The 182,615-nt window shown below is 41.4% G+C and carries 171 protein-coding genes, 3 tRNA genes and 1 pseudogene; 107 read left to right on the top strand and 68 right to left on the bottom strand.

The window, feature by feature from the left end; genetic code table 11:
• Positions 1–166: 166 nt before the first annotated feature.
• The 3 genes from GS399_RS16695 to GS399_RS16685 form a co-directional block, all read right to left on the bottom strand.
• Positions 167–853 (bottom strand): hypothetical protein, encoded by a 687-nt coding sequence (locus GS399_RS16695; RefSeq protein ID WP_160845787.1) that lies wholly within the window; start codon positions 851–853, stop codon positions 167–169.
• Positions 831–1,853: an MAC/perforin domain-containing protein gene (locus GS399_RS16690; RefSeq protein WP_160845786.1), complete on the bottom strand. Its 1,023-nt coding sequence runs from the start codon at positions 1,851–1,853 to the stop codon at positions 831–833. The genes GS399_RS16695 and GS399_RS16690 overlap by 23 nt, the downstream gene beginning before the upstream one ends.
• Before the next feature lie 349 nt (positions 1,854–2,202).
• Entirely contained in the window at positions 2,203–2,619 is a 417-nt protein-coding gene (locus GS399_RS16685; protein ID WP_160845785.1) for an HU family DNA-binding protein, read from the bottom strand.
• Positions 2,620–2,898: 279 nt separating this feature from the next.
• Here GS399_RS16685 and GS399_RS16680 point away from each other — a divergent pair, with 279 nt between their 5' ends.
• The 4 genes from GS399_RS16680 to GS399_RS16665 are packed head-to-tail and all read left to right on the top strand — an operon-like array spanning position 2,899 to position 6,693.
• Positions 2,899–3,861 carry a FimB/Mfa2 family fimbrial subunit gene (locus GS399_RS16680; RefSeq protein ID WP_160845784.1) on the top strand — a complete coding sequence of 321 codons (963 nt, stop codon included), beginning with the start codon at positions 2,899–2,901 and terminating at the stop codon, positions 3,859–3,861.
• Between the two features lie 11 nt (positions 3,862–3,872).
• Positions 3,873–4,835, top strand: coding sequence for a FimB/Mfa2 family fimbrial subunit (locus GS399_RS16675; protein ID WP_160845783.1), 963 nt, complete (start codon positions 3,873–3,875; stop codon positions 4,833–4,835).
• 10 nt (positions 4,836–4,845) lie between these two features.
• Positions 4,846–5,793: a FimB/Mfa2 family fimbrial subunit gene (locus GS399_RS16670; RefSeq protein WP_160845782.1), complete on the top strand. Its 948-nt coding sequence runs from the start codon at positions 4,846–4,848 to the stop codon at positions 5,791–5,793.
• Positions 5,794–5,814: 21 nt separating this feature from the next.
• Positions 5,815–6,693 carry a hypothetical protein gene (locus tag GS399_RS16665; protein ID WP_160845781.1) on the top strand — a complete coding sequence of 293 codons (879 nt, stop codon included), beginning with the start codon at positions 5,815–5,817 and terminating at the stop codon, positions 6,691–6,693.
• A gap of 54 nt (positions 6,694–6,747) precedes the next feature.
• Here GS399_RS16665 and GS399_RS16660 read toward each other — a convergent pair whose 3' ends face one another.
• A complete protein-coding gene (locus GS399_RS16660) occupies positions 6,748–8,259 on the bottom strand; it encodes a L,D-transpeptidase family protein (RefSeq protein ID WP_160845780.1) in 1,512 nt (503 codons plus the stop codon).
• A gap of 210 nt (positions 8,260–8,469) precedes the next feature.
• Between GS399_RS16660 and hisG the strand changes: the two genes are divergently transcribed.
• From hisG to GS399_RS16615, 9 genes are all read left to right on the top strand, one after another.
• Entirely contained in the window at positions 8,470–9,321 is an 852-nt protein-coding gene (hisG, locus tag GS399_RS16655; RefSeq protein WP_160845779.1) for an ATP phosphoribosyltransferase, read from the top strand.
• Between the two features lie 4 nt (positions 9,322–9,325).
• Entirely contained in the window at positions 9,326–10,633 is a 1,308-nt protein-coding gene (hisD, locus tag GS399_RS16650; protein ID WP_160845778.1) for a histidinol dehydrogenase, read from the top strand.
• A gap of 250 nt (positions 10,634–10,883) precedes the next feature.
• Positions 10,884–11,936 (top strand): histidinol-phosphate transaminase, encoded by a 1,053-nt coding sequence (gene hisC, locus GS399_RS16645; protein WP_160845777.1) that lies wholly within the window; start codon positions 10,884–10,886, stop codon positions 11,934–11,936.
• Positions 11,933–13,087: a bifunctional histidinol-phosphatase/imidazoleglycerol-phosphate dehydratase HisB gene (hisB, locus tag GS399_RS16640; protein ID WP_160845776.1), complete on the top strand. Its 1,155-nt coding sequence runs from the start codon at positions 11,933–11,935 to the stop codon at positions 13,085–13,087. Before hisC ends, hisB begins: the two co-directional genes overlap by 4 nt.
• Positions 13,088–13,160: 73 nt before the next feature.
• Positions 13,161–13,751: an imidazole glycerol phosphate synthase subunit HisH gene (gene hisH / locus GS399_RS16635; RefSeq protein WP_160845775.1), complete on the top strand. Its 591-nt coding sequence runs from the start codon at positions 13,161–13,163 to the stop codon at positions 13,749–13,751.
• Positions 13,752–13,757: 6 nt separating this feature from the next.
• Positions 13,758–14,507 (top strand): 1-(5-phosphoribosyl)-5-[(5-phosphoribosylamino)methylideneamino]imidazole-4-carboxamide isomerase, encoded by a 750-nt coding sequence (locus GS399_RS16630; RefSeq protein ID WP_160845774.1) that lies wholly within the window; start codon positions 13,758–13,760, stop codon positions 14,505–14,507.
• A 47-nt stretch (positions 14,508–14,554) separates the two neighbouring features.
• Positions 14,555–15,310, top strand: coding sequence for an imidazole glycerol phosphate synthase subunit HisF (gene hisF / locus GS399_RS16625; RefSeq protein WP_160845773.1), 756 nt, complete (start codon positions 14,555–14,557; stop codon positions 15,308–15,310).
• Between the two features lie 24 nt (positions 15,311–15,334).
• Positions 15,335–15,922: a bifunctional phosphoribosyl-AMP cyclohydrolase/phosphoribosyl-ATP diphosphatase HisIE gene (gene hisIE, locus GS399_RS16620; RefSeq protein WP_160845772.1), complete on the top strand. Its 588-nt coding sequence runs from the start codon at positions 15,335–15,337 to the stop codon at positions 15,920–15,922.
• 2 nt (positions 15,923–15,924) lie between these two features.
• Positions 15,925–16,839, top strand: a complete 915-nt coding sequence (locus GS399_RS16615; protein ID WP_160845771.1) for a WD40 repeat domain-containing protein — start codon at positions 15,925–15,927, stop codon at positions 16,837–16,839.
• On the opposite strand, the gene GS399_RS16610 is transcribed toward GS399_RS16615, so the two are convergent.
• Positions 16,836–17,612, bottom strand: coding sequence for a C40 family peptidase (locus tag GS399_RS16610; RefSeq protein ID WP_160845770.1), 777 nt, complete (start codon positions 17,610–17,612; stop codon positions 16,836–16,838). The genes GS399_RS16615 and GS399_RS16610 overlap by 4 nt on opposite strands.
• Before the next feature lie 75 nt (positions 17,613–17,687).
• On the opposite strand from GS399_RS16610, the gene GS399_RS16605 reads away from it, so the two are divergent.
• Positions 17,688–18,167: a universal stress protein gene (locus tag GS399_RS16605; protein WP_160845769.1), complete on the top strand. Its 480-nt coding sequence runs from the start codon at positions 17,688–17,690 to the stop codon at positions 18,165–18,167.
• On the opposite strand, the gene GS399_RS16600 is transcribed toward GS399_RS16605, so the two are convergent.
• From GS399_RS16600 to ubiE, 4 genes are all read right to left on the bottom strand, one after another.
• The gene (locus GS399_RS16600) at positions 18,164–18,583 is read right to left on the bottom strand and encodes a hypothetical protein (RefSeq protein ID WP_160845768.1); all 420 of its coding nucleotides are present in this window, start codon (positions 18,581–18,583) and stop codon (positions 18,164–18,166) included. The two genes, GS399_RS16605 and GS399_RS16600, sit on opposite strands and share 4 nt — an antisense overlap.
• A 252-nt stretch (positions 18,584–18,835) precedes the next feature.
• On the bottom strand, positions 18,836–19,597 hold the full coding sequence (locus GS399_RS16595) for an SDR family NAD(P)-dependent oxidoreductase (protein WP_160845767.1): 762 nt from the start codon (positions 19,595–19,597) through the stop codon (positions 18,836–18,838).
• Positions 19,598–19,648: 51 nt separating this feature from the next.
• A complete protein-coding gene (gene porT, locus GS399_RS16590; protein ID WP_160845766.1) occupies positions 19,649–20,425 on the bottom strand; it encodes a type IX secretion/gliding motility protein PorT/SprT in 777 nt (258 codons plus the stop codon).
• A complete protein-coding gene (gene ubiE, locus GS399_RS16585; protein WP_202409488.1) occupies positions 20,422–21,153 on the bottom strand; it encodes a bifunctional demethylmenaquinone methyltransferase/2-methoxy-6-polyprenyl-1,4-benzoquinol methylase UbiE in 732 nt (243 codons plus the stop codon). The genes porT and ubiE overlap by 4 nt, the downstream gene beginning before the upstream one ends.
• Positions 21,154–21,256: 103 nt before the next feature.
• Between ubiE and yihA the strand changes: the two genes are divergently transcribed.
• The 3 genes from yihA to GS399_RS21005 all read left to right on the top strand — a co-directional run bounded on the left by yihA (position 21,257) and on the right by GS399_RS21005 (position 23,195).
• Entirely contained in the window at positions 21,257–21,871 is a 615-nt protein-coding gene (gene yihA, locus GS399_RS16580; protein ID WP_160845765.1) for a ribosome biogenesis GTP-binding protein YihA/YsxC, read from the top strand.
• Between the two features lie 9 nt (positions 21,872–21,880).
• Complete coding sequence (locus GS399_RS16575) at positions 21,881–22,732, top strand: UbiA-like polyprenyltransferase (protein WP_160845764.1); 852 nt, start codon at positions 21,881–21,883, stop codon at positions 22,730–22,732.
• A gap of 337 nt (positions 22,733–23,069) precedes the next feature.
• A complete protein-coding gene (locus tag GS399_RS21005; protein ID WP_255491702.1) occupies positions 23,070–23,195 on the top strand; it encodes a hypothetical protein in 126 nt (41 codons plus the stop codon).
• A gap of 75 nt (positions 23,196–23,270) precedes the next feature.
• Here GS399_RS21005 and GS399_RS16570 read toward each other — a convergent pair whose 3' ends face one another.
• Both GS399_RS16570 and GS399_RS16565 read right to left on the bottom strand, forming a co-directional pair.
• Positions 23,271–24,074, bottom strand: a complete 804-nt coding sequence (locus tag GS399_RS16570; protein ID WP_160845763.1) for an abortive infection family protein — start codon at positions 24,072–24,074, stop codon at positions 23,271–23,273.
• 142 nt (positions 24,075–24,216) lie between these two features.
• Positions 24,217–25,158, bottom strand: coding sequence for a putative phage abortive infection protein (locus GS399_RS16565; RefSeq protein ID WP_160845762.1), 942 nt, complete (start codon positions 25,156–25,158; stop codon positions 24,217–24,219).
• A gap of 589 nt (positions 25,159–25,747) precedes the next feature.
• Between GS399_RS16565 and GS399_RS16560 the strand changes: the two genes are divergently transcribed.
• On the top strand, positions 25,748–26,134 hold the full coding sequence (locus GS399_RS16560) for a hypothetical protein (protein WP_160845761.1): 387 nt from the start codon (positions 25,748–25,750) through the stop codon (positions 26,132–26,134).
• A gap of 164 nt (positions 26,135–26,298) precedes the next feature.
• Here the strand turns inward: GS399_RS16560 and GS399_RS16555 are convergent, their stop codons facing one another.
• Positions 26,299–26,859, bottom strand: a complete 561-nt coding sequence (locus GS399_RS16555; protein WP_237487976.1) for an SHOCT domain-containing protein — start codon at positions 26,857–26,859, stop codon at positions 26,299–26,301.
• A gap of 471 nt (positions 26,860–27,330) precedes the next feature.
• Here GS399_RS16555 and GS399_RS16550 point away from each other — a divergent pair, with 471 nt between their 5' ends.
• The 6 genes from GS399_RS16550 (at position 27,331) to GS399_RS16525 (ending at position 33,734) form a co-directional block, all read left to right on the top strand.
• Entirely contained in the window at positions 27,331–29,040 is a 1,710-nt protein-coding gene (locus GS399_RS16550; RefSeq protein ID WP_160845760.1) for a M3 family oligoendopeptidase, read from the top strand.
• Positions 29,041–29,146: 106 nt separating this feature from the next.
• Positions 29,147–29,554: an Rrf2 family transcriptional regulator gene (locus GS399_RS16545; RefSeq protein WP_160845759.1), complete on the top strand. Its 408-nt coding sequence runs from the start codon at positions 29,147–29,149 to the stop codon at positions 29,552–29,554.
• Positions 29,555–29,591: 37 nt separating this feature from the next.
• Complete coding sequence (locus tag GS399_RS16540) at positions 29,592–30,245, top strand: NAD(P)-dependent oxidoreductase (protein WP_160845758.1); 654 nt, start codon at positions 29,592–29,594, stop codon at positions 30,243–30,245.
• A 25-nt stretch (positions 30,246–30,270) separates the two neighbouring features.
• Positions 30,271–31,098, top strand: coding sequence for a 4,5-DOPA-extradiol-dioxygenase (gene ygiD, locus GS399_RS16535; protein ID WP_160845757.1), 828 nt, complete (start codon positions 30,271–30,273; stop codon positions 31,096–31,098).
• A gap of 145 nt (positions 31,099–31,243) precedes the next feature.
• Positions 31,244–31,906 carry a hypothetical protein gene (locus GS399_RS16530; RefSeq protein WP_160845756.1) on the top strand — a complete coding sequence of 221 codons (663 nt, stop codon included), beginning with the start codon at positions 31,244–31,246 and terminating at the stop codon, positions 31,904–31,906.
• A gap of 97 nt (positions 31,907–32,003) precedes the next feature.
• On the top strand, positions 32,004–33,734 hold the full coding sequence (locus tag GS399_RS16525; protein ID WP_160845755.1) for an APC family permease: 1,731 nt from the start codon (positions 32,004–32,006) through the stop codon (positions 33,732–33,734).
• Positions 33,735–33,872: 138 nt separating this feature from the next.
• Here GS399_RS16525 and GS399_RS16520 read toward each other — a convergent pair whose 3' ends face one another.
• A complete protein-coding gene (locus tag GS399_RS16520) occupies positions 33,873–35,822 on the bottom strand; it encodes a KUP/HAK/KT family potassium transporter (protein WP_160845754.1) in 1,950 nt (649 codons plus the stop codon).
• Positions 35,823–36,020: 198 nt separating this feature from the next.
• Here GS399_RS16520 and GS399_RS16515 point away from each other — a divergent pair, with 198 nt between their 5' ends.
• From GS399_RS16515 to bcp, 4 genes are all read left to right on the top strand, one after another.
• The gene (locus tag GS399_RS16515; RefSeq protein ID WP_160845753.1) at positions 36,021–36,560 is read left to right on the top strand and encodes a T9SS type A sorting domain-containing protein; all 540 of its coding nucleotides are present in this window, start codon (positions 36,021–36,023) and stop codon (positions 36,558–36,560) included.
• Positions 36,561–36,629: 69 nt separating this feature from the next.
• Positions 36,630–37,241, top strand: coding sequence for a fumarylacetoacetate hydrolase family protein (locus GS399_RS16510; protein ID WP_160845752.1), 612 nt, complete (start codon positions 36,630–36,632; stop codon positions 37,239–37,241).
• A gap of 5 nt (positions 37,242–37,246) precedes the next feature.
• Positions 37,247–38,956, top strand: a complete 1,710-nt coding sequence (locus GS399_RS16505) for a M23 family metallopeptidase (protein ID WP_160845751.1) — start codon at positions 37,247–37,249, stop codon at positions 38,954–38,956.
• Positions 38,957–38,963: 7 nt separating this feature from the next.
• Complete coding sequence (bcp, locus tag GS399_RS16500; RefSeq protein WP_160845750.1) at positions 38,964–39,425, top strand: thioredoxin-dependent thiol peroxidase; 462 nt, start codon at positions 38,964–38,966, stop codon at positions 39,423–39,425.
• Between the two features lie 58 nt (positions 39,426–39,483).
• On the opposite strand, the gene GS399_RS16495 is transcribed toward bcp, so the two are convergent.
• A complete protein-coding gene (locus GS399_RS16495) occupies positions 39,484–40,167 on the bottom strand; it encodes a lipid-binding SYLF domain-containing protein (protein ID WP_237487975.1) in 684 nt (227 codons plus the stop codon).
• 131 nt (positions 40,168–40,298) lie between these two features.
• Between GS399_RS16495 and GS399_RS16490 the strand changes: the two genes are divergently transcribed.
• Entirely contained in the window at positions 40,299–40,751 is a 453-nt protein-coding gene (locus tag GS399_RS16490) for a PA2169 family four-helix-bundle protein (protein ID WP_160845749.1), read from the top strand.
• Positions 40,752–40,826: 75 nt separating this feature from the next.
• Here GS399_RS16490 and GS399_RS16485 read toward each other — a convergent pair whose 3' ends face one another.
• Entirely contained in the window at positions 40,827–41,180 is a 354-nt protein-coding gene (locus GS399_RS16485; RefSeq protein WP_160845748.1) for a response regulator, read from the bottom strand.
• A 208-nt stretch (positions 41,181–41,388) separates the two neighbouring features.
• On the opposite strand from GS399_RS16485, the gene GS399_RS16480 reads away from it, so the two are divergent.
• Positions 41,389–41,538, top strand: coding sequence for a hypothetical protein (locus GS399_RS16480; protein ID WP_160845747.1), 150 nt, complete (start codon positions 41,389–41,391; stop codon positions 41,536–41,538).
• Positions 41,539–41,613: 75 nt separating this feature from the next.
• On the opposite strand, the gene GS399_RS16475 is transcribed toward GS399_RS16480, so the two are convergent.
• Positions 41,614–41,964: a 4Fe-4S dicluster domain-containing protein gene (locus GS399_RS16475; RefSeq protein ID WP_160845746.1), complete on the bottom strand. Its 351-nt coding sequence runs from the start codon at positions 41,962–41,964 to the stop codon at positions 41,614–41,616.
• Between the two features lie 105 nt (positions 41,965–42,069).
• On the opposite strand from GS399_RS16475, the gene GS399_RS16470 reads away from it, so the two are divergent.
• The 10 genes from GS399_RS16470 (at position 42,070) to GS399_RS16425 (ending at position 48,525) form a co-directional block, all read left to right on the top strand.
• Positions 42,070–43,086, top strand: a complete 1,017-nt coding sequence (locus GS399_RS16470; protein WP_160845745.1) for an acyl-CoA reductase — start codon at positions 42,070–42,072, stop codon at positions 43,084–43,086.
• A 40-nt stretch (positions 43,087–43,126) separates the two neighbouring features.
• Complete coding sequence (locus GS399_RS16465) at positions 43,127–43,330, top strand: fructose-6-phosphate aldolase (protein ID WP_160845744.1); 204 nt, start codon at positions 43,127–43,129, stop codon at positions 43,328–43,330.
• 1 nt (position 43,331) lies between these two features.
• Positions 43,332–44,015 carry a cell division ATP-binding protein FtsE gene (locus tag GS399_RS16460; protein ID WP_160845743.1) on the top strand — a complete coding sequence of 228 codons (684 nt, stop codon included), beginning with the start codon at positions 43,332–43,334 and terminating at the stop codon, positions 44,013–44,015.
• A 99-nt stretch (positions 44,016–44,114) separates the two neighbouring features.
• Positions 44,115–44,726, top strand: a complete 612-nt coding sequence (locus GS399_RS16455) for a nucleotide exchange factor GrpE (RefSeq protein ID WP_237487974.1) — start codon at positions 44,115–44,117, stop codon at positions 44,724–44,726.
• Positions 44,727–44,731: 5 nt separating this feature from the next.
• Positions 44,732–45,889, top strand: coding sequence for a molecular chaperone DnaJ (dnaJ, locus tag GS399_RS16450; protein WP_160845741.1), 1,158 nt, complete (start codon positions 44,732–44,734; stop codon positions 45,887–45,889).
• A 407-nt stretch (positions 45,890–46,296) separates the two neighbouring features.
• A tRNA-Leu gene (locus GS399_RS16445) sits at positions 46,297–46,382 on the top strand.
• Between the two features lie 15 nt (positions 46,383–46,397).
• Positions 46,398–46,481 (top strand) — tRNA-Leu (locus GS399_RS16440).
• A gap of 230 nt (positions 46,482–46,711) precedes the next feature.
• Positions 46,712–47,143, top strand: coding sequence for a DUF2147 domain-containing protein (locus GS399_RS16435; protein ID WP_160845740.1), 432 nt, complete (start codon positions 46,712–46,714; stop codon positions 47,141–47,143).
• A 4-nt stretch (positions 47,144–47,147) separates the two neighbouring features.
• Complete coding sequence (locus tag GS399_RS16430; RefSeq protein ID WP_237487973.1) at positions 47,148–48,164, top strand: WD40/YVTN/BNR-like repeat-containing protein; 1,017 nt, start codon at positions 47,148–47,150, stop codon at positions 48,162–48,164.
• Positions 48,165–48,225: 61 nt separating this feature from the next.
• Positions 48,226–48,525, top strand: coding sequence for a hypothetical protein (locus GS399_RS16425; RefSeq protein WP_160845739.1), 300 nt, complete (start codon positions 48,226–48,228; stop codon positions 48,523–48,525).
• On the opposite strand, the gene GS399_RS16420 is transcribed toward GS399_RS16425, so the two are convergent.
• The 5 genes from GS399_RS16420 to GS399_RS16400 all read right to left on the bottom strand — a co-directional run bounded on the left by GS399_RS16420 (position 48,518) and on the right by GS399_RS16400 (position 53,564).
• Positions 48,518–49,111: a TMEM175 family protein gene (locus GS399_RS16420; RefSeq protein ID WP_160845738.1), complete on the bottom strand. Its 594-nt coding sequence runs from the start codon at positions 49,109–49,111 to the stop codon at positions 48,518–48,520. The two genes, GS399_RS16425 and GS399_RS16420, sit on opposite strands and share 8 nt — an antisense overlap.
• An 81-nt stretch (positions 49,112–49,192) precedes the next feature.
• Entirely contained in the window at positions 49,193–49,954 is a 762-nt protein-coding gene (locus GS399_RS16415) for an MBL fold metallo-hydrolase (RefSeq protein ID WP_160845737.1), read from the bottom strand.
• Positions 49,951–50,226, bottom strand: a complete 276-nt coding sequence (locus GS399_RS16410; RefSeq protein WP_160845736.1) for a hypothetical protein — start codon at positions 50,224–50,226, stop codon at positions 49,951–49,953. The genes GS399_RS16415 and GS399_RS16410 overlap by 4 nt, the downstream gene beginning before the upstream one ends.
• Positions 50,227–50,326: 100 nt before the next feature.
• Entirely contained in the window at positions 50,327–50,977 is a 651-nt protein-coding gene (gene lolA1, locus GS399_RS16405; protein ID WP_160845735.1) for an outer membrane lipoprotein periplasmic chaperone LolA1, read from the bottom strand.
• Between the two features lie 22 nt (positions 50,978–50,999).
• Complete coding sequence (locus GS399_RS16400) at positions 51,000–53,564, bottom strand: FtsK/SpoIIIE family DNA translocase (RefSeq protein WP_160845734.1); 2,565 nt, start codon at positions 53,562–53,564, stop codon at positions 51,000–51,002.
• A gap of 217 nt (positions 53,565–53,781) precedes the next feature.
• On the opposite strand from GS399_RS16400, the gene GS399_RS16395 reads away from it, so the two are divergent.
• Both GS399_RS16395 and GS399_RS16390 read left to right on the top strand, forming a co-directional pair.
• Positions 53,782–54,432, top strand: coding sequence for an ankyrin repeat domain-containing protein (locus GS399_RS16395; RefSeq protein WP_160845733.1), 651 nt, complete (start codon positions 53,782–53,784; stop codon positions 54,430–54,432).
• Positions 54,433–54,554: 122 nt separating this feature from the next.
• Positions 54,555–55,022: a hypothetical protein gene (locus GS399_RS16390; RefSeq protein ID WP_160845732.1), complete on the top strand. Its 468-nt coding sequence runs from the start codon at positions 54,555–54,557 to the stop codon at positions 55,020–55,022.
• A gap of 77 nt (positions 55,023–55,099) precedes the next feature.
• Here the strand turns inward: GS399_RS16390 and GS399_RS16385 are convergent, their stop codons facing one another.
• Positions 55,100–56,512: an L-lactate permease gene (locus GS399_RS16385; protein WP_160845731.1), complete on the bottom strand. Its 1,413-nt coding sequence runs from the start codon at positions 56,510–56,512 to the stop codon at positions 55,100–55,102.
• 175 nt (positions 56,513–56,687) lie between these two features.
• Between GS399_RS16385 and GS399_RS16380 the strand changes: the two genes are divergently transcribed.
• Positions 56,688–57,497, top strand: coding sequence for an alpha/beta fold hydrolase (locus GS399_RS16380; protein ID WP_160845730.1), 810 nt, complete (start codon positions 56,688–56,690; stop codon positions 57,495–57,497).
• Positions 57,498–57,523: 26 nt separating this feature from the next.
• On the opposite strand, the gene GS399_RS16375 is transcribed toward GS399_RS16380, so the two are convergent.
• The 5 genes from GS399_RS16375 to GS399_RS16355 form a co-directional block, all read right to left on the bottom strand.
• Positions 57,524–58,423, bottom strand: a complete 900-nt coding sequence (locus GS399_RS16375) for a PorP/SprF family type IX secretion system membrane protein (RefSeq protein WP_160845729.1) — start codon at positions 58,421–58,423, stop codon at positions 57,524–57,526.
• A gap of 11 nt (positions 58,424–58,434) precedes the next feature.
• On the bottom strand, positions 58,435–63,291 hold the full coding sequence (locus GS399_RS16370; protein WP_160845728.1) for a lamin tail domain-containing protein: 4,857 nt from the start codon (positions 63,289–63,291) through the stop codon (positions 58,435–58,437).
• Between the two features lie 204 nt (positions 63,292–63,495).
• Positions 63,496–64,125: a CatB-related O-acetyltransferase gene (locus GS399_RS16365; RefSeq protein ID WP_160845727.1), complete on the bottom strand. Its 630-nt coding sequence runs from the start codon at positions 64,123–64,125 to the stop codon at positions 63,496–63,498.
• A gap of 81 nt (positions 64,126–64,206) precedes the next feature.
• Positions 64,207–66,834 carry a carboxypeptidase-like regulatory domain-containing protein gene (locus tag GS399_RS16360; RefSeq protein ID WP_237487972.1) on the bottom strand — a complete coding sequence of 876 codons (2,628 nt, stop codon included), beginning with the start codon at positions 66,832–66,834 and terminating at the stop codon, positions 64,207–64,209.
• A gap of 201 nt (positions 66,835–67,035) precedes the next feature.
• Complete coding sequence (locus GS399_RS16355; protein WP_160845726.1) at positions 67,036–67,443, bottom strand: acyl-CoA thioesterase; 408 nt, start codon at positions 67,441–67,443, stop codon at positions 67,036–67,038.
• A 375-nt stretch (positions 67,444–67,818) separates the two neighbouring features.
• On the opposite strand from GS399_RS16355, the gene GS399_RS16350 reads away from it, so the two are divergent.
• From GS399_RS16350 to GS399_RS16320, 7 genes are all read left to right on the top strand, one after another.
• Positions 67,819–69,156, top strand: a complete 1,338-nt coding sequence (locus GS399_RS16350) for a TolC family protein (protein WP_160845725.1) — start codon at positions 67,819–67,821, stop codon at positions 69,154–69,156.
• 10 nt (positions 69,157–69,166) lie between these two features.
• Positions 69,167–70,297 (top strand): efflux RND transporter periplasmic adaptor subunit, encoded by a 1,131-nt coding sequence (locus GS399_RS16345; RefSeq protein WP_160845724.1) that lies wholly within the window; start codon positions 69,167–69,169, stop codon positions 70,295–70,297.
• Between the two features lie 21 nt (positions 70,298–70,318).
• Positions 70,319–73,510 (top strand): efflux RND transporter permease subunit, encoded by a 3,192-nt coding sequence (locus GS399_RS16340; RefSeq protein ID WP_160845723.1) that lies wholly within the window; start codon positions 70,319–70,321, stop codon positions 73,508–73,510.
• 96 nt (positions 73,511–73,606) lie between these two features.
• Positions 73,607–74,407 carry an MlaE family ABC transporter permease gene (locus GS399_RS16335; RefSeq protein WP_160845722.1) on the top strand — a complete coding sequence of 267 codons (801 nt, stop codon included), beginning with the start codon at positions 73,607–73,609 and terminating at the stop codon, positions 74,405–74,407.
• A complete protein-coding gene (locus GS399_RS16330) occupies positions 74,404–75,192 on the top strand; it encodes an ABC transporter ATP-binding protein (RefSeq protein ID WP_160845721.1) in 789 nt (262 codons plus the stop codon). The genes GS399_RS16335 and GS399_RS16330 overlap by 4 nt, the downstream gene beginning before the upstream one ends.
• Positions 75,179–76,171: an MlaD family protein gene (locus GS399_RS16325; RefSeq protein WP_160845720.1), complete on the top strand. Its 993-nt coding sequence runs from the start codon at positions 75,179–75,181 to the stop codon at positions 76,169–76,171. Before GS399_RS16330 ends, GS399_RS16325 begins: the two co-directional genes overlap by 14 nt.
• Before the next feature lie 37 nt (positions 76,172–76,208).
• A complete protein-coding gene (locus GS399_RS16320; protein ID WP_160845719.1) occupies positions 76,209–77,159 on the top strand; it encodes an aldo/keto reductase in 951 nt (316 codons plus the stop codon).
• Here the strand turns inward: GS399_RS16320 and GS399_RS16315 are convergent, their stop codons facing one another.
• From GS399_RS16315 to pyrF, 4 genes and pseudogenes are all read right to left on the bottom strand, one after another.
• Entirely contained in the window at positions 77,160–77,381 is a 222-nt protein-coding gene (locus GS399_RS16315; protein WP_160845718.1) for a PspC domain-containing protein, read from the bottom strand.
• Positions 77,378–78,663, bottom strand: a pseudogene (locus GS399_RS16310) (DUF2851 family protein). Before GS399_RS16310 ends, GS399_RS16315 begins: the two are co-directional and overlap by 4 nt.
• A gap of 37 nt (positions 78,664–78,700) precedes the next feature.
• Positions 78,701–79,642 carry a DMT family transporter gene (locus GS399_RS16305; RefSeq protein WP_160845717.1) on the bottom strand — a complete coding sequence of 314 codons (942 nt, stop codon included), beginning with the start codon at positions 79,640–79,642 and terminating at the stop codon, positions 78,701–78,703.
• A complete protein-coding gene (gene pyrF / locus GS399_RS16300; protein ID WP_160845716.1) occupies positions 79,642–80,472 on the bottom strand; it encodes an orotidine-5'-phosphate decarboxylase in 831 nt (276 codons plus the stop codon). Before pyrF ends, GS399_RS16305 begins: the two co-directional genes overlap by 1 nt.
• Before the next feature lie 239 nt (positions 80,473–80,711).
• Here pyrF and rho point away from each other — a divergent pair, with 239 nt between their 5' ends.
• Genes rho through purS form a run of 3 tightly spaced genes read left to right on the top strand, consistent with a single transcriptional unit; the run spans position 80,712 to position 83,357 of the window.
• Positions 80,712–82,358 (top strand): transcription termination factor Rho, encoded by a 1,647-nt coding sequence (rho, locus tag GS399_RS16295; RefSeq protein WP_160845715.1) that lies wholly within the window; start codon positions 80,712–80,714, stop codon positions 82,356–82,358.
• Between the two features lie 52 nt (positions 82,359–82,410).
• Positions 82,411–83,109 (top strand): CDP-diacylglycerol--serine O-phosphatidyltransferase, encoded by a 699-nt coding sequence (gene pssA, locus GS399_RS16290; RefSeq protein ID WP_160845714.1) that lies wholly within the window; start codon positions 82,411–82,413, stop codon positions 83,107–83,109.
• Positions 83,106–83,357, top strand: coding sequence for a phosphoribosylformylglycinamidine synthase subunit PurS (gene purS, locus GS399_RS16285; RefSeq protein ID WP_160845713.1), 252 nt, complete (start codon positions 83,106–83,108; stop codon positions 83,355–83,357). The genes pssA and purS overlap by 4 nt, the downstream gene beginning before the upstream one ends.
• On the opposite strand, the gene GS399_RS16280 is transcribed toward purS, so the two are convergent.
• Positions 83,354–83,734 (bottom strand): Hpt domain-containing protein, encoded by a 381-nt coding sequence (locus GS399_RS16280; RefSeq protein WP_160845712.1) that lies wholly within the window; start codon positions 83,732–83,734, stop codon positions 83,354–83,356. The genes purS and GS399_RS16280 overlap by 4 nt on opposite strands.
• A 3-nt stretch (positions 83,735–83,737) precedes the next feature.
• On the bottom strand, positions 83,738–84,217 hold the full coding sequence (folK, locus tag GS399_RS16275) for a 2-amino-4-hydroxy-6-hydroxymethyldihydropteridine diphosphokinase (protein WP_160845711.1): 480 nt from the start codon (positions 84,215–84,217) through the stop codon (positions 83,738–83,740).
• A 94-nt stretch (positions 84,218–84,311) separates the two neighbouring features.
• Between folK and sppA the strand changes: the two genes are divergently transcribed.
• The 5 genes from sppA (at position 84,312) to GS399_RS16250 (ending at position 90,021) form a co-directional block, all read left to right on the top strand.
• The gene (sppA, locus tag GS399_RS16270) at positions 84,312–86,084 is read left to right on the top strand and encodes a signal peptide peptidase SppA (RefSeq protein WP_160845710.1); all 1,773 of its coding nucleotides are present in this window, start codon (positions 84,312–84,314) and stop codon (positions 86,082–86,084) included.
• 61 nt (positions 86,085–86,145) lie between these two features.
• The gene (locus GS399_RS16265) at positions 86,146–87,819 is read left to right on the top strand and encodes a DNA polymerase/3'-5' exonuclease PolX (protein ID WP_160845709.1); all 1,674 of its coding nucleotides are present in this window, start codon (positions 86,146–86,148) and stop codon (positions 87,817–87,819) included.
• Positions 87,816–88,796, top strand: coding sequence for a glycosyltransferase family 9 protein (locus GS399_RS16260; protein WP_202409487.1), 981 nt, complete (start codon positions 87,816–87,818; stop codon positions 88,794–88,796). Before GS399_RS16265 ends, GS399_RS16260 begins: the two co-directional genes overlap by 4 nt.
• A 44-nt stretch (positions 88,797–88,840) precedes the next feature.
• Complete coding sequence (locus GS399_RS16255; protein WP_160845708.1) at positions 88,841–89,479, top strand: porin family protein; 639 nt, start codon at positions 88,841–88,843, stop codon at positions 89,477–89,479.
• Positions 89,480–89,523: 44 nt separating this feature from the next.
• Complete coding sequence (locus GS399_RS16250; RefSeq protein ID WP_202409486.1) at positions 89,524–90,021, top strand: SixA phosphatase family protein; 498 nt, start codon at positions 89,524–89,526, stop codon at positions 90,019–90,021.
• Here GS399_RS16250 and dprA read toward each other — a convergent pair.
• Genes dprA through GS399_RS16230 form a run of 4 tightly spaced genes read right to left on the bottom strand, consistent with a single transcriptional unit; the run spans position 90,018 to position 93,463 of the window.
• A complete protein-coding gene (gene dprA / locus GS399_RS16245; protein WP_160845707.1) occupies positions 90,018–91,112 on the bottom strand; it encodes a DNA-processing protein DprA in 1,095 nt (364 codons plus the stop codon). The genes GS399_RS16250 and dprA overlap by 4 nt on opposite strands.
• A gap of 5 nt (positions 91,113–91,117) precedes the next feature.
• A complete protein-coding gene (gene rsmG / locus GS399_RS16240; RefSeq protein ID WP_160845706.1) occupies positions 91,118–91,750 on the bottom strand; it encodes a 16S rRNA (guanine(527)-N(7))-methyltransferase RsmG in 633 nt (210 codons plus the stop codon).
• Entirely contained in the window at positions 91,740–92,354 is a 615-nt protein-coding gene (locus GS399_RS16235) for an RNA polymerase sigma factor (protein ID WP_160845705.1), read from the bottom strand. Before GS399_RS16235 ends, rsmG begins: the two co-directional genes overlap by 11 nt.
• Complete coding sequence (locus tag GS399_RS16230) at positions 92,345–93,463, bottom strand: glycosyltransferase (protein ID WP_160845704.1); 1,119 nt, start codon at positions 93,461–93,463, stop codon at positions 92,345–92,347. Before GS399_RS16230 ends, GS399_RS16235 begins: the two co-directional genes overlap by 10 nt.
• 142 nt (positions 93,464–93,605) lie before the next feature.
• Between GS399_RS16230 and tgt the strand changes: the two genes are divergently transcribed.
• The 6 genes from tgt (at position 93,606) to GS399_RS16200 (ending at position 101,046) form a co-directional block, all read left to right on the top strand.
• Positions 93,606–94,736 carry a tRNA guanosine(34) transglycosylase Tgt gene (gene tgt, locus GS399_RS16225; RefSeq protein ID WP_160845703.1) on the top strand — a complete coding sequence of 377 codons (1,131 nt, stop codon included), beginning with the start codon at positions 93,606–93,608 and terminating at the stop codon, positions 94,734–94,736.
• Positions 94,737–94,749: 13 nt separating this feature from the next.
• Complete coding sequence (locus tag GS399_RS16220; protein ID WP_202409485.1) at positions 94,750–95,835, top strand: LptF/LptG family permease; 1,086 nt, start codon at positions 94,750–94,752, stop codon at positions 95,833–95,835.
• A gap of 4 nt (positions 95,836–95,839) precedes the next feature.
• Complete coding sequence (locus GS399_RS16215; protein ID WP_160845702.1) at positions 95,840–96,757, top strand: DMT family transporter; 918 nt, start codon at positions 95,840–95,842, stop codon at positions 96,755–96,757.
• An 835-nt stretch (positions 96,758–97,592) separates the two neighbouring features.
• Positions 97,593–100,250 carry a hypothetical protein gene (locus GS399_RS16210; protein WP_160845701.1) on the top strand — a complete coding sequence of 886 codons (2,658 nt, stop codon included), beginning with the start codon at positions 97,593–97,595 and terminating at the stop codon, positions 100,248–100,250.
• A gap of 27 nt (positions 100,251–100,277) precedes the next feature.
• Positions 100,278–100,532, top strand: coding sequence for a hypothetical protein (locus tag GS399_RS16205; RefSeq protein WP_160845700.1), 255 nt, complete (start codon positions 100,278–100,280; stop codon positions 100,530–100,532).
• 1 nt (position 100,533) lies between these two features.
• Complete coding sequence (locus tag GS399_RS16200; protein WP_160845699.1) at positions 100,534–101,046, top strand: hypothetical protein; 513 nt, start codon at positions 100,534–100,536, stop codon at positions 101,044–101,046.
• Between the two features lie 17 nt (positions 101,047–101,063).
• Here the strand turns inward: GS399_RS16200 and ispE are convergent, their stop codons facing one another.
• Positions 101,064–101,867, bottom strand: coding sequence for a 4-(cytidine 5'-diphospho)-2-C-methyl-D-erythritol kinase (gene ispE, locus GS399_RS16195; protein ID WP_160845698.1), 804 nt, complete (start codon positions 101,865–101,867; stop codon positions 101,064–101,066).
• Positions 101,868–101,953: 86 nt separating this feature from the next.
• Here ispE and GS399_RS16190 point away from each other — a divergent pair, with 86 nt between their 5' ends.
• From GS399_RS16190 to GS399_RS16175, 4 genes are all read left to right on the top strand, one after another.
• Positions 101,954–102,775, top strand: a complete 822-nt coding sequence (locus GS399_RS16190; protein ID WP_160845697.1) for a thymidylate synthase — start codon at positions 101,954–101,956, stop codon at positions 102,773–102,775.
• 20 nt (positions 102,776–102,795) lie between these two features.
• Positions 102,796–103,275, top strand: coding sequence for a dihydrofolate reductase (locus GS399_RS16185; RefSeq protein ID WP_160845696.1), 480 nt, complete (start codon positions 102,796–102,798; stop codon positions 103,273–103,275).
• Positions 103,276–103,407: 132 nt separating this feature from the next.
• Positions 103,408–106,392 carry a protein translocase subunit SecDF gene (gene secDF, locus GS399_RS16180; RefSeq protein ID WP_160845695.1) on the top strand — a complete coding sequence of 995 codons (2,985 nt, stop codon included), beginning with the start codon at positions 103,408–103,410 and terminating at the stop codon, positions 106,390–106,392.
• A 117-nt stretch (positions 106,393–106,509) separates the two neighbouring features.
• Positions 106,510–107,814 carry an NAD(P)/FAD-dependent oxidoreductase gene (locus GS399_RS16175; RefSeq protein ID WP_160845694.1) on the top strand — a complete coding sequence of 435 codons (1,305 nt, stop codon included), beginning with the start codon at positions 106,510–106,512 and terminating at the stop codon, positions 107,812–107,814.
• Position 107,815: 1 nt separating this feature from the next.
• On the opposite strand, the gene GS399_RS16170 is transcribed toward GS399_RS16175, so the two are convergent.
• The 3 genes from GS399_RS16170 to fbaA form a co-directional block, all read right to left on the bottom strand.
• Positions 107,816–108,250 (bottom strand): GNAT family N-acetyltransferase, encoded by a 435-nt coding sequence (locus GS399_RS16170; RefSeq protein WP_160845693.1) that lies wholly within the window; start codon positions 108,248–108,250, stop codon positions 107,816–107,818.
• Positions 108,186–108,743 (bottom strand): low affinity iron permease family protein, encoded by a 558-nt coding sequence (locus GS399_RS16165; protein ID WP_369410129.1) that lies wholly within the window; start codon positions 108,741–108,743, stop codon positions 108,186–108,188. Before GS399_RS16165 ends, GS399_RS16170 begins: the two co-directional genes overlap by 65 nt.
• Before the next feature lie 78 nt (positions 108,744–108,821).
• On the bottom strand, positions 108,822–109,901 hold the full coding sequence (gene fbaA, locus GS399_RS16160; protein ID WP_160845692.1) for a class II fructose-bisphosphate aldolase: 1,080 nt from the start codon (positions 109,899–109,901) through the stop codon (positions 108,822–108,824).
• A gap of 225 nt (positions 109,902–110,126) precedes the next feature.
• On the opposite strand from fbaA, the gene accD reads away from it, so the two are divergent.
• On the top strand, positions 110,127–110,972 hold the full coding sequence (accD, locus tag GS399_RS16155) for an acetyl-CoA carboxylase, carboxyltransferase subunit beta (protein ID WP_160845691.1): 846 nt from the start codon (positions 110,127–110,129) through the stop codon (positions 110,970–110,972).
• A gap of 75 nt (positions 110,973–111,047) precedes the next feature.
• Here accD and GS399_RS16150 read toward each other — a convergent pair whose 3' ends face one another.
• From GS399_RS16150 to glmM, 4 genes are all read right to left on the bottom strand, one after another.
• Positions 111,048–111,932, bottom strand: coding sequence for an MBL fold metallo-hydrolase (locus GS399_RS16150; protein WP_160845690.1), 885 nt, complete (start codon positions 111,930–111,932; stop codon positions 111,048–111,050).
• A gap of 57 nt (positions 111,933–111,989) precedes the next feature.
• A complete protein-coding gene (locus tag GS399_RS16145) occupies positions 111,990–112,466 on the bottom strand; it encodes a hypothetical protein (protein ID WP_160845689.1) in 477 nt (158 codons plus the stop codon).
• Between the two features lie 67 nt (positions 112,467–112,533).
• Positions 112,534–113,673 (bottom strand): cysteine desulfurase family protein, encoded by a 1,140-nt coding sequence (locus GS399_RS16140; RefSeq protein ID WP_160845688.1) that lies wholly within the window; start codon positions 113,671–113,673, stop codon positions 112,534–112,536.
• A 24-nt stretch (positions 113,674–113,697) separates the two neighbouring features.
• Entirely contained in the window at positions 113,698–115,083 is a 1,386-nt protein-coding gene (gene glmM / locus GS399_RS16135; protein ID WP_160845687.1) for a phosphoglucosamine mutase, read from the bottom strand.
• Between the two features lie 108 nt (positions 115,084–115,191).
• On the opposite strand from glmM, the gene GS399_RS16130 reads away from it, so the two are divergent.
• From GS399_RS16130 to GS399_RS16120, 3 genes are read left to right on the top strand one after another with little or no spacing between them, the layout of a single operon-like run.
• On the top strand, positions 115,192–115,929 hold the full coding sequence (locus tag GS399_RS16130; protein WP_160845686.1) for a class I SAM-dependent methyltransferase: 738 nt from the start codon (positions 115,192–115,194) through the stop codon (positions 115,927–115,929).
• Positions 115,922–116,503, top strand: a complete 582-nt coding sequence (locus GS399_RS16125; RefSeq protein ID WP_160845685.1) for a phosphatase PAP2 family protein — start codon at positions 115,922–115,924, stop codon at positions 116,501–116,503. Before GS399_RS16130 ends, GS399_RS16125 begins: the two co-directional genes overlap by 8 nt.
• The gene (locus GS399_RS16120; protein ID WP_160845684.1) at positions 116,485–117,192 is read left to right on the top strand and encodes a ZIP family metal transporter; all 708 of its coding nucleotides are present in this window, start codon (positions 116,485–116,487) and stop codon (positions 117,190–117,192) included. The genes GS399_RS16125 and GS399_RS16120 overlap by 19 nt, the downstream gene beginning before the upstream one ends.
• On the opposite strand, the gene GS399_RS16115 is transcribed toward GS399_RS16120, so the two are convergent.
• The 9 genes from GS399_RS16115 to GS399_RS16075 all read right to left on the bottom strand — a co-directional run bounded on the left by GS399_RS16115 (position 117,193) and on the right by GS399_RS16075 (position 123,252).
• Entirely contained in the window at positions 117,193–117,639 is a 447-nt protein-coding gene (locus tag GS399_RS16115) for a MarR family winged helix-turn-helix transcriptional regulator (RefSeq protein ID WP_160845683.1), read from the bottom strand. It abuts the gene before it with no gap.
• A gap of 35 nt (positions 117,640–117,674) precedes the next feature.
• Complete coding sequence (locus GS399_RS16110) at positions 117,675–117,833, bottom strand: DUF5522 domain-containing protein (protein WP_160845682.1); 159 nt, start codon at positions 117,831–117,833, stop codon at positions 117,675–117,677.
• Positions 117,833–118,771: an MBL fold metallo-hydrolase gene (locus GS399_RS16105; RefSeq protein ID WP_160845681.1), complete on the bottom strand. Its 939-nt coding sequence runs from the start codon at positions 118,769–118,771 to the stop codon at positions 117,833–117,835. The genes GS399_RS16110 and GS399_RS16105 overlap by 1 nt, the downstream gene beginning before the upstream one ends.
• A gap of 1 nt (position 118,772) precedes the next feature.
• Positions 118,773–119,351 carry a dephospho-CoA kinase gene (coaE, locus tag GS399_RS16100; protein ID WP_160845680.1) on the bottom strand — a complete coding sequence of 193 codons (579 nt, stop codon included), beginning with the start codon at positions 119,349–119,351 and terminating at the stop codon, positions 118,773–118,775.
• 13 nt (positions 119,352–119,364) lie between these two features.
• Positions 119,365–120,309 (bottom strand): YbbR-like domain-containing protein, encoded by a 945-nt coding sequence (locus GS399_RS16095; RefSeq protein ID WP_160845679.1) that lies wholly within the window; start codon positions 120,307–120,309, stop codon positions 119,365–119,367.
• Between the two features lie 116 nt (positions 120,310–120,425).
• Positions 120,426–120,740 (bottom strand): preprotein translocase subunit YajC, encoded by a 315-nt coding sequence (gene yajC / locus GS399_RS16090; protein ID WP_160845678.1) that lies wholly within the window; start codon positions 120,738–120,740, stop codon positions 120,426–120,428.
• The gene (locus GS399_RS16085) at positions 120,740–121,180 is read right to left on the bottom strand and encodes a DUF1573 domain-containing protein (RefSeq protein ID WP_160845677.1); all 441 of its coding nucleotides are present in this window, start codon (positions 121,178–121,180) and stop codon (positions 120,740–120,742) included. The genes yajC and GS399_RS16085 overlap by 1 nt, the downstream gene beginning before the upstream one ends.
• Entirely contained in the window at positions 121,180–122,127 is a 948-nt protein-coding gene (gene nusB, locus GS399_RS16080) for a transcription antitermination factor NusB (protein WP_160845676.1), read from the bottom strand. The genes GS399_RS16085 and nusB overlap by 1 nt, the downstream gene beginning before the upstream one ends.
• A gap of 36 nt (positions 122,128–122,163) precedes the next feature.
• Positions 122,164–123,252, bottom strand: a complete 1,089-nt coding sequence (locus GS399_RS16075) for a Glu/Leu/Phe/Val dehydrogenase dimerization domain-containing protein (protein WP_160845675.1) — start codon at positions 123,250–123,252, stop codon at positions 122,164–122,166.
• Positions 123,253–123,362: 110 nt separating this feature from the next.
• Between GS399_RS16075 and GS399_RS16070 the strand changes: the two genes are divergently transcribed.
• A complete protein-coding gene (locus GS399_RS16070) occupies positions 123,363–125,150 on the top strand; it encodes an ABC transporter ATP-binding protein (RefSeq protein ID WP_160845674.1) in 1,788 nt (595 codons plus the stop codon).
• Between the two features lie 91 nt (positions 125,151–125,241).
• Entirely contained in the window at positions 125,242–125,577 is a 336-nt protein-coding gene (locus GS399_RS16065) for a DUF3276 family protein (protein ID WP_160845673.1), read from the top strand.
• Positions 125,578–125,625: 48 nt separating this feature from the next.
• Here the strand turns inward: GS399_RS16065 and GS399_RS16060 are convergent, their stop codons facing one another.
• Positions 125,626–126,105 (bottom strand): DUF5362 family protein, encoded by a 480-nt coding sequence (locus tag GS399_RS16060; protein ID WP_160845672.1) that lies wholly within the window; start codon positions 126,103–126,105, stop codon positions 125,626–125,628.
• Positions 126,106–126,250: 145 nt separating this feature from the next.
• On the opposite strand from GS399_RS16060, the gene ychF reads away from it, so the two are divergent.
• The 5 genes from ychF (at position 126,251) to GS399_RS16035 (ending at position 131,710) form a co-directional block, all read left to right on the top strand.
• Entirely contained in the window at positions 126,251–127,351 is a 1,101-nt protein-coding gene (gene ychF / locus GS399_RS16055; RefSeq protein WP_160845671.1) for a redox-regulated ATPase YchF, read from the top strand.
• A 198-nt stretch (positions 127,352–127,549) separates the two neighbouring features.
• Positions 127,550–128,248 (top strand): FadR/GntR family transcriptional regulator, encoded by a 699-nt coding sequence (locus GS399_RS16050; RefSeq protein ID WP_160845670.1) that lies wholly within the window; start codon positions 127,550–127,552, stop codon positions 128,246–128,248.
• A 131-nt stretch (positions 128,249–128,379) separates the two neighbouring features.
• A complete protein-coding gene (locus GS399_RS16045) occupies positions 128,380–129,327 on the top strand; it encodes a dihydrodipicolinate synthase family protein (protein ID WP_160845669.1) in 948 nt (315 codons plus the stop codon).
• 25 nt (positions 129,328–129,352) lie between these two features.
• Complete coding sequence (locus tag GS399_RS16040) at positions 129,353–130,447, top strand: galactose oxidase (RefSeq protein WP_202409484.1); 1,095 nt, start codon at positions 129,353–129,355, stop codon at positions 130,445–130,447.
• A 15-nt stretch (positions 130,448–130,462) separates the two neighbouring features.
• The gene (locus GS399_RS16035) at positions 130,463–131,710 is read left to right on the top strand and encodes an MFS transporter (RefSeq protein WP_160845668.1); all 1,248 of its coding nucleotides are present in this window, start codon (positions 130,463–130,465) and stop codon (positions 131,708–131,710) included.
• 8 nt (positions 131,711–131,718) lie between these two features.
• Here GS399_RS16035 and GS399_RS16030 read toward each other — a convergent pair whose 3' ends face one another.
• Positions 131,719–132,633, bottom strand: coding sequence for an alpha/beta hydrolase (locus GS399_RS16030; protein WP_160845667.1), 915 nt, complete (start codon positions 132,631–132,633; stop codon positions 131,719–131,721).
• Positions 132,634–132,862: 229 nt separating this feature from the next.
• On the opposite strand from GS399_RS16030, the gene GS399_RS16025 reads away from it, so the two are divergent.
• The 15 genes from GS399_RS16025 (at position 132,863) to GS399_RS15955 (ending at position 153,056) form a co-directional block, all read left to right on the top strand.
• The gene (locus GS399_RS16025; RefSeq protein ID WP_202409483.1) at positions 132,863–134,005 is read left to right on the top strand and encodes a sialidase family protein; all 1,143 of its coding nucleotides are present in this window, start codon (positions 132,863–132,865) and stop codon (positions 134,003–134,005) included.
• 96 nt (positions 134,006–134,101) lie between these two features.
• Positions 134,102–135,277 (top strand): sialidase family protein, encoded by a 1,176-nt coding sequence (locus tag GS399_RS16020; protein WP_160845665.1) that lies wholly within the window; start codon positions 134,102–134,104, stop codon positions 135,275–135,277.
• Positions 135,278–135,351: 74 nt separating this feature from the next.
• Positions 135,352–138,711, top strand: coding sequence for a SusC/RagA family TonB-linked outer membrane protein (locus GS399_RS16015; RefSeq protein WP_160845664.1), 3,360 nt, complete (start codon positions 135,352–135,354; stop codon positions 138,709–138,711).
• A gap of 13 nt (positions 138,712–138,724) precedes the next feature.
• Complete coding sequence (locus tag GS399_RS16010; protein ID WP_160845663.1) at positions 138,725–140,170, top strand: RagB/SusD family nutrient uptake outer membrane protein; 1,446 nt, start codon at positions 138,725–138,727, stop codon at positions 140,168–140,170.
• A 20-nt stretch (positions 140,171–140,190) separates the two neighbouring features.
• Positions 140,191–140,970, top strand: coding sequence for a phytanoyl-CoA dioxygenase family protein (locus tag GS399_RS16005; RefSeq protein WP_160845662.1), 780 nt, complete (start codon positions 140,191–140,193; stop codon positions 140,968–140,970).
• 69 nt (positions 140,971–141,039) lie between these two features.
• Positions 141,040–141,975, top strand: coding sequence for a dihydrodipicolinate synthase family protein (locus GS399_RS16000; RefSeq protein WP_160845661.1), 936 nt, complete (start codon positions 141,040–141,042; stop codon positions 141,973–141,975).
• Between the two features lie 33 nt (positions 141,976–142,008).
• On the top strand, positions 142,009–142,959 hold the full coding sequence (locus tag GS399_RS15995) for a 6-bladed beta-propeller (protein ID WP_160845660.1): 951 nt from the start codon (positions 142,009–142,011) through the stop codon (positions 142,957–142,959).
• A 257-nt stretch (positions 142,960–143,216) separates the two neighbouring features.
• Complete coding sequence (locus GS399_RS15990) at positions 143,217–143,804, top strand: RNA polymerase sigma-70 factor (protein ID WP_160845659.1); 588 nt, start codon at positions 143,217–143,219, stop codon at positions 143,802–143,804.
• An 83-nt stretch (positions 143,805–143,887) separates the two neighbouring features.
• A complete protein-coding gene (locus GS399_RS15985; protein ID WP_160845658.1) occupies positions 143,888–144,871 on the top strand; it encodes a FecR family protein in 984 nt (327 codons plus the stop codon).
• Positions 144,872–145,082: 211 nt separating this feature from the next.
• On the top strand, positions 145,083–148,511 hold the full coding sequence (locus GS399_RS15980; protein WP_160845657.1) for a SusC/RagA family TonB-linked outer membrane protein: 3,429 nt from the start codon (positions 145,083–145,085) through the stop codon (positions 148,509–148,511).
• 23 nt (positions 148,512–148,534) lie between these two features.
• Positions 148,535–150,061, top strand: a complete 1,527-nt coding sequence (locus GS399_RS15975; protein ID WP_160845656.1) for a RagB/SusD family nutrient uptake outer membrane protein — start codon at positions 148,535–148,537, stop codon at positions 150,059–150,061.
• Between the two features lie 104 nt (positions 150,062–150,165).
• Positions 150,166–150,237, top strand: a tRNA-Arg gene (locus GS399_RS15970).
• Between the two features lie 168 nt (positions 150,238–150,405).
• Positions 150,406–150,768 carry a hypothetical protein gene (locus tag GS399_RS15965; RefSeq protein ID WP_160845655.1) on the top strand — a complete coding sequence of 121 codons (363 nt, stop codon included), beginning with the start codon at positions 150,406–150,408 and terminating at the stop codon, positions 150,766–150,768.
• 94 nt (positions 150,769–150,862) lie between these two features.
• On the top strand, positions 150,863–152,068 hold the full coding sequence (locus tag GS399_RS15960) for a PAS domain-containing sensor histidine kinase (RefSeq protein WP_160845654.1): 1,206 nt from the start codon (positions 150,863–150,865) through the stop codon (positions 152,066–152,068).
• Positions 152,040–153,056: a response regulator gene (locus tag GS399_RS15955; protein ID WP_160845653.1), complete on the top strand. Its 1,017-nt coding sequence runs from the start codon at positions 152,040–152,042 to the stop codon at positions 153,054–153,056. The genes GS399_RS15960 and GS399_RS15955 overlap by 29 nt, the downstream gene beginning before the upstream one ends.
• 195 nt (positions 153,057–153,251) lie before the next feature.
• On the opposite strand, the gene GS399_RS15950 is transcribed toward GS399_RS15955, so the two are convergent.
• Entirely contained in the window at positions 153,252–154,706 is a 1,455-nt protein-coding gene (locus GS399_RS15950) for an alpha-L-fucosidase (protein ID WP_160845652.1), read from the bottom strand.
• 205 nt (positions 154,707–154,911) lie between these two features.
• Between GS399_RS15950 and GS399_RS15945 the strand changes: the two genes are divergently transcribed.
• Positions 154,912–156,549 (top strand): P-loop NTPase family protein, encoded by a 1,638-nt coding sequence (locus GS399_RS15945; protein ID WP_237487971.1) that lies wholly within the window; start codon positions 154,912–154,914, stop codon positions 156,547–156,549.
• 143 nt (positions 156,550–156,692) lie between these two features.
• Positions 156,693–157,172: an OmpA family protein gene (locus GS399_RS15940; protein WP_160845650.1), complete on the top strand. Its 480-nt coding sequence runs from the start codon at positions 156,693–156,695 to the stop codon at positions 157,170–157,172.
• An 861-nt stretch (positions 157,173–158,033) separates the two neighbouring features.
• On the opposite strand, the gene GS399_RS15935 is transcribed toward GS399_RS15940, so the two are convergent.
• The 3 genes from GS399_RS15935 to GS399_RS15925 form a co-directional block, all read right to left on the bottom strand.
• Positions 158,034–158,786 carry a CHAP domain-containing protein gene (locus GS399_RS15935; RefSeq protein ID WP_160845649.1) on the bottom strand — a complete coding sequence of 251 codons (753 nt, stop codon included), beginning with the start codon at positions 158,784–158,786 and terminating at the stop codon, positions 158,034–158,036.
• A 713-nt stretch (positions 158,787–159,499) separates the two neighbouring features.
• The gene (locus tag GS399_RS15930; protein ID WP_237487970.1) at positions 159,500–160,834 is read right to left on the bottom strand and encodes an alpha-L-fucosidase; all 1,335 of its coding nucleotides are present in this window, start codon (positions 160,832–160,834) and stop codon (positions 159,500–159,502) included.
• A gap of 124 nt (positions 160,835–160,958) precedes the next feature.
• Positions 160,959–161,990 carry an LLM class flavin-dependent oxidoreductase gene (locus GS399_RS15925; RefSeq protein WP_160845648.1) on the bottom strand — a complete coding sequence of 344 codons (1,032 nt, stop codon included), beginning with the start codon at positions 161,988–161,990 and terminating at the stop codon, positions 160,959–160,961.
• A 165-nt stretch (positions 161,991–162,155) separates the two neighbouring features.
• On the opposite strand from GS399_RS15925, the gene GS399_RS15920 reads away from it, so the two are divergent.
• On the top strand, positions 162,156–163,391 hold the full coding sequence (locus GS399_RS15920; protein ID WP_160845647.1) for a hypothetical protein: 1,236 nt from the start codon (positions 162,156–162,158) through the stop codon (positions 163,389–163,391).
• 5 nt (positions 163,392–163,396) lie between these two features.
• Positions 163,397–164,098 carry a hypothetical protein gene (locus tag GS399_RS15915; protein WP_160845646.1) on the top strand — a complete coding sequence of 234 codons (702 nt, stop codon included), beginning with the start codon at positions 163,397–163,399 and terminating at the stop codon, positions 164,096–164,098.
• Positions 164,099–164,322: 224 nt separating this feature from the next.
• Here GS399_RS15915 and GS399_RS15910 read toward each other — a convergent pair whose 3' ends face one another.
• Together GS399_RS15910 and GS399_RS15905 are read right to left on the bottom strand one after the other, a co-directional pair.
• Positions 164,323–164,820: a hypothetical protein gene (locus GS399_RS15910; protein ID WP_160845645.1), complete on the bottom strand. Its 498-nt coding sequence runs from the start codon at positions 164,818–164,820 to the stop codon at positions 164,323–164,325.
• Positions 164,804–165,733: a HEPN domain-containing protein gene (locus GS399_RS15905; protein WP_160845644.1), complete on the bottom strand. Its 930-nt coding sequence runs from the start codon at positions 165,731–165,733 to the stop codon at positions 164,804–164,806. The genes GS399_RS15910 and GS399_RS15905 overlap by 17 nt, the downstream gene beginning before the upstream one ends.
• A gap of 126 nt (positions 165,734–165,859) precedes the next feature.
• Here GS399_RS15905 and GS399_RS15900 point away from each other — a divergent pair, with 126 nt between their 5' ends.
• The 3 genes from GS399_RS15900 to GS399_RS15890 all read left to right on the top strand — a co-directional run bounded on the left by GS399_RS15900 (position 165,860) and on the right by GS399_RS15890 (position 168,688).
• Positions 165,860–166,237: a helix-turn-helix domain-containing protein gene (locus tag GS399_RS15900; RefSeq protein ID WP_160845643.1), complete on the top strand. Its 378-nt coding sequence runs from the start codon at positions 165,860–165,862 to the stop codon at positions 166,235–166,237.
• A 196-nt stretch (positions 166,238–166,433) separates the two neighbouring features.
• On the top strand, positions 166,434–167,027 hold the full coding sequence (locus GS399_RS15895) for a hypothetical protein (protein WP_160845642.1): 594 nt from the start codon (positions 166,434–166,436) through the stop codon (positions 167,025–167,027).
• A 218-nt stretch (positions 167,028–167,245) separates the two neighbouring features.
• Entirely contained in the window at positions 167,246–168,688 is a 1,443-nt protein-coding gene (locus GS399_RS15890; protein WP_160845641.1) for a hypothetical protein, read from the top strand.
• Positions 168,689–168,968: 280 nt separating this feature from the next.
• On the opposite strand, the gene GS399_RS15885 is transcribed toward GS399_RS15890, so the two are convergent.
• The gene (locus GS399_RS15885; RefSeq protein ID WP_160845640.1) at positions 168,969–169,478 is read right to left on the bottom strand and encodes a LabA-like NYN domain-containing protein; all 510 of its coding nucleotides are present in this window, start codon (positions 169,476–169,478) and stop codon (positions 168,969–168,971) included.
• 839 nt (positions 169,479–170,317) lie between these two features.
• Here GS399_RS15885 and GS399_RS15880 point away from each other — a divergent pair.
• Together GS399_RS15880 and GS399_RS15875 are read left to right on the top strand one after the other, a co-directional pair.
• Entirely contained in the window at positions 170,318–170,980 is a 663-nt protein-coding gene (locus GS399_RS15880; protein ID WP_160845639.1) for a hypothetical protein, read from the top strand.
• Between the two features lie 422 nt (positions 170,981–171,402).
• A complete protein-coding gene (locus GS399_RS15875; RefSeq protein ID WP_160845638.1) occupies positions 171,403–172,179 on the top strand; it encodes a Cthe_2314 family HEPN domain-containing protein in 777 nt (258 codons plus the stop codon).
• Positions 172,180–172,453: 274 nt separating this feature from the next.
• On the opposite strand, the gene GS399_RS15870 is transcribed toward GS399_RS15875, so the two are convergent.
• The 4 genes from GS399_RS15870 to GS399_RS15855 all read right to left on the bottom strand — a co-directional run bounded on the left by GS399_RS15870 (position 172,454) and on the right by GS399_RS15855 (position 176,926).
• Positions 172,454–173,791: a Fic family protein gene (locus tag GS399_RS15870; RefSeq protein ID WP_160845637.1), complete on the bottom strand. Its 1,338-nt coding sequence runs from the start codon at positions 173,789–173,791 to the stop codon at positions 172,454–172,456.
• A gap of 565 nt (positions 173,792–174,356) precedes the next feature.
• Positions 174,357–174,872, bottom strand: coding sequence for a tetratricopeptide repeat protein (locus GS399_RS15865; protein WP_160845636.1), 516 nt, complete (start codon positions 174,870–174,872; stop codon positions 174,357–174,359).
• 31 nt (positions 174,873–174,903) lie between these two features.
• A complete protein-coding gene (prfH, locus tag GS399_RS15860) occupies positions 174,904–175,518 on the bottom strand; it encodes a peptide chain release factor H (RefSeq protein WP_160845635.1) in 615 nt (204 codons plus the stop codon).
• A 4-nt stretch (positions 175,519–175,522) separates the two neighbouring features.
• Positions 175,523–176,926: an RtcB family protein gene (locus GS399_RS15855; RefSeq protein WP_160845634.1), complete on the bottom strand. Its 1,404-nt coding sequence runs from the start codon at positions 176,924–176,926 to the stop codon at positions 175,523–175,525.
• Positions 176,927–176,993: 67 nt separating this feature from the next.
• On the opposite strand from GS399_RS15855, the gene GS399_RS21000 reads away from it, so the two are divergent.
• Both GS399_RS21000 and GS399_RS15850 read left to right on the top strand, forming a co-directional pair.
• Entirely contained in the window at positions 176,994–177,116 is a 123-nt protein-coding gene (locus GS399_RS21000) for a hypothetical protein (RefSeq protein ID WP_255491695.1), read from the top strand.
• 543 nt (positions 177,117–177,659) lie between these two features.
• The gene (locus tag GS399_RS15850) at positions 177,660–178,466 is read left to right on the top strand and encodes an alpha/beta fold hydrolase (RefSeq protein ID WP_160845633.1); all 807 of its coding nucleotides are present in this window, start codon (positions 177,660–177,662) and stop codon (positions 178,464–178,466) included.
• Here the strand turns inward: GS399_RS15850 and GS399_RS21035 are convergent.
• Positions 178,463–179,260 (bottom strand): helix-turn-helix domain-containing protein, encoded by a 798-nt coding sequence (locus tag GS399_RS21035; RefSeq protein ID WP_160845632.1) that lies wholly within the window; start codon positions 179,258–179,260, stop codon positions 178,463–178,465. The two genes, GS399_RS15850 and GS399_RS21035, sit on opposite strands and share 4 nt — an antisense overlap.
• A gap of 168 nt (positions 179,261–179,428) precedes the next feature.
• Between GS399_RS21035 and GS399_RS15840 the strand changes: the two genes are divergently transcribed.
• Entirely contained in the window at positions 179,429–180,766 is a 1,338-nt protein-coding gene (locus tag GS399_RS15840) for a PQQ-binding-like beta-propeller repeat protein (RefSeq protein ID WP_160845631.1), read from the top strand.
• 59 nt (positions 180,767–180,825) lie between these two features.
• Positions 180,826–181,692 (top strand): hypothetical protein, encoded by an 867-nt coding sequence (locus GS399_RS15835; protein ID WP_160845630.1) that lies wholly within the window; start codon positions 180,826–180,828, stop codon positions 181,690–181,692.
• Positions 181,693–182,615 lie beyond the last annotated feature (923 nt).

Below are 182,615 nucleotides of genomic sequence, written 5' to 3'. Positions count from 1 at the left end.
GCAATAAACCTGGCAGTAGTGTAAAGCCCGCAACGAAGCTGGCGATCTGAGCGCCGGAGTGAGGACTTGCAACGAATGACAGGGCTGCAATTGCCAAACGAGTTGAGCGTTCGTTTACAATAATCTATATGTTACTTAATTTGTTATGCGGCCCAGAAAATTATGACTAATACCCAACATGATTACGGCTGAGAAAATCGCCATGCTTTAGCCCGCGGTATACGTCGTAAGTCTGCCTGAGCAATTGATAAAATAAAGGATGCGTGTTTGGAGTAGGACTATCAGCATTGGCAATTACTATCTCATCATTTCTGCTTATTACGGCTTTAATATGGGTACCATCGAGCACTGAGCTGTTCTTATTCCGATTGGTTTGTTCCAGGTCTTCCCTGGTTGCTGTTGAAAGCTGCTGCAGCAATAGTTTATAATCCGGATACTTATCAAGATCGATTTGAACGGAATCTTTGTCGGCATAAGATTTTTTGATAAGCTCAAGTCTGCGCATGGTTTCTGCCCCGATCTGTTTATTATAATTATCGGCTTTATGAACCTCTTTAAAAGCGCGGCTGAATTTTTGATAAGATGAATCCGCCCACATCTTCTTGTACTGCTCCTTCGAAAAAAAGTAATAAACGATATGAACATCGTTATCTTTCCTGTCAATATCTATCCAGGAATTTAAAAGCCATGTAGGTGTCACACCCGAAAGTTCAACATGCAAACTGTCGTTCTTTGCAACCGGGGCCGAACATGCGTTGAAACTATATAGTATTAAAATGGAAATTATAGTAACAAAAAAGCGGCCCTTACTACGGGCCTGGTATAAGCGATCAATCTTGCAGGTGAACCTCATTTTGTTTTAAGTAGTTTGTGATGTATCCTTTCAGAGCATCTCTTTTTGCGCCCTCCGGTAAGAGCTCATATAACGGAACAAGATCGACGATATCTATCAGCGCTGCATTTTTCTTGTTGCCCGATTGCAGCCATTCGTCAAGCTTTACAACCGAATCGGCCGTTGCAGCGTTATATACTTTTCTAATAAGCGACAAGTCGGCGCCGTAAGCTTTGTAACGTAATTTTTGATTGTAATTTCCATCGGCGCTTTGCAGTTCGGTGTAGTCAGTTTGCCAGATGGGGCTGTTAAAAAATCTCCTCACGCCGATTGACAGTCCTTTTTTGGAAGCCGAAACCCTGTCGGCTGTTTTAGTTTGCGCCTGGTAAACCGCACTGAACTTCATGCCTAAACTGATGTTATTCAATATATGTGTACCGTATTTTTTTACGAGTCCTTCCGGAGACAGGCTTACTGCATCGTTCAAAAATGAGGGTTTGAGGTATGACTGAATACCCTGGAGCATGGCGAACTTCACCTGTTTTAATTGTACCACGGCATCAAAAGCACCATAAATATATTTCGAAGAAAAAGCGTCAGCTTCTGGATAGAATGAGGAAAGCGAGCTTTTGAAAAACTTCTGCCCTTCGGTAAGTTTTATACGCGACGAATAATCTGAGGCATAGCTTTCTGCATTCGCGGCAGTAATGACCTTCGGGCCGCCAAATGATGCCAGACTTAGATCAACCGCGTTTGACCATTCACTTTTTAGTTTCCGAATATCGACAACCGACGCACGGATCGAGGCCGAGTCGGCATAAGGCATAGCCAGATCATAACCGTATCCTAACACATTATAATCCTCGTCGGCTCCTGCAAATGACTGGCTACTTTTCAAAGCTGACACGGTATAGAGGCTGCCATCTTCCAGGTTATCGGTATTAGGCTCAACAACCAGGTCAGATTTTTTGCAGGAATAAAGCGTTGCCGCCAGGGCGCAGATAAGTACAAAATTTCGCATAGGATTAACTAATAGATTAAAGTGCTCGATGATACTAAAAAGGAAGAGCGATCGCTAAAATTTGGGCGTAAAAAATTAGTTACTTTTTAACTAGGAGCCCTGTTCAGTAGATAAACAGTGGTTTGCTATGGTTATGTCGGGAAGATTTTAGGATTTGTCTGCAATAAAACAAAGACTACTATACAAAACTGCGAAGGTGAATCTTACCCGGAGAATGCATATTTACGAATATGCTTTGGTGATTCGGAAAAAAGTACTTCAACTTTTCTGAAAAGTACTTCAAGTTTTTTAAAAAGTACTTGAGGATTTTCTCAATCGCACAAGTACTTTTAAAAATCACCCTTAAGCTTTATTTAGAACTCTTTGCGACGCTTGCTTCAGTGGAGCGTACTTTTTTAAAAGTTAGTGTTTTAAGGGTGCCGTTTAGTTCATTGCCAGGCTTAAAGTTCAAGCGGGCTTCTTTAACAGAATTTGCTGTCACCTTACCTTCTTCCTGTTCACCCTCGCTGGATAAGGTAATGTTGAATGAGCCAAAATCTCCCAAGCGGATGATTTTTCCGTCGGTGATCTCTTCTTTCATCACCTGAAGTAAAAGATCGAGCGATGCGAATACATCGGCCCGGTTTACGGTGCTCATCGACGAAATACGCTCGCCAAGTTGTTTAAGATTAATTTCACCTGAGCTAACCGCTGTTGCATAAAATTTGCGTTCGCCTTCGAGATCGCGTGGATTAACCTTTTGAATAACATTAAATTCTACTGCCATAAGGATTAAGTTTAATTAATTATTTATTTATTGGATTAGCTTAAGTTAAAATAAAAGATACTTAGGGAGAAGAATATTTTATTAACAAATTCAAGATTTTCACACTTCTTGCACAATCGACTGAAACTAATGCCTGGAACGGGCGGCTTGGGTAACTTTATATACCAATTTGTAAATCAGTTTTCGAGTAACGCTACTTTACTTTCCCGAGCCTCATCAGCCTTAATCCGTCACAGTCCGGCTTCTTACTTACATCTGAACTAATAAAAACTAAATACCATGAAAGCAATCGCAGCCATTTTACTTATTGTTGCTCTGTTCGCATGCAAAAAGGATTCGTCTGTGGGTACCGGCGAACAACAACAAAGCACTCAAACATCCAAAAAACTTTATCCCGTAACGTTTAAGCTCGGGCAGTTTAGTACGGATGTCAAGCCGTTCGGGTTGAAGACTTCTGATTTGAAGGATCAGATCAAATTTTTGCATTACAGCTCTTTCATAAATTATATCCATGGCCCGGACGACGAACAGCTTGGAGAAAAGGTTACAACCATCAACCAGGTAGCCGACAGCACTGCCAACTTCGGAACGATAAGGGATTCGCTTCCCGAGGGAGACTATGTAATCATATTCGCGGGCGGCAATACCTCTCCTTTCAGGGGTTTTAACTTCCAGGGCCCGGGCGGATACTACGCCGCTGCAGTCGACCAGGCTTTTCCTTTCGGCGATTCTTTTGGCAATGGTATGCGCATTCATGTGGGCGACAGTGTGATTAATAAGGAAATCGTGCTTAAGCGCATGGTAAGCAAGATAACCATCAAGATAACTGATGCCCTGCCTGCCAACGCTGCAAAATTTGTATTAACGGTTGGAAATATGGCGCCTGTGGTATTTCCGATAAATCAGCACCCGCCGGGCGAACACGGTTATCCCTTCGATGACCAATTCATCACCTTTCCTTTAAAAACGGAGGATGCTGGTAAAAAGAACTACACTTTAACCACGTACGTTTACTATGGCAATGAATATTTCATATTGACCTGTTACAATCAAGACGGCGCTATTATTGCAAACAAAACAATGCCTGTGGTACCCGACCAGTTTATTGATGTCAATAAACAATACAACTTTTCAGGAAAGTTATTTGAAAACAGCTCGTCGTTTCAGATATCAATAGATGATCAATGGGGCGAAAGTGAAGATATTCCCTTTGGCTACCACTCCGATAAATCAATTAAATAATACGATTCATTATGAAAAACACTGCCAGCTTATTGTTTGCCTGTATGGTAATCGCCGCCGCTTCCTGCAAGAAGGACGCCGCCCAAACCGAAAAACCAACGACTCAGCAAAGCAAAAAGCTTTATCCGGTTACTTTTAAACTAAGCCAGTTCAGTACCGATGTTAAACCGCTTGGCATGAAAACGTCCGATCTTAAGGATCAAATTAAATACCTGCATTACAGCGCGTTTATGGATAATATCCATAACGAGGATTATGTCGATCCCGAATATGAATACCATCCCATCAACCAGGTTGCAGATAGCACCGCCAACTTCGGGACCATTAAAGATTCGCTTCCTGCCGGCGACTATATCGTCATATTTGCCGGGGGCAATACCTCTCCCTTTACTGCAATTTACTACGATGATTTGCGCGGATACCATGCAGGCGCTGTATCACAAAGTTTCCCTTTCGGCGATTGTTTCGGTGGAGGAATGAGTATTCATGTAGGCGACAGCGTTATTAATAAAGAAGTTGTTTTAAAGCGAATGGTTAGCAAAATTACCGTTAAAATAACCGATGCCTTGCCGGCAAATGCCGCGAAATTTGTTTTAACTGTAGATAATATGGCTCCTATTGTTTTCCCTGCAAACCAGCGTACGCCGGCAGACCATGGTTTTCCTTTCGGTGAGCGATATATTAATTACCCGGTAGATGCGGCCGATATCGGCAAAAAAGATTTCGCAGTATCGGCATACGTGTATGAAGGAAATTTGGGTTTTGTCATTACCTGCTACGACAAAAACGGCCAAATAATAGCAAATAAAATACTTCCGAACGTTCCTGAAATGTTTATTAACGTCAATAAGCAGTATAATTTCTCAGGAAAGTTATTCGAGAACAACTCGTCGTTTCAGATATCAATAGATGATCAATGGGGCGAAAGTGAAGATATTCCTTTTGGCTATCACTCCGATAAATCAATTAAATAATACGATCATTATGAAAAACACTGCCAGCTTATTGTTTGCCTGTATGGTAATCGCCGCCGCTTCCTGCAAGAAAGATGGCCAAACCGCAAAACAGGAACCTCAAAAAAGCACAAAGCTTTATCCGCTGACATTCAGGGTTGGGCAATTTAGCACCGATATAAAACCATTTGGCACAACTGTTTCCGATTTAAAGGACCAGATCAAATACCTCCATTACTTTGTTTACTTTCCAAACTATGAGCAAGACGGACCATTTATCCATACGATTGACCAGGTTGCAGACAGTACCGAAAACTTTGGAACCATTAAAGATTCATTAGCTGCCGGTGAATATTACATTGGCTTTGCCGGTGGCAATACATCGAAGTTCAAAAACTATTACATAGGAGAAGGTTCCGGCTCAGAAGCACGACCGGGTTTAACGCAAAATATTCCTTTTTGCGATTCATTTGGCTATTTATACCATGTAACAATCACCGGTGAACAGGTTACCAAAGACATTGTAATGCAGCGTATGGTAGCCAAAATCACCGTGAAGGTAACTGATGCGCTTCCTGCAAACGTCGCAAAATTTGTTCTCACCAAGCATAACTCATCGCCTCTTGTTGACATGACCGGATTGAACGGTATCTATCTGCATGTTGGGGAGTGGCCGGATCAAACAGTTAGCTACCAGGTTAAGCCTGCGGATATCGGGAAAAAGAATTTCAGTTTGCACAGTTATGTTTATAGCAACCCGCAATCTTTCACCCTCGATTGCTACGATACCAACGGCAAGTTGATCACCAGCAGAGAGCTTTTACCTCCTTACGCCATCGAAAGAAACAAGCAGTATAACTTCAGCGGTAAGCTGTTCGAAAGCAATTCATCGTTCCAGATCTCGGTTGATGATCAATGGACAGGAAGCGAAAGTATTCCTTTTGCATACGATGGCAAGAACTTAATCAGGAAGCAGTAACAATTTGAAAGTATGAAACCGATGAAACTATTAATAGCAGCACTGGGATTCGCCATGTTTTTATCCTGTAAAAAAGATAAAGCAACCGATGATATTCAGCCGGCTGGCAAAAAAACATACGCTTTAAATTTCAGAATAAGCGGCTTAGATCTTGACGTAACGCCTTTTGGCCTTGGCAAACAAGGTTCCAGGATATCCTCGTTAGAAGACAAGGTCAAATACATAACTTATTTCGCGATCAATGACAGCAATCGGGTTGTCAGGCAAATAAACCAAACCGCGGGAGTTGATGTCGCTTTCGGAACAATAAAGGACAAACTTCCCGAAGGGCATTATGTAATAGCTATCGCTGGTGGCAATAAGTCAAAATTCGACATTCTGAACTTAGGAGATTACAATGCGTTATTACAAGAAGATCCTTATGGCGACACATTCTTTAAGAAATTTGACGTTACCGTACATGACACGCTCAATAAACCGGTAACGTTAAAACGTATCGTTTGTAAAGTGACCATTACGTTTACCGACAAAATTCCTGCGGAGGCAACGTATATAGCTGTCAGTACCACTGATAATCTGCCTTATGATTATAATATAGATACTGACTCACCCAGCTCCTTAACGGGAAACCAGTTTTATTTTGCCGATCTTAAAGATGCAGATAAATCCAAGCCCGGCTTTGTAGTAACGTTTTATTTATACCCGAGTAACAATACCGGGTTTAATATTCGTTTAGGAAACCCCTCCAACCCTTACTTGTTAGAGAAAACTATTCCGCCAATTAATACCAAAGTAAACATGCAATATCTTCTTACCGGGCCATTGGTTACTCCCGATAGCTCAAGTTTTGGCGTAACAGTGGACAGTAAATGGGGAACGCCGGTTGCCATTCCGTTTTAGCTATTATAAAAAAAACCCGTCCGATTTCTCGAACGGGTTTTTTCATACGCTAATTTACAATAAAGCTTTTTTCATACGGTTATAAAGCAGATTATCCAGCTTATACACGTCGGGAACAATTTTAATATTTCCGTTTTCATCAACGACAGCGGTGCGGTAATCAATTACAACCGGCACTTTCGGGTTCACAGAAATATCTGCGGATGTTGGATTTTCTTCACCCAACTCTTTTTTGATACGATCAAACTTGGCGCCATCACCATAAATTTCATGAGCAAGCTCCAAAGGTTTTTCCAATCGCACACAACCATGGCTAACTGCACGTACAGGCAGATTAAACGGTTGTTGTGCCGGAGTATCGTGTAAATAAACACTGCTTGAATTTGGAAACTGAAATTTTATTTTCCCTAATGAGTTATCATCACCCGGCGCTTGTTTAAAGGTATAGGGCAAATTAGCTTTTGAAACAGCTGACCAGTCGATATCTTCCGAATCGAGTTTATTGCCAGCTTTGTCATACACATCGATGTTATTATTTACCAGGTAATAAGGATCATTTGAAGCATGATCATAAATTTCATTCTTGGCAATGCTTTGCGGAATATTCCAAATTGGGTTTACCTGCGCATTATAGATTTCGCTGGTAAGCTGAGGTGTGGTATGCAAACGCGGAACTTTCGCTGTACCCGTATAAGTTGCCTCCTCCAAAGTTTGTTCAGGTCCTTTTCCAACGCAAACTTTCATGGATAATACCGACTTGCCATGATCTATCACATTCAGCATATATTCGGGAATATTCACATAAATATATTTTTCAGCGTCAGGCATATTTTTCCAGCGGAGACGTTCCATGTTCATTTCAATGATTTTTTTCGTCTCGTCGGGATTTTGGCCTGCAACCTGGTAGTTAGTTTTCAAGGCATTTTGAAATTTGACGTAATCAGCATTTTTCGGTTGCACGTCAGACAGGAGGTATTTTATATCAGCGGTATTCAGAACCTTGTTATAAAAAGCGCTGTCGGGTTTGGCAGTTTTCATAAAATAGCGCGGAAATATATTTTTCGGATTCACAAACCCGTATTGTAACCCGGTTGAATATTTAAGCAATGAAATAGCCGTTCCAATTTCAGCATCAGCAACCAGTTTATATGCCTCATCTAAAGTTTTAGCGCCGTGTTTGTCATAAAGCTTATCGATTGTTTCCTGAAGCTGTTTATAATGAAAAAGCTCGGGATTCAGGCCGTGCTCCGCTGCTTTGCTGTAATAATCCAAGGGCAGTTTCAGTCCGCCGCCCTTTGTAAAGTTCAAAATGAACACAGGTTCATAATTTTTGCTTTCGTAAAAATTCTTGATCAGTGCTGTATACGAGCTTCCTTTTAATTGCTGATTGAGGGTTTCTTTAAACACGTTCTCGAAAGCGTCGGGATTCATTTGCTTGTAAACTTTGTTACGGCTTTCTTTAAAAAGAACTCCGCCAAAATCGGATTTAGGCTTTTTACAAGATGATAAGGTTGCGATAAATAGTACTACAAAAGTGGACAGTGTGATTAGTTTCCTGGTGGTCATTCGTATTTTAAGTTTCGTTAATATTTTGATTTTATATCTGAAAAGCTATATTTGCGCTTCCCGATCACATCAGGAACCAAATAACATGCCATTAGTATTCACACATCACGTACATTTCCATCATCGCCATTGCGGCGATAGATAAATTTGTATGTTTCTACGTGAAACTTTTGTTCTGTAATTCTTTGTTGGTCTGATAAAATAAATCCCTTGAAAACTTTAAAAATCGCTATCCAGAAATCGGGTAGATTAAACGAAAAATCCGTTGAACTGCTTAAAAACTGCGGTTTAAGCTTCGAAAACTATAAGAGCTCTTTAATATCTCCCGTTTCAAATTTTCCATTAGAAATCCTTTTTCTACGCGATGACGACATTCCTGAATACGTCCAGGACGGTATTGCCGATTTAGGAATCGTTGGCGAAAATGTAATTTATGAAACAGGCGTAGAAGTGAGTTTCCTTCAAAAGCTTGGCTTTGGAAAGTGTTCACTAAAAATTGCAATTCCTAATAATAGCTCAATACAATCGTTGGGTGATCTTGACGGAAAAGCAATTGCAACCTCCTACCCTGTCATTCTTGAAAAATTCCTTAAACAAAATAAGCTTAAAGCCGATATCAGGACTATTTCTGGGTCAGTGGAAATTTCCCCGGGACTTGGAATGAGCGATGCGATCTGCGACCTTGTATCAACAGGAGGAACGCTTAAAAGCAACGGTTTAAAACCGTTTACCGATGTATTGTCGTCGGAAGCTGTTTTGATTGGCCGTAAAGGCGAAGAAGATAATCCCTTGATCCAGGAATTAATACAACGTGTACAGTCTGTTCTGCGTGCAAAGGAAACCAAATATGTGGTTTTAAATGTGGAACGTAAAAACCTCGAAGCGATTGAAAAACTGCTGCCTGGAATAAAAAGCCCTACCGTAGTTTCATTGGCTGATGAAGCCTGGGTAGCCGTTCATACGGTTATTCCAGAGCGTGATTTCTGGGAACGCATCAGTGAATTAAAGTCTGCCGGCGCACAGGGAATCGTGGTTCTGCCGATCGAAAAAATCATTCTCTAACCTTATGCTGAAGCAATATAACTACAGCGAATTATCGCAGGAACAGATTGCTGGTTTGATCGAACGAAATAACGACAGCAACAATGATATCCGCGGCCGTGTCGAACAAATTATTGACAAGGTCAGGCAAGGTGGCGACCAAGCGTTAAAACAGTTTGCACGCGATTTTGATAAGGTTGAATTACAGCGGCTTTACATCGGATCGTCAGAATTAGCCGCGCTGGTAGAAACGCTTGACGATCAATATAAATCTGCTATCCGTATAGCTTTCGATAACATCCATAAATTCCACCAGCCGCAGTTAAAAACAAAGGAAAAAACCATTGAAACGATGCCAGGTGTTAATTGCTGGCGCGAATCACGGGCTATTGAACGCGTTGGGTTATATATTCCCGGAGGAAGCGCGGTTCTGCCAAGCACGCTTTTAATGCTGGGGATACCAGCAAAAATCGCCGGATGCAAAGAAATAATCGTCTGCTCCCCTCCTCAAAAAGATGGCAGCGTTAATGCAGCGATCGCCTTCGTTTGCACGCTTCTGGATATTGATAAGATTTACCTTGCAGGCGGAGCCCAGGCAGTCGCAGCCATGGCTTATGGTACCGAAAGTATTCCGAAAGTCGACAAGATTTTTGGGCCCGGAAATCAGTATGTGACTATGGCTAAAACTATTCTTCAGGGTTCGGCTCAAGTTGCTATAGATATGCCGGCCGGACCATCAGAAGTATTGATTATTGCGGATGAAGCAGCGAATCCGGCGTTTGTCGCTGCCGACATGCTGGCCCAGGCTGAGCATGGCGCCGACAGCCAGGCGGTACTTGTTTCACTCAACGAGAGCCTAGTGGCAAAGGTTCAAACAGAACTAAAGAATCAATTGGAACAGCTTCCAAGAAAAGAAGTGACCGCATTAGCAATCGATAAGTCCTTCGCGATTATAGCGAATGATTTAACGGAAGCAATGCAATTCAGCAACAGCTATGCTCCCGAACATTTGATCTTGCAAACCGATAGCTGGCAGGAACTTGTTCCGCGAATAATAAACGCAGGGTCAGTATTTTTAGGACACCTTACTCCGGAAAGCGCCGGCGATTATGCGTCAGGAACTAATCACACATTGCCGACCAGTGCCTATGCGCGCTCATATTCAGGCGTTTCGGTAGATTCGTTTGTAAAAAAGATCACGTTTCAAAATATTACGAAAGAAGGTGTTCAAAATATTGGAGAGACGGTTGAAAGGTTAGCGGAACTGGAAGGTTTGCAGGCCCATAAGAACGCGATGAGTTTGAGGATCTGGCAAACAAACATTAATAGTTGAAGAATAGAAAAAGATAGTTCAATTTTCAGGTAGATCATCTTTAAACCCCAATTATTTAGATAGAAATAATTTAGAAAAGCAAGTTCAGTTTCCATTTGTAACACCAGCCCCGTGTTTTGCTCATACTGCACAAGCCTTAACCACGAGGCCGGTATCCGCTTCACCCGGGTTTAAGGGCGCTCTTTTCAACTACTATTAACGCGTCAAACGCCTTACATTAACAATGAACGTCATAACAAAAAGATATAAAATGAACTTTGATATAAATAAAATACTCAGAGAAAACATAAAGAACCTCGTTCCCTATTCTTCTGCGAGGGACGAATTTAAAGGTGAAGCGTCCATCTACCTTGATGCGAACGAGAATGCCTTTGGTTCTCCACTTGATAAGAATTATAACCGCTATCCGGATCCGCTACAATACGCCGTAAAAAAGAAAATAAGCGAAATTAAGGGAGTTCCGCCTCGAAATATTTTTTTGGGAAACGGCAGCGACGAAGCTATCGATATTTTATTCCGCGCTTTTTGTACTCCGGGCGTCGATAACGTAATCACCGTTCCGCCGACATATGGCATGTATGAAGTTTCGGCGAACATCAATGACATAGCGATCAAAAAAGTCTCTCTTACGGAAGATTACCAGTTAAACCTGGAAGGAATCGCCGAAGCGATCGATAAAAACACCAAACTGATCTTTATCTGCTCTCCAAATAATCCAACCGGAAATTCTATCAATCGCGAGGACATCGAAACGCTGCTGGCGAATTTTGAGGGTTTGGTGATAATAGACGAAGCATACATAAACTTCTCCAGGCAAAAAACTTTTATCCAGGAACTAACTGAATACGCCAACTTGGTTGTTTTGCAAACACTTTCAAAAGCCTGGGGCCTTGCAGCACTTCGCGTCGGAATGGCGTTCGCCAGCGAGGAAATCATCGAGATATTTAATAAAGTAAAACCTCCTTACAATATTAATCAGGCTTCACAGGAACTCGCGCTCCGGGCGCTTGACAATGTGGAACAGGTAAACTCATGGATACGTGAAACAGTAGCAGAACGTGAACGCTTAATTAAGGAGCTCGCACAACTTACCATCGTATTGAAAATTTATCCTTCCGATGCTAATTTTATCCTTGTCAAAACAACAAACCCAAAATCGATCTACAATTTTCTGGTAGAACAAGGTACGATTGTACGCGACCGTTCATCCGTTGATCTATGTGAAGGAAGTTTGCGAATCACCATTGGAACACCAGAAGAAAATAATCAGTTAATAACACAACTTAAATCATTCAACAAATGAGTCCGGAAAATAAAAAGTTAAAAACCGTTTTGTTTATCGACCGGGATGGCACCCTTGATGTGGAGCCGCCTGATGAACAAGTGGATTCATTTGATAAACTGACATTTTATCCCGGCTCTCTGCAGTATCTTCCGAAAATCGCTTGCGAACTCGATTTTGAATTGGTGATGGTTACCAACCAGGACGGACTTGGTACGCCGTCAAATCCGGAAGAAAATTTCTGGCCGGTACATAATTTCCTTTTGAAAACTTTTGAGAACGAAGGAGTAGTTTTTTCTGAAGTTGTTATTGATCGCACGTTTGCAAAAGACAACGCACCAACCAGAAAGCCGCAAACTGGTTTACTGACAAAATATTTAAATGCAGATGTGTATGATTTAAAGAATTCATTCACTATCGGCGACCGGCTTAATGATGTTTTATTAGCTAAAAATTTAGGAACAAAAGCTATCTGGATTAATAATAACTCAAACCTGGGTGGCACGGAATTTCAAAAAGTTGAAGATCTGTCAGCAATAATTGCCCTTGAAACTACCGAATGGAAAGATATCTATGAATTTTTGAAAGACGGCCAGCGTAAAATTTCACATCAACGGGTAACAAAAGAAACTCAAATCGAAATTGAGCTAAACCTGGACGGTAAGGGTGATGCGAATATTTCAACCGGCATTCATTTTTTCGATCACATGCTCGATCAGATCGCCCGTCATGGAAATATTGATTTAAAAATTGTCACCAATGGAGACCTTCATATTGACGAACATCATACGATTGAAGACACCGGTATTGCCTTAGGTGAAGCATTCTTAAAGGCGCTTGGCGACAAACGCGGCATCGAGCGTTATGGTTTTTGTCTTCCGATGGACGATTGCCTGGCTCAGGTAGCTATCGACTTTGGCGGCCGCAACTGGATCGTTTGGGATGCCGAATTCAAAAGAGAAAAGATAGGCGAAATGCCGACAGAAATGTTTTATCACTTTTTTAAGTCGTTCTCCGACGCATCGAAGAGTAATTTAAATATCAAAGCGGAAGGTCAGAATGAGCATCATAAAATCGAAGCTATTTTTAAGGCCTTCGCAAAAGCAATAAAAATGTCCGTAAAACGGGATTTGAATAACATGCAACTTCCAAGTACTAAGGGAGTCTTGTAGAAATACCAGGAAATTATAATTAGGTTAAACTATTAAAGCGATTTCTCATTGCTGATACCTGATACCTCAAAATATGACAGGAATTATAAACTACGGAGCCGGAAACATATTTTCACTAACCGCCGCGTTGGATCGTTTGAAGATTCCGTACGGCATGATCAGCAAGCCGGAAGATTTTGATCAATACGATCGTTACATCATCCCTGGCGTTGGCCATGCCGGCGCCGCGATGAAAAAGCTCAATGAAACGGGCCTTGTTCCTATCATTAAAAACTTGTCGAAGCCTGTTTTAGGCATTTGTGTTGGTATGCAGCTTTTAACAGACTTTTCTGAAGAGGGAGATTCCGTACTAACTGGCATAACACCTGTGAAAACGCTTCTATTCCGTGAAGATCTAAAACTAAAAGTACCTCATATGGGTTGGAATAGGGTGAAACAGGAAACAAATAATCCGCTTTTTAAAGGCATGGCCCCTGCCTCTTACTTTTATTTCGTCCATTCCTATTTTATTGAATTTAATCCTACATTTACTATCGCTTCCGCAGATTACGGATTGAAATTTTCTGCTGCGATTCAAAAGCAAAACTTTTATGGCGTTCAATTTCATCCGGAAAAATCCGGTGAAGCCGGCGAAACACTTTTAAAAAATTTTTCAAAAATTTAATCAAACATGTACATTATACCAGCGATCGATATTCTTGACAAAAAAGTTGTACGATTACGCGAAGGCGATTATGAACAGGTAACATTTTACGATGTGACACTGGAAGACATGATCGAAAAATACCACGCCAACGGCACGGAATATGTGCATATCATTGATCTGAACGGTGCCAAAGGCGATTTCAGCAACCAGCAATATCTTTTCAACGTAATTAAAAACACGGAGATGAAAGTGCAATATGGTGGTGGCGTGCGCAGCATCGAAAAAGTTAAAGAGTTGCTTTCTGCTGGAATACACCGCGTGATTGTCGGTACCCAAGCTATTACAAATCCCGAATTTCTGGATGAGCTGAGCATGGCCGTTTGTAATGAAACGCAATGTTCTGACCAGGTTGTCGTAGCTATCGATGTGCTCGATGAAGTAATAAAATATTCAGGCTGGATGGAAAGCTCTCCGATCAAGCTGATGGATTATGTTGACCGCTGCCTGCGGCTCGGATTTTACCGATTTCTTTGTACAGATATCAACAAAGATGGTAAACTTGGCGGTGCAGGAATTGAGCTTTATGAAAAATTACTCGATCATTCTCCATTTATTAAACTTATCGCTTCCGGTGGTATCAGTTCAATGGCAGATATAGAAACACTTCAGCAGATTAAAGTTGAGTCGTGTGTGGTTGGCAAAGCGATATACGAAGGCTGCATCTCCATTGAAGAAATTAAAGACTGGAATCTGAAAGCGCTTATCTCGCTTTAAACTCACGCTGACATAAAATAGCGGTCTAAAATGGCCGTTTTTCTATTATGGTTTCTAAACGAATCATTCCATGCCTGGATGTTAAAGAAGGGCGCACTGTAAAGGGAGTAAATTTTGTTGATCTCCGTGATGCCGGCGATCCGGTAGAACTTGCCTGGCAATATTCGCAGCAAGGCGCCGACGAGCTGGTATTCCTGGATATTACTGCCACTCATGAGCGGCGTAAAACAATGGTTGAGCTGGTAAAAGCTGTCGCAAGAAATGTAAATATTCCCTTCACTATCGGTGGCGGAATAAACGAAATTGCCGATGCGGATATTTTGTTAAACTCTGGTGCGGATAAAATCTCTATCAATTCAGCTGCTGTGCGTAACCCGGGCTTAATTGACGAGCTTGCAGCTGCCTTTGGAAAGCAGTTTGTGGTAATCGCGGTAGATACCCGTTATCACGATGGGAAAAATTTGGTTCATCTCAATGGAGGCAGAATTGCCACTGAGATCGAAACCAAAAACTGGATCAAGGAAGCAGAAGAACGCGGTGCCGGTGAAATTCTGCTCACGTCTATGGATCACGACGGCACCAAAAATGGCTTTGACAATCCATTGTTAAAAAAGATAAACGATGCTGTCTCCATCCCGCTGATCGCTTCAGGGGGCGCCGGAAGCATGCAGCATTTTACCGATGTTTTTCAGCAAAGTAACGTTGATGCAGCGCTGGCCGCATCCGTTTTCCATTATGGCGAAATCAGAATCCCTGATCTCAAAAAAGAATTAAGAAACAACAACATCCTCGTAAGAGACTGATGTTACGTAAGTATAGCAAATACCATGGATATAGATTTCAGTAAAGGCGACGGCCTCGTTCCCGTTATTATTCAAAACGAACAAACACTGGAAGTTCTCATGTTGGGTTATATGAACAGCGAAGCCTTTCAAAAAACCCGGAATGAAGGAAAAGTCACTTTTTATTCCAGAAGCAAGAACCGTTTGTGGACCAAGGGCGAAACAAGCGGAAATTTTTTGTATGTAAAAAACATCAGCATTGACTGCGATCAGGATACGATATTGATACAGGTAAACCCCACCGGGCCGACATGCCATACCGGTGCAAGAAGCTGCTTCAATACCGAGTACAATCAAAACTTCATCCTGGAACTGGAAAATATTATTCATGATCGTTATCAAAACCCCGTTGAAGGCTCGTACGTAAATAAACTTCGATTGAAGGGCCTTAATAAGATTGCTCAAAAAGTAGGCGAAGAAGGCGTTGAAACCGTTATCGCTGCATTAAATGAGACAGAAGAAGATCTAATTAACGAAGCTTCTGATTTAGTATTTCACTTGCTCGTTTTGTTAAAAGAAAAAAATCTCGACCTTAAAACTATAGCCAAAAACCTGGAAAAGCGCCATAAATAACAATGGTTCACGTTGAACAAATAGCTACTCTGCCCGGACATCAGAATCCGGTTTATACGGTTGAGCCTTCGCAGAAACCGGGCATCATATTTACTGCCGGAAACGATAAAGGCGTTGTCGAATGGAGCCTTAGAAAAAGGGAATTTATTAAGGTAATGTTTCCGGTTGCATCGTCAGTTTATTCGCTTCACTGCCCGGTAAATGCACCAATTTTAATGGCCGGTGAACGCAACGGCCAGGTTGACGTATTCGATTTTATCCAGCAAAAAATTACAAGCCGTTTAATCCATCACAAGCTCCCGGTATTTGATATCAAGTCCGTTAAATCCAAATCTGAGATTCTTGTCGCCTCGGAAGATGGAACTGTTTCCGTATGGAACCTGTTGACGTATGAATTGCTGTATAGTTTTAAAGTAAGTAATGAAACCGTGCGGGTTATAGCGGTTAGTCCGGACGAAAAACTGGTAGCATTCGGCTCGAAGGATGCAGTGATAAGAATTTATAATCTAACGGATTTCAGCCTGATCGAAGAGTTAAAAGAACATCAGCTGCCTATAACATCGCTTTGTTTTTCACCTGATGGAAGATTCCTTCTTTCGGGCAGCCGCGATGCGCAACTGAAAGCCTGGGCTGTTCCTGAGTTTAATCTCCATCAATCAGTTCCCGCTCATCTGTTTGCAATTTATGATATTAAATTCCATCCGGTTCTGCCCTATTTTGCTACGGCTAGCCGTGACAAAACGATAAAAATCTGGGATGCTGACTTGAAATTGCTTAAAATCATCAGCATCGAAAAAGGATACCCTAACCACATCTTGTCGGTCAACAAAATTGCCTGGGATCCCGAAACCGGGAATTTAATCTCTGTAAGCGACGACAAGCTTATGATGATATGGAACGTGGAATTTGACAGCTAAACGTAGCGTTTAATAATCCGGAGCTTATGGGTATGCTTTCCTGTATCCTCGTTATAAATTCCCTGATTGTCAATTGAGTCAATTCGTACTTTACCTGAGGCGTGAATAATCTGTGAATTGCCAAGCATTATGCCGACATGAATAATGCGGCCTTCTTCGTTATCAAAGAATGCGAGGTCACCAGTCGAGGCATTCTGAAGAAAATCTACTACCATCCCTTGTGCTGCCTGCTGGCTTGCATCGCGCTTTAACCTGATACCAAAAAACTTGAAAACAACCTGGCAAAAACCTGAGCAGTCTATTCCAAAAGGTGTTTTTCCGCCCCATAAATAAGGACTGTTCAGATAAAATTTCGCGTAGCGTTCGAGCTCGGTTTTAAAATCGGGCTCACCCATTCTAACGGTTTGTCCTTTAACATGGAATGCAAGTTCAGCTGTTGTAAAAGATTTTTCATGCAACAAACTGCTTCCGGGAACAAGCCTGACGGAGGCTTCAAATTCGCCATTTAGTTGATTTTCACTAGCTAATCCGCTTAAAATTTGCGCCTGCTCAAATTTCTCGTAGCTTTCTTTGCTTACCAGAACGTACTGCTTACTATCTATCCAGCCTTCGTAGTCATCATATCCTGTGATAACCTTCGTCCACTTTACTGTTGCCTCAATAATTTGAAAGTGGTCTCCGAACAATAGCTGCGACACCATTTCACTTCTGTCTGAAGGTTCGGCCCGCAAGGGCACAGCAGTTAAATTGCAAATTCCAAAAAGGCTATCCATAGCTTACAAAAAACCGAAAAATTAACGGCATAAATATTTTTCAAACCTAAAATATATTTAAACGTTTTACGATTCATGGCACAAAACTTTATCATTTCAAAAATTCTGATCGCTATTGAAGACAGCACCTTTTCGGAAAAAGCAGCGGAATACGGTTTGGGGATTGCTACCGCGATGAACGCCAGTATAGCACTGGTTCACGTAAACAATATCCCCCCCGCTACAACTTATACAACCGATCCATTGACACTTGAGCCGCCTGTTTTAATGCCGGATCTGATGTTCGTTCAGGAAGAAAGCGGTCAAAAATTACTTGACAAGTACGCCGCAGATTTTGAATCAAAAAACCTTACTGTATTTACTTTCAACAGGATTGGAGATACAAGGAATGAAATATTGGCGACTGCCGAGGAATGGGGCGCGGATCTTATTGTTTTAGGAACTCATGGCCGAACCGGTTTTGATCATCTCATTTCGGGTAGCGTTGCCGAAAGCGTCACCAGGCATTCAAAATGCCCGGTTCTGGTAGTTCCAAACAAGCCGGATAAAGTTTAATGGCCTAGGGTTGATTTTATTTTGTAAAGGCCAAAACCGCCGGCGGCAACGAATAATAACCATACGTAGTCGTCAAGCGGCACATTACAGCTCTGTTCAGATGTTGAATAAACTACTTCTGAACCCCACCTATCTTGATTAGCGCCAAAGTTAACGATACACTGCCTGCCAGTAGTTTGAAGAGCTGTTGTAATAACGCCGCACTGATTATCTCCGTTCCAAAACCTGATGTGGATTGGATTAGCCGGAGTATAATAAGGAACATTGTTATCCCATTGAAAATAATTGCCGGAAGGATTTGGATAGATATCGTTTCCCAAATTACAACCTGTAGCGGCCATTGCAGCACAGCTCGTAATTAGTATAACAGTTAGTATTATAATAAACCTGAGAACAGGGAATTTTAACAAGTGCATGCCACGCATTCACCAATTAATATGCCCCCTATCTGCTCATCACAAATTTTAAATGGTGCAACACCAATTTTCCTTCTGGAAAAATTGGTGTTAGGTGTACGAAATATTCAGTGATTTTTTTCTGACAATGAGGATATTACGTAAAGATGCACTCCACAATTACAAAAATAACTGTGTATCAAATTCTACACTTTTAACTAAAAAGATATTAATTAAAAATTATAGAATATATTAGGTTATAGTGTGGATTTTTTACTCACCTTTTAAGAGTAAATTGGTATTCGCTTGAGCAGTAGGTGTGATGATTAAGTCCGTGATGTTGACGTGTTGTGGCCGCGAAACGGTAAACCAAATGACATCTGCGATATCCTTTGCAGTTAACGGATCAAATCCTTCGTATACTTTTTTCGCACGTTCAGTATCTCCTTTAAACCGGACCTCGGAAAATTCGGTTTCTACAGCGCCGGGATGAATTCCGGTAACTCTTATTTTATGCGGCAACAGATCAATCCTCATCGCTTTATTTAACGAATCGACAGCGTGTTTAGTAGCACAATATACATTGCCGTTTGCATAAGTCTCTTTTCCGGCTATAGAGCCGAGATTAACAATGTGGCCTTCTTTGCGTTTGATCATCCAGTTAGACACTACTTTGGTAACATATAACAGTCCTTTGATATTTGTATCGATCATCGTTTCCCAATCCGAAACATCTCCTTCGTTAATTGGATTTAAACCCTGGCTCAGCCCTGCATTATTTATCAGCACATCGACTTTCTTCCAGTCGTCGGGCAGATTTTCAAGATTGTCAATCACCGCATCCTTATTTCGCACATCAAATGCCGCCTCAGCTATTTCGACATTATACTTTTGATTTAACTGGTTAGCCAAGGCATGCAGTCTTTCCCGGCGGCGACCGGTTAATATCAAATTGTACCCATTTTCAGCAAAGATATGAGCGCATGCTTCGCCGATGCCGGCGGTTGCTCCTGTTATTAATGCGATTTTAGACATAAAATTTTTTTGTGATTTAACAAAACTACCTAGGTTAAGTTTCGATGAAGGTTATTCGAAAAACAGACTGAACTGAACGTTGCGGAGGAAAAGTTTATCCAAAGGTGCTGAAAACGGATGGTCTTCAGGTTTCAGAACATTGTTGTACGACTGGCTGAATTTCAGTTCCGGCGACAATTTGAAATATTCAAAATACAAATCGAACCCGACACCTGCCTCATAGCTTAAAATATTCCGCTGGTTTTTAACGTATTTTTCAAGAAGGGAATTTCCCGAGTCATCGATTTTCTTTTTAGAAATAATATCGCGGGAATACTTTGCACCCAACAGCAAATAAGCGCGAAAATTATTTCGTCTGTCTGACTTTAACTTTAACCCAACAGGAACATCAACCATTGTTGCCTGCACCTTTTTGCTGGTTGGCGGCTGTGTTAAGTATATCCCTGTAACAGGATCAACAATAACATCACTTTCCGGGGGGATAAACTGGTAATCCAAAACCCGATCGGTAAATCCCAGTCCCGGTGTTAAGCGTATATCGGCATGTTCGCTAAGTCTGAAATTCACCACGAATCCTAATCCGAAACCGGGCGTCGGCGGCGAACTGATGGCGTTTAATCCATTGGTAACATTTGACCCCGGAACATCAGGATTTGGATAAGGATTCCGCCAGTCGGCTTTCTTTTGGATTTTATATTCAGATGAGATATACTGAAACATGAAACCAAAGTGGATTGGGTCGTCGTCAACCCCGCCAGCCCAGTTTTGAGCAAACGCAGACACACCTGCGAAGCTTAGAAGAAGTACCAGGCTGATTTTTTTTATCATTTAATACCAGTGTAGATGGAACATATACCAAATGCCAACTGACGGTATTTTATGTCGTGATAACCACATTGATCCATAATCTTCAAAAAATCGGCCCCGTCAGGAAATGCTTTAACTGACTCGGGAAGATAAGTATAAGCGCTGTTATCTTTTGAAAATAATTTCCCGATAGCGGGTGTTATGGCGTGAAAATAAAAACTATAGAGCTGTTTAACCGGGAAATGTCGCGGCTTGGAAAATTCCAGTATAACGGCTTTACCGCCAGGTTTAAGAACACGAAGCATATCGCTTAAGCCCTTCGGCAAATTTTCAAAGTTTCTTACGCCATACGCTACGGTAACAGCATCGAACGTATTGTCATCAAACAACAGCTTCTCGGAATCACCTAGCTTCACTTCAAACTTATTTTCCAAACCTCGCTGCCTGATCTTCTTAGCGGCAATGTCAATCATTCCGATTGATATATCCACACCGGTAACTTTTGCTGGTTTTAGCATTTTAATTGCTTCAAAAGCGAAATCCCCTGTACCAGTTGCTACGTCAAGAATATGCTGAGGCTTGATATCTTTCAACTCGGATATCGCTTTTTTACGCCAGATAACATCTATGCCCAACGACATGAAATGGTTCAGAAAATCGTATGTCTTTGAGATATTGTTGAACATTGTTGCAACCTGTTCTTTCTTTGAAGATTGCTGATCCTGGTAAGGCGTTATTGGACTTGACATGCTGCAAATATAGATAATTACGTTCTGCTTATATCTTGACGCGATTTTACATAAACTATTATCTCATTTTAAGCATGTGATGTAAATTGATACCTTTGCTCAAGTGAATATTAAGTCAGCCGAATTCGTTTGCAGCAATACCCGGACAGATAAACTGCCCGCCCCAACATTACCCGAATACGCCTTCATCGGCCGTTCGAACGTTGGGAAATCCTCCCTGATCAACTCGCTGACCAACAAAAAAGGGCTGGCCAAAACATCACAAACTCCCGGAAAAACCCAGCTGATCAATCATTTCCTGATCAACAATACATGGTACCTGGTTGATTTACCTGGTTACGGTTATGCTAAGACATCGAGAACTAACCGTGCCGAATGGGAGAAGTTCATCCGGTACTACCTGCGTAACCGCGAAAGCCTGCAATGCGTTTTTGTATTAATCGACAGCCGGCTGGAACCTCAGAAAGTCGACCTGGAATTTTGTTCCTGGCTTGGCGAAAACGGTATTCCGTTTTTGATCGTTTATACGAAAGCTGATAAACAGTCGGGGGTTAAAACCGATCAGAACGCGGCAAAATTCCGGAAGTCGCTGCTTCAATCTTTCGAAGAGATGCCCCAGGAATTCATCACATCGTCAGAAAACGGACTCGGGCGCGACGAAATACTCGCGTTCATTGACGAAATTAACAAACAGTTTACCCTGCTTGATCCGCAGTAGTTATTACACATGAAGAAGTATCTTTCGCTCGTTTTATTTGCGCATACCATTTTTGCAATGCCTTTTGCATTTATAGGTTTTTTCCTTGCCGTTACTACAACTGATCATCCATTCAGCTGGATTAAACTTGTATTCATGATCATGTGTATGGTTTTCGCGCGAAATTCGGCGATGGCGTTTAACCGTTACCTGGATAGAAACTTTGACGCGAAAAACCCGCGTACTGCAGTTCGCGATATTCCGGCGGGAAGGATCCAAGCAAAACACGCCTTAATTTTTACCATCTCAAACTGTGTGCTGTTTATAATTACAACCTACTTCATCAATCCCTTGTGCTTTTACTTGTCGCCGGTAGCTTTGCTGGTTGTGCTCGGTTACAGCTTCACCAAACGATTCACTCCGCTTTGTCATTTGATATTAGGCGTCGGACTTGGCCTCGCTCCTCTTGGCGCTTATTTATCCGTTACCGGCGAGTTCGCGCCTTTGCCAATTTTCTTTTCACTGGCAGTGATATGCTGGGTGAGCGGATTTGATATAATCTACGCCCTGCAGGATGACGATTTCGATAAGGGAGCAAATCTATATTCTATCCCGGTATGGCTGGGCCGCAGAAAAGCACTGGCCCTTTCGTCTTTTTTACATGTATTGTGCGTGTGCTTCCTTGTTATCCCGTTCTTTCTGGCGAACCTTGGAGGATTTTATATCGCAGGTATTGTATTCTTTATAGGATTACTTATTTATCAGCACAGGCTTGTTAAACCGGATGACCTGAGCAAAGTAGGACTTGCCTTCGGCACGACTAACGGCATTGCATCCGTAATTTTTGCCTGCTTCTTTTTACTCGACAGATGGATGCATTAAGGGGATTTATACCGGATATGCTTATTTGAAAACTGGGTCGTGTGTTTTGGTTATGAATTTGGGTTTGTTTTTTAAGCACGTGTTAGATTGTTTTTTGAAAATGAGCGGTCTTTCCAGCTATCAGTAAGCAGTCCCGTTTTCCGCTTTTACTCCTCGCCCCTTCGCTCGAACCGACCGCTTCGCTGTGGGGTAACCGCTTCAACCGGGTTTAGGGTGAAGGGATTGTGCAGGAAAATTGACCGCAAGTTAGATCCGTGTTGCTGGATGGATATCACAAGCGGGACGCTTTCTACCTGCGGTTGGTGTTCTCACCATACCGCTACTTTACAAAATAAGTATGCAAAACTGGTACGGTGACAACACCGACAATAGGGAAAATGAGTTTGATTTGAGCTTTGATAAAGTAACGGTCGCCGGACATGAAGGAAAGATAACTGAAATTTATAAACGCTACAAGCGATGAGGGAGGGAATCCTCGCAACATGCGAGGACTAGACGGGGGAATGCAATGTTTGCGGAAGCGAGGAATTGCTCTTTATCAGAAAGGAAGATCGTCAACCGCGAGGTCATTTTGTTCAGCAACTTTCTTTGGATATTTAGTTCTATAATAAGAATTTATAAAAAGCCCAACGGTCGTAACTGTATTTATAATAAAATAAGTATAGATTGTGTCATTGAGTAAATAATCATCATCTGTCTTTCCGTGAAAGTTTGTCTTTTCACTTCTAAGTTTTTCAATTGATTGGTTTATTACTAAAAGTGAGTTCCCAATTGTTTTGATTTCCTTTGGATGTTGATCATCAGTTAAATTGAACTCTTTTAAAATGATTGATGACAGTTTGTAAAGAGTCTCACCGCCATTTATTTTACTAGCAATTCTATCGTCTTTTAAAATCTCCTTTATAATACTTTCAAGTGCAGAGTTTGCGAGTCCAACTGCAGTACTTGGATCTGTTTCTATTTGTTTGTATGCTTTATTAAAGGTGTCATAAGCAGTTTTGAAGTCGGATTTTAAAACGTTCTTAAAAGTCGGAATAGAAGGTATGAAATCCGGTGTATCAACTCCTAAATCAATTGCGATTTTCAACAAAGTGTCACCATCAAGAGAATGTAGTGTTGATTTCAAATCAATACCGCTATTGTTTTTTTGTTTTTTTATTTCAAATTGTGGCGACCAACCATAATGATAACCGGTGTCTGAATATCTATTCTCAAAAACTTGCCATTTTTCAATATATTTTTCTACGTTGTAATATTTAGAAGTGTCAAACATATTCCAAAGTGCGTTTTCTACTTCCTCTACAAGCCTCATTTGATATTTTGGGGAAATTAACTCATTCATTGCTTCCTGTCGTAATTTTAATTTTTAAAGACAATTTATCCTGTTGAGTAAGCAAGTTGTTGATGTTAACCACAAGCGGGACGTTTGTGTAGCCCCGAATAATAATCAACTCCTTGCTTTAACCATATTGCGCTCCAGATGGTTACTTTTCCCATTCATACTTAAAATCTCTATAATAATCCTTTGGATTGATGTCCTCTATAAAATTCTTCGGTAAATTTTTTATCATTTCGTAAGTCGTGATGTATTTATTTTTTTCCCATTCATCACCAATTGATAAAGAGTTTAGAAAGAAAATACCCAACTCATATTGTGTCAATTGAGCTCGTAAAGTTTTCACATATTCATATCTCTGAGGAGGCTCTAAGAAAGTAGCTTTATCAACAAACCTGACGGTCTGAAATAAATGTCGAAAATAGTGCCCTAGCCTGACCTGATGACCTCCGTAATAAACGGTTTTGCTGTTATATTTTGTTTTCTTTAGGTAAATCTTAGAGATAATTGGATCAGTCAAGGGTTTATCATAACCGTACTTTGAAAGAAAGTGTTCCAAATCTGGGCGAGTCGCCTTTGATACACCGAAGAATAAAATTAAGTAAGCAATATTGATCGATGCTTTTTCTTTATTATCGACAGAAATGGTAACAGCTTTGTCGATTGCTGCCTTTACAATTTTAAAAAGACTTGAGAATTGCGATCTCATTTCGATAAAAACTCTTGCTTTTTCATAATAGTTATTGTCATCCCATGGAACACGATGAACCATTTGGGAAACATTATCTCGATGAATATGGATAAGGTCAAAGACTTTTGTCTCGAATTGCTGTATCTCAAACAATCGTTGTTGCCTGTCAAAACTCAACCTTTGGGCCACGATTGTTTCATAAAGGAGTAAAAAGCCTGCTAATGAAAATATAGGACCGATCAAACCACCTATGAATCCACCATAATTGTCTGCATTTTCGGCATTCAACGTCCAACTGCCATCGTTAAATGCATCTGAGAAGCTAAAGATTACAATCAATACTAATCCAATTCCGGCTAGCGAAAAGCCAAAGATGACGGGCAAACTGAATTTTTTCATAATCAAATTATCACCTTTAAATATATAAATTGAGAAACCCTATTATCTAGTCAGCGATAATACAGGTTATTAAAGCTGTTCGAGATGTGTTAAGTTCGGACTGTTCAAGATGTTAAGCTTGCGCATCTCGAACTATTGATAATTGCAGATCTGAAATCTGCATATTTTTCAGTAATGCACGCACCCTCTTCAACACTTGAAACACCGATCTCATCACTTAAAACACTGTTTTGAACAGTGAGAACATTGTTTTGAACGATGAAAACTCTGTTTTGAACAATGAAAACTCTGTTTTGAATAGTGAGAACACTCTTTTCATCAGTGAAAACACAGTTTTGAACGATGAAAACTCCTATCTCATCAATGAAACCCTGTTTTCAGTCATCACGAAACTTTTTCAATCATCCTCGCTTATATCGGAATGCTCGTAAGATGTGTTGTTTTCAAATAACTATAATTGGTCAATCGCAAAAATCAATTGCGAATATACGAAAAGCGTTTTCCGACAAGTATTTAAATTATCGTATTGTATTTGTTTTTGTGAAAATTTCATATATTCAAGTTCACTAATTAACCTAAACTAAAAACGATGAGTAACAAAAACCCTCGCGTGGCCGTACCGGCCAACATTGAAGAATTGCTGAATTTAGCAAACCTCATTTATCAAAAGCACCAGGCCGATGGTGGTTCCAGTCCGTTAAACTCCCTCCAGGAGTATAGCTGGGATACGATCGGTCCGGGAATTCAGCAAGCGCTTGCTAAACACAACGAAGCCGAAGCCTTAAAACGGCAGTCGGAAAAAGCCTTCGCGGAACGTAACGCGCTAGTTGCAGACGTTGCGGATATTGTTAAATCGACCCGCAGCCTGCTTAAGGCCCTGAATACGAAAAATCCGAAAAAGATCGGCGACTGGGGCTTTGATGTGGTGGAATCGCCGAGACCCGGGAAAGAAAAAGTTGTAGAAACTGCGAAGTAAAAAGAAAGAGCCGCTTGAATGAGCGGCTTTTTTGTTTGATTAATTTTTGCAGAGTCGTAGCGGGACGATACGATTAATAATGGTGAGCATATGAGGTCGGAGACCTCTTATTAATTGAAACTTCGAAGTGACGCTAAGCTTAACACTTCGAAGAGCGTGGCAACTTATATTCCTAGCAATTGCTTTTTCTTTGCATTATACTCGTCTTGTGTAATTGCGCCAGAATCAAGCAATTCTTTATATTTTTTTATTTCGTCTGCAGGACTTGGACTACCATTTGTTGCCGTTTTGTTACCCGTTTTAAATTCGGCAGGCACAACTAATTCACCTGAGGATATTGCGTTTTCAACATCCACTTCACGTCTTATTCCTCCGCCTAAAACCAAATAATAAACAAACCCCCTTTTTTCGCTTCCTCTTTTTTCTAAACGGATCACTTTCATATGAGTGCTGGCGCTGGATCTTGGAAGGGCGTTTGCTTGATTTGCCAGACCTTGATATCCAGAAGTTGACGTATAGTTCATTAAAGAGGCAGAATTTGTTCTAATAAACTTAAAGTCGCCGTCAGGCATTGTTCCAACTCCAATTTTAACTTCTTGGTCTTTAACGATTTTATAGCCACTTGTTGTGAATAAAGTATCGTTTACAATTTTAGGTAGTTCGTCTTGGGCATATCCTAAGATTGAAAATGTAGTTCCGAGAACTGTGAGTAAAAATTTATTCATTTATATAATTATAACGTTGGCGCAAATTTATTAAATCTTAAGAAGTTTAACAGGCTAAAATATTTTATGATACACCCTTACTGAGTCAATAATGTAATCACATAATTCAAGGGAGAAAATTGAAAGGAATCACCTCATTCCCCTGTCGCCATGAAGCACAATCCGCTGTGCAATAAACCTGATGGACGCGGAAAGCTTTTTTGTAGCAGCTACTTTCAGGTATGTAACCACGTTCACAAAAAACTTGCAGCAACAGCAGGGCTACAGATGCCACGCAAGATGCCGTTCGTTTTCAAAATATAAACTGAAAACATTCTTTTTTTTCCAGTTACTTTGGGCAATCTCATCGGTGCCTGTTCAAGTCCGGCAAGACGCTTTCCAGGCAGGATTATTTCCCGAAACAATGTTCAAAAAAGCGTAAACTTTAAAGGCGAAACTTTTTTATACTATCTGATCAGCTAACTTAGCAACATGATAATTCAGAAAAAAGCACGCACATATATTCCGGAAAGTTTCGAAATGACATGGGATAATTTGGAACCCCTGTTCGCCGAACTGCAAAGCAGACCGATCGAATCGGCTGAAGAATTAGAAAAATGGCTTCGCGACCGAAGTGAGCTAGAAGCAGCGATCGAAGAAGATTTTGCCTGGCGCTACATCCGCATGACCTGCGATACGGCCAACGAGGAACTCGTTAAAAGCTTTCAATATTTCGCTACTGAGATTGAGCCAAAGATCGCCCCTGTTTCGAATGATTTAAACAAAAAGTTTATCGACAGCGAATACAGCGAACAGCTCGACGAATCAAAATATTTCATTTACAAACGCGGCGTTAAGAAAGCGCTGGAACTTTTCAGGGAGGAGAATATTCCTTTGCTAACGCAGATACAGGTTGAACAACAGCAGTACCAGGCAATTAGCGGCGCCATGAGCGTTACAATCGATGGCCAGGAATACACCCTTGAACAGGCAGCCGTTTTTCTTAAAGACGTTGACCGGAATAAAAGGCAAAAGGCATGGGAAGCCATTACCGCTCGTCGCATGCAGGAAAAAAACAAATTAAACGACCTGTTCAACAGCCTGTTAAAACTGCGGCACCAGGTTGCGTTAAACGCCGGTTTTGAAAACTTCCGTGATTATATGTTCCAGGCCCTGGGACGCTTCGACTATACTCCCCAGGATTGTTACCAATTCCATGAAGCGATTGAAAAAGAGATCGTACCAATTTTACAGGAACAAGCCGACAAACGCAAGGAGGCACTTGGACTGGAAACGTTAAAACCCTGGGACCTGGATGTGGACTCTTCGGGCAAGCCTGCCCTTAAGCCTTTTGCCAACGGCCAGGAGTTGGTCGACAAATCCATTCAATGTTTCAACGAACTGCATCCTTATATTGGCGAACGCCTGCAGATCATGAAGGAAAATAACCTGTTCGACGTGGAAAGCCGCAAAGGAAAAGCGCCGGGAGGTTATAATTATCCTTTGGCCGAAACCGGAGCGCCGTTCATTTTCATGAACTCGGCGAATACTTTCCGCGATCTGACAACGATGGTTCATGAAGGAGGCCACGCCGTTCATACATTTATTTCTTCCAACCTTGAATTGAACGACTTTAAACATCTGCCGAGCGAAGTTGCAGAACTGGCTTCAATGAGTATGGAGTTAATTTCCATGGATAAATGGAACGTTTATTTCGATAATGCCGAGGACCTGAAACGTGCAAAACGCGATCAACTGAAAGACGTATTGAAAACCCTGCCCTGGGTCGCCGTTGTCGATCAGTTTCAGCACTGGATCTATACTAATCCAGAACATACCAATGAACAGCGTGAAGCTGCCTGGAAACAAATATTCGAACGTTTCGGCCATAATTTCGCCGAATGGACCGGTCTGGAAGAAGCGGAATTAAATCTTTGGCAAAAGCAGCTGCATATTTTTGAAGTGCCTTTTTATTACATCGAATATGGCATTGCGCAGCTTGGTGCGATTGCCGTTTGGAAAAATTACAAAGAGAACCCGCAGCAGGGAATTGAAAATTATTTGAACGCTCTGAAACTGGGTTATACAAAAACCATCAAAGAGATATATGAAACCGCCGGCGTTGAATTCAATTTCAGCGTGGAGTATGTGGAAGAGCTGGCCCAGTTTATAAAAGATGAACTGGAAAAGCTGCAGGACTAATATCCAAATGTCACCAAGAAGTAAAGCCTGATTTTTTCAGGCTTTTTTTTATTTCCAACATGATCCAAAGTCTTACTTTTGAATTGTAATAAAATTTATTACAATTATGAACAACAACAGATTTTCAACGTCGTTACATATACTCACGCTGCTTTGCCTTGAGAATGATCGGCCGTTGTCGTCGGATTATATAGCAGGCAGCATCAACATCAATCCGGTGTTAGTTAGGAAGGAAATCGGCGCTTTAACCAAACTTGGCCTGATAAAAAGCAAGCAAGGCAAAAACGGCGGCTATTCGCTCGGAAAGGCACCTTCGGACATAACGCTATCGGACATTTTTCGCGGTGTTTCGCCCTCTAATATACTCGGAAGATTTAATAATACGAATCCAAAGTGCCCGGTTGGGAATCAGTTTAACCACCATATTAATAAAATCAGCCAGCGCGCTGAGGCGGCATTCCTCTCAGATTTGCAGGCACAATCGCTGGAAGATTTTTGTGGTAAATTTATTTAGAATACTGTCACAAAATAACTTACATAATAATAAAACGATGAAAATAGCATTGATCGGAGCCTCAGGTTTTGTTGGCTCAGCAATTTTAAATGAGGCATTAGAGCGTGGACATGAGGTTACGGCTATTGTTCGCAATCCTGAAAAAATAACTGTACAAAACACCAATTTGAAAGCAGAAAAAGGTGATGTTTTTAAGAAATCAGAAATCGCCGGTTTAGTTAAAGGTTCTGATATCGTAATAAGCGCTTACAACCCGGGATGGCATAGTGAGAATATCGCACAGGAAATCATCGAAGGCTCAAAAGCCATCCAGGCGGAAGTTAAGGAAGCCGGTGTGAAAAGATTTATTACCATTGGCGGAGCAGGCAGCCTGGAAATAGCGCCCGGTGTTCAATTGGTCGATACGCCCGAATTTCCGAAAGAATATAAAGTTGCTGCCAGCGCTGTCAGAGATTATCTGGCTGATATTAAAGAAGAACAAGATCTGGACTGGACGTTTTTTAGTCCGGCAATTGAAATGCACCAGGGCATTTCTATTGGTAAGACAGGAAAGTATCGCACCGGCTTGGATAATCCTGTTTTTAACGAAAATAACAGGAGTATTCTGTCGGTTGAAGATCTTGCCGTTGCAATTTTGGATGAGGCGGAAAACCCGAAACATATTAAACAGCGTTTTACCGCAGCCTACTAGAGTAAACTGATACGATCAAAATATTATGAATAACCTGGCCGACTTAAATAGGTTCGCTGCTTCTTTCAAGGACCAAAGCAAACTGATGCCGGTTCTGTTTATCGGCCATGGCTCACCCATGAACGGCATTGAAAATAATGAGTTTAGCAATCGCTGGAAAGAACTGGCTATAGAAATACCTCGGCCAAAAGCCGTTCTGGTGGTTTCGGCCCATTGGTTTACTAACGGCACCTTTATTACGGCGATGGACAATCCTCCGACTATTCATGATTTTTATGGTTTCCCCAAGGAACTGGAAAATACGGTTTATCCTGCACCCGGTGATCCGGTTTTAGCTGCCGAAACGGCTAAACTCTTATCGCCTGTGCAGGTGGGCCTTGATCACGATTGGGGCCTGGACCACGGTGCATGGACCGTTGTAAAACATATGTTTCCTGAGGCTGACATACCGGTTTTGCAGTTGAGCATTGATTATTCGAAAGGCCCCCGGTATCACTATGATCTTGCCGGGCAGCTTTCAGTCCTGCGAAAAAAAGGCGTCTTAATTTTAGGTAGCGGCAACATGGTTCACAATCTCCGCATGATATCCTGGCCAATGATAAACGGCGGCGGTTATGACTGGGCGCTCGATTTAAATGAACAATTCAAAAAGCTAATTTCCTCGAAAACTCATGCTCCTTTAATAGATTATGAAAAACTCGGGCATGCCGGCAATCTCGCTATACCTACACCGGAGCATTATCTTCCTCTGCTATATTCGCTCGGCTTACAAAAAGATTCGGACGAAATTTCATTTTTCAATGATAAAGCGGTAGGCGGTTCGCTGACTATGACATCAGTTAAGCTGGGTTAGAGCTGCCAGAAAATAATCTGCTTGATTTGTTGTACTTTCTTGACAACCTATGCAACGAACATTCAAATTGCTGCTGTTTTAACGCTGTGAAGGCAGGTGTTAAAACATTCATCGGATTTTCAGGTTTAAAGCCTAAACTATCAATATGAAGAAATTAATTTTCACCGTCTGCGCCTTCGTGGCAGCACATACCGCATTCGCACAAAAGTGGGAAGAAGTAAAATTAGATAGTGTAATGTCGGTTTCATTACCGGTTGTACGCAGTAAAAAAGACACTTTAGGCCAGGAAATATATACAGCCGTAACTACTTACGGAAATATTATGGTTATCAAAGTTCCGGATAATCCGACTAAAACTCCTGACATCGAAAAAGAACGTCACCTCAAAAAATATTACGACAATTATCTGAAACGAGTGAGCGGTTCGGCTCCCGGCGCAGTTATCCGCGACGAGAAGGATTCAATGATCGGCAACCTGAAAGTAAAGGATTTCACAATGGAAGTTGACAGCGGATCAGGAAAACAGCTTCGGGATTTCAGAATTATCCACGAAAACTGCGCGACGTACACGTTCGAGTATTTGTATGAAGATATTCATAAAGATCTGGCAGTTGCTGAACAGGCAGACTTTTTCAAATCGATCAAAGCAAGTTCTAATCCAACCGTTCAAAGTCAGTTTACAACAGAAAAAGCTACGGCCAAAGATACCAAACCAAAAACAATTTATATAGTAATTGGAGCAGTTGTAGTTATAATATTGATCATTGTTTCAATTTTGATAAGCCGAAGAAAGAAAAAGACAGCTTAACAATTGAAAATAGTGGCTTTAAACTTATAAGCAGCAAGAAATACAAAAATTCTGTATGTTTGAAGGATAGACATAATCCGGTTTATCACAATCAGGCATGGCGAAAAACTTTTTTCGGAAGAAATCAATAGCGACAATACTTTCTGATGCACAAAACGGTTTCAGCGACGGCGAAAACCCACATGCAGAAGAGCCTCATTTACGCAAGGTACTTCGGACAAGGGACCTGACCCTCATGGGTATCGCGGCAGTTGTAGGTGCAGGAATATTTTCAACCATCGGCGAAGCTTCTTTCAACGGCGGTCCCGGAGTTGCCATTCTTTTTGTACTTACCGCTATAACGTGTGGGTTTTCGGCCATGTGTTATGCTGAGTTTGCTTCAAGGGTTCCTGTTTCGGGAAGCGCTTACACGTATGCATATGCCTCATTCGGCGAACTTATAGCTTGGATCATCGGCTGGGATTTACTTATGGAATATGCTATCGGCAACATCGCGGTAGCAATTTCTTGGAGCGAGTATTTTACCAATCTGCTTGAAGGATTTAACATTCATGTCGCGCCGTACCTGACGATGGATTACCTTTCAGCTTACCGCGGCCACGAAAAATTACAGGAACTAACCACATCCGGCCAGCTTTCGGAAATCACAAACAAGCTTAAGCTGGAATCTGCCGCATGGAGCAGCGCGCCAAATATCGGTGGCTTTCGTTTTATTGCCGATATTCCTGCTTTATTGATCGTCGCCTTAATTACATGGTTGGTTTATATCGGGATCCGCGAAACCAAACGCGTAACCAATGCGATGGTTCTTTTGAAAATTGGCGTTGTGCTCGCTGTTATCGTTTTAGGCGCCTTTTACATTACTCCCGCTAACTGGAGTCCTTTTCTTCCGAATGGATTTAGTGGGGTTATGAAAGGAGTATCCGGAGTTTTCTTCGCATATATCGGTTTTGACGCGATTTCAACCACTGCCGAAGAATGTGAAAATCCGCAACGGGACCTGCCAAAGGGAATGATCTATTCGTTAATTATCTGTACGATTTTATATATCCTGATCGCGTTGGTATTGACCGGAATGGTGAACTATAAAGACCTGCAGGTTGGCGATCCATTAGCTTTCGTGTTTCAAAAAGTTGGGTTGAAAAATATCAGTTACGTAATTTCTGTAAGTGCAGTTATCGCAACGGCGAGCGTGCTGTTAATTTTTCAAATGGGGCAGCCGCGTATCTGGATGAGCATGAGCCGGGATGGTTTACTTCCAAAGGCTTTTTCTAAAATACATCCTAAGTTTAAAACACCGTCTTTTTCGACAATTGTAACCGGGATAGTAGTTGCTGTACCTGCTTTATTTATGAATCTTACAGAGGTTACAGACTTAACGAGTATCGGAACTTTGTTTGCCTTTGTATTAGTTTGCGGCGGCGTTTTGCTTCTTCCTAAAGACGAAACTGCGACAAAAGGTAAATTCCGTATTCCCTATATTAATTCGCAATATATCGTACCGGCGCTGTTTGTAATCGGAATAATCATCTTCAGAAATGGTTTTGCCCAACTTGCAGATTTCTCCGGTGGCTGGCATGGATACAAAGACAGGTTGCCTTATTTTCTGTTTATTATTCTTTCGGCAGCTATAGCAGTAGCGAGCTTCAAAAATAAGCTTTCGCTGATACCTGTACTGGGATTATTAAGCTGCTTTTACCTGATGACCGAACTAGGTTATACTAACTGGCTTCGTTTCCTGATATGGCTTGGGATCGGATTGGTGGTCTATTTCAGCTACAGCTACAAGAATAGTAAGCTGAACAAACAAGCTACTGAAATTGCTTAAATATAGATTTAAAAACAACGCGTTGTTTCCAGCAAAACGACACAACGTTTTACAAAAAACAACCCGACGTTTTCTAGAAACGCCGGGTTGTTTTTTTTAGCGATATTAGCAATAACAGCTACCTGCTTATTAGTTCTTTTAGTCCGTTATCTTAATTCGCTTCAATTCTACGTTTTCTGTGGTGGTCACAACCAGCGGAACCTGTTCAACCGTTACAAAGCTAAGATCAAGGCCAAAACCACGCTCTTCGGATAAAGAGAATCGTTTTAGAATGAAGTAATAATCCATCGTAAAGCGCTCAATGAAGCTTAGATTATTAGCCTTTGAAAGCACTTTTTCTAACAATACAAACTGGAAATCACCGACGATCTTGTGTTTTTTCAGGGATTCATAACGACTTGTTATATTAACCTCGCCATTTCTGACCAGCTCTTCCACAACAGCCCGGAATAAAATATTGATACGCTGCTCAACCCTGAATCCGAGCTTGAAATCAACACGGATCAGCTTATCAGGAACCAGCTCATCTACAATGTATTCTTTTGTATAAGGTTCGTCCATTACGTCTACGTGTACCAGCCAGTAAACATCCGCACGCTTTGGATTCTTTTGAAGGATTGAATACATAATCTTCGATTCAATCTCCGACTTAAAATTAGCGCTGGTTAAATAAACAAGCTGGGACGCATATTTTGGTATAGAATTGTCCTCGCTAAGCTCGCTGATGATCGAGTAATAATCTTCAATTTCAACAAACCGCACATACCGGTTCTTAATCTTCCTCGCTGATGACCATGCCCACATTACCGAAAACAAAATAGATCCCAGCATAATGGTAAACCAACCGCCATGAAGGATTTTAGTCATATTTCCCGCGAAGAACGTCAGCTCAAGAATACCGTAAACGATTACAAACAAGCCAACCAAATACGTCGGGAATTTTTTGCGTTTTAAATAGATCGACATCAGAATAGTCGTCATCAGCATCGCAACCGTAATTGATAATCCATAGGCGGCCTCCATGTTTGCAGATTCATGGAAAACCAACACAACTACGACACATCCGGCCCATAACAGCCAGTTCATAGATGGTACATAGAGTTGTCCCTTTTGATTACTTGGGTAATTAATTTTAACCTTTGGCCATAAATTTAGGCGGACGGCCTCCGATATCAACGTGAACGATCCCGTTATCAGCGCCTGGCTGGCGATAATTGCCGCACTTGTCGCTATACAAATTCCCGGGATAAGAAACCAATCCGGCATGATCTTGTAGAAAGGGTTTTCATTGTCGCCAAGAGTCGATCCCTGGTGTTGCCAAAGCCATACTCCCTGCCCGAAATAGTTGAGTATTAAGCTCGTTTTAACGAAAATCCAGCTAATCCGGATATTTGAACGACCGCAATGGCCAAGATCTGAATACAATGCTTCAGCTCCTGTTGTACATAAAAACACGCCTCCTATTATAAAAAAAGCGTTCGGACTAGTGCTTAAAATATGATAAGCGTAGTACGGATTAAGTGCTTTTAAAATAACAGGGAACTGAATTATGTAACCTATGCCCAGTACGGCCATCATAGAAAACCAAATGAGCATGATAGGGCCAAATGCTTTTCCAACCAGCGAGGTGCCAAATTGCTGCGCGATGAAAAGAATAGTTAAAATCAGGATAACTATTGGCACGGGGTGTATATTCGGGTAAACACTCGCTAAACCTTCAATGGCCGATGAAACAGAAATAGGCGGTGTGATAATCCCATCAGCCAGAAGCGCGCAGCCTCCAACCATCGCCGGAATGATTAACCATTTGGCTTTCCGCCTGACGAGAGAAAAAAGCGAGAAAATGCCTCCCTCCCCTTTATTATCAGCCCGTAAGGTGATTACCACATATTTTATGGTTGTCTGAAGCGTCAGCGTCCATACAATACAGGATAATCCGCCGAGAATCAAATCAGGGCTGATTATTTGGGGGCCAATAATACTTTTGAAAACATAGAGCGGAGAAGTACCAATATCTCCATAAATAATACCCAAACTAATGAGTAAGCCTGCGGCAGAAAGCTTGTGCAGATCCTTATGACTTGTCACGATATATAGGGTTCGTTAAATACGGGCACAAAAGTACATGTTTGCCATTCAATTAACTAATTTGTTTCAAGGGTGTTTTAATTGTGGCGAAAAAACTTCCGGCACGGTCATTGTTAAAATATGTTAAAAACCTTTAAAAGTTTATATCGTAAAAGAGCAACAGATAATTATTTTTAACTTTGCAGTGTTATAAGCTTGATGAAAAAATTTTACTTAAAAGTTTTCGTTTACTCATTGTTTGTGTGCCATCTGGCTGTCACACAAGCTTCGGCTATAACAAGTTTTCAGGCCAGGGACACATCCAAAGTGAAACAGGCGGGAAAATACAACGGAAAAATATACGACACCCGGCCAAATAAGCCATCTTATTTAAAAACAACCGTTGGGGTTGATTTTACGCCCTTCAATCCCTTTAATACTAAAACATCTACATTACCGGGTGCTACGCCAAAAAATCCTCAGCAGGATAATGACAAAATTTTAAGTAACGTAAAAGTTTTTCCGAATCCTGTTACAGATCAGATCAACCTGTCATACCACGTTACAAAAGAATCAAACGTGACTATTAAAATCATGGATGTGTTAGGCAATGAGGTCGCTACTTTATTATCAGAGAGGACGTCGTCTGGTGAGCAATTGAACACCTTCAATATATCGTCCAAGCTCAATAGCGGTTTCTATTTTATCCGTCTGATGGTTGGAAACGAAACAATTGTCAAGCGGATTTCTGTTCAATAAGGCGTAACAATTTCGGAAAGGTGCTGTTTATTCCGGCACATTAACACCTTTATTTTTATTTTCGCAACCATGAAGATTATCGCTATTGGCCGTAACTATGCCGAACACGCAAAAGAATTAAATAATCCCGTTCCGACTATCCCCGTTATTTTTTTAAAGCCTGATACTGCTGTTTTAAAGGACAATAAGCCCTTTTATCATCCGGGTTTCTCAAATGATATACACCACGAAATCGAGATAGTATTAAAAGTTTGTAAGGAAGGAAAGCATATAAGCGAAAAGTTCGCTGCTAACTACTTTGACCAGGTCGGCCTTGGAATAGACTTCACTGCGCGCGATATTCAGCAAAAACACAAGGAAAAGGGCTTGCCATGGGAACTTGCCAAAGGATTTGATAATTCGGCGCCTGTGAGCAACTTCTTGCCGAAAACAGAAATAGAAAACCTTTACGCTTTGGATTTTCATCTAGATATCAATAATAAAACTGTACAGCAAGGCAATACACGCGACCTCTTGTTCTCCTTCGAAAAAATTATCGCCTTCGTTTCTGAATATATCACCTTGAAAAAAGGGGATCTCATATTTACCGGCACCCCCCAAGGCGTTGGCAAAGTCAATATTGGAGATCACTTGGAAGGCTATTTAGGCACAACAAAATTGTTAGACTTTTATATTAAGTAGGGCCGATGCGTTTTCTTTTTATTGCTGTTCTTGCCCTGGTCAGTTTGAATCTCTCTGCACAGGATATCCCTGTAAGCAAATCCTATCCACAGGACTATTTTAGTAAACCGCTGGAACTTGCGCCGTCGCTAGCCGGATCATTCGGCGAAATCCGTGGAAATCATTTTCATTCCGGATTAGATTATCGTACAAATCAACGTGAAGGTTATCCGGTTTATGCGCCGGCTGACGGTTATGTGTCGAGGCTGCGCGTACAAATTGGCGGCGGAGGCAACATTGTTTATCTGACGCATCCAAATGGTTACTCGACTGTTTATATGCATCTCCAGCGCTTTAATGAACGTATTTTACAAGCTTTACGAAGTTACCAGTATCGTCAGCAACAATACGATGTCGACTTTCCGCTATTACCAATAGAAATCCCGGTAAAAAAGGGTGAGATAATAGCATGGTCTGGACGGACGGGGGCGGTCGCAGGTCCACATCTTCATTTTGAAATCAGAGACTCAAAAACTGAAGAAACCATCAACGCCCAATTGTTCGGCTTGAAGGTTCCCGACATAAGCAAACCGACTATTACATCGATGTACGTGTACCGTTTAAACGGACTGCCTTTTAGTCCTGAAACGCCCAAGCAATATTTCCAGGTCGTAGGCAGCGGCGGAAATTACCATCTTAATCAATCGCCGGTAATAAACATAAGCGGTGAAACCGGGTTTGGGATAAATACCTTTGACATGAGTGGCGGAAGCAAGAATGGAGTTTATTCTATTGAATTGTCGCTGGATGGAAAAGTGATCTATCTTTCAGCGCTCGAGGGATTTTACTTTAATAACAGCAGGGCCGTTAACGCTCATATAGATTATCCCACACTGTTGAACTCTGGTATCACTATACAAAAAAGTTTCGTAGAGCCGGGAAATCCATTAACGATCTACAAAAAACTGGTTAACAGAGGACTGATCGAATTGTCTGACGATAGCATCCATGATATGAAATATACCGTAAAGGACGTTGCCGGAAATACAAGCACCCTTTCATTCAGAATAAAAAACAACCCGGCTGCTAAAATTGCCTTTAAGGCTCCTGAAGGTGTCAAGCAGTTTTTTTATAATACAGACAATGAATTTTCGAATCCGGAAGTAAAGGTATTTATCCCAAAAGGCAATCTTTACAGCGATATAAACCTGACTTATTCTGAAAGCAGCCGGCCAGCCCGGGCTTTTTCTCCGGTTTGCCATATTCACAACCGCCTGACACCTATTCATACCGGGTTTACACTTTCGATTCGTGCCGATAGTTTGTTAACCGAAAAACTACACGATAAAGTCGTAATAATGGACACCCGTGGTTTGGCCTATTCGGGAGATTTTGAAAATGGTTTTGTCAAAGCTACCGTTAAAAACTTCGGTAATTACTACCTCACGATTGATACAATAGCACCTACCATACGGCCGATAAGTATTTCCGAAGGCTCTGTATTTTCTTCACAAGGGAAAATCACATTGCGAATCGGCGACAATCTTGCCGGAATCAAAACCTATAACGGATACATTGATGGCAAATGGGTGCTGATGGAGTTTGATCCCAAAACTTACATTGTAACTCATAATTTTGACTATCGGACTATCGCCGGAAAACATAGCTTTCAGTTGCTTGTTACCGATTTAAAAAACAACACCAAATCATACTCCGCAAACTTTACACTTAATTAATTTATACATGACAGAATTAAAAGAAGGTGAAAAAGCGCCTGATTTCACAGCGAAAGATCAGAACGGAAAAACAGTTTCCCTAAGTGATTTTTCCGGCAAACGTGTAATCCTTTATTTTTATCCAAAAGACGATACCCCTGGCTGTACCGCCGAAGCATGTGACTTCAGAGATAACTACCATTCGCTGCAGGGAAATGGCTTTGAAGTAATTGGAGTAAGCACTGACGATGAGAAATCACATACAAAGTTCGTCAATAAGTATAATTTACCATTTACGCTTATCGCGGATGATAGCAAAGAAATAGTTGAACGCTACGGTGTATGGGTTGAAAAGAATATGTACGGCAAGAAGTACATGGGAACCGCGCGAAAAACGTTTGTCCTGGATGAAAACGGTATCATTAAAAAGATTATCGATAAAGTTGACACAAAGAACTCCTCGCAACAGGTGCTCGACTTAGCCAAATAATTTATCTTTCACAAAAAAACCGCTGGTTGACAGCGGTTTTTTGTGTGCCTGCTACGCTTTAAAGCGCTGCGACTCCCTTTTTCAATTTATCCGCTGATGCGGCTTTACTTGTTCCCGAGAAAAGCGTTTTGGCCGTGATATCCTGGCTATAATAAGCTTTTATACCATCTTTGTCTACGGAAATATCAGTTCCGTCTAAGCTGATTCCGGCAAAAAGACCTTTACTTCTTGAATATGAGTAAACTTCAGCGTCGAACTTATAATTTGTATTGGCGCTTGAACTGCGTCCTACCGGGCCAGCAGCTGCGGAGATATCACCGCCTAGTGTAAAATCGCCGTTGCCGATATTTTCCAGCGTATTTCTGTGCTTGAAAACCAGTAACAGATCCACTGACTGAACTCCTGCTTGCAATCCAAAACTTCCACCTGTTAACGTAACAAATACAGGGTCACTCCAGCTTCCATTTGCCATTTTAGTCATCGCGATGCCGCGTCCGCGTTTACCTCCTACAACAAAACCAGCGTTAACGAGCTTCGGAACGATAATTATTCCCTGAGCCATGTTCATCAGCTCCTTCGGGATACTTTCGCTCATTTTGCTGAAATCGCCGACAACGGTAACAGCGTCGTCAATCTTTTGCTGTTGTTTTTCCTGTGCCGGTGCAACATAAGACAGTGTTATTAATGATAGCGACAGCGCCGCTGTTTTAAAAAAGCTTGTTTTCATAGTTTCAATTTCCATAGTTAAATCAAGATGTGTGCCAGTGGCTTCGCTCTGGCAACGACATAGTAACGAAAAATAAATGTTAAAATTCTACGAACAAAATATAAGGGCAAAAGTTATTCAAGCAACATCTATAAATTTAAAATACTATGTCAACATTAGAAAAATCAATTGAAACCCTAAACGATCTGGTACAGATCCATAACGACAGAATTGAGGGCTACGAGCGGGCCATACGTGAAACAGGTGATGATAATGCAGACCTGAAAACTATCTTCACAGAAATGATTCGGGAAAGCCATCAATACAAAAATGAACTGGGCACAGAAATCCAGGCATCTGGTGAGGATATGGATACCGACACGACAACAAGCGGTAAAATCTATCGTGCCTGGATGGACGTTAAAGCAGCATTTACCGGCCATGACCGTAAATCGATTTTAGCGAATTGCGAGTTTGGTGAAGACGCGGCTCAAAAAGCGTATAAGTCAGCGTTGGATGACGACGATTTAACCGCCAACTTTCGCGAGTTAGTGTCACGTCAACAACAACAGCTTAAACAATCACATGATAAAATTAAAGCCTTGAGAGATCAAGCTTAATTGCCAAATCAAAAAGACTAAACAGAAAAGGTATCCCCAGAGAGGGATACCTTTTCTGTTTTAAGAAAGCAGCTGTTACAAATATGTAGCTACAATGCTTATTACTTCTTTGATGTTAAAAGGTTTTTGAATATAGCTGTCTGCACCGCAATCAATCGCCTCTTCTGTTAAGCTCATGGATGTTGAAATCAAAATAAATGGAATATTTGCCAGGTCGCTTGCTTTAAGTTGCTTGCAAAGCTCCGTTCCCCTGGTTCCGGGAAGCCAGTTATCACACAAAATAAGATCAGGAGTTATCTCCCTGATTTTATCAATCTGCTGACCGGTGCTAAAAGCGAACACCTGGTAATCCTGTCCGCTTAAAATGTGTTCGAGTATCTCGAGTATATCCTTGTCATCTTCAATTATCATTATTTTTTTTGCAGTCATAGGTTAACTAGTTTATCAATATACTTCAATCGATAAACAATTGTTTTTACGTGTTTTTAACTTAGGTTGAGTGTTTATGTAGACATATCGACGACTCGCTGTTCTTAATTAAATACAAAAAAATGCGTACGAAGTGCGGCAGAGCCATTTAATTCACCAAACTCCTATTGGCACAAATTTGGAAGAGTAGTTAGAAAGGATTTACGTTATGAATAAGATTATCATTTTACAGGACAGCGCGAATAACGAAGTAAAAACGATCAACCAAACTTTAAAAGTTACGTTGAAAAACTGTAAAAATACTATTCATAAAATAATCCCGTTGAACCCCTATGCAGGCGGGCCAATGATCGCATAACGAAACATAGCTAAATTATATACAAACGAAAAAAGCGGCATATGCCGCTTTTTTTATGTTATCAATTGATTTAAATTATTCCATGTGTAGCCATGCCTTTTTGGCAAGCAATTCTTCTTTAGTCTCACGGATATCTTCATCATCCACACAACAATCAACCGGACATACAGCTGCACATTGTGGCTCATCATGAAATCCAACGCACTCGGTACATTTGTCTGAAACTATATAATAAATTTCATCGGATATTGCCGACTGAACTTCTTCTGCATCAAGCGTAGTACCGTCGCCGAAATCAATTACTCCACGTAAAGCTGTCCCATCCGAAAACCGCCAAGCCGCACCAGCGTCATAAATGGCATTATTCGGGCATTCGGGTTCGCAGGCGCCGCAGTTTATGCACTCATCTGTGATTTTAATTGCCATCTCTGTCTAAAAGTCTTTTTCGAAAGTTATTTTTGCAAACCGGAAATTCCGGTCTGTTGCGCAAATATAACACATTTTGGACAGTTAACTTTAACGAATCAGATTTTGACATTAACTCAACGTATAAAAGCATTCACTGAACTTGGCAGTTTGATAAGCAACCCTGATGAAAATCTAACAGCTACCATAAGTCAGGCTAAAAATGCGAATGCCTGGTTTACTTTTGAATCCACCTTGAATTCGGTGAAAAACATCGGACAAATGCTTAATAACGAGGATCTAACTAAGTGGTTAACCCCTTACGATAACTCCTCAATAACTCCAAAAACAGTTGGACTTGTATTGGCCGGCAATATTCCAATGGTCGGGTTCTATGATATTTTATGTGTATTAGCTGCCGGTCATAAAGCGCTTATCAAGCTTTCATCACATGACCAGCAATTGATTCCATTCGTTCTTAATGAATTGATTAAAATAGAGCCAGGTTTTAACGACCAAATTTCATACACCGAGCGGCTGCAGCAATTCGACGCGGTAATAGCAACCGGCAGTAATAACACTTCGAGGTACTTTGAGCATTATTTTGCTAAGTACCCGCATATCATTCGTAAAAACAGAAACAGTGTAGCTGTTTTAACCGGCAATGAAAGTGCTGAGGAACTTGGCCGGATCGGTCATGATATTTTCGATTATTTCGGGCTTGGCTGCCGAAATGTTTCGAAGCTGTTTGTGCCGGAAAACTACAAATTCGACTTCTTTTTCGAGTCGATCGAACATCTTCAACCCGTTATAAATCATCATAAATATTGCAACAACTATGACTATAACAAATCGATTTTTCTGGTTAATAGTGAGCTTCATTTAGATAATGGATTTTTACTTGTAAAAGAGGATGAAAGACTGTCATCTCCCTTGGCAGTTGTTTACTTTGAATATTACAGTTCGATTGCCGGAGCCCAGGACAGAATAAATTTCCTCGCCAATGATATACAGGTAGTTGTAAGCGCAGCGGGATTAAACATAACACCCCAACTGGTGAAACCCGGCGAAAGTCAGCATCCCAAACTTTGGGATTATGCGGACGGCATTAACACGCTTGAGTTTTTATCCTCGTTAAATTAACATTGCCGCGGTAAACATAAAATCATAAATTTGAAGGCTTATGTATGTAATTAAAGTAAAAGGAGTAGCGAAAATCCCAGATTATGTGCAGTTGCGTGACGAAAAATTTACTTTACTAGCGTACTTCCGCGTTGACAGACCCGACCGCTCGTTGGAAAAAGTCGGACTCGGCGACAAGACAGAATACATAATGCAAAAAATCAAAGACCTTCCATTCGGTCAGATATTAAAACTCGACATTTAGCATGATTGGCACTTCCGTAATAAAACTTCAAAATGTAGATATATATCAGCAAAAGCACCTTGTTTTACGCAATGTAAATCTCCAGATAGAAAAAGGTGAATTTGTTTTCTTAATCGGACAAACCGGTTCAGGGAAAAGCAGTTTGCTGAAAATCATTTATGGCGATCTTCATATTGCTGACGGTGAGGGCCACGCTGCAGGTTTTGACCTTAAAAAACTGATAGTTAAAGACGTTCCTTTTTTAAGAAGAAAACTTGGCATTGTCTTCCAGGATTTTCAATTACTAACCGACAGGACAGTCGAACAAAACCTCAACTTTGTTATGAAAGCCACCGGCTGGACTGACAAGGCGCTTATAGACGAACGAATTAAAGACGTTCTTGAAAAAGTAGGCCTGCGTTCAAAACTTAAAAAAATGCCGCATGAACTTTCGGGCGGCGAGCAACAGCGTATTGTTATTGCACGCGCACTGCTTAATGATCCCGAGATCATCCTTGCGGACGAGCCAACCGGAAATCTTGACCCGGAAACCTCTGAAGAAATCGTTATGCTGCTAAAACAGATCAGCCAAAGCGGAACCTCAGTATTAATGGCAACACATGATTACCACATCATACGAACCTTCCCGTCACGTATTGTAAAATGCGAAAACGGAATTGTGCATGAAGATGTGTCGCTGGTTTAACGACTGACAAATCTGTTTTTTTGACTTTTAATTTATTTCTAACCTGCCAGCTTGACGCCTTTTTGCACTTGGCAAAAAATTTGTCATTGGGTAGTGACTATGAATTTCTCAGATATGCTGAAAAAAAAGAAAGACTCATCGGAGGAGCAACCGGTGGATGCCGGGCAGAATAATGCTCATGACACGATAGCGGAAGAAATTGAACAAGTGAATCAATCACGTCAAAATCATAAGAATGACACGCAGGATTTTGAAGTTTCAGAAGAATTGGAAAAACTCAAAGCTGAAAATGTTGAGGCCAATAACAAGTACCTGAGACTTTACGCGGAATTTGACAATTATAAACGCCGTACCAGTAAAGAACGCGTTGATTTACTTCAAACAGCGGGAAAAGATGTGGTAGTTTCGTTGCTACCTGTTTTGGATGATTTTGAGCGCGCTTTAAAATCACTTGATAAAACTGACGACACGTCAAGCATTCGCGAAGGAATATACCTGATTTATCAGAAGCTTAAAAATACCTTACAGCAAAAAGGTTTAAAAGAAATGCAGGCAATCGGAGAAACTTTTGATGCTGATCTGCACGAGGCGATAACCAATATCCCCGCCCCTTCGGAAGATTTAAAAGGCAAGGTGATTGATGAGGCTGAAAAAGGATATTATTTAAATGACAAGGTTATCCGCTTCGCAAAAGTAATTGTTGGGGCATAATTAAGATGGCAAAGAGAGATTATTACGACGTATTAGGAGTTTCGAAAAGCGCCGGAGCCGATGAAATAAAGAAAGCTTATCGCAAGCTTGCTATTAAATATCACCCCGATAAAAATCCCGGAGATAAAGCAGCCGAAGAGCAGTTTAAAGAAGCAGCTGAGGCTTACGAAGTACTTAGTAACGCTGAGAAAAAACAACGCTACGATCAGTTCGGACATGCAGCAAACGCTGCAGGTGCCGGTGGTTATGGTGGCGGCGGCATGAATATGGACGACATATTCAGCCAGTTTGGTGATATTTTCGGAGGCGGCGGCAGCCCGTTCGATAGCTTCTTCGGTGGCGGACAGTCACGCGGAGGCGGGCGTCGCGTTGCGCGCGGAACCAATTTACGGATCAAGGTAAAACTCACTCTTGAGGAAATAGCCAAAGGTGCAGAGAAAAAGATCAAGGTTAACAAGCAGGTAGTTTGTCAAACCTGCGATGGCACCGGAGCAAAAGATAAATCATCATTCCATACCTGCCAAACCTGCGGTGGCAGTGGCAGCGTTCGCCGGGTAACCAATACCATCCTGGGACAGATGCAAACAACCAGCACCTGCCCTACCTGTAATGGCGAGGGTACAACGGTAACAAATAAATGTAATACTTGTCATGGCGATGGCATTGTTCGTGGTGAGGAAACGATCACGATAAATATTCCGGCCGGTGTAAGCGAAGGCATGCAGCTCTCAATGAGCGGTAAAGGCAACGCAGCTCCACGAGGCGGTGTTCCCGGAGATCTTATCATTCTAATTGAAGAGATTCCGCATGAAACTCTGAAACGTGAAGGCAGCAACGTGGTTTATGACTTGCATATAAACTTTGCCGATGCAGCCCTGGGCTCAAGCGTTGAAGTTCCTACTATCGACGGGAAAGCTAAGATCAAAATTGAACCGGGAACCCAGGGAGGAAAAATCCTCCGTTTAAAAGGTAAAGGTGTACCGGAAGTGAATTCCTATCACCGTGGCGACCAGCTTGTCTACGTAAATATCTGGACGCCGAAAGCCTTATCAAAAGATGAACGTGATCTTCTGGAAAAACTGCAGGAATCGCCAAACTTTAAGCCACAACCCGGTAAAAATGAAAAAAGCTTTTTCGAACGCATGAAGGAATACTTCGAGTAAGCAAAACATAATCTTATAAAAGGGCTCAGTGATGATAATTGCTGAGCCTTTTTTATTTTATCCACTGAGATCTTCGTAAGCTTATCAATTTCTTAGCGACACGCAGGATTCAGTGCGATGCCCTTTCATTTTAAACCGGATGGAAGCGGTACCCCGTAACGAAGCGATGCTTGTGTGTCGGAGTGAGGAGTTTAGCGAACAGCCGGACTAGCGGCAAATAATATCAGAACCGTTCATTTTCAAATTATTACACTTGGCTTAATAATACAACCGTCGAATCTAATCCAAATTGTATCCCAAGGCTGGTTTACAACGATTTTTACTAAATAAAAATTTGTGAGGAATCTTCAATTTCTTTAAATTCTATTTCCACTTATACTTCGAAAACCTATATTTGCAGTCCTTAAACCCAGGTGGCGAAATTGGTAGACGCACCATCTTGAGGGGGTGGCGCCTTACGGGCGTGGCAGTTCGAATCTGCTCCTGGGTACCAAACAATTAAACACCTGCCCGGGTGGCGAAATTGGTAAACGTTGCGGTCTCAGAAGCCGTTGAGAATTGTCTCTTGAGAGTTCGAGTCTCTCCTCGGGCACAAAGCCTGGCTCATCAGCCGGGCTTTTTTTGTTGATAGACTAAATTCAATATATGTCAACCAACCGTCAACTCCCCCATTTCTTGTAATTGCCTGTTAAACTATCCTTCTGTTTTTAAATCATATAAAGCAAAGGTGATTATCGCGATTCCACAATGGTTCAGTAAATAAACTTTTCCAGTGCATTTATCGTTTATAATATTACTTTTAGCATTAAACTAATCGATTATATGAAGAGAGTATTTGTAAGTATTATTTGTGTTCTATTAACTATTTCAGCGTTTTCACAGGGTAAAGACGCGATTGTTGGAAAATGGCTGAGCCAGCATGGCAACGGCCAGATTCAGATTTTCAAAAAGGGAGATAAATATTTTGGTAAGCTCATTTGGCTAAAGGAGCCGAATGATGATAAAGGAAATCCGAAACATGATGTGTATAATCCTGATACCAAATTGAGATCAAGGCCGGTATTAGGACTGGAGATCCTTAAAGATTTCGCTTTTGAGGACGGAACTTACGAAGACGGAACTGTATATGATCCGAAATCTGGCAAGACCTACAGCTGCAAAATGACGATTAAAGATAACAAGCTCAATATCAGGGGTTATATCGGAATTTCATTATTAGGCAGAACTGAAATTTGGTCACGGGTTCAATCTTAATTAAATGAAACGCTTTACACTATTGCTGGCATTTTTCCTGCCAGCAATTTTTTTATATGGCCAGCAGATTAACATTGTAGAATCAGGAAAATCAACCAGCCTGAGAGGATTATCCATACTTAATAACCAGGTTGCATGGGTTAGCGGCAGTAATGGCTGGGTAGCGTCTACAACGGACGGGGCAAAAACGTGGCACTGGCAGCAGTTAAAGGGTTATGAAAACATCGATTTCAGGGATATTGAGGTGCTTAGCGAAAAACAAGCGGTTATTGTAAGCGCAGGCTCACCGGCTGTTATTCTGAAAACTGGCGATGGCGGCCTGACCTGGCGTGAAACTTATAGAAATAATGATCCCGAAATATTTCTCGACGGAATGGACTTTTATAACGCCAGGCAGGGAATAATTTTCGGAGACCCAATTACTTCTAAGATGCAGCTACTAACAACGGATGACGCTGGTGATAGCTGGAAGAATTGCACCGACAATCTTAAGATTAAACTGGAAGATGGTGAGGCCGGTTTTGCAGCCAGCGGCACATCTATCAGAACGATGAAAAATGGAAAAACCTGGATTGCTACCGGAGGCAAGCAATCGCGAGTATTTATTTCCGATAATTTCGGAAAGAACTGGAAAGCATATAACTGCCCGATAATACATGGCGCGAACAGCACCGGGCCTTTTTCAATCGCATTTTATGATATCAAAACTGGATATGTTGTTGGCGGCGACTACCGTAAAGATACAGTGCGTACTAAAAACTCATTTATAACTTACGATGGCGGACTGTCATGGAATCAGCCGGCAGAAAATACTTTCGGATATCGCTCGGCCGTAGAGTACCTATCAAAAAGTGTATTAATTTGTACCGGTACTTCCGGAACCGATATTTCGTCCACAGGCGGTAAAACTTGGAAAAATATTTCAAAAACAGGCTTTAATTGCGTTCGTAAGGCGAAATCGGGCAACCTGGTTTTACTTGCCGGAGGTGTTGGAACTATCGCCAGATTACTTAATTTTTAATCTCTAAAATAATTATGAAAATGGCGCTAACTTTTTGGGAGTTCTTTTTGTTATAAGGACTATGAAACGCGACGTTTTTTTATTAGCCAAGGATCCGGATAATGATTGCCGCAATATTATTTATCATCGTGGCGGAACCCTGAAGGTTTATGTTTACTGCCTGGATATTGAACATTTCGAACCGAATCCTAATGAATTGCAGTTTTATACACAAAACCATAAAGAAACTCTTGCTTTCGAAACATGTGATTATGACATGGAAGACCCGGGTTTAGTTATTGAGGCCATCCGCTGGTACGCCCGATACATTGACAATCCCGAGATGGAAATCTACGCCGAAGATCCCAGAACTGCTAATTAGCCTGCTGGCTGTCTTTGTTTAAAGAATGTTCAATTCGCAAATCAGGAATTAACCAGATCAAAGCTACCACGATATATAACAATATCGAGATCCAGGGGTTAAAAAAGGCGACGGCAATGCCAATAAAATACAATATTGGCGATATTTTTTCCTTTACCGACTTCCCAATAGCCAACGCCAATAACGACGTGTTGCCTTCGACACAGATAAGCCGTTTCTGCAAAATTAACCAGGCCATTGCATTCATAAACAAAACGAAGCCGTACAATGCAACCGGTGCTGAAGCGAAATGATTTTCATCCATCCAGGCCGTAACGAAGGGGATCAGCGACAACCAAAAAAGCAAATGTAAATTGGCCCACAATACGGAACCGTTTACTTTTTTTGTGGTATACAACATGTGGTGGTGATTGTTCCAGTAAATCCCTACGTAAACAAAGCTTAATAAATAACTCAGTAAAACCGGCAGCACAGGTTTCAAATCGCTAATACTGGTCCCATGTGGTGTTTTAATTTCCAATACCATGATGGTAATGATAATTGCAAACACACCATCACTGAAAGCTTCTAATCGTCCTTTGTGCATATAGTTTATGATGATTTGAATATAGCTATTTCGAGAATCAAAACAATGATTCAAACAGAATCATCAACCCAAACGCATCTATTACAGTGAAAGTATTAAGCCATCATAGGCTAACTGAATACCATCAGGTAGTAATGGTTCGATCTCCGAATGCTTTCCCATCTTATGGCTGATGTGGGTGAAATACGTTTTCGGCACCTTCATTTCCTGAGCAAAATCAATCGCTTCCTGCAGCGTAAAATGCGAAATATGTGTATCTTTTTGTAGGGCGTTTATGACTAGAACTTGAGACCCTCTTATCTTTTCCTTTTCGGCCTCCGAGACAGTTTTAGCATCCGTGATATATGTAAAATTCCCAATTCGAAAACCTAGAACCGGCAGTTTATAATGCATTACCTCAATCGGGATGATTTCGACCCCCTGGATTTGGAAAGGTTCGTTATGAATTTCATGCAGGTTAATGAGCGGTACACCCGGATACTTTTTTTCAGAAAAAGCGTAATAAAACTCCCTGACCAGCGATTCCTGGACACGCTTGCTGGCGTAAATATCCATCGCACGTTGCTGCCTGTAGTTAAACGCCCTGACATCATCCAGTCCCGCTATATGATCTTTATGTTCGTGGGTAAATAAAATCGCGTCAAGATGCTTTACTCCGGCGCGCAGCATCTGGTATCTAAAATCAGGTCCCGAATCAATTACAAAGACTTTTCCTTGTACCTCAATCAAAACCGACACGCGTAAACGTTTATCCATTAGATCGGGTGAAGTACAAACCGGGCAATCGCAGGCTATTACAGGCACGCCCTGCGAAGTTCCTGTTCCTAAAAAAGTTATCTTCAAAGCTCCAGCGTTGTTTGTTTTAAATTATAGAGGAACAGTTTCTGCTTTTCATCCAGTAAACTTTCGTCGGCTTGTATCGTTTGTAGTAGCTCAGCAAGCGCATTTATGCGGCTCTCTGTATTTGAAAATTTGTTTATAACAATGATTTTACTGCTATCTAGTGTACACGAACCGGTTTTAAAATTCCCTTTCTCATAACGAACTTTATAACCCATCACTTTTAACAGGTTCTCGAGTTTATCCAATGTATGCTGTGTGTAAGATAAATTCATCTCAAGACAATTGAAGTTTAAACCAGCGTAAAAATATGAGTTGGCTTTTAGAAAAGGGCATTCATAAATGCATAATCTCCATTAAAGAAGCAAACCTTATCTATCGCAAATCCACAACTTCAACACCTGGATATTTCGATTTGTCAAATGTGAAAATTGACTCAGAAACTTTAATGCCAGGAACAAACGAAGTTATAGCATAGGTATATCGATTGCCATTACGATCGAAAATCAACGCATTAACCAGGCTTTTTGTCGCTTTATCAATACTTAACCGAATTTTAAAAACAGAACCCTTCGTGTCAAGTGGTGCCAGTTCGATTACATTGCATATTTTCCCATTCACCTTACTGTCGCCAGGATAAACATATTTATAACCTTTCTGATACATATTGAAAAGTTGAGCCGGGTTGAACTGACTGTTGTCTGCAGGCGAATTGTTTACCTGGACTTCTTTTTCTTCCTTCAGGTAAGTCCACTGTGTTTTGCCATCTGAGATCATTTCCTGATCCTTTAATACCAATTTAAATTTATTGGTGCGGGCTTTAACATATAATGTACCCGATTGTACTTGCTTCGCTTTTGTATCCGGATCCTCAATCGTGTAAGTAAAGCCAGATTTACTTATGTTGGTCGTGCTGTATTTTTTTGCTACCTGGTCTAAAATGGCTTTTGCTTTGGTATCGGTTTGAGCTTGTAATTGGGCAGCGAATACGGAAATAAGCAAAGCAACAGTCGAAAATCTCTTCATAGGTGTCTTATCTTCTAAATCGTTATTGATCTTTCTTATTTAAGTTGTCCAAAAACTGTTCCAACGAATATTCGTCCGGCAACAACACTTCCCTCGCTTTACTTCCTTCAAAAGGACCAACTACTCCGGCAGCTTCAAGCTGATCAATAATACGGCCCGCGCGGTTATACCCCAATTTTAATTTCCGCTGGATAAGCGATGTCGATCCCTGCTGATGTAAAACAATAAGCCGTGCGGCATCTTCAAATAACGCGTCCCGGTCTGAAGGGTCAAAATCCTTGATACTTCCACCCTCGCCGCTTTCATCAATGTATTCAGGAAGTTCAAACGCCGAAGGATAACCACGCTGATCGCCGATAAAATCGGAAATACGTTCTACCTCCGGAGTATCCACGAACGCGCACTGCAAACGGATAAGATCACTACCCGTAGAAAGCAGCATGTCTCCGCGGCCAATCAGTTGATCGGCACCGCCTGAATCAAGGATCGTCCGGCTGTCGATTTTTGATAACACACGGAAAGCAAGCCTCGCCGGGAAGTTCGCCTTGATTGTTCCCGTAATAATATTTACCGAAGGGCGCTGCGTTGCAATAACGAGGTGAATCCCGACGGCGCGTGCCAGCTGAGCTAAACGGGCGATTGGCGTTTCAACCTCCTTACCGGCGGTCATCATTAAATCAGCGAACTCATCAATAATCAGCACGATAAAAGGCATAAATTTATGACCATTTTCGGGATTCAATTTACGCTGCACAAACTTATGGTTGTACTCTTTCAGATTACGTACCTGGCCGTTTTTCAACAGATCATACCGCTGATCCATTTCAATACACAATGAATTCAGCGTATTAATAACCTTCTTGGTGTCTGTGATGATCGCGTCTGCCTCGCCCGGTAACTTTGCAAGAAAATGGCGTTCGATTTTTCTGAACAAGGTCAACTCAACCTTCTTCGGATCTACCAGTACAAACTTAAGTTCGGCCGGATGTTTTTTATAAAGCAGTGAAACAAGTATCGAGTTAATGCCGACTGATTTTCCCTGCCCGGTAGCACCTGCTACAAGTAAATGGGGCATCTTGGCCAGATCACCGATATATACTTCGTTAGAGATGGTTTTCCCTAAAGCGATAGGAAGGTCCATCGTGGTATTCTGGAATTTATCTGTAGCCAATACAGAGCGCATTGCTACCATTTCTGGATGCTGATTAGGAACTTCGATACCAATGGTACCTTTTCCGGGCATTGGCGCAATGATACGAATTCCTAAGGCCGCCAGACTGAGAGCGATATCATCTTCGAGGTTTTTGATCTTGGATATTCGCACACCGGGCGCAGGAATGATTTCGTAAAGCGTCACTGTCGGGCCGATCGTTGCCTTAATCTTATCAATTTCGATATTATAATGATTCAGCGTTTCAACGATCTTATTTTTATTCGCCTCAAGTTCTTCCGGGTTTACCGCGATCTTGTTTGATCCGTAATTTTCCAGCAAATCCAGCGGCGGATTACGATAACCACCCAGATCTAATTTCGGGTCATACTCGCCGAATTGTTCAACCAGCGAATTGGCTTTCTTTTCTTCCTCTGTCTTCTCAATTGTGAGCTCCGGTTCTGGCTTCGGCAAGTTTGTTACTACGGTTTCAAAGGCGATGCTCCTGTTTGGAACCACTAGTTCTAACGGGCCATCCTCTACTAAAACCGGCGGAACCAAACGTTCCTGCTGCAGTTGATTTACCGGACGTTCGGCACTTGGTGTAGGAGCTGAAACTACTTCCGTTTCAAGAGGCACATTGCCATAACGTCTGCCGGGCAATGGAAACTCAACCGGTTTTGATTTAAAATCATCTTCGATCTCGATGTCTTCCTCTTCGGTTTCAAAAGATGGCTCGACCATTTTCTTACGTTCAGGGATTTTAAAATCGATATTGTATGCGACGATAAGGGCGCTTAAGCCTGCAAACACAAGTAAACCTGCAATTCCGGCGTCTCCTATCTGCGCCTGCAACAATCTGTTGCTCCAAAATCCAATCTCACCTTCCAGGAAATGAGGCGTGTCGGCAAAAAAACTATGTAAAAATCCGAGGCCTAAAGAAATAAACAGCAGCAGGAAAAATGAATAGCCCAACGTTTTTACCGCGGAGTATAAGCGGACTTTAAACAGCATCCTATAGCCAATGATAAAAAACACTCCGATGAAGATAAACGAAGCAACACCGAACCACTCATAAATAAACTGATGAGAAAGCAGAGCTCCGAATTTGCCAAGCCAGTTTTGAACAACCGGATTTGCCATACCATCGTCTTCTAATTCCTGGCGTGTTTTAAACAGATTTGCCCATCCGCCATTGCTGTCAAGCACATAGCTCTGATCCTCTTTCCATGTGAAAAGATAGGATGTAAAAGCCACCAGAAAATATATCGATACAATAAGAAAAAACAATCCGACGATCTTAATGGCGCGGTCGTTATTAAAATTCAGTTTCGGAAATATCTCTGTCTTTTCTTTAACTGTACGCTCACGGCTGGCCTTTTTTGCAGGCTCGTCACGGAATGTATTCGATTTAAACTGGTTTCCTTTTATAGGCATTAGAATGTGGAAGCTTTAATCCCACAAATATAATGGATAATACTTACAGCGGCTGTGCATCAAACTCAAAAATTATCGGCGTGCAGTTAAACCTATAACAAGGATTTACATCCAATATTCAGGTTATAATAGTTTAGTTTATTTTGATTGCTCCCAAATCGCTAAGGTTTGGGAGTTTTTTATTATAATTGAGCTATAATTAGCACACATTTATCCTATGAGCCTGGATTTGCTTGAAGATTACATTGAGTCGGGAAACGTAGAAGGATTAAAAACCTTATTGGATGAACAACCGGCCCTCGCAAGCAGTCAAACCAGCCACAACGTATCTCCTTTATTGCTTTCGTGTTATTATAAAAAGCCTGAAATTTCCCAGCTTATTCTTAACTACGTCCAAGAGCCAGATTTTTATGAAGCGGCGGCTGTAGGTAAGTTTGACAGTGTCGCAAATTATGTTTTTAACACGCCTGAATTAATCAACACTTACTCGGAAGACGGCTTCACGCCGCTTGGTTTCGCTGCTTATTTTGGACATGAAGACATAGCGCGTTATCTGCTGCTAAAGGGCGCGGATGTAAACATGCCGTCTCAAAATGGCTTCCAGGTCTTCCCTATTCATTCTGCCGTGGCCGCCAATAATATCGATATAACAAAAATCCTTCTGGAAGCCGGCGCCGATGTAAATGTTGCGCAACGTTCGGGAGCAACACCGCTTCACGCTGCTGCCCAGCATGGCAACATTGAGATTCTCATTCTACTGCTCGAAGCCGGAGCAAATATATCCGTACATATGGAAGACGGACGAACACCAGCCGATATGGCTTTCGAAAAAGGCTTTAAGGATATTGCCAAAATCTTGACGGAATAATACCTTTTTACTCCACTTTCAACGCTTCGTGACAAACTTGTTACTCTGCATGCATAATAAATTGCATAGTGGGAACGTCTTTTGTTTAATTGAAAAAGATTGTTACTACCTAATTATCATTTATGAAAAAGCCATTTATTATATCCGCAACAGCAATTATAGTCGCAATTTGTAGTTTCAACTCAGCGAAAGCACAAGTTAGCGTGGATTTGAATATTCACGCAGGTGCTCCGACATATGCAGCTCCAGCTCCGGTTGATTACTATTATTTACCAGAAGTACAAGCTTATTATTACGTACCAGCCCGACGCTATTATTATTACAATAGAGGGGCATGGGTACATGCCGCTTATCTTCCAGGCGCATATCGACGATATAATTATTACAATACCCGCCGTGTTGCGGTACATAGTGCCCGCCCTTATATGAATCACTCATATTACCGGTCGAGATATACACCAGCTCGATCTAATTATTATCGCTCGGCAAATTATTATTATGCCCCGAAGCATTACAATAACGGACACGCTTACGGACATTATAAAAATCACGGGGGCGGCGGTCACGGGCATGGACACGGACGCCACTAGTTAACAATTCGTCATTTAGCGGAGTCGAAACATACATTTGCGCAGGAGCCCACTAGTCGCAAGTTATTTCGGCTTCGCTACATTGACAAGTCCCGGCAGAAAAATACCAGCAAGGCGATACAACACAAACTTGCAATCAGTACAACAGCATTAAATTTCAACACGATTCTTTCAGACGGCGGATTAACCAATACCGATTTAGCCATTACGATGTTTTGCAGAGAAATTACGTTCCCGACAGCTGAACCGGAAATAAGCATAGCGCTATATAAGGTCATGTAAGACCCAGCGGCAGCTAGAAGGCCATGCAACAGAAGGTTCGACATAGTTGCACTTCCCGTGATAAAGGCACCGGCGGTACCAGCCAGCAAATAGAAAAAAGGCTTTACCACTAAAGTCTGTTCCTTAAGAAAGTTTCCCAATATCTGAAGCAATTCCTCCCGGATTAACTGCGAAAATGCAACAATCATTAAAATAGTCAACGCCGTAGCAGGTACGCGCTTTGCTGATATTTTATAGGCATCAATTAATGTGTATTGCTTTCCTGCAACATGGAAATAAAGCGTAATAAAAAGTATTGCCATGAGAAAAAACAATCCCGGCTGATATATTGAAATAGTACGCAAGCTTGGTGAAAAGACGATTGCATATTGATTAAGCAATGGTTTTCCAAGCAGTAACAAGACCACCAGGCACAAATAAGGACCAAATGATTTGATCCAAAACATAAACCCGTACAATCTTGCATTTGCATTAAAAACGATCATAAAAACAATCATGCCAACTGACCCGGCAAATACGGATGGGTACTCTACAGTAAATCTGCTCGTAACAAAAAAGATCCCGAAATAGATCAATCCTGCACCAAACAGCTTAATCACTTCTTTTCGCCAGTTTACATCAACACTTTCTATCTTTCCATACAACCACGTAAGTAAAAAAGGAAGCAGTACAGTAACTGGACTGTAAAGCAAGAGAACTAGTGTGACTGTTGGCCCCGGCTGAGTAATATTCATTCCAAAAATCATCGGGGTACCCAATGCGCCAAAACAAACGGCCATAAAGCTTCCGCACAAGCCACACACTATGGCCGTCAGCGGTTTAAAGCCAGCGTTAACAAGTAATGGAATGAGCAGCATGGCCGGAATACCGAATCCTGCTATACCCTCAAAAAAACTGCCCAGAAAAAAGCAAAAGGAAATCAATAAGAATGGTCTGCTTGGACTTGTATTTACAAACCGGTACAAAAACTCAAGCCTGTTATTTAACTTTAAAAATTCATAAAAAGTTATTGCTCCAAAAAGCAACAGACTTAGTTCCACAGAGATGATCAGGCCATTTAGAAGCGCGTTTGTCTGGACCGCCGACCAACTGTTATTCAACAAGGCAAACAAAATCTGTATAACGATCCCTGCTGACGCGCCAATACGTATGCTTTTTAAAACAAACGTTCCAAAAAGCAAAAAAAGTAACCCCAATATTACCGCCATAATCTCAATAGATATTAGTTAAATTGGATGTAGGTTTACATGAGAGTTGGCGAATCAGATGTGCAAACAAGATACGAACTAGTGGCGAAGAAAACCCCAGCGATAGCAAAAAATCAGAGCAGTTTGCGATCTAAGAGAAAGAACGTAATTTAATCATTCTTTAAAAGCGATAGCTATGGCCGATATTTCAAATTCAGAAAGCGCTCAATTTAAAGGTCACGCGCTGGTAAATGGCGTAGATTTATATTACGAAATTTACGGCCGTGGTGAGCCATTAGTTTTGATCCCTGGCGGCGGTTCAACTATTGAATGCTCATTCGGACGAATACTTTCCAGGCTGGCAGAAAAGTGGCAGGTTATTACACTTGACCTGCAAAACCACGGACGGTCAGGTTTTAGAGACTTTCCTCAAACGTTTGAACAGGATGCCGATGATGTTGCTGGTCTATTAAAACATATTGGTGTCAGCAAGGCTAATTTCCTGGGCTTTAGCAATGGTGGAACAACCGCTATGCAGATTGCCTTACGATTTCCGGAGCTCGTTGAAAAACTGATCGCTATTGCCGCCACATGCAAACGCGATGGGCTTATTCAAAGTTTTTTTGAGGGAATGGCACATGTAACATTGGCTGATATGCCCCAACAGCTAAAAGATGCATTCCTGGCGGTAAATCCTGATGAGGATAAACTGCAAATTAGTTTTGAACGCGACCGTGACCGCATGCTGGCGTTTGAAGACTGGTCTGACGAACAAATTAAGGCAATTGTTTGCCCCACCTTAATTATTAACGGCGACCGGGACGTAACTACAATCGAGCATTCGCTTGAACTGCACAGACTAATTGCGGGTTCAAGGCTGGCAATCATCCCTGGTGTACACGGTGAATATATTGGCGAGATATTAAGTGCTGAAAATGATGATTTGATCAGCGCAACACTTAAAATCATCAATAACTTTTTAAACGAAAATAACGCAAAGCCGTAGTTAGCCGGCTTTGCGTTATCGCTTTTTTATTTTTTAAGATTTACCCGCAGGCTCACCTCGAAATTACCATTCGAATAACCGTTCAACTCGGATGTATTGGTGTCGTAAAAACCCATAACGGATAGCGTAGATTTAAAGTTCATACCAAATCCGAAGGTTGCGTTTTCTGTGTTATGGTACATTCCCATTAAAAATACTTTGTTATTTACCAGGCTCACATTTACGCCGGCATCCCAGAGATCGTCAAAGTTTTTTACACCGCGATAAGCGACTTTGGGTTCAACGCCGATTGCATTCATAGCTTCACCGAAAGTGAACTTATAGCCTACTGCTGAATAAAATGTTGGCCTGTCTGAATAATAACGCTCATCATCTTCCCTGTCAAAAAGCATGCGCATATTCGGCAAAGCAGCCTCCACCGAAAGATTTTTATCAGTATACGCCAGACCGAAATCTGCATCGACAACGGTGCCCCGATCATTGAAACGAGCGACTGACGGATCATTCGGGTCGTTAACATCATCCATATCCAGGTGGTCGCGAAGCGCCCCCACCGATAATCCGAAATTCAATTTCTGGTCATTGTCGCCTAAGGGTAAATGATAGGCATATGTTGCCACAGCCTTTGTGCGCTGCAATCCGCCCGATTTTTCATTAAAGAAATTAATTCCCCAACCGGTTTTCCCAGCCTGCGCATCAAAGGTCACGGCCTGAGTGATTGGTGATCCCGGAATATTGCTCCATTGTTTCCGGAAACTTCCGTTGATACTGTAACCGGCGTCTATACCTGCAAATGCAGGATTTGAAAGATATTTATTTTGATAATATTGCGCGTTAAGCGGCAAAAGCTGCGCCTGCACGCGACCGGCTATTGCTAACAAAACAATCAGCAAAAACAGGTTATATAGGTTGATAAGTCTTTTCATTTAAAGTGATGTTAATCGCGAATGATGTTAATATAGCCCCTGAATATGCCAACATTTGCGCCCATATCGATGATGTAGTAATATGTCCCTTCGGCCAGCGGGCTGCCATTGTAAGTACCATCCCAGGTGTTGTTGTATCCCTTTTGGGAATATAAAAGGCGACCAGCCCGATCAAAAATCTTTACGGTATTTTCCGGGTAATAGTCGATATTCTTGATGACGAAGAAATCGTTACGGCCATCCCCATTTGGAGTAAGAACATTTGTGATATCGAACTTATGGTCTTTCACCACAGTGATCGAAATCGAAGCCTCCACGGTACATCCTAAACTGTTGGTTGCTGTTATTTTATATGTACCTGTTTCTTTCGGGCGGATAACAAGCTGATTTGTGCCTTGCCCGCTTTGAATATCGGCTCCTGTCCACTGATACGTTTGGCCGGCTTGCTGCTGTACCGACAGTTTAACGATACCGCCTTTCGAGACCGTAGTTGCATCCGCTACTATGTTTACTTGAGCTAAAGGAACCTCAGTCAACTTCAAACTGATCGTCTTAGTATCGATTCCGCCAAAATCTGTACCGCCGTTATCTCTTACAGTTACCGTGATCAGCGAAGTGGCGGACGAATTATTTTTGAAATGATAAGTCAGAACCGACTTACCGGATGATACCGGCTGCACGGTCAATACGTCGAATGCGGCATTATTTGAAGCAGTCACTGATAGGCTCACTGCCTGATTTGCATCGTTACCAGCCGAAATACCGCTTAATTCGATGGTTTGCGGGTTGCTAGAGTAACATACTGATTGATCGGCTACCCTATTTATTGTCGGAGCGCTATTACTTAAAATATAGCGGGTTTTAATTGGGTAGTGATCCGTTGTTGTCGTACTGTAACTGGCTACAAGATTTTTAACATTATCAAGCACTTCGGCTGATCCGGGAATATAATTTACGTTCAGGCTCTTGCTGGCAATCGCGTTATCAATAACTGTTTTGAAGCCGGCTGTCGATTGTTTTCCGGCTAAACTTAATGGCAAAGTAAGCGGTACATATTTCGCTGTGTCGTTTGTAAAGTCTGAATAAGATGTTCCTGTTCCGGCCGGAAGCGGTGCAATAGTTTTATCCGGATCCAGTACATCGTTAAAATCTCCGATGATCAGCACTTTTTTACCCGCAAGGTTAGCATCAAGCCAGTCTTTTAGCTGCCTTGCCCCACCTTTACGGCGGTTATACGAATCGATTTGTTCTGCTGTCGTACCGGTATTTGCCTTAGCATGAATCTCGATAAAGTAAACCGTGTCCTGTTTACCATTTAAGGTTACCTGCGCCTTCATCACGAAAGGAAATCTGCCCGACGACCAGTTTTTGAACGGTGAACCATCGGTGCTGTTGCTGAGATTCGACGGATAATAAGTGTTACGCAATATACCAAATACCTCTAAAGGCTTAATAATTTCAGGCTTGTACATAAAAGCCAGTTTTTGCGACAAGGCATAGTCTGGATCATTTTTATCATCTGCATAAGATCCAAAATCACTAAAAACAACCTGGTAGCCGGCAGGCATTACTTTTGTTTTAAACAAAGTTGTATCCACAACCTCGGCAAAACCGTAAATATCCGCTTTGAGCGAATTTACAACAGTGCTAACATTTGTTGCCTGCAACTGATCATTGGATGGATCCTGAGCCGGACTTCCGAACCATTCGATATTCCAATTCACAACTTCCAGGCTATTGTCAACATTGAACGTATTTCCATAAAAGCTGATTGACTTATTTGCTGTTCCAGAAGTTGAAAATGTCAGGCTACCGGTATAATTCTTATCAGCTGCCACCGGATTAAACTTTGCGTAGAAACTCTGTGATGTGTTATTGATCTCTGCAGCAGGATAGCTAAGCGAATTGCCGTATACACCATCGATAGTTTTAGAAATACCGAAATATTGCGGTGCGCTTACCGTCACGTCAGCTGTTAAATTGCTCGCTGAAAAATTAATCGGGAGAGCTGCTGAAGATGTTTCCGGCGCCTGGTAAGCGAAATTAACGGAACCTGTCGAAGTTATTATCTCTACTGCTGCCGGAGTTGAAGAATTTCTAACTGAGAAATCGTCAACCGTCCACCTGGAAGCGGAAGTCGTGCTGGAATTATAAACGAACGCCACATACACTGGTGATGACTTAAATGCTGAAAGGTCAATATTATCCGTTTTAGTCCATATATCAGAAGCCGGTTCCGGAAATTTACCATTAACATCAGTCCAGGTGGCATTTTTAGGATCGCCGCTGCCCGAATAGTTCGTTGAAACCTTAAGCTGAAGCTTGTCGCCATTGAAGGCCGAACGCGTCCAGTAAGATAGTATTGGATAGGTAAAGGACGAAATGAGCAATGGCGGCGATATCAGCCAGTCTTCATTTTGAACGTTTCCGCCGGAATAACCATTAATCTGCAAGGCATTACCAGCACTGCCTGACCCTGAAGCATCGTTTGCATCATGCCCGAAAGTTGTGATACATCCCCACTTTTGAGCGCCGGTAACGCTGTACTGGTAAAATCCATCCGACAAAGCGCTGCTTCCGCTGGTGCTGCAGTTTTCAAAAGCAAATTTAGTTTGATTGGGATCAATTCCCGTTCCAACGAGGTTGAGAATTAATTGAGACGCATTTGCACTTGTATGGCTAATCGTTCCTGTATTGGTACCAGCAACGGTCGGACTAAAATGAATATATACTGTTTGTGTCGTGGCAAGTTCTGCTGCGGTAAATTCTGCTGTTGTTGAAAAGTTGGCATTATCCTTTGAAATACTGAACGGCGCCGTTGTACTTAAGGAAACCGGACCGGCCAGGTTAGCCGCAGACAAGGTATACTTCTGAGAAAGCGACGTAGTATTAACTGCCTGGACAAACGTCAGGTTTGTGGAAGAAGCTGTTAAAACGGGATTGTTAGATGGCGCAGGAGGTTCCGCCAGGGATGAATTTTGTGGATTTGGCTGACTGATCACAAAATCGGATGCATTGTCATCCGTATCATAACCATTTCCCAGTAACTCGTCCGCACCACCAAAGGCCATGCTGGCTGCGGTTGAGGCAGCGTTTGCTTTACGTTCGGCAGATGTTGTATTCGTTAAAACAGCCGTCGGCGCAGTTCCTTCAAACCCGGTAGCAGTCGGACCAAATCCTACTTTATCAACTATCGAATTTCCGGTTGGATTGGCACCACTTAATACAACTGTACTGTTAGACAAAATTACTTTCCCGGCAGTACCTGCCATGGCGATAGTTCCGGTAATATCCGGAGTTGGTAAATCGGTTGTTCCACCGGTACCTTTAGCCTCCTGGATCAGGAAGTATCCTTTAGACGCGATAGTTCCGCTTAATGGCGTTACAGTCCAGTTACCTGTTCCGGCTGCACTTGTATATTGAACAGACCAGCCCGTGAGGTCGACAGCTGAAGTTGTCGGGTTATATAGTTCGATGAAATCGTTTTTATAAACCGCTCCCGAGTTCCCCCCGCCACCGTATAGTTCACTGATAACAATTTTAGGTGCAGGCGCCGAACTCGTTCCAATTCCGGTTAATGGGATATCTATGTTAGCGACATTAACACTGGTGTTTGATACTACACCGGACGCATTTCCTGTAGACGCCGGCGAAAAACGAACATAAACCGTTTGCGGTGAACTGAATTCCGAAGCACCATACGTGATAGAATTAGTAAAAGAAGTATTATCACGCGAAACCGAAAAAGGCGCCGGGACGGTTACGTTTACATCACCGCTTAGATTTGTACCGCTTAATATATATGGTTTGGAAGCGGAATTTGTATTAATGTCCTGGCTCCCAAAATCAATGGAAGCTGTACTTGCCGTTAATTGTTCAGCAATTCCGGTTCCTGTTAAACTAACGGTTGGCCCGGATGCAACGCCGCCACCAGCGTGTGTAATTGTTCCGGTTGCTGCACCGGTTACTATTGGCTTAAATTGTACATAAATGGAAAGCGGGAAGTTTCCAAAGTCTGCGCTAGAGAACGTCAGCGATGAACCGAACGCTCCACCAGAAGTTTTGGAAATTGTATATGGACCGGAAACAGTAACTGTAACATCGCTGCCATCAAGATTTGCAGCAGACAAATTATATTGCTGGCTGGCTGAAGTCGTGTTTATCAACTGAGCTGTGAATGTTAAAGACGTCGGGTTTACAGAAATTGATGGGATTGGTGCTGTAACAGCTGATTCAGCTGGCGATGCTGTATTTTGCGGCCTTGGTGCACCGGTCACAAAATCCTGGGCGTTGTTATTGCTGTCATAACCATTACCCAAAAATTCGTCGATTCCGCCAGCGGTCATTGTAGTTGTGGTTGACGTAATTTTTGCTTTACGTTCAATTGATGTTGTCGAACTTGGACTTGGAGCCACAGCTCCTTCATAAAAAGTTGCACCTCCAAAGCCGACAAGATCAACAATTGTAGGACTTACAGGACTCGCTCCGCTTAAAGCCGTTAAGGTGCTTACCAGTGCAACTTTGCCGGTTGTGGCAGACATGTTTATTGTACCACTCGCGTCTGCTGCTGGCAAAGCTGCGCCATTAGCACCTCCCGATCCTTGGACCAGATAAAATCCATGTGCTGCAATACTGGTATTGAGTGGAATGGTAGCCCAGCTCGTTCCAGCAGCACTGGCATACTGAACCGACCAACCTGTCAAATTTATAGAAGCATTTGTGGGGTTGTATAATTCGATGAAATCGTTGGTAAATACCGCGCCAGCATTGCCGCCGGCACCGTATATTTCACTGATTACAACTGTTTGCGCCTGCACTGAACAAACAGAAATTACAAAAAACAGGAAAATGAGTAAAAGTTTTTTCATATACTGATTTAAAAGCCAATAAATTTAAAGTTTTACAGATTAATTTATTGTTAAATCAATTCCGTTTTTTCAACATTTGAAATAATGAAAAATAACAGCTAAGAAGTCAATAAATCTAAATGTTCAGACAGGGCTTTTAAAGCTGGAATAGCAAATTATGCCAGATGTTGGACTGTCAACCGAATAAATGAATTGCGATTGTAGTTAAACCGCATTTTTCAAAGCCTCAATATTATGATCCGTCAACAGATGGACGTTTCTTGTGATTTTATCGATATCCCAATTCCACCATTGTATATGCAAAAGATCGTCAATGGCTTGGTCTGAGAAACGTTTTTTTATCTCTTGGGCCGGATTGCCTCCAATCACACAATAAGGCTCAACATCTTTTGTAACCGTAGAATTTGACGCAATGATAGCGCCGTCACCGATATTTACCCCCGGCATTATAGTAACGTTATAGCCCAGCCATACATCGTTACCTATAATCGTATCACCTTTCACCGGATAACTTTTGCCGTCCATAGCTCCCTGCCAGCCGCTGCCGAAAATTGCAAATGGATAAGCGGAGACAACATTAGCAAGGTGATTTGCACCGTTCATAATAAATGTTACTCCGGAGGCAATCATACAGAACTTTCCAATAATGAGTTTATCGCCAATAAATTCGAAATGATATTTTACGTTCCGTTCAAAATTGTAGACATCTTCAAAGTCATCGTAGTACGTGTAATCTCCTACGATGATATTCGGATTAGTAATGATGTTTTTGAGAAAACAAAGCCTTGTATAATGTTCCAGCGGGAACCTCGAGTTTTTATCCGGTGCAATCATGGCCTTGAGGTTTTATGCAAGTTAGCATGAATGCCTCAGGAATGACGGATATTTTATTAAAATAAACGCGTTATTGAATTATTACTTGACGTTGAAACGGTAAACGCTGCGGCCAATGTTGCCATCCTTGTCAATGCCCTCAATAACAGCTTTATAAGTTCCTTTACCATCACTGCTATAAAACTCAACTGATGCTGCACCTGTTTGATCGGTAATTACCTGTGGATTCCAGTAAACGGTACTGCGATAATCGTTTGCCTGCAAGCTCGTTTTTGGCCCGCTATATTTCGGAACATAAAACTGCTTGGCCAATGTATAGCCCTGAGGCTGAAAAGTAACCGCATTTTGATCCGGAAATAGCTTCTTCCATTCGTCGGCCGACATCTTTTTGCCTTTTGGTTTAGCTTTCATGTTTACTACCAGAACACCGTTTGTATTGCTCATCCGGTTGATTCCGCTCAATCCATCGTTCAAAAATATTTCAACGGACTCAACTTCTGAAGGAACAACACTGGAAAGCGCGTTTATATCGACGGCCAAACCGCCCATGTAAATCTGTACCGGCGTTTTGTTACCGTTATTATAAGCGCGGGTTATGTAAAAGTTGTTATCATTATAGGTCAGCCCAAGCGCTGCGGTTTGTAAACACTGAATAAATACGTTGCACCCCGCAAACTGCTCTCCGTTTACGATATGATCCGCTTGCGGACTTAGGCCCGTTAATGCTCCATAATCCATGTGACTTGGTTTTTTTACAGCCTGTTTTGCCGTCACCTGGACCTCCTTAAGCATTCGCGTAAAGGCATATTGCTTGCTGCTGTTTTTAAGATAGGTATCTAGCGCCGTATCGATATTTAATACTTCGTCAGGATAATTCATGTTAGGAGCAATCTCCGGAAAGGATTGCCCGTTCATCGTTAACCGCATCGCCTTCGAATTAACGTTATTCCTGGCGCTTATTGTTACTTCTGATGAATCGGCAAATGACAGATTTTCGAACTTAAAATTCCCGTCCGCGTCGGTACGGGCTTCAGCTGAAAAGTGTTTGTCGGGAACGGTTAAGCGAATACCGGCTTTAAATACGGGCATTCCGTTAAACTGACGCAAAATTCCGGATAGCTCGATACCTTGTTCCGGTAGAAAATAAATTGGGGGTAATTTATCTGCAATCACGTCGCTGTAAGAAAAACGGCGATAACCTTGTGTGAGCATCAACACATCCAAATCAGCTATTTTTTTTGTATCAGGCTTGTGGAAATAATAATTTGGATCTTCGATATACCCTTTCAGGTCGGAGGTAAGCAGTAAATGGCTTAAAATGGTCGTCTCGGAATCCTCGTTATAAGGAACTTTGCTTTCGTCAATTACCGCTACGGAAAAATTCCCCTGAGCTGGAGCCGCTTGTTTTTGCGCAAGCACGGAAAGCTTAACTTTTTGCCTGGTAAGATATGTTGGTTTATCCGATTTTAAAGAGATGGCCAGTTGATCCGGTTGGCTAATGAAAACAATACGCTCGGTAAGCGGAACACCCGCAGCCGAGAACAGCGTGAATTGAGCAATGCCGCTTTTAAACTTAGCCTTCGGAACCGCAGCGGAGTAAACCTGCTGCTGAAGTTTCGTTTGCGCCGCGTAGGTTATAAATCCTTGCTGCTGTCCGATAATGTAGAAACTCTTATTTTGGTTAAGCTGGTAAAACGCGGTATTGGCAAATATTTTAAGCTGCAAACTCTCCCCTTCTTTGTTGTCAATTGATAATGAAATCCCCGAAACCTTTGCTTTTGGAAGATCATAACTGGCGCTGCTGCCATCGTTAAAAGTCACATTAGCCCTGTATGTTTTACCTGGCTGAGGATTTAAGATAAACTTCCCCATGCCTAAGTGCTGGCTGCTAAAATCAGCGACATTATTACCTGCATTGTCTACAACGTTTCCTTTAACGGTAACTCCTTTACCGTCACCGCCTATCGCTTTAAAAGCTACTTGTTTCGGCACTTCGCTGATGAGATCGCCGCCTTCCGGAAAAAATTGAACGTCATATTTTCCAAAAGCTCTTTTCAAAACAAACTTCGAATTCAGTGTCTTTTTATCTTTCGTTTCAATGGTGGTAGTTAGTGTTCCCTCGGGTATACCTTCCAGGCGTTTTCCCGTAAACGGTATATCGATAAAGCCCTTATCGTCTGTCTGCCCCTTCCCTTTAAAATTATTTTGATAATCGATATATACATTCCAGTCGACTTTACCATTTATGATCGGTTGTCCGGATGGATCGGTAAACTGGATTTTCGCTCCTGGTTTTGAGGCTTTATCATTAATATTTCCATGATAAGATATGGATGTGTTAATATCCTTTTCCATCGCGTTTCCGATTGTTACGGTCTTATTGAAGAAATAGTCAGCCTCATGGTTCATCATCCACTGAGTGTAAGCTCTTACATGGTAGTTTCCCTGTTTATATTGCAGCGGTGCCAGCACGACGCTGCCATAAGCAACACTATTATTTACCGGCAACTTCAAACTTGCCATCAACGAATCGTTGCTATTGATAAATTCCACATTAACAACCTTGCTCAAAGTGGAAGGTACATGCTGATCCATTGTTACATAAGCTTTAAACCATATGGTATCTCCGGTGGCATAGTAAGGCTTGTCGAAATGTACATAAACCTTTTCAAGCGGCCGCTCATTAACCAGCTTCGCGGTTTTCTCCATAATAGTTGTTAAACTGACGCTATCGGTTTGAGCAAAGGAAGAAGACGAACAAAGTACTAATAGGACAAGGACAACACTTATGTAAAAACTTTTCAGGAGACTCATGAATTTCAATTTCGGAAAGCGGTAAATATAGATTGATATTGTATTTACAGCAACATGGTTAGTCGCATTTAACACAATTTTACACTTCAAATAAAGCTATATACTTACGTTGGTGTGATTTTTAAATTGTTCGTCGGAACTAATTATGTGCGTTCGTCCATGAGGAACAGGCATTCCGCCTTCGTTCAACAGAACAAATACGATACGTTCGATGGTAAGAATGCTTTGGCGGGTAATCTTGTTTCGTACTTCGCAGCGAAGCGTAATAGACGTTCGCCCGAAACTTGTTGCAGTGATTCCCATTTCAATTACATCGCCTTGTTTTGCCGAACTTACAAAGTTAATTTCCGACATAAACTTAGTTACCACCCGGTTACTTCCTAGCTGGCACATGGTATATATTGCGGCTTCTTCGTCTATCCATTTCAGCAAACTGCCACCAAATAAGGTACCATTTGGATTAAGATCTTCGGGTTTTATCCACTTGCGGGTATGAAAATTCATAATTAAGCTTTTGAATTTGCGAACTTACAAACCATCAGCCGATTATAAAACGATCGAATTGAGTATTGAATTTAAATGACAGTGTATAACAAAATTCTTACATCAGTGAAATGTCATTTGCAGGCCGGCAACTCCGTTTTACGCAGGTTTTAAGTTTCTTTGCAATCAAAATTAGCGTAATCAGCGATTAATAACCTGATTTAAACAAAACAGTATGCCCGCAATGTGTGTAATTGACCAATAGCGGCGTTTGATCCCCGAGCATACTTAATATAATTATTCGAATTGAAACTCAATTTGGCAAATCCTCTGCTATTGAGACTAAATTTATCACATGGATAAAAGTTCTGTAACGATTAACACCGAATCACAACTATGAAATTTACAAGGAAAGCTTTAATTGTACTGATTGCTGTAACACCGGTACTTGCAAAGGCTCAAAATAATGCTGATTCTGTATTACGTTCGGCGTCACTCAGCCAGTGTATAAACTATGCATTGAAAAATCAGCCGGGCGTTAAACAATCATTAATTGATGAGGAGATTGGCGAACGAGATATCAAATCGGCCTTAGCCGGATGGTTTCCGCAGATTCGGGGAGAAGGGAATTTTACAAGTTATTTAAAACAGCCTACCAGTATCTTAAATATTGGCGGCACTCCCCAGCTATTCCGGCAGGGATTAAGAAATAATTCCAATTTTTTACTAGAAGCTGATCAAAGCATTTTTACAAACGAGCTTTTACTGGCATCCCGGGGCGCTAAATACACCCGCACCCAGAACCGCCAGAACACCGAATTAAACAAGATCAATACCGTAGTAGACGTAAGCAAAGCTTTTTATGCGATTCTTACCAGCCAGGAACAAATTGGAATTTTAAAGGAAGAAATCGCCAGGCTTGAAAAGCAACTTAAAGATTCCTATGCGCAATATCAGGCGGGACTTGTTGACAAAACCGATTATAAACGCGCGACAATTTCTTTAAGTAACGCACGATCCGACCTTAAACGAACCAATGAAACGATTAAAGGACAATATTCCTACCTGAAACAATTAATGGGCTATCCTACAGAAAATCCAATTGAATTATCTTTCAATAACACAAATATGGAATCGCAGGTATTGCTCGACACGATGCAGACAATTAATTACAAAAACCGTGTTGAATACAAGCAGCTGGAAACCCAAAAACAACTTCAATCTTTAAACATTAATTATTATAAATATGGTTTTCTGCCAAATGTGTCGGCATTCATAAATTACAACTGGATTTACTTTGACAATAAATTCTCCGACATCTACAATGAATCTTATCCCAGTTCACAAACAGGTTTAAAACTTACCATTCCGATCTTTACCGGAACCCGCAGATACCAGAACTACCGTCGCGAACAACTTGTTGATAAGCGTTTGGATCTGGACATCGTTGACACAAAAAACGCAATCAATACGGAATATCAAAACGCGCTTGCCGCTTATAAAAGCAATCTGAACGAGTGGAAAACGCAGAAAGAAAATGTTGAGCTTTCAAAAGATGTATATAACACGATTAAGCTCCAATACAACGAGGGGATAAAAACATACCTTGAGGTGACAACCGCCGAAACTGATTTGCGGTCGACAGAATTAAATTATTTAAACGCTTTATACAGTTTATTGTCAAGCAAGCTGGATGTTCAGCGTGCTTTAGGAAATATAACGGTCAACCCATAACAATATCACGATGAAGAATATTATTCCAGTTCTAAGTATTAGTGCTTCTGCCCTTCTTCTTTCGGCATGCGGCGGCAAGGATCAGGCTAAGCAAAACCCGGCTGCTGCAGCTGTTTCGGTGGTAACCTACCAGGTTAATAAACAACCTGTTACCGGGGTAGACAGCTATCCGGCAACCGTTGTTGCGTTAAATGAGGTAGAGCTTCGCGCAGAAGTTAGCGGAACGATTACTGCCATCTTTACCCAGGAAGGACAGCAGGTAAGACAGGGGCAGCAATTGTATGAGATTGACAGAAGCAAATACCAGGCGGCCTACAACCAGGCTAAAGCCAATGTGGCAATTGCGCAGGCCAATGTCGACAAAACACAAAAGGACGCGGAAAGATATAATCAGCTTGCCAGGCAGGACGCGATAGCAAAACAACGTGTGGACTATGCAATAACTGACCTGAACAATGCAAAATCGCAACTGGCGGCAGCACAGGCTTTAGCAGATAACGCCGCTACAGACTTGCGTCGCTCTATAATTAAAGCGCCGTTTGCCGGAACTATAGGTTTGTCGCAGGTGAAACTCGGAGCACTTGTAACACCGGGAACCACTTTATTAAATACAATTTCGTCCAATGACCCGGTCGCTGTTGATCTTTCTATCGGACAGAGTGAGATACCAAGATTTAGCAAACTGACTTCGGCAAAAAATGTAATTGCCGATTCCTTATTTACTCTTCAGTTAGCTGATAAAACCTTATATACGCTTCCGGGTAAAATTGAAACGATCGATCGGGCGGTTGATCCACAAACCGGAACAATTAAAGTAAGGCTCCGTTTTCCTAATCCTTCTCATATTTTACGCGCCGGAATGACTGCCAATGTAAATGTCAGAAATCAGGACCATGGCGAGTTGATCACTATTCCAAATAAAGCTTTAACCGAGCAAATGAGCGAGTTTTTCGTTTTTGTTGTTAACGGCGACAGTGTTGTTCAACGCAACGTAGCTATCGGAACCAGAGTTGGTGATAAAGTAGTTATTCGTGAAGGATTGAAAGAAGGAGAAACTATTGTGAGTGATGGTGTACAGAACTTGCGTCAGGGAACTAAGGTTACACAGGGAAACGCCGGGCAGCAACCTGCGGGCAAGTAACTAACCTAAACTATAGAGGACATGATTTCAGATGTATTTATAAAAAGGCCGGTAACTGCGATGGTAATTTCCATCGTAATCGTTCTTGTTGGGATTATAGCAATCCGGTCGCTTCCTGTCAGTCAGTATCCGGACATTACACCGCCGGTTGTACAGGTTTCAGGTTCATATACGGGCGCCGACGCACAGACGGTTGAACAAACGGTGGTGACACCCGTGGAGACACAAATTAACGGTTCTCCGGGCATGGCATACCTGCAGTCTAACGCAACGAGTGATGGCCGTATGTCGACCAACGTTACATTTGACATCGGCACCAACATCGATATCGCTACCCTCGACATTCAAAATCGTGTTAGTATTGCTCAGCCTACTCTTCCTGATGAAGTAAAAAGGTTGGGATTGACCGTTAAAAAACGTAACCCGACCATTATGATGGTGGTCGATGTTTACTCACCAAAAGGGTCTCATAACATTAAATTCCTAGATAACTATACAAACGTTTATATCCGTGATGCACTTTTACGTGTAAAAGGAGTTGGTGATGTAACAGCTATCGGACAGGATTTCAGTATGCGTGTATGGTTAAAACCTGACCGGATGGCTCAACTAGGTATCCGGCCGGACGATGTTTTAGCCGCTCTTCGCGAACAAAACGTACAAGTCGCCGCCGGATCTGTCGGTGCTACTCCACAATTTAATTCGCAGGCCTTCGAATATACCGTTTACGTTAATGGGCGGCTGAATCAGGAAGCTGATTTTAATAATATTATCATCCGTACCAAACCAGAAGATGGATCTATCGTGTATTTGAAGGATGTAGCGCGGGTCGATCTTGGCCAGTTTACCTATGGCCGTTCTTCTTTCCTGAACGGTAAACCGGCAACAATCCTGTTGATCAATCAATCTCCTGGAAGTAACGCGTTGGCAACAGCCGATGGCGTTTACAAGGCGCTTGACGAACTTAAAAAATCATTTCCTCGGGATGTAGATTACCGCGTAGCCTTTGAAAGTGTCACTGTCGTACAGGTTTCTATCGAAGAAGTTATTCACACGCTGGTTGAAGCGTTGATTCTCGTGACGCTGGTGGTATTTTTGTTCCTGCAAAGCTGGAGAGCGACACTCATTCCTATCCTTGCAATTCCGGTGTCGATTATTGGAACCTTCATACTCTTTATACCTCTTGGCTTCACGATCAATACATTAACGCTTTTCGGTTTTGTACTGGCAATTGGTATCGTGGTAGATGACGCCATTGTGGTTGTGGAAGCTGTTCAGCATTACATCGACCACGAAAAACTTTCGGCCAAAGACGCAACGTATCGGGCCATGAAAGATATCACGGCGCCGGTTATTGCTATTGCGCTGATACTTGCCGCCGTATTTATCCCGGTAGGTTTTATACCAGGGATTGTTGGACGATTGTATCAGCAGTTCGCGATTACGATCGCTATCTCGGTGATTATTTCAGCCTTCATCGCTCTTTCACTAACTCCGGCTCTTTGCTCACTATTGCTTAAGCCGATGAGCATTAACAAGGATACCAAGGGCTTTAACCGCTTGTTCTATAAATTCAATACATGGTTTCATGATACCACGAACAAATATTCAGTAGGTGTTCAGAAACTGCTGAAAAAAATCCCGCTGGTTTTTGTGCTTCTAGCTTGTATCTATGTCGGGACCTTCATGCTCTTCAGAACTAAGGCCACAGGTTTCATTCCGACAGAAGATGAAGGACGCCTTTATATTTCCGTAGAACTTCCGAAAGCCGCATCCAGCGCCCGTACTAGAGATATCATCCTCCAGATGTCGGATATCATCAATAAAAAGATTCCCGCTGTAAACAATTACACGTCTATCGTAGGATTAAATGCGCTTAACTTTTCATTTAAACCAAGTAGTGGAACGTTTTTTATTCAGCTTAAGCCATGGGATGAACGAAAAGACAAGACACTGCAGCTTGGAGCAGTGATCGGGCAAATGCAAAAAGAATTTTCGGTAATCAAAGGCGCCAACGTTGTGGTCGTGCCGCCACCGGCTATTCCCGGACTTGGAAATACCGGAGGTTTCAGTTTCATGCTTGAACAGCGACAAGCCGCCGGCGACATTAAAGAGTTTGAACAGGTGGTGAATAAATTCATGATGGCGGCGAACCAGCGGCCAGAAATTGGCAAAGCCTATACATTTTTTACAGCACAAACTCCTGGCTACCAAATAACTGTCGACCGGAATAAAGTAAAAAAATTAGGTGTGTCTTTGACCAGCGTTTTCAGTACGATCTCTACTTACATGGGAAGTACTTATATAAATGACTTTACCAGGTATGGACGTAACTTCAGGGTGGTAGCGCAGGCTGATACGATGTATCGTAAAGATATCAGCGACCTCGGCAATTATTACGTTCCGAATCAGCAAGGCGTACAAATTCCGCTAAGCAGCCTTATTACGTACAAGGTCGTTGAAAACGCACCGCTTATCTCCCACTATAACCTGTTCCGTTCAACAGAATTTAACGGTGACGCAGCACCGGGATACAGCAGTGGAGATGCGATAGAAGCACTGAAAGAAACTGCCGACAAAGTCCTGCCGGAAGGTTATGGATATGATTTCTCCGGCCTTACACGGGAAGAAATCAGCTCCGGAAACAGCACCATTATTATTTTCAGCTTATCGATTGTCTTCGTGTTCCTGCTTCTTGCGGCTTTGTATGAAAGCTGGTCAGTTCCGTTCTCTATCCTGATGGCTGTGCCACTCGGAGCATTCGGCGCGATCCTGGCACTTGTGCTTTTACCGAAACTGAACAATAACGTATACGCGCAAATCGGTTTGATAACGTTGATCGGGCTTTCTGCGAAAAATGCGATTTTGATTGTCGAGTTCGCTAAAGAACGTGTAGACTGGGGTATGAATCTGATTGACGCCACCATTGACGCAGTCAAGCTACGTTTGCGCCCAATTGTCATGACTTCTTTTGCTTTCATCCTTGGAGTTTTGCCGCTGGCCTTTTCATCCGGCGCAGGCGCCGTTGCACGGACAACTATAGGCTGGACAGTTATTGGCGGAATGCTCGCCGCAACTTTGCTGGCAATTTTTATTGTTCCGGTATTGTTTGTGTTTATTACACGATTGGCGTATGGGAAAAAGAAACTTGCTGAACTTGAAGCAGCTTATAATCCGGATGAACATAAGGATGCCATACATGCCGAAGAATAATTTCAAAACTGTAAAACTCTGTTTATGTTTACAGGTTGATAGTTTAATAGAACAGAACTGCTTGTTTGCTTGATATAGAGCACACCAAATTTTTAAATGGATCAAATTGAAAATCCGGCCAAAGCGCCAAAACCTGTTGTTACACGAAAACTTGATAAGTTTTTCTTAACGCTTTACGAAATTACCGGCTTTATTTCCCGCTTTTTTAAGGAAGCATTTTTACCGCCGTTCGAGTTTAAAGAAACAATTCGACAATGTTATCAGGTCGGTTATCGTTCATTAGCGCTGATAACCATGACCGGCTTTATAACGGGTTTAGTTTTCACAAAACAATCCCGCCCTTCGCTTGAAAACTTTGGAGCCGTGTCGTGGCTGCCAGGGTTGATCTCAATAGCTATTGTGCGGGCCTTAGCTCCGCTTGTCACGGCGTTGATCGCTGCCGGCAAAGTCGGTTCAAATATTGGTGCCGAGCTGGGATCAATGAAAGTTACCGAACAGATCGATGCTATGGAGGTGTCGGCAACCAATCCTTTCAAATTCCTGGTTGTAACGCGCGTTTTAGCAACAACCTTTATGATACCGATATTGGCGATGTACACTGGATTTGTTGGCTTGATAGGTTCATTTATCAACGTAAATCAAAATGAGCAAACCAGCCTGGCTACCTTTTTTGAAGGTGTGTTTTCCAGCATTAGTTTTCTGGATATATTTTCTTCACTCATCAAATCGATATTGTTTGGTTTTACGATCGGAATTGTTGGCTGTTACCAGGGATATCATTCAGAAAAAGGAACTGAAGGTGTTGGTAAGGCGGCCAATACCGCTGTGGTAGCCTCTATGTTTTTAATTTTCATCGAAGAAACCATTGTTGTACAAATTGTTGCGGCCATTCGATGAAAGAGCATGTAAGCCATAACATTGACCGCGGCGAAGTTGTAATACACGTCCGGAACCTTATTAAATCGTTTGGCGACATGCATGTATTGCGTGGTATCGATCTTGATTTGTTCAAACGCGAAAACCTGGTGGTTCTTGGTCGTTCCGGCACTGGTAAGTCAGTTTTGATAAAGATAATCTCAGGATTACTAAAACAGGACAGCGGTATCGTTGATGTTTTGGGCGAAGATGTAAATTCGCTTCGCGGCCGAGATTTAGACCAGTTGCGTTTAAAAATTGGGTTTTCTTTTCAAAACAGTGCATTGTATGATAGTATGACCATCCGGAAAAATCTCGAGTTTCCACTGGTTCGTAACATGCGCAATCTTACCAGGACGGAAATTAACCGATCGGTAGAAAGCGTTTTGGATGCTGTTGGCTTATTGCAAAGTATCAATCAAATGCCTTCAGAACTTTCCGGCGGCCAACGTAAACGTATAGGTATTGCACGTACCTTAATTTTACGGCCTGAAATCATGTTGTATGACGAGCCAACTGCCGGCCTTGACCCGATTACCTGCATCGAAATAAATAACCTGATTAACCAGGTCCAGGAACAATACCATACCTCATCAATTATAATCACGCACGATTTAACCTGCGCAAGGCAAACCGGCGACCGCATCGTGATGTTACTCGACGGGCAATTTAAACGTCAGGGAACTTTTGACGAAGTATTTGATACAGACGACGAACGTGTTAAAACGTTTTATAACTATAACTTTTTGAATAATGAGCAAATCTGATAATAAACAGGCGATAATCGTTGGAATCTTTATTTTTTTAGGGATTGTCATTTTTATCGCAGCCGTACTGACACTGGGTTCAAAACAAAAAACATTTGTTGCAAAAGTTCAGATCAAAGCCGTTTTTGATGATGTTTCGGGCCTTAAGCAGGGCAATAACATCTGGTTCTCGGGAGTAAAGGTTGGAACAATAAAAGCTATCAACCTGCTTGGCGAAAAAAAGGTTGAAGTTGTTATGGGCATCGAAGAACAGGTACATAAATTCATCCGTAAAGACGCCACCGCAAAACTTGGATCTGAAGGATTAATAGGTAACAAAATTGTCGTTATTTCAGGCGGCTCCGCCCAAAGCCCACAGGTTGTCGATGGCGATCAGCTGAAGGTTGAACGTGTAATCAGTACCGATGACATACTAAACACACTTCAGGAAAACAACAAAAATCTTGTAGCTATTACATCTGATTTTAAAAGCGTGAGCAGCAAAATAGCTAACGGCGAAGGAACACTTGGTGCCCTGCTTACCAACGATCAGATGGCCGGAAACATCAAAACCATGCTTAGTAATCTTCAAACAGCCTCCCAAAACACTAATAAAATTTCTGCTGCATTAAATCAATTCAGTGGAAAACTGAATAACAAAGATGGGCTGGCTAATCAGCTACTTACCGACACGGTAGTTTTCGCGAATTTAAAATCATCAGTCGCACAACTGCAAAAAACAACCGAAACAGCTAACCAGGTTGCAGCAAATCTTGATAAAGCGAGCGGTAAGTTTAACTCTACGGATAACGCAGTAGGTACACTTTTGAATGATCAGCAGGTTTCAAGTGATTTAAAGAATACCATAAAAAACCTTGAATCCAGCACAGAAAAGCTAAACGAGAACATGGAAGCCTTAAAGCACAATTTCCTTTTCAGGGGATATTTTAAGGACCAGGAAAAGAAAGCCGCAAAGGAAAAAAAACAATCGGGTAATTAAACCCTGAATCCTGGTCGTCGATAAATCTACAACTACTATGAAAAAACGTAAGCTAGGCAAATCGGAACTGGAAGTGTATCCTTGGGCATTCGGCGGTAATGTTTGTGGATGGACAATTGATGAAAAGGCATCGTTCAATGTTCTTGATTCTTTTATCGACCATGGATTTGACTTTATTGATACCGCAGATGTTTATTCTAAATGGGTGGCTGGAAACAAGGGCGGCGAATCGGAAGCAATTATTGGAAACTGGCTTCAAAAAAGAAAAGGCCGCGACAAAATAATTCTTGCGACAAAGGTGGGGAGTGAAATGGAACCAGGAAAAAAAGGCCTGTCAAAAGACTATATTCTCTCAGCTGTTGAAGCATCTTTACGAAGGTTAAAGACCGATTATATCGACCTTTATCAGTCTCATTACGAAGATCCGGAAACTCCGATTGAAGAAACGTTGTCAGCCTATCAACAGCTTTTGAAGGATGGAAAAGTACGGGTGATTGGTGCGTCAAATTATAAACCATCTTCATTGGAAGATGCCATTAATGTAAGCAAAGAACAAAATCTGCCCGCTTATCAAACGTTGCAACCGGAGTACAACCTGTTCGCCAGGCAGGAATTTGAAACAGAACTTCAACCAATCTGCGTACAAAACGGCCTTGGCGTAATTACTTATTTCTCCCTGGCTAGTGGATTTTTAACCGGAAAATATCGTACAGAGGCTGACTTTAACAAGAGCAAACGAGGCGCCGGAATGAAAAAATACCTGAACAAACGCGGTGAAAAGATATTGAAAGCACTCGATGAAGTATCAAACAGAACGCAATCAACGCCAGCGCAAGTTTCGTTAGCATGGCTACTTACACGTGAGGGAATAACTGCACCTATCGCGAGCGCAACCTCAAGTGAACAAATCAGTGACTTGTCGAAGGCATTTTCACTTAATTTAGACGAAGAATCATTACGGATATTGAACGAGGCGAGTGAATTCTAATTAGTAATCCCAAATCCGCGTACGGATACGTTTTACATAATTACGTACGTCGAGTACAAAAGCAGCAAGCACGTAGAAAATAAGTGGGAAGCCAACGGCTAAGAAAGAAGAATAGATGAAAAAGAGCCTTATTTTTGAAATTGAAATCCTGAAACGTTCTCCCAAATAGGTACAAACGCCAAATGATTGTTTTTCAAAGAATGTTAATACTTTTTGTATCATGGTTTTCTTTCGAGCAACTTAATTCCAATCCCACAATTTAAGCATTTTTTGTTATCGCAATAGTGCTTTTTTAATTGTAAAAGGGCTTGAGACTGATCTGCCTTACCGGCTTTCAATCCTATCTCACTAAAACGTCGCGTTACACTATTTGTTTCACCAGGTATTCCTTCGAGTAATGAAATGGCACGATTAATATAAGCTTGTTTCCCGGTGTATTTCCCATACGAAAACAAAAAAATTGACACGGTATTAAGCAACAAATTATTAATAGATTCATCTCCTAATTGAACGTTATTTTGGGGAGAAGATCTTTCAAAACGGTAATGCGTTTCCCAAAACTGGTTAACCGGCAAATTTGTAAATAAATGCTTAAGCTGATCGGGCTCACGTATTTCAATAATTTTTGAAAACAGGTGATTTGATTTAACGACAAGTGCTGCAAATTGAGCGAGTCTTAGCGTAGGAAAGTTTTTTGGCCTCAACCTCATAAATTTCCATAAATAACTGTCAATAGCTTTCAGGTTGTACTTGTTGGCGAGAAATTGATATTCATTCCTTAATTCGGTGTGATAGGAGTCGTCGTTTTGTTGTTGCAAAAATCCAGCCTGGCCAAGTACCAAAGCTTCAATTTGCCGCGAGTGGTTTTTATGCTTTGCTAAAATAGGCTGCGGTAACGAGCGCGCCAACATCTCAAATGGTAAAGCGTTGATCTTAAATCCAAAATTTCTTGCCAGAAGAATATAGAACGCATCATCCCAGCTGCCTTTGTTTTCAGTTAAAATCTGAAAAACAACTGCGGATTTTTCCTCAAGACGTTCAATCAGTATCCTCGACAGCCAACTTGAAATATGGAAATTATCAACGCGAGCTAAAAGGAATTCACACGGAATCCAGTTTATGTTGCCAAGAAGCTCTTGGTAAGAATTGAATAAATGCAAAGGAATGTGTTCCTTTAGTTCAAGCGTTTCAAGTGCTTCGTGGTTGAGCCTTACAACCTCCTGATCATCATTGAGCACCACATGCAGGATCACGTTGTTATAAGCGGATCATTTTGATGCTCGTGTTTCTGCCAGTCAGATGAATTTACATGGATTTCGATGTTTCCAGCCCAAAGCGTTTCTCCTATTTTGAGCTTCGCGTTTTCGAAATCAGGACCGGCATTTTTATTATGAATACCCTGATTAATTATTTCTACCGGCAAACCGGAAACGGTGGTCAGCTTGGTTTGCCCAATTAATTTGAACTTCCATAAATAGTGAAGAAAATCCTCAGGGATATGCATTCACTAAATATAGATTTATTACATCAAAATTAAAATATTAAACCTGCTCAACTGATGCTGGTATTTCTTCGGTGGTTTTACCCGGATTTTTTGCGCGTTTATAGTTAGCAATTATAACGCCGGTAATAATTACTATGGCAGCGATAATCATTTTGAGTGTCAGTTTTTCGTTTAAAATCAACCAACCTAATGAAAGAGCGACAACTACATTTATGTAGGTTATAATGGAAACTTTTGTAGAAGGAAGCTTTGAAAGCAGATACATATACGAAATGTAGCCGATTACCGAGCCAAAAATTGCCAGGTAGATAACCGCAATTATACTCCGGTTTGTCCAGCTTTGATATTCAAATGAACCCGCCCAGATCAATTGGCCAATTAGCAGGAAAACTCCTGCAAACAGCATTTGAACACACATATTAACAAGTATATTTCCTTTGTGGTGAGAGATTGACTTAGAATACACCGTACCAACCGACCACATAGTAACTGCACCTAAAATGATTTCAATGCCAAGTTTGTATTTAGGATTAAAGAGATCGTTAAGACTGTTGCTATAGATCAGGTACATTCCACAGATCCCCAGACCTAATCCAATTGTAATTTTTGCCGAAATTTTCTCGTGGCCCAAAACCAGATTTAAAACTAATACGATTAAGGGTGAAAGTGTCGAAATCAGTGACGCCAAACCACTTGGAATGTATTGCTCAGCGACGGTAGTAAGGCCGTTTCCCAAAACAATAAGAATAAACGAAGCGGTTAAATTACGCGCCCATCGGCCTTGATCCATTTTTTCAAACTGGCCCTTGCTTAACAAAAAGATAAGCAGAATAGTACCAGCGATTATATTTCTGAAACCTGTTACGAGCATTGGCGGAATTGATTCCACGCCAATCCGTATCATTAAAAATGTCGTTCCCCAGAAAAAGGCAACACAAAAAACTGCAAGGAATAACAACCAATCGAATTTAGCTTTCATTAAAATCCTGCCTTTTCAAGTTGCAACGCCATTTCTTTTTGAATTGCCAAAGCTTCTTCACGTGCCTTTTCAGCGAAATCTTTTCCTGACGAGGCGTATAGAATTGATCGTGAAGCATTTACCAACAGGCCGCAATCCCGATTCATTCCATATTTGCAAACATCCTCGAGGCTTCCTCCCTGGGCGCCTACTCCGGGAACAAGCAGGAAATGATCCGGGGCATGTTTACGGATATCAAGAAAGCTCTCGCCGCGTGTTGCACCTACTACATACATCAGATTTTCAATGGTTCCCCAGGTATTTGCCTTCTGAATTACCTTTTCAAACAAAAATTCATCGCCAAGATCTTTTGAAAACTGAAAATCCTGGCTTCCCTGATTGGATGTTAAAGCCAGCAATATCACCCATTTATCTGAAAATTCGAGAAATGGCTTAACAGAATCAGAGCCCATATAAGGTGCAATTGTTATTGCGTCGAAACTCATTCCCGAAAGGTTCCTGTCAAAAAAAGCGCTGGCGTACATCGCTGAAGTATTACCTATGTCTCCCCTCTTGGCATCTATGATACTGAGACAAGTATTGGGTATTTGCTGCGCTGTTTTAACTAAGCTTTCCCAACCTTTAACGCCTCTGGTTTCATAGAAGGCAGAATTTGGTTTATAAGCAACACATAAATCTTCGGTCGCTTCAATGATTTGTTTATTAAATTCGAAAATGGGATCCTCGAAGTCCAGTAAAAATTCGGGTATCTTATTTAAATCAGTATCCAGCCCAACACATAAAAAAGACCTTTTCTCCCTGATTTGTTCAATTAATTGCTGCCGTGTCATAATTTGGCACGAAATTAGTCAATTAGCTTACGTACAGCAGAAATTTTTTTTAATAAAGTTTTTGATTATTTGGATTTAATAACTTAACATTGCGAGGTTATCTCAAAATTTATCTCTGCACAGAGAAAAATCACTGAAACTTCTTTAAAATAAACAGTTGATTAACATCGTTAAATATTTAACTGCCGGATAAATTTCTGTTAAGACAAATCCTATTACATTATAATTCAAAATACCTGATGGTTGATACTAATGAATTGAACGACAAGCTTGTTTCAGAGCTGCGTGAGATTGCAAAGACATACGGTGTAGCCGACTCCGATGGCTTACGTAAACAAGAACTTATTACCAGGATTAAAGAGCAGCAAAACATGATTGAAGCTGCCAAAACTGTACCTGGTGAACCTGAACCCATTGCTGAAGCAATTGCCGCACTTGGCGAAGATTCAAAACCAAGAAAACGAATTCGTACCGTTAAAGCGCCTGAACCCGTTACACGTACAAAAAAGAAAGCCGAAGTGCTTGACGATGCTACGCTTTTTGATATTCAGGACGACGAACCGGAAATTTCATCGGAGACAGATGAGGAAAAACCGGAAATTACTGCACCGGTAGCTATCGAGGAGGTAATAGAAGAGCCTAAAACAGAAGAAAGACGCCGTTTTGAACCTAAAACTCAACCGCGTTTCGAGCGTAAAAACAATAACAATCAACAAGGTAACAATCGCTCAAGTGATAAAGCCAGCGAAAATCTTGCTGCTAATCTTGATTTCGACAATGTTATCGTTAATGAAGGTGTGCTTGAAATAATGCCTGATGGTTACGGCTTCCTTCGCTCATCTGATTATAATTACCTGACTTCTCCTGATGATATTTATGTATCTCAGTCGCAAATAAAACTTTTCGGTTTGAAAACCGGTGATACAATTCGCGGAAGCATTCGTCCCCCGAAAGAAGGTGAAAAGTATTTTCCTCTTGTCCGTGTTGAAGCAATTAACGGCCGTGTACCGGCAGAAGTTCGTGACAGGGTTCCTTTTGATTACCTGACGCCGCTTTTCCCTTCTGAACGGTTAAATCTGTTTACTGATCCAAGCAATCAGTCGACCCGCATTATGGATCTTTTCACACCAATAGGAAAAGGTCAGCGTGGTTTGATTGTTGCTCAGCCGAAAACAGGTAAAACGATCCTACTTAAAGACGTAGCAAACGCTATTGCGAAAAACCATCCGGAGGTCTATTTGATTATTTTATTGATCGATGAACGTCCGGAAGAGGTTACCGATATGGCTCGCAGCGTGCGTGCGGAAGTTGTTTCATCTACTTTCGATGAACCTGCTGATCGTCATGTAAAAATTGCCAATATCGTGCTTGAAAAAGCTAAACGTATGGTTGAATGCGGACATGACGTTGTTATCCTTCTTGATTCAATTACCCGCCTTGCACGTGCCTACAATACGGTTGCGCCGGCTTCCGGAAAAATCCTTTCCGGTGGTGTAGATGCAAATGCTCTTCATAAACCAAAGCGCTTTTTCGGAGCGGCACGTAACATCGAGGACGGCGGATCATTAACAATCCTTGCAACCGCATTGATAGACACCGGTTCGAAAATGGACGAAGTAATCTTCGAAGAATTTAAAGGAACAGGAAACATGGAACTTCAGTTGGATAGAAAACTTTCTAACAAGCGCATATTCCCTGCTATCGATATTACAGCGTCCAGCACACGTCGCGATGATCTTCTTCTCGACAGAGAGACACTTCAGCGTCTGTGGATTTTAAGAAATCACCTCGCCGATATGAACTCCCAGGAATCAATGGAATTTTTGCTGTCTCAGCTGCGTGGTACAAAAACCAACGAAGAGTTCCTTGTTTCGATGAACAGCTAAAAAAAATCATAAAGCACAAAGCTGAAAGCGTAAAGTTTTTAGCTTTGTGCCTGTGAAAAAACATATCCCTAATACCGTTACTTGCCTTAATCTTTTAGCCGGTTGTATCGGTATCGTTATGGCCTTTAACGGGAAACTCAACTGGGCCTCCTACCTTATCATCATTGCTGCTTTTTTTGATTTTCTTGACGGAATGATCGCCCGTTTATTAAAGGCATATTCCGAAATAGGCAAGCAATTAGATTCTTTAGCAGATATGATTAGCTTCGGTTTTTTACCGGCCGCTATTGTTTATCAATTATTTTTGGTGGCTCCGCAAGTAGGAGAAATCAGCCCCTATCTTAATTACTCGGCGTTTCTGATAGCAATTTTTTCAGCGCTCCGCTTAGCTAAGTTCAACATTGACGAACGGCAGACGGAAAATTTTATAGGCTTGCCAACTCCGGCAAATGCATTGCTAATCGCCTCACTCCCGCTCATCATTCAAACCGGAAGCTCTTTTTTTTCAGCATATATACTTAACGCGTTCTTTCTATTTATCTTCAGTTTGGGAATGAGTTTATTGCTGGTAATGGAAATACCTTTATTCTCGCTGAAATTTAAATCATTGGGATTCAGGGAAAATCTTTTCAGGTATATTTTACTGATTGCAGGCCTATTTCTCATCCTAATTCTTAATTTTGCAGCCATACCGTTAATTATATTCCTTTATATAATTTTATCAGTCATACAATTCAGATTAATACGATGAAGTTTATTGCAGATATCAATGTTATGCCTTTGAAAGAAATCCTTGATCCACAGGGAAAAGCGGTTTCAGGAAGCATGAAAAATCTTGGCCTTTCAGGAATTCATGATGTTCGTATTGGCAAACACATTGTACTTGAGATCGAAGCTGATAATGAGCAATCGGCACACGAGCAGGTTGATACAGCTTGTAAGAAACTTTTGGCCAACCTTATAATGGAAAGCTATGAGTTTACCCTGAAAAGCGCTTAGGAACTTCTGAGCTTTATTTCAAGCTCCTTTTTATATGCTTTTAGCTGTATAAACAGATCTGCACAAAGAGAATTAACTTTATCAACCTTCGATTTGATCTGATCCAGGTCCACCAGGTCTCGGGTATTTTGTTCTACCTCTTGTATTTCATCACGCGCTTCATTAAGGCCAATAAATGCAAGGGTTGGTTTTATTTTGTGTGCAACCTCCATCGTGGTTTTCCAGTCCTGCCCTGCTACCGCTTCATTCAGAATATTAAAATAACCAGGAGTTTGTTCTAAAAAAATATCGATCATCTCGATAACAAACTCAGTACTTCCATCGGCAATTTCATTCAGGTAGGAAAGGTTTAACTTTTCGTTGCGACTATCGGTCATTAGCTAAATACGGTTAACCACTAATTTATCGTCTAAATTTATCAATAATTCCTGAATAGTAAGATGAAGCTCAGGATGTTTTAAGGTTGGAGCAATTTCGTTCAAAGGCACCAAGGTAAATCTGCGCTGATGCAAAAACGGGTGCGGAACAATTAATTGATCCTCTTTTATAATCTCGTCATTGAAGAAAAGTATATCAATATCAATCAATCTTGAGCCCCATTTTTCATGACGCTCCCGACCTAATTCGCGTTCAATTGCTAAAATTTCCATCAAAACCTCATGAGCAGAAAGATTTGTCCCGACGAGTAAAACCTGGTTATAAAAATCCGGCTGGTCAGTTTTTCCCCAGGATGCCGTTTCATAAACTGACGACTGTCGCTTTACCGCCCCTATCCGTTCGCCTATCAGATTGCCTGCGGTTTCCAGCTGAAGCTTTCTGTCGCCTAAATTACTTCCGGTAAGTAGATAAACCTGGTTCATTGCTGCAAAATTAAAATTTAAACCATAGCTGTAACATAAAACAAACTCCGCTGTCTATTTTTTGTATTATTGCATCTAATGCTTCTTTTAGTAAATGAAACAATTCTTTAAATATGTTTTTGCCTCGATGGTAGGATTTATCCTGTCGGTGCTGGTTCTTTTTATCCTCGGTTTAGTTATTCTCGGAGTAATCATCAGCTCGGCTGAAGATAAGTCGGTTACCATTTCATCCAACTCAGTTATGCGGATCAGTTTAGACTATCCTGTTGTTGAGAGAACTGCAAAAAATCCTTTGGACGATCTTGACTTTATGGGTTTTAAGGGCGAGAAAAATATCGGACTAAATGATATCCTGACTAATCTTAAAAAAGCACAGACGGACGACCGTATTAAAGGTATCTATCTTGACTTATCATCGGTTCAGTCTGGCATGGCAACTATCGAAGAAATAAGAAACGCCCTGATAGACTTTAAAAAATCAGGTAAGTTCATCATGGCTTACAGTGAAGTTTATACACAAGGTGCTTACTACTTAGCGTCAGTCGCCGATAAAATCTATCTGAATCCCGAAGGAATCCTTGAGTTAAAAGGATTTAGTTCGGAGCTTATGTTTTTTAAAGGCACGCTTGACAAATTAGGCATCGAGCCACAGATTATTCGGGTAGGAACTTACAAAAGTGCCGTCGAACCTTTTATACTCGATAAAATGAGCGACGCTAATCGTGAGCAGGTAACCTCGTTTATGGGATCTATGTATGATCATTTCCTCGATAATATTTCAAAAAGCCGCCGCGTTAACCGCGACAGTTTATTCTCGATCGCTAATGACATGAAAGTTCGTACCCCGAAAGATGCCCTTTCTTATCATTTGGTGGATGGTTTGAAATACAAAGACGAGATTATAGCTGAACTAAAATCAAGAACTGATACAGAAAAAGACGAAGACGTCAAAGCGGTTAAAATAGAAGATTATAAAAGCAATGAAACAACGGATGCTGAAGACGGTGGTGGCAGCAGTCGGATTGCAGTCGTATATGCTTCAGGAGAAATTGTTGGTGGCGAAGGAAGTGAAGATAATATTGGCTCTGAGCGTATTTCACGGGCAATTCGCAAAGCGCGCACCGATGACAAAGTAAAGGCGCTTGTTTTCAGAGTTAACTCGCCGGGTGGCAGCGCGCTTGCTTCCGATGTAATCTGGAGGGAAGTTTTGTTAACGAAAAAACAAAAACCTGTGATCGTTTCAATGGGCGATTATGCGGCGTCAGGCGGATATTATATTGCATGCGCGGCCGACTCGATTTTCGTTCAGCCTAACACAATCACTGGTTCAATTGGCGTTTTCGGCATTATTCCGAACATGAAAACGTTCTTCAATGATAAGCTCGGCATCACATTCGATGGCGTTAAAACCGGAAAATATGCTGACTTAGGCGATATCTCAAGACCTCTTACTGATGCAGAAAAAATGATCATACAAAAAGAAGTAAATAATACGTATTACACATTTACGAAACATGTTTCTGAAGGTCGTAAGAAAGATCAAAGCTATATAAAAAGCATTGCAGAAGGACGTGTGTGGACAGGATCACAAGCTATTAAAAATGGCCTTGCCGATCGTGTTGGTAATATAAGCGACGCCGTTAAGTCGGCCGCTAAAATGGCGAAACTTGATAAATATAAAGTTGTTAGCTACCCATCGCTAAAAGACCCTTTTGAATCCATTTTTGGAACATCAAGTGATAAATTACAATCCTATATCACTAAAATTCAACTAGGCGATCAATATATTTACTACAAGCAAATCAAGGAGGCTTTACAACTAACTGGTGTCCAGGCTCGTCTGCCGTATAACATTAGCATTAAATAAACGGAATTTATTTTTGTCAACCCTCTTCTTATTAGGAAGAGGGTTTTTTATTTTTGGACTGATGGAAAATAAAGCTATTGCACGACAGTTCCGGCTGCTCAGCCAGCTGATGGAACTTTATGACGAGAATTCATTCAAGGTTCGTTCGATAGCAAACGCATCATTTAAAATTGACAAACTACTCTTTCGCTTAGCCGACAAACCCTTAGATGAAATCGAAAAGATAGACGGTATCGGCAAAAGCACGGCTGCTAAAGTCTGGGAATTGATTACAACCAACCATATTTCAGAACTCGACCAATTTTTAGAGCAAACACCCGACGGCATTCTGGAGATTATGTCAATCAAAGGTTTGGGGCCGAAAAAAGTTAAGGTGATTTGGCAGGACCTTGAAATCGAAAATATCGGTGAGCTTTATTATGCCTGCAATGAAAATCGGCTGATCGAAGCAAAAGGTTTTGGTTTAAAAACTCAGGAAGAAATCCGTAATGCCATTGAATTTAAAATGGCAAGCAACGGACGTTTTATTTATGCGAAGGTTGAAGCTACTGCGAATCGATGGCTAAATGTATTGAAAGATCAGTTCCCAGATTCATTAGTATCCTTCACCGGGCAAGTAAGGCGCCGCTGTGAAATTATCGATTCCCTTGATTTCTTAATTGGTACTCTTCAACAAACTGAGGCATTTACTGTTGGCGACGAGACATTTTCTATTTCCGGTACTGATAATACTAAATTTCAAACGGAAGTTGAAGGCCTGAAGATCAATATATCTTTCTGCGAGAAGGAACACTTTACCTATTATTTATTCGTTCAAACAGGCAGCGAGGCTCACACCCCACAGGTGTTAGAAAAATTAGGAGATAATAAAGCCTTTGATACCGAAGAAGCTTTGTATAAGGCCGCGGGCTTGCAATATATCGAACCCGAGTTGCGTGAAGGTCTGAATGAAATCGAACTTGCCGCGATGAATAAATTGCCTGAATTGATAACATTTGCGGATCTAAAAGGCTCATTACATAATCACAGCACATGGAGTGACGGTGTAAATACATTGGAGGAAATGGCTTTATTTTGCAGAGATGAGCTGAAACTTCAGTATTTCGGGATAGCCGATCATTCAAAAACAGCTGTTTATGCGAAGGGGCTAAGCGAAATCAGGGTTCTGGCACAGCACGATGAAATTGACCTGCTAAATAACAAGCTGGCTCCGTTTAAAATATTGAAGGGAATCGAGTCCGACATACTTTATGACGGCTCATTGGACTATCCCGTAGAAATCCTGTCAACATTTGACTATGTTGTTGCTTCAGTGCATTCAGTTTTTAAAATGAGCGAAGACCGTGCAACGGAGCGGTTGGTTAAGGCGATTGAAAATCCATACACAACCATATTAGGCCACCCAACCGGGCGTCTGCTTTTAAGCAGGAACGGTTACCCTATTAATTATAAAAAGATAATCGATGCCTGCGCCGAAAACGGCGTTGTGATAGAAATAAATGCGAATCCGTTACGTCTCGATCTGGATTGGCGCTGGCATCGCTATGCCATTGAAAAAGGCGTAATTCTTTCGATTAACCCGGATGCTCATCGTAAGGAAGGATTTTACGATATGCATTTCGGTGTGCTCGCTGCCCGCAAAGGCGGCGTGTCAAAAGAAAATTGCCTGAATGCAATGTCACTGGAAGAGATCAGCAATTTTTTGGATAAAAAACGTTCAGCTATAACTGTTTGAAGAATAAAAAAATTAAACTGCTGATCATCCGCTTCAGTTCGATCGGTGATATTGTGCTTACAACGCCGGTTATACGCTGCATAAAGGAGCAAAGGCCAGAAGTTGAAATTCATTATCTTACCAAGGCGTCGTTTGAAAGTGTTTTAACAGCCAACCCCTATATCGACCGTTTACATGTTCTGCAACCCGATCTAAAGGAAACGATCCGCCAGTTAAAACTTGAAAACTTCGATTACGTTATTGATCTCCATAATAATCTACGGACAAGGTTAATTAAGCTACAGCTCAAAGCCAAAGCCTATTCATTCAACAAGCTGAATGTCCAGAAGTGGCTTTACGTAAAATTTAAAATCAATTTGCTCCCGTCGGTACATATTGTGGACAGGTATCTCGAAACGGCATCATTTCTTGGAGTCAAAAACGATGGTAAAGGTTTAGATTATTTCCTGTTGAAGCAATATCAGCTGGAGACTCTCTTGCCGGTCACGCATCAAAAATATATTGGAGTTGTTATTGGCGCACAACATGCTACCAAACGGCTGCCGGTTCACAAACTAATTGAGCTTTGTAACAATATTTCCAGTCCAGTAATACTCATGGGCGGAAAAGATGATGAACTGAGAGGTCAGGAAATTGCCGCGGCGTCCGGCGCTCACGTTTACAATGCCTGTGGTAAATTTAGCTTAGACGAGTCGGCATTCCTTGTTAAAATGGCAGGACACATTATTACACACGACACAGGGCTTATGCATATTGCAGCAGCGTTTGACAAGCCAATTACATCCGTTTGGGGAAATACAGTTCCTGAATTCGGCATGTATCCTTATAAAGTATTGTCCTCTAAAATTTTGGAAGTTAAAGGCTTATCATGCCGGCCCTGCTCTAAAATTGGTTATAAAAAATGCCCGCTCGGGCACTTTAAATGCATGAATGAGATAAACATGGCTCAACTTGCCGATTCATCAACAGGCATTTAAATTTCTTCAGAGATTGTTTATCTTCGGAGGCCTATAATTATCACATGAAAAAATATTTGTATGCTGTTTTATTAACGTTGTTCGTGTCCGCCGCAAGTGCGCAGATAAAATTTGGAGCAAAGGCAGGCGTTAATTTTTCAAGCCCGAGTTTACGTTCAAGCTTAGCAGATTTACCGTTCAACATTAGTTCAAGAACTGCCTGGCACGCGGGTGTCGTCTCAGAAATTGAAATGTCAAAACAATTTTATTTTCAACCCGGGCTAACTCTGTCAGAGAAAGGATATAAATTAAGCGCCATTGGCAATGTGTCCTCCGTTTATCAAACGCTGTCGCCATTGTATCTGGAGATACCCTTAAACGTGGTTGCCAAATTTCCTGCCGGGATCGGAAAGATTTTGCTCGGCGCCGGACCTTATATCGGTTTTGGTTTAGGCGGCAAAGCTAAAATAACATTTTCTGATGGCAGCTCTTCTGAAGAAAAAATACTGTTTGGTAAGGATAAATATCTTAATTCGACCGATCTGGGCTTAAATTTCCTCGCAGGTTACGAATTGCCAAAAGGTTTCTTCTTAAGCTGTAATTACGGCTTGGGATTGTCTAACATAAACACCTCCTCCGAATTAATACAGAAAAACCGCGTGGTTTCCGTTTCGCTGGGCTATTTTATATTCCAAACAAAATAGCACTTGATAAAGACCCATTCCAAGCCTTTTTTTAATTTAGCATAATGAAACAACTGCTGCTTGTTCGCCATGCTAAGTCAGATTGGGACAACCCGGATTTAAAGGATTTTGACAAACCGCTTAACAAAAGAGGCAGTGTTAACGCGCCTGAAATGGCGGAACGATTGTTTAAAAAGAATATTATTCCTCAGCAACTGGTAAGCAGCCCTGCGCTGCGCGCGATTAGTACGGCGCAGTCGTTTGCAAAAATATGGGGTGTTCCCGAGTCGGACATCCAACAGCAAACAAGCATTTACGAAGCATCGTTCACCATTTTGCTAAACGTGATCAATAATCTTGACGGTCGGTTCGATTTCGTAGCATTGTTTGGCCACAATCCTGGATTGACAAACCTTGTTGCTCATTTGTCTGACCAGGGCGTTTATAATATTCCGACATGCGGGGTAGTTTTACTCGAATTTGATTTCGACAGCTGGAAATATATCAGCGGCTCAACCGGCCAATTAGTATTATTTGATTACCCTAAAAATCCTAATATTTAGGATAGTTTATACATTTTACCGGGCAAGGAAACAATCAGCCCTTGCATTTCCAATCCCAAAATTAGCATTGCCAGCTTACTTTGCGGCATATTCGTTGCGATAAGCAGTTTATCAATTGCAATGGAACCGTGCTGGTAAATAGTTTCGGCAATCAGTTTCTCATCCTTGGAAAGTCCAATTGGCAAAGATAATTGTTTCGGTGCGACAGTTGTTTCCGCCTCATTCCATCCCAACAGATATTCGAGATCCTTAATTCCAGAGATCAGGTTAGCCCGATTCGTTTTAATCAGGTAATTGCATCCAGCCGAAAATTCGTTATCTATGTTTCCCGGAAAAGCGAAAACATCACGATTGTACGAGTTTGCTATTTCAGCGGAAATTAAAGCACCGCCTTTCAAACTTGCCTCAACAACAATAGTCGCGTCAGAGAGCCCGGCAATTATCCTGTTTCTTTTGGGAAAATTTTCCCTGTCGGGATTTGTACCCGAACAATACTCGCTGAGCAAGCCACCGCAATGCAGCATTTTCTCTGCCATATTTCTGTTAACAGCCGGGTAAATCCGGTCCAGGCCGTGACCCAACACGCCAACAGTTGGTATGTTATTGCGCAATGAAGCTCTGTGAGCAAAGCTATCAATCCCGTGTGCCAAACCACTTACGATAATCACGTTATGTTTTTGCAATTGTTCAATAAGAGAATCACAAATATCCCGGCCATAAGTTGTAGCATTACGTGTTCCGACAATACTGATCACTTTAGTGGCATTGAGGTCGGCGTTTCCTTTAAAATAAAGTAAAATAGGCGAATCATAGCAATTCTTCAGCCTTTGCGGAAAATTGCTTTCGGTATAAAACAACGTCGTTATCTGGTACTTCTCTATAAACTTTAACTCAGATTCTGCCTGATGTAATGCCTCACTTTTCTGAATATTTTCGACGGTTATTTTACCAATACCGTTAATTGCTATGAGTTCAGATGCCTTGGCATTAAAAATATTTTCGGCAGAGCCAAAATATGCCAGCAACTGTTGCGCTGTTTTAGAGCCAATTCCGTAAACCTTGGTGAGTGCAATCTGGTGGAGAAGCGACATACAATCTATTGTGCTGGAAAATAGATCACATACTTGGTGTCAAAAAATTCTTCCTTAAAATAATCACTTAAAGGAATCTGTTTGATATTACGAAGTTTAGATTCAGCAAACTCCTGCTTCAAATCGCCGCCTTTCAGGTAAAAAACTCCGCTTGGATATGTATTACTCGCCGATTTGGTAAATTTTCCTTTAACCCAGGGGTAGAACTCCTTTAGCTGAGTAACTGCGCGTGACACAATAAAATCAAACTTATCGTCAATCTGCTCAGCGCGTGCATGGCTTGCCTGGAGATTTTTCAGGCCAATGGCTTCAGAGACGCCTTGTACAACTTTTATTTTCTTTCCGATTGAATCAACCAGGTAGAATTTCGTTTCTGGGAATAAAATTGCCAGTGGAATACCTGGAAAACCGCCGCCGGTACCTACATCCAATACCTTTTCACCCGGTAGAAAGGATATTACTTTTGCAATACTTAACGAATGAAGAATATGATGCAGGTATAAGCTATCGATATCTTTGCGGGAAATAACGTTGATTTGCGAATTCCAATGGCGATATAATTCGTCCAGCTGAGCAAATTGCTCTTTTTGTTTTTCGCTTAAATGATTAAAATAAGAGGCTATTAGTTCAGAAGTCACTACCCGAATTCTTCTTTTTACGATTTAAAATATTCGACAACAAATCTCTTGCCCTGAATAACTGAGCCTTAACGGTTCCCAGTGGCAGATCAAGTTGCTGTGCAATTTCTTCGTAAGATAACTCATCATAGTATCTTAAAAAAATTAATGTTCGATATCGCTGCGGTAATTTTTCAACAATAAGCTTTAACTGCTCGCTTTGCTGCTTTTTAATGGAACTTTCTTCAGGATTTAAGGTGTCGGTCCTGATTTGCATTGGTTTATCGTCGCCATCATCATCCATCATAGCATGCATTGAAACGACATTCAATTTCTTTTTTCGAATAAAATCAATACAATTATTGGTGGCGATACGGAAAAGCCAGGTGCTAAAAGCAAATTCGGGTTTGTAACGATCCAGGTTTTCAAATGCTTTGCCGAAGGTTTCGACAGTGAGATCCATCGCGTCATCCTTATTATTCACCATTTTCAAAGCCATGAAGTAAATCGAGTCCTTGTAACGTTGCATAAGTTCGGCATACGACCGTTGATCACCTTGTTTAGCTTTAGTAACTAAATTAAAGTCGTTTTTCGCATTGTTTGAGAAATTCGGATTTATTTCCATGAAGTTTTCGGCCTGAATAAGGTTGTGATGCTAATTAGAAAAATAAAGAAATAATAAAGTCCGTCGAGCAGCGGAAGCCACCATAACAGATCCTTGTTTTTTAGTTTCTGAAATGATGGGGCGTAGATAAAATACTGTAATCCCAACCTGAAAGTGAATAAGCCAGCCAGGAACCACCACTGCGCATGTAAGAGTATCAATACCAATAATGCGAAGTAAAATACAATAGCAGACGCTGATTGTAAACCCAGTAACACTTTATGCGAGCGTTTATAAGCATGACCAGCACCGATATGGCGTAATTTCTGTTTCCAGTAAGCAGCCCAACTTTTTTTGGGGTCACTCATTACAAAAGATTCAGGACTTAGTTCTATCGCCGTATTTGTTGGCGTTGCATTTTGGTTTACGAACAAATCGTCATCGCCCGACAAAATATGCATATGCGACGCAAAGCCCTTCCCCTTAAAAAACAGACTTTTCCTGTATGCCATGTTACGACCGACGCCCATATACGCGTTTCCTCCTAAAGCAAATGACAGATAGTTTAATGCAGTCAGAACAGTTTCGTAACGTACAAGGCGATTTAAAAATCCTTTGGCTCTTTCGTATGGAGAAAATCCTAATACTATTTCAGTCTCTGGATTAAAGTTATTTTGCACTTGCCGTAGCCAATTGGCAGATACCGGCCTGCAGTCGGCATCAGTAAATACAAGCAGTTCATTTTTTGCAGCTTTGATTCCTATTGTAACAGCAAACTTCTTTCCGTGTTTAAAACGGTCATGCTCTTCAATAGTAACGGTTTTTAAGTGTGGATATTTTTCGCCAAATTCTCTAAGCACCTGATCAGATTGATCGGATGAACAATCATTCACTACTACAACCTCAAAGGAAGTGTAATCCTGCTCTAAGATTAAAGGCAGATTTTCTCGAAGGTTGTTCTGTTCATTCCGGGCACAAATAATCACAGACACTGGGCTTTGGGCATTTAGTTCTGCTATACGGTTTTTATAGCCCCTAAGTTTCGATTGAATAACTATTATGAAATAGATTTGAAATAAAAAACAAATCTGAAAAATAATAAAGACAACTAAATAAAAGAAATCCGCCAAATCTGTGATAAATTTTAGATGCGCAAAGTTCTCATTTTAAAGTTAAAGTACCATCAATTTATCAAAAAAATAAGACATATTCAATGCCTCTTATTTTGCTATTTTTGCAGGCTATTTTACAGCGAAGAGCTGCTTATCAAGAATGAAATTTAAATTAGAAGCTTCAGATAAATTTTCAAAAGCCAGAGCGGGCGAAATTGTCACGGATCACGGAACCATACAAACTCCGATTTTTATGCCGGTTGGTACTGCCGGATCTGTTAAGGCTGTACATCAGCGGGAACTTAAAAATGATATCGAAGCGCAGATCATATTAGGTAACACTTACCATTTATACCTCAGGCCCGGCCTGGATGTTCTGGAAAAAGCCGGCGGACTGCACAAGTTTAATGGCTGGGACAAACCAATACTTACCGACAGCGGCGGATATCAGGTTTATTCGTTAACAGAAGTTCGAAAAATAAAAGAAGAAGGCGTGACCTTTCGTTCGCATATCGACGGATCAAAACACTTGTTTACCCCTGAATATGCAATGGACATTCAACGAATTATCGGTGCGGATATCATCATGGCATTTGACGAATGTACCCCCTATCCTTGCGAGTACGGTTATGCACGGCGATCTGTTGACATGACTCACCGCTGGCTTAAACGCTGCTGTGAACGGTTTGACAGTACCGATCCGAAATACGATTATTCGCAGACCCTGTTCCCGATCGTCCAAGGTTCTGTTTACAAGGATTTGCGGATAAAATCAGCCGAATTCATCGCTTCGATGAACCGCGAAGGCAACGCCATAGGCGGCCTTTCAGTTGGTGAACCGGCCGAAGAAATGTATGCCATGACTGAGGTTGTATGCAACATTCTGCCCGGTGATAAACCTCGTTACCTGATGGGTGTTGGCACACCGGCGAATATCCTCGAAAACATTGCGTTAGGTGTTGATATGTTTGACTGCGTTATGCCAACCCGCAATGCGCGAAACGGTATGCTTTTCACAAAAAACGGGATCATCAATATTAAAAATGAAAAATGGAAAGACGATTTTTCGGCAATAGAGGAAGATAGTGACCTGTTTGCCGACAGAGAATACTCAAAGGCATATCTTCGTCATTTGATACACTCCAAAGAGATTCTCGGGGCACAAATAGCTACCTTGCATAATCTTCATTTCTATTTGTGGCTTGTAACAGAAGCAAGACAGCAAATAATTGCGGGTAGCTTCTATGACTGGAAAAATAAAATGGTCGTTAAATTATCGCAACGTTTATAAATAATTTATCAGCATGCTGGGAATAAAACTCATTGATTGGTATATCATTAAAAAATATCTGGGCACGTTTTTATTTACCATGATGATATTCACAGTAGTGATGATCATTTTTGATATCTCCGAAAAACTCGATGATTTTTTAAAGCACCAGGCTCCTCTTTCGAAGATTATTTTCGAGTATTACGCCGGCTTCATTCCTTTCTATCTAAACTTTCTTTCGCCTTTGATCAACTTCATAGCGGTTATATTCTTTACTGCTAAAATGGCTAATCAAACGGAGATAGTGCCTATTTTAAGCAGTGGTGCAAGTTTCACCAGGTTCCTTTACCCCTACTTTATTTCCTCCTCTATAATTTTTATAATTACCCTGGTGTTTAACCTTTTTATCATTCCGAATACAAACCGCCTGAAAAATGATTTTGAGAACATCTATGTAAACCCAAAGTCTGAAAACACCAAACTAAAAACGCACATGCAGCTGGATAAAAACAGCTATGTATACATCGAGAACTTTGACAACAATCAAAAGGTCGGCTATAAGTTTTCGCTCGAGAAGTTCGATGGCGACGTACTTCTGTCGAAAATCATGTCCGACCAAATCGCCTGGGATTCTGTAAAACACATTTGGAAATTAAAGAACTACTCGATACGAACGGTTAACGGCTTAAAAGAGAACATGTTAATCGGCGCGGAAAAGGACACCGTTCTGGATATGCGCCCTAAGGACTTCGAAATTCATGATAACATTTATTCAGCGATGAATATGCGTGAATTAGGCGACCGGATTGAAAAGGAAAAAATCCGTGGAACCGGATTAATGGTAAACCTTCTCCTGGAGAAGTACAAGCGCTTTGTGTATCCTTTGTCGGCATTCGTTTTAACGTTGATGGGCGTATCCCTATCATCACGTAAAGTACGCGGTGGCATTGGCTTACCCCTAGGCATCGGTATATTTTTAAGCTTCGCCTATATCTTATTCATTCAGTTTTCTACCATGTTCGCTTTAAAGGGCGGTTTGCCGCCTATAGTCGCAGTTTTTATTCCGAACGTCATATTTGGCGCTATCGGGATATATCTTGTGATTAAAGCGCCCAAATAACGTCATGTCTTTACATCCTTCTCATTCTATCAAAAGGAATCTTTTGATTCTTCACGCTACCGTTTTCGTTTGGGGCTTTACGGGCATATTAGGTGCACTGATAAGCGTTTCTGCTGTGATCCTGGTGTGGTATCGCGTACTAATCGCCTTTGTCGCACTGTGGGCTTATTTCAAGGCAACCAAAACAAACTTTAAGCTTGATCGAAATACGTTGTTCAAACTTCTCCTTACCGGCGGAATCGTAGGTTTGCACTGGATTCTTTTTTTCGAGGCGATCAAAGTCTCTACCGTATCCGTAGCATTAGTTTGCCTGTCGTCTTTAACACTTTTCACTGCCATTCTGGAACCGGTTTTTAATCGCCAAAAGATTTCACCTCTTGAAATTTTTACAGGCATTTTGATTGTCGCAGGCATCTGTTTGATCTTCAAATTTGAGTCCAAATACACGCTTGGAATTATATGCGGTTTATCATGTGCATTGTGTGCAAGTCTCTTTTCAATCATCAATTCTAAGTTCATAAAAAAACACCCGGCAACCGTAATCAGCTTCTACGAACTAGGCGGAGCTTTCATATGGATAAGCCTGTTTTCGCTGTTTACAACTGACCTTAAAACTGCCTTCTTTTTGCATGGCCCAGACCTTTTTTACCTGGTGATTTTGGGAGTGCTTTGCACCTCCGTTGCATATGTTGCCGGCGTGTCAGTAATGAGAGATTTGTCAGCCTTCAGGGTTGCTCTCGTAACCAATCTGGAACCGGTCTATGGCATCCTTTTAGCCTTCATTTTTTTTGGTAAAAGAGAACAAATGACCGGAGGATTTTATCTCGGGGCAGTGATCATACTCACTGCTGTTTTCATGTATCCTTACCTTAAAACAAAGGTCGAAAAACGAAGACTTTCAAAGCAATTACCGATGGGGTAGGGGACAAGTTAAAATACACTTAGCTAAAACTAAACCCGCTATCCTCTTACATTATTACTCTTCAGAACATTTAACCTCAAGTGCAGAATCCAAACTGAAATTTTCAATTCCAATAGTTAACTTTTCGTTTGCTGCTAATTACCGGCTTCACTTCAAGCGATGAAAAGTTGTCATGCTGGCATTTTTTTATCACACTTAAATCTTACAATCAAGGTGAGATATCTGTTCGCGTAATCTTGGCGGTAGCGAGTGTGTATACTCCTTTAATATAGCAAGCTCGGCAAATTGACATCCGACAACCGTAATATTTACGACTTGCGACTAGACCAATTATTTCGAATGACCGTCGAAGCGTTGGCGAGTGTAATCATTTAAACCGCCAACGAATTTTGATACTGACATCAAATTTCAAAACTAGCTGCCAAGTTTCAGTTTACTTATGCTTGAAGCGCAATGCCAGCAGTTCAACAATGTCAGCTATTTTAACTATTTTTAGAGAAAAGAAGACATTATATCGATTCAATGTACTTTACATTAGATTCAGATAATCAGACATATAAACAATTTATCAAACTTTTCACTTTACTTATTACTACTATTTCAAAATCAGTTATACTAAAAATATTAGCACACATAAAATATAATGGGATTATATAAATACAATAAAATATTAATCAGATACTTATCGATACTAATTTTCACTTTTACTTCAGTTAGCACTTTTGGTCAATTCTTTGATTCATCACAAAACCCTCCTTTTTTAAAATGGGAACAGATAGACACAAAATCGTTTCAATTGGTCTATCCTTCTCAATTTAAAAATGAAGCCCAGCGGATGGCTAACACGCTTAACGTTGTTATTAATAAGGTGTCCCTCTCCTACCATATCACACCAAAAAAAATCACGATCATTCTTCAAAATCAAGGAACCTCCGCTAATGGATTTGTGCAACTTGCCCCAAGGCGATCGGAGTTTTTTACCACCCCTTCGCAAGATTTTGATTACCAGGATTGGCTAAATAGCCTGGCCGTTCATGAGATGAGGCACGTAGCTCAGTTTGACAAATTGACAGGATATTTAGGAAAACCCTTTTTCGAAGAACTTGCCTTAGCAATATTTGGTATCGTTTTACCTCCATGGTTTTATGAAGGTGACGCAGTAGGAATAGAAACAAGTCTGACAAATGCAGGCCGGGGACGAATGCCTGAGTGGGATGTATCTTTTCGAACAAATACACTAAGTACCGAAAATTTCTCTTATTCAAAAGACTATTTTGGGTCTGTAAAAAACATCACCCCCGGGTACTATCAATTAGGGTATTATATGGTTACCAAGCTGCGGAGGGACCATGGCCCAAACATGATTGACAGCTTAATGAAACGTATGGCAAAACTCCCTGTGCGGCCGTACAATCTGAGCAACTCAATCAAAAAAATCACCAGCCTGACGACGGCGAAATTGCACGACTCTACCGTAGATGAACTGCGATCAAAATGGCGTGATCAGCTCGAGAATGTAAAGCCATTGGCCTACCCCATTTTACCCGTCAAAAAAGCGAACGGTCCGGTTAATTATTTAATGCCGGCAGCTTCGTCCGCTGGTAAAATTATCGCTTTAAAAAACGGCAAAACATCCGTGCCGAAACTGGTTGAAATTGATTCTACCGGTGTCGAAAAAACAATCCGAAAAATCGGTATACAAGAGGATCCTTACTTCAATTACGGCGCTGGAAAAATTACATGGGATGAGTATCGTTATGATAAACGTTTTCAAAAAAGATCGTTCAATGTTATAAATATTCTCGACTTAAAATCCCGAGAATATCGGCAGCTTACACACCATAGCCGTTACTTTGCACCAGCGCTTTCACCGGATGGAAAAAAAATCATTTCTGTTAATGTCTCCTACGAAAACAAGATAACGTTAAATGAGCTCGACTCGCGCGATGGACGTGTATTAAATTCCTTTCCTACGCCTTCAAATTTGATGATGCAATACCCGCAGTATAATGCTGATGGAACCAAAGTAATTGTTACCGCAGTCGGGCAGCAGGGAACTGCTCTTTATGAACTTAACTGCAATACAAAGTCATTCGATCAATTGATTCCATTTAAATCGCAACTTATCTCCCATCCGATCTATGCAGATAACAACATAATTTTCAAAGCACACTTTAATGGGATCGATAATCTCTATCTGCTAAACAGAAGCACTGAAAAGATTCAACAGCTTACTTCTGTAAAATTCGGTGCTTATAATCCTTCCTATGACAGATCGAGAAAAAGAATTTTATTCAATAACTATAACTTCAACGGCTATGAAATCTCTTACTTAGACCCGGAAGCAATTAAACCTGTGTCCCTTGACAACATCACAGATGCATCCGTTAATTACATTGAGCCAGTTGTAAGGCAAGAAGGCAACCAAGACGTATTTGACAGTATCCCTCGAGCCACTTACTCAACAAAGCCGTACAGGGAAATCCCGCATTTATTCTATTTCCACAGTTTGTATCCGGTAGTTGAAAAGAATGATTTTTACGATGATTACAATCTTGGTTTAAAAATTCAATCGGACAATAAACTGAATACGCTGAATTTTTACACCGGCTACCAGTTCAACAGAGCGTTGCGAAAAAGCGAATACTTCGCGGGCTTTACTTACAGCCGGTTCTACCCGATCATTAACATTCAATATATAAACCAGGCAAGGCTAATTTATCAGCGCCAGGGAAATGGGGCGCCAAGTATACCAGTTAGCTGGAGAGAAAACCAATGGGAAGCCAAAGTCACCTTCCCGTTCATCTTTAACCAGCATAACTATGTCTACAGTTCAGGCTTTGAAGTCGGAACAAGCTATACGACGCGCTATGATGTTGAAAACCGTCCAAAGTCATTTATCGATATTTTGAATTTCCCGATGGAGTACCGGGCCTACTTCAGCAGAAACAGTTTAACTGGCCCACGCGATCTTGCGCCGCCGTGGGGGCAAAATTTTGCTGTGGAATATAATAATTTCCCATTCCAGAATACGCTTACCGGCGAATTACTTACTTTCAAATCCACGTTTTACTTTCCCGGCATACTTCCGCATCATGCACTGACAGCTTCTTTTAACTATCAAAATGCAACCGGGGCATACGATGGCACTATCGATATTCCAAAGGTGAGCGGTTACAGCAATTTGAAGTATTCAGGCAAACTGATCAATACATTACTTACCAATTATGATTTCCCGATTTTCTATCCTGACTGGGAAATCGGACCGCTGGCATACATTAAGCGGTTCAAAGGTGGCTTTTTCTCTGATTTTGAAAATGTGGGGCATAACAATGATTTCTCTCCAAGAACTTTCGGAATTAAGCTTGGCGCAGATATGAACCTTCTTCGATTTTATTTGCCGAACGTTGACCTTGGAGGTAAAATCATTTTTGTAAATGAAAAACCACATCAAAATCCGATATTCGAAGTAAATCTTAATCTTGATTTTTAGAATAGCATGAGCGCTAAGTCGGTTTTTATGATATTTGTTACAGTTATCGTCACCACTATCTTAGTGAAAAACACAGACGACGTTAACTTTTGGCTGTTCGGTGATACAAGAATCTCAAAAGTAGCAATGCTCGGATTCATGTTTCTTATCGGATTGATAACCGGCGGGATTGTTTTCAAAAGGAAGAAACCGGAAAAGATACAGGAGCCAGAACTTCCTGAAACCGACGTTACGCCAACTAAACATTATTTAAGTGATGAAGACCGCGACTATATCAGCTAATATGAAAAACTTCATCCTGATAGTACTCCTCTTTCTTACACGCGCGGCTTTTTCTCAAGATTTAGTAGTTCCTCAGAATTACAAATTCAAAACTAAAGAAGATTTTCTCCGCTACCAGCCCGATGTGATAAAATGTATCAACTGGCTTGCCGAAACACCACGCAATCAAAAACAGCAAAAACGCAAAGAAGCAGAAGATTTTTCGGTTTCATGGATATATAAATGTCCGTACGTAAGCGTGTTCCTGGAACAATATGTAATGAAGATCTCCGCTAAAAACCCAGACCTGGTTTTAAGTTTCTTGTTCGGATTCACGAAATACACGCTGGAACATCCTGAAGAAAAATCGCTCCTTACGCTTAATATGGCTGGGCTTACCAATCTGTTAAACGATTATGAGATTAATAAATCAACGCTGACGCAAGACGACGATCTCGACACCTTAATTTACATAAGGGATAGTCAAAAACTCTCCGACTGGCTAAAACCACAGCTTACGCGTACTAAAAATTAACGGGCACCAATACGACGCTAAACCCCATAGTAAACGACGTTATCAATTTCCAGTAAGGGAAGTTTAATCTGGTTACTAAAAATACCGTAAACCGAAGAACCGCTGCCACTCATGGAAGCGTAAACAGCGCCTGCTTCGTATAAAGCAGCTTTAACTCCTCTTATTTTTGGATGATTAGTAAACACCGATTTCTCAAAATCATTTCTTACAGTTTCCTGCCACTGTTTTACCGGTAGTTCAATAAGCTCTTTCATAGATTTAGCTGGCTTCGCAGGTTCCACACCGCGGTAAGCCTCAGCAGTAGAAACATGCACTGGCGGCATTACTAAAACGATATAATACTTTTCAAGGCTCAATTTGATTTCTGCGAACTCATCGCCTCGTCCACGAGCAAACACCGGAACGTTTTTTAAGAAGAAAGCACAATCGGCCCCAAGCTTACGAGCGTAAGCGTCCATACTTTGCTGTGTTATATTGAGGTCGAACTTGTCGTTCATTAACCTGATAAAAAAAGCTGCATCAGCCGATCCGCCGCCAAGTCCTGCTCCGATCGGAATGTTTTTATGAAGATGAATATGAACAGGCGGCACGTCATAATCCTTCGCGATCAGTTCATACGCCTTCAGACAAAGATTTTCATTAGCATATCCAGGTATCTCTATACCCGAGGATGTGAAAAGCAATTCTTTTGCCTCAACTATCTCAAGAGCGTCCTTAATATTAATCGGATAAAAAACGGTTTCAAGATTGTGATAGCCATCGGCACGACGATTAACTACCGATAAGCCAATATTTATCTTTGCGTTGGGAAAGGAGATCATCTTTTAAACAAGAGCCGAGTTATGAACAAAAATAGGATGGCTAAATTACATTTATTTTATTTGCACAAACTTCAACAAACACTTTCATGAAACAATATCTTGATTTGATGAAACATGTGCTGGAACATGGCGCCCAGAAACATGATCGTACGGGAACGGGGACAATCAGTGTTTTCGGATATCAGATGCGTTTCAATCTGCAGGACGGATTCCCACTCGTAACAACGAAAAAAGTTCATCTCCGCTCCATTATACATGAACTGATCTGGTTTCTGAAGGGTGATACCAATATTAGTTACCTTAAAGAAAACGGTGTAAGTATTTGGGACGAATGGGCTGATAAAAATGGCAACCTCGGCCCTGTCTACGGATCGCAATGGCGTTCATGGCCAAAACCCGACGGCGGCCATATCGATCAGATCAGCCAGGTTGTAAATCAGCTAAAAAACAATCCCGATTCACGGCGCATCATAGTTTCGGCATGGAACGTCGCGGAAGTAGAAAATATGGCACTTCCACCCTGTCACAGTTTTTTTCAGTTTTATGTTGCTCCTCCTGATAAAAGCAAAGGCGAAACCAGGGGAAAACTAAGCTGCCAGCTTTACCAGCGAAGTGCGGATATATTTTTAGGCGTGCCTTTTAATATTGCTTCGTATGCGCTGCTTACTATGATGATGGCGCAGGTTTGCGACCTTGAGCCGGCAGACTTAATTCACACGCTCGGCGACGCACATTTATACAATAATCATCTGGAACAAGTCAGCCTTCAGTTAAGCCGCGAACCAAGACCGTTGCCGGTAATGAAACTAAATCCCGCAGTCAAAAATATCTTCGATTTTAAATACGAAGACTTCAGCCTGGAGAATTACGATCCATATCCAGCGATTAAGGCTCCGGTCGCTGTATAACCAAATATTTTTTAACAAACATGATACAGTTAGTAGTAGTTGTTGACGAGAACAACGGCATAGGCAAGGACAACCAGTTATTGTGCCATCTTCCTGCCGATCTTAAGCATTTTAAAGCAGTTACTGTAGGCTTTCCTGTTATTATGGGCAGAAAGACGTTTGAGTCGATGGGCAAGCCGCTGATAAACAGGCGGAACATCGTCATCAGCAGCAATGATATCACCATTGATGGCGCAGAGGTTCTTCACTCTCTTCGGGAAGCTATTACAGCGTGCGATGATGAAAAAATATCAATTATAGGTGGCGGAGAGATTTTCCGACAGGCAATCGAATTTGCCGATCAGATTGAATTGACGCTTATCCATCACAGGTTTAACGCAGATACCTTTTTTCCGGAAATCGATTTGAACCTGTGGAAGGAAACATCCACTGAACGCCATTCGTCAGATGAAAAAAATCTCTTCGACTATTCATTTATAACCTATCAAAAGCGCAGCTAGAATGCCATAAAATACTCAAAAATGGCTTATAAACCGGCTTATTATGCTCATTTAAAAATAATTATTAACAAAAGAAAATTTAATTAGATTTGCCGTCTTATTTAGAAAAGGCTTATATACACAATTTACAAAATGCAAGGGAAAGGACTGATAAAATTTGTTGCAATAGCGCTCGCTATAGCGTGTTTGTATTCACTATCTTTCACATGGGTTGCCAAGAGGGTAGAAAACCAGGCGAAGGAATTTGCCAAGGGTGATCCGATTAAAGAAAAAGCTTACCTCGATTCAATTGCTACACAACCTGTGTACAATCTGGGTTTTACAAAATTCAACTACCAATATGTAAAAGAACGTGAAATTCCGTTGGGTCTTGACTTAAAGGGCGGGATGAACGTAACCATGGAAATTTCATTGGTTGACCTTGTACGTAATCTGGCTAATAATCCAGCAGACGCAAATTTCAACAAAGCCTTAGCAAATGCCGACGCTGATTTGAAAACTTCTCAAAAAGATTTCATTACGCTTTTTGGTGAAGAATATGAAAAACTTGAGCCAAATGGAAAATTAGCTCAGTTCTTTGCGACAAGAGATAACGCGAATAGTGTAAAAATCACTTCAAGCAACAGCGATGTTTTGAAATTTCTTCAAACACAATCGACAGTTGCAATCGATCAGTCGTTTAACATCCTTCGTACACGTATTGACAAGTTCGGTGTAACAGCTCCGAACATCCAGCGCCAGCAGGGAACAAACCGTATCCTGATCGAGCTTCCTGGTGTTTCAGATCCAACTCGTGTACGTAAATTATTACAGGGGTCTGCCAAACTGGAGTTCTGGGAAACGTATGATAATACGCAGATATTCCCTTTACTTGAGAACGTAAACAAAATAGTAGCTTCCACACAAGCTGCAAGCGATACAACTAAAAAAGTAGCCGGCACATCTAAAATCGATTCGATTAAAAAAGATGCAGGCAGCAAACTGGCGGCATTAGGCGCTAAAAAAGATTCGGCAGCGAAAGATACAGGAGCTCTTGCGAAAAACGCAGCTCAACAAGCAAAACAAAATCCTTTGTTTGCTTTGCTTGCTCCCGCAACTTACCAGGCTCAAAACGGTCAGCAAGCTTTACGTCCGGGACCAATTGTTGGTTATGCAGCTCAAAAAGATACTGCTAAAGTCAATTCTTACTTAACTCTTCCAGCTGTAAAAAGCGTAATTCCTTCTAACATTAAATTATTATGGGGAGTTAAACCTGTTTCGGCAGACAGTAAGATTTTTGAATTATATGCTATCAAAGTGACAAAAGCAGATGGCACTCCTGCCTTAGGCGGCGACGTGATCACTGATGCTAAAGACGATATCGACCAACGTGGAAATCCTGAGGTAGTAATGTATATGAACCCTGATGGTGCACGTGACTGGAAAAGACTGACGGCAGCTGCGTCATCAGATGCGAACAATAAACAAAGCATCGCTATTGTATTAGACGATGTTGTGTACTCTGCTCCTACTGTACAGAACGAAATTCCTAACGGTATTTCATCAATCTCAGGCCACTTCGAACTAAGCGATACAAAAGACCTTGCAAACGTATTAAAAGCAGGTCGCCTTCCGGCTCCAGCTAAAATCGTTTCAGAAGCCATCGTTGGACCATCGTTAGGAGAAACCGCAATACATTCCGGTTTACTTTCTTCGGTAATCGGATTGCTGGTAGTACTTGTCTTCATGATATTCTATTACAACCGCGCCGGAACTGTGGCAAACGTTGCAGTATTTGTAAATATTTTCTTCCTGATGGGGGTACTTGCATCTGTTGGTGCAGTTTTAACCCTTCCCGGAATCGCAGGTATCGTATTGACTATGGGTATGGCGGTAGACGCCAACGTATTGATTTACGAACGTATCCGAGAAGAACTTGGTCATGGCAAGTCATTGCGCCTGGCTGTAGCAGATGGTTACAAACATGCGCTTCCATCGATCCTTGATGGCCAGATCACAACATTCCTGACCGGTGTGATTTTATACATATTCGGATCAGGACCAATCTTAGGTTTCGCGACAACATTAATGATCGGTATCATCACATCGTTATTTTGCTCGATATTTATTTCGCGTATCATTTTCGAATGGATGCTGTCAAAAGACAAACCGATCAAATTTTCAAATCCATGGAGTTCGCATACATTTAAAAATGCACATTACGGATTTGTTAAAAACCGGAAGATATTTTACATCGTCTCGGGATTATTTATCACTGCAGGATTGATTTCAATGTTTACCCGCGGCTTTAGTTTAGGTGTTGACTTTAAAGGCGGCCGTACTTATGTAGTAAGCTTTGATAAACCAGTTGACCAGGAAAAAATCCGCGAAGTGCTTGACGGCGTTTATACAGACGAAAGCAATCACTCTGCTACTGAAGTAAAAACATTTGGTTCGGATAACCAATTAAAGATCACAACTTCTTACATGAGTGATCAAACAAGCGAGTCTGCTGACAAAACCGTAGAAAACAAGCTTGAAGAAGGCTTGTCAAAACTAGGTGTTAAAAGCAAGATTGAAAGTTCTCAAAAAGTTGGGCCAACAATCGCTAACGACCTGAAAACATCGGCGATCTGGGCAGTTATCTTCTCGATCATTGTTATCTCGATATACATCCTTGTACGGTTCAGGAAATGGCAATTCAGTCTTGCTGCAATCGTTGCTACAACGCACGATGCGCTGCTGGTACTATCATTCTTCTCGTTGTTTAACGGTATTTTACCTTTCTCACTAGATATCGACCAGGCCTTCATCGCCGCTATCTTAACGGTTATCGGTTACTCAATTAACGATACCGTGGTAGTGATGGACCGTATCCGTGAATACCTTAACTTGCATCACGCCAAAACCGATGATCCGAAACTGGTAATTAATGATGCGATTAACAGTACATTAAGCCGTACGGTGATCACCGCTTTAACAGTATTCTTCGTGCTGATCGTATTATTCATCTTTGGTGGTGAAGTAATTCGCGGCTTCTCATTTGCATTGTTGATCGGGGTTGTTTTTGGTACCTACTCATCAATTTGTGTGGCAACACCAGTTATTGTTGACTTCGGAAAAAAAGATCTCAGATAATTTATAAAACATTATAAATGAAAGCCCCATGCCTAACGCCTGGGGCTTTTTCTTTTCAATGGCCCGGATCGCTCAACATTTTTCATCTAATTAAGTTAATAGTGCAGTTAATGATTTATGACAAAAACATTGAGTAGCACAGCCTTTCCCAAAATTGTAATTATTGGCGGCGGATTTGGCGGCATCGAAATAGCTAAGAAGCTTAAAGGCAAGGAAGTCAAGGTACTAATGCTCGATCGACACAACTATCACACCTTCCAGCCTCTTCTTTACCAGGTTGCAACCGGAGGACTTGAGGCAGATTCTATTGCCTTCCCGCTTAGGAAAATCTTCAAGGGCCAAAAGAACTTCACTTTCCGGAACACCGAGGTTAAGCAGATTGTGCCTGAAAGAAACGTTGTTGTTACGAGTATAGGTGAGATTTCTTACGATTACCTGGTGTTGGCAACTGGTTCGGATACTAATTTTTTCGGTTCAAAAGAGTTGGAACATTATACCATGCCGATGAAAACCATTCCGGAAGCTTTGAATTTGCGAAGCATGATTCTTCAGAACCTGGAAGAGGCATTAATTGAAAAGGACCCTGTGAAAAAAGCCGGGCTTCTCAACTTTGTAATCGTTGGCGGCGGACCAACAGGCGTAGAGCTGGCCGGCTCACTCTGCGAATTACGAAATCACGTACTGCAAAAGGATTATCCGGAACTGGACATGTCGCTTATGAATATTTACCTGATCGAGGGCTCACCAGCTGTGCTAGGTCCGATGTCTGAAAAATCACAGCATGACGCCAGGGAAGTACTTGAAACGATGGGTGTAAAAGTTTTCACCCAGACACGTGTTCTTAGTTATGACGGTGATAAACTTTCGGTTTCTGACGGGCAGGAAATCTATTCGGAAAACGTTCTCTGGTCTGCGGGGGTAATGGGTGAAGTTATCGATGGTATCCCAAAGGACAAAATAGTACGGGGTAACCGCATAACGGTTGATGAAACAAATAAAGTTACAGGCTTTGATAATATATATGCGATCGGAGATGTTGCTTCAATGGTTATGAGCGAATACCCTCAAGGGCATCCTGGCGTTGCACCTGTCGCGCAGCAGCAAGGCCGTCATCTCGCTAAAAACCTGCTTAAGATTATTAACAACCAACAACCAGAACCTTTTGAATATTTCGATAAGGGTTCTATGGCAACTATAGGCCGAAATCGCGCGGTAGTTGATCTGGGCAAAGTTCACTTTAAAGGTATTTTCGCCTGGTTCATCTGGATGTTCGTCCACCTGATGACGCTTGTTGGCTTCCGGAATAAGGCTGTTGTTTTTGTGAACTGGATTTGGAGTTATTTTAGTTATGACCGCGGAACACGATTGATTATACGACCTTTTAATCGCAAACTGATGACAGAGGATACGAAGAATAAGTAGCTTATTTCTTCAGCACCATTTTGAAATGCTGTATTCCGGCCTCTTCAAACTGTTCACCAACTTTTTCGAAATCAAATTTTGCGTATAATCCCATTGCGGTGATCTGGGCATTTAGATAAACGTAATCGTCTTTAGAAGGCTTCACGTCAGCCAGGACATTTTCAACCAATGCCGCGCCAACTCCGAGTCCTCTGAAATCCTTCAAAACGGCAAAGCGTTCGAGTTTAAATCCTTGTTCGGTTTTACGCCAGCGAGCAGCCCCTGCAGGAACATCGTTTACAAAGGCAAGAAAATGTGTTGACTCATCTTCGTGCTCCCATTCCAGCTCCGGCGGACAGTTTTGTTCGCCTACAAATACGATACGACGTATCTCAAATACTTTTTCCAGATCTTGCTGATTGCTTACTTTTTCTACGTGGAGCTGGTGACTTCTCATTTTTAGTTCCGTTTAGGCTGTCGCTGTTACTCGGTTTTGATTTATATTTTGCGGATTTAAAGTTATGGTTTTCTTCTGCCGCGTCAATAGAATGCGAGCAGGTAATGTCATCTTCCTTTTCAGCGAGATCCGAAATCCGCACATAAAATTTTGACAGCTTATCGAGTTCCGCTTCCGTAAGATCTTCTACATTAACTATGCGGTTGCTTGCGCCTTGCTGCGCTGCGATCAGCTCATTTAACTTTAAATGAAGAGCTTTTGAATCTTTATTCTGCGATTTCTGAATCAGAAATACCATTAAAAAGGTAATAATTGTAGTGCCTGTATTGATTACCAGCTGCCAGGTTTCGGAATATTGAAATATCGGTCCGCTGATACCCCAAGCTACTACCACCGCAGCAGCAATGATAAATGCAGCTGAGCTTCCAGTGGCCTGTGTGGCCCAATTTGCAAAGCGTTCAAAAATGCTTTTCTTCTTATTTTTTGACATCATTTAAATTTGATGCATTATATACAAAAAAAAGCCGCCAGTGTTTTAACACGGCGGCTTCGATCTTAGAACGACTGTCTGTTACAGTTTATCGTTTACATTAATACAGTTCAGATCTTCAAATGCCTGAGTTAAGCGTTTAACGAAGTTTTCTTCGCCCTTGCGTAACCAAACACGCGGATCATAATATTTTTTGTTTGGAGAATCCTCACCTTCCGGATTGCCAATCTGCGCTTGTAAATAAGCTTCCTTAGACTGGTAATAGCCCAAAATTCCTTCCCAAAATGCCCATTGCATGTCGGTGTCAATGTTCATTTTAACAGCTCCATATGATATAGCTTCACGAATCTCTTCTTTGGAAGAACCTGAGCCACCGTGGAAAACAAAGTTAATCGGCTTTTCAGCTGTTAATCCATGTTGTTCCTTTAGATATTCCTGCGAATTTTTAAGAATAACTGGCTGCAATTTTACGTTTCCGGGTTTGTAAACACCGTGAACATTTCCAAATGCCGCTGCGATGGTAAACTTCTCGCTTACGCTGCTTAGCTCTTTGTAAGTATATTCAACTTCCGATGGCTGAGTGTAAAGCTTAGAGCTATCTACATCTGAATTATCAACACCATCTTCTTCCCCGCCAGTTACGCCAAGTTCCACCTCGATTGTCATCCCCATCGCTTTCATGCGCTCAAGGTATTTCTTGCTTATTTCTATGTTTTCCTCCAATGGCTCTTCAGAAAGATCGAGCATGTGAGAAGAAAATAATGGCTTTCCATTTTTCTTATAAAAGTCTTCTCCGTGTGAAAGCAATCCGTCAATCCATGGCAATAATTTCTTTGCGGCATGGTCAGTATGCAGAATTACGGCAACGCCGTATTTTTCAGCAAGCAAATGAACATGCTGTGCCGCCGATACCGCACCTAAAATACAAGCCTGCAGATTATCGTTATTTAAGGATTTACCTGCATAAAATTGTGCTCCGCCATTTGAAAGCTGAATAATCACCGGCGAATTAACTGCTTTGGCAGTTTCCATTACAGCATTGACAGAATTGGTACTTATAACGTTTACAGCAGGAAGAGCAAACTGGTGTTTTTTTGCCTGCTCAAATAGCGCCTGTACCATGTCGCCATACAGAACACCTTTATAATTTTTTAAATCCATTTTTTATAGTTTGTTATAAAAGACGGTCGAAATTAAGAATTTTGCTGAACTTAAGGGTGTACTTTTTACACTTTGTGCGACCTGGGATTTGTACCAGGATCGATTTTTAAATCAGCTCATTTTCAACCAACATCTAACAAATCACACCTGATATTCGGGGTCGTTTATTAAGAAAACCATTTTACCAAATTTTTCGTTTCTTTGTAACCTATTTCCAAAAATTTCATGGCTTGGTTTAAAAGAGAGAAAAAAGGAATCATAACTTCAACAGAAGATAAAAAAGAGGCACCTGACGGCCTTTGGAATAAATGCCCGAATTGCAAAAAGCCGCTGCACTACGCAGAACAGGTTGAAAATAAATACGTTTGCCATTATTGCGGGTATCATTTGAGAATCGGATCAAAGGAGTATTTTTCCATTTTATTTGATGATAACACGTTCACCGAATTAAATGCAAATCTAAAATCCGGCGATCCCCTGGACTTTGAGGATACAAAAAAATACACTGAACGCCTGGAAGAAAGCTATGCAAAGACAGGCTTGAATGATGCGCTGAGATCGGCATACGGCAAATTAAACGGGCACGATATTGTTATCGCCTGTATGGATTTTTCATTCATCGGAGGATCGATGGGTTCTGTAGTTGGCGAAAAAATAGCACGCGCTATCGATTACTCAATTAAGAATAAAGTTCCTTTTTTACTGATATCGAAATCAGGAGGTGCACGAATGATGGAAGCCGCTTTTTCCCTGATGCAAATGGCGAAAACATCGGCAAAATTAGCTTTGCTAAGTAAGGCAAAAATACCATATATCTCCTTGCTTACAGATCCCACAACGGGTGGTGTTACGGCCTCTTACGCCATGTTAGGCGATATAAATATATCAGAGCCCGGTGCATTGATCGGATTTGCCGGGCCTCGTGTTATTAAAGAAACTATTAAAAAAGATTTACCTAAAGGTTTTCAAACGGCTGAGTTTGTGCAGGAACATGGGTTCCTAGACTTCATCGTCGATCGCAGGGAAATGAAAAACAAGCTTTTCACTTTCCTGAAATTAATGGACAACTGATAAAAGCAAAAAAATCCGGCCGTGGCCGGATTTTTTTGCTTTGCTTCTTTATATAAGAAAGCTCCGTTTCGAACTTTACGCAGTAAGTTCTTCGTAAGCCGCCATTAAACTTCGCTCAATTCCATCGCCTTTAAATTCTGTTGCTCCCGGAATTTCGGTAGTTTTTAAAATATCCTCTTTTGACTTCCCGGCCCTTATCTGCGCCGAGACATAATCCATGAGTCGTGCTAGATAGTTTTGCATCATTTTTAGCTCTGCCTTACTTCCTGTCACCTGTTCGGGATCAAACGCGTGGCCGAATACAAACAAGGTATCGTGGTCATAAAGGTTTTGTGCCTTCTCCAACACCTCAATCCAGCTTTTAACTGATGCGCCAGCCGAACGGTCGATAAATGGATATCGCTTGTTAAACACCAGATCACCGGCGTGAACCACGTTCGCGTTTTGAAAATGGATAAAGCTATCCCCATTGGTGTGGCCAGCCCCGAAATAGTTTGCACTGATTGTTTCGTCACCAAGCGTTGTTTTCCACGACGTAGAATATGTTATATCAGGAAAAAGCTGTACTGACGGATCTTTCGCAAACTTCCGTTGATTGGCATCTGAGTTTACATGAGCAAGTACATGACCAGCTATTCCTTTAAAAGATATATTGCCTGACGTATGATCGCCGTGATGATGTGTGTTGATCAGGTACCTGAAAGGTTTTTCGGATTGCTTTTTAAGCTCGGCAATTAAATGATTGGCCGGCTCGGGAAATTCCGCGTCTACGACAATAATTCCGTCACTATTTACGAGCCAGGCAATTGTTCCGCCTTGTTCAGTAAAGATACCTACGTTATTACGTAACTTCTTTATTTTAAATGTAGATTGAAAAACAGAGGAAAAGGCTTTGTCTCCGAAGGCCAGGAGAAGGCTGGCTGAAATGCCGGAAACCTTGATGAAATTTCTTCGCTGCATGCAGCAAGTTATAATTTATCGGTAAAATAAAAAAGCTCCCGAAGGAGCTCTTTTACGTTAAAATCCACTACCCGGATTAGCACCCGGTTCATGGCCTGTACCAAATTGTTCTCTCGAACGTCCGTAGGATTCCCGTCCTGTAAAATCACCTTTTGTATCAAAACCATTTGTGTGATCTACATTTGTGTCGTCGTCCCCATCTTCATCGGCCCAGCTTCCCTCATTTTCATCCTCGTCTTTTTCTGGCGTTTCAGGTATTACCTGATCGTTTTCAATATCATCGTCATTATCTAATTCCGCATTGTCAAATTCTTCATCGCGATCAAGGTCTGATGAGTTTTCCGGATTTCTGTAACCTTCGCTTTCATTTCCGCGGTTTTCATTTGTTGCTCCGGTTCTGTTGTTATCCCATTCCTGGTTACGTTGAGTGTCCTTAGCATACTCATTGTTGGTATTAACATCAGTGTTATTATTTTGTGACTGATTCCTTGAATCGTCATTCCAATCGTTTGATTGATTTTGGCTGTCTAACATAGTAGTTGTTTTTAGATGTGTTAAACATGATGCTATAACAATGCCAGTTTTCGTTAATTAAAAAGATTTACGCATTTACAAGGCAAACTTCTTTTATTTTATTGATTGTGTAATCAATTTCCTCTTTCGTATTAAATTTACTAAAGGAGAAGCGTACAGATGGCCTGTTTGGATTAGTTCCAATGGCCGATAAAACATGCGATCCGATATTTGTACCGGAACTGCAGGCGCTGCCCCCGGAGGCGGAAATGCCAGATATATCAAGATTGAATAAAAGCATATCTGCCATGTCCATTTCCGGGAACGAAACGTTCAGCACGGTATACAAACTTTTATCGGAATCCGTTTCGCCATTAAATTCGATACCAGGTATGTTTTTCTCCAGCTCAGATTTCATATAGCTTTTTAGCTGCTGAATATGTGCCTGGTGTTCATCCATATCTGAATATGCCATTTGCATTGCTTTTGCGAGGCCAACTATTCCATACACATTTTCCGTTCCTCCGCGCATGTTGCGTTCCTGAGAGCCGCCAAAAATCATCGGCTTTATCTTAACACGATGGTTGATGTAAATAAAGCCTACACCCTTAGGCCCGTGAAGCTTGTGAGCAGCACAAACAACGAAATGAACCTTCAGTTTACTGAGGTCATGACGATAATGTCCCATTGTTTGTACAGTATCGCAATGGAACAAGGCGTCGTATTTTTCACAGAGCTCGCCAACCCGCTCTATATCAGTCAGCGTACCGATCTCATTATTAGCATGCATCAATGAGACAAAACTTCTTTCGGTATCTTTTTGTAACAGTTGCTCCAGGTGGTCGAAATCAATATTCCCCTTCGAATCGACATTTACGAAGTCAAGTTGAATCATCTCGCTTTTTTCCATCGCTTCCAGCGTATGAACAACGGCGTGGTGTTCGGTACGTGAAGTTATCGCATGTTTTATTTTGTGATCGATAATACCGCAGCGTATCGCCATATTATCGGCTTCTGTACCTCCTGAAGTGAAAAATATTTCTGAAGGAGCCGCATTTAATAAACCAGCAACGGTTTTGCGTGCTTTTTCAATAACAGTACGCACTTCGCGCCCATGAGCATGTATAGACGATGGATTGCCGTATTGGCTCTCCATAACCTGGTACATTTCCTTCAGTACTTCTTTATCTAGCGGGGTGGTCGCTGCATTATCTAAGTAAACACGCATATTCATTATTTTTCCGGGCGAGTATTAACTCTTTCCCAATATCTCTTTAATATCTGAAATGATTTTATTAGCCAGGCTGTTAGCTGTTGTTTCCGAACTTGCTTCTGAATATATCCGTATGATAGGTTCTGTGTTCGATCTGCGCAAGTGAACCCATTCCTTATCAAATTCAATTTTAAGTCCGTCAATTGTCGAGTAAGGCTGCTTTTTGTATTTATTTTCTACTTTTTTCAGCAACATGTCAATGTCCATATCCGCCGTAAGGGTTATTTTATTTTTAGAAATAAAATAACCAGGATAAGTACTTCTTAATTGTGATACAGATCTGCCATATTTTGCCAGATGCGTTAAAAACAAAGCGATACCTACCAACGCATCCCTTCCGTAATGAGACTCAGGATAAATAATCCCTCCATTTCCTTCGCCACCTATCACGGTTTGAGTCTCCTTCATTTTGGTCACCACGTTAACTTCACCAACCGCGGCCGCATTATAAGTTTGCCCATGCTTTTCGGTAACATCACGAAGCGCACGGGTGGAAGACAGGTTTGAAACCGTGTTGCCAGGCGTATGCTGTAAAACATAATCAGCCACAGCTACCAGCGTATATTCTTCGCCGAACATCGCTCCGTCTTCACAAACAAAGCATAGGCGGTCAACGTCCGGGTCGACAGCAATACCCAGATCTGCTTTTTTCCGAACTACTTCCTGCGAAAGTGAAATTAGATTTTCCGGAAGCGGTTCCGGATTATGTGGAAAATTACCATCCGGCTCGCAAAAAAGCTCATGGACTTCAGTAACTCCCAGAGCCTTAAGAAGCGCCGGAACAAAAATACCACCAGTTGAATTAACGCAATCAATTACGATAGAAAAATCTGCTTTACGGATCGCTTCAACGTCAACCAGCTTCAACTTTAAAATATGATCGATATGTTTTTGGATATACGTATCGTCAAACGTTATTTTACCTAGATTGCTTACCTCGGCGAATTCAATATCCTCTTCCGCAATCTCAAGAACTTCCTTTCCGGCTGCATCGTTCAGGAATTCACCATCTGCGTTTAAAAGCTTCAAAGCATTCCATTGCTTAGGATTATGACTTGCAGTTAAAATAATACCTCCTCCGGCTTGTTCCATTGGTACAGCAAGCTCAACTGTTGGTGTTGTAGATAATCCAAGATCAATTACATCTACTCCGATACTTTGCAAAGAGCCTACCACCAGGTTCCTCACCATTTCACCCGAGAGGCGTGCATCACGCCCAAGTACGATTTTTGGATTCCCCGTATTTTTAATCACCCATTTACCAAAGGCAGTTGTAAATTTTACGATGTCGATTGGTGTAAACCCGTTTCCAGCAGTACCCCCTATTGTTCCCCTGATTCCGGAGATAGACTTGATTAACGTCACGTGTTATAAATTATATCCAGCAAAATTAAAAAAAATGGCCTACGCTTCAACAAACAAAACCATTTAGCTTAATTACTATATTTGCTGCTGCTATAAATTAATTCCGGTATGTCTCGTAAGTGGTTTCAAAACTGGTTTAACTCCCCATATTATCATATTCTATACAACCAGCGAAACGATGAAGAAGCCGAATTTTTTATTGACAACCTGTTTGCACACCTTAATCCGACTTCAGATTCTCTTTTGCTTGACGTAGGCTGCGGGCGGGGACGCCATTCGGTTTATCTGAATAAAAAGGGCTATGATGTTACCGGCATTGATCTTTCCCTTCCCAATATTAATTACGCGAAACAATTTGAAAGCCGGCAACTGCATTTTTTTGTGCACGATATGCGATACCTGTTTTATATAAATTACTTTGATATCGCGTTGAATCTTTTTACCAGCTTTGGATATTTCGAAACGCAGAAAGAGCATGTAACGGCATTGAAAACAATGCGCAAATCGCTTAAAAAGGATGGTTTGCTAGTGCTTGACTATTTTAACTGCCAGAAAATTATCCGCAATTTATCGCCGCAAGAAGTTAAGTCAATTGATGGGATTGATTTTTATATCACCAAAAAAAGAGTCGCTGATAAGATTGTAAAAACGATCTCTTTTGAACATCGCAATAAAGACTACACATTCAAAGAGGAAGTTAAGGTATTCTGCCTGCCTGAGTTTCAAAGGCTGCTTGACGTAAGCGGCTTTGCCATTACCGATCATTTTGGAGATTACTCATTGAATGAGTATGACGAAAATAAATCCGACCGCCTGATCCTTATTTGCCATAAAAAATATGATTGAACATATTATGCAATTCGACCAGCAGCTGTTTTTTGCAATCAACAGAGGCTTGTCAAATCCATTTTTCGACTGGCTGATGCCATTTCTTCGCAACCGGTATTTCTGGACGCCGTTATATCTTTTCCTCGTTGTGTTTTTTATCCGCAATTACGAAAAAAAAGGTATCATGCTGATTGTCTTCCTGCTGATCACCTTTGCACTGGCAGACATGAGCAGCGCCAGCATGATCAAACCGCTTATCCACCGGCTTCGTCCATGCAACGATCCTTCAATAAACCAGATGGTACGTGCTATTGCCGGCTGCGGTACAGGTTTTAGCTTTCCGTCGTCACATGCGGCTAACCATTTTGCTATTGCCGTGTTCCTGGTAACTGTTTTCCGCCACAAGTGGAAATGGATTACGCCGCTGGCTTTATTCTGGGCGGCGTCTATTTGTTTTGCACAGGTATATGTCGGCGTTCACTATCCGGTGGATGTTACCGTTGGCGGCTTGTTAGGCGCATTGATTGGTTATATTACCGGAACTATTTTTCTTGCTATACAAAGGGATAAACAATGGAGTACTGGAAACTGATCCTTTTATTTTTAAGCTGCTTTATAGGCGGGATATCAATATTTCTTTTCAAAAAAGACGCGTCAAAACAACTGAAACTGCTTTTGTCGTTTAGCGGTGCATACCTCTTTTCGATTACAGCAATACACCTGATGCCGGAAGTTTTCCATACTGACGACCCGACAATCGGCTTATATGTGCTGGGAGGATTTCTGTTCCAGATTGTACTTGAACAATTTTCTGACGGTATTGAGCACGGCCATGTTCACGCTCATTCACATTCCCCGGCATTTCCATGGGGCATTATGGTGAGCTTATGCCTGCATGCTTTCCTTGAAGGAATGCCGCTGGCGGAAGGGCATCAGAACGAGTTAGTATTTGGTATTGCGCTTCATCACATTCCTGCTTCATTTGCCTTGGCGAGTGTTCTGGTGCAAAGCCATGTGGGTAAGAATAAGATCATTTTTTTGATTGTTTTGTTCGGACTTATGTCTCCAACGGGATATTTGCTGAGTCATGCTCTTAGCGAGGGATCCATTTTAAATCTCACAAATTATTTCGGAAGGATAATGGCGGTAGTAATCGGTATATTCCTTCACATCTCAACAACTATTTTATTTGAGTCGAGCGTTGATCACCATTTTAACCGGAAAAAACTGATTGCCGTTTTATCCGGCGTTTCAATAGCGCTGATAGGATTTTTGTTATAATCAGCCTCTAAGCTTATCGAGCAATACGTTTAATGAATTAACTTCCTGCTCGGTTAAGCGGCTTAAAAGCAAATCACCACCCATTTCAGGATCAAGTTTTTCAAGCAGGTTCAGTCCCTTTTCCGAAATGCTGATATCTACAGCACGGCGGTCTGTTTGATTGGTACAACGTGCTACCAGTCCCTTTTGCACCAGGCGCTCAACAATCCGGGACGCATCCGACATTTTATCAAGCATACGCTCTTTTAACAAATTAACCGTGGCCGGCTGCGGATACTGTCCCCGTAGTATTCTTAAAATATTATATTGCTGCAATGTGATGTGATTTTTCTCTACACGCTTTTTCAGCTGAGTTGTAATCCAGCTGTATGTAAAAATAATATTCACAACTCCTTTGTGATACTCGTCTTTAAATCCCGCTGTAACAATTTCTTTTTCAAGTTCCATAAGTTCTGTTATTAGTACTAAAAAAGTTTAATTCTTTATTTGTTTTGCTGTTTCCGGTTTTTGCCGGAATGATGCTTTTTCCAGGGACAGTGCCTGCACCCGTTTTTACAGCAAAAACCTCTTTTCAGATGGTATGTCTCTGTAAAAACAATAAATCCATTTTCATAATAGAAGTCGGAAGTAGTAGCCTGCACTAATTTAGTATTTTGACCTGTAAGCTGTTAGCGTAATGTTCCCTTAAAAAGTTACCATTGCCGTGTAGTGTCCAAATTTCGGTCGGCCTCACAGTTTCTACTGTATCCAAAATATCATCCCAGTCTACATGATCAGATATAAACAACTCAGCATCATTGCGTTGCTGCAGCGATTTCCATCCGGAGGCAAATATGCGCAAAACATTTACAGCCCGGAAATAACTGTTAAATGTTAAAGGTGGAACGATATAGATGTAGCCTTCATTGGCCGCTTTCATCAACTTTCGGTCGTAAGGCTGATAAACCCCGGGGTGAAAATTAAACGATTCATAGATTTTATTAATCGGTAAAATTGAATGATGAACCAATATCTTTTTCTCAGGCACATGTTCATTGATCAGGTTTATCAGTCGCTGGCTTTTACCTAAAGCATACGCTCCCAATAAAATGTTATATTTTATTTCCCTGAGCTTGCCAATTTCAGAAGTGACATCGGGATGCTTTACTTCCGGATGGGCAAATGTGGTTTCTGTAATCAACACATCAGCCGTTTCCCATTCAACGGGCACACAGGTTTTGTCAGCCTGAAGTTTTAAATCGCCCGTATAAAGATATTTTGTTCCCTGGTAAGTCATAAGTACCTGAGCGGAGCCCAGCATATGCCCGGCCGACAAAAAGCGAATACGCACCCCATTAATCATAAATTCATCACCGTAATTCCGCTCGTTAAAATTAGCTCCCGCATTTTTTTTATAGCGATGCCTCATGATTGCGGCTGTTTCCGGAGTACACCACACATTAGTGTTTCCAGCAACGGCATGATCGGCATGAGCATGCGATATAACCGCATTTTTTACAGGCTTTGACGGATCGAGGTAAAAGTCGCCGGCAAGACAATAGAGCCCATATTCATTAAATTGAAGAAAATCAGGGGACATATTACGATAGAAAATAATGATGAAGGCTCAAAACCTGAGGGATTACCAGGTTAAGTTCGTCGTTAATAATTAAATGCCCGGAAAGCTTCGCTTTTTCCTGATCACTCATTTGGCGGTCCATCCTTGCCTTAACTTCCTCTGCTGAAATGGAATCACGTTTAATTACTCGCTTAAGCTTTAATTCCAGCGGCGCTTTGACTAATATCGTTTCGTCACAGGCTTTATATGATCCGCTTTCGAAAAGCAGGGCGGCTTCTTTTAAAACGTATGGTGCATTTTGACCGGCAACCCATGCATCAAATGACCTGAAAACCGCAGGATGAACAAGCGAATTCAGTAATTGAAGTTTGCCTTTGTCATTAAAAACAATATTTGCGAGATGTTTGCGGTTCAGACCGTCATGATTAAATACATCCTTACCAAAAGCATCAATTAGCCCTGATTTCAACAGTAGATCACTATCCATAACCTGTTTTGCGGCGGTATCTGCATAAAAAACAGGTATTCCAAGTATCTCAAAAAACTTGCAAACCGTCGTTTTACCGCTGCCAATTCCTCCCGTAATACCTATTTTTTTCATTAACAGGATTTACTTATTTGTAAACTATAAAGTCAACCGTTTGCGGTTCAGTGCTGATAATCTTGGTAAACCCCGGTTCCCTGGTTAAACGCACAGGTAATTGCGGCAATTGGTAACGCTCCCAATCGGTGAGATCTACTGTTGCTGTAAATACATTTTTGGTTATTTTCTGATAGTTCTGGAGTGACGTAAGAACTTTTACAAACACTTTTTCCGGCACGACGCGCACATTCAAGCCCGACGGATTAACTACTTTTAAGGGGACCTCAATAATTTTTTCGGTGAACTGATCGACAGGTATCAGCACATCGACAGAGGACGGATAAATACTGATATTGGCACTCGGACTAGGGCTCAGCATAACCTGCGATCTCACATTTGATGATACGTTTTTACGCACCACGCTATCAGTTGTCCATTCTTTAATTTTTGCTAAATCAGATTCAGGACCAGTTACAACCACATACGAAGGCTTTATCACCGCCTTGTTGCTTATGTTCCATTGCTTTTTAAACTGCAGATTGCTTGACAGCACAACCGGCACCCGCTTAATGGTTCTGGAAGTGAAATCGTAATATAAGGTATCAGGAATTACGGCAACAACCGTTTCTTCGGCGGGCAACTGTGCGTCTATCCGTTTCAGCTGATCACTTAAGGTGACAAAACTCTGTTTACTGATATTTTTCAGGCTAACGGTGACAGGCAGCGGATGCACCCTGAATTTTGAAAGTAAAACGTGCCAACCCGTACTTTGTACCTGCAGTTTGATCGTATCCGATTGTAACGCATGAAATGCCCTGTTAACAGGCAGATCAACATAATTTATTTTGGTTTTAACTTCGTAAATATATTTACCTGACAAAGCGAAGAAAAACCAGGTTAATACCGCCAGTCCTAAACAGGTTGCGAATACCGAAAGTCTTCGTTGTTCGGTTTTAGTTAAAGAAAGAAATGGCATAGGCTACTTCGCTTTTACCAAAAATAAAAAACGGATGATCAATCCGTCTTTTTTTAAATAATAATAGCGATGAATTTTAGTTCATCGCTATTAAATACGATACTTCTGTGACAATGTTATGCCGGCTTGTTAGCGTTCAGCGCTTTTGATGCTTCTAAAGAAATCGATGAGCGTTCAAAACGGATTTTTGTTCCACCTTCAACTTCAATTAAAAAGGTTGTATCGTTCATGTCAATAATTTTACCATGAATACCAGCAGTGGTAACTACGCGATCGCCTTTTTTTAGCTCTTCTATATATTTCTTTTGATCTTTTGCCTTTTTCATCTGTGGGCGAATCATGAAGAAATAGAACACCACGATGATCAGCAACATGGGTAGGAAACTCATTAATCCACTTCCCTGTGCCTGTAATAAAATAGTTGAAATCATTATTTAGAATTTATTTGTTTATTGTCTCTTACTTCACCGGTCAGCAAAAGCTGTGTGATTGCGGGAACGGTGTTTGCGGTTATGGTTATTGCTTTTGTTTGTTTACCGAACTTATTAGCACTGTTAAAAATTACTTTGATAACTCCTATTTTGCCGGGAGCAATCGGTTCATGAGGAAATTCTGGGATAGTACATCCGCAGCTGGCCTGGGCATCGGTAATAATTAACGGACTCTTGCCGGCATTATTAAATGAGTAGTTATGAACAACAGTATCGCCCTGGTCAATAATACCAAAGTCATAGGTTGTTTGATCAAACTGAAATTTTGCAGCTGACGCGCTTAACTGGCTCTTATCAACATTCGCATTATTGGTTTTCGCAGTATTAGTACAACCAATTGCTAAAAGCGCTAACGAAAAGATTAAAAGAATTTGTTTCATTATTCTACGAGCCCGCGGCCAAATTTACGAATCTTACCTTCTGATTTAAGCTCCAGGTAAATTTTGTCAAGTATACCGTTAATAAAGGAATTACTTTTTGGCGTGCTGAATTCCTTGGAAATCTCGATATACTCGTTGATAGTAACTTTTACAGGGATTGACGAAAAATTAACCAGTTCGACAACTGCCATTTTCATCAGCAAAATATCCATCATGGCGATACGATCCGCTTCCCAGTTTTTCGTTTTAGCGGAAATAAGTGCCTGGTATTGCTCATCGAATACGATTGTTTTGCTAAACAGGTCAAGAATAAATGCCCGGTCTTCGGCCCAGTTAGGGCTAAGCTCCGCAAGCTTATTTTCACGCGGATTTTCACTGGCAAAATTCTTGAATGTCTTAGCGATTAAGGCTTGTAACACTTCTTTATCAACAGGCCAATTAATAAATTGCTCTTCGAAAACCTGCTCGATGGCCGGCGACTTCAATATGAGCTTTTTAAATATGAATTTAATGATGTCCTTTTCCGCTTTGATTGAGTGATCTTCCTGGTGGATGTAAGCATCATATTCAGGAGAAGCTTTTAACGAATTAAAAATAGTACGGCTTATTTCAGGATCGAACTGCCATGAAACCTTGTACTTTTTCATCGCAGACTGGTAATCCGGATTATCACGCAATGCAACAATAAATTTATTGGTGTTTAATTTAATGCTGGCATTAAGATCCTCTTCTGAGGGACGGTATTTATTAGCGCGCTCTTCGGCGTCACGTATTGAATAATCTGCAACTTCTATAAACAAAGAAAGCATCCAGATATACATCTCATACACTTCATCAACATTTTGCAACAGGCCTTTTTCAAATGCTTTAATTGATTTGTTTTCCGACTGGTGATACGCATATAGCGTTTGCAAAACTTTTACCCGCAGGTGCCTTCTATTCAACATATTATAAGAACGATGTTGGTTGTTAAACCAGATTTATTAATAAGAGCCTTTTATTTTTCTAATATCCGCAATACGCTTCTCTGCCAGTTCATTGGCAGCCTGAGTTGCGGTAATATTTTCTGCTTTCGATTTTTTTAAAACTTCAAGTGTTGCGTTATATATATTTTCGGTTAATTGCATGGTACGTTTTCTACTGTAACCTGCAATTTCAGAATATGCACTAAATAACCCTCCAGCGTTGATGAGGTAATCAGGGGCATAAACAATATCATGGTCAAGCAACATTTTACCATGCAGTGTTTCATCCGCCAGCTGGTTATTTGCCGAACCTGCCACTATACTGCATTTCAGCTTTCCAATGGTTTCCGAATTTAATGTCGCTCCCAACGCACAAGGGGCATAAACATCAAATTCAAATTCGAATAGCGAATGATTAGTGATAACCTCAGCTCCATACTTCTTTGCTACTTTCTGCAACTGTTCTTCGTTGATATCGGTGATATAAACTTTTGCATTTTCTTCCCGCAATAATCTTACCAGGGTTTCGCCAACGCTGCCGATTCCTTGTACCGCAACAGAACGACCTGTCAGTGAATCACTACCGAAGGTCTGCTTCAAACAGGCTTTAATACCCATTAAAACACCTCTTGCTGTTACCGGCGATGGGTCGCCGCTGCCGCCCATTGACTCGGGAAGTCCGGTGACATACTGGGTTTCCATGCGGATATATTCCATATCGCGCGGATTTGTTCCCAATTCTTCCGCAGTAATAAACGAACCGTTTAAATTCTGAATAAAGCGCGCATAACGGCGCATAAGCGCCTCAGTTTTGTGAATACGACTATCGCCGATGATGATAGCTTTCCCTCCGCCAAGATTAACTCCGGCTACGGCAGCTTTATATGTCATGGTTTTCGAAAGGCGTAAAACATCGTTAAGCGCCTCGGCTTCCGTTTTATATGGCCACATCCTGGTACCTCCTAAAGCAGGCCCGAGCGTGGTGTCATGAATCGCAATGATTGCCTTAAGGTTGGTGTCTTCATCATGACAAAAAACAACTTTTTGGTGCCCCCATTGGCTTAGCTGCTTAAAAATCTCATGATCTTCCTGGTTGTTTATCGTCATATTTTTTTATGATGGGAACGGCTCGCCGCTGCAAAAATACTAAATTTTACAATTTCAATAGTGTCAAAAGCGAAAGCTGTGCGATAATAGCTAATTTTGCGCACTCTGAAATGAAAGATCTCGCCTACCTGAATAAGTTTTTAATTAAATATAAGTGGCGCCTTATACCCGGGATTTTCTTCGTTATCATTTCGAATATATTTGCCGTTTTGCCCGCTCAGGTAATTCGTGTCGCGTTCGATCTTGTAAAAGAAAACATCAGTATTTACATGCTCTTTAATGGGTTTGACCGGCAGGAACTCGTTTACCGGATATTCGGCTACAGCCTGATGTTATTTGGACTTACCGTGTTGCTTCTGTCTCTCCTTCGTGGATTGTTTCTATTTTTTATGCGGCAAACAATTATCTTGATGTCACGCCATATCGAGTATGACCTTAAAAATGAGATTTACAGCCATTACCAACAGCTTTCAATGGCGTTTTTCAGGCGGAACAACACGGGCGATCTAATGAACCGGGTTACCGAAGATGTGAGTCGGGTGCGGATGTACCTCGGCCCCGGGATTATGTATACGATTAATACTGTAGTACTGTCTGTCATGATCATTTTCGCTATGATCACGGTAAACATAAAACTTGCTGTTTATTGCCTGCTGCCACTTCCTTTACTCGTTTTAGCTATCTATTTCGTTAACAGCATCATCAACCGGCGCAGCGAAATGATCCAACAGCAGCTTTCGGCACTATCCAGCCTTGTACAGGAAACTTTCTCGGGAATCCGGATCGTTAAGTCATTTGTTAGGGAAGATACTATTCGTGCGAATTTTGCCGCAGAAAGTGAACGTTATAAAACCAACTCGATGGCACTTGTTCGTGTACAGGCGCTATTTTTTCCTTTGATGGTATTATTAGTTGGAATAAGCACCATAATTACCATTTATATCGGAGGCCGCGAGGTGATGAATGGCACGATCACTTCCGGAAACATTGCTGAGTTTATAATCTATGTAAACCAGCTTACCTTCCCGGTAATATCCCTGGGTTGGGTGACTTCATTAATACAACGTGCCGCTGCTTCACAAAAAAGAATCAACGAATTTTTACACACAGAGCCCGAGATCGTTTCGAATACCCAGGAACAGACGATAATTACGGGCGAAATAAAATTTAGCGGCGTATCTTTTATTTACCCTGATACCGGGATTAAAGCACTGGACAACGTTTCCTTTACCGTTAAGCCAGGTGAGTTCGTGGCAATTATCGGCAAAACAGGTTCGGGGAAGTCAACTATTGCCAATCTTATTATGAGAATGTATGATGTAACTTCCGGCGAGCTGCTCATCGATGGCAATCCGATTCAAAAACTAAATTTAGCCAGCTACCGGCAGCAGGTAGGTTTTGTACCACAGGAAGTCTTTCTTTTTTCGGAGACGATAGCTAATAATATCGCTTTCGGCAACTCGGCTATTGGAAGCCATGAGATACAACAGGCAGCCAAAGATGCAGCGGTTTACCAGAATATCGTTGAACTGGAACAAGGCTTTGAAACAATGATTGGCGAAAGAGGCATAACCCTGTCTGGCGGACAAAAGCAGCGGGTTTCCATTGCTCGCGCCCTTGCAAAAAAGCCAGCGATCCTGATATTCGACGATTGCCTGTCGGCCGTTGATACTAAAACCGAAGAAGAAATTCTGAGTAACCTGGGAAAAAACATGAAGGGTAAAACCAGTATCCTTATTGCGCATCGTGTATCTACCATCAAGAACGCTGATAAAATATTGGTTTTAGATCAGGGAAAGATCATCGAACAGGGAACCCATGATCAGCTGATTGAAGGGCAAGGAGCCTATTTCGAGCTCTATGAAAAACAATTGCTTGAAGAAGAGGAACAAAATTGAAAAAACTCAGTATAAAGCGATTATCAGCATTTTGAAGTTTAATAATTAATAGTTTATATTTACCGCAACCAAAACTATAACTTTACCAACAATGGGAGATTTTGACAACAAAGAGAGAGAAGAAGTTTTTTCAAAAAAAGTGAGAGCAGGAAAACGCACGTATTTTTTTGATGTAAAAGCAACACGCTCAAATGATTACTACGTGACCATCACTGAAAGTAAAAAACGCTTGGAAGATGGGGTATTTGTGAAACACAAAATCTTTCTTTACAAAGAAGATTTCGAAAAATTCGCTGAAGGCTTGAAGGAGACGGTTGAATATATTAAAGACCACCAGGAAGTTGTTGAGAAACGTTATGAGTATTCAGAAAATCCAACTGATTCTGCAAAAGCTTCAGTAGAAGACGATTTCTCATTTGATATTTAATTAATTCAATTTATAAGACGAAAAGCCATCCTAAAAAGATGGCTTTTTTTATTGGCCTAGGGCAGCCCCAACGCCTCCGATCATTATAAATAGAAATAAAATTGCGTAGAAACCGATTATAATCAGCGTAAACACACCCCAAAACTTGAAGAATGATTTCAGTTTTGAAAAAGCTTCGGTAAGTTGCGCCTCGCTATTATACCCAACACCGTCTCTTGCATTTGAAGCGAACTGGTATAAATACAACGTAGGGAAAAAATAAATTGCCGCCATAAACAAGTATGCCACGGTAAGTGATCCGGCACTAACGTTGGCTGGCATCATGCCGCCCCCAAATTTGCCCAGAAAAGTAAGCACACTCCCTATAAATAAGGCGAACACGACAATAAGGCCAATGATGCAAAAACCGACAATCGACAAAATTTTTGCCCACTTCGCAGCTTCGTAAACATAGTACTGAATAGTGTCATTGAATTTCATATCCGGAAATTCCTGATTATCATCATCTTGTAAATGATTTGACTCCATAGTTAATTATAGGGTTTAGGATTAGATTTATTAGCGATCAAGATACAAAACAATGCCTGTACTAGCTAATGGCAGTTGTTAATTTTACTATCTTTGCCGGCTTTAGTTTATCAGCTAAAGTAACGTAAATCGTAAATAAATATAAATGGGCTTACAATGTGGCATAGTGGGTTTACCCAACGTAGGAAAATCAACACTCTTTAATTGTTTATCAAATGCAAAGGCTCAGGCTGCAAATTTTCCTTTTTGCACAATTGAGCCAAACGTTGGCGTTATCACCGTACCTGACGAACGTTTAAATAAACTTGCAGAACTGGTAAATCCTCAAAAAATTGTTCCAAATACCATTGAGATCGTCGATATAGCTGGATTGGTTAAGGGAGCAAGCAAAGGCGAAGGTTTGGGAAACCAGTTCCTTGGGAATATCCGGGCTACAAATGCAATTATCCATGTGTTACGTTGTTTTGACGATGGTAATGTAATTCATGTGGACGGCTCTGTTGATCCGATTCGTGACAAGGAAATTATCGATACAGAACTACAGTTAAAAGATCTTGACACGGTAGATAAACGCATTCAGAAGGTTGAAAAAATGGCCAAAACCGGCGGCGATAAAAACGCGAAAAAAACCTACGATATTTTAAGCGCCGTAAAGCAACATCTTGAATCGGGCAAATCCGTACGTACAGCCCCGATAAGCAAAGAAGATTTTGAATTTATTGAAGATTTGAGCCTTCTTACATCCAAGCCTGTTTTATATGTATGCAACGTGGATGAGGCGTCTGTAAATACCGGCAACCAGTATGTTGAAAAAGTAAAGGAAGCAGTAAAAGATGAAAACGCTGAAGTATTGATTATTTCGGCGAAGATTGAATCGGAAATTGCCGAGCTGGAAAGTTACGATGAACGTCAGATGTTTTTAGGTGATATGGGGCTTGACGAATCAGGTGTTAACAAACTGATCCGTGCGGCATACAAACTCCTTGATCTTTACACATACTTCACAGCCGGCGTTCAGGAAGTTCGCGCATGGACGATTACAAAAGGCTTTACGGCGCCTCAGGCCGCCGGCGTTATCCACACAGACTTTGAAAAAGGATTTATCCGCGCCGAAGTAATTAAATATGACGACTTCGTTAAATACGGATCGGAGAATGCGTGTAAGGATGCCGGTAAACTTAGCGTGGAAGGCAAAACGTATGTGGTTGAAGATGGTGATGTAATGCATTTCCGGTTTAATGTGTAAATTTTAAATTACAGTAATATAAGCTTAATCAACCCGGTTAATGCTTATTCCAGGTAAAAAGTCGTTAACCTTTTGAGTTACGACTTTTTTATTTTAACGCTGCCAACTAAGTCAACAACAAAAACAAGCGGCCTGGCTTAATGTAATTCTTTTGTTCTACATAATAATTGCGTATAATTGTGATCATAGCGTATTACAATGGCTTTAGAAAATTTAAGTAAAGATCTTGGACGTGTTTCAACCGACACAATGGCTGATATTGTGGAACTTCGGTTAAGAGAATATTTCAAGAAAAAATCTTTTAAGCCGGGTGATCCGCTTCCAAAAGAAATGGAACTTGTAGCTGCTCTTGGCGTTAGCCGTAATGTTGTACGTGAAGCGTTAAGCCGTTTGCGAATGCTGGGTATGATAGAAACCCGGAAAAAACGTGGTATGCTACTTGCCCGTCCTGATGTCCTCGGTACATTTGAACGTGTACTGGATCCCTTGATTATTGATGACAGCACCTTACAAGACTTATTTGAATTGCGGTTGGTACTCGAAATGGGTTTAGCCGATTTATTATTTTTGAGAAAAACCGATAAAGACATCTTACAGTTAGAAAAAATCGCTCGCGATGAAGGCCACGAAGGCGAAAAAAAATTCAGAGTGAAAAACGAAATAGCTTTCCATGGAAAGCTATATGAGATGACTGGTAACAATACCTTAAAACGTTTCCAGGTAATGCTCCTTCCGGTGTTCGGCTATGTAACAACCATGGAAAAAGAAGAATACAAAATTGGAAAGGTGAACCATGTGGATCTGGTTGAAATTCTCAAAACCGGCACCAAAGAAGATTTTAAAGCTGGCATGTACGAGCATCTGAAACCCCATTTCGATAGTTTAGCTAATAAATAATTCTCCCTTCAGATCTGCTAATCATTATATTATTTTTTTGCGCATCCAAATAAAGTTAATAATATGTACTACATAATAACTTTATTTTTACATTTGTGATGTGAACCTATAGCCCGCCAATGGCTTAATATATGACGAAGGAAAAATTAAACGCCAAGAACTTAAAAGGTAATTGGGCCACCCTGTTACTACCAATTAATGCCGATGACTCGATCAACTATCAGAAACTTGCCGGTGAAATTGACATGCTCATTGAATCCGGGGTCGATGGCATATACTCAAATGGAACAGCCGGAGAATTTCACAATCAAACCGAAGATGAGTATGCGCGGATTAATAGAATACTTTCGGAAAAATGCCTCGACACTGGAATGCGATTTCAGATTGGCGCCAGTCATCCCTCTCCTATTATTTCATTAGAAAGATTGAAAATTGCCGCAGCGCTGAAACCCGACGCTATCCAATTGATTTTACCTGATTGGATAATTGCTACCGAATCAGAACTGCTGGATTATATGCAACGATTAGCCGACGCAGCAGGCGATATTCCATTGGTTCTTTATAACCCGCCACACGCCAAGTTTGTGTTGCAACCCAAGGATTACTCATTATTTGAAAATATACCACAAGTGATTGGCGTAAAGTTATTAAGCCATGACCAGACCTGGGCAAAAGAGATGGAACAATATGCATCGCATTTGTCCATTTTTGTTCCCGGACATTTATTGGCCACTGGTGTTGAATGCGGCATTGCGTCAGGCGCTTATTCAAATGTAGCATGCATCAATCCTAAAGCTGCGCAAAAGTGGTGGCAACTGATGCAAACCAACATAAAAGAAGCGCTTGAAATCGAAAAAAACATCTTAGCCTTTTTTGAGGAATGTATTGCGCCATTGCAAAGGAACGGTTTTTCAAATCCAGCGTTAGATAAATTCTTAGCTGCGGTTGGCGGTTGTTATCAAGTGGGAACTCGTTTAAGATGGCCCTATAAATGGATCGCAGATCAACATGTTTTGCCGGTTCGCGAAAGAGCCAGGCAATTGATCCCCAATTTTTTTGAGACATCACATGAAATGTAATTTATTATCTATCATCTGTTTATTTATGACGGTATTTACGCAAGCACAGGAAAGGAAAACAACTACTTTAAAAATAGACGAACTAGCAGCCGTACCAGACAAATTCGGTTTTGCCGGTTCATTCGCAGGTTTATCTCACGGATCTCTGCTTGTTGCCGGTGGAGCTAACTTCCCGGACGGCGGGGCACCCTGGACCGGATCTAAAAAAGTATGGACCGATAAAATATTTGCTTTAGATAAACCTACCGGAAAATGGGTACTTGCCGGAAAGCTGCCACAATCAATGGGCTATGGCGTTTCTATTAGCTACGATAATAAACTGATTTGTATTGGTGGCAGTAATGCTGAAGGACACCTCGCAACTGTTTATGCAATCAGCTATGTTAGTAAGAAAATAATAATAGAAAAATGGGCCGATCTGCCGCAACCGCTGGCAAATTCCTGCGGAGCCGTTTTCAATCATAAAATTTACATCGCCGGCGGGTTGCTTTCTCCCGATGCCAAAAGCGCCGCCAGTATTTTTTGGTCTTTAAATCTGTCTGATCCGAAAACCTGTCAATGGCAACAATTGGAGAGCTGGCCCGGTCCTGCACGCATGCTTGGCGTGGCGGGATCTGTAGATAAAGAAGGGTTTTTTCTTTTCAGCGGTACAAACCTCGAGGAAAGAAATGGCACTGCTCACAGGCATTATCTCAACGACGCTTACAAATATGTTCCTGGCAAAGGATGGCAAAGACTTGCCGATATGCCGGCAGCTACTGTAGCAGCCCCAGGTCCTGCATTTGAATTAAACAGGAACAATTTGCTGATCTTTGGCGGTGATGATGGAAAATTAGCTGATAGTACAGCTGTTCTAAAGGATCAGCATCCCGGCTTTTCAGATCATGTACTGAGGTATGACATTCCTGCCAATTCCTGGATCGATAATATCAAATTAAAAACATCTAAGAAGCCGGATGCGGCTACAAATCCCAATGGCAGCCTTTGGATACCTGTTACTACGACTTCAGTGACCTGGAATAATTATGTAGTATTTCCCTGCGGCGAAGTACGGCCGGCAGTTCGCACTCCAAAATTAATCTCATTGAATTTGGATCAATTTAACCTGATAAAATTCTAAGCCGACTAATCACAAATGCAAACCAGAATTACAAAACCAGCCGGATCCTTTTACCAATGGGCAATAGTAGGAATACTTTGGATAGTTGCGTTCCTCAATTACTTTGACAGAAATCTGATCACTTCCATGCGTGATCCCATTGTGTCAGACTTTAAGCTGACGGATGCACAGTTTGGATTACTCACTACCGTATTCTTAATATCATACGGCATTTTAAGCCCCTTAGGCGGCTATTTAGCTGATAAATATGGCCGTAAAAGCATCATTGTATTTAGCGTCTGTATCTGGTCTGCCGTAACTCTCTGGACGGGATTTGTTACTTCTTTCCATGAAATGCTGATAGCTAGGGTAATCATGGGCATCAGTGAGGCATGTTATATTCCGGCAGGATTGGCAATGATAGCCGATTATCACAAAGGTAAAACCCGCTCTTTTGCAACGGGACTTCATATGAGCGGCTTGTATGCCGGCCAGGCATTAGGCGGCGTGGGCGGCTATATTTCCATGTTGTGGGGTTGGCGCTATGGTTTTCAGATGATTGGTTTATTCGGGGTTGTTTACGGAATTATCCTTATTTATTTTTTGCAGGATAAAAAACATAGCACAACGGAAGTTTTACAGGCAGAATTACCTGATTCGAAAGAGGAGCGGTTAAATCTGTTTCAAACGGTAAAAATGTTGGTTTCTGAGAGTTCTTTCCTGGTTTTACTTTTCTATTTCTGCATACTAGGTGTGGTTAACTGGATGATATACGGCTGGCTGCCAACCTTTTTAAAGGAACACTTTGTACTCGATTTGGGTAAGGCCGGACTTTCAGCAACTGGATACATTCAAATCGGTTCATTTTTAGGTGTGGTATTAGGGGGCATTCTTGCCGACCGATGGTTCCGTACCAATAAACGCAGCCGTTTATATATGGTTATTATCGGATTTACATTAGGCGCGCCTTTTCTTTTTCTAATGGCATCAACACATGTATTCGGCATAGCTATTATTGCGATGATCGTATACGGAATTGCTCGCGGAATTAATGATAGTAACCTGATGCCAATCCTGTGCCAGGTTATAGACGAACGCTATATTGCCACAGGATATGGCTTTCTTAACTTTTTAAGCACGATCATCGGCGGCTTAATGGTTTATGTAGGTGGTATGCTTATGGATGCAAATATCAGTCTGGCTATTATTTATCAGGTTTCGGCGATACTAATGATAATTGCAGCATGGTCTCTGCTAAGGATCAGGATCGGCAAAAAAGCTTAAACTCTTGACTACAAAAGATGATTAACAATCATCCAATTGAAGCAATGCTCCAGCCACTTATCTGTTGTGGTTGGATTATTCAATCCAAATCCATGACCTCCTGATTGATAAACATGTATCTCCGCATTTACTCCATGTTTTTGCAATGCCGTGTAATAATTAATGCTGTTAGCTACAGGAACAACCTTATCATTGGAGGCATGTACCAGAAACGTCGGCGGCGTATCAGCAGTAACCTGCATTTCATTAGAGTATTCTATAACTTTTTCAGTACCAGCGTTTTCCCCGATGAGTGCTTTTTTGGATCCTTTATGTAAAATACTATCCTGAAAGCTAATTACAGGATAGATCAGTAAAGCAAAATCCGGCCGCAGATTAGTTTTTAGAGGATTGTCAATCACCGCTTTTTGATAGTGAGTTGCCGCCGTTGAAGCCAAATGTCCGCCGGCTGAAAATCCCATTATTCCAACTTTCGCCGGATCAATATTCCATTCTTTTGCATTTTCGCGAACTATTTTTGTCGCTTGCTGGGCATCCTGCAAAGGACCTATCTCCCTGTTAACCATGATCACATCATTTGGCAGCCTGTACTTCAACACAAAAGCAGCTACACCGCGCGCAGCAAATTCCTTTGCCACATTGCTGCCTTCATCATTAACCACAAGGTACGAGTAGCCTCCTCCTGGACAGATAATAACAGCCGTACCGTTCGCTTTTGATTTTTCAGGAAAAAAAGCTGTAATCGTCGGATTAACGACATTACTTACCTTACCCCGTTTGGAAGTGGAATCACTTTTTTCTTCCACATCACTTTTTTTTGAATTAGGTACTTTTTTATACAGAGGAATTACGGTCTGAGCCTTTGATTCAGTAATAACAAATAGCAATGCCGCCATGATAGTGATAACAGAAATACTTTTCATAATTGGTTTTAATCGTTAACAAAAATAACAAAACATATTTGTTATTATGTAGAACATAATTATATATTTGTTAAAGCAACGCCCGTTGTAACCAGATTATAAACCATAAAACGAAATGAAAAAATGCCTTACAAAAAGAGCCCGCTCTTTTTACCCAAAAGCTTTTATTACGCTATGTTCAATAAGTTCACTGTTGGCCATTTCCTGCAAAAAACCAATTCAGAACGCCTTGGCTAAAACAGTAATAAACCAGGAGAACAAATTTAAGTTATCAGCTGATCCTTCTTATTCCGCACAAAAGATATTCACGGGAGGGTTGGATGGTTATCACTCCTACCGCATTCCATCTTTAATACGCACCGTTGAGCACGGCTATCTCATTGCTATCTGCGAAGGAAGAAATGACAACAACAAGGATTACGGCAATATTAATATAGTTTGTAAGCGATCGTTTGACGACGGCGTGACATGGCAGCCGCTTCAGGCGATCGCCGGGCCTGGAAATTACACAGATGGTAATCCAACGACGGTTGTCGACCAATCCACCGGTAAAATTTTTGTATTTATGCTTCATAACGACTCTACGCATTATTCAAACCCGGACGGATCGTACCTCGCTTTTCAACCAGGAGACAGGACTGTATGGGTTTGTTCAAGTACCGACGAAGGAGCAACATGGTCTGCACCTGTGAACGTTACCAGTACAACACAACCTTCAGGAACGGCACAAGACTGGATCGGACCGGGAACCGGTATTTATAAGCTGCATGGCACAGATGCCGGCACTCTTATAATCCCAGCTTACGGACGTAATATTTATAGTACCAACCATGGCATTACCTGGACTGAATCTGTTATCACCAATGGAACCACAAAATCGACAGAAAGTACAATTATCGAGAAACTAAATGGTGATTTGCTAAGAAACGACCGCCCTACTTCAACACTCCCGCTTTACCGGCAAGTAGCTACAGGTTCTCTTGGCGGCGGCTTTCCCACATGGGCTTCGAATACAAATCTTCCGGATCCTGCCAGCGAAGGCTCTGTCTGGCGGTACAACGATCCGAAACCTAACCGGATACTTTTTCTAAACTCAGCAAGTCAAACTACCAGAACAGCTATGAAAATAAGGATAAGTTATGATGAAGGCACTACTTATCCTATTGGACGCGATATCCCCTCATTCGGATCGTCTCCCGGAAAATTGGGTGGTTATTCAAGCCTTGCAAAAACAGCCGACCTCCAGGTAGGCGCACTGATTGAATATAATGAAGACACAGGCAATAGCAGTACCAGTCATCGCTCGATCGTATTTCACAAATTTAATCTGCCATGGATAGTAAATGGCGCAACTGAACCTGTGGGATATTAATGCAGTACATTATTTAAACCAAAATAATTTTCATTTTTATGTACTACATAATAACAATATAATTACATTTGCTATCACCAATTATAACAATATTTCATGACTATACAGTTAAAAATAGCGAAACAGCTTTTCCGCGGTCTTACGGTAGTCTTTTGTTTTTTTGTCGCGCAACATTTTGATTGCATTGCTCAAACAAACGATAGCCTGATATCACGCAGCGAACCTCTTAACTATCTGTACAAACCTGGGGACAACGGCTATTCATGTTTCCGTATTCCCGCGATACTAACCACAAAAAATGGCATCTTACTGGCCTTTGCGGAAGCACGTAAAAACAATTGCGGAGATACAGGTGATATCGACCTCGTATTACGACGCTCAGCAAACGGCGGTAAAACCTGGAGTGATATGCAGGTAGTTTGGAGTGATTCTACCAATACCTGTGGCAATCCCGTGCCTATTCAGGATATCACTACCGGAAAAATATGGTTAATCAGTACATGGAATTTGGGGACAGATCATGAAAAAGAAATAAGGTATCAAAAAAGTAAAAGCGGCCGATGTGTTTATGTTCTTTCGTCGGATAATGAAGGAACGACCTGGTCATCCCCGCGGGAGATTACATCCCAGGTAAAAATGCCCGACTGGACATGGTATGCTACCGGGCCTTGTCATGGAGTACAACTGTCCCACGGTAAATATAAAGGCCGTTTGGTTGTGCCTGTAAACCATGTGGAAGCTTCAACTGATAAAAACTTCGCTCATATTATATACTCTGACGATCACGGCGCGACCTGGAAATTAGGCAATAATACACCGCAGGATATGGCCAATGAAACTACAGTAGCCGAGATATCGAACGGAAGGTTAATGCTCAATATGCGTAACAGCAACCGTGCCCATAAAACCAGGTTGACAACTGTAAGCAGCAATGGAGGCCAAACTTGGAACAAGTTAAAAACCGACAGCACCTTAATCGAACCTATTTGCCAGGGCAGCTTGCTTAATTATTCGATATCCAAGCGCAAATCTGTCTTATTATTCAGCAATCCTGCAAGTGCTACGTCGCGCTCCAACGTAACGGTAAGAGCAAGTCTGGATAATGGAAAAAGCTGGATTAATAGCGAAGTAATTCACCAGGGCCCTTCTGCATATTCTGATATCGCAGTTTATAACAATGAAATTGCCTGTCTCTACGAGGCTGGAATCCTCAAACCATACGAAGGAATTGCCTTTAAAACGATCGGTTTAAGCAACCTTCTCAAACGCTGATTTTATTAAAGAAACTACCCAATTAAACTAATTATAAACCACTAATATGTAGTACATCACTACTAATTACAATCATGAATCGAAGACTAATTTATTTATGGCTATTAGCCTGCTTCCTCGTCGCAGGAAGGGTGTACGGCCAATCAAACAGCTTAATTGTTTCGGGAGTAGTAACCGACGGAACAAAAAATGAAACCTTACCGGGTGTAAGTATTAAGGTAAAAGGAACAACTATAGGCACTACAAGTAATGCTGAAGGTAAGTATTCCCTAAATGTACCGTCAACTGCTTCAACCCTTGTCTTTTCGTTTATAGGATTTGACTCCCAGGAAATAACTATAAAGGGAAGAACGGCAATAAACGTTACGATGGCATCTAACAGCAAATCGCTGACAGAGGTAGTTATCGTTGGTTACTCCCAGCAGACACGCCAAAAAAACACAGCCGCAGTATCCAAGCTTGATACAAAACAATTGGTCAATGCTGCCAATCCGAGTCCGCTTGCGGCAATGCAGGGCAAAATCGCTGGTGTTTCTATTCCATTGTCAAACGGCCAACCAGGGGCAGCTCCTGTAAACGTGATTATACGTGGCGGCTCAAAGCCTAATGTGTATGGTCAAGGTACCGGGAATGCCAACGGTAATCCGTATTTAAACTCTGATGGCTCGAGTCCGCTGGTTGTTATTGATGGCGTGTTCAGGACATTGAACGACCTAAACCCTGATGACATCGAATCATTACAGGTAATGAAAGACGCCGCTTCAACAGCTATTTATGGAGCACGCGGTGCTAATGGCGTTATCGTAGTGAAAACCAAAAGCGGTAAGTTCGGCTCGGGCAAAGCAAACATTACGTTTAACTATCGTACCAACCGCGAAGTAGCAACAGGCCAGGAAAAATACATGACTGCTGCTCAGTACATTGCCCTGGCGCGTACGACCATCAAAAACACTTCAGATCCGCAGGATAAGAACGCATTCCTGAATAACGCTGGTTTTTCTGCAGGCACAAAAGTTTATACAGCAAAGGGGCAATATGGAAATGCGATGTATACAACAGCTCTATACGACAACATCGTTGCTGTTGAAGGCCAGGCATACGTAGATAACCTGCTCGCCAAAGGATGGGAAACAATGGACGATCCGGTTAATCCCGGCTCTAAATTACTGTTTGACGACAACCATTATCAGGACTTGCTTTGGAATACCGGTACTACCAATAACTACAACTTAAGCATCGACGGTGGCAGTGATGTTGCCAGCTACAATGTGTCTTTCAATCACATAAACCAGGAAGGAACTTTTGTAGGAACCAGTTACAAACGCTATAGCGCTTTAGGAAACTTTAGCTTTAAAGCAAGCAATAACATACAGGTAAATGCATCCCTTAATTACCAGAATTTGCTGCCTAATTATGTTGACGGATATACCAACGACATCGTGCGTGCAACGCGTATCACTCCTTTGATAAGGCTATTTAAAGATGATGGCACGCCAACTACCGGTGAAGTATTAACAGTACGTAACCGTTTCCATACACTGGCATATGACGATAATAACATTTCAACAGAAAGGGTTGTATCAAAAGTTGACCTTGACTGGAATATTGTGAAAGGCCTGCACTTCCGCCCGGCGGTATCATATCTGATCGGCGACGCCAGAACTATTTTTTCAAGGAAGGCATTTCCCGATCCGATACAATTTGCTACCAGCCGTTTAAAAACAGAAAACCAGAATAATACACGCCAGTTAATGATCGATCAGATTTTACAGTACGATTATTCCTGGAAAGTATCTCATCATTTTATGTTGCTGGGCGGATTCAATTACACCCGCAATACAGGCAATGCGATAGATATTGGCTCGCAAAGAGGAACAAACGATTACATTACAACCATTAGTGAACCACCGCTTACAACCGTTAACGGAACTACCGTAACCAATGTAACTAACTTTGGAACCACACTCAGTGAAAATAAATCAGCCAGCTTTTTTGGCCAGTTTGGATACGATTATGAAGGCAGATATTTAGTCAATGCGGTAATCAGACGCGATGGTTTTTCAAACTTTTCACCTGGTAACAGGTACGCTACTTTCCCATCGGCATCAATAGGCTGGAACATCTTCAAGGAAAGCTTTTGGAAACAAAATAACCTGGTAAGCATGCTTAAACTACGGGGCAGCTGGGGCCAGGCCGGATCTAACGACTTGAGTTATACCGACACATATGGCGGTTATTCCGCTACAGTCTACAATCAGCTTTCCGGCATTCAGCGGGCAAATCTCTCTAACCCGAACCTTAGATGGGAAACAACTCAAACAACCGATGTAGCTGTTGACGCAGGCTTCCTGGGAGACCGCATTAATTTAACCGTCGACTTATATAACAAGCTTACAAAAGACAGGCTTGATTCAAAACCACTGCCGGCAGAAGCCCCTTTTTCATCAATTATATTTAACAACGGCGTGCTTCAAAACAAGGGAATCGAGATTGAACTTCAGGCGACTGTATTAAGAGCAAAAGATTTCCGGTGGAACGCCAATCTTGCCTATGCCTACAACTCGCAAAAGATCATATCACTGCCAGACAACGGACGCTTAAAAAACAGGCAGGGTGGCGGCGTAATTGCTGATCCTGGCACAGGTACGGATATTGAAGTTGGTGGTTTTGCTGAAGGTGAACGTCCATACAGTTACTATGCATGGAAGGTTGAAAAAGTTTTTTCAACCGATGCGGAGGCTGCAACATGGAGTGCGACACACAAAGATATTGCATCCACTACCGGCGGACTTGCTGTCGGAAAAAAAGCCGGCGATTATCAGTTTGCCGATATTAATAACGACGGCATTATTGATACGAAGGACCTGGTATTTATAGGTTATAAAACACCGAATGTTACCGGTGGTATGCAAAATTCATTCACCTATAAAAGCTTTACGCTTCGCTTCAATATGGATTTTGCTTTAGGACACGTCATATCCAATGGCAACCTGGCGCGTTCGTTGGGACAGGCAAGAGCATATAATGAGGGGGCGCCTATTGAAGCTCTTGGAAATGACATCTGGCAAAAACCGGGCGACGAAGGTAAAAAATATGCGCGTTTCTCTTTCGGCGATGCAGATGTTGGCCAAAAAAATTATGTAAGGCAGGCCGCTGCTGATGTAGGTACTGGCAGCGCGTATGCATCAGATGTTTCAACTATGATCACAAAAGGAGATTTCCTGGCGTTTCGTGAACTTTATTTAAGCTACGATCTGTCAAAGAAACTCATGTCTAAAATTAAATCAACCGGCTTAACGGTATTCTTAAGTGCAACCAACCTTGGTTATCTGACAAAATACAAAGGCCAGAATCCGGAAAGTTATGTAGGATTTGATCCGGGGGGTTATCCAAGACCAAGACAATACACATTTGGTGCATCATTAAGATTCTAAAATTTTAAAAAACATGAAAAAGATACATAAAGCAACAACTATAGCAGCTTTGATACTGGCAAGCCTTACAGGCTGTCAAAAGCTATTGGATGTTACTCCGCAATCGCAAATTACCGGCCAGGTATATTTTAAAAATGAGGGTGATTTCGAACCCTTTGTTATAGGAAATTACACATCTATCCGCGCCTTTGCTAATTCTATTACTTATGGCACTGAACGCAGCGAGGAATTAATACAGGGCCCCAATTCGCGTTTGAGCACTGCATGGTCGCAAATATTGTCAAACACAACCGGCACCATCAATTATAACGGGCAGTATAAAGCTATTGGCAGCTGTAATTTGCTACTAGACAAGATAGAACCCTTTAATTTCTCAAATCCGGCAACAAAAAACAGGTTAAAAGCTGAAACACTTTGCCAGCGAGCTTATACTTACTTCTTCCTGGTGCGCGTTGTAGGAGATACACCGTTAATGCTAACTGCCGTTAACGATGACAACGTCCCTTTGCTGCCACGCTCCAAGGCTGCTGACGTATTAAAGCAGATATTTGCCGACCTGGATCAAGCAACCTCTTTATTTCCCGAGAAAACGTATGCCAATAAATACCGCTTTTCTTACGGCGCTGCCCAGGCCCTCAAAGCTGAAGCGAAATTATGGAGCGCTAAAGTGACCGAAAGCGGTGCTGCTGATTACAATGATGCAATCACTGCAGCAGCGGCCGTTGAAGCCACCGGTGTAAGTTTGTTAACAAATTTTAAAGATGTGACCACCACGCGTGCCAATGCTGAAGTTATTATGTCAGCCTACTATCAGCGCGACGAGACAGGAGCTAACTATGCTTTAAACGCTTTGCCTTTTTACCAAACCGTGCAGGCTGCTTCAAACCTCGACAGCATTCCTTATACGTTAACATCAGTTAACGGCCAGAGCGGCTACGAGGTAAGTCTGAAGAGCCGCCAGTTGTTTAGCGGATTGCCAAATGACAAACGTAAACCATATACATTTATCACGGAACGCCAGGGCACAACTCCAAAACACTACTGGGCTATCAAACTTCCTGGTAATAAATACACTGACGACAGGATATCAGACAACGATATAATTATGTGGCGCCTGGCTGATATTTACCTGATTGAAGCTGAAGCCTATGCTGCCATTAGTAATACCGGTAAAGCCATTGAATACTTAAACAAAGTACGTGTAAGAGCAGGAAATGGCAATTACGCCGGCAACACCGATAAAGCCACTCTTGAACGTGCCATTTTCGATGAAAGAGGTCGCGAGATGTTTTTTGAAAACAAACGCTGGTATGATATTGTACGCTTCCATTTTGGCGGAACCATCAACGCTTATACTTATGTACCTAACTTAGTGGGTAAAACAACGCCTTTGTTCTGGCCGCTATCAGCAACCGTGCTCGCAGCAAATAAAAACCTTACACAAACACCTGGTTATTAATTACAAACATCAAAATACACATGAAAAAGGACGATTTGTTTAACTATAGAAAACTCACAAAAGAGGAACTAGCGTCATACAACGAAAACGGCTTTCTGATTATCAAAGGAATTTTGAAACAGGAAGGTATAGACCAGATGAGAAAGGAATGTATGGCAGCCTGGGAGAAAGAAAAGGAAGGATTTGATCCCAATAAAAGCTGGCTGCAGAATTCTCTGTTGGTTAATATTCATCACCAGGCACCCACCGTACGCGACTATTATTTTGAAGGGCCTTTAATTGGTGTCGCCAATCAACTTATCGGACCAAATGTAAAAGGTGCAACATCGCAGCTAACCTTTAAAATGAAGGGAAATACCAAACCCTTCGGCTGGCACCAGGATAATGGCTATGGAGAATTGGAACCATACAATGCACTTACGACGCTTACAGCTCTGGACGATACCGACCGTGGCAATGGCTGCCTATGGTTGATCCCGGGTAGCCATAAGCAGGGGCAAATTCGCGTGGAACAGGATGAGGCGCAAAAAAAGAGTCAATCAGAAATAGTGGTAGACGCCGATGACAGCCTTGCCGTTCCGATGGAAATGAAGGCCGGCGACTCTTTGATATTTAACTGCTGGATGCTTCATAAATCTGATGGTAATTATTCAACTGACCGTGACCGACGTATACTCTTTTTAAGATATGCAGATGCAGACGCCATCGAAGTTTACAATAACGGCAAACCGCGCTTAGGAAGACTGGTTAGTGGAAATACGCGTTTTGACGAAGTAAGAACATTTGAAGCAACTATTTAATAACGACGAAAATATACGGCATAACACCGTATCGAACAGAAATTACTATATACAATCTAAATTTTATACATGACAATTCAGGGAATAGTTGCCGCTACATTTGCCGCCTATCACAAAGATGGATCGCTAAATACAGATATAATACCGGCGCTTGTTGATAAACTGGTAGCAGACGGAGTCTCAGGCGTTTATATCTGTGGCACGAATGGCGAAGGTCCTAACATGACGGTAGAAGAACGCATGGCTGTCGCAGAAGCGTATGTAAATGCGGTACAAAAACGCATATTGGTCTTGGTGCATGTTGGCCATACCTCTATCGAAGAATCTAAAAAACTGGCCGCTCATGCAGCAAAAATTGGTGCGGATGCTTTTTCGTCAGTTGCTGCTTTCTACTTTAAGCCGGTATCGGTGCAAAACCTGGTTGATTGTATGGCCGAAATTGCATCCGCCGCTCCAACACTTCCATTCTACTACTACCATATGCCTGCTTTAACCGGCGTAGGCATGGACATGGTGGAGTTCTTAGCATTGGGAGAGCAAAGCATTCCAAACCTGGCGGGTATTAAATATACCGCTGCGACCCTTCACGAATACCAGGCATGCCTCAATTATAAAAATGGCAGATTCGAAGTGCTGTTTGGTTATGATGAAATGTTGCTGCCCGCGTTGGCTGTGGGTGCAGTCGGAGCTATCGGCAGCACCTATACATTTGCAGCGCCGGTATACCTCCGCATCATTGAGTTATACCGTGCAGGTAAACTTGACGAAGCGGGTAAATTGCAGCTGAAGGTGGTCGATTTTATCAGGTGTATTGTTAAACATCCTTCAATTGCGGCACAACGAGCTATAATGAAAATGCTTGGAGTTGACATGGGAAATCCAAGATTACCGCTTGCCCCTCTTTCTGATGATGCATATGCTAATCTTCAAGCAGATCTTGAACGGGTAGGTTTTTTCAAATTATTACAGGATCATACACAAGTAAAAACCGTTATCGCAAATTAAGCTGCTACAACTTTTCACTAACTTCACCTGCAAATGCAAAACAACAATTTAATCGGCCATAATAATTTCAGGTACCGGGTCAATGCAGGCTGGGGAAACCAGGATCCGGACAAATACCCTGTAAAAGACTGCCACGAAATGGTAATGGACAAGAGTGGATTGCTCTATCTTTTAACCAACGAGACCAGAAACAACGTACTGATATATACTAAGGATGGCAAGGTTAAAAACAGTTGGGGAACAAACTATCCGGGCGCCCACGGCCTTACGCTGAGCAATGAAAATAGTGAGGAGTTCCTGTATATTACCGATACAGAAAGACACCAGGTAATTAAAACTACGCTTGACGGCAAAGAGTTGATGATATTGGATTATCCGAAGGAAATAAGTCAATATAAATCAGCCGGCGAATATAAGCCAACCGAAACGGCAGTTTCTCCTAACGGTGATATCTATGTAACAGATGGATACGGCCATCAATTTGTTATTCAGTACGACAGTATGGGCAATTATATCCGCCATTGGGGCGGCAAAGGAAACGGTGACGCCCAATTTGACTGCGTACATGGCATTGCAATAGATAACAGGTTTGACGAGCCAACTTTACTTATAACGTCGCGGAACCATAATGCCCTTAAACGCTTTACGATGGATGGGAGTTATCTGACCACTATTCACCTTCCGGGCTCGTTTATCTGCCGGCCTGTGGTACAGGGAGAAAACGTTTACGGAGCCGTTTTTCGCTCCGGCGACAATCAAAATATGGGTTCGGGTTATATCACTCTGATCGATAAAAATGATAAGGTCGTTTCTTCACCGGGAGCCACGCATCCAACCTACGTTAACGGACAATTGCAGCCTCAAAAGCAGGATTGTAAAACATTTTTCCATCCACATGATATATGTGTTGATAAAGATGAAAATCTTTACGTACCGCAGTGGAATTCAGGAAAAACCTATCCCCTGATGCTGGAAAGAGTGTGATAGTTATGCTTGCTTAATAAAAAAGCAGCCACTTTGAACTGAATAAAAAAAGCGGAGAATTATCGTTCTCCGCTTTTTTTATTCAGATTTTTCGGACTTTATACGTCCTAGGTACGCCGGAAATATTATTTAATCAAATATAAATTTTAAAGGCATTTATAAATTTTACTAATTTTAGCATATCCAATTATAACCTTTATCAGGTAACACTTGCTTTGATAACTGTTAATACTATACCTAAAAAAACAAAATATTAGATGAGTGATCTTTATAAATCATCTGATGAAGCGCTTATTGCATTTTTATCAGCGGATAACTGCAAGGCATTCGAAGAGTTATATAATCGCTATTGGGCAAATGCCTATTCACTGGCTTTCAGAAAAACGGCGTCAAAAGAAACCGCAGAAGAGATCGTCCAGGATTTTTTCACCAGTTTATGGCTGAACAGAAGAACGCTGCAGATCAACACAAGCTTTCCCGGCTATATATACTCTTGCATACGCTATCGTGTGTTTAATTACTATCAGAAAAAATACGTCAGAAAAAATTACGTTGAAGCCTACGAGTATTTACATACCGATATTGACAACTCGACGGAAGATGTTATATCACTAAATGATCTGGCAGAAACTATTGACAAGCAGATAGGCCTTCTTCCGGTAAAATGCCGGGCTGTGTACCAACTAAGCCGAAATGAGTTTAAAACCACAAAGGAAATCGCTTCAGAAATGGGAATTTCTGAAAAAACGGTTGAAGGGCATTTAACCAAAGCACTCAAAAGGCTCCGGCTCAGTCTGAATCAGTTTTTTATGCTGGCACCATTATTCGTGAGTGCATTGTTTTAAAATTGGTAATTGGCGATAATATTTTTTTGACGGGCAAGGGTTCTGAGTTTTTCAACTGACTATAGGCATATAACCGCAGGCCTATGAGCAGTGACCGCTACCATCAACTAATTAAAAAGTATTTACGGGGCGATTGTTCGAACGAAGAGCGCGAACAGCTTTATGCATGGTTTGAACGGCAAAATCAGGCTGATGATCCGCTGCCGAACCTTTCGTTGGAGGAAAGAGACCTGCTGAAACAAAGAATCTTTAACCAGGTAAAAGAAAATTGCGATTTACCGCGATCGGAACGAAAAAGGCTTGGCGACTTACGAAGCCTGGTATATCTCGCGTCGTCTGCAGCTGCCGTCTTTTTGATTGTGGGAGCGATTTATTTTTTCAGACCATCTGACCAACCCGTTGCTGCACTCGCAACAGATAAGCTAACATTTATAAATAAGACAAAAACAATTAAACGTCAGTCACTTTCCGACGGCAGCTCCGTTTGGCTAAATCCGGAAAGCAGCTTAACGATCCCAAAGAGCTTTACCGGAAATTACCGCAAAGTATCATTAAAAGGCGATGCATTTTTTGAAGTTACTAAAGACGCAAAACACCCCTTTGTTATACGAAGTGAAAATCTTATCACAAAAGTGCTTGGTACCAGCTTCCGTATCAGGACCTTACCGAATCACCGCTCGGAGGTTTCTGTGGTTACGGGAAAAGTTTCGGTGGAGATTCCTGGAAAAAATAATTCAAAAATTCTGTTACTTCCGGAAGAGAAAATCGTATACAATCCTCAAACTAACTATTTAAAAACAGAAAGGGAACCGGCCGCATCTCCAATGAAAATCTGGAGAAAAACCACCTTGTCTTTTGATGATGTTGCACTAAGCGATGTCATTGCGATCCTGAATAAAAAATTCGGTTCCTCCATAGAGATAAATGATGACGTACTGAAAAGTTATCTTTTAAAAGCCGATTTCACCGATCAAAGTTTACCCGAGATCCTGGAAATGCTGGAAAAATCACTCAGTATCAATTATGAGATCAATGAAGGCCAAATTATACTTAAACGAAATAATTAACCAATAATCACCTAAAAATAAATCGCTAATGAAGTAAATAGGACCTAACAAAAAAAGCCGGGAAGTGTAGTCACCACTTACCGGCAATTTCTCAAAACCCCAATGCACCGCTCAAAGTAGCAAGGGGTTTCTATTGTCTATTTTTTTACAAAATAAAACTAACGAATGTATGAAATTATGTTTAAAAACTCAGTTTAACTGGAGTGTCATTATGAAATTCACATTTAGCCAGTTGTTTTTAGCATGCATAGTTACCGGCGTAAGTTATGCTAATAACGGAAAGGCGCAGAACGTGTTAAACAAGGTGGTCAATATCTCGGTAGAGAACGGCAGCCTTGAGAGTACGTTAAAAAGCCTTGAAAAAAACAAGGACATTAAATTCGTCTATAGTAAAAGTGTTATAAAAACCGGCAATACGGTTTCATGTGAAGCCGTTGGCGAAAAATTAAAAAATGTTTTAGACAAAATACTTATCCCCAACGGCATTAACTATGAAGTGATGAACGAACGCATCGTTCTGAGCAAAAATAACCTATATACTGAATCGATTACATCTTTGCCGCTCGAAGAACAGCAGCAGGCCAATGTCCGCGGCCAGGTTACCGATGGTAAGGGCGAACCATTAGCCGGTGTCAGTGTCAAGCTGAAAGGGTCGAACGCCGGTGCCAGTACTGATATACGGGGTAATTACTCAATAAGCGTACCTTCCGGCGACGGCACTTTGGTATTCACTTACGTCGGTTTTGTCACTCAGGAAGTGCCTTTGAACAATCGCACTACGCTTAATGTCAAAATGCTCGAAAGCACCCAGTCCCTGAATGAAGTAGTAGTTATCGGTTACGGTACACAAAAGAAATCGGATCTAACCGGCGCCATCGGTTCGGTAAAATCTACCCAGTTACAGGAACGGCCTGCAAGCTCCCTAAACGAACAGTTGGCAGGCCGTGTGACCGGCGTGCAGGTGAACACCAACTCTGGAAGACCAGGTGGCCAAACTAATGTCCGCATCCGTGGCTTTAGTTCGATCAATACTTCCAATAATCCATTGTACGTTGTTGATGGTGTAATTCTGCCGGTTGGCACGCAGACTCAACGATCAAACGCTATCGATTACATCAATCCAAGCGACATTGAATCAGTAGAGGTTTTGAAGGATGCTTCCGCTACTGCGATTTATGGCGCACGCGGAGCTAATGGAGTAATTTTAGTGACTACAAAAAGAGGGTCGACCAGTGGCGGGAAAGTTACCTATGACAATCAATTCAGCACCAATATAATCGGCCCTAACCGAGTTGAAATGCTTGATGCAAACCAATATATTGCTACCGAGAACCTGGCCTACGATAACATAAAGGTTTATGACCCGCAAGGATGGGCAGCCGGGAATTATTCAGCGGTAGAAGATCCGCGGGAAAAAAGGAAACGCCTGCCGCTGCTATTTGATTCTAATGGCAACCCGCTTTATAACACCGATTGGATGGAGGAGGCAACACAGAGTAAGTTGTCGCAAAACCATCAGTTAAGTTTCACCAATGGCAATGACAAAAGCAGCTATGGAATATTTGCAGGCTACCGTGACGATAACGGCCTTTTAAAAAACACCTATATGAAAAGGTATTCCGGCAGGTTTACCTTTGACAGCCAGATAAAAGATTGGTTAAAAGTGGGCGGTGACCTGAGTTATAATAATCAGGATGAAAACATTGGAGATACCAGAACCGGCGCACTGAACTCTGTACGGATGATCACAGAAGCTTTCCCTTTCTTACCTGTAAAGTATCCGAATGGAGCCTGGGCTGATAATGTGAATTATCCCGGCGCAGAAGGCGGTTCAAACCCGGTTCATATTTTAGAAGAAAGCCAATATAAGTTAATTACTCAAAACACGCTTGGAAATATTTTTACCGATATTATGTTCACTAAAGATCTCACAATGAGAACTGTTTTAGGGGCAAATATTACAAGCAGGGAAAACGATGAATACTTTGGACGATCGCTGTACAGCCTTTCATTTGATCAGCGTGGAACAGCCTCTGTCAGAAGCAACCGCGAAACTTACTGGTCTCTTGAAAACTATCTTACCTACAATAAAACGTTTAATGAAAAACATAATGTAACTGGTTTATTAGGAATTTCGTGGCAGGAAACTAACCTTTTCGACTTTAACGCAAATTCTCAAAATTTCTCTACCGATTACTTTCAAGACAACAATCTGGGTGCGGGAAGTGTTCAAAATCCGTCGGGATCCGATCGCAGCAAATTCGCCTTTAATTCCTATTTCGGAAGGGCTAATTACTCGTTCAAAAACAAGTATCTGATAACCTTAACGGGACGACTTGATGGTTCATCGAAATTTGGAGAAAATCACAAATATGCATTTTTTCCTTCGGCGGCTCTCGCCTGGAGAATTTCTGATGAAGAGTTTTTAAAAGGTAATAAAACAATCTCTAACCTTAAACTCAGAACAAGCTATGGTGCCACAGGTAATTCAGAAATCCCAGCCTATTCAGCATTATCATTGTTAGGTACCAACTATGCCGGAATTTTCAATAATAGCAGAGTAACCGGAACCGGAACATCAAGGCTTGCTAATCCCGATTTAAGGTGGGAAAAAACCACACAGTATGATGCCGGCCTGGAAGTTGGCTTCTTCAACAACAGGATTTCATTAGAGGGTGACATTTACTATCGTAAAACTACTGATATGCTATTAGATGTGCCGCTACCACGTTCAAGCGGTTACAGTGTTATAACTCAAAATGTAGGCAGCCTTGAAAATAAGGGGGTTGAAATTGCTTTGAATACCATCAATATTGATAGTAAAGACTTTACATGGAAAACTACGTTCAATATTTCGATGAACAGAAGCAAGGTGTTGGCTTTAGCAACTCCAGCACCTATTTACAGTGGCAACCCGAACTTTTTAAGTAATACAGGTATTATCCAGGAAGGAGAACCGCTTGGATCATTCTATGGCTTGGTCAGGTTAGGTACATGGGGAACCGCGGAAGCGGCAGAAGCGGCAAAGTTCGCAAGCTATCGTGCCGGAAAGCCAATTTTACCCGGGGATATAAAATATCTGGACGTAAATGGCGACTATGCGATTAATGACGCTGACAGGGTGGTCATCGGCAACAATACACCAAAAGGCTACGGGTCATTCCTGAATAGCTTAAGGTATAAAAACGTCGACTTTACATTGGAGCTTCAATACTCTTACGGAAATGACCTGTTAAACCAAACCAGGCACTCCGGCGAAGACCGTGTAAGTATCGCCAACAGTTTTAATACCGTATTAAATGCCTGGACACCTGAAAATCAAAACACTCCTATTGCTGCAATCAGGGATACAAGAGCGGGATATGTGACGAATGTTGATAGTCACTGGGTTGAAGACGGGTCATTTCTCAGAGGAAAAAACATTCTTTTAGGTTATACATTTCCAACATCCATTACTCAAAAAATGCACTTAAGCCGTTTAAGATTGTATGCTTCAGCGCAGAATTTTTTCCTTGTTACCAACTTCACGGGAAATGACCCTGAAGTAACTACCTATGATCAGGCTTTTTCTCAGGGGCAAACATTTTTTGACTATCCCAAACCAACAACTTTTATGGTTGGCTTAAACGTAGGATTGTAATTTTTAGCTAAAACCGATAAATTATGAAATCAAGATATAATAAAATCGCTGGCATACTATTATTTTTTGCCACAATGCTTAGTGCGTCATGTTCTTCGTTTTTAGAAGAGCAGGACCCTTCAAGCTTAAGTCCTGACAGTTATTTCACTTTACCGGAGCATGCAACGGCTGGAATTGCCGCCGCTTATGACCGAACACGCTTTATCGGAGGTGGAGCAGGAATATTTTCAGTAAACTGGTCGATGCCAGAAATGGTTACAGGCACTGCAAGTACCGAAACAGGACAAAATACGGATTTAAACAATCTTCAATCGCTGGTATACAACGGCGATAATGTTCATGTAAACAACTGGTGGAACGGACTTTATGTTGTCATTGCGCAAACCAATCTCGTTCTTGACAAGGTCCCTGGTATAAATCCCATGGAAGATGCGACGAAGAAATCGATACTGGGAGAAGCTTACTTCTTAAGGGCTTGGTCATACTTCTACCTGGTAAGGCTGTTTGGCGACGTACCGTTGATTATTAAACCGGTGGATGCTTCATCTCCGGAACTTAAACCAACCAGAACTGCTGTCAAAGATGTATACACGCAAATAGTAAATGACCTGAAGACAGCAGAGGCATCCGGGCTGCCCTTCACAGATGCCAGCGGAAGAGCATCTTTAGGCGCAGTCAAAACCTTACTTGCTAAAGTGTACATTACGATGGCCGGAAATCCTTTGAATTTAGGACAGGAATATTATAAATTGGCGGCTGACAAAGCGAAAGAGGTTATCGATAATGGCGGATATTCACTTTTTGCCAATTATAACGACCTTCACTCGGTAAGCACTGAAAATGTTGGAGAACACATTTTCGAACTTCAGTTTCTGGCATCGGTTGATGACAATTCCCTGCAAGATATTTTGCTTCCAAATTTTAAGGAAATTTCTGCTTACAGTACAGAGATCGGAAGTACGGTACCAACTGAGTCATTTGTAAAATCATTCGAGGCCGGCGATAAACGGGTTCAGGAGCAGCAATTCTTCTACACCAGTTACTATACCGGCGGAATAGGCCCCTTAAAACCATTAAACAAACCGTATATATTCAAGCATTTCGACGTTTTAGCAAACGGTACATTCAACACAGTAGGCACAACCCGAAGCGATCTAAACATACCTAACTTGCTTTATTCTGATCTGCTGTTAACGTACGCCGAAGCTCAAAATGAAACTGATGGCTCGCCGAATGCCGTCGCTTACAAAGCTATTAACGATATTCGGACAAGAGCCACTTTACCTACCCTGTCAGGACTTAGCCAGGCTGCTTTCCGCGAAGCCGTTTGGCGTGAACGCTGGCATGAGCTGTGCTATGATAACTTAACCTGGTTCGATATGGTACGCCTGAGAAAAGTTTATAACGAAGCAACCAACGGCTTTGACGACTTCGTTGGACATGCGTTCAGTTACGGGCCAGTACTCGCTCAAAAGCATTTATTATTTCCGATGCCGACCAATGAATTAAAGAACAATCCGAATCTCGGGCCGCAAAACCCTGGTTATTAAACATTGCGGCCTCTTTTTAATGGATGGGCATATTGCTCATCCATTTTTTGTTTTAAAGGCGGTTTACTAGAATCAATTTAATATATTTGCCACCCTGAAATACCGCATGCGTAGTTCAATGGATAGAATGTCAGATTCCGGTTCTGATGATGGGGGTTCGAATCCCTTCGCGTGCACGATTACCAAACCACTTAATTCATATTTTAAGTGGTTTTTTCGTTCTGGACTACCGGCGCAGTATCAACATTTTTTTAAAATGTGATGAAGATCACTTTTTTACATGATTACCAGCATTAGCCACCTTTCCATTTAAGCTGATCTTTGAAGTGTTAAACTTCAGAATTATGATCACGCTAAAATCTATTCAAAATGTTTCATGGGAACAACAAGAAGTTGCTCCATCATACATCACAACGCTTTATAATCGTTATATTATTTTTGCCGACACCCAGAAAAGCTTGCACACAGTTTGGTGGATGATTTCATTACTGGCTCATTCCTGCGTGCTCGTGCCACTAACCTTTCTGTTCGTTTACTCGTTTCATGGCCCGGTTGTACCTTTTTTAGGAGCCAGTTTGGTGTTGTTTTTTTCCAACATCATCGCTAATATGGGCGGCGCCAGCACTCGTTTTACGATTTTTATATTCTTCTTAAGTTTAGCGGCGCATATCGCGATGGTTGCTGCGACCGCTTTTATGTTACTATAATTGTTTAAAATGTATTCCCTGAAAGCGCCCTGAATCCGGGCGCTTTTTCTGTTTATAAGCTTGTGTTTAATTATGTTTGTATGAAGATCTAACTATGGAGAGTGCCAAATTATTAAATGCGATTATCGAAACGGCTATCGACGGAATTATTACCATCAATAGCCGTGGCCTGGTTGAATCGGTTAATCCGGCGGCCCTTGCATTATTCGGTTACCACGAATCGGAAGTTATTGGCAGAAATATCTCCGTTTTGATGCCAGAGCCCGAAAAGTCGTCCCATGACCAGTATATCGCTAACTACCAGCACACCGGTGTAAAGAAAATCATCGGCGTCGGACGGGAGGTACGCGGTCTTCGGAAAGATGGCAGCACCTTCCCTTTTCGCCTGGCGGTAAGCGAAGTAAAATCGGGCGAAAATGTATTATATACCGGCTTTATTCATGATCTGTCAAAGGAAAAGGAAGCTGAAGAACGCCTGAAAAATTATGCGGCTAAGCTGGAACATTTGGTGGATGAACGTACCGCCTCGCTTAAACAGAGCGTAGAGGATCTGCGGAAGGCCAAGGAGGAAGTAAGCCAATCGCTCGAAAAAGAAAAAGAGCTTTACCAGCTGAAAGCACAGTTTGTATCTACCGCTTCACATGAATTCCGCACGCCGCTGGGCTCCGTTCAACTTTCAGCCTCACTGATCGAAAAATATGCAGAAAACTGCAATCCAAACATTGCCAGGCATATCGGCAAAATTAAAAACGCCGTCACCAGCCTGACGAATATTCTGAATGACTTTCTTTCAATTGACCGTATTGACGCAGGTAAAGTGCAGGTGAATTATAGTATTTTCAATTTGCCGCAACTTGCACTGGAAATAACTGAAGAAATGCGCCTGTCGGTCAAGCAGGACCAGCAAGTCGTTTACGGCCACATTGGTGAGGTAACTGCTGTCAGGCTTGATTCCAGCCTTTTAAAAAATTGCATTATAAACCTTCTTTCCAATGCTATAAAATACTCGGATGAAGGCACGACCATCCAATTCGTTACCGAAGTCGCGGGAGAAACCTGTATCATTAAAGTTAAAGACGCCGGCATCGGCATCCCCCGGGAGGAGCAGAAACATCTATTTGAACCTTTTTTTCGGGCGAGCAATACCGGCAGTATTCCCGGTACCGGTTTGGGATTAGACATCGTGCAGCGTTATACAGAGTTACTGAATGGCACCATTCAATTCGAAAGCGTTCAAAACGAAGGAACTTTATTTACACTTACTTTTGCCCATGCAACAGCTAAAAATCCTGATAATTGAAGATAATACCGAGATCCGCGAAAGCTCTGCCGAAATCCTGGAACTCGCCGGGTACCAGGTTGTGCAGGCCGAAAACGGCAAAGCGGGCGTCGAATTATCGCAGCAAAATCCGCCTGATTTAATCCTTTGCGACATCATGATGCCCGAACTCGATGGTTATGGTGTACTGCATATGCTCAGCAAAAACCCGGATCTGAACGGTATTCCTTTTATTTTCCTGACAGCGAAAGCAGAGCGGGCAGACATACGTAAAGGGATGGATATGGGTGCAGATGATTACCTCACGAAACCCTTCGACGGAACCGAATTACTTAATGCCGTAGAAAGCCGGCTTAATAAGCACAAAAGGCAGCAAGACCGACGCCCCGGAAGCGGCACCGCAAAGCTTCAGCAACTTATTGCCGAACGCAAGCTAAGAATTCTTAAAAAGAAACAGATCGTTTATTACGAACAGGATATCGTACAAGGGATTTACCTGGTGGTGAGCGGCAAAGTAAAAACCTATAAAATCAGTGAAAACGGGCATGAGTTACTCACCGGGATTTATTCGGCCGATGAATATTTCGGTGTAAATTGTTTTTTGCTTGATGAGCCTTACCAGGAATCGGCCGAAACAATGGAAGATACGCAATTGAATTTTCTGCCGAAAGACGCTATTAACGAACTGTTAAACCTTTATCCTGACATTACCAGGCAATTTATTCGAATAGTTTCCAACAACCTGAAAGAGAAAGAAGAACAGCTTTTGCAAATGGCTTACAATTCTGTGCGTAAACGAATGGCGCTGGTGCTGGTTAGGCTGCTTGGTCAAAATCCTGGAAGCAATACTCTGAAAATTTCCCGGGACGACCTGGCCGCCCTCGCGGGAATAGCCAGTGAAACTGTCAGCCGCATTTTGAGTGATTTTAAAGAAGAAAAACTAATCGACCGCAAAGGCAGTAACATACAAGTGCTTAATATGCAGCGTTTGGCTACTATGAAAAATTGAGGGGACAGCTCTGACCCATTTCAGGAAGCCATCACCTTAAAATGTCTTTCATACAAATAATTCCGTCCGGCATGTTCATATTCAACGATAGCCTTCCAGTCGCCCTCGGCTAAATTATTCACATAGATTTCGGCGTAAGATCTATTTTAAAACGGGCTATGCTTATCTCGATTCAAAGATTTAATGAACGCTAATTTATAAACCGGCGATCTTATATAATCCGACTTCAGAAAGCGTCACGCAAACCGGAGACTTTGTGATATTAATTCTCAGGGCAGCCGTTTTAACCGGGGTAGTCAATCTGATTAAACGTTTTGATCCGATACTCGCGCCCTCATAGATTTTCTTCCAGGCATTATTTTCAAATATATCGATAGTAAAGCCTTCAATCCGCTGCCCGAGAGGAATGAACTCCTGCAAGCTGATCAGGTCAAAAGTCTCTGACTTTCTTAAATGAAAAGTAAGCACGGCCTTATTCACCTCATCCTTTGTTGCCCAGTACGAATTTTTATTATTGTCGGTCAGGTTCGCCGGTTTATAATCCTTACCCCGGACGTCGCTGGCCTCTACCGATGCATTCTGCAACAGGTTTGACGCAAAGGTTTTTTTCAGAATGTCGCCAAATTCTGTTAATGATTTAACATCATCATCCGAGAGTAAGCCGCGTTTATCCGGGGCCAGTCCCAAATCGAGGCCCGCTCCTCTTCCGACGCTCTTAAGGTACAAGTCAAACAGCTCATCGGGTGCTTTAGGTTTTTCCTGGACATGAAAAAACCAGCCTTTCCTGAGCGGAACGTCGCACTCTGCCGGCATCCAAAATTTTCCGTTACGAATACCACCTGGACTTTGCGGATAGTTAGCCTGGCCCGGCACTGCTACGTTCTTTCCCTCCGGAGGCAGGGGCGTAAATGTCGCCCAGCTCGTGTCGGCTGCCATGCCCTGTTCATTTCCTACCCAACGTATGTCCAGTCCGATATCACTGAAAATATTTGCCGATGGTTGCATTCTTCTTGTTATAGCCCAGGTATTGTTCCAGTCATAATAAGTTGTATTGTCAATCGATCGCTTTTCCCGGGCGCCACCGTAATATCCGTCTCCGCCATTAGCACCATCATGCCAGCTCATAAAAAGGCTTCCGTAGTTACTGTAAAGTTCCTTAAGCTGACTTTGATAAATTTCAAGGTATTTATTTGTGCCATATGCGGCATTGTTACGATCCCATGGCGAACAATAAACACCAAACTTCAAGCCGTTTTTCCTTGCCGACTCTTCGATCTCCTTAACTAAATCGCCTTCACCATTACGAAACGGGCTTTTTGAAATATTATAGCCGGTTGTTTTGGTAGGCCATAAAGCGAAGCCATCGTGATGTTTAGCAACCAGTATAATACCTTTTAATCCGCCTGCTTTTGCAGCCTTTACTATTTGTGACGCATCAAAAGACGATGGGTTGAAAATTTTCGGATCAGCATCGCCGTAACCCCATTCCTTGTCCTCAAAAGTGGTCGGAGTAAAATGTATCAATCCGTAGATCTCTGTATCATGCCAGGCAAGTTGCCGCTGGGAAGGCAGCGCACCGTAAGGCTTAGGGGGATTCTGCGCATAAACAGCACTGGAAATAAACAACAGTATCAAAGGCAGTAACTTCATGTGGTAAATTTTACAAACGCTAAGATAAACTTATCGCCAACTTTTTTGCCCGATTACCAACGAGACTGTGAAAAATTCCATTTCGGTATACATTAAACAGATGGCCCAAACCAGACGTATTATCGGCGGTTATCAAATCAAAAATAACACACATCGAAATAATATAAATTAACCTTAGCGATCGGCTATCCTCCTGCCCTGACAAATGATACTGGTATCAAACTCTAACTCACCCGTTCCTGATCGAATAAAACGCTTATTGAGTGAAATTTCACGGTACAAATTTCTCTTTGCAGGATCGGTAATAGTTTGTCTTTTTGCAGCATTCATTTACAGGGAAATAGAATTTTCAGAAAAAACCACGATTGACCTCCCTCAATTCGTATCTGCCGAAGCCAGTAATGATAGCTCGGTTCTTATCAGGCACTCGATTTCAGTATTGAGAAAAAGAGCCGGCAGGCTTGACAGTATTAAGTCTGACCAGGATGCCGGGCCGTACAGCCTGGAAAAAGCGACGGCAAGGTATACCAAAGAACTGGATGTTTTAAATGCAATTAAGCCTTATATAACTGGTCCGCCGGATCAGTTCATTCAAATTCCGGATAGCTTTGAATTGACGGACAGTACTCTGCGAAACACGATCCGTGAACTGAACCAAGCCCAAATCAGGCGGCAGACACTTTTAAGCAAACAATCGCCGGAGGACAAGCGAAGGTCAGCAACCGCCTCCAAAAACATTTCGGCATTGACAAAACGTGTATCAGGTATCATCAGCATCCGGCAAACTGATGTTGAAACTATATTGAATTCGTTAAGAAACACTTCTAAATCCGGTTTGTCAAAAATCGACGTAGAACTTTCTGCAATTAACGCGCTGATCAGACAGCACGAAAACCTTACACCAGAAATACCGCAAACATCGCAATCCGCTCAGGCTTCTCTTACTTCCAAAAACAGTTCAGCCGTTCCGCTTTATATCGGCGCGGCCTTACTCGGACTTTTATTGCCCTTGCCTTACATCCTGTTAGCGGCCGGAAAGACTGATCTTATCAGACACCTGGCAGATATAAAAAAAATTACGGCCATTCCGCTGCTAACACCGGCTGAAGTTATCTACGATCAACGCCAGTTCACGCTGGAACAGTTTACTTTCGCGCCGCTGATTAAAAGGCTAAATCCTGTAATCTCTTTTTTTGAGACTCTGCCCGCTGAAAAAGGTAAAATTATATCGCTTACCTGTTCTAATGCGCGCGAGGGAAGAACTTTCTTTACGATCAAGCTTGCAGTCGCACTGAGCCTGCTTAATAAAAAGGTGGTACTTGTCGACCTGGATCTCCAGAACGCTTTTCTTACAAAGGATTTTCAACTGCAAAAATTAAGCGGAGTAAGTGATTTTCTTGCAGGCGGTACCAACGATGGGCCCGCCCTCCTCACTACATCCAAAATTTCTCCAAACCTGAATCTGCTGGGACTTGGATCGCCGGATAATTTAAAACAGGTTACAGAATTGCTAAATTCAGATCCCCCTGCCGGCCAAGTAACAGATGCGGGTCATTCCGTTTTGCATAGCAGGTTTGAACAGCTCCTCTTCCAGTTAAAAAATCTATGTGACTATCTTATAATCAATTGCCCTCCGGTATCGCCGGATATAGACATTTATCCAATATTAAGACAGGCTGATAGCAATATTTTCGTCGCCCGCTATGGCTATTCGTCGAAAAATAAACTCAATTGGTTTAACGAATTGAACCTAAACAACCTGCTTAAAAGGCCGCTGGTGGTTGTAAATAATATGGCACAATTAGATTTCATGCCTGGATTTTTGGACGTATTAAATGACTAATCACAATGACGGATGGAAATAAGAACCGGCTCAAAAAAATTAAAAAAACAAGGACTGCCGAAATCCGCAATCCTCCGCATACCGTATATAATAAACTGTCATACAAACTCTTATGTCTTAAACATATAAACTAATCAAACATTATGAAAACTAAAATCAGCACCCGGAAAACCACTCTGTTTTGTGGAATCATTTTGTGTTTATTGGCTTTAACCGTACCTGCACGGTCTTCGAAAAAAGGAAATCCGAAAAACCATCCACCGGTTTCGAAAAACATTGACAAACTCATTAAAACCAAGTTTAAAAATGTCGAGTTTGGCTTCAACAAATCCTCAGTAGCCGATGCCTATTATGACGAGTTGGATAAAGTTGCAAAATTGCTTATTGAAAACAACGCGTCGCTTAAGGTAAGCGGGCATGCAGACAACATCGGAGCGTACGTCTACAACTGGAATTTATCAAAAACCCGTGCTCAAAGCGTTAAAGCATATCTTGTAAGCAAAGGTGCCGATGAGTCGCGTATCGCGTCAACCGAATTTGGCGACACAAAGCCAATTGCCAGTAACGAAACAGCAACTGGCCGCAAATTGAACAGGCGCGTGGAAATTCAGTTCGTTGAATAACGAACATTTCAATATGGGCTGTCTTTGAATGGCTTTTGCAAACATGAATTTCAGCCGGGCTCATTGCCGCCCGATGGCTAGCCAGTTATTCACTAGCATTTATTGTTTTTATTGGCGTTCATGGTCTCGCTAACGCTTGGCATTGTCTTGAAACAAAAGTTGCCAAAAATTCAAGAGCTTCCCGAAGGCGCCCTTGCCACACAAACCATTCACACAATTTCCTTGCAATACGGGCTGCATTATTAAATGCTGATGCCCTTGCTTGCCCACAACCCACCATTGCAAGGAAATTTCTCCCGGCGCTGACGGAAAGCTCGCGTACTATCAGTGGCACTGAGATATGAACGCCAGTCGGCTAGTGCCAATAATATCGGCAGTTCCGTTAATCAGTAGCAGGAGGCAAACGGTCATAACACCACAGCTCTTTCCGAAGCACGAACCGGCCTTTGAAGATTTGGAAGTAAAGGCCTGCTTTGACTCCGCTCAGCATTTTAATGTTACCGAAATATAGTGGTGGCCTGTCATGGTGAGCGGAGTCGAACCATGCGCAAAAACAATCTATTGAGGATTTACGACAAATGTTCAGCAGCCGCGGCATTTTTGGATACTTTTTTTGCTGTAAAAAAAAGTATCTAGGCCTGCCCGGCCATGATGGCGACTAAAGAAATAAAACAAGATCTAATCATCGCAATATCCTGAGTGAGTTCATGTGAACCTGTTATGGCTTCTCGGAAGATTACATTTTTTGAAACTTCCAATTAAGTGCTTTTGCGCTCTCCTGACTGACGTAATTTACTCAACTAATAACAAAGATCCCGCTTTGCCTGGAACAAAGCAATTAACCAACTATAAGCCTTGCTGTTATTCATACAAAATAAATCCTGCATTAATTTTAATGATCTTCCGCTGTAATTCGAATACTCCTATTCCATTGCTGCTTCCTGACGGATTGCTGTTACCTTCAATAGTGTGTATAAATCCGCCGTCTTCCTTTACCACGATCCCCGTATGGCCCTTACCTTCTCCGTGATTAATGATAAAAATAGAACCAGCCTGAATCAATGAAGGATTATTGGCGGCATCAAGCGCCTTTATGCGTCTGCCGTTCGTATTGTTCCAGTGATCGAGGCAACCACCGGTCTTAAACAATGGATTGGCGACACCAAGACTTTTAGCGGCCTCATTAAAACACCAGTAAACAAAACCTGCGCACCAGAATGATCCGGGCGGGCAGTCGACAGAAGCCAAATATTTATTAACCTGGACGCCCTTATTACTTCCTGGAGGTTCTTCCATTGTTCCGACCTGTGTTTTAGCAACTTTGATTGCCTCTGCAAGTAAATTATTAGGCGGATTCTCTGATACTACTACAGGACTTTTATCAAACAACACGGACCAGGTGATTGCTCCTATTTCGCCATCCATTTCCAGCGGCACACCGTTTTTGTCGCGGTGAGTGGATTGGAAAAGCTTTACTGCAGCCTTCGTTTTGGGCCCGAAGGTACCCGAAAACTGGAAAGGCCCGAGGCCCAGTTCATCCAGCCTCTGCTGAATGGCAATTACAATGTTCTGATCGGTTTCACCCTCTTTTATTACGCGGTTAGGATAATCCATAAGTAATCGTTTTGTGGTTTTTTACCTAAGGTACAGCTACACCGCACACCTATCAATAGCCAATAATAGCCATTGAAACGAGTTTTGCAGAAACCAGCGAAGCTAGCTTGGGTGCCAGTGAATTTACTGGCCCTCACTTCCAAATTTCCGAAGGCCGTTTCTTACTATCAAAAGTCTGAATTCTATGAACGTTCCTCTTGGCAGTGCACCCAACAACCGATCATCAGAAGTCAGCACCAGCCGAAGTACGATCAATCCGCAAGTGCCGGATAGAATTAAAAAAACAGGAGCAGAAAAAAACGTAAAGCACTGCCAAGCCTATAACGCAGTGGTTTTATGTTCAAGGTTGCAAACGCTTTCAATACGCTGTGCCGAATAAAAATAAGCGCTGTGGTTTTTTAATGTGTGTAAGACAATGAGTAAAAAGGCACCTCGGCGGATTGAAAAGGCTTTTGTTTACTTTTGGCCTTTTCAAAAGTAAATGCCTTGCCGGCAGGAGGCTAATGAAAACTTAAACTTTTGGGTACACGATAGGCGTGCCAGCGCGAGGACTTGGACTGAATGGCGGGACTGGAGCAGCCAAACGTGATGCGCGCCCGTTTTCAAAAAGAAAGCCTCCCGCTCCCACCATTGAAATGATTTTAAAGTTCCAATATTTACACTGGCCCCCTCGGCGTGACATTTTGATATTCCCTTAACTCAATGACATCGGCTTACCTGGTTTCAAGTACAATCACTTTATCAGGATCATCGCTGGTAGGCTGCTCAACCGACAGGTTTAACGATTTACCCTGCAGTGAATATTTTACCGGTGCGTTTGTTTTGAGAAGATATGCCTTAGCAACCTTGAATGGCACCTCTTCCAGTGTCAGTGAATTGCCCTTAGGTTTCAAGGGATGAATGTAAACATACTTGCCATTTTGCGTGATGCCACCCCATGATTGTGGTTTTATATAACCTCCCGTCGTTTGATAAATACTGTTTCCATAAGTTTTCAGCCAATTACCCATCCAGTTGATGCGATCGATAAATTCGGGCTGTATCTCGCCGTTTGGCATCGGCCCGATATTTAACAGCAGGTTGCCGCCGTTGCCTGCCGACCGTACAAGCAGGTTCACAATTTGCGCATGCGTTTTATAGCTCGTGTCGACCAGGTTAAAGCCCCAGCTATTATTGATAGTAGCGCAGGTTTCCAGTGGAAGAGCCGATATCTTTTGGAAGCTCAGGCCATGGCTGTTCTCGCCCGGTACATCCTGTTCAAACAGCTGGAAATCCTCACCCGGCAAAGGTGTGATGTGGTGGTTATTCCCAACCAGGCATTGCGGCTGCAACTTATGTATCAGGTCGTACAGTTCACGCGTGTGCCAGTCGAGTTTAACGTCTGTCTCCTTCCTGGTCTTACTTTCCTCGGCCATCTGATCCCAGTAGCCGTCGAACCATATTCCGCCTATTTCGCCATAGTTTGTCAAAAGCTCGGTAAGCTGGTTTTTCATAAACTGAATATAATCGTTCCAGTCGCCATGAACAGTTCTCCCGGTGCCTTGTCCCGTTCTGCCTGTCCAGTATTGGTAATCATCCCGGCGCCAGTCGAGCAAAGAGTAATATAAAAACAGTTTAATTCCCTGCTTATGGCATTCATCGGCCATCATCTTCACGATATCTTTCTTATACGGCGTGTTCATGATATTGAAATCGCTGTATTTCGTATCCCACATGCTGAAACCGTCGTGATGCCTGCTTATTAGCGTGATGTACTTCATACCACCCTGCTTAGCCATCGATACCCATTTAGCCGCGTCGAAATCAATAGGGTTGAAAAATTTCTCCAGCCTGGTATAATTTTTAACGGTGATATTACGGTTGTTCATCACCCATTCGCCATCGCCGGGAATACTAAAAGGCCCCCAATGAATGAACAACCCATATTTGTCGTTTCTAAATTCCTGCCTGGCGCTTTGGTTAGCGGGCGAAGGAGTATACGTCTGAGCCATGCAGAAAGTCATGGACAATAAAAAAAGACCAGCGAAAAGAAATTTCCTGTAGTTCATGGAGGTTATATTGATTAGCTAAATTTAGTAATTCCGGGGAATTAAGCGACAGCGCGCCGCTCCTTCATCCGTTGTGAAGCATAAACTATCCGCCCGCGAATAATCACCTGGTCCAATGAATTTATTACTTTTTCAAAGCCTCTCTGACCTTCGGCGCAATCTTATCTCCAAAAATCTCAATCGATTTCATCATCCTATCGTGCGAAGGGCCTCCCACATCCATATGTGCAGAGAAACGGGTTAACCCAAACATTTCCTGCATAGCAAGAATTTTGTCGACAGCTTCTTCGGCGTCACCTATAACAAGGTGGCCATTCTTACTGCGGCCGATATCGAACTGGTTTTGCTGGTATGGGGGCCAGCCACGGCTTGCGCCCACCCGGTCCATTTGCGCCGAGTATACCGGGTAATAATATCCGGCGATTTCACTGGCATCGGTTCCGAAAAACGAATGCATGTGCACACCAACACGGAACTTGTCCAGATCGTGTCCGTAATGTTCGTAAACTTTTTTATAGTAATCGAACAAGGGTTTGAACTGCGCCGGACTGCCGCCGATGATTGCAAAAACAACCGGTAAACCCAGCCGGCCGGCACGTTCCACTGATTCCGGCGTGCCGCCTACAGCTATCCAGATGTCGAGATTGTCACCAACAGCTCTTGGCAAAACTTGCTGATCATTCAACGGAGAACGGAAAGAGCCTTTCCAGCTGATACGCTCGTTGCTGTTTATTTGTAGTAATAAATTTAATTTTTCTTCGAACAGGGCGTCGTAATCGGCCAGGTTATAACCAAACAACGGAAACGATTCAATAAAACTTCCCCGGCCGGCCATCAGCTCGGCCCGCCCGTCAGACAGCAAATCAACGGTAGCGAAACTCTGGTAAAGCTTAACCGGATCCGAAGAGCTTAACACCGAAACGGCGCTCCCTAATTTGATAGTTTTCGTAACCGTTGATGCAGCTGCTAAAATAACTTCGGGCACAGATACTGCATAGTCGGGCCGGTGATGCTCGCCAATACCAAAAAAATCCAGCCTCAGCTGATCCATCAATTTTATCTCTTCGATGATATCCTGCAGCCTGTTTTTTGCCGCTTGTATTTCGCCTTTTTCGTTATGTGGCAGGTCGCCGAAAAATCCAATACCTAGTTCCATGGTGTTTGTTTGGTGGCAAAGATAGACGGGAAAGGCGGGGATGGCAAGTGGGAAACACTCGGACACGTAAAACTAACGTTATTCCTCAGGATTAAGAATATTTAACAAAAAGCTGTTATGAAACATTTTTTTTCCAATATCGTACAACTTATTAATTGAAAGATTATGAAAAAATTTGTACTTGTAATGTCTTGTGCTCTTTTGGTACTCATCAATTCATGCAAAAGATCAGAAAACGAAACTTTTCCGCACAGTTCAAATAACTCTATTGATTACTCGTCGGTCCAGGATTGGTATAATTCGGAATTGCTTAAGATTAAAACGAATCCGAAATCTCTAAGCCTAAGTGGTCAGTCAAAATACTTACTGAAACCAATATGGCAACAGCAAGATTCTGTTCAATTAAAAAATGGAACGAAGCTGATAATCGTACCTGCGAAAGAATTCAGTTTAGACTCTGCAAACATTGGCTTTCTAAGGGCCTTTGTTTTTCTAAAAAGGGATAACAAAGTTAAATATGGTAGAATAGTTGAATTTTATGGAGATATTAACTTCATTAAACAAAATAAAAAGCTACTACTTTCATCGTTCAACTATACACAAATAACTGGTTTTAACGGAGCCATCATCACATACGATATAAATTACAGATACTTAAGAGGAAGACAATATAAATACGGATTAATGACAGGCGCTGCAAGTATCCAAAAGGGAGTTTTGCCAGCGTCCAGTATAAAAAGCACTTCACAAAGGCACAGATATATAACTCTTTGTGGTGAATCCCAAACATCTGCATGTTATGACGTATTTTGGGTAACAGATCAAGGTAGAAACTGGGAGTATCTGTATTCCTTTTGCGATAATTGCGGAGAAGGTGGTGCTGGTTCGGGCGGTAACGGTGGCAATAGCCCTGGTCCAACTTACACTGTTGGACAATTCGGATTGCCTCAGTCTCCATATGATGGATTGACTTATACGTATACTTATCCAAACGGAAGAACAGTTGAATTTACTTATAACGCGCAGTTTAATGCTTGGCTATTACCTGAAGTTCAGGCTCTTTCAGACCAAGGGTATGATTTTCAATCCGGGCAAACATTCGGAGGAAAAGTTTTGACCGCTGTGGCCATAATAGCGACCCCTACATTATCTGTTCCGATGGTCTTAATTGGTGTAGGCATTATAGCAACCATATATATCTATGAAGCCAGTACTTATTATAATGCGACAAAAGACAACAAAGACCTTGATCAATGCATAAATATGTATACTGCATGTCGAACTAACAGGCCTTTTAATATACCATGCGACGATTGTTTACAGTATTGCCGGTCCAATGGCTACTGGGATTTTAACCGATGTCCGGACATTTATATACCGGGTACTTCACAATCTCAATAACTACTATGGAAGTAAAAAATAATATAAGCGATGAGTTCAATACATTGATTGACAATATTGTGGAGTCAAAATACCATGTCGATAATATTGTTATCCTGGAAGAGTTTGAAAAACACAATTTAGCCAGGCATGATTTTAAATCAATTGCATATAAACTACAAGCCTGGAAAAGTACTATTTATGAGGAAAACAAGCTTTATAAAGAAGCAATGCTAATTAATTATGACCTGCTTAATACCCTGTCAAAAACCGACTATTTATACCCAATAATTTTAATAAGAATATTAGCTATCGTTGACACGATCAAAATTGAATCTGAATTCACCGAAGATGATATCTTGCTTAAAGTGAAAGAATACTTACTTGACCGCGAAACAACGGAGTCTAAACTGGAATTGTTAAATACCTACCTTTCAAAAACGGTGTCTGTATTTAAATCAGACGTAAACGAGTTTAATATATTGCTTGAAAAGTTAAAATCGCAATATCAAATTGCAATCGCTGAAGCAGATCTAAAGGACATGGTAAATGAAGCCTATATAAAATTTAAGCAGGCTGGAAATTCCTTAACTCATATTGTTGCACAGTCCGGTGAATTAACAGATAAAATTCATTCTTTAAATCGTTTCATTGAAACCACTGAGGTAGGATTCTTTCGAAATGCTGCGTTAAATTATAAACACAACCTAGAAAAGAACATAGAATAAGTATTCATCTCATCGCCCGCGTTTGAAACGCGGGTGCCGGAGATATGCGATTGTATCGAACTAATTTATTAGTCTTTGATCTTGTCAGATTTTTCTGAATCTCACCCCGACCAAACCCAAACCTCTCCCGCTGTTCGGGATGTTACGCTTGCGCATCCCGAACCTCTCATAAAGGCGGGTTTGCAACCCGCATCTCCTGATATCCATCCTTAATAACTACAAGTTCAGTTGCTTTTGACAGATCCACGACATACTCGCACCTCCATGCTCAATTTCCCTGGACGCCGCTTCAGCGCTTTAAGCTTCCGGCAGCGAAGCATATAAAGCAGGCCGTCCTTCGCTAACAGCGGAATAACCTGCTGCCACAACCTGGTAATGGCTTCAGCAATGGCAGGTAATTGCTCGTGTGATTCATCCTGGGCATACAGTTCTTCATACAAAGCAGCCAGGATATACATGCTGAAACAAAGGCTGTTCAATCGCTGCAGGCTACGGCCGATTTCCAATTCATGGCAGTCATGCTCACGAATGATGAAGCGCTTAACGCGCTTGATACGGCCGCTTTCGCCGGCGACCGCAATACAGGGAACCAGCAGCGGCGGAAAACAGGACGACTTGCCGAGCGGAAATACGAGACAATAGCATAACACATACGCTTTCAGCACGGAAGCAAACAAACCGGTGACGGGCACCATTCCGGCCTGTTTAATCTTCCGGCACATGTACCATAGGGTTTTCGGTTGAATTCGAACCAACTGGCAAGGCCGAAAATACCTGCTCCTGCACGTTCTCTTTTGCCGTTTCATCCTCCAGCCTGTTATGGCAAAGCGACTTCAGGGCGGCAAAGAATCCGCTAACCCGCTTAAATAAAGACTGCGCATCTTCATCGTTTATCTCGAAGGCATCCTTATAACGGCAGTCCGAATAGCTTTTCATGAGCATGCGGAACAGGCGCTGATCTTCTGGCAGCTCACGCGGAAAATAAGCGGCCGATTCAGAAAAGCATTCCGTGAGCTCCAGCAGGCGGGAAAGGTTATGCGTATCAGCACGGTAAGCCATAAACAGCCGGATCAACGCCAAACAAGCCTGCTCCACCACCTGGTGCAGCAAAAACAGGCAGGCCGCATAATGTTCTTCATACAGGCTTTTTTCCGCAGCCGTTAAAAAGCTCGAGGCCATTTCAAGGCGCTGGTAAGCATTACTGCTGCACTCCGCCAGGTTTGTTTCGAAATTTTCTTCCGGGTAATCAAAGCACAGGCACAAGCCGCTGGACGAATACAGCTGGAACCCGTACCGGCAAACGCTTGTAAAGAACAGGTTGCCTCGGGCAATGCCCTCCCCGACTGTTTCTTTTCCATGAGCAAGGATCGTCAGTTTGCCATTTCTATAACGATGATCCACAAACTCCTGTACCTCATGTTCAATACGTGCGTTTTCTTTCGTGATCAGCAGGAGAAAATAATGGCAGCTCTCAGAATTCACATGCGAGGCGAAGCAGCCGGCGGACTGACGTTGCCTATTCTTATACCCGAAACAAATAATGCCCTCTGGCTGGTAACGGTTCGCCAGTAAGCCGGTGATTTCCTGTAAGCTCTTGTATTGCAGGATGCTGAGTGTAAGTGGATGACCATTCATAAGCCGGACTTTAAATTCGTTCACCCAAAGTTTGCCAGGCAAAGCCCGGTACCCTACTCAAAGCATAAGTATTTTACTTATCTTCATCACTGTTTTACTCAACGCTAAATCGTATATATTTGAACTATGGAAACAACAGCTAGACCTCATATCGGAAGAAAGATCAGCCGCATTCGCGAACTGCGGGGGATGAAACAGGACGTCCTGGCAACGGAACTCGGGATCAGCCAGCAAACTATCTCAAGGATTGAAGCAAGTGAGACTGTTGAGGAAGATATGCTGAAGAAGATTGCGGGTGTGCTGGGAGTAACAACTGAGGCTATCGAGAATTTTAGTGAAGAAGCTGTATTTAATTATTTCAATAATTTCCATGATCACAGCAGCGGTGACTTCCGTCAACATTGTACATTTAATCCTTTAGATAAAGTCATTGAGCTATATGAGCGATTGGTGCAGGCGGAAAAGGATAAGATCACATACCTCGAAAAGCTTTTGAGAAAATAGAACCGATGCCTAGGCATTTTAAAATTCTATCTTAAAAATCTTTCCGATTTCAGAACACATTGTTTATGGCACCATTTAAAATCATCTGCTACTTAATTTATTACTAAAATCTCAGAGGTTAATTTAACTAACGAAATGTAGTAAACTTGTGTATTGGCTAGACAATAGATTACAGGTATTCTAAAGAAATCGAGACATGTACTTAACCGACATTAATCACTTTGGACCATTTTCTTCTGACGTATGGGGAACTGTCGGCGACTGGTCAATAGTTACTGCTACAGTTGTTACCGGCATAATTATTTTTAAAACGTTAAGGCTACAATATAAATCCGATCAACTGCAAATAGAGCGAAATGATGTTGATGTAATTTTCATGTTAATCAATCAATTGGAACAAGACTATAGTAACTATTCTATAGTGCTTAAAGAGACTCGTGTCGGTATGCCGTCAACTGAAAAAATAATGCATGGTTATATCGCCATGTGTAATTATTTTGAAATAATCGGCGAGAATGATGAGCAATATATTGTAAACTACTTAAATTCTGATCGCGATACCGACAAATTGTTATCAGTAATTAGATCATTTAATTTAGTTAAGAAAAAGATTGCAATATCCACGATATCTAATTCAACAAAAATGTTATTTGAAAAGAAACTTGAAATTTTTTATTCAGCTAAATTCAGTTATCCATTAAATTGTTTACTTAAAAACTTTACAGAGGCCGATAATCAAGTAATTCTAGAGATAAAACGATTCAAAGATGAAAATAGTCGAATCAAGTAATCATAGGCCGTTTAAATATAGCAAGGAATTCAAAAGCATTATAAGTTGTCTTTTGAACTCGTCGTGTACGCTCGGGATGGAGGGCTAAAATTTCGGCAACGCGAATCTTCGAAGCAGCAGTAACGATGATCCGTTCATTTGCGATCAAGCGTTTACTAACCGAAAAAATGTGAGTCATTACGAAAAGAACTAATATCAAAATAATTTAAATCGACATAATGGGAGTAAGCGAATGGTTCACTGTATTCAGTCTTGTTTTAGCGGTTTATGCATTATACTCGTCGGACGAGCGGGCCGTTATAAGGTTGAAATTAGGTAGCTACGATCCATTTTTGCTTTTGTTCACAATTTTAACCATTTTAGTGCTTATAAAGTATGATGCCTTATTGATACACTTTCGGGCATTAAATGCTTTTCGAATAGCAAGTGGCTTCCATTCAAACAATTGGGCACTTCTTATTTTGCTTATTCTTTTTAGTTATTTCGGATGGAAGTTGTATAAAATACCAAACCAACTCCCCAAAACAGAACTGATAAACCTCTACAGAAAGATTATGAGGCGAAACTTTGACCGCTTTTTTAATCTATTTAATAAATACGAACTAAGGGCAAGTGATAAAGAATATTTTGATAGTTATAAAACTATAATCTTTGATCCTGTCTTTATCGAGTCCAATACAAATGATCCATATTTTTATATAGAGTATCTTGGTATTATTGACAATGCTTCCTTTGCAATATTTTTCAAGCATTTAATCAACAATAATAATTCTATTTTCTATAAAGAATTAAGGTCTAATAATGATTCATACTTAGTTAATGAGGACAATGTTCTGTTATGGAAATTGCTGCATGAAAAGCCAGCAATGCTTATTCAGATCGGTGGTTTAAAAATTATCAAAGATTGGTATCTCGTTCATTTACAAAATGAAAAAATAAAAGGATTTCAAAGCCTTTATAATCAACAAACAGATCAGATTATCGATGATCTTGAACTTCACTTCCCGTTGTACCTTCACATTCTTTTTATTCAGTTGCTATATCAAGAATCAATAGCACAGAAAGTCGATATGGACACTGTGGCTAACCACTATGGAAATATGCAGAGCATTTTTTCAAACATGTTGGAAAAGTGTATAGAAGGAATAGACAGCTATAATTATTCCTCTATTCAAGCTTCCGAATACCCAACAAATTATCACTTCTTAATAGGAAAAATATTTGATGTGACAGAACAATGGATCAGATCGTTCAACAAAGATAAAAGCTATGTTTCTAATAGCAGTTATGTTGGTTTTTTTCCATTGTGCATGCGACTGTGCATTAACGAATTAATAAAAGGACTGAAGGTAAATGTGATTAGTATGGACTTTTTGTGCCGAATGATCCATTATCACTTGTTGGCTATTTACTATATGCATGATCTGAAAGAACCTATTAGAAAAGAAATAGAAGACACCTGTATTGCTGAGCTCCCGGCTGAAATAATAGAACCCTTATTTGATTATAGCCTCGATGAAGAATATGCGCTAAGTTTTAACAGTTTTGCTGCAGGTGACTTTAGTCACCCCCATCCTGGTGATAGTGGCCGTGAAGATATAATAATTGAACGGCTTTATAAAGTACTAGTAAGGAACAATTTGATACGGCAAACTGAGTGATGGATTTGATTCTGATTTTAGCTTACTTTTAGCTTCTCGGCTGGCTAGTATAGAGTAAACATGAAGCTCGACCTAAACCGACAATTACCTTTCTAAAATTTCCATTTTCAGACATTTCGATTTACTTGAGTTATTTAGCTTATTGTTCTTAAACGGGTTTGACAGCAAAGTTGGTTTTGTTCCTAATTAATCGACGGCCTAGTATAAAAGAAAAAAATTTGTTTCCTTAAGAGCAAACACAGATCAAGGATATTGCAAGAATAAGTATATACACGCTAAATTAATAACGTGTTTTTTCAATATCGACCTTAATGCTTTGCATATCAAGGTAATGTCGGCCTGCTACATTTCTAAGTTCTCTCGCAATAAATCCTTCTGTCGCTACAACCAATAATTGTTTCCCTCTTGCTCGCAATAGCGTTAGAGCTCGTTCAAAGTCACCATCTCCACTTACCAACACAGCCATATCGTAATGATCAATCGTGTTAAACATATCAAGTACTATTTCAATGTCTAAATTTGCCTTCCGTTTTGTAGCTCCAGTTCTAGTGTCATAGATTGTTTTAATTTGCTTAGAGACAAGCGAATAACCCATTGTAGGTAACGCATCAAGAAATGCTTGTTGCTTAGCTTCAGGCGGTGCGTCTTGCCCAATGTAGTAAAAGGCCTCATTGATCTCCCCTTTTGTACCGATAAAATCAAGTAATTTCTTAGGGTCAGCAAACCATTGAAGTTTTTGCTTTTGCATGAAGAAGAAATTTGCTCCGTCAACAAATACTGAAATTCTCATTGTCTGTTTGTCAAGTATGGTAAATAAAATTTAATGAAGTGATTAAATGTTTTATTGAACTTTATTTCAACAAGCCAATCACTGTAACATATGGCTTATTACTAAGTACCTAAGATAAATTGTTTAGCAGTGGTAAAGCGGCTGAGTTACATCTTGTGTACAATGTGTGCTGATTCAGTGAATTTTTTAAAGTTTACAAGTATTAGTATATGAACCATTTGAGAAAAAAGCCCTTGCTGGTGCGAGCTTGCAGCTCGTATCTTTTCGTTTAATATTCAAGCTGGCTTACCAAAACTTCCATAACTGCCAATAAACGCGGAGATTCTTCCTTCTCCTCCTACACAACCTACTGCACTTCAAAATGACAATTAGTAAGGTAGTTGTATCTACTGGTTGCTATTGCGGGTATTGAATCTGTAAACTCATATCAATATTATTGAAAAACGTGTAAACTTTTTCAGAACGTCACCCCGTCAGACGGCTATCTGCAAGCTGCCTGAGCCGTCAGACGGGTGATCCCAACTCACCCCCCTTGCTGATGCGAGCTTGCAGCTCGTATATTCCTATCACATATTTAATCCAAAAACAAAGGCTGTTTACCGGCAAAACTTCCATTGCCGTTAGAAGTGGAATAATCATTAATAAAATGAGTCTCTCGACCCTAAGAGAGAAACTCTATTTTATTATCGACTTTTGTATAGTGGTGAGCGAATCTGTAATTAAATCGCTTGAATTAAGACACACTTACTATATTAAATGCCACTAAGCCGTTCCTTTGATGTACGCGTTTGAAAAAAGTATGTCCAAGGGTGCATTACTATTATAATTTAAATCACTTAATGAATAACTCTAGAATTATCGAGCGAATCAATTTTACAATTGAAAAAGGTACTGAAATATATAAAAACTTGAGTAAATCAAATATTAGTGATGCAGTGAGGTTTGGTCTTTATTCTCAATTTAGTTCGTTGACCTATTCTACTTTAATTTCAGTTGTTGGTAAAGAGCACATTTACTATAAAGAATTTTCAAAACATGAAAGTCATTCCCAATTTCTTCATATAAAAGCTGGTATCGCCATTCTTGAAAACCTAAAATATGAATTAGTTAACGGTTGGCTTGAGACTTACAAGCAGCTAATATCAGCGGAAATTTTCTCCGACTTTCTTGAAATGTCTGAATATTTTTTATCCGAAAATTATAAGGACGCTGCAGCTGTAATGATTGGAGCGGTATTGGAAGAACATATGAGGCAATTATGCAACAAAAATTCAATATTATATGAAGTAAATAAACAAGGTAAAATCGAATCTAAGAAAGCAAATCTTTTAAACGACGAATTAGCAAAGGCATCGGTCTATAGCACCATTGACAAAAAGAATATAACAGGATGGCTAGGCCTTCGAAATAGTGCCGCTCATGGAAAATATGATGAATATTCAAAAGGGCAGGTTGAAGTAATGTACTCCGGCGTTTCTGAATTTATTGCGAGAATAAATTGAAATCTTAGTCTGGCCTTAAGCTTAAGTGCGATAGTGTAAAGGTTAGCTTAATGCCGTATATAATTAAAGTTTACAACTTCATCTAAAAAAACTAAGCCAATGAAATGGAGCTTTTGACGATTTGATATTTTGTACTTGATGACAGAGTTATGAAAGTTGTAACCTTTCTTCTAGTGAATGGGCTAAGTTAGTCTTAGCTCAGGCCGGCAAATTGAAACTTGAGGCCAGGATTGGGACCTTGAGCAGGTATCGAGTAACCAAATAAAATTTCAAGTCATGTATTAACGTTTGCTAAAAAATTGCACGGGACGCTATTTTCTGCTTAATCATTAATATTGAATTAATTTATCGTTGTTTTTCTTTAAATTTAGCTTCGACGACCAATTCACTAATGTAACACGATGGTATAATTAGTCAAAAATATGTCAGAGGTTCTTCAATTAACCGATTTTCTACAACAGCTAGCAATTATGGTCAGTGACATGATTAAAAAAGTTGATACAAGCTCTAAGGCAATACATGGTTTTACGCCGAACCGACCGTTGTTAAAACAAGAAAAGTATTTACTTGACTGTTTCTTAGCGTCAGCTGAGTTAGAAGATCTTATAAAACAACTAAATACTTCAGGGTATCTCTTAGCTAATTTTAGAAACACAAACACCTTAAAAAAAAATAATATATCAAGATTTGAATATATAATATATCATATTGAAGGTCATTTATTAAGAGTCACTGGAGTGATTGACCGCCTATTGATTTTAGTAAATCATGTATTACAAATTGGCTTGGCTAATTTTTGTTGCAAACCACATTTCATGTTAAAGAATAAGAAAAATAAAAAAGCATTACATTCCGCCGAAATAGAAAAAGTGCCGTTATTACATGAATCGTTATTTAAACTTTCGGCATTCGTCGATCAATTTAGAGATGAGAGAAACAGTATAGCTCATAGTAAAAAAATTACGTATCAAGACTTGAGAGAAATTGAGTTGTATCATTTGCTTATACAAACTTCAACAAATCCTAAAATTGATAAATTAAAAATTGTATCTAAGCGGAAAACCGATATTAAAGTAAGCGAATATAAAGAAGCGATGCTGAAATGTAATCAAGAAATCAAGGACTTGATAACTCCTATTTACGGGATATTGTTAGATCAATTTCACAAAAGGCATTTTGAACTGACTCAAGTTGCGTAGCAATTAAAGAATCTGCCGCATCTTTCAACAACATAAAATTCAAAAACCAAAAACTAATTTATACCAACCCCGCTGTTCGAAGTGTTCAGCGCAGCGTCACTTCGAATGATAAATAAAAAGGAGTCTTTCGACTCCAAATTATACTCGTATTTGCAACACTATAAAAGCTGTTTCTACAGATTATTTCGCAAACGCCAATAAACGCGAAGATTCTTCCTTTTCCTATATTTCCTGTTTAAATAGAAGGTATGTTAAATTACTTTTATAACGAGTACTAAATCATAGCTCTTGCAGGCAATTCTTTACTTACCAGGTTTTCAAACTCATCAGCCCTGCAAAAACCCTTTGTTTTTTTGTTCAAGCTTATCATTTGAAGAAACCCCTTATTAACCAATCCTTCCAAGTCAGTTCTTGCAGTTTGATTAGAAACAATCATTCGGTTTTCGATCTCCTTCACACTGAATAAAAGATTTGGTTCCTCATAAATCCATTTCATAATAATAGCCTGCCTTTCGTTTACACCGTCGATTTTCTGAAAATTTATGATCTGTTTTTTTTCACTTATTTTTCTTTCAATATAATCTTTCAAGCTACTGTACGCCAGCTGCATGGTTTTCAGATTGTAATTGATAAAGTAGGTTAAATCATTGCCGTCAGTCTCCGTGTATAAGTAGGCCTGAGCATACTGATTTTTACTTTTCATTATAAGCCTTGAAATAGATAGGTATTCGGTCAGCCAATAACCCTTTTTTAATAGATACCAGTAGAATAAAGTTCGCGCTGTTCTTCCATTTCCATCGGTAAAAGGGTGGATATACCCGATCATAAAGTGAATAATGCAGCCTTTAATGATGGGGTGTATAAATTCATTTTCATCCTGATCATTAAAAAAAGTTATTAATGCGTCGATCAATTCAGGAACTTCCGTGTATTTAGGTGGAATGTGGACAATCTCGCCATCCAGGCTGTCGATTACATTAATATCATTATTGTCCCGGTATACTCCTTCATCACCGGCGTCATCCATCGTTTGATTTACAATCAACTTATGAATTGTAAGGAGCTTATCTTTGGTTAAAGGCTCGCCCTGAATATTGACAATATGATTGATTGTATTATAATTGTTCACAATCATTTGCTCGGACTTCGTTTTAGGCTTGATGTTTTTACGTAGCATTTCTTTGGCCTGCTTACGTGTTGTAACTGCGCCCTCAATCTGACTTGACGCAATCGCTTCTTCCATTATCGAACTTACCAGATACCTTCTTTTATCGTCTTCAGGTATGATACTTTTAGCTCCAAGATTACCGCCAATATTTAAATCAAATTCATGTAAGCCTCTTTGGATGTTATTGGTTAAGTTATAGCTAAATTTATGGGACCCAAATCCTACTTTTTTCGCATTAACTACCCTGCTAAGTTTTACTGCAGCCCATAATAGTTCAGGCGTTTTTACTATTTCTGTTTTATAATATTTTACTTTATCCCAATAATAATAATTCTCATTTAGCTTATTCACTAAGCTCTCAACCTGTTCATCAAATCTTATTTGCATCACCTCTTCAAAGAGATCTTGTTTATACCATTCCGGAGCGAATTCTAATTTTTTCATTGACTTAAACTACAAGGCGTAAGCAATATTCTGTGCTAATATTTCCTAATAATAGCAAAATTAGGAAATTATATCAATATAATATTTCCCAATATATTCCGAATTAGGAAATATTGGTCTTTTTATATTTTAAGAAGTGTAATACAGCATCCTTATAACGACTCTTGATGGTGTTGTTGGCAGTTCGGCTTGCAGCTACCGCTGTTCGAAGTGTTCAGCGCAGCGTCACTTCGAATGATTAATAAAAAGGAGTCTTTCGACTCCAAATTAAATTCATATTTGGAACGCCGTAAAAATGTTTTCTGCTGATTTTTTCGCAAATCCAATAAACGCGGAGATTCTTCCTTTCCCTGCATATTCCTTCGCACGTCAGAATGACAAAGATGGGTCAATTCGTGCTGGTGAAACTCTTAGCGCCTGTGCAAATGCGCGGCCCAACTCGAGCCTCTGCCCGTCCAAACTCTGGCAAAAGCCACCTAGCCCGTTCCCGCATACTGCACGGACCAGTCCGGATGACCGTAAATTATATTCGCCGACCAATTCTAAATAAACCCCGGCAAGAATCCTAACTGCTGTAAACAAACCTGGCCTGTTTTGACAGCTTACTCTTAGCACGTTCCAAGTCAGCCGTTGATTCATCGGCGTCCTCTTTATCCAGCGAATACGCATAAGCCTTTTGGTAATAATTAATGGCAGCGCTCCAATTCTGATTTTTCTCTTCAAGCAGACCTAGCTGCTGGTAAATCAGTCGTTGGCCTACACCTGCCACTTCCATCGCCTTAAATGCTATCTGCTTCGCTTTCTTTTGCATATTGAGGAAAACAAGAAGCTTTATAAAATCCGTATATACATCCGGGAAACCGGGATCTAACTTTATACACTCACTGAAATAATATCCTGCGGCCTGGTAGTCTTTGATGTAATAATAGTTGATGATACCTATTTGAAAATAGGTACGTGCATAAGCAGTATCAGCTATCAAAAGTTCGTTGAACAACCGGAGCGCTTTGGCGGCTTCACCATACCTTAGCTCTTCAGTTGCCTGGATGTATCGTTCTTCTATCGTACAATAAATATCCATATTCATTTGTCATTTAAAATCTCTAAAATTTTCACAGCGGCCCTCTGATCACTTTAACCGGATTTCCCCGTTCCAGGGAAAGATGTTTGTTCCGGGTATCATGCCTTAGCTGCGAAGCTTGTTCATTTTGCAGCGCTTCTAATTTTTGCGCTAATCGTTTCAGCGCTATACTTTTGTTTTCGAGCTGGGAACGGGTGTCCGCCACCCGGATTTGAATCCCGGTGTGCTGATGCGTTACCCTTACAGCGCTTTCAACTTTGTTTACGTTCTGCCCGCCGGGACCGGAAGCTCTAAATGTTTCAAACGTTACCTCCGATTCATTCCAGCTTACCGGCGCTCCATTTTCCAGGATTTCCACCCCTACGAACCAGTTCTTGCGCTTATGTGCGGGCCGGTAAGGGCTCGCCGCAATCCATTGTACCGTGCCCTGCCATTCGTTCATAAAGACCTCAGGAACAAATCCTTTAAACCTGAGTGTACAAGACTGGAGAGCGCCTGTCTTTTCTGCAGGTATCTCATCCAGTATTTCCACCTGCAAGTCCAGCTTGCGAGCCTGCGCTATCAGAAGTTCTCGCACTTTGTATACTGCCCGGCAGCATTCCAATGGCCCGCTACCGGCGGTGATTAAAAATATTTTCTCTTCCATTATGTTAGTCTTTACTCATTCTTACAATTTTGGGATAGAAAACACCTTCCGTACTTACGAGAGCTTTCTGCGCGTGCATCACTTTCTCGATGTCTTTGTATGCCCGGGGATTTTCGTCGATGTTTCCTCCGATAAGCGTTACCCCGGCTTTTGACAAGAGCTGTTTCATGCCCGAACCCGTCATACTGTCTTTGGCTTTCTGCCGGCTTAGGGCACGCCCAGCACCGTGAGCAGCAGAGTAAAGCGAAGTTTCAATACCAAGCCCCCTTACCAGGTATGCCGGAGCAGTCATACTGCCGGGTATGATTCCCAATTCACCTGCATGTGCGGGCGTAGCGCCTTTGCGGTGGATAATTACCTCTTTACCATCGGGCAACCGATCTTTCCAGGCGAAATTATGGTGATTTTCCACTTTAGCCAGGATTTTAAGTCCCAGGTCTTTCAGCACATTGATGTGTATCCTATCATGGCAAGCCTTAGCATAATCGCCTGCTAAGTTCATAGCCTGCCAGTATTCTGCTCCGGCTTCAGAGTCGAGGCTTAACCACGCCAGTTGCCTGGTATTATTAGGAAGTTTACAACGTTCCATCGCGATGGCGGTATATTCTTTAGCGATAGCAGCACCCAGGCCGCGACTACCGGAATGGGAAAGCAAAGCCAGGTATTTGTTTGCCGGCAAGCCAAGGCTATTGCCTTCATAAAGCATGATCTCACCAAATTCTACAAAGTGATTCCCGTTCCCGGAAGTACCTAATTGTCTTGCCGCCTTTCCGTGCAACCTGCGAAGCAATGGCGTCGATCTGAATAAGGGATGCTCTAAAACCTCGTGTTCCTGCCTGAATCCCAAGCCCCCCTCCATACCAAAATGCGTGAAATTCCGAAGCGCCTGCTTTAGCTGAAAATCATACCGCTGCAGGTAGCTGTCGCTTGCATCCAGTATGGAAAGCCTCATCCGGCAACCGATATCCATGCCAACGCCATATGGAATTACCGCATTATCTGTGGCCAGCGCTGCTCCTATCGGCAATCCGTAACCACCGTGTGCATCGGGCATCAATGCGCCTTGTATGCTAATTGGCAACGACATAGCAAGTTCCATCTGCTTAATTGCATGGTCATCAACGTGCATGGCGCCGTACACTTTAAATGCTGCCGGCTTATCCAGCAGAGAAAAATAGCTTGGTTTTATTCTATCCTCACCTCCGGCGAAAACCTGGGCTATCTTAGCTGTTCCTTCATTAGCCAGAAAGTCCTGCGGCCTATCTTTTATCTGAACAAGAATTTCCAGCTTCTCATCTTTCGAATGGTATTTGAAATGCTTGTTGAATACCGATGCAACAAGGCTCCTTGCCGTATTATTTGTATAACTTATTTTGGTTAAATCTTTTGTTTTTATTGAATTGTCCATACAGGATCTTCATTGCGGATAGCCCACAGCTATCCTCTTTTTTAATTGTTATTGAAAATTGATTTTAATGAAGATAATTCATCCGGGACCGGATATACCTTTCGGCAATGCCTTGCATCAGCAAACTACTCGTAATACAATAAAGGTATTGAAGCTAGCTAACCAGCTGGATCGAAAGGGCTATATGTGAATAAATGAAGTCATAATTCCTAAGTATTTGAGATTGATTAAGGAATTGGCTGCAAAAGTATAAATAAAATTTACTCTTCAAAGTTAAAAGTGAAAGGTCATGAAAGTTTATTAACTCACTGTCTGAGTTCAAGTAGCGCAACCTGCAGAACCAGATGGTTTAGTGTCCGGCGGGACCAATAAATCTCTATGAACCAGATTCTGCTGGTTGCCTTGCACGTTGCACCCCCTGCTGTTCGAAGTGTTCAGTGCAGCGTCACTTCGAATGACCAGTAAAAAAGAGTCTTTCGACTCTGGTGCTACCGACTGTCTAAGAGCCGCTTAAATCTTTACGGAACCCAGGCCTCCGTCCGGCTATTAAGGCCCGCGTGACGTCCTTTGAATCAAGGGTTCATTTTACTAAATTCGTGAACCGTATTTTCATCTTAATTAATTGATTTACAATGATCTGATGCTGATATTTATGCTAACCTATCACGATGAGAATTATGCGTAAATTTAGTATCGGAAGTCAATTGGGAATTTCGCAAGCTTATTAATTAATATGGTTCAAAATAAGGTCCAGGTCAATGGCAAAACGCTGGCGATAAGGATGAACGGCACTGGTGAAAAGGCTATTTTTTTTATACATGGAGGTTCGATGTCTTCAAAAACATGGCTTGCACAACTGTCAGACCATGAGTTATCAGCAAACTACCAATTAATAGCTATAGATCTTCCGGGGCATGGCAATTCTCAGTGGTTCCATGAACCCGATGAGTACACATTGAAAAAGCTTGGCAATTTAATTCGGCAATTAATCGAACTTGTTAAGCCCGGCGAGTTTATTTTAGCAGGACTTTCTTACGGAACTAACGTCATCGGTGAAATATTACCCCCGCTAAATAATTGTAAAGGCCTTGTGCTAACTAGTCCATGCATTATTAACAATCAGCTTCCGCCGGAAGTTGTTATCACCCCGGGGCCTTTTGGTCATCTGATAATAGCTGCTAATCCTCCCGAAAATGAGCTTAGAGATTATATTAACTATGCAACAAGTAATAAAGACGTCGCCGAAAGAACTTATAAAAGCTACAGAAATACCGACCCGGCGTTCCGGCAAGCAATTGGCAATGTAACCGCATCTGCCGGATGGTCTGACGAATTAAATAACATTGAAAACTGGAACGTTCCTGTTTGCGTGGTTTTCGGCACAGACGAAAAATTGGTAAAAACGAATTACCTCGACACTTTTTCTCCCTTATGGAATGGAAAAGTTTACCGGATTGTGCATTCTGCTCACATAATCAACGAAGAAAATCCTGCTGTTTTTAATCAATTACTAATTGATTTTGCTGCTGCGGTTTTCTAAATGATCCCTTTCATATAAGCATGGCGGATCAGCTCTGCAACATTCCTGGTATTTGTTTTTTTTAGTATTTTTTTTCGGTGGTTTACAACCGTATTCTCACTGATGAATAGTTTACCAGCAATTTGTTTACTGCTTAGCCCATCGGCCAGGCGTCCCACTATTTCTCTTTCCCTTTTTGAAAGTTTGGATTCTTCCGGTTCGGGATAATAGTAATTGGTCAGCAGATTAGTATAATTACATAAACCGCCTTCATTCGTCTTCTTATCTATGGAAAAGATCATGGAGGTGTCTTTTTTAAGTGGTGAAATATCGGCTATAAAAGCTATGCCATAATGAGGTTGTTTGGACTTTGAATCAGTGATATAGCTGCCTTGCTGAAATATTTGCATCCATTTGCCGTCTACACGTCTTGACCTGTATGAATAGGTAAAGAGGTATGAGCTATGTTCCTCTTGCGCGTTGTTACACAGAAACTCAGTCGCCTGGCCAAAAATCATTTCGTTATATATTTTAAAATCATCTTTTTGAAATATATCAATGACGAAGTCCAGTCCATTTTCAATTACATCTCTTGGATCGTATCCGGTCATATTTTTAAACGGTCCGTTCAGCGCGACATGCCGGTGCTGGGTATAATCGATTACCTGGATACATCCCTTAAAAGGTAACAAATATTGAGGTATCGACTCAGCCTGCCTCAATAGTTGCAGCACCTCCATGCAATCTATATCCTTTGGAGGATAATACACATCGCTTAGCAGATCCTTATAGGTGACAATTTTTTTTGAGGCCATAACGGCATTTATAGTTGTGATAGAAACCATAAAATGTCAGGAAAGACATCAAGATAAAAATACTAAAAATAGCCGGAAAAGGCTATTGATTGTCGACGAATTGAACGGGAAATTTAAACAACGATTTCAAAATTCTATTGAAAAGGGCAAACCAAAAATTCTTTCCAAATGACACTGATCAAAGTTATTCTTCACAAAAAAAAATGGCGATCTATTCTTAAAGGTTTAGCGGTATTTCTAATATTTCTGTTTGTCTCGTCTTGCAAAAAAAAGGGCGATATAACAGATCCCGTTATTAATAAGCTCGCACCATCAGTAACTACTGCGACCGCATCTGTTGAGGGAGCGACCTCTGCAACCTGTGGCGGAAATGTTAGCTCAGATGGTGGCTCACCAATAACTGCGAGAGGAGTTGTATGGTCTACGAGTGCCAACCCGGATATTACTTTAACAACCAAAACAACTGACAGCACGGGTGTTGGAAGCTTTAGCAGTAAAATTACCGGTTTAAACCCAAATACTACTTATTACGTTCGCGCATTTGCTACGAATAGTAATGGTACAGCATATGGCGCGCAGGTGGATTTTTCAACTACGGCGGGTGACGTTTATATCGCGGGGTATCGCTATAACAATACTACAGGATGGAAAATTCCGATGATTTGGAAAAATGGAGTAGCCGCTGCTCTTGTAGATGTTAACAGCCAGGATGGTGTTGCCAATTCAGTTTTTGTTTCAGGAACAGATGTTTATGTTGCGGGTTTAAAGGCGGCCAATGCTGTAGTTTGGAAAAATGGGGTGAGTACTGCTCTTCCATATGTTTACAAGTATCAACCAGTAGCCAATTCAGTTTTTGTTTCGGGGGCAGATATTTATGTGGCGGGGGATGGCGGAAATGGTCCGACAGTTTGGAAAAACGGGGTAGCCACGGCTCTCTCAACTAACTACTATGCTATGGCAAATTCCATTTTTGTTTCAGGATCAGATGTTTATGTAGCGGGACTGGAGCGGCAGGATACCCAAAAGTATCTTGTTGCAACAGTTTGGAAAAACGGCGTAGCAACTGCTCTTACTGGTGACACCCTCGGAAGTTGGGCCAATTCAATTTTTGTATCAGGATCAGATGTTTATGTATCTGGATATGATAGTAGTGGCGCTAAGATTTGGAAAAATGGTGTGTCAACTGCTCTTTCAAACAGCAACCTCTTTTCAACTGCGCTTTCGGTTTTTGTTTCAGGAACAGATGTTTATGCGGCGGGACTAGAAAAGATTGCTGATAAACAGGTTGCAAAGATTTGGAAAAACGGAGTGGGTACTGCTCTGACAGATGGCACCCGCAATGCAGTAGCTACTTCAGTTTTTGTTTCGGGAACGGATGTTTATGTAGTAGGATTTGAGAATAATGTCGCAGGAATCAAGGTCGCAAAAATCTGGAAAAATGGAATAGCTACCTCTTTAACAGACGGTAGCAATGACGCTGAGGCAACTTCAATTTTTGTAAAATAAAACATTGTTTTGGCTCAACAAGCAATAACCTCAATCTCAAAAAGCAATAAATTAACACTATGAAACGCTTTATCTGGTTCATCATTTTTTTGTGTTCGATCGTAAAAATTGGTTTTTCACAAGAAGCAATTGGAAAATATTATAAACTAAAGGTTGAGCATCAAATGCAAGAGTGCACAATTAACGGAGATACTTCAGGTTTTATAAAAAAAGAGCTTTTAAAAGACGCGATATTTACCGTAGTCAATAAGGTGGATGATAATTATGTAGTCAGATTTTGGAATTGGGGTAATGCCAGAGAAATAGAAGAGGCAAAAAAGAAAAAGACAGGCTCAGCATCAAAAAGTGCAATGCTTGTTCAAGATAAAACAAATTCAACGTCTCAGGACAAAATTGTATCATACAATTTTTCCCAGGACGAACAAGGAAACTGGCACCAGCGTTATTTTATAATACCCATTAGTGACTTAACGGTTTTGGCCGCCGAACGCGAAAATGCCTGGTCGCCTGCAGTTGGAGTAGCCACTTTACCTTTTAAAGCGAGAGGTGGGACGGCAGATTTCACTAAGGATGTTTCGATCAGCGGAATAGGTGGATTTAAGCATAGAGGACTATTTAAATGGTTCCCCAATACAGATTGGAGTACATTGTTTGGAATCGGTATAGCATCGGTAACATTAGATAGTTCAAATACAAATAACACTATAAAAAAAGCCGGCGATTTTGCCGCGATTAGCTTATCGATAGGAGAAGTCATTGAATGGAAAAAACTTCAGATTGGATTGTTCATCGGTTGGGACAACCTTAAGGCAAGTGATGTAAATGGCTGGAAATATCAGGGAAAAACTTGGTGGGGAATAGGAATTGGCTTTTCAATATTTTCTGAAAGTTCTCCTGGCAAGGAAGAGACAAATAACGTTCACTAATCGAAATCTTCAAACCTTGCTGGTTTAAATGTTCGCAGGATGTTTTACCGGTACTGAATACGATACTCTGGCTTCAGAGCAAACGGCGCAATGGCTAGCTTGATACTGCTTATAATTGAAGTTTACAACGTCATCTCGAAGATCCTTCACTCGCCAACTCACTTTCTAAACAGCACAGCGTTCAGGATGACAAAGCATTCAAAGTCAATCCTTAACACAAGGTCTACCCTCCTTATACAAGTCTTAAAAAAATAAAAAATACCGCTTTTTTTAATACCTTTTCCAAAGCCACCTTGAAGCCGTCTACAAGCCGCCTACGCACTGAAAAAAAATCTCCTGTTTATACCTTCCGGTCGTTGAGTTTTAAACCATTTCTAAAAGAAAGATTCTCTGTAATTATAACCGTAAGTTCTTATTTACCTGTGGTCGGTGTTATCACCGTACCACTAAATGTGTTCTTTGTAATGAGTAATCAGTGCATCATCTTGGTTGCAATAATAATACTTAGGCGACGAAAGCTTGTATTGCTCAGGCGAATCACATAAGCCGGCTTTAACAGGGTTATTATGGATATATCTAACTTTCCCTTATAGTCGGTGTTATCACCTACCATTATCAACTGCACAGCCGCAGTATGGTGAACCCCTTTGCGGTGCGAGCTTGCAGCTTGTATCTTTTCATCACCTATTAATTAAAGCTGGCTCTGCTAAAACTTTCACACTGCCAATAAACGTGGAGATTCTTCCTTCTTCTCGCACACAGCCTATTGCACGTCAGAATGACAATGAACTATTAAGTCAGTGTGCATCGACAGATTATTGATACGGGTAATTGAACCTGTAAACCCATAACAGCATTATTGAAAAACGTGTAAACTTTTTCAGAACGTCAACCCGTCAGACGGCTGATCTGCAAGCTGCCTG

The sequence above is a fragment of the Hufsiella arboris genome, from assembly GCF_009834875.1.
Taxonomy (GTDB): domain Bacteria; phylum Bacteroidota; class Bacteroidia; order Sphingobacteriales; family Sphingobacteriaceae; genus Hufsiella_A; species Hufsiella_A arboris.
This window is presented reverse-complemented; position numbering and strand designations above follow the sequence as displayed.

What these genes read in the sequence shown, in the direction of transcription:
- GS399_RS16190 (WP_160845697.1), top strand. Translation starts at nt 101,954, where the DNA reads ATGAAACAATATCTTGATTTGATGAAACATGTGCTGGAACATGGCGCC.
- GS399_RS16250 (WP_202409486.1), top strand. Translation starts at nt 89,524, where the DNA reads ATGAAACAACTGCTGCTTGTTCGCCATGCTAAGTCAGATTGGGACAAC.
- GS399_RS16140 (WP_160845688.1), bottom strand. Translation starts at nt 113,673, where the DNA reads ATGCGTGTTTACTTAGATAATGCAGCGACCACCCCGCTAGATAAAGAA.
- GS399_RS16210 (WP_160845701.1), top strand. Translation starts at nt 97,593, where the DNA reads ATGGCTAACACGCTTAACGTTGTTATTAATAAGGTGTCCCTCTCCTAC.
- GS399_RS16680 (WP_160845784.1), top strand. Translation starts at nt 2,899, where the DNA reads ATGAAAGCAATCGCAGCCATTTTACTTATTGTTGCTCTGTTCGCATGC.
- tgt (WP_160845703.1), top strand. Translation starts at nt 93,606, where the DNA reads ATGAAATTTAAATTAGAAGCTTCAGATAAATTTTCAAAAGCCAGAGCG.
- GS399_RS15950 (WP_160845652.1), bottom strand. Translation starts at nt 154,706, where the DNA reads ATGAAGTTACTGCCTTTGATACTGTTGTTTATTTCCAGTGCTGTTTAT.
- GS399_RS16200 (WP_160845699.1), top strand. Translation starts at nt 100,534, where the DNA reads ATGAAAAACTTCATCCTGATAGTACTCCTCTTTCTTACACGCGCGGCT.
- GS399_RS16690 (WP_160845786.1), bottom strand. Translation starts at nt 1,853, where the DNA reads ATGCGAAATTTTGTACTTATCTGCGCCCTGGCGGCAACGCTTTATTCC.
- GS399_RS16575 (WP_160845764.1), top strand. Translation starts at nt 21,881, where the DNA reads ATGAAGAAGTATCTTTCGCTCGTTTTATTTGCGCATACCATTTTTGCA.
- GS399_RS16530 (WP_160845756.1), top strand. Translation starts at nt 31,244, where the DNA reads ATGAAGAAATTAATTTTCACCGTCTGCGCCTTCGTGGCAGCACATACC.
- GS399_RS16425 (WP_160845739.1), top strand. Translation starts at nt 48,226, where the DNA reads ATGAAACGCGACGTTTTTTTATTAGCCAAGGATCCGGATAATGATTGC.
- GS399_RS15850 (WP_160845633.1), top strand. Translation starts at nt 177,660, where the DNA reads ATGGTTCAAAATAAGGTCCAGGTCAATGGCAAAACGCTGGCGATAAGG.
- GS399_RS16065 (WP_160845673.1), top strand. Translation starts at nt 125,242, where the DNA reads ATGGGAGATTTTGACAACAAAGAGAGAGAAGAAGTTTTTTCAAAAAAA.
- GS399_RS15930 (WP_237487970.1), bottom strand. Translation starts at nt 160,834, where the DNA reads ATGAACTACAGGAAATTTCTTTTCGCTGGTCTTTTTTTATTGTCCATG.
- GS399_RS15875 (WP_160845638.1), top strand. Translation starts at nt 171,403, where the DNA reads ATGTCAGAGGTTCTTCAATTAACCGATTTTCTACAACAGCTAGCAATT.
- GS399_RS16685 (WP_160845785.1), bottom strand. Translation starts at nt 2,619, where the DNA reads ATGGCAGTAGAATTTAATGTTATTCAAAAGGTTAATCCACGCGATCTC.
- GS399_RS16020 (WP_160845665.1), top strand. Translation starts at nt 134,102, where the DNA reads ATGACTATACAGTTAAAAATAGCGAAACAGCTTTTCCGCGGTCTTACG.
- GS399_RS16615 (WP_160845771.1), top strand. Translation starts at nt 15,925, where the DNA reads ATGGTTCACGTTGAACAAATAGCTACTCTGCCCGGACATCAGAATCCG.
- GS399_RS16460 (WP_160845743.1), top strand. Translation starts at nt 43,332, where the DNA reads ATGATTGGCACTTCCGTAATAAAACTTCAAAATGTAGATATATATCAG.
- GS399_RS16465 (WP_160845744.1), top strand. Translation starts at nt 43,127, where the DNA reads ATGTATGTAATTAAAGTAAAAGGAGTAGCGAAAATCCCAGATTATGTG.
- GS399_RS16030 (WP_160845667.1), bottom strand. Translation starts at nt 132,633, where the DNA reads ATGAAAAGTATTTCTGTTATCACTATCATGGCGGCATTGCTATTTGTT.
- GS399_RS16120 (WP_160845684.1), top strand. Translation starts at nt 116,485, where the DNA reads ATGGAGTACTGGAAACTGATCCTTTTATTTTTAAGCTGCTTTATAGGC.
- GS399_RS16040 (WP_202409484.1), top strand. Translation starts at nt 129,353, where the DNA reads ATGACGGTATTTACGCAAGCACAGGAAAGGAAAACAACTACTTTAAAA.
- GS399_RS16305 (WP_160845717.1), bottom strand. Translation starts at nt 79,642, where the DNA reads ATGAAAGCTAAATTCGATTGGTTGTTATTCCTTGCAGTTTTTTGTGTT.
- lolA1 (WP_160845735.1), bottom strand. Translation starts at nt 50,977, where the DNA reads ATGAAGAGATTTTCGACTGTTGCTTTGCTTATTTCCGTATTCGCTGCC.
- GS399_RS16600 (WP_160845768.1), bottom strand. Translation starts at nt 18,583, where the DNA reads ATGCACTTGTTAAAATTCCCTGTTCTCAGGTTTATTATAATACTAACT.
- GS399_RS16510 (WP_160845752.1), top strand. Translation starts at nt 36,630, where the DNA reads ATGAAGATTATCGCTATTGGCCGTAACTATGCCGAACACGCAAAAGAA.
- ubiE (WP_202409488.1), bottom strand. Translation starts at nt 21,153, where the DNA reads ATGTCAAGTCCAATAACGCCTTACCAGGATCAGCAATCTTCAAAGAAA.
- GS399_RS16540 (WP_160845758.1), top strand. Translation starts at nt 29,592, where the DNA reads ATGAAAATAGCATTGATCGGAGCCTCAGGTTTTGTTGGCTCAGCAATT.
- hisC (WP_160845777.1), top strand. Translation starts at nt 10,884, where the DNA reads ATGAACTTTGATATAAATAAAATACTCAGAGAAAACATAAAGAACCTC.
- GS399_RS16610 (WP_160845770.1), bottom strand. Translation starts at nt 17,612, where the DNA reads ATGGATAGCCTTTTTGGAATTTGCAATTTAACTGCTGTGCCCTTGCGG.
- GS399_RS16315 (WP_160845718.1), bottom strand. Translation starts at nt 77,381, where the DNA reads ATGATACAAAAAGTATTAACATTCTTTGAAAAACAATCATTTGGCGTT.
- GS399_RS15885 (WP_160845640.1), bottom strand. Translation starts at nt 169,478, where the DNA reads ATGAGAATTTCAGTATTTGTTGACGGAGCAAATTTCTTCTTCATGCAA.
- GS399_RS16095 (WP_160845679.1), bottom strand. Translation starts at nt 120,309, where the DNA reads ATGCCATTTCTTTCTTTAACTAAAACCGAACAACGAAGACTTTCGGTA.
- GS399_RS21005 (WP_255491702.1), top strand. Translation starts at nt 23,070, where the DNA reads ATGCAAAACTGGTACGGTGACAACACCGACAATAGGGAAAATGAGTTT.
- nusB (WP_160845676.1), bottom strand. Translation starts at nt 122,127, where the DNA reads ATGTTGAATAGAAGGCACCTGCGGGTAAAAGTTTTGCAAACGCTATAT.
- dprA (WP_160845707.1), bottom strand. Translation starts at nt 91,112, where the DNA reads ATGTCGCTTCTCCACCAGATTGCACTCACCAAGGTTTACGGAATTGGC.
- GS399_RS16380 (WP_160845730.1), top strand. Translation starts at nt 56,688, where the DNA reads ATGGCCGATATTTCAAATTCAGAAAGCGCTCAATTTAAAGGTCACGCG.
- GS399_RS15895 (WP_160845642.1), top strand. Translation starts at nt 166,434, where the DNA reads ATGTACTTAACCGACATTAATCACTTTGGACCATTTTCTTCTGACGTA.
- GS399_RS16475 (WP_160845746.1), bottom strand. Translation starts at nt 41,964, where the DNA reads ATGGCAATTAAAATCACAGATGAGTGCATAAACTGCGGCGCCTGCGAA.
- GS399_RS15920 (WP_160845647.1), top strand. Translation starts at nt 162,156, where the DNA reads ATGAAAAAATTTGTACTTGTAATGTCTTGTGCTCTTTTGGTACTCATC.
- GS399_RS16045 (WP_160845669.1), top strand. Translation starts at nt 128,380, where the DNA reads ATGACGAAGGAAAAATTAAACGCCAAGAACTTAAAAGGTAATTGGGCC.
- GS399_RS16150 (WP_160845690.1), bottom strand. Translation starts at nt 111,932, where the DNA reads ATGCAGCGAAGAAATTTCATCAAGGTTTCCGGCATTTCAGCCAGCCTT.
- pyrF (WP_160845716.1), bottom strand. Translation starts at nt 80,472, where the DNA reads ATGACACGGCAGCAATTAATTGAACAAATCAGGGAGAAAAGGTCTTTT.
- GS399_RS15975 (WP_160845656.1), top strand. Translation starts at nt 148,535, where the DNA reads ATGAAATCAAGATATAATAAAATCGCTGGCATACTATTATTTTTTGCC.
- GS399_RS16370 (WP_160845728.1), bottom strand. Translation starts at nt 63,291, where the DNA reads ATGAAAAAACTTTTACTCATTTTCCTGTTTTTTGTAATTTCTGTTTGT.
- GS399_RS16430 (WP_237487973.1), top strand. Translation starts at nt 47,148, where the DNA reads ATGAAACGCTTTACACTATTGCTGGCATTTTTCCTGCCAGCAATTTTT.
- GS399_RS16320 (WP_160845719.1), top strand. Translation starts at nt 76,209, where the DNA reads ATGAAAAAACGTAAGCTAGGCAAATCGGAACTGGAAGTGTATCCTTGG.
- GS399_RS15865 (WP_160845636.1), bottom strand. Translation starts at nt 174,872, where the DNA reads ATGGATATTTATTGTACGATAGAAGAACGATACATCCAGGCAACTGAA.
- GS399_RS16125 (WP_160845685.1), top strand. Translation starts at nt 115,922, where the DNA reads ATGATTGAACATATTATGCAATTCGACCAGCAGCTGTTTTTTGCAATC.
- GS399_RS16455 (WP_237487974.1), top strand. Translation starts at nt 44,115, where the DNA reads ATGAATTTCTCAGATATGCTGAAAAAAAAGAAAGACTCATCGGAGGAG.
- accD (WP_160845691.1), top strand. Translation starts at nt 110,127, where the DNA reads ATGGCTTGGTTTAAAAGAGAGAAAAAAGGAATCATAACTTCAACAGAA.
- GS399_RS16675 (WP_160845783.1), top strand. Translation starts at nt 3,873, where the DNA reads ATGAAAAACACTGCCAGCTTATTGTTTGCCTGTATGGTAATCGCCGCC.
- GS399_RS16605 (WP_160845769.1), top strand. Translation starts at nt 17,688, where the DNA reads ATGGCACAAAACTTTATCATTTCAAAAATTCTGATCGCTATTGAAGAC.
- dnaJ (WP_160845741.1), top strand. Translation starts at nt 44,732, where the DNA reads ATGGCAAAGAGAGATTATTACGACGTATTAGGAGTTTCGAAAAGCGCC.
- GS399_RS21000 (WP_255491695.1), top strand. Translation starts at nt 176,994, where the DNA reads ATGAAGATAATTCATCCGGGACCGGATATACCTTTCGGCAATGCCTTG.
- porT (WP_160845766.1), bottom strand. Translation starts at nt 20,425, where the DNA reads ATGATAAAAAAAATCAGCCTGGTACTTCTTCTAAGCTTCGCAGGTGTG.
- GS399_RS16365 (WP_160845727.1), bottom strand. Translation starts at nt 64,125, where the DNA reads ATGATTGCACCGGATAAAAACTCGAGGTTCCCGCTGGAACATTATACA.
- hisD (WP_160845778.1), top strand. Translation starts at nt 9,326, where the DNA reads ATGCTGAAGCAATATAACTACAGCGAATTATCGCAGGAACAGATTGCT.
- GS399_RS16265 (WP_160845709.1), top strand. Translation starts at nt 86,146, where the DNA reads ATGGAAAATAAAGCTATTGCACGACAGTTCCGGCTGCTCAGCCAGCTG.
- GS399_RS16375 (WP_160845729.1), bottom strand. Translation starts at nt 58,423, where the DNA reads ATGAAAAGACTTATCAACCTATATAACCTGTTTTTGCTGATTGTTTTG.
- GS399_RS16390 (WP_160845732.1), top strand. Translation starts at nt 54,555, where the DNA reads ATGAAAAAGCCATTTATTATATCCGCAACAGCAATTATAGTCGCAATT.
- GS399_RS16410 (WP_160845736.1), bottom strand. Translation starts at nt 50,226, where the DNA reads ATGAATTTATCTTACACACAGCATACATTGGATAAACTCGAGAACCTG.
- GS399_RS16070 (WP_160845674.1), top strand. Translation starts at nt 123,363, where the DNA reads ATGAAAGATCTCGCCTACCTGAATAAGTTTTTAATTAAATATAAGTGG.
- GS399_RS16485 (WP_160845748.1), bottom strand. Translation starts at nt 41,180, where the DNA reads ATGACTGCAAAAAAAATAATGATAATTGAAGATGACAAGGATATACTC.
- GS399_RS15880 (WP_160845639.1), top strand. Translation starts at nt 170,318, where the DNA reads ATGAATAACTCTAGAATTATCGAGCGAATCAATTTTACAATTGAAAAA.
- GS399_RS16480 (WP_160845747.1), top strand. Translation starts at nt 41,389, where the DNA reads ATGAATAAGATTATCATTTTACAGGACAGCGCGAATAACGAAGTAAAA.
- GS399_RS15990 (WP_160845659.1), top strand. Translation starts at nt 143,217, where the DNA reads ATGAGTGATCTTTATAAATCATCTGATGAAGCGCTTATTGCATTTTTA.
- GS399_RS16345 (WP_160845724.1), top strand. Translation starts at nt 69,167, where the DNA reads ATGAAGAATATTATTCCAGTTCTAAGTATTAGTGCTTCTGCCCTTCTT.
- GS399_RS16000 (WP_160845661.1), top strand. Translation starts at nt 141,040, where the DNA reads ATGACAATTCAGGGAATAGTTGCCGCTACATTTGCCGCCTATCACAAA.
- GS399_RS15935 (WP_160845649.1), bottom strand. Translation starts at nt 158,786, where the DNA reads ATGGATTATCCTAACCGCGTAATAAAAGAGGGTGAAACCGATCAGAAC.
- hisB (WP_160845776.1), top strand. Translation starts at nt 11,933, where the DNA reads ATGAGTCCGGAAAATAAAAAGTTAAAAACCGTTTTGTTTATCGACCGG.
- GS399_RS16630 (WP_160845774.1), top strand. Translation starts at nt 13,758, where the DNA reads ATGTACATTATACCAGCGATCGATATTCTTGACAAAAAAGTTGTACGA.
- purS (WP_160845713.1), top strand. Translation starts at nt 83,106, where the DNA reads ATGAAGTTTATTGCAGATATCAATGTTATGCCTTTGAAAGAAATCCTT.
- GS399_RS15905 (WP_160845644.1), bottom strand. Translation starts at nt 165,733, where the DNA reads ATGAATGGTCATCCACTTACACTCAGCATCCTGCAATACAAGAGCTTA.
- GS399_RS15890 (WP_160845641.1), top strand. Translation starts at nt 167,246, where the DNA reads ATGGGAGTAAGCGAATGGTTCACTGTATTCAGTCTTGTTTTAGCGGTT.
- GS399_RS16695 (WP_160845787.1), bottom strand. Translation starts at nt 853, where the DNA reads ATGAGGTTCACCTGCAAGATTGATCGCTTATACCAGGCCCGTAGTAAG.
- GS399_RS16075 (WP_160845675.1), bottom strand. Translation starts at nt 123,252, where the DNA reads ATGACGATAAACAACCAGGAAGATCATGAGATTTTTAAGCAGCTAAGC.
- GS399_RS15960 (WP_160845654.1), top strand. Translation starts at nt 150,863, where the DNA reads ATGGAGAGTGCCAAATTATTAAATGCGATTATCGAAACGGCTATCGAC.
- GS399_RS16205 (WP_160845700.1), top strand. Translation starts at nt 100,278, where the DNA reads ATGATATTTGTTACAGTTATCGTCACCACTATCTTAGTGAAAAACACA.
- GS399_RS16560 (WP_160845761.1), top strand. Translation starts at nt 25,748, where the DNA reads ATGAGTAACAAAAACCCTCGCGTGGCCGTACCGGCCAACATTGAAGAA.
- GS399_RS16175 (WP_160845694.1), top strand. Translation starts at nt 106,510, where the DNA reads ATGACAAAAACATTGAGTAGCACAGCCTTTCCCAAAATTGTAATTATT.
- sppA (WP_160845710.1), top strand. Translation starts at nt 84,312, where the DNA reads ATGAAACAATTCTTTAAATATGTTTTTGCCTCGATGGTAGGATTTATC.
- hisIE (WP_160845772.1), top strand. Translation starts at nt 15,335, where the DNA reads ATGGATATAGATTTCAGTAAAGGCGACGGCCTCGTTCCCGTTATTATT.
- hisH (WP_160845775.1), top strand. Translation starts at nt 13,161, where the DNA reads ATGACAGGAATTATAAACTACGGAGCCGGAAACATATTTTCACTAACC.
- GS399_RS16490 (WP_160845749.1), top strand. Translation starts at nt 40,299, where the DNA reads ATGTCAACATTAGAAAAATCAATTGAAACCCTAAACGATCTGGTACAG.
- prfH (WP_160845635.1), bottom strand. Translation starts at nt 175,518, where the DNA reads ATGGAAGAGAAAATATTTTTAATCACCGCCGGTAGCGGGCCATTGGAA.
- GS399_RS16145 (WP_160845689.1), bottom strand. Translation starts at nt 112,466, where the DNA reads ATGTTAGACAGCCAAAATCAATCAAACGATTGGAATGACGATTCAAGG.
- GS399_RS16005 (WP_160845662.1), top strand. Translation starts at nt 140,191, where the DNA reads ATGAAAAAGGACGATTTGTTTAACTATAGAAAACTCACAAAAGAGGAA.
- GS399_RS16130 (WP_160845686.1), top strand. Translation starts at nt 115,192, where the DNA reads ATGTCTCGTAAGTGGTTTCAAAACTGGTTTAACTCCCCATATTATCAT.
- GS399_RS16360 (WP_237487972.1), bottom strand. Translation starts at nt 66,834, where the DNA reads ATGGAGAAAACCGCGAAGCTGGTTAATGAGCGGCCGCTTGAAAAGGTT.
- yajC (WP_160845678.1), bottom strand. Translation starts at nt 120,740, where the DNA reads ATGATTTCAACTATTTTATTACAGGCACAGGGAAGTGGATTAATGAGT.
- GS399_RS16215 (WP_160845702.1), top strand. Translation starts at nt 95,840, where the DNA reads ATGTCTTTACATCCTTCTCATTCTATCAAAAGGAATCTTTTGATTCTT.
- GS399_RS16660 (WP_160845780.1), bottom strand. Translation starts at nt 8,259, where the DNA reads ATGACCACCAGGAAACTAATCACACTGTCCACTTTTGTAGTACTATTT.
- folK (WP_160845711.1), bottom strand. Translation starts at nt 84,217, where the DNA reads ATGAACCAGGTTTATCTACTTACCGGAAGTAATTTAGGCGACAGAAAG.
- GS399_RS16355 (WP_160845726.1), bottom strand. Translation starts at nt 67,443, where the DNA reads ATGAATTTTCATACCCGCAAGTGGATAAAACCCGAAGATCTTAATCCA.
- GS399_RS15900 (WP_160845643.1), top strand. Translation starts at nt 165,860, where the DNA reads ATGGAAACAACAGCTAGACCTCATATCGGAAGAAAGATCAGCCGCATT.
- hisF (WP_160845773.1), top strand. Translation starts at nt 14,555, where the DNA reads ATGGTTTCTAAACGAATCATTCCATGCCTGGATGTTAAAGAAGGGCGC.
- GS399_RS16105 (WP_160845681.1), bottom strand. Translation starts at nt 118,771, where the DNA reads ATGTCCCCTGATTTTCTTCAATTTAATGAATATGGGCTCTATTGTCTT.
- bcp (WP_160845750.1), top strand. Translation starts at nt 38,964, where the DNA reads ATGACAGAATTAAAAGAAGGTGAAAAAGCGCCTGATTTCACAGCGAAA.
- GS399_RS16235 (WP_160845705.1), bottom strand. Translation starts at nt 92,354, where the DNA reads ATGGAAATAAATCCGAATTTCTCAAACAATGCGAAAAACGACTTTAAT.
- coaE (WP_160845680.1), bottom strand. Translation starts at nt 119,351, where the DNA reads ATGAAAAAAATAGGTATTACGGGAGGAATTGGCAGCGGTAAAACGACG.
- fbaA (WP_160845692.1), bottom strand. Translation starts at nt 109,901, where the DNA reads ATGGATTTAAAAAATTATAAAGGTGTTCTGTATGGCGACATGGTACAG.
- GS399_RS16565 (WP_160845762.1), bottom strand. Translation starts at nt 25,158, where the DNA reads ATGAAAAAATTCAGTTTGCCCGTCATCTTTGGCTTTTCGCTAGCCGGA.
- GS399_RS15980 (WP_160845657.1), top strand. Translation starts at nt 145,083, where the DNA reads ATGAAATTCACATTTAGCCAGTTGTTTTTAGCATGCATAGTTACCGGC.
- GS399_RS16350 (WP_160845725.1), top strand. Translation starts at nt 67,819, where the DNA reads ATGAAATTTACAAGGAAAGCTTTAATTGTACTGATTGCTGTAACACCG.
- ychF (WP_160845671.1), top strand. Translation starts at nt 126,251, where the DNA reads ATGGGCTTACAATGTGGCATAGTGGGTTTACCCAACGTAGGAAAATCA.
- GS399_RS16280 (WP_160845712.1), bottom strand. Translation starts at nt 83,734, where the DNA reads ATGACCGATAGTCGCAACGAAAAGTTAAACCTTTCCTACCTGAATGAA.
- GS399_RS16555 (WP_237487976.1), bottom strand. Translation starts at nt 26,859, where the DNA reads ATGAATAAATTTTTACTCACAGTTCTCGGAACTACATTTTCAATCTTA.
- GS399_RS16570 (WP_160845763.1), bottom strand. Translation starts at nt 24,074, where the DNA reads ATGAATGAGTTAATTTCCCCAAAATATCAAATGAGGCTTGTAGAGGAA.
- GS399_RS15995 (WP_160845660.1), top strand. Translation starts at nt 142,009, where the DNA reads ATGCAAAACAACAATTTAATCGGCCATAATAATTTCAGGTACCGGGTC.
- GS399_RS15945 (WP_237487971.1), top strand. Translation starts at nt 154,912, where the DNA reads ATGATACTGGTATCAAACTCTAACTCACCCGTTCCTGATCGAATAAAA.
- GS399_RS15910 (WP_160845645.1), bottom strand. Translation starts at nt 164,820, where the DNA reads ATGTGCCGGAAGATTAAACAGGCCGGAATGGTGCCCGTCACCGGTTTG.
- GS399_RS16395 (WP_160845733.1), top strand. Translation starts at nt 53,782, where the DNA reads ATGAGCCTGGATTTGCTTGAAGATTACATTGAGTCGGGAAACGTAGAA.
- GS399_RS16670 (WP_160845782.1), top strand. Translation starts at nt 4,846, where the DNA reads ATGAAAAACACTGCCAGCTTATTGTTTGCCTGTATGGTAATCGCCGCC.
- GS399_RS15870 (WP_160845637.1), bottom strand. Translation starts at nt 173,791, where the DNA reads ATGAAAAAATTAGAATTCGCTCCGGAATGGTATAAACAAGATCTCTTT.
- GS399_RS16115 (WP_160845683.1), bottom strand. Translation starts at nt 117,639, where the DNA reads ATGGAACTTGAAAAAGAAATTGTTACAGCGGGATTTAAAGACGAGTAT.
- GS399_RS15840 (WP_160845631.1), top strand. Translation starts at nt 179,429, where the DNA reads ATGACACTGATCAAAGTTATTCTTCACAAAAAAAAATGGCGATCTATT.
- GS399_RS15965 (WP_160845655.1), top strand. Translation starts at nt 150,406, where the DNA reads ATGATCACGCTAAAATCTATTCAAAATGTTTCATGGGAACAACAAGAA.
- GS399_RS16435 (WP_160845740.1), top strand. Translation starts at nt 46,712, where the DNA reads ATGAAGAGAGTATTTGTAAGTATTATTTGTGTTCTATTAACTATTTCA.
- GS399_RS16495 (WP_237487975.1), bottom strand. Translation starts at nt 40,167, where the DNA reads ATGGAAATTGAAACTATGAAAACAAGCTTTTTTAAAACAGCGGCGCTG.
- GS399_RS15835 (WP_160845630.1), top strand. Translation starts at nt 180,826, where the DNA reads ATGAAACGCTTTATCTGGTTCATCATTTTTTTGTGTTCGATCGTAAAA.
- GS399_RS15955 (WP_160845653.1), top strand. Translation starts at nt 152,040, where the DNA reads ATGCAACAGCTAAAAATCCTGATAATTGAAGATAATACCGAGATCCGC.
- GS399_RS16550 (WP_160845760.1), top strand. Translation starts at nt 27,331, where the DNA reads ATGATAATTCAGAAAAAAGCACGCACATATATTCCGGAAAGTTTCGAA.
- GS399_RS16665 (WP_160845781.1), top strand. Translation starts at nt 5,815, where the DNA reads ATGAAACTATTAATAGCAGCACTGGGATTCGCCATGTTTTTATCCTGT.
- GS399_RS16035 (WP_160845668.1), top strand. Translation starts at nt 130,463, where the DNA reads ATGCAAACCAGAATTACAAAACCAGCCGGATCCTTTTACCAATGGGCA.
- GS399_RS16400 (WP_160845734.1), bottom strand. Translation starts at nt 53,564, where the DNA reads ATGCCTATAAAAGGAAACCAGTTTAAATCGAATACATTCCGTGACGAG.
- GS399_RS16170 (WP_160845693.1), bottom strand. Translation starts at nt 108,250, where the DNA reads ATGAGAAGTCACCAGCTCCACGTAGAAAAAGTAAGCAATCAGCAAGAT.
- GS399_RS15915 (WP_160845646.1), top strand. Translation starts at nt 163,397, where the DNA reads ATGGAAGTAAAAAATAATATAAGCGATGAGTTCAATACATTGATTGAC.
- GS399_RS15985 (WP_160845658.1), top strand. Translation starts at nt 143,888, where the DNA reads ATGAGCAGTGACCGCTACCATCAACTAATTAAAAAGTATTTACGGGGC.
- GS399_RS16505 (WP_160845751.1), top strand. Translation starts at nt 37,247, where the DNA reads ATGCGTTTTCTTTTTATTGCTGTTCTTGCCCTGGTCAGTTTGAATCTC.
- GS399_RS16165 (WP_369410129.1), bottom strand. Translation starts at nt 108,743, where the DNA reads ATGATGTCAAAAAATAAGAAGAAAAGCATTTTTGAACGCTTTGCAAAT.
- GS399_RS15925 (WP_160845648.1), bottom strand. Translation starts at nt 161,990, where the DNA reads ATGGAACTAGGTATTGGATTTTTCGGCGACCTGCCACATAACGAAAAA.
- GS399_RS21035 (WP_160845632.1), bottom strand. Translation starts at nt 179,260, where the DNA reads ATGGCCTCAAAAAAAATTGTCACCTATAAGGATCTGCTAAGCGATGTG.
- ispE (WP_160845698.1), bottom strand. Translation starts at nt 101,867, where the DNA reads ATGATCTCCTTTCCCAACGCAAAGATAAATATTGGCTTATCGGTAGTT.
- GS399_RS16325 (WP_160845720.1), top strand. Translation starts at nt 75,179, where the DNA reads ATGAGCAAATCTGATAATAAACAGGCGATAATCGTTGGAATCTTTATT.
- GS399_RS16330 (WP_160845721.1), top strand. Translation starts at nt 74,404, where the DNA reads ATGAAAGAGCATGTAAGCCATAACATTGACCGCGGCGAAGTTGTAATA.
- GS399_RS16085 (WP_160845677.1), bottom strand. Translation starts at nt 121,180, where the DNA reads ATGAAACAAATTCTTTTAATCTTTTCGTTAGCGCTTTTAGCAATTGGT.
- GS399_RS16385 (WP_160845731.1), bottom strand. Translation starts at nt 56,512, where the DNA reads ATGGCGGTAATATTGGGGTTACTTTTTTTGCTTTTTGGAACGTTTGTT.
- GS399_RS16515 (WP_160845753.1), top strand. Translation starts at nt 36,021, where the DNA reads ATGAAAAAATTTTACTTAAAAGTTTTCGTTTACTCATTGTTTGTGTGC.
- GS399_RS16420 (WP_160845738.1), bottom strand. Translation starts at nt 49,111, where the DNA reads ATGCACAAAGGACGATTAGAAGCTTTCAGTGATGGTGTGTTTGCAATT.
- GS399_RS16255 (WP_160845708.1), top strand. Translation starts at nt 88,841, where the DNA reads ATGAAAAAATATTTGTATGCTGTTTTATTAACGTTGTTCGTGTCCGCC.
- GS399_RS16335 (WP_160845722.1), top strand. Translation starts at nt 73,607, where the DNA reads ATGGATCAAATTGAAAATCCGGCCAAAGCGCCAAAACCTGTTGTTACA.
- GS399_RS16185 (WP_160845696.1), top strand. Translation starts at nt 102,796, where the DNA reads ATGATACAGTTAGTAGTAGTTGTTGACGAGAACAACGGCATAGGCAAG.
- GS399_RS15855 (WP_160845634.1), bottom strand. Translation starts at nt 176,926, where the DNA reads ATGGACAATTCAATAAAAACAAAAGATTTAACCAAAATAAGTTATACA.
- GS399_RS16595 (WP_160845767.1), bottom strand. Translation starts at nt 19,597, where the DNA reads ATGTCTAAAATCGCATTAATAACAGGAGCAACCGCCGGCATCGGCGAA.
- GS399_RS16545 (WP_160845759.1), top strand. Translation starts at nt 29,147, where the DNA reads ATGAACAACAACAGATTTTCAACGTCGTTACATATACTCACGCTGCTT.
- GS399_RS16010 (WP_160845663.1), top strand. Translation starts at nt 138,725, where the DNA reads ATGAAAAAGATACATAAAGCAACAACTATAGCAGCTTTGATACTGGCA.
- ygiD (WP_160845757.1), top strand. Translation starts at nt 30,271, where the DNA reads ATGAATAACCTGGCCGACTTAAATAGGTTCGCTGCTTCTTTCAAGGAC.
- GS399_RS16220 (WP_202409485.1), top strand. Translation starts at nt 94,750, where the DNA reads ATGCTGGGAATAAAACTCATTGATTGGTATATCATTAAAAAATATCTG.
- GS399_RS16340 (WP_160845723.1), top strand. Translation starts at nt 70,319, where the DNA reads ATGATTTCAGATGTATTTATAAAAAGGCCGGTAACTGCGATGGTAATT.
- GS399_RS16060 (WP_160845672.1), bottom strand. Translation starts at nt 126,105, where the DNA reads ATGGAGTCAAATCATTTACAAGATGATGATAATCAGGAATTTCCGGAT.
- GS399_RS16050 (WP_160845670.1), top strand. Translation starts at nt 127,550, where the DNA reads ATGGCTTTAGAAAATTTAAGTAAAGATCTTGGACGTGTTTCAACCGAC.
- secDF (WP_160845695.1), top strand. Translation starts at nt 103,408, where the DNA reads ATGCAAGGGAAAGGACTGATAAAATTTGTTGCAATAGCGCTCGCTATA.
- rho (WP_160845715.1), top strand. Translation starts at nt 80,712, where the DNA reads ATGGTTGATACTAATGAATTGAACGACAAGCTTGTTTCAGAGCTGCGT.
- GS399_RS15940 (WP_160845650.1), top strand. Translation starts at nt 156,693, where the DNA reads ATGAAAACTAAAATCAGCACCCGGAAAACCACTCTGTTTTGTGGAATC.
- GS399_RS16525 (WP_160845755.1), top strand. Translation starts at nt 32,004, where the DNA reads ATGGCGAAAAACTTTTTTCGGAAGAAATCAATAGCGACAATACTTTCT.
- GS399_RS16015 (WP_160845664.1), top strand. Translation starts at nt 135,352, where the DNA reads ATGAATCGAAGACTAATTTATTTATGGCTATTAGCCTGCTTCCTCGTC.